This is a genomic window from Salinimicrobium marinum (assembly GCF_014651535.1).
GTDB classification, from domain to species: Bacteria; Bacteroidota; Bacteroidia; order Flavobacteriales; family Flavobacteriaceae; genus Salinimicrobium; species Salinimicrobium marinum.
On sequence record NZ_BMXB01000001.1, the window covers coordinates 230,687 to 461,372 of the forward strand.

A 230,686-nucleotide genomic window follows, 5' to 3' on the forward strand; every position below is an offset into this window, starting at 1 on the left:
ATGTTGGGATGGGTGGCTGCTACCGGAGATTTTAGTATTGAGCCGGGAACTTTATTTATGATCCAGTTCTTCTGGCAATTCCCTCATTTCTGGGCGCTGGGATGGTGGTTGTATGACGATTATAAAAAAGGTGGTTTCTTTATGCTGCCTACCGGAAAAAAGGATAAAGGTACTGCGGTGCAAATCGTATTGTATACCGTTTGGACCATTTTGGTTTCCCTTATTCCGGCTTTTGGAGTGACCGGGAAATTGTTTCTTTCGCCGGTATCTGCAGTTCTTGTATTAATCCTAGGACTGTTTATGCTAAAGTATGCATTGAAATTATACAAAAAGAGAGATTCCAAATCTGCAAAGCAACTGATGTTGGCCAGTGTTTCCTACATCACTCTGCTGCAAATAATATATGTACTAGATAAATTTATTCGTTTATGGATTTAACCCACGGAACCGAACAATATAAGATTGGACGGGCAAAAAAGATGATGCTGTGGTTTGGTATCATAAGTATGGCTATGATGTTTGCCGGTTTGACCAGTGCTTACGTGGTAAGTAAAAGCAGGCCTGACTGGATTAGTAACTTTGAGTTACCGGATGCTTTTTTCTGGAGCACCATTGTAATTGTTCTTAGTAGTGTGACCTTATGGCTGGCGAAAAAAGCAATTTCTGCCGATAATTTGAAGAAGGGAACTATTTTTCTGCTGTCCACCTTGGTGCTGGCTGCTTTGTTTGTTTTTCTTCAATTTAAAAGTTTTCAGGAGATAATTTCTGCAGGATATTATTTTACCGGAAGTGAAAGTACGGTTACTACCTCCTTTGTTTATGTGGTGGTTCTGGCTCACTTAGCGCATTTGGCGGGAGGTATTATTGTGCTTTTTGTGTTAATTTATAACCATTTTAAACAACGTTACCACTCTGGGCAAACACTTGGATTAGAACTGGGTGGCACCTACTGGCACTTTGTGGATGCGCTATGGGTTTACTTGTTTTTGTTTTTATATTTCTTTAGATAATAAAAATACCTATTTTTGCCTAATACTAAATTTTAAATCTTTCTATGGAAGCTACTGTTGCGAGAACAGGTACCGAAGGTAAAACCTGGGGTGGAGGCAATCAGCCTTTAGGAGTGAGTTATGGAAAATTGATGATGTGGTTTTTCATCCTTTCTGATGCGCTTACGTTCTCAGGATTTTTAGCGGCTTATGGATTTGCAAGATTCAAGTTTGCAGACTCATGGCCTATTGCAGATGAAGTTTTTAATCACTTTCCGTTTTTGCATGGAGTAGATGCTCCTATGTACTACGTGGCATTGATGACCTTCATTCTTATCTTTTCATCGGTAACTATGGTTTTGGCAGTAGATGCCGGCCACCAAATGAAGAAGTCCAAAGTAACTTTATACATGTTGTTGACCATTATTGGAGGAGTTATTTTCCTTGGATCTCAGGCATGGGAATGGAAAAATTTCATTAATGGTACCTATGGTGCAGTGCAGACCAAAGGAGGGAATATCCTTCAGTTTGTGGATTCAGAAGGTGAAAGGGTTGCTCTGGATGCTTTTGTGACTGCTGCTCCCCGAGACAGAGTGCAACAGGAAAGAAGCAATGGATTGTGGTTTACAGATGAACCCGATTTGCCTAGATTTACTATCGAAGATGTACAGAGAGGATTTCTTGCAAATCCCGATCTTTATGTGAGAACCCAGGAATTAACTGAAACCGGAGAAAAAGTGGTGTTAACCCGCCAGTCTTCTATAACCAAACTGAATAATGATGCAGTTGGAATTGTAGAGGGTGCCAACCTTCATGAAAATGAATACGGCAATCCTTTATTCGGAGATTTCTTTTTCTTCATAACAGGTTTCCACGGATTTCACGTTTTAACTGGTGTTTTGATCAATATTATTATCTTCTTTAATGTTCTTTTAGGTACCTACGAAAGAAGAGGTAGTTATGAAATGGTTGAAAAAGTCGGTTTATACTGGCACTTTGTAGATTTAGTTTGGGTATTTGTATTTACCTTCTTTTATCTGGTTTAATAAAGAGAAACAAGAGCAATGGCAAATAATAATTCAGCACATACACACGATCATCAATACGAATCCCATACCAAGAGGATCTGGTCGGTTTTTATTATACTTTCTATAGTTACTTTGGTGGAAGTGATCCTTGGGATCATCAAACCAGATTTCCTTATGCATACCTATTTTATAAGCCTAAAGCTTATAAACTGGATTTTCATCCTGCTTACCATATATAAGGCATACCTTATTACCTGGGCTTTCATGCACATGGAGAGTGAAAAGAAAGGCTTGAGGAGATCAGTGGTCTGGACCGCGGTATTCCTTATAATTTACCTCATTTTCATTTTGCTTACAGAAGGAGATTATGTATACGAAGTAATGAACAGAGGCCAAGTAGCGTGGGACTTTTAAAAATGAAAAAATAAGAATGGAAAAAGGCGGTTTTAAAACCGCCTTTTTTTATTTTTGTGCTCTAGTTGAAACCTTTAAGGTTATGAAGAAGTTTTTTGTTATAATCGTCCTGTTTGCACTGCCTATTGTGGCGTATTTATTCTTTGCTTCGGGGGTGAATCACTTCGCAAAATTACCTGTTTTGAACAAAAATATCAGTGATCTGGAGGATTTTGAGACCTTAGAAGGAGAGAAGATTTCCTTTCAGAATAATATTACTATTCTTGGCTTCTACGGTAAAAATCCTTCGGAATATATTGGGAATGCATATAACATTTCCGAAAAAATCTATAATACCTACTATGAATTCCGGGATTTTCAGCTTGTGATCGTGGTGCCTGAAGAAGCTCGCGAAGAAGTTGAGGCGGTGAGGGAAGAGATCGGCACAATAGCTGATCTACGGAAATGGAAATTCGCATTTGCCGAACCCGAAGAAATAGAAACTCTTTTTAGTAGTCTAAACACAAACTTGTCGCTTGATGAAGACCTTTCCATTTCTCATGTTTTTATTATTGATAAAGATGGAAAGCTCAGGGGGAGAAGTGATGATGAGGATAAGGGCATTTTATACGGATACAATTCCAGTTCGGTTGCCGAGCTGAATAATAAAATGGAGGATGACGTGAAGATCATTCTTGCAGAATATCGCCTCGCTTTAAAAAAATACAATAAAGGAAGTTAGATGAAAAACTATTCATACATAGGGATCTCACTGGTGATTCTAATTTTTGGTATTCTTTTTATTCCGAAGATCATAGACAGGGTAAGCGAAGGGGAAGTAGTTTCTTCCAATAGATCAGATTCTGCCGAAGAGAGAGCTGCAGATAAATCGGAGCTGGTGTATATTGAAGTAAATGGGAAAAAGAAACAAATTCCACCTTTCCGGTTTGTGAATCAGGAGGGCGATACCATTTCGAACAAAGATTACGAAGGGAAAGTCTATATAGCGGAATTTTTCTTTACTACCTGCCCTACCATTTGTCCCATAATGAATGAGAATCTGGTGGAGGTTCAAAACGAATTCAGGAGCAATGATAATTTCGGAATCGCTTCCTTCAGTATAGATCCCGAACATGACACTCCGCAGGTATTGGAAAAATATGCTGATGTTAATGGTATAGATCATCCTAACTGGCATCTTCTTACCGGGGGAAAAGATGAGATCTATGATTTGGCAAATTCAGGATTTAATATTTATGCAGGTGAAGATCCTAATGCGGCCGGCGGCTTTGCACACTCGGGATATTTTGCACTCATCGACCAGGAAGGATACGTGAGATCAAGAGTGGATAAATTTGGAAATCCTATTGTTTATTACAGAGGATCTGTAGAGAAGGATGCCGTGGTAGAACCGGGGGAAGAAGAGCCGCAAATTGATATCCTTATTGAAGACGCAAAAAAACTTTTATAAGATGAGAATTAGAAAAGCAGACAGGGTAATGGTTCCGGCGATCATAGCACTTTCCATCATAGTGCCTGTGGCTGTGCTGGTACTTATGTATTTACCACAGCGATATAATCTTTTTAATGCCCAACTGGGAAGTTTTCCTTTTTTTCATGCTGTTCTTAACTTTTCTACTGCTGTTTTACTTATTACAGGATATTATTTCATGAGGATTAGGGAGTACAAATGGCACCGGAATGTAATGATTGGAGCTTTTGTGCTGTCTTCGATCTTTCTGGTAAGTTATGTGATCTCAAAAATAAGCAATGATCCTGTTCCTTATGGAGGGGAAGGATTTATGCGGCCTGTTTATTTCTTTATCCTTATCACGCATATTGCTTTGTCGGCAATCATAGTTCCACTTGTCCTGTTTACGATGTATCGTGGATTAACAGGAGAGAATAAGAAGCATGCAGCCATCGCTCGGTGGACTTTTCCCGTCTGGCTTTATGTCGCTGTTACCGGAGTCCTAGTGTATGTTTTTATGGCGCCATATTATTAATTGCTGGCGTCGAAGAATTAAATAGTTTATGATGAAAAAGAGATTGTTCTATATAATTTTGATCTTGCTTTTGTTTCCCATAACGATGGAAGCTCAATGTTCCATGTGCCGTGCAGTTTTGGAAACCGAATCCACTCAGACTGCTGCAAAAGGCATCAATGACGGGATCATGTACCTTATGATATTTCCATATATCTTAATGGGTGGCGTAGCTTACTTTGTGTGGCGGGCCTTCAAAAAGAGTGATGAATCTTCTTCCTGAAAAACAGAACATCTCAGTTCTTTTTTCTTTTAATTTATTATTCCGGATCCTGCTGAAGGTTTCGGAATTATTTTTTTATTTCAGAAATTTTTAACTTTTTACTGTAACAAATGATTTATTTGTGAGTCTTATGAGTGTGCTCAGGTTGAGCTGCGAAACTTTCATTACATCAAATTATGATTGAAATTAAAGACCTTCACAAATCCTATAAAATGGGAAGCAATTCCCTTCACGTTCTCAAAGGGATCAATTTCAGTGTGGCCGAAGGAGAACTGGTATCTATAATGGGCTCTTCGGGATCTGGGAAATCCACATTGCTGAATATCCTCGGAATGCTCGATGAAGCCGATGAGGGATCTTATACCCTGGATGGAGTTCCTATCAAAAACCTGAATGAAAAGATCGCAGCCCGTTACCGAAATAAATTTCTGGGTTTTATTTTTCAGTCATTTAATCTTATTTCATACAAAACTGCTTTGGATAATGTGGCGCTGCCATTGTATTATCAGGGGGTTAAAAGAAAAGAGAGAATAGAGAAAGCCATGGCCTACCTGGAGAAGGTTGGACTTGCCAACTGGGCAGGACATTTACCCAATGAGCTTTCGGGAGGGCAGAAACAACGGGTGGCCATAGCCAGGGCACTCGCCAGTGATCCAAAAGTTTTGCTGGCAGATGAGCCTACAGGAGCACTTGATACCAAGACATCTTATGAAGTGATGGATCTCATTCAGGGCATTAATGATGAAGGGCGAACCATTCTTGTAGTGACCCATGAGCATGATATCGCCCAGATGACCAAACGCATTGTAAACCTGAAAGACGGTTTGATTATAGATGATTCTAGAGTTAACCAAGTAAGAGCGCTGGAAAATGTTTGATCTTGAACGTTGGGAAGAAATATTTGATACCATTGGTAAAAACAAGCTGCGTACTTTTTTGACCGGTCTCTCTGTGGCGTCGGGTATTTTTATCCTGGTGGTGCTTCTGGGAATTGGTGAGGGTATGAAAAATGGAATTTCTGCTGAATTTGAGGGGGATGCAGCAAATATCCTCTATGTATGGACGGGGGTTACTTCCAAAGAATATAAAGGTCTCAATCCCGGGCGCAGGATTCAGATGAAAAATGAGGATTATGCCTTTACTGCTGAAAAGCACAAGGATGAATTGGAATACAAATCTTCGGTTTACAGGATATGGAATGGGATAGTAAACTACGAAAAAGAATCTGGGTCATACCGGGTCGAAGGGGTTTTACCCGATTATCAATTCCTGGAAAACAGTAGTATGGCTGCCGGAAGGTTTATCAACTACAAGGATCATGATAACTTCGAGAAGGTAGTGGTCATTGGAAACAAAGTAAAGAATGACCTTTTTAAAAGTGAAGATCCAATTGGGGAATATATTCAGCTTTCGGGAATTAATTTCAAAGTGATAGGTGTTTTTACAGATCCGGGAGGAGAGCGGGAAGAAACCAGGGTGTATTTACCACTTTCTACTGCTCAAAGAGTTTTCAATGGATCTAATAACATAGGGAACCTTGCTTTTACTCTTCAGAAAGAAGAGAATTTTGAAGCGGCACTGGCAGCTTCAGAAAAATTTTCGGCAGAACTGGAGCAATATCTAAAAGAACGGCACAGTATCGCACCCGATGATGATAGTGCGGTAACTGTAAATAATTCCCTCGAAAATGCAAAACGCTTTTTCGATCTTATGGATATGATCAAGTATTTTTTCTGGGGTGTGGGAATCTGTACTATTATAGCCGGGATTGTGGGGGTGAGTAACATCATGCTCATCATTGTTAAAGAACGCACCCGGGAAATAGGCGTGAGGAAAGCGCTGGGGGCCCAGCCATTGTCAATTGTAACAATGGTTTTGCATGAATCAATCTTTGTAACGGCCATTGCAGGTTTTGCCGGACTCATTTTTAGCTTGGCACTTCTGGAGTTTGTAGGTCCGTTGATCGAAACAAATTATATCGCAAATCCCTCCATTGATTTCAATGTCGCGATCACGACAGTTTTTATACTGATCTTCGCCGGAGCCCTGGCAGGTTTCTTTCCTGCGTGGCGGGCTGCCCGTATTAAACCCATTGTAGCACTTAGAGACGAATAATATGTTTAGCAGGGATAAATGGAGCGAAATAATTGAGGCATTAAGCTCAAACTGGTTCAGGACGCTTCTTACAGCTTTCGGAGTGCTATGGGGGATCTTTATTCTGGTAATTCTTCTTGCGGCAGGGAAAGGTCTGGAAAACGGTGTGAAGCAGGGTTTTGGTGGAATAGCCACGAATACGATGTTTATGTGGAGCCAGACTCCTTCAAAACCGTATAAAGGCTTGCCCAAAGGGAGGCGTTATAATTTTAAAACTGAAGACGTAGCCGAAATAAAACGGAATATTCCGAATCTTCGATTTGTTTCCCCTAGAAATCAGCTGGGAGGTTTCGGCGGAAATAATAATGTGATTCGGGGTTTGAATTCAGGGGCATTCAACATTTACGGTGATTATCCGGAGATCATTCAGCAGGAACCCATGGATATTACCTCCGGGCGTTTTGTAAACTATTCCGATATCAATGAAAAACGGAAAGTCGCAGTGATTGGTGATGGTGTGCGAAGTACCATGTATGATAAAGATGAAGAAGTTATTGGATCTTATATCAAAATCAACGGAGTAAATTTTATGGTAATTGGTACCTACAAGAAAAAAGGAAATAATGGCGGAAATGCAGAAGAGGCCCAGAAAGAGATCTATGTTCCTTTCACGTCCTTTTCCCAGGCGTTCAACCAGGCAAACAATGTTGGCTGGATGGCGATCACAGCAGAAGACGGTTATTCCATTTCCGATCTAAAAGGCGGAATTCTGGAGATCATTAAATCCAGGCATTCCATCCATCCAGAAGATGACAGGGCAGTCGGGTATTTTGATCTGTTTGAGGAATTCAATAAAGTCAACGGATTATTTATTGCCTTAAAAGCAGTCGCTTATTTTGTGGGTGTTCTGGTGCTGCTTTCGGGCATTATCGGGATAAGTAATATCATGCTGATAGTCGTAAAAGAGCGTACCAACGAAATAGGAGTACGGCGGGCATTGGGAGCAAGTCCATGGTCCATTAGAGGCCAGATTTTAATGGAAGCCATCTTTCTTACCATTGTTTCGGGAATGGCGGGAATAGTAATGGCTACAGGAGTAATTTATTTGATCAATCTGGCGTTGAGCGGGGCAGACACTTCAGAAATGATGTTTGCCAATCCAAGTGTTGATCTTGGGGTGGTAATGACAGCGCTGGGAATTTTAGTGTTTTCAGGTTTAATTGCCGGTCTCATACCTGCACAAAATGCCATTAAGATTAAACCCGTGGATGCTCTTAGAACCGAATAATCAAAAAATCAGGAATACGAAATTTAATTCAATCAAAAAATGAAAAAAGTTGTAACTATTGGTGTTTTAATCTTAATCGCTGTTTCTTTCGTGGGAGCACTGTATTATCTCTATCAGAAGAATCAGGAGGATCCTACGGTCTATGAGACACAGCAGGCTTCAGTTCATACTATCGTTAAGAAAACGGTAGCTACGGGAAACATCGTTCCTAAGGAAGAAGTTCTTATTAAACCGAATATTTCAGGAATTATTGATGAAATATATATTGAAGCAGGAGACAGGATCAAAGCCGGAGATCTTATTGCAAAGATCAGGGTGATCCCAAATGTTTCTTCCCTGCAGAGTGCAAAGGATGCGGTAGTGACTGCAAAAATAAATCTTGACAACGAACAAAAATTATATGAACGACAAAAATCCCTATTTGAAAAAGGGGTGATTTCTGCCAATGATTTTGACAATGTAGAAGTGGCATATAAGAGAGCACAGCAGAATCATCGTTCTGCACAACAGAACTTCGAGATCGTACAAACCGGAACCACCAGCGGAATTGGGAGTGCGGCAAATACATTAATTCGTTCTACTGTAGAAGGAATGGTGCTGGATGTTCCTGTAAAAGCCGGAAACCAGGTGATTGAAAGTAACAATTTTAACGACGGAACCACCATTGCTACTTTGGCCGATGTGAATGAAATGATATTTGAAGGAAAAGTGGATGAAAGTGAAGTGGGGAAAATTAAAGAGGATCTTCCGCTGGAAGTGACAGTTGGTGCAATAGAAAACAAGACTTTTAATGCCGTTCTGGATTACATTGCTCCAAAAGGAGTGGACGAAAACGGAGCAATCCAGTTTGAGATAAAAGGAACTTTAGATAAAGCAGATACTACTTTTATACGGGCTGGTTTAAGTGCAAATGCCTCTATCATCCTGGCAAGGGCAGATGAGGTGATGGCCATAAGTGAAGCTTTGGTGCAATTTGATCCAAAAACAGAACAACCTTATGTGGAGGTAGAAACCGGAGATCAGGACTTTGTGCGTAAAGACCTTGAATTAGGAATAAGTGACGGAATATATGTGGAGGTTAAAAATGGCATTACCAAAGAAGACAAAATAAAAGTCTGGAACCAGATCAAGCCTGCAATGGGCATGACTGCTAATTAGTTTCCTCATAAAAACTGTAACATCTTAAATCTTTCTTAGACTTATCTTTCACAACCATTATTATGAAAAAAATTTTATTGTCCGCATTTTTCCTAAGCTTCGGATATTTGTTAAATGCACAAGATAAAGAATGGACGCTTCAGGAATGTATAGAATATGCACTTGAAAATAATATTTCCATTAAACAATCTCAACTGGAAACAGAATTGGCCGAAGTTGAAAAATATGATGCCATTGGAAATTTCATTCCCAGTATCAATGCTTCAGCATCCAATTCATGGAATACCGGTTTAACGCAAAACGTAACAACCGGAATTTTACAAACCCAGACTACAAGAAACTTTTCTGCAGGAGTAACTGCAAGTATGACTCTTTTTGATGGGTTGAGGAATTTTAAGGAGCTGCAGCGGTCAAAAATGTCACAACTGGCAGCACAGTATTCCCTTGAATTAATGAAGGATGATATTAGTCTTTTTGTGGCTAATTCTTACCTGCAGGTACTTTTTAACAAAGAGAATGTAAAGTTGATCCAGGCACAGCATGAAGTAACTCTTGAGCAGCTGGAACGAACAGAAGAACTGGTGGAGGCAGGTTCTCTTCCCAGCGGAGATCTTCTTGAGATAAGAGCAACTGCAGCTAACGAGGAACAACGTATTATTGTAGCCCAGAATACCGTAAGGATTTCTTTGATCGCTTTGGCTCAAACGCTGTTGATCAAAGATTACGAGAATTTTGATATAGTAGACCGGGATTACGATGTAATTGGCGCAGAGATCCTGGGTACTTCTGTTGAACAAATTATTGAAAATGCAGAAGAGGAAAGATATGAAGTACGGGTAGCAGAACAAAACCGGGAGATAGCAAAGAAAGATGTGGAAATCGCCAGGGGTGCTTATTTACCTACCTTAGGCGCTTTCTTCAACTATAATACACGGGAATCTGGCGCTGGCAGGTTAAGGGCAGCAGGGCTTGATCCCGACGAGCCTTACCGACAGATAGGTTTTGTTCAGGGAACCGAAGAAATAGTGGTAGCCCCAAATACGGTAACGGAAATTGGAAATCCGCTTCCGTTTTTTGAACAGTTGCAAATGAATGACGGGGTTAGCTATGGAATTCAGCTTAACATTCCTTTTCTGAATGGTTTTTCAGTAAGAAACAATGTAAAGCGAAGTGAGATCAATGTAAAAAGAGCAGAATATGAACTGGAACAGACGAGGCTTGATCTTGAAGCAGATGTTTACCAGGCGTATGTAGATGCCGAAGGTGCTCTAAAGGCTTATGAAGCAGCCCTGGTGGCGCAAAATGCACAGGAGCAGGCCTATAATTATGCAACAGAAAGGTATAGTGTGGGGCTCACCAATGCTTTTGATTTTAGCCAGGCTACCTTTAACTTAAGCAATGCCCAGAGTGAAGTCATAAGGGCTAAATATGATTATATATTTAAATTAAAAGTATTAGAACTGTATTTTGGTGTTCCCATCGCCAATCTTAAATTTTAAAAAATGAAGAAAAAGACGTTGTATATCATTATTGGTATAGCTGTAGTTATAATTATTTTACTGTTGGTTGGTAAGAAAGCCGGGTGGTTTGGAAAATCCGGAAATTTTAAAGAAGTAGAAGTTACAGAGATCACCAGGATCAATTTGGTGGAAACAGTTTCTGCTACCGGAAAAATTCAGCCCGAAGTGGAAGTAATGCTTTCTTCGGAAGTTTCTGGAGAGATCATTGAACTGCCGGTGAGGGAAGGACAGCAGGTGGAAAAAGGAGATTTGCTGGTGAAGGTAAATCCAGATATTTACGAATCTAACTTACAACGTTCTCAAGCCGGACTACAAAACGTAAGGGCGGGATTATCTCAGGCTGAAGCGAGCTTGCGGGAAGCAAGGGCTAATTTTGAACGTAACGAGCAGCTTTTTGAAAAAGGCATTATTTCCAAAGCAGAATGGGATAGGATCGTATCTGCTTTTGAAGTAGCACAGGCAAACCAGCAGTCGGCGTATTATAACGTACAAAGTGCTGCTGCAAGTGTTAATGAGGCACGTGAAAACCTTGGGAGGACAAATATTTATGCCCCTATGACCGGAACCATTTCCTCACTTTCTGCCGAACTGGGAGAAAGAGTTGTGGGAACTCAACAAATGGCAGGAACAGAGATCATGCGTGTAGCCGATCTTTCAGAAATGGAAGTGGAGGTAGATGTGAATGAAAATGATATCGTGAAGGTTTCCATTGGCGACTCTACCATTGTTGAAGTAGATGCATATCTTGGGCAGGAATTTAAAGGATTGGTAACAGAGATTTCCAATTCGGCCAATTCTGCTTTAACTGCCGACCAGGTAACTAATTTTAAAGTGAAAGTAAGGATTCTGGAAAATTCATATGGACATTTACTGGAAGGAAAGCCTGAGAATTTTTCACCCTTTCGGCCGGGAATGACTGCGACAGTAGATATCATCACTACCAGAAGGGATAATATAATTGGAGTGCCTATAAGTTCAATTGTTATTAAAAGTGACACTTCTACTGTGAGAGGTGGGGGGGCTGATCGAGAGAAAGTTTCTTCGGGGGAGAAATTTGAGACAGTCTTTGTACAGGAAGGAGATGAAGCGAAGTTAAGAGTCGTGGAAACAGGGATACAGGATGACCGGAATATAGAGATAACATCTGGTCTTGAAGAAGGAGAAAAGGTTATTACAGGACCTTATACCACTGTAACCAAATCCTTAAAGGCTGGTGATAAGATAGAAGTCACCGATACCCAGGAATTGACAGAATCTGGTGATAATTAAAATATAAACAAATTGGGATTAATTCTTTGTATTGAAACGGCTACGACAAATTGTTCTGTAGCTTTGGGAGAAGATGGTAAACTGGTGGCTTTAAAAGAAGATAACAGCAATAGCTATTCTCATGCAGAAAGGCTTCATGTTTTTATTGAAGAGATCCTGAAAGAAAACAATTTTTCAGCGGGTGATCTGGATGCTATTGCGATCAGTAAAGGTCCGGGTTCTTATACAGGTTTACGGATTGGAGTTTCTGCTGCCAAGGGATTGTGCTTTTCGCTGGAGATTCCGTTGATCTCAGTATCTACATTAAAATCCCTTGCCATGCAGGTAAAGGAAGAAGAGGATGGTGAACTTATTATTCCAATGCTGGACGCCAGACGTATGGAAGTTTATACTGCAGGATTTACTGCAACATTTCAACCGGTGTTTGATACACGTGCCCAGATTTTAGATGTCTCTTCCTTTGAAGAAGAGCTAAAGCAGGGAAAGGTAAGTTTTATCGGAAATGGCATAGAGAAATTCAAAGAGATCTGTAAGCATAAAAATGCAGTTTTTATTGAAGGAAAATCACCTTCAGCAAAACAAATGGTTTCTTTGGCAGATGAAAAATTCAGGATAAGAGATTTTGAAGATGTAGCCTACTTTGAGCCTTTTTATCTCAAAGACTTTATGGTCGGATAAAACAATAAATTCATACTAAAAACACAAAAGCCGCATTTCTGCGGCTTTTGTGTTTTTAATGAAGTGAAGTACAAACTAGTCCTTATTATTCTCAACAGAAGGAGTTGATTCTTTTTTACTGTGATCGAAAAAATGAACATCTCTTTGCGGGAACGGAATAGAAATTCCTGCAGCTTCAAGTCTGGTTTTAGCTTCCTCTATAGTGTACCAGTGACAATCCCAGAAAACTTCATTGGGAGCCCAGAAACGTACCGAAAAGTTCACAGAACTATCTGCCAGTTCTGTAACCACCACTGCCGGCGCAGGATCTTTCAGAATTCCTTCCTGTTCATGCAGGAGGTTCAGCAATACTTGCTTGGCTTTTTTAATGTCGCTTTCGTACGACACTCCTATGGTAATGGCATCTCTCCTGGTGGGATTACCTGAATAGTTTACAATATTATCATTGGAAAGTTCGCCGTTGGGAATGATGGCAAGTTGGTTTCCGAAGGTATCCAGTTTGGTATAGAAAAGAGAAATTTCTTTTACACTTCCCGAGATTCCGTTCACTTCTATCCAGTCCCCGATTCGAAACGGTTTTAAAAGAATAATAAGGACGCCGCCCGCAAAATTTGCCAGCGAGCCCTGTAAAGCCAGTCCAATAGCAAGTCCGGCTGCACCAATCATTGCGACAAATGAAGTGGTTGTAATTCCCAGTTGCCCTATAACAGTGATGATGAGAAGGATTTTTAGGCCCCACTCCAGGATGGTGAGAATGAAATTTTGGAGTGCCAGGTCATAATGCCTTTTGGTAAAAAGCCTTTTTAAAGACCCCAAAATAAATTTGATGACCCACCAGCCAACAATAAGAAACAGAATAGCTCCTACAAGTGTAGGAAGATATTCTATAAATCTTTCAATATACTCTGCTGTCCAATCCTGTATGTCTGCTATTTGATCCATTGAATAAATTTGGTGCAAAGTTGAATTTTCAAGCTGTGTTACTCTGTTAAAAACGTGTTAAAATAATCTAGTTTTTGTTGTTGCAGCCGCATTTAAACCGGGCAAAAATATTGTAAAGCAGCAGGAATAAAAAAGGTCCAAAGGGCTTTGTCGTCTGGAGATTATTAAAATCAAATTTGCATTTAATGTTTAAGAAAGTAAATGATGATAGAAAATAGCTAAGATAAAATATGAATAAAGGCTGTTCTGAAATCCACCCGATAAGCGGGCAGAAAAATCAGAACAGCCTTGAAAATATGCCGTAAAATACCCTCTAGTTTCCATTAGAGGACGTACGTATTTATTCCTTTACCTGGAAAGTGATTTTTACAATAACTCTGAAATCTGTGATCTCATCTCCTTCTACATTGGCTGTCTGTTCCTTTACATAAACAGATTTGATATTATCAACAGATTTTGCTGCGGTTTTTACCGATTTTTTGATGGCATCTTACCAGCTTTCACTCGAATTAGACATTACTTCAATAACTTTTAAAACTGCCATAATAATTTATTTTTTTGATTAGTACTTTATTTAAGTAATTCATCATCAAGTTACAAAATCATTGTTGTCTCTTTTGAAAAGTCTTGTTAAACCTCCTATTAATATTATTATAACAGTCCGCACTTATTGAATAAAAAAAATAGCTGTATTTTGTCAACAAGAAAAGCTAATAACCGAAATGGAAGATGCTTATGTAGTAATGCTTGTAGCATTATTTGCACTCGCTGTTACAGATTTGGTAGTGGGTGTTAGTAATGATGCTATTAATTTCCTGAATTCAGCAATAGGCTCCAAAGCGATTTCCATGCGCAATATCCTTATTGTCGCCAGTATTGGAGTAGGGGTGGGAGCTGTGTTTTCGAGCGGATTAATGGAAGTGGCGCGAAAAGGGATCTTTATTCCCGGCGAGTTCTATTTTGAAGAGATCATGATCATCTTTATGGCCGTCATGATCACAGATGTGCTGCTGCTCGACTTTTTTAATTCCCTTGGTCTTCCGACTTCCACAACGGTTTCTATTGTTTTTGAACTTCTTGGCGCGGCCGTGAGTATCGCAGTAATAAAAGTTTCAAAAGAGGAGGAAGGTTTAAGCCTGCTTTCGCAATACATCAATACAGAAAAAGCGACCGAAATTATCATTGGGATCTTACTGGCGGTGGTCATTGCTTTTATAGTTGGGGCTATAGTTCAATATCTCTCCAGGCTTGTTTTTTCTTTTGAATATGATAAAAAGATCAAATACATCGGAGCCTTTTTTGGAGGTATTTCCCTTACTGCTATTCTTTATTTTATAGTTATGAAAGGACTGAGCTCTGTTGCCTTTATTTCAGAAGAATTCCTCGCATATCTTTCAGAAAATACTCTACTTATTGTGCTGGTGGCTTTCTTGTTCTTTACACTACTCTCACAGCTTCTGATGAGTGTCTTTAAGGTAAACATCCTTAAGGCAATAATTGTGGTGGGTACTTTTGCCCTGGCTCTGGCCTTCGCGGGTAATGACCTGGTGAATTTTATAGGGGTACCTATTGCAGCCTGGCAATCCTTCGGGTTATGGCAGGAGGCTTTCCGGGCCTCGGGTGCATTGCCATCGGAGTTTTTAATGTCGGGTCTGGAAGGTCAGGTACCTTCCCCTACCCTGCTTCTGGTGTTAGCCGGGGCAATTATGGTGGTAACGATCTGGTTTTCCAGCAAGGCAAGGTCGGTAGTGGAAACCGGGGTAAATCTTTCCAGGCAGGGAGATGGTGCCGAAAGGTTCAAACCTAATATGCTTTCAAGGAGCATTGTAAGATATTCCATTTACTTCGGAAATATGGTCGCCGCAGTTACTCCGTCGGGAATGCAGAATTATGTGGAAACTAAATTCAAAAAACCCGATTATCTGCGGAAAAGAAGAAAAGAGGTTCCCGCATTCGATATGGTGAGGGCAGCTGTTAACCTGGTTGTGGCCAGTATTCTTATTTCCATTGGAACAAATTATAAACTTCCGCTTTCCACTACCTATGTCACATTTATGGTAGCTATGGGAACCTCCCTGGCAGACAGGGCCTGGGATAGGGAAAGTGCTGTTTACAGAGTGGCCGGCGTCGTGAACGTGATAGGAGGTTGGTTTGTTACCGCAATGGTGGCTTTCACTGCCGCTGCTTTGTTTGCAAGCATTATTTATTTTGGAGGAATTGTCGCAATTACCATCCTTATTGGACTGGCAATTTTTATGATCACCAGAAGTGCTTTTGTGCACAGAAAAAGAGCAAAGGAAAAAGCGAAAAAAGTGCCATTCGATCCCGAGGATATTGTGACAATCCAGGGAATTGTAAAGGAAACATCCGAAAATATATCCAGCATTATTGGCGGGGTGAACAAGATGTATTCCAAAACCGTCGATAACCTTGGTTACCACGACCGCGGAAAATTGAAAAAGAATAAAAAAGCCATTAAAAAGCTGGAATCTGAAATTGATCAACTCAAGGCCAACGTCTTCTATTTCATCAAGTCCATGGATGACAATCCGCTGGATGCCAGTAAATTTTATATACTGAACCTTGATTATCTTCAGGATATGGTGCAATCCATTGGGTTTATTACCAGGAACAGCTACAATCACGTTAACAACAACCACAAAAACCTGAAGTTTAATCAGGTGAAAGATCTTAAGAGGGTTGATAAAAGGATGCAGGTGCTATTTGATGATATCCAGGAGCTGTTCGATAATCAGGCTTTTGAAAATATTGATAGGATCCTGTCTGAAAAGCAGCAACTAATGGATGAGGTAACTTCCCTAATCGAGAAACAGATAGATAGGATAAAAACTTCCGAAACCAGTCCTAAAAATGCACAGCTATATTTCGGATTACTGCTCGAAACCAGAGATCTCATTTCTTCCACTATGAGTCTGCTTCAGTTGTTCCGTGAATTTAATGCACAGGTGAAAATGACCTTGTAAAAAGAATCCTTATTGCTTCAGAAGAAAACAAAAAAGCTGAAAAAAACCTGTACAAATAAGGTTCTTTTCAGCTTTAAATTTAATTGATAATACTGCTTAGCCGTTGATCGCTTCCACCCGGGAAATTTTACCCTGAAGCATTTCCTTCAGCATGTTTTCAATTCCGTTTTTAAGGGTCATGGTGCTGGAAGGGCATCCGCTGCAGGCTCCCTGCAGGATCACCTTTACCACCTTGTCATTTGGGTTATAGGATTCAAAAAGGATGTTTCCGCCATCACTTGCTACTGCAGGCTTCACGTACTCATCCAGGATAGCAATGATCTCTTCGGAAGTATCATCCAACTGGACTCTTTTTACCGGAGCATCTTCTATTGATTCCTGTTTTGCAGGGGTAGCACCCTCTGTCATGATCTCTTTTCCTTCTTCCAGGTAATTCCGGATGAATTCCCGAAGTTCCAGCGTAATATCATCCCATTCTGCAATATCATACTTATTGATGGAAATGTAATTCTCATCCATAAATACCTCTTTTACGAAAGGGAAATGGAAAAGCTCCTTTGCAATAGGAGCATTTTTGGCTTCGTCAATATTTTTAAACTCTATAGATTGTAACACTAGTTTTCTGTTAGATACAAATTTCAATACCGAAGGATTGGGAGTACTTTCAGCATACACAGTGGCCGGTACTTTTTTCTGGGCTTCTTCGTTGGAAGCTGTGATAACTTCTGCTCCGCTGTTAAGGTATTCACGAAGTTGATCTGCTATTTCTTCCTGAATGTCTTTCCAGTGTACAATGTTGTATTTTTCAATAGCTACAAAGTTTTGGGCGATATATACCGTCTTTACAAACGGAAGGTGAAAAAGCTGTTGTGCCAGCGGAGAACGCCCTGCCTCTTCAATATTCCTGAATTCAAAATTCTCATGTTTGGTGAGAAACTTGTTCGCTTCAAATTTGACTATTGTTGGTTTTGTGGTAGGCTGTATATTTATAGTGATATTTTCCATGGATAAAAATTTCTGCAAAATTACAAAAACATATGAAGAGAGGTGAGGATTCCTGGCTATCTTTTTACCTCAATATCAGGCCGAAAAGTTTTAAAAATCCAGATAGGTTACATTGTAGGACATTGTCGCTGTGTTAATAAGGTTTTTGAGGACCTCGGGATTTCCGTTGGTGAAGAATTCCGGTGGTTTTTGCGGGGTGTCACTAAGCAGGTTGTGGCTGTTCAAAACAACCCGCGTTTGTTTGGCTACCGCCTGTCCCGAATCAATAATAGTTACAGAATCCGGTAACAATCTCTTCAAATTTGGAATAAGGTATGGGTAGTGGCTGCAGCCTAACACAAGATAATCTATGCCTTCGGCAATCATGGGCTCGAGAAGTTTCTGCAGCAGCTTGTCTATCTCTTCAGAATCTTTTTTGCCGCTCTCAATGGCGGGTACGAGTCCGTTGCCTATTACCTCAATGACCTTTGAATTTTTGCTATAAAGATCAGATGTTTTGGCGAAAAGTTCACTCGAAAGGGTCCCCCTGGTGGCAAGGATGCCGATAGCTTTGGTTTGAGATTTTGTAGCGGCCGGTTTTATGGCGGGTTCAATGCCTATAAAAGGAATATTGAAGCTGGAACGTAATTTCTGGATTGCATTGGTGGTGGCAGTGTTACAGGCTACCACAATGATCTTGGCGCCCATATCCAGAAGCTTTTCTGTATTCTTAAAGCTTAACCGGACGATTTCTTCCCTTGGTTTTTCTCCATAAGGAGCATTGCTGCTATCGGCAAGATAAATGGTGTGTTCGTGGGGAAGTAATTCATGAATTTCTTTCCAGATGGAAGTTCCTCCTACCCCCGAATCGAAAATACCTATAGGCTGCGTTTTGCTCATAGATGTAAAAATAAAAACTGCGCATCAAGGATGCGCAGTTTTTAAGACTTTATTTCAGAAATGGGATTAAATTCCCAAAGATTTCTTCACATCTGGCATTAGGTCATAACCATCAGCCATGATCAATCCTGTTCCTGTAGTAGAATCAAGTACGTAATCGTATCCTTTTTCACGAGCTACTTTTTGAATGGTAGTACGTGCTTTTTCCATTACCGGTCTTAGCAATTCCATTTCCTTATTCTGAAGTTCCTGCATTGCATTTTGACGGTACTCTCCGATTGTTCTTTGAGTTTGCTGAAGTTCGTTGGCTCTTTTTGAATTCTCTTCGTCAGTTTTTGTCTGAGCTTCGGCTTCGTATCTCTTCATGGTATTTTGTGCTTCAGAAACCATATCTTTTATCTCAGTGTCATAAGTTTTCTGAAGTTTCTCCAATTGATTCATTGCAGAAGTGTATTCGGGCATTTGTTCAATCAATTCCTGGGAAGCTATATGGGCTACCTTTGATTGTGCATTAGTAAAAGCAGTTGCTCCGAAAGTTAAAGCTAGCGCTAATACAAGGGTTTTGAATTGTTTCATTTTTAAAGTATTAATTGTTGATTTATAGTTCCTGATTTATTTATGTATGCTTAATTATTTTCTTCTCGTGCTTTGGCAACAGAATCTCTTTTTTGCTGTCGTTCCTCCTGCAGTTTTCTCTTACGTTCTTCGTATTCCAATTGTCGTGCCGTTCTTACAGAATCTCTTACACGTTTTCGTTCTTCCAGCAATTCCTGCCGTTCCCGCTTACGTTCTTCCCGTGCTGTTTCCCTTTTCGTTACTTCTGCACTTTCTTCTACTGTTTTAGATTCTTCTCTCAGCAATTCCTCTTTTTCCTTCCGGCCACTTAGTTGTTCCCGGTTAGAAGCGCGGGTGATACTTCTTAATACCATATCACTAACGTCCAGTTTTTCTGAGGCGTACAATGTACTAACATCAGCCGATTTATCAAAAATAAGGTCGTATTTCCTGTTGGTCGCTATTTCCTGAACTGCAGTAAATACCTGGTCCTGGATAGGCTTTACCAGTTGCAGCTTCTGCATGATAAGGTCTCCTTTTGGTCCGAATCTTTTTTGCTGATAATTAAACAATTTCTCTTCCTCGAAAGCAATTTCTTCTTTACGTTCCTCGATCAACTCATCGGTCAATAGTGCCTTTTCGTTTTCGAGGTTCTTTTTTAAAGTTTCGATCTTATTGAGTTCGGTTTCGATCTCAGATTTCCACTTTTTTACTTTTTCATCCAGCTGGGCAGAAGCCTGTTGATATTCCGGTACATTTTCCAGAATATAATCCATATCCACATATCCCACCCTCATTGGTTGCTGCGCTTTTGCGGCAGTACCTGCCAGAAAAATTGCTACACAAATAAGTAGGATTCTTTTATTCATATTTTGGATATTGAAAATACCGTGCCAGTTTTAGAATTGCTGCCCAATGATAAAGTGAGTTTCCCATCCGTTAGGCTCTGTTGTTCCAGGTAATGCATCAAATCCATAACCAAAGTCGATCCCTAGAAGTCCGAAGGCCGGCATAAAGATTCTAAGCCCTGCACCTGCAGTTCTCTTAAGCTGGAAAGGATTAAAGTTTCTGAAATTGTCATAAGATGCACCTGCTTCCAGGAAAGACAATGCATAAATAGATGCAGATGGTTTTAATGTGATAGGATATCTTAGCTCCAGGGAATATTTGTTATAAATGGTAGCCCCGTCGTTATCACTTCTGCTTCCTACAGCAGTTCTGCTTTCGGGTACTACAGACTGATTTGGGTATCCTCTTAGGGCAATGGCTTCCCTTCCGTCAAGGCTGTAGGTTCCCATCCCGTCTCCTCCAAGGAAGAACCTTTCAAAAGGAGGGATTCCGCGGTCATTATTATAAGCTCCAAGGAAACCGTATTCAGCATGCGTTCTTAGCACAAGTTTTTCATAGAGATTAGTATACCATGATCCGCTGAATTTGATCTTGTAGAATTCCAGCCATTTAAATTTTTCCTGGTCAATTTTTGACTGGTCAGGGAAAGGATCTTCTCCCTGGCGCAATGGTCGGCCCGGGTACATATTTCCTTGCTGGTCGTATTGCGGACTTACAAGCACGCCATCTTCATTTTCCAATTGAAATTCTCGCTGATCGGCTAAATTTCCATAATCCACATCATTGAATAAAGAATAAGGAGGTGTGAATTTAGCCAGAATCTCAAACTTGGAACCTCCTGTAGGGAATATCGGGTTTACCGATGTGTTATTCCTTGTTAATCCAATGGTGTACGATAGGTTATTGGAGTATCCATCTCCGAAAGTAAATAATCCAGTGTTGTAGTTGCTCAAATTATAATGCTGGAATCCAACAGAGTGGGACAGTACAAAGAAATCATCGGGTACTGTTAACTGTTTGGCCAGTCCCAGAGTAACTCCGGTTATAGAGAATTTTCTGTCCCTGTCTGCACGTCTTGAACGCCAGTCATAGAAAAATTGTTCTGTATGCTGGAACGAAGTAGAAAGCCTTACCGGTTTCCTTCCTCCCCACCATGGTTCAGAAAAAGATAAACTATAGGTTTGGTAAAAAGTACTTGCCTGTGCTCTTAATGAAAGTGTTTGTCCATCTCCCATTGGAAGAGGTTTGTAAGCTTCTTTATCAAAAATGCCTCTTAAAGAGAAGTTGTTGAAGGAAAGCCCCAGGGTTCCTACAAAACCTCCACCACCATAACCACCTTGCAATTCGATTTGGCTGGCACCGCTTTCCACTACATTATATTCAAGATCCAGGGTTCCGGCGTTTCCATCAACATTTTTAAAATCTGGTTGAAGGTTCTCGGCATCAAAGAAACCAAGCTGCCCTAACTCCCTTATGGTTCTAATAACATCCTGCTTGCTGTATTTGTTTCCAGGCTTGGTACGCATCTCACGGTACACTACGTGGTCTTTGGTTTTGTCGTTTCCAACCACGCTTATATTGTTGAAGTAGGCCACTTTACCCTCGTGGATCCTAATTTCAAAATCAATAGTATCGTTATAAACCCTTACTTCCACCGGATTTATGTTAGAAAATAAATATCCGTTGTTCTGGTAAAGGTTGGTAAGGTCATTGGCATCGGGTTTGGTCTCATCTGCAATCTGCTTTTGTAAAAGCACCCCGTTGTAGACATCTCCTTTGTTAATCCCCAGCGTTCGTCTTAACTGGTCGTTTGTATAAATGCTATTTCCGAGGAAATTAATGTCACCAAAATAATAACGGTTACCTTCTTCAAGATTTAACTGCAATGCAATCTCATCCTGATTTACACGAATAAGCGTATCTGATATTATCCTGGCGTCACGGTACCCTTTTTCCTTATAGTTATCGATGATTCTGTTTTTATCTTCTTCATAATTTTCTTCAATGAATTTTGATCTTTTCCAGAATCTCAGGAAATTTTTCTCCTTGGTTTTCTTCATGGATCTTCTCAGCTTCGCATCCGAAAACTTTTCATTTCCATCAAATACGATCTCATCGATCTTCACCTTTTCTCCTTTGTCTATATTCACTACCATTTTTACAAGGTTACTGGTAGCAGTAGTATCTTCAACAGGAATGGTATTTATCACCACTTTTGAATTAAAAAAACCTTTTTCCTGGTACTTGTTCCGGATGTAATTTCGAGTGGTCGTGATAAGGTTTTCTGTGACTTTTACTCCCGGGGTAAGTTTACTTTCTTCAATAATCTCTTCTCTTTGCTTCTTTTTTACTCCCTGAAGTCTTACTTCACTTAACGCCGGAACTTCCTGAATTTCAAGTTCAAGGTTGGCTGTGTCTCCTTCAATACTGGTAACATAGATGTTGATGTCACTAAAAAGGTTGGAATCCCATAGCTTTTTCAACACCTTACTAATCCTGTCCCCGGGAATATATATTTTTTCCCCCGGTCTAAGTCCTGCATACGCGATCACCGTTTGGTCATTATAGGAGGTAGTACCACTAACGGTTATTTCTCCTATGGTATATTCTTTGCCATTGGCAAGTGGCAGGTCCTGGGCTTGTGATGAAGTAGTGTAAAAAAGGCAGAATGCCACTAGCGCTAAAATTCCTTTGGCAGTAAATGCACTAACTAAGTTGCTCACTTGTTTTTCCAAATCGTCGTTCTCTGTTTTGATAATTATAAATGGCCTCAAAGAGATTTTCTCTCCGGTAGTCGGGCCATAGTATTTTTGTGAAAAATAATTCGGCATAAGCAATTTGCCATAACAGGAAATTGCTGATACGTTTTTCTCCGCTGGTTCTTATTAAAAGATCCACGTCGGGTAAATTTTGGGTGTAAAGATGCTTATTAATAACCGATTCATCAATAGCATTTAAAGAAATATCCTCGTTCTTTACTTTTTCTGCGATGCTTTTTACAGCATGGATTAATTCTTCCCGTGATCCATAGCTTAATGCTAGAGTAAGGGTCATCCTGCTATTGCTGCGGGTTTTTTCTATAACTTCCGAAAGTTCTTTTTGAGCTTTTTTTGGCAGGCTGGATATTAACCCTATGGCATTCAGTTTAATATCGTTATCCTGAAGGGTTTTGATCTCTTTTTTAAGAGAGGAGACCAGCAACTTCATAAGAGTGTCTACTTCCATTTTTGGCCTGTTCCAGTTCTCGGTAGAAAAAGCGTATAAAGTAAGGTTTTCTACTCCTATTTCTGCACAGCCTTCCACCACATCTCTTACGGCTTTTGTTCCTTTTTCATGCCCAACTGCCCGAAGAAACCCCTGGTTTTTTGCCCAGCGCCCATTACCGTCCATGATGATGGCGATGTGTTTAGGCAATACTTCAAGATTTATTTTTTCTTTAAAACTCATATTAAAAATGGGTGTAACAGGGCTTTCTTCCGAAGTTAATCGTTATGTAAATCCCTGTAAAGACGTACCAGTCTGTAGTATTCGGATTTCCGAAGTCATCACTTCGAAAATTCCCATCAATCTCTGAAGGTTTACTCCCGTCAAGATTATCGGTAAATGTATATCTCGCTCCCAGCTCTATACCTCCGGCAAGGTTATTCGTAAGGGTTTGTTTATATCCAAAAACCATAGGAATGGAAAATTCCCAGTTATTACCTGCTTTTTCCAGTGCTCCGTTATTAAGCCTGAAATGATTCGCAAAGTAATAATTTAGTCCGGAATAGAGGTAAGGTGTGGATTGATAAGTGCGGGAATGTAAGTCCCAGTCCCAGAAAGTGAATTCCACTCCTAAAGAAGCTTCCGTTATATTATTAGTAAAAGAATAGCCTCTTTGCTGTCTCCTGGTGTCATTAGATCTTGCGTCATCGGCTTCAATTTCAGCAAATAACAGAGAAAACCTGTACGCGTATCTTGTGCTCTGGTTCCACTTCACCAAACCCCCGAATACGGGATTTTGCGGCCTTATATATGTTGTGTTACCTACGTCCCCAATATAATTTGCGCCTCCAATGAATGGCCCAACTTCAAATCTTTGTGAGAATGCCTGGGTGCCACATATTAGCATTAAGAACATGACAAAATTATACCTCATAGGTTTTCAAAAGTTTGCAAATATAGCAATTATGTTTGCTCCGCAATAGTGAAAGCAGAATTGTACTACCCATTAACAATTTTTGAGGTAATTTATTGTCTAATTGCGCTTATCTTCTCCCCATAATAATTTTTTGCGTAGGGTTTGCAGGAAAGAATCCCCTTTGATTTCCACCATCTTTATTTTAAAAGGAGCTTTTTTGATGGTGATGGTTGTTTCTTGTTTTAGTGTTGCGATCCTGGAATCCATGGATACCAGAAACTCATTTTCCCTTCCCGATACTTTTAAAGTGATCTTAGTATTGTCCTTTAAGATAAGGGGACGGGCATTGAGATTATGTGGGGCAATAGGAGTAATGGCAATGGCTTTTGTGGCGGGTGTTATTACCGGCCCTCCGCAGCTAAGGGAATATCCTGTAGATCCTGTGGGGGTGGAGACTATTAATCCGTCTGCCCAATAAGCGGTAAGGTACTCATCGTCCAGCCAGGTCTCAATGGTGATCATGGAAGTGGTGTTTTTTCTGCTTACCGCAATTTCATTGAGTGCGAAGTTGTTGGTGCAGATAGTTCCGTCTTCCGGATTCGTGTAAATACATAAAGCAGATCTTTCGGAAATGGTATACTCCTTATTAAGGAGCCTGGTCACGGTACTGCGTATTTCTTCCTTATTTATGGTCGCAAGGAAGCCGAGCCTTCCGGTGTTGATCCCGGCAATTGGGATGTTCAGGTTTTTTATATAATTGACAGACTTCAGGATGGTTCCGTCGCCTCCTACACTAATAAACAGGTCATAGGAAGCATCGATCTCTGTAAAAGTTTGATATTCTCCGTAGTTTTTATGAATGGATTCATTTTGATGAATAAGCTTGAGAAAATCATGTTCAATGACCACTTCTATCTCCTCATGACATAGCGCATCAAGCAATTCTTCAACATACCTGCTGGAGTTAGGATGATAAAACTGACCGTAAATCCCTATTTTCATAAATCAGACATTCAGGTATTTATCCAGGTACTTTGAGCGATCCTGCAGGTTGGAATTGAAAGTGTCTTCCTGGTGATGCGAAATGACATTGTAGCCATACCTTCTGAAAGCCTGCAGCACGGTATTCAGGCTGGCCTGCCCGATTTTTAAAGTGACTTGTGCCACGTCGTTTTCCATTTTTGAAATGAATGCGCCATATACATGAGCTCCATTTGATTCTGCTATCTGACTTATTTCGCTAAAGGAATAATCCTTATACCCTTTTTCAACAATAAGAATTCCTCCGGGGCCATTCAGAAATGGGGATTCCGTAAATATATTCATGATATCGTGGAGCTCCACGTATCCTGTGTATCTGTTGTCTTCATCGAGCACAGGCAGAAGATTTGTTTGATTTTGTGCAAAAATCTTAAGTACTTCCAGCCAGTTGTCATCCTCCCGCACATAAAAACCTTCAAGAGAATATTGATACTCTTCAATGGTTTTCTCGGGGTCAAAACATCTCACGTCATTTTCTGAAATACTCCCAAGGTAAATTCCGTCTCTTTCTACAGGAACATGGGAATAGGTGAGTTGATTAAAAAGCTCCTGGATGTCCTGGATTTTCTCCCCTACATTGCAGATTTTTATATCATTTATAACATACGGCTGAATGCTCATAGCAATTTCAATTTTCTGCAAATTAATCAAAATAAAGTAGTTTTGTGCATCTTCAACTTTGTATTTTTGTTTGAAATAAGCCTGAAAAATGACGAAATTAAGCGTAAACATAAATAAAATTGCCACTCTTAGAAATTCCAGGGGAGGTGACGTGCCAAACGTGGTGCAGGTGGCAAAAGATGTCGAAAAATTTGGTGGTGAAGGTATTACCGTTCACCCCAGGCCTGATGAGCGGCATATTCGGTATCAGGATGTTAGAGACCTTAAGCCTGTGGTGACAACCGAGTTTAATATTGAGGGTAATCCAATAAAAAAATTTATCGACCTGGTCCTGGAGGCAAAGCCTGCCCAGGTAACCTTGGTACCCGATGCCGAAGAAGCTATTACCTCAAATTCCGGTTGGGATACTTTGAAGAATAGAGATTTTCTGAAGGAAGTGATTTCCGAATTTAAACGTAATAATATCAGGACCTCCATATTTGTGGACCCTGATTTAAAGATGGTGGAGGGAGCAGTCGAAACAGGGGCAGACAGAATTGAGTTGTACACCGAAGATTATGCAACGCAATATGCCATCGGAAATAAAAATGCCGTTAAACCATATGTAGAATGTGCTGAATTAGCTAGTAAACTGGGGCTTGGTGTAAATGCGGGACATGATCTTTCTCTGAAAAATATTCAGTTCTTTAAGCAAAACGTACCCGGACTGCTGGAGGTGTCCATTGGCCATGCCCTTATTGCTGAAGCTCTTTACGACGGATTAAAACCTGTGATTGAACAATATCTTAAACTACTAAAGACCCCATGAAATTACATGCCAATGTTATAGGAGAAGGAAAGCCGTTTTTGATCCTGCACGGTTTTCTAGGAATGAGTGATAACTGGAAAACGCTGGGTAAAGAATTTGCCGATGCGGGATACCAGGTGCATTTAATCGATCAGAGAAACCATGGCAGGAGTCTGCACAGTGAAGAGTTTAATTACCTGTTGCTGGCAAAGGATGTGAAGGAATATATTGATACACACTCTCTTGAAAACTGTATTTTGCTGGGGCATTCCATGGGCGGGAAAACAGCGATGATGACTGCTTCGCTTTTCCCTCACGTGGTCGATAAATTGATAGTAGTGGATATTTCTCCCAAATATTATGCGCCACACCACCAGCAGATATTAGAAGGGCTTAAGGCTATTGATGACGCCAGCCTTACTTCGAGAGGAGACGCTGAAGATCTTCTGGCAGAGTATATTAAGGAGAAAGGGGTACGTTTATTCCTTTTGAAAAACCTTTACTGGAAAAGCAAAGAAAAACTGGGGTTAAGGCTTAATCTGGAAGTGCTAATAAAAGAGATTGAAGCAATTGGAGAGGCTTTGCCTTCAGATAAAACCTTTAATAAACCTACTTTGTTTATTAAAGGAGAAAAATCAGGTTACATCAAAAAGGAAGATGAAGCATTAATTGCTTCCCATTTTTCATCTTCAGAAATTGTTGGAATTCCCGGGGCAGGGCACTGGGTTCATGCTGAAAATAAGAAGGCCTTTTATGATGCGATAATGAGATTCTTATAATATTAGTATCCATTTATTATGTATGCATAATAAAATCACCTTTTTTCTTGCGTAATATCTATTTTATGCTAATTTTGAGGCATTGATTCAATTAGATAACCGACAATTTTACTTTAAATTATGAGAAAATTTTTATTTCTGATGGTGTTTGTTTTAGCAGGTACCATTACCTATGCCGGAGGGTATCGGGTAAGTGTGCAGGGGCAACGGGCTTTGGCGATGGGTCACACCGGGGTGGCGGTAGTGAACAGTGCAGAATTAGGGTTTTTTAATCCCGCAGGTCTTGTTTACCTGGAAGACAGGTTAACAGTTTCGGCCGGTGTAAGTGGCGTCTTTTCAGATGTGGCGTGGCAAAATGAAGAGTATGGGGAGACAGCCAGAACAGAGAATCCTGCAGGAACTCCATTTTATTTTTATGCTTCCTACAAGGTGAATGATTGGCTTTCTGCCGGGCTTAGTGTTTATACTCCATATGGGAGTACTGTGGAGTGGCCGGAAGACTGGGCCGGTTCACACCTCGTGAATAGTATTAAATTACAGGCTATCTATGTGCAACCGTTAGCTTCTATAAAAATTTCAGAAAAACTGAGTATAGGTGGAGGTCCTATTTTTGTAACAGGTTCTGTTAACTTCAACAGGAATCTTGACCGTACATTGACCGATATTGATGGAAACAGAGCTAACGTTACCATTGATGCTTCCGGTGTGAATGAGTGGGGATGGTCTGCGGGAGCTATGTACACACCCTGGGAAGATCTTCGTATTGGGGTGAATTACCGTTCAGAAATCATAATGAATGCTGAAGGAGGGGATGCTGATTTTGAGAATATTCCAAACACTCCAATGGCGCCTTTCAGTGATACTGCTTTTGATGCACAACTGCCTCTACCTGCAGAGCTTACTATTGGTGCTTCCTATCAACTGAATGAGCAGTGGCTTTTCGCTTTTGATTTCAACAGAAATTACTGGGGAGTATATGAGGCACTGGATATTCAGTTTGCAAATGGGGTGCTTTCAGAAAATCCAAGGAATTATGAAGATGCCAACATCTGGAGATTTGGAGCAGAGTACAAAGCAACAGAGAGATTTGTGCTTCGTGCAGGATATTACTATGATGAGTCTCCTGTGTTGAATAATTATTTCGCCCCGGAAACTCCGCGAAATGATTCACAGGGCTTTACTGCGGGTCTTTCCCTTAATGTTACATCAAACCTGGCGTTAGATGCTTCTTTCGCTTACATAAGGTTCAACGAGGTGGATGCTACTTACAATCCAGATAAGGATCTATTCCCGGCGTATGAGGGGACTCCTTTTGGTGGTACCTATAAATCTAGTGCTTTTATTGCCGGATTGGGTGTAACTTATAAACTATAATTCTTAAGCTTAAAAAGACATGAAAAATTATATAAAATATATTGGAATTCTTGCCCTGGGAATGGTTGCCTGTGAGCCTGAATTTGAAAATCCTGTGGATGAGCAGGGAGCATACGAAAACGGCGAAGCCGATTTCACTAACTATGTGGCTCTTGGAAATTCGCTTACTGCGGGTTATGCAGATAACGCATTGTACATAACAGGACAGGAACAATCCTATCCTAACATTTTGGCACAGCAATTTGCTAAAGTACAGCAAACAGAAGAATTCAGGATTCCTTATATGGACGATAACGCAGGAGGTCTTTTGTATGAAGGATCACCTCTTCCGGGATTTGGAAACAGGAGAGTCTTGGCTTTTAATGAAGAAGGAGCTGCTTCTCCGGGTGTTTATAATGGTACCGCAACTACAGAGGTAACAAATGTGCTGGAAGGTCCCTTCAATAACATGGGTGTGCCTGGTGCAAAAGTATATCATCTGGTAGCACCGGGATATGGTAATGCAGCAGGAGTTACGGCAGGAATGGCTAATCCTTATTTTGCACGATTCGCCTCCTCTCCGGGAGCTCAGATTATTGAAGATGCTGTTGCTCATAATCCTACTTTTTTCAGCCTATGGATTGGTAATAACGATGTATTGGGTTATGCCGTTTCAGGTGGTGTCGGTGAAGATCAAACCGGAAATCAGGATCCGGCATCTTATGGATCTAACGATATTACAGATCCACAGGCTTTTGCCTTTATATATTCGAACATTGTAACTGCTCTTACTGCCAATGGGGCAGACGGCGTACTTTTAAATATTCCGGATGTTACCAATGTACCGTTCTTTACTACAGTGCCTCATGCACCTCTTGATCCAACAAATCCTGATTTCGGGCCACAGATTCCAACATTAAACCAGACTTTTGGACAATTGAATGCAGCATTTGCTTTTCTGGGAGTACCGGAGCGTTCTATCCAGTTTTCTGAATCTGCAGCCAGTGCTGTAGTGATTAGAGATGAAGGTCTTACCGATCTTTCTGCAGAATTGACTCAGGTGCTAATTGGTGCCGGAATGGACCAGGGTACTGCTACTATTTATGGAATGCAGTATGGACAGGCAAGACAGGCGACTGAAGAAGATCTGATTCCCCTAACCAGTTCCGGAGTGATCGGCCAGTTGAATACGGAGAGAATGGGAGCATTAATGGAAATGGGAGTGCCGCAGGCTACTGCAGGACAGCTTTCTGTTAATGGTGTTTCTTATCCTTTGGAAGATCAACATGTTCTGGTTCCTTCAGAACTTGAAAACATAGCAACTGCGACTGCTGCTTATAACGCTGCAATTCAGAATATAGCAAATTCAAATGAACTTGCATTTGTAGATGCTGCAGGAATGTTAAATGAAGTTGCCGGTGGAGGTATTTCTTATGATGGTGGAACGGTTACTGCAGCTTATGTTACAGGTGGTGCTTTTTCTCTTGATGGGATTCATTTAACACCAAGAGGATATGCTTTGGTAGCCAACCGAATTATTGAATCTGTAAATGAAACTTATAATTCAACTGTACCAAGAGTAAATATTGGTAATTATGGAACTGTTACTCCAAGTAACGATGTACAGTAGATAAAGAATAAATAATATTTCATTAAAACGCCGGGATTTCCTGGCGTTTTTTTGTTCAAATTTTTCAGACGTTATAACGCATTCCCCTTGCAGAAGTAAAATTTGAAGACAAAATTGAGTGTTCAAAGGAAAATAAGAACGTGTTTTACAGAATACTCAATTTCCGGATATTTCAATTTGTTAACCGTCCCAACTTCATCACAACAACACTCCGTCACAGGATTACTATATATAACATCACTTCGTCCCGGCTTCACTTAAACACATCATCACAATTTTTTCTTACCTTCGGAAGAAAAAACTAACATTATGATTTTCCTATTTCGCATATTATTGACCGGTATTCTGGTCGTATTGTTATCCAAATTCCTTCCGGGAGTGACCGTGGCCGGGTATCTTACAGCGGTTATAGTAGCACTTGTACTTGCGTTACTAAACCTTATCATTAAGCCTATCCTGGTGTTATTTACCCTTCCTGTCACCATACTAACCCTGGGATTGTTTCTGTTTGTGATCAATGCCATCATTATTTTACTGGCCGATGCTTTTGTGGGAGGTTTTGAAGTTTCAGGCTTTTGGGTTGCATTGCTGTTTAGCATACTTCTTTCCGTTTTCCAGTCGGTGGTATTTTCACTTATTGAAAGAGATTAAGAGCCTCCTGAAATTCAGTATTTTGAAACTTTGTAATGCTCTCAAAAAAGTTGTACTTTTGCACACCAATTTTTATAAGAGTTTATAATGAATATAACGAGAGAGAACATAGACGAACTAAATGCTGTTGTAAAAGTCGACATCGCAAAGGAAGACTACAACGGTAAAGTTGAAAAAGTCCTGAAAGACTACCGTAAAAATGCTAACATCCCAGGTTTCCGAAAAGGGCACGTGCCTATGGGTATGGTAAAGAAGCAGTATGGAAAAGCGGTTTTGGTTGATGAGGTGAACAAATTGCTTCAGGAAGGCCTCAATAAATATCTTACTGAAGAAAAACTGGATGTTCTTGGAAATCCGCTGCCTAAAGAGCAGGAGAATTTCGACTGGGACAGTGAAAATTACTCATTCGAGTTCGAATTGGGTCTTTCTCCGGAATTTGAAGTAGATCTTAATACAGAAAAGCCTATCACGCATTACCAGATCGTTGCCGGTGATGAAATGATAGAAAATCAGATAAAAACAATTCAGAAGCAATACGGGAAACTGGTTTCTAAGGATGCAGTAGAAGGTGAAGAAGACCAGGTAGCCGGTACTTTTAAGAATGAAGCTGAAGAAATTGAAAGCACTACTACGTTGTCCCTTGATAAAATGAAGAACGAAGAGGATCGTAAAAAATTCATCGGGAAAAAAGTAGGGGACGTTGTAACCCTTAATACTAAAGACCTTTTTGAAGATGAGCATGATCTTATGGAAGTTCTTAAAGTAGATCACGATAAGGTTCACGGTCTTGATGTTGAGGTAGAATTCACTATTTCTGAAATCAACAAGCAGGAATTGGCAGACCTTGACCAGGAATTGTTTGATAAACTCTTCGGAAAAGGGGAAGTTACTTCAGTAACCGAACTTAAAGAAAAGATCAAAGAAGACGCCGGAAAGCAATTCGCTCAGCAGGGAGATCAGCAGTTACTAAACGATGTTACCGAAATGCTTATTGATAATACGCAGTTCGATCTTCCGAAGGAATTTCTTCAGAAGTGGATCCGTACCGCAGGTGAAAATCCAATGACCGAAGAAGAAGCAAAGGAAGAGTACGAAAAAAGTGAAAAAGGATTACGTTTTCAGTTGATCGAAGGAAAATTGATCAAGGATAACGACCTTCAGGTGCAGTATGAAGATCTTATTTCTTTTGCTAAAGATAGGATCAAGGAGCAAATGGCGCAATTTGGCCAGATGAATCCTGAAGATAAGGAACTTGAAGATATCGCAAAGCGTGTACTTTCAAATCAGGAAGAAGTGAAACGTCTTTCAGAACAATTGATGAATCAGAAGTTGCTTGACCTTTACAAGGAAAAAGTAAACCTGGAGCCTAAAGAAGTAACATACGAAGAATTTGTTAAAGAGGTTTATCAATAAATTTTTAGTAAATAAATACTTATCTTTAAGGCGTTATACCATCCTGGGTAACGCCTTTTTTAGCAAATAATAACCACTGAATTTCAGCCCGGAAGACCTTCGGGAAAGGAGATTAAATGAAAAAATTTATGGACTACGGAAAAGAATTTGAAAAATACGCTACCAAGCACCACGGGATCAACAGTAATTATTACAACAAGATAGTTAGCAGTATGATGCCACAGGGAATGACTCCCAATATTATTGAAGAACGCCAGATGAACATCGCAATTTTTGATGTTTTCTCCCGACTAATGATGGATCGTATCATCTTTTTGGGTACCGGGATAAATGATCAGGTTGCAAACATCATTCAGGCACAACTATTGTTCTTAGAAAGTACAGATGCCTCAAAAGATATCCAGATTTACATAAATTCGCCGGGAGGTAGCGTTTATGCAGGACTCGGGATCTATGATACCATGCAGTTCATTAAGCCAGATGTGGCTACGATCTGTACAGGGATGGCGGCTTCCATGGGAGCGGTATTGCTTTGTGCAGGGGAAAAAGGAAAACGTAGCGGTCTTCCCCATTCAAGAGTGATGATCCACCAGCCAATGGGTGGTGCACAGGGACAGGCTAGTGATATTGAAATCACAGCCCGTGAGATACTTACTCTTAAAAAGGAATTATATGATATTATTGCAAAGCACTCGGGGCAGACTTACGAGAAAGTGGAGGAAGACAGTGACAGGGATTACTGGATGAAGGCAGACAAAGCTTTGGAATACGGAATGATAGATGAAATTTTAACAAGAAGCTAAATTCAGCTCTTGAGAAAATGACGAAATGATCCCGGGTTGGGATCAAAACAAAATTGCTATGGCGAAAGATGAATTAGAATGTTCCTTCTGCGGAAGGAAAAAGCCCGAAACAAATCTACTTATTGCAGGTCTGGACGCACATATTTGCGACCGCTGTATTGAGCAGGCACACGGCATTGTACTGGAAGAGTCCAAACAGGATGGTACCAGTGAACTTTCTTCGGAATTAAAACTGAGGAAACCCCAGGCTATAAAATCCTTCTTGGATAGCTACGTGATAGGGCAGGAACATACCAAAAAAGTGCTTTCTGTTGCTGTTTACAATCATTATAAAAGATTGCTGCAACCGGCATCTGATGATGATATTGAGATCCAGAAGAGTAACATCATCATGGTAGGGGAAACCGGAACCGGAAAAACCTTAATGGCCAAAACCATTGCCAAGATGCTGAATGTGCCACTGGCGATCGTTGATGCTACTGTTCTTACTGAAGCAGGTTACGTGGGGGAAGATGTGGAGAGTATCCTGACGCGTCTCTTACAGGCGGCCGATTATAACCTTGAAAAAGCTCAGCACGGGATTGTTTTTATTGATGAGATAGACAAGATCGCCCGTAAAAGCGATAACCCTTCTATTACCCGGGATGTATCGGGAGAAGGAGTGCAACAGGCTTTACTGAAGCTTCTGGAAGGTACGACCGTAAATGTGCCGCCAAAAGGAGGAAGAAAACACCCCGATCAGAAATTTATTGAAGTAGATACAGAAAATATCCTCTTTGTAACCGGTGGTGCTTTCGACGGAATCGAACGAAACATCAGTAAACGATTAAATATGCAGGCAGTTGGTTTCAGCGCTTCGAAAAGTGATGATGCCATTGAGCGTGAAAACCTGTTGAAGTATATTATTCCGAAGGATTTAAAAGATTTCGGACTTATTCCTGAGATCATTGGACGTTTGCCGGTATTGACGCATATGAATCCGTTGGATAAGGCTACTTTAAGATCTATTCTTACAGAGCCTAAAAACGCGATCATAAAGCAGTATCAGAAATTGTTTGAAATGGATGATATCGAATTCACCATTACAGATGGTGCGCTTGATTTTATTGTGGAAAAAGCAATAGAATATAAGTTGGGTGCACGTGGATTAAGATCTTTGTGTGAAGCCATTCTTACCGATGCTATGTTTGAACTTCCTGAAAGCAAAGACACGAAACTGAAGGTTGATAAGGAATATGCAGAAGAGAAGATAGGAAAATCCGGGATCAAGAGATTGAAAGCGGTTTCTTAATAAAATATATAGTAGATAGTCTGAAGAGGCTGTTTAAAAGCTTTAAAATCGTCATTCTGAATTTATTTTAGAATCTTATTATTCTGATTTCCAGAATGTATTAGAGCCTGAAACAAGTTCAGGTTGACGTAAAAAGTGCTTTTAAACAGTCTCTTTTTTTGTGCTTTTTTTTTCCGTTTCAGTTTAATGACTAATGCTTCTCTACAGGGAGAACTTCGAAAATTAGGAAATATTTATATCTACTATTCAGAATAATGTTCTAATAAATAGAACCGAATAAAAAAGGGTTTCATTAAACATACCACAATGACAGAGAAAGATCAGGGACGAAATACCAGCATAACAAAGGCAGAGATTGATGCTTTTTTTGAAGAAATGATCATTAAAGATGAGAAAAATATAAACTTTCATGCTATAGAAAATCTGCTGAAAGAAAATGGAATTTCTAAAGACGATCATCGAATAAGCAGCCTGAAAGAATCTCTTTCAGAATCGATAGATGAAGAATTGGATCGGTCGAGGTTTGAGCAACTTCTTCAGGAAAAAGAAGTCATCCTGAAATGCTTCCGGAAGGAACTGGTGATACCTAACTTCCCGGAATTTAGTAAGGATGTGGAAGACATTTTCAGAAGCACCAAAAGCAACACCAATGGGGATATTGATGAAAGTCTGCCGCAACATGATGACGCGGAAAATCCACCCTATGCTATTTCAGTTTGTACGGTTGACGGGCAGTTGTTGCAATTGGGAGACCACGACCTGGCTTTTTCTGTACAATCCATCTCTAAGGTGGTGAATTATGCCATTGCCCGGGAAGAGCTGGGGCGTAAAAAGCTACATGAGCACGTAGGGGTAGAGCCGGGAGGAGAGGGGTTTGATGCCGGTATGGTGCTTAATGAAAAAGACCTGCCTCATAATCCTTTAATAAATTCCGGAGCTATGATGACAGCTTCCCTGATCAAGCAAGATCTTGAAATGGAGCAACGCTTGCAATATGTGATAGATGTGTGGGAAAAAATGACCGGAGATAAAAAGGTGGAATACAGGAAGGAGGCTTTTGAAACAGAGCGTAAGAATGCCGATAAGAATTTTGCCCTGGCCCATCTCATGAAAGATCGAGGTGCTTTTGCCGAAAATGTGGATTTAGGTACGGTCGTAGATTTTTACCTTAAATGCTGTGCTATCGAGGTGAATATTGATGATCTTGCCCATGCCGGGGCAACCCTTGCCAATTACGGGAAATGTCCGTCTACAGGAAAAAAGGTTTTTCACCACAATACTGTGCGAGATACGCTGAGCCTGATGCTTTCCAGCGGAACCTACGATCATTCCGGCGAATTTGCATTTCGGGTAGGTTTACCTGCCAAAAGTGGTATTTCGGGAGGAATCCTGGTGGTAGTGCCGGGAGTTTTTGGGATTGCTGCATATTCTCCTCCGTTGGATGAACATGGAAACTCTGTTAGGGGACTCGAATTTTGTGAGAAACTGGTGGATAGATTCAATTTCCATAATTTTGATAGCAAAAGTACCTCCATTCATGGGAAAAAGGATCCTAGGCAAACTCACCACATGAAGAAACTAGTTCACCACGGAAATTATAGACAGATTGAATATTATTATTAATAGGAGAATTTGACTTTATTCAGCATTAGTCTAATCATGAAATGAATGGAATTTCTTAAACGCACAAGACTATCGAAAAAGGAGAAAGAAGCAATCCTTACCCTATGGAATAATGAATATCCTGCGAAATTGAATTACTCTTCTCTTTCAAATTATGAAAATTATCTTCAAAATCTGTCACATCAATCGCACATTTTGTTAATAGATGAAAATAAAAATATCAAGGGTTGGTATTTTGATTTCATACGAGATAAAGAAAAATGGTTTGCAATAATTCTGGATTCTCGAGTCAAAGGATTAGGGTTGGGTACTGAAATGCTAAATTTAGCAAAGAAAAAAGAAAATATATTATGCGGTTGGGTAATTGACCACAATAATGATAAGACGAAAAATGGAAAAACATATCGATCTCCATTAAATTTTTATTTGAAAAACGGATTCAAAAAACTACCCGATCAAAGACTGTTACCTGGTAAAATTTCCGCTGTAAAAATTAAATGGACAAAGTAACCGTGTATTTTAAAGTATTCTAATTTTGTGATTTCCAGAATAAACATTCAGCATTAAATTTTTTATCTTAGATATTCATAAATGATGTTTTTCTGAAAATTGCTATGATGAAAGAACTACAAATCAAAACCGCCTTACAGATCTCCAGACATCCAAAAGATGTTTTTGAAGCTATCGTAGATCCAGAGCAGATGTCCAATTACTTTATCTCCGAGAGCAGCGGCAGGATGGAGGAGGGAAAGGCCCTGGAATGGAAATTTCCAGAATTTGAAGAATGGGCGGCTATCAAAGTGGTGGAAATCACTCCGGGGGAATATATTTCTTTTCAATGGGAGGGAGCTAAAGATACCACACTTTTGGTGGAGATGACGCTGCTGGAAATGTCTGAGAATTCTACCCTCCTTAAAATTACCGAAGGAAATATGCAAAACACCGATGCCGGAATAAAATGGCTCGCGCAAAATACCGAAGGCTGGGCAAATTTCCTGGCCAGTCTAAAAGCTTACCTGGAATACGATATCAATCTTCGAAAAGGTGCTTTTGATTTCTTAAAACAGAAATAGCTGTAAAATTAAACTTACCCTCTCCGGGTTGCTGATTAGCATTTGAATCTGGTGATCATGAAAACATCTTCTGAAGCGCTTTTAGCCGATTTGAAGGAACGCACCCGACTGAATGTCTCAGAGGCAGCAAAGTTTCGTGAGCTATCCTCTAATGAGCTTAACCAGAGGGAAACACCCGGTAGCTGGACGGTGCTAGAAAATCTGGAACATTTGAATTACTATGGTAATTTTTACCTGCCTGAAATTGAAAAGCGAATCAGTGAAAGCAAACATGATCCGGAAGATGTATTCAAAAGTGGCATTTTTGGAAACTATTTTGCAAACATGATGCTGCTCAAGGAGAAGCCAAAGAAAATCAAAACTTTTAAGAGTCAGGATCCCATTGGGAAATCATTGGATAAAGCGGTAATCGATCAGTTCCTTCAACAGCAGGAAAGGCTGCTGGAATTATTGGTAAAAGCAGGAGAAGTGAGCCTCACCCGCACCAAAACTTCTATTAGTATATCAAACTGGCTAAAGCTCCGGCTGGGCGATACCGTTAGGGTGGTGGTTTATCATAACCAGAGACATGTTCTTCAGGCCAGGAATGTTTTAAAAACTCTTAAAACCGGGAGCGAATAATCGCTTATTTCGGCATAATAGCTTTTACAATTTCATTGTTCAGAATTAAAAAAGAGGTTAAAAAAACCCCGTTTTCAAGATGGAAAACGGGGTTTTTATATGAGCAGGAGATCCTGCTTTTATTTTGCTATGGCTTTTGCCATTACATCATTCCTGGCATTCCGCCACCCATTGGAGGCATTCCGCCACCACCTGAGTTATCTTCTTTGATATCGGTTAAAGCACATTCGGTTGTAAGGATCATTCCAGCAACAGAGGCTGCATTTTCAAGAGCTACTCTGGTTACTTTTTTAGGATCAATAATTCCCGCTTTAAGCATATCAACATATGTGTCAGATTTAGCATCATATCCATAGTTACCTTCACCTTCTAGTACTTTGTTGATCACAACAGAGCCTTCGCCACCTGCGTTTTCAACAATTGTTCTCAACGGAGATTCGATTGCACGGCTCACGATCTGGATTCCGGTACCTTCGTCTGCGTTTAAAGCATCAAGGCTTGCAAGTACAGCTTTAGCACGAACTAGTGCCACACCACCACCGGCAACGATTCCTTCTTCCACGGCCGCACGGGTTGCGTGAAGTGCATCATCTACACGGTCTTTCTTTTCTTTCATTTCAACTTCTGAAGCTGCACCAACATAAAGTACGGCAACACCTCCGGCTAATTTAGCCAAACGCTCCTGAAGTTTTTCTTTATCATAGTCTGAAGTAGTAGTTTCGATCTGCGATTTGATCTGGTTCACACGAGCTTTAATAGCTTCGTTATCACCGGCACCATTAACAACAGTAGTATTGTCTTTGTCGATCGCTACTTTTTCTGCAGTACCTAATTGGTCTATAGTTGCATTTTCTAGAGTAAATCCTCTTTCTTCAGAAATTACAGTACCACCGGTAAGAATTGCGATGTCTTCCAGCATTGCTTTTCTTCTGTCTCCAAATCCTGGTGCTTTAACAGCAGCAATTTTCAAAGATCCTCTTAGTTTGTTCACCACTAAAGTTGCAAGGGCTTCCCCGTCAACGTCTTCAGCAATGATCAAAAGAGGTTTTCCAGATTGTGCTACCGGCTCCAGTACAGGAAGAAGGTCTTTCATGGAAGAGATCTTCTTGTCATAGATAAGGATATATGGATCTTCAAGATCTGCAGTCATTTTTTCGCTATTGGTAACGAAATATGGAGAAAGATATCCTCTGTCAAACTGCATTCCTTCCACAACGTCCACATAAGTTTCAGTTCCTTTGGCTTCTTCAACAGTAATTACTCCTTCTTTTCCAACTTTTCCAAAAGCCTGGGCGATCAATTCACCAATCTGGTCATCGTTGTTGGCAGAGATAGATGCAACCTGCTTGATTTTTTCTGAAGAATCTCCAACTTGCTGAGTTTGTTCCTTAAGGTTTGCAGTTAAAGCTTCTACAGCCTTATCAATACCCCGTTTAAGGTCCATAGGGTTTGCACCCGCAGCAACGTTTTTAAGTCCTTCTTTTACGATTGCCTGTGCTAAAACAGTAGCGGTAGTAGTACCGTCACCGGCAAGATCGTTGGTTTTGGAAGCAACTTCCTTTACCATTTGTGCGCCCATGTTTTCAAGAGCGTCTTCCAGTTCTATTTCTTTTGCAACAGTCACACCATCTTTGGTCACTACAGGAGCTCCAAATGATTTACTAATGATCACGTTACGACCCTTGGGCCCTAAAGTTACTTTTACTGCATTTGCCAATGCATCAACACCGCGCTTAATTCCGTCGCGTGCTTCAATGTCAAATTTTATGTCTTTAGCCATTTTGCTTAAATTTTTTGTTGTTCCCGCTATTGCGGAAACCATTCGGTTAATGATTTAATACTTTTCAAAAAATTCCCTGCGAATGCGGGGAAGGAGATGAAGTTATACTATTGCAAGGATGTCATCCTCTCTCATAATAAGGTAATCGTTACCTTCCAGTTTGAGCTCGGTACCTGCGTATTTACCATAAAGTACAGTATCACCAACCTTAACGGTCATGTCGTGGTCTTTTTTACCACCACCTACGGCTACTACTTTTCCTTTTTGTGGTTTTTCTTTTGCTGTTTCGGGAATGTAAATTCCTGAGGCAGTCTGAGTTTCTGCTGCTTCAGGCTCAACAAGTACTCTGTCTGAAAGAGGTTTAATGTTTAGTGCCATTTTACAAATGTATTTTAGTTAATTAATTCTTTGTTCTGAGTAGCCATTAAGACGAAAATTGTGCCACTTGAAAAATGCTGACATTTAGCAAAAAAAAATGCCAGCTTGTCATAAGCTGGCATTATATATAGTGAGGTTTGACGCTCCTAGTTGTTCTCTGCAGGATTTTCTACAGGTGGCTGTACAGGAGCCGGAACATTTGTTTCTACTTCTGTTTCACTGTCAATGATCTTTGACTCACCCACACCGTTACCATCCATTATGGTTACGTTAGATAATAAGATAAGCGCAAGTAATAAAGTTGCCAACGTCCAGGTACTTTTATCCAGGAAATCGGTTGTTTTTTGAACCCCGCCAAGCTGGCCGGCTCCTCCACCTCCAAATGAAGAAGATAAACCTCCGCCTTTTGGATTCTGTACCATAATTACTACCACGAGCAAAAATGCTACGATGATAATGAGTGCTAAAAAGATTGTGAACGTGCTCATTTTCTAACTATTATTGTTCTTGTAATTTTTCGATTGCCCGAATTTGGTCTGCAAAGAAACCACTTTTTTCGGGATTTTTCAAAATTAAAATTTTATAGGCCTGTATGGCTTTTTTATAATTTTTCTGTTCGAGATAAACCCGCGCCAGAGTCTCTGTCATCAAGGCTTCGGGAGCTGCAAGACTGTCATTCGCCAGGTTGACTTTTCTGGCAGATTTGGAGGGGGTGATCTTCGGATTTTTGGAAATAAACTCATCAATAAGCTCAAATTTTCTCGATTTGTTCTCATCCTCTTCTTCGTCCTGTCTTTCCACAGGTTTTGCAGTCGTTAATTTAAGCCATTCGGTAAAAGAATGGTTTTCTCCGCGGTTAAATGATAACGGACTTCCCAGGTTTAAGGAATCTTCTTCCTGCTCCTCGTCTGCAGGGGCCTTTTCCTGCTCCTTTTCTTCAGATTTTGAAAATAGTTCCGGATCAAAAACCCGTTCCGATTCGCGAACCTTCATTTTTAAAGCCTGGTCCAGGGACTGGTTTGTTTCTTCCTTTACCTCTTCGGGTTCAAACACCGGAATATTCTTCTGGTAATGTTCCTGTTGCCTGATCTGGTTGGCGATCTCATCCTGATTAAATTCTTCAGAAGTAATGAAATCGAAGAGGACGCTTCTGTCAATCGTGTAGGCAGCGGTTACCTTTAACTCCTTATTATAATGTAAGCTGTTTTCATTTTTAAGTCCCTTAAGATGTACTGCTCTTGCTGCCTGGAAAAAAGGATATTCTTCCAGCACTTCTTTTAAGGCAGCAGTTTGTGCGCCGTTTACCGAAGACGGTTGTTGAAGTAGTGCTGTGAGTTCCTTTTTCTGCATTACCAGTTTGCTAGTGAGGCATTAAAAATATCCTGAGTGATCCTGGTGTAAATTTCATCCAGTGCAGTGGCCAGCAAGGCTCCATTTAGCTGTGAGGCTGCGGGATAATCATAATAAAAGGAGAATCTTCTTTCAAAATCTTTCTCTGGTTCAAGAGTGTTGAAAAACCGAACCATGATCACGATCGTCAACCGGTTTTGAGCTGCTGTACTTTCTGCAGTGGCCGACATGGGGGCAATGTAATAATCCAGAATCTCCCCTTCGTAAATAAGATCTCCGTTGGAGTTGGTAAGATTCAGGTTCGTCTGGCTTTGAATTAGATCTTCCAGCTCCAGGGTAAACGTTCTGTCAATCCCGGGCTCCACAATATCGGCTGCATTCTGGAATTGATTTACCTGAAAAGTTTGGGCATTCCCGGTATCTGCCCCCGAAAGGGAATAAATACCACAGGACTGTACCGTCCAGACCAACATTCCTAAAAGAATAAATTTTAAATTTTTCATATAAAAACCGGTTTCCCGTCACATTAACTATAAATCGTATTGCTTTATTTTTCGGTACAGGGTGCGTTCGCTAATTCCCAGCTCATCTGCGGCGGCCTTGCGTTTTCCGTTGTGCCGCTCCAAAGATTTCTTGATGAGTTCCAGCTCTTTATCCTGTAAAGACAAAGTTTCTTCCTCCTCAATTTCTTCGGCAAAATAATATTTATCCTGTTTATCTACCGGATTATTCTGCGGAATTTGAAGTAGTTCCAGATTTTCATCGGAAACATCTTCGGGTTCGATTTCCTCTTCCTCATTCCCGTAGATTTTCTGAATCAACCCTTCATTATCTTCCTGAACTTTTTTGCTGTTCCCGTCTTCCATGAGTTTCAGGGTAAGTTTTTTCAGGTCGTTAAGGTCATTTTTCATATCAAAAAGCACCTTGTAAAGGATCTCTCTTTCATTGCTGAAATCACTTTCTTTCTTCTTGTCACTGATGACCGCCGGAAGATTATCCCCAATCCCCGGAAGGTAACTTTTCAGGTTTTCGGCATTGATGCTGCGTTCCTGCTCTAAAACCGATATTTGCTCCGCAATGTTCCTTAATTGCCGCACATTTCCATTCCAGCGGTATTTTTGAAGCAATGTAATTGCATCATCTTCCAGCCGAATGGTGGGCATTTTGTACTTCATCGCAAAATCTGAAGCGAATTTGCGGAACAGCAAATGAATGTCTTCTTTCCGGTCTCTAAGGGGCGGCAGGTGAATTTCAACTGTGCTTAACCTGTAGTAAAGATCTTCCCGGAATTTTTCTTTTTTGATCGCCTCAAACATGTTGACGTTCGTGGCAGCCACGATGCGTACATTGGTCTTCTGAACTTTTGAAGATCCTACTTTTATAAATTCTCCGTTTTCCAGAACCCTTAGCAGTCGTACCTGGGTGGTTAAAGGCAATTCTCCAACTTCATCCAAAAAAATCGTTCCGCCGTCGGCTACTTCAAAATATCCGCTACGGGTCTGGGTGGCGCCGGTAAAAGCTCCTTTTTCGTGCCCAAATAATTCTGAATCTATCGTGCCTTCGGGGATGGCACCGCAGTTTACTGCGATGTACTTCCCATGTTTTCTATGTGAAAGAGCGTGGATGATCTTGGGTATACTTTCCTTACCAACACCACTTTCCCCGGTGACCAGTACAGAAATATCTGTGGGTGCCACCTGAATGGCTTTCTCTACTGCCCGATTTAACTTCTGGTCGTTCCCGAGAATGCCGAAACGTTGTTTTATAGCTTGTACTGATTCCATAAATTTTCCAAATTCCAATAGCGAAGCACCAAATTTCAAAAAGGTGCGGAATGTTAACCTAATTTAATCATCAAATGACACACACCAGGTTCTAATTGGAGGGTTGTCAATTAAATATATTTTTTAAAAATTTGCACTTTCTAAACTGGCCACTGACCCCTGGCCACTTACTACTGATTATTGCTATACCCAACCGCTTCTCCTATTAAGGTAGCAGTGGTGCAGTCATTGATTTTTACATTTACAAAATCTCCTACTTTGTAATGTTCCTTCGGAAATACTGCTACGGTATTCTGAGTGGTTCTTCCGCTCCAGTGAGCATCAGATTTCTTGGATTCTTTTTCGATTAAAACTTCCACCGTCTTACCCAGGTACTGCTGAGTTCGATATCCACTGTGATCCCGCTGAAGGGCCACAATTTCTGTTAGCCTACGCTTTTTCACTTCTTCCGGAACGTCATCTTCCAGTTTTCTGGCGGCCATGGTTCCCGGTCTTTCAGAATAAGCGAACATGAATCCGAAATCGTATTTTACATACTCCATTAAGGAAAGCGTATCCTGGTGATCTTCTTCGGTTTCTGTTGGGAAGCCGGTGATCATATCCTGAGAAATAGCACAATCGGGAATTATTTTCTTGATGTTATCGATCAGTTCAAAATATTCCTCCCTGGTGTGAAGTCGGTTCATTTCCTTCAGGATTCGGTCGCTTCCACTTTGTACCGGCAAATGGATGTATTTGCAAATATTTTTATACGCTGCCATTACCTCGATCACATCCAGCGTCATATCCTGCGGATTTGAAGTAGAAAAACGGATTCTCATTTTTGGATGAGCTTCAGCAACAAGTCTAAGCAGTGCGGCGAAATTAGTGGCCGTGGCTTTTTCCATTTCCGAAGCATTCTTGAAATCTTTTTTGAGTCCGCCGCCATACCATAAATAGCTGTCCACGTTCTGGCCCAGGAGCGTGATTTCTTTAAATCCTCTTGCTGCCAGGTCATTGACTTCCTCTAAAATACTCTGCGGATCCCGACTTCTTTCACGGCCCCGGGTAAAAGGTACCACGCAAAAAGTACACATATTATCACAGCCACGGGTTATGGACACAAAAGCCGATACTCCGTTGCTTTGAAGGCGTACAGGAGAAATGTCTCCGTAGGTCTCATCTTTTGAAAGGATCACGTTCACGGCATTTCTTCCTTCCTCGACCTCGCTAATAAGGTTTGGCAGGTCTTTATAGGCATCGGGTCCCACTACAAGGTCCACGATTTTTTCTTCTTCAAGAAATTTACTTTTAAGGCGTTCTGCCATACAGCCAAGAACACCAACCTTCATCTTTGGGTTGATCTTTTTTACTGCGTTATATTTTTCCAGTCTTTTACGTACCGTCTGCTCGGCCTTGTCCCTTATTGAACATGTGTTAATAAGAACAAGATCTGCTTCCTCGAGATTCTGGGTGGTATTAAAACCTTCCTTCGCCAGGATAGAGGCTACTATTTCACTATCGCTAAAATTCATCTGGCAGCCATAGCTCTCAATCATTAGCTTACGTCCGTTGTTTGCCTTAGGCTCCAGGACCAGTGAATTTCCCTGTTGTTCTTCGTCTATTATCTTCTCCATAATCAAAAAAATACCATTAGGTAATTGAACGTGCAAAGATACAGTTTTAGTTATGAGAATGACAAAGTGACAGTGGAAAAATAAGTAATTTAGTTTGCCGTAAAAAGTGCATTTTCAGAAATTAAAGCGGGATATTTAAAAATTCCTATACTTTTGCACTTACAAAAAGTACAACTATGGCAAAGAATTTAGTGATTGTGGAGTCTCCTGCAAAGGCGAAGACCATTGAGAAATTTCTGGGAAAAGATTATAAGGTTGCTTCCAGCTTTGGTCATATTGCCGATCTGCCATCCAAAGAGATGGGCGTGGATACCGAAGGGGATTTTACTCCTAAATATATAGTCTCCAAAGATAAAAAGGATGTGGTTCGCAAACTTAAAAGTCTTGCGAAAGTTGCAGATATGGTGTGGCTGGCGAGTGATGAAGACCGGGAAGGAGAGGCTATTGCCTGGCATTTGGCAGAGGAGCTGCATTTAGACAAAGCCAAAACAAAACGGATTGTCTTTCACGAGATCACAAAATCTGCTATTTTACGTGCTATCGATAACCCAAGAGGAATCAATTATAACCTGGTAAATGCCCAGCAGGCGAGAAGGGTTCTGGATCGTCTTGTGGGGTATGAACTATCTCCCATCTTGTGGAGAAAAGTTAAGGGCGGACTTTCGGCCGGTAGGGTGCAGTCTGTCTCTGTGCGTTTGATCGTGGAGCGGGAGCGGGAAATTCAGAATTTTAAGGCAGAAGCCTCTTTTAGGATAGATGCAGAATTTACTACGGAAGAAGGAAAGACCTTTAAGGCAAAACTTCCGAAGAATTTTGATACCAGAACTGAAGCTGAACAGTTTCTGTCTCAGAATCTTGAAGCAAAATTTAAAATAGCCGATCTTACAACGAAGCCGGCAAAGAAATCCCCGGCGCCACCGTTTACAACTTCCACACTTCAACAGGAAGCGGCTCGTAAATTATATTTTTCGGTAAGTAAGACCATGACCATGGCGCAACGTTTATACGAAGCCGGGCATATTACTTATATGAGAACCGATAGTGTGAACCTTTCTAATGATGCACAAAAAGGAGCTAAAAATGAGATCCTGAAGGCATACGGAGATAAATACAGCAAATCTCGCCAGTTTAAAGGGAAAACTAAAGGAGCGCAGGAAGCTCACGAAGCAATACGTCCTACCAATTTTGAAAATCATACGGTGAATGCCGAGCGTGATGAGCAGCGTTTGTACGAGTTGATCTGGAAAAGAGCCATTGCTTCCCAAATGAGTGATGCGCAGCTGGAGCGTACCAATGTTAAGATAGAAGCAGACAAGCACGACAAGCAATTCACCGCGAACGGAGAGGTGCTTAAATTTGATGGTTTCCTAAAGGTGTATCTTGAAGGAAGCGATGAGGAGGATGAAGAGAGAGACGGAATGCTGCCTGCTCTAAGGGTAAATGAGAACCTTGAAAACAATTACATTACAGCTACCGAAAGGTTTACCAGGCCTCCTTACAGATATACCGAAGCTTCCCTGGTAAAAAAACTGGAGGAACTGGGAATTGGACGACCCTCTACCTATGCACCTACCATTTCTACGATTCAGAACCGTAATTATATCGAAAAAGGATCTGTAGACGGTACTGAAAGGAAATATTTGCAATTTACGTTGAGTGACAATAAAATCCAGGAAAATACCTTAAATGAAACTGTTGGAAGTGATAAGGGAAAGCTGGTTCCTACAGATGTTGGGATGGTAGTCAATGACTTTCTGGTAACCCATTTTTCAAATATTCTTGATTACAACTTTACGGCAAAGGTGGAGCAGGATTTTGATGATATCGCCGAAGGAAATGAGGAGTGGACCAAAATGATGAAAAACTTCTACAATGATTTTCATCCGCAGGTGCTGGATGTTGCTGAAAATGCCGAGAGGGAAGTAGGAGAAAGGGTTCTTGGAAAAGATCCTGAAACCGGAAAACCGGTAAGTGTACGGCTTGGAAAATTCGGACCCATGGTGCAGATAGGATCTGTAGAGGATGATGAGAAACCGAAATTTGCCAGTCTTGGACCAGACCAGACATTAGACTCGGTAACTTACGAGGAAGCGATGGATCTTTTCCAGCTTCCGAAGAATCTGGGAGAGTACAAAGGAGAGGATGTAGAGGTTAATAACGGGCGATTTGGCCCATATGTGAAATTCGGAAAGAAATATGTCTCCCTTGAAAAAGGAGAGGATCCTTTAAATGTGGATTACGACCGGGCTCTGGAATTGATCAAAGAAAAAGAGAAAGCTGATGCGCCTATTTATGAATATAAAGACCTTCCGGTGCAAAAAGGAGTCGGTAGATTTGGCCCTTACTTAAAGTGGAATAATATGTTCATTAATGTCAATAAAAAATATGATTTTGATAATCTTTCCGCAGAAGATATTGAAGCCCTTATTGAAGATAAAATCAAGAAGGAACGGGAAAAGGTAATCCATAACTGGGAAGAGGAAGGGATTAGAGTAGAGAAGGCGAGATGGGGCAGGTCTAATATCATAAAAGGAAAAACCAAGATCGAAATGCCTAAAACAGTAGATGCGGCTAAGCTTACACTGGAAGAGGTGAAGGATATTATAGAGCAGAAAGCTCCTAAAAAGAAGGCTGCTAAAAAGAAAACGACTGCCAGGAAGAAAACCGGGACTGCAAAAACCACTAAGAAAAAAACCACCGCCAAAAAGAAATAGTGAATGGATTTTGAATTTTTTACTCCGGTAAATGATGTTTTAGCAGAAGAAGTGATTGCAGTACCTCAAACGTTGGGTGCTGTATCCAGGATCCATTCTTTGGGGAATTTCCCTGACCTTGAAGGTGTGAAAATTGCCATTTTTGGAGTTCTGGAAGATAGATTGGATGTGGATCATAGCGGCGAGCCGTTTAACTTTGATGCCATCCGCCGGAATTTTTATGGATTGTATCCCGGAAACTGGGATGTTTCAATAGCCGATCTTGGAGATATTGAAAAAGGAGAAACGGTGCAGGATACTTATTTTGCAGTGCAGCAGGTGGTTTCAGAGCTTGTGAAAATGAACGTCATTCCGGTGATACTGGGAGGGAGTCAGGATTTGATCTATGCGCAGTACCGGGCTTACGATAATCTTGATCAAATGGTGAATCTTGTGAATATTGATTCCAGGTTTGATCTTGGGGATGCAGATAAACCTATTAGTAACAAGTCATACATAGGAAAGATCGTTATTGATAAACCTTATAATTTGTTCAATTACTCGAATCTTGGATATCAAACCTATTTTATTTCTCAGGATGAAATTGAACTTATGGACCGGTTATTTTTTGACGCCTACCGCCTGGGAGAAGTGACGGCAGATATAAGTATTGTGGAGCCGGTGATGAGAGATGCAAATCTTGTAGGAATCGATATGGGAGCGATAAGTACAGGTGCAATAGGTTATTACGGCCATAATTCGCCCAATGGCTTCGACGGAAAAGAAATTTGTGCCTTGTCAAGGTATGCCGGGATCAGTGATAAAGTATCTTCGTTCGGGATTTACGAAATTTCCTCCAAAATTAACTTTCCTTCCTGCAATATGCTCATAGCCCAAACGTTATGGTACTTCGTTGAAGGTGTGAATTACAGAACGAATGAAAATACTATTTCGGCGAAAAAAGAGTTTATAAGATATCAGGTTCCTATAGACGATGAGGTTTTAATATTTTATAAAAGTCCTGTGAGTGGGAGATGGTGGATTGAAATTCCATTTAGCTCAAATACCAATAATAAATTGAAAAGGCATACGTTATTACCTTGCACAAAAGAGGATTATGTAGATGCCTGTAATCAAATTTTACCTGAACGTTGGTATAAAACTAAACGTAAAAACGAAATTTAAATATATATTTGCACAAAAATTAGCAGGAGGTAATAGGGTAAAATATTGTTTATTAGGAAATAAATAAATAGGTTTACTGCTTTTTAGCTATTGTGTCCTAACTTTGAGAGAAATTATGAGGAAAATTGTTTCGCTTGTTGCTGTTGTTGCTTTTCTAGTCGGTTGTGGGAGAGGAGATCAGGGGCAGTTAGTAGGTGTAGAAGGGAAGAAATGGCATCCGGAAAAACCTTTAGGGATGACACTTGTGCCCGGAGGTTCTTTCATTATGGGTAAGTCTGATGATGACATGGCCGCCTTAAAAAATGCACCCCCAAAAACTGTAACTGTACGTTCTTTTTATATGGATGAGACAGAAATTACAAATTCTGAATACCGCCAGTTTGTGCAATGGGTGCGTGATTCTGTTGTTAGGATGAAACTCGCTATTCTTGCAGAAGAAATGGGAGAGACTCCCGGTGCCGGTGGAATTGGTGATTATGCTTTTACTGATACCGATGAAGCTAATATGTCTGTGTATGAAAAGTACATGTATGATAACTATTACAGTCTTGGTGAAGGATACGAAAACCGAAAAATAAATAAGGATATTGATATTATCTGGGATACGCGTGATTATCCAGATGAATATTATGCAGAGGTAATGGATACCATGTACCTTTCTCCTGAAGAATCCTATAACGGCCAGCGTACGCCAAAAGTGACCCACTATAAATTCAAATATTCCTGGATGGATATTAGCGGAGCTGCAAGAGCTGAAGAGGGAAGCAGAGCCGATTATATAAGGCAAGAAGAAGTGCAGGTCTATCCTGATACTACTGTTTGGATCAAGGATTTTAACTATTCTTATAACGAACCAATGCATAATGACTATTTCTGGCATGATGCATACAGTGATTACCCTGTGGTAGGTGTTTCCTGGAAACAGGCAAGAGCATTTGCCCAGTGGAGAACTCTATACCATAACTCTTACAGGAAAGAAAGAGGAAAGCATAATGTGAATTCCTATAGACTTCCAACTGAAGCTGAATGGGAATATGCTGCGCGTGGTGGTTTAGAATCTGCCAGCTATCCTTGGGGTGGTCCTTATACCAAAAATGACCGTGGTTGTTTTATGGCAAACTTTAAGCCACTACGAGGGGATTATGCTGCCGACCAGGCATTGTATACTGTAGAGGCAAAATCTTACGACCCTAACGATTATGGTTTATATAATATGGCAGGAAACGTTTCCGAATGGGTTTTCTCTTCTTACGACCCTGCTTCCTACGAATATTCTTCTTCTATGAACCCATCTGTAAATGATGAAAACAATATGAGGAAAGTAGTTCGTGGTGGATCGTGGAAAGATGTTGCTTACTTCCTTCAGGTGAGTTCACGAGATTATGAATATGCAGATTCTGCCAGAAGTTATATTGGCTTTAGAACTGTGCAGGATTATTTAGGTACCGATGTTACCCTAAATCAAACCAGGTAAATTTTCCAATTCTATTACTATTTAAATAACCTATTACTAAAAAAAATTAAAACAAAATTGTTATGGCACAATCAAGGTCAAGTAAAAAAATAATGAACATGGTGTACGGTTTGGGTGCATCTGTTGTAATTCTTGGAGCACTTTTTAAAATTATGCACTGGCCTTTCGGAAACGAGATGCTTATCATCGGGCTTATAGTAGAGGCTTTGGTGTTTGCAGTTTCTGCTTTTGAACCGGTAGATGATGATCTTGACTGGTCATTAGTTTATCCTGAATTAGCAGGAGGAGAAACTTCTGTAAGAAGAAATGAAGTTGTTGTAGAAGAAGACAAGCAGTCTGATGGGATGTTGTCTAAAAAATTAGATAATCTTTTAAGAGAAGCGAAAATTGATTCAAATTTAATGAGCAGTCTAGGAGACAGCATTCGTAATTTCGAAGGTGCCGCTAAAAGTATTTCTCCTACAGTAGATGCAATGGCTTCTCAAAAGAAATACAGCGAAGAGATTTCTCTGGCTGCCAATCAAATGGAGTCATTGAATAATATATACAAAGTTCAGGTAGAATCAGCTTCCCGCCAGGCGGAGATTAACCAGGCTGTTACTGAAAATGCAGGAAAGCTAAAAGAACAAATGGAATCATTGACTTCTAATCTTTCTTCTTTGAATGGAGTATATGGTGGTATGTTATCTGCGATGCACATAAAAGCTTAGTTGGTTTAAAATTGAATAAACCATTATTACAAATTAAACGAAACTAAAGAATGGCGTCTGGAAAACAAACCCCAAGACAAAAGATGATCAACCTGATGTACCTGGTTTTCATCGCAATGATGGCATTGAACATGTCAAAAGAAGTACTTACGGCTTTCGGAATTATTAATGAAAGCTTAGCCGAAAATAACCAAAATGTAACAGAAAGAAACGATGCTTTAATGGCCGGTTTAGCTGCCAAGGCAGATGAACAACCTGCAAAATATGCAGAATTGCACCAGAAGGCTAGAGAGATTGACGAACTATCCTCTAACCTGAATGCTTATATTGATGGTCTTAAAAACGATTTGCTTGCAGAAAGGGAAGATACCCGGGATTATGAAGCAATGGATAGGCCAGACGAACTTGATGAAATGTTCTTCCAAAGTGGAAAGGCAAGTAATAAAGGTGAAGAATTTGTAGCGCAGATAGAACAATATCGTGAAGGTGTTGCAACTCTTATTGAAGGCGAATTTCCTCAAATTGCTGCAGAAGTTAGACAGAGATTCAATACAGAATCTGTTGAAGACAGTGAAGGGGTAACCAAACCCTGGCTTGAATATCATTTTCAGGGATATCCTTTGATCGCATCTATTACAAAATTCACACAAATGCAGTCCCAGGTGAAAACTACTGAAAGTGAGATCCTGAGCAGGATGCTTTCCGGGCAACTGGAGAGTGAAGTATCCTTGACAAACTATCAGGCAATCGTTATTCCAGATAAAACAGCATTCTTCAGTGGAGAAAATTTCACCGGTAGAGTAATGCTTGGTCGTGTTGATGAAACGCTTCAGTTTGAGAATGTGATCATCAACGGAAATGAAGTAGAGAGCACTTCAGCAGGACAGGTTCAGCTTAATTTTCCTGCTGGAAATGTAGGAGAACAGGAGATTTCAGGTGAGCTTCAGTTTCAGGAAGGGGATTCTATTGTAAGAATTCCTGTTAGCAGTTCTTATGCTGTAATTCCTAAACCGAATTCGGCTGTAATTTCAGCAGACAAGATGAACGTGGTATATCGAGGGGTGGCAAACCCGCTTACGATTTCCATTCCTGGTGTAGGAAATGTTTCTGCGAATGCTCCGGGATTAAGATCTGCGGGTGGTGCCGGTAGCTATGTTATTGATGTTACCACGCTTCAGGCAAGAGAGGTGACAATTAATGTTAGTGGTCAATTGCCTGGTGGGGAATCTGTTTCTGATAGTAAAACGTTCAGGGTTAAAGATATTCCAAGACCTGTTGGAACTGTAAGAGGGGAAGACGGTACGGTAAGAATGCAGCGTAATACTTTAGAAATAGCTACCATTGGGGCTGCACTACCAGATTTTGATTTCGAGGTGGACTTAAGGGTAACAGGATTTAAATTCCGGGTTCCCGGGCAGCCAACCGTACAGGTTAGAGGACAGCAGTTAGATGCAGCTGCAAAAGCGGCTTTAAGGAGAGCCGGGCGTGGTGAAACGATCCAGATCTTTGATGTGGAAGCACAACTTGCAGGTGGTACTAATTATAAGCTTAAGCAGGTTTCTCCGGTAGTTGTGGAGTTAACAAACTAAAATAAAAAAACATGAACTGGAACCGATTATTAATTGGATTATGCGGATTGCTTGTTTCGGTATCATCCTTTGGGCAGACGAATATATTGAATGCAAAATCGCCTGAAGATATTGGTGGTCCAACCGTTGCAGAAAAGAAGTACGGAAAAGCCGAACCATTGGAGTATGGCTATGTAGATGAAAGAGATATTCTTTGGGCAAAAACCACGTGGGAAGTAGTGGATTTGGATGAGCGGGTGAATTTCCCTTTATATTATCCAATTGATACTAACCAGATAGGAGGTTCAAGAAGGTCGCTTTATGATGTACTGGTGGCTAACATTCGAAATGGGAACATCAAGAATATTTATGCCGATTCATATTTTAATGACAAGCGTACTCTTAAAGATATCCAGGCAGCACTTTCTAAAGTAGATACTACAGATCTTGGGATCGAGCAGTACAATGCCGGGGAAGAAATTGATCAGCAGTACATAAGTCGAAGAGATATCTCTTCGGCCGATCTTGTGGCGTATCACATTCGTGGATACTGGTATTTTGACAAACGCCAGGCAGAATTGAAATACAGGTTACTTGGGATTGCACCCGTTGCACCCGATGTAAACTTTATTGATAATCCCGATGCACAACCGGTTGAATTGTTCTGGGTTTGGTTTCCGGATGCAAGACCTGCGTTGAATGAGGCTTATGCCTTTAATCCCAACAACTCTTCGCAGTCGATCTCTTTTGATCACCTGCTGAATGCCCGAAGATTTAACGGTACAATTTACGCCGAAGATAACGTCCAAGGAGACCGAAGTGTTGAAGATTACATTAGTAATAATGCTTTTATGCAGTTGCTGGAATCTGAAAGGATCAAGGAGCAAATAAGAAACTTTGAACAGGACATGTGGAACTACTAAATTGTTCGGCATATTAAATATTGAACGCCTTTCTTCGGAAAGGCGTTTTTTTTATTCCTAAATTTGCGTTATGCTGGATTATATTATTGTTGGTTTAGGCCTTGGTGGTGCTAGTACTGCTTTCAGGCTGGAAGAAATGGGGCAAAGTTTCCTTGTTTTTGAAGATGGTTCTGTCAATTCTTCTAAAGTGGCAGGAGGGGTGATGAACCCTGTGATCCTTAAGCGCTTTACCCTTGCCTGGCAGGCAGATGCTCAGTTAAAAGATGCCAAGGGTTTTTATAAAAGGCTGGAAAACCATCTAAATACCACCTTTTTTAGTGCTGTGGAGATCTACAGGAAGTTTTCTTCTGTAGAAGAACAGAATGACTGGTTTGCCGCTGCCGACAGATCTCATTTAGCACCTTTTCTGGATACTAAATTAAAAGCTGCTATTACCCCTGGAATACCTTCGGAATATTCCTTCGGAAGGGTGCTGCAAACCTCAAAAGTGGACACCAGGAAGCTTCTCAATACGTACCTGGAGTATCTTTTGCGTGAAGAAAAACTGAGGAAAGAACGGTTTTTCTATGAGGATCTTAAGGTTTCTGAAGATTATGTGGAATACAGAGGTGTGAAGGCCAGAAGGATCATTTTTTGTGATGGTTTCGGTATCCGGAAGAATCCATTTTTTAGTTACCTGCCGTTAGGGGGAAACAAGGGAGAATATATTATTATAAAAGCTCGCGAACTTCAGCTAGAAGTAACTGTAAAATCTTCGATATTTATTTCTCCTTTGGGATCGGGAATGTATGCTGTAGGGGCTACTTACAATAACCAGGACAAAACCCCCGGACCTACTGCCGAAGCCAGGGAGGAGCTGGTGAAGAAACTTGAAAAGATCATTACTGTACCATACGAAGTCGTCGATCAAGTTGTGGGGATAAGGCCATCTACTGCCGACAGGCGTCCACTGGTGGGGAAGCATCCAGAAATGGATAACGTATATTGCTGCAATGGATTTGGTAGCAGGGGAGTTTTAATTGCGCCGGCTGCCTCTGCAGAGTTGCTCAATTTAATTGAACATGCACAACCTGTTTCTTCGGAATATGACCTTGCCCGATTTACCCGAAAGCATTTTAAAAGAAATTAGGTTTTTTGATATTTCCTGTCGTAGGAGAAAAAGAAGTTAACCCAGATATTTCTGCTCAGTCGGATGATAAAAGGCATAAACACAAAAAGTGTGGCTACAATTATTAGAAAAGAATTGAACAAGCTGAGATTAAATCCAAAATAGGCGATAAAAAAAGCTGGAACTGCGAAAGCAATTCCCACTGCATAACTTACATACATGGCACCAAAAAAGAAAGAGGGCTCCATTTTTACCTTGGTACCACAATGAGGACAGCGTTCATGCATTTCAAAAATCCTGGATACCTTATAAGGATTTGGTTCCCGGTACATATTCTCTTCATGGCAGACGGGGCAGGTTCCAGTAAACACGCTGTATAACTTATTGCCTTTCAGAGGGTTTAATAAATTCATGAGGGGTTTTTTTTCCGTATTAAAATTAAGCATCTTTGCAAAAAGAAAAGAAAAAGAAGAATGTTAAATATACATAATTTATCTGTATCATTTCAGGGGGAATATTTGTTCGAGGAAATCACCTTCAGGCTTGGAGCAGGAGACAGGGTAGGTCTTATTGGTAAGAACGGTGCAGGAAAATCTACACTGCTTAAGATCCTGTCTAAAGAAATGGAACCTGATACCGGTCAAATTGCAGCAGATAAAGATCTTAAAATAGGATTTTTAAAGCAGGATATAGATTTTGTTGAAGGAAGAACAGTTTTAGATGAATCTTATCAGGCTTTTGAGGAGATCAAAAAGCTCGAAAAAAAGCTGGAACAGATAAACACGGAACTGGCCGAGCGTACAGATTATGAAAGTGACGGATACCATCAATTGATGGTTGATCTCAATGATGTACAACATCAATATGAAATCCATGGCGGCTATAATTACCAGGGGGAAACTGAAAGGATCCTTCAGGGGTTAGGATTTAAAAGAGAGGATTTCGGAAAACTTACCGATACGTTTTCCGGAGGATGGAGAATGAGAATCGAACTTGCAAAATTGTTGCTTCAATCCAACGATATCCTGCTGCTGGATGAGCCTACAAACCATCTCGATATTGAATCTATTATCTGGCTGGAATCATTTCTGAATGGTTATCCTGGAGCTGTAGTGATTGTTTCTCACGACAAGATGTTTCTGGATAATGTAACTAATCGGACTATTGAAATTTCCCTCGGAAGGATTTACGATTACAACAAACCTTATTCAAAATACCTCGTATTACGTGAGGAGTTGAGAGAGCAGCAGCTTGCTTCCCAGAAAAACCAGGAAAAGCAAATTCAGCAAACCGAAAAATTAATAGAGAAATTCCGCGCAAAAGCTTCCAAAGCGAGCATGGCGCAGTCTCTTATTAAAAAACTGGATAAGATTGATCGTATTGAGGTAGATGAGGATGACAACAGCGTAATGAACCTGAAATTCCCTGTTTCTGTAGTCCCCGGAAAAGTGGTCGTGGAAGCCGAGAATATTTCAAAATCCTATGATGATAAAAATGTGTTGCAGAACATCGACCTTTTTATAGAACGGGATTCCAAAACGGCTTTTGTGGGTCAGAACGGTCAGGGAAAATCTACACTGGCAAAAATTATAGTAGGAGAACTGGACCATAAAGGCTCTCTTAAACTGGGTCACAATGTGCAGATTAGTTATTTTGCACAGAACCAGGCAGAATATCTTGATGGTACCAAAACAGTACTCGATACCATGATCGATGCCGCGAATGAAAAGAACAGGAGCAGAGTGCGGGATATTCTTGGATCCTTTTTGTTCAGGGGAGATGAAGTGGATAAATATGTGCGGGTACTTTCGGGAGGAGAACGCAACAGGCTTGCACTAGCCAAAATGCTGTTACAGCCATTTAACGTACTGGTAATGGATGAGCCTACCAACCACCTTGATATCAAGTCAAAGAACGTGCTTAAAGACGCTTTAATTAGCTTTGAAGGTACTTTGATCCTGGTGTCTCACGATAGGGATTTCCTGCAGGGCCTTACCAATAAAGTGTACGAATTCAAGGATCATAAGATCAAGGAATATCTTGGTGATATTGATTTTTATCTGGAACAACGTAACGCAGAAGATATGCGTGCCATTGAGAAGCGGGATAAAGTGCAGAAAGAGGATACGAAGAATGCGAACAGCAAACAGGCTTACAATGATCAAAAGAAGCTCAAATCACTTAATAATAAATTGAGCAATACAGAATCAAGAATTAGTAAACTTGAAAAAGAGCTGAAAGCAAAAGATGCTGAAATGGCTTCAGACTATGAAAAAGCCATTTCAAAAAGTAACTTTCTTGAAGATTATCAAAAGAAGAGAAAAGAACTTGAAAGCCTGATGAAAGCATGGGAGCAATTACAGGAAGAGCTTGAAATGAATTCTTAAAACTGATTCCTGAATTTCTCCTGATTAATTTTTCAAAATCCCTAAGCGGATTCATTAATTGATCAAACTGCATCTTCTGATCTATTTATGATGAAAATATGTTAGAACACTTTTTTCAATGTCCTCATTGCTGGGAGGAAATTTCCATGTTGCTGGATATTTCCGTAAGACGACAGCGGTATATCGAAGACTGTGAGATCTGCTGTCATCCTTTGGAAATATCTGTTGGATTCGAATCAGGTGAGCTACAGGAATTTGATGTTCGGAGTATTGAACAGTAGACAATCAGGTAATTATAAACACTTCACGTTTTTCCTCACGAGATTTTTTATTAAATTAGAGCATAAAATCTTCTTGAATAGCATGGTATCAACTTTTGAGTTAGCTGACAATGTAGTGGGAATAATAATAGATTCAGATCTGGATCAAGAGCTTATTGAACGTGTGCAGGCAAAAATTCGGGATAAAATAGATGATTATGGAGAGATTAATATATTTTTTGAAATAAAAAGAGGCACCAAATTTGGGTTTAAAGCTTTTTTAGATCAGATGACTTTTAATCTGAACCATACAAGAAGTTTCCGGAAAATTGCAGTGGTTTCAGATCTTGATTGGTTGAGAACCAGTATGTTTATTAAAGACATCATAGTGGAGACCAATATCAGAAGTTTTTCTAATAATGAGCGGTTGGAAGCTCTTGCCTGGATCGCTGAATAATTTTTTTCTTTTTTCTTTGGAAAAGTAGAAATCAGTTGTATATTTGCATTCCAATATTGCGGATAAGGAAGTATGCTTCGGCAAGCTTAACATAAATTCGCTCATCGGGATTATAACCCGAAAGTATAAAAAAATATTGGAATATTATATCGCGGGATAGAGCAGTAGGTAGCTCGTCGGGCTCATAACCCGAAGGTCACAGGTTCGAGTCCTGTTCCCGCTACTAGCAAAGACAAGGCTTCACAGAAATGTGAAGCCTTTTTTTATTTCATATAGTACAGAATAAGTACAGAATTTGGCTTTTTTAAAAACTTTATATCTTTTACTATCAACTGAATTCATTTGATGCTATATTCTATTGATTTGCTAGAGGACCAAACAATTGCCCTACATGTTTTCTTCTGAAATATAATCGTTAGGATGGTATTCCGTTCTCATTTCTCAATTCTTCTGAGTCAAATCTGACATAAATCTTACTACAAGAGGATAATTCATTTTCATAAACCACTCAGCCCATTCCCCTAAATTCCGCAGAAAAAGCTCCATTACGGGAAATACGGGATCATTCAAAAAATCTTGGACACAACTTCAAAGCTTCCGATTTCCATTTCGCTACCCCTGCCGAAAAGGCAGGAACGCTACATTCCCAATCTCCATCTTTAAAATTAAGTCCGCTTTAAACCCTGCTAAGAATAGAATTTCGGTTTTTCATAGCCCGTTCAGCACATTCCCACTTCATTCCGCAGAAAAAGCTCCATTGCGGGGAAAGAGCTTCACTATAAAAGTCTTGGACACCATCCCCAATTTCTCCTTTCCATTTCGTTAGCGCTTCCCGCTATGCTGGGAAGCGCACTTCATTCCAATTCCAAATCGGGAATGGAGTCCGCTTAATCGGATTTCCATCCTTGCTTTTGGCCCCGCTTCCAATGTTTTTGTACTTCACATAAAGACTTTAGACGCACTTCCGCGCCGTCACTGTCCCTTCCCTTTTTTTGTAAGCAAAATACCAACATTTGGAAGTTGAACAGACTGCATAACCGGTCGTGCCTCCCTTTTATAAGTCTTTATCAATTCCAAATATTGAAAATGTATAAGCAACAAAAAAAGGTAACAGCGACGGCACTACGGGAAGTAAATCTAAAATGAACATTATGAAATCGTACAAGAACATCAGAAAGGAAGCGGGGCCAAAAAAACAAAAAAAGGAAAACGCTCAGGATACAATAAGTAAATCGCTTCAAAAAAATATAAACGGAAACTGCCTGAAAGGTTCAGGTAGTCTATTAAGTAATCTTTAATTCTTTTATTATGAGTACTATCAAAAATCACGTACAGCTAATTGGAAACGTTGGTCAGGAACCAACCATTACCAACCTCGAAAACGGTAAAAAAGTAGCCCGTTTTTCACTTGCCACCAATGAGTATTACAAAAACGACAAGGGCGAAAAAGTGCAAAATACGGAATGGCATACCGTAGTCGCCTGGGGAAAAACTGCAGAAATCATTGAGAAGTATGCAGGAAAGGGTAAGGAAATTGGAGTTAGCGGAAAATTGAAATCCCGTAGTTACGAGGATAACGATGGCATTAAGCGCTATGTTACCGAAGTGGAAGCCAACGAAATCCTTTTGTTAGGCGTAAAGAACGGCAATAATTCAATTGAGTAAATTAAAAACAAAGAGGGCGGTACGGTCGAAAGTCTCGCCCTCTTTCATTATTCACCTTTTAAATCAGATCATAATGGAAACCAAAGTTAATGAAATCGCGATAAGTTATAGTGGAAGTTTAAAAGCAAATTTGCTTCCCAAGATAACCTGTTCCCAAAGTGCTGCAGATTTAGCCTACAGCCAATGGAACAAAGATACTATTGAACTGCACGAGACTTTTAAAATAATGCTGCTCAACAATGCCAATAAGGTAAAAGGAATATATGAAACCTCTAACGGAGGAATAACAGGAACTTTAGTGGATGTCCGCATCTTATTTGCCGTACTGTTAAAGAGCTTGACAACGGCAGTTATTTTGGTCCATTATGCAAAGTAGATGGTTATGTAAAGTGATTGATTTATTGTATTTATTACCAGTAGGTTATATCTGTTTTTCTTTGCATAATATTATCTTTTCTTCGTTGAACTTCAGGGGACAATCTTTTATTTAGAGGAATTATCCACATCTAAATAATTGTCTTATGAATGAACAAATCAAAGCCTTTAATAAGTTGATGACTGAGGCCGGAAATTACCTTGAATCCGCACATGCTTATTCAGGATCTACGGTTGGGGCTTATCGAAGGGGCTGGAAACAACTCAGGGAGTTTATGGTTTCCAAAGGAATCAACCTTTATGACCAAAAAGTAGAAGATCAATTCCTATGTTACGTTTTCAATGGCCGTAAGGGTCGTAAACTCTCCAAACAAGAACAATTTCTGGCGAATAGTATCAAAAAACTCACCGAATTCCAAAGTACCGGTAAGATCAAAGTCCCTGCCCGGCCACCAGTGAAAACACCCTTGCTATTTAACGGGATCTTAGGCGGATGTGATCGGAAATTAAATCTGTACAGTTTTCGGTAAATAAGAATACACAGAAAATGGCAACAAGAATACACAACTAAAAGACCTTTTAGGGCATGCCCCAAAAGGTCAAAAAGCTAATATTGCTAGTTCACCAAAACCAGCAATTTTATGAATGTGTATTTAGCCAAATTTATGACTTATTTTGAAATCCACCGAATGCACCGTGAAGGGCATTCCATTAGCAAGATCAGTGAATTCTTAGTACTCAACAGACGTACGGTATCCAAATACCTGTCGATGAGCGAAGCGGAGTATGAAGAATTCCTGATTAAACAAACCAATCGAGAGAAGAAACTACTTCCCTTTGAGGATTTTGTCAGGCAGCGTCTTGAAGAATTTAGAAATACCCCTGCAGCACAGATGCATGACTGGCTCAAGGAGAATCATCCTGATTTTCCAGTAGTATCTCAGAAGACAGTCTTTAATTTTGTATCCTGGGTCCGAAAGAAACACCAGTTACCCGCAGTTAAAACGGAGAGACAGTTCCAGCAGCTTGAAGAAACTCCTTATGGAAAACAAGCACAGGTAGACTTTGGAGAATACAATATGAGAACGACCACCGGTACCCGGGTAAAAGTCTTCTTCTTTACAATAGTGTTGTCTCGTTCCCGTTTTAAATATGTTTGGTTTACGGATCGATACTTTACCTCAGAATTGGCCATAGAGGCCCACGAGAAAGCCTTTGAATATTTAGGAGGTATCCCGGATGAGATTGTTTATGACCAGGATAAGGTTTTTGTGGTAAGTGAAAACGGAGGAGATATTATCCTAACCAATGCCTTCCGGAGGTATACCAGAGCCCAATGTTTTGATCTTTACTTTTGCCGAAAAGCAGATCCCCAAAGCAAGGGTAAGGTTGAAAATGTGGTGAAGTATGTAAAGCAAAACTTTCTTTACAACCGTACCTACCATAACATCGAAACCCTTAACGATGAAGTACTGGGATGGCTGGGACGCACTGCTAACAGTCTGCCCCACGGGACTACCCAAAAAGAGCCCTGGGCAGAGTTCAATATTGAACGCTCCTTTTTAAAGTCTTATAACGCCCATGTTGGTCCAGTAACAACAATGGCTACCTACACCGTCAGAAAAGATAATGTCATCTCTTACAAAGGTAATTTTTACTCCCTGCCCCTTGGCACCTATAAAGGAAAAGAGACCCTGGTGGCTGTACGTGTGGAAGATGATGCCTTCCTTGTCATCACCGATGCTCTGGGAGAAGAGCAAATCTGCCGCCACAAAATTCCTGTAGGCAGAGGGAATAAAGTAGCTAATACGGATCATAAAAGAGACAAGAGCGCTGCCATTGGGGAAATGATAGCAGAGGTCGCTGCTTTGTTCGAACAACCTGAAAAGGCTCGAGAGTGGCTTGAGATGATCAAAGCTGACAAACCCCGGTACATCAGGGATCAGCTGATTATGATAAGACAAGCAGCACTACAGACAGCTTCGGCCTATCTAAACAAGTCGATGGAGTATTGTTTATCCCATAAGATCTGTAGCGCGGCAGACTTCAAAAGTATTTTGGCTTCCACCGAGCAATTTCCAAAAAAGGAAACAAAGATCGTGAGGCTTAATCCCCTAAGCGGTGAAATCCCAGACAAAGCTCACATCCAGCCGCAAAAAAGCTCCATAGAAGATTTTGAGCAGATCCTTAAAAAATCATAAACCCAATCTCCCCTGGAGAAAGGGCTTCTTCAGGGGCTTTATTTTTAATAAAAACAATCATGGAAACAAAAGAACAGATCACTGAGTATTGCCGAAAATTTAGAACCGCCGGTATAGGTAACAACCTGGAAGTACTGGTAAAAGAAGCCGAGGATAAAGCCTTTGGTTTTATGGAGTTCACTTTACACCTGTTGGAAGCCGAGGCCACACACCGCTACCAAAATGAGGTGAAAAGAAGACGAAAAGTAGCCAGATTACCCCTTCACAGCAACCTGGATCACTATGATCATACCTTCAACAATGGCATCTCAGAGACCCGCTTGAATCAGCTAAGGGAGCTAAACTGGCTGGACCAGGGTTATAATATTATGCTGATGGGACCTTCGGGTGTGGGCAAAACTTTACTTGCTTCCGGTCTTTGCAGCGATGCCATTGACAAAGGATACAAGGCTTATTTTAGAACGATGGAAGACATAGTAAATATGCTGAAAATGAGAGATATGACCCGAACTGCTACAGCAGATTACAAGCGACTCTCAAAGGCAGATCTCATTGTTATTGACGATATTATGCTCTTCCCGGTGGAGAAAAGCCAGGCAGTTGCATTATTTAATTTTATCAATCAATTATATGAAAATACCTGCTTTATTATAACCACCAATAAAATGGCTGCGGACTGGGCTAAAATGCTGGATGATGAAGTTCTAGCTACGGCTTTACTGGACAGATTACTCTACCGATGCGAGGTGATGAATCTATCTGGAAAAAGCTATAGAATGGAGAATAGAAAAACTTTTTTTGAACAGAAAAAATAACCGATTATATTTACCAAACCTGTGCACTCTTGTTGCCAAAACCTGTGCACTCTTATTTACCATTTTCTGCGCATTGTTACTTACCGATTACAGCGAGGCAATAGCAAAGTTTCTGGATTATAAAAGAGTGGAGGAAAGATTATCCACAATCCGTTTGCATTGCTATAAACGCTGCCTTTTCCGTTTTCTGGAATATTGTAACGACAATAAAGTCCATGCTGTAAGGGATATTGATTTGGCTCTCCTTCTACAGTATATCAATACCCTGGACTGTGGAAAAACCGTGATAGTTCCTGTTCTTTCAACGCTCCGTGGTTTTATGAAGTACTTATTTGAACAGAAACTCTTAGCAGCCGATTATTCAAATGGGATCCCGAAGTACAGGATCATTGGTCAACCTAAATTACCTTCTACATATTCAAAAGAAGAAATAGAAAAACTGGTTGCGTCAGTAGAACGTTCCAGTCCAATAGGGAAACGGAATTATGCAATCATTCTTCTGGCAGCGCGACTGGGACTTCGGGCTTCGGATATTGCGAGGTTAAAGTTTGCGAACCTGCATTGGGAAACCAGCACCATAGAAATAGAACAAGTAAAGACAGGCAAAGAACTAATACTTCCTTTATTGCCCGATGTAGGAAATGCTATCATCGATTATTTAAAATACGGTCGGGCAAAATCAGAAGAGGCATGTATCTTTTTATCGGAGAGGCCACCATATAGTTATTTTACTTCAAGTAATGTGGTCACTCATGTTGTCCAGAGAGCTTTTAGAAAAGCAGGGATCATCATTAAGGGCAGGCGGTTCGGCCCTCATTCCCTGCGCCACAGTCTGGGGTTTAGGATGCTGCAAGAAAGTACGATGCTCCCCGTCATCTCAGAAGTCCTGGGGCATAAAAGCACGGAATCCACAAGGTATTACTTAAGGATCGATCTTAAATCCATGCAACAGTGCATGCTGGAAGTACCTTCTGTATCCCCTGATTTTTACTTGCAGAAAGGAGGTGTTTTTTATGATTAATTATGACAGCATATATGGTCCGGCAATAAAGCAATTCATTGATATGAAAACAAAGCTGGGTTTTAGGTATACATTCGGTAAGCTTATCTTATCCCAGATTGACCAGTTCGCCCTACAAAGGGAAGAAAAAACGACAGGGATCACAAAAGAGTTTGCTCAGAAATGGGGGGAAGAACGAGGCAATGAATCTGAACGATATCGCTACGATAGAATAAGGTACCTTGCACAATTTTCTTCTTACCTCTGTGATTTGGGTAACTCCTCTTATATTCCCAGACTTCCACGTCATCCGAAAAATACCTTTATTCCATACATCTATTCCCAAAAGGAGGTCCATGCCTTATTTAAAGCAGCTGATGAATTAAGATTTGTAAAACGGAATGCGAATTCCTGTTTGATTTGTATGCCGGCACTGCTCAGGTTGTTATACTGTACTGGGGTTCGTATTGGGGAAGCCCTGGCAATGACAGATGAAGACGTAAACCTGATAGAAAAGTATTTACGGGTGAAGGATTCCAAGAATGGAAAGGAACGTATCATTCCTATTTCAACTTCCCTTGCTAGCGTTTGTAAAGAATACAGGCACTATAGGGATCAACTCCCTAGCAAAGATAGATCGGATTATTTCTTTATGAATACTAATGGAAATAAATGTGGCAAAGGGGTGGCAGGCTGGTTTAAAAAGTGTTTAGTCAAAGCCGGTATCCGCTATACCGGTCGAAACCATGGACCACGTATCCACGATCTCCGTCATACTTTTGCCGTTACCTCATTGGCCAGTATGGCTGAAGCTGGCGTGGACCTTTATGCTTCCTTGCCTATTCTTTCCAACTATCTTGGACATGGTTCAATAGGAGCCACCAACCATTATGTAAGGCTTACTGCCAATATGTACCCGGATTTGATCAAGGACATAGATATGACCTGTTTAAATGTATTCCCTAAACCCAAGAATTATGAAGCCAACTGATTTTTCCAAGTATATCTCTGATTTTATATCGAGGTACCTGCCCCATGAGAAAGGGGTTAGTAATAATACGATTATAGCCTATCGGGATACCTTTGTCTTACTACTTGAATACCTCCAGAAGGAAAAACACTTAAAAGTAGAAAAACTTACCTTGGATAAGGTGACCAAAGAAGTAATCCTGGATTATCTTGACTGGCTACAAAATACCAGGAACTGCAGCAATTCTACTCGCAATGCGCGTCTGGCGGCCATCCATTCGTTTTACAGGTTTTTACAGCGGGAAAGCCTGGGACATTTGCATCAATGTCAGAGGATCTTAGCCATTAGGTTTAAAAAATCCAGCTATAAATCCATCACCTACCTGAGTACTGAAGGGATGAAATTGCTATTGCAACAACCAGATTGCACCACCCTCAAAGGTAGAAGGGACTTGGCGCTATTGTCATTAATGTACGATACGGGCGCCCGGGTACAGGAAATCATTGACCTGACCCCTTCGATGCTAAGGCTGGACACTCCGCCTGTAATCAAGATTATTGGGAAGGGAAATAGAGCCCGTGTGGTACCGATGTTGGATGCACAAACCGATCACCTTGAGGACTATATAAAAGAGAACCGGTTAGATAACGCTTCTGCTAATATGTACCCACTGTTCTTTAATAGCAGGAAGGAAAAACTCACCCGTGCCGGAATCCATTACATTGTACAGAAATATTTTAAAAAGGCACGGGAAGAAAATAAAGTGCTCTTTCCTGAAAAAATAAGCTGTCATTCCCTGAGGCACTCCAAAGCAATGCACCTACTTCAAGCGGGAGTGAACCTGGTATATATCCGGGATATACTGGGGCATGTCTCCGTTCAAACTACGGAAATCTATGCCAGGGCAGATTCCAAGCAGAAACGCAAAGCTTTAGAGAAGGCGTACGTCAACATTAATCCTAACGAAACCGCTGTATGGACAAAAAATGAAAATCTGATAATGTGGTTGAAGAAATTCTAAAAATGTTATGTAAAGTAGTATCGAGAGTTGGCCACTGGAATAAGGGGGTTCTGCCATTTACTTTACATAACATTTTACTTTGCATAATGCGCGTTATGTAAAGCTTTACATAAAGTCCACAATCACCCGAGCGGAACCTTGACACCGAGTGAACCCGATAAACGGCTGACCCAAAAAATTAAAAAGGCAGGGGAATTATTTGATATTAAGGTATTGGACCATTTGATCCTGATACCTGATGGAAATTATTTCAGTTTTGCAGATGAAGGAATCCTTTAAATGGAAAGCTTATGATTTATCTTAATTTTTCAGACCTGACCGAAGAAGCCCAAAACCGACTTTTGGAGAATTCCAAAAAGGATGTGGAACGAAAATTTGGGAATGATATCCGCACGTACGTAAGAGAAAATTATACCTGCTTTGAGACGATGGTAGAGGAAGAAGCATTGCGAAATTTATATTCCTATACTTTCATATTCAACATCTGATTATCTAAACTTTATAGTCCAGCACCTCCAAATTTTTGGAGGTGTTTTTCTGTTCAATTGTCTTCAGTTCAATAAAAATCATTATCTTTATTATGCTGAATTCCAGCATTTAATTTTACGTAGGGCTATCCATTTTTTGACTTTCGCTGATAACCGTACCCATCAAAAAAATACATAACAGGAAATTATTTCCCTGAAACTGGCAATTGGCTTTTGACCAAATTGTACGGAATTTTTGTTCGCCTGTGGCGAACGAAAAGGAGTAGCAAGAGGGTAACACGCGATGCGATGTTAAGCACTCCTTTTCATTTTCAAAATGCTGATATTCAGCAACTTGAAAAAATAAAAAATTCCCGACCTTTCACAATTTGCGACAAATGTCCTGTGAACGCCCATTTTTAGGGGAGGATTTGCGACAAATCGGCCAATTATGGACTCATTTATCGGCATCAGGTTCAAAAAGGAAACGGCAAAACGTTTTCAGGAATTTTCAAGGACACACTTCAAATCGCACACCGAGGCAATGGCAACAATGCTCGATTTTTTCTTCTACAACGAAATTTCCCCAAAGGAAAAATTGGGGCCTACGGGAAGGACAATCGAAGCTTCTTTAAAGAAACGTATAAATGCGGTGATTGCCATTATGAGGGATATGGAAAAGAGCCAGACCAAACCCACCGTCGCAATGTTGGAATCCCTTTTTCAAACCGAAGAACCTAAAAAGAAACCGTTGATTTTGGAAAAGAAAATTATTGAAGAGAAGAAGGAGGTACGTTTTCAGGAAAAGCAAAATAATAAGAATGAACTGTAAATTTTTGAGCTATGTACATTACCATCACACCTCAAAAATTAGGGAACAATTACTCGCAAAGTTCAGCGGATTTTGTGGGCTACCTGGAGAAGGAAAACCAGGATCTGGAACAGGGAGCCCTGCCTGCCGGCAAGGCAGGTATGGAACATTTTTTCAATCAATATGATGTTGAAATATCAGCGGATGAAGTTGTAAAGGAAATTGATGGGAATGGTGCCAAACTCAAAAAGACAGAACCGAAATTCTATTCGATTACGGTCAGCCCTTCCAAATACGAACTGAACCGGTTACAGAACAACAGCGAGGATCTAAAAAGATACACCCGAGAACTGATGAAGGACTACGTGGCTTCCTTCAATCGGGAAATCAACGGAAGACCGATTAGCATCGATGATATTAAATATTACGCCAAAATAGAACACCAACGAACTTTTAAGGGAACGGACTGGCAGATTAGGGAAAACCAACCCTTTGCTACCAAAATATTGCAGCTCAAAACAGAAATCAGAAACATTAAAGAGGGGCGAGCTGAAGGCAATATCAAACTATTGCAGAATAAAATTGACCGATTGGAAAAGGAAGCTCCGCACCAACAGGACGGGAAGCGAATTGTCCAGGGGATGCCAAAGGCAGGAAATCAAAGCCATATCCATATCATCGTAAGCAGAAAGGATGCATCCAATACTTTCAGTCTTTCTCCTGGGAGCAAGCATAAGGCCTCGGAAGTCCAGATGCATGGTAAGAATGTAAAACGGGGCTTTGACCGTGATCAATTTTTTGACCGGGCAGAAAAGACCTTTGACAGGACTTTTGTCTATCAAAGAAACTTTGCCGAGACCTATAAGGCCCGAAAGGATTTCATCAAAAATCCTAAAATATATTTTGCATCGCTGATGAAATTGCCCACCAATGAAAGGGCGATTGCTTTTAAAATTATGAAGGAAAGTGGTGTTCCAATGCTACCAAGTATTCCGGTTACACAGGCACAACTGGCAATGAAAGTATTCAACCGCCTGCGCCGTGGTGTGGAAGTGGCTATTAAATCAAGTTCAATAGGTATCTAAAGGAAAAACAATGATGCAACTAACCAATCCCCTACATATACTCTTAATTATCGTTTTGACAGCTTCAGTATTTTATGGACTATATCGGATTTCCAAATATGCCTTTTTCATAAATACTGTGCTGCTTTTGGGACTGATAGCCTATTTGTATTATCCGCATAATACGATAAAAGCACTACTTTATTTAGGTTGTCCTTTATTGTTGGTCAATACGGTATTTTACGTTTTTCTGCATAAACCGGATTTAAAGCAAAATACCTCTGAAAAATATCGGGTAACTTTTAAAACAGACAAGAAAAGTTTTAAAATTGAAAACATCAAACGTGGTGCATCCATTATTGGGTCTGCCGGAAGTGGAAAAACCGAAAGCGTCGTTTACGGATTTTTAAAACATTTCCAGGAACATGATTTCTGTGGGGTTATTCACGATTATAAGGATTTTGAACTTACCGAAATGGCGTACCCGTTATTTAAAAATTCGGATATTCCTTTTCGTATAATCTCCTTTGACAAAATTATTCATAGGGTAAACCCCATTGCACCCCGGTATCTCGAAAACGAAGAAAGTGTAAATGAAATTTCCCGGGTACTTATTGAAAATCTTCTGGAACAGCGGGAATCGGGAACCACGGGAACCTCGAAATTTTTTAACGATGCAGCTGAAGGTTTGATAGGCGGATTGATTTGGAAACTGAAAACATCCTATCCTAAATTCTGCACCTTACCCCATCTAATCGCCATCTATCAATATTTGGACACGGATAGTCTCATAAAGTTTTTAGAGACCAATACCACCTCCAGAGCCATGGCAGATGCTTTCATTAGCGGCAAAGATTCCGAAAGACAGACCGCAGGAGTGAAAAGTACCCTGGCCAATGCTCTGAAACGCATAAGCACACAAAATATTTTTATGGCCCTTTCTGCAGATGAAGTGCCATTAAATATTAATAATCCGGAAAATCCTGCTGTGATTTCAGTAGTGAACAATCCTAAATTTGAGACCTCTTATTCACCTGTGATTGCCACTATAATCCACACGATTATAAAGCAAATGAGTGTGCGTAACTCAAATTCTTCCTTTCTTTTAATGGAAGAAGCACCAACCATTCGGTTGTTAAATATGCACCGCATTCCGGCGACATTAAGAAGTTATGATATAGCAACTGTTTATGTAATGCAGGACAAGATTCAGAATGATATGATGTATGGTGATAAGGCCAGTAAAGCTATTTTAAGTAACCTTTCATATCAGTTCTTTGGGAAGGTCAATGACCCGGACACCGCTAAATATTATGAACGCTTTTTTGAGATCGTCAAAAAGGAAACAACCAGTATCAACCGTGGTTACAGTCTTGATTTTGATACTCGCATTACCACCGGGGAACGGGAAATCCCAAAAATACGGGCTGATGCCTTTTTCCGATTAAGGCAGGGGGAATTTATTACCTATGCGGATGGGGAGGATAAAAAGGTACAGTTTAAGTTATCAGAAATTGAAAGGGAGCTTCCACAAGAGACAAAGATGTTTGCCAAAGCTGATTTAGAAGCTAACTTTGACAGGATCTATGGTGAAGCAAGATCTATTTTTGATTAAAAAAATAACCCAAAATTATCTAGCTTAATGAGAAGACAGTGATTTGATGATTGTATTGTGGATAAGTGCGAAAAAATTATTACAAGGTTTTTATATTCGGTAATTTTACAAGATGTTTTATAGAAGAAAAATAGTTTTTGCGTTGTTGGAGAAGTTCAAAGAAGGATTGGAAAGTACACGCCTTCAGAAACTTATGTTTTTGTTGACTCAAATGCAAAAAGAACCCGACTACGAATTTGTGCCTTATAGATTTGGTTGTTATTCTTATTCTTTAAAAGCAGATCTTGTTGCAATGGTTAAGCATAACTGGTTGGTTACAGCCGAAAAAAGTTATACTCTTAATATCAAAAAGAATTACTATAAGGAGTTGAAAGCAAGCGACCAAGAACTTGTCAATGAAACTTTTGAACTTTACGGTAAAATGAATACAGAGGTGATTACAAAACATACTTACCTCAATTTTCCTTACTATGCCACTAAGAGTGTAATAGCCGAAAAAATTCTTCCTGAGAAATTTTTTGAAAAAGTTTTGTCAGCGCGTGCTATTGAGGAAAGTACAGTTTTATTTACAATTGGTTATCAGGGTATATCGCTTGAAGAATACTTGAACAGATTAATAAAGAATAATGTTCATCTTTTAGTTGATGTTAGACGTAACCCCTTAAGCCAAAAATATGGTTTTAGTAAAAAATTATTAAGCGGTTTCTGTCATAGATTAGGTATAGGCTATATTCATATTCCTGAAGTTGGAATTGATTCGAGTAAAAGGCGAGAATTAAAAAATCAATCTGATTATGATATGTTGTTCGAAGAGTATAAGGCGACGGTTCTAACTGACACGGTTGAGAATCAGGAGCAGATTTTATCACTTTTGGAAAAATATAAACGTATTGCACTTACCTGTTTTGAAGCAGATATTTGTCAATGCCATAGAAGTCACTTAGCAGAAAAAATAAAACTTTCTCCGGATTTTAAGTACGAACTAATGCATATCTAATTAATGGGGTTAACCAAAATACTTATTACTGTCAAAACTTACCCTTCCCTTTCTGCCACATATGGTGAACTTGTTTGTACCGCCGGATTTCTTGAAGATGGAACATGGATTAGATTGTACCCTGTACCCTTTAGGAAATTAAAAAAGGAAGAAAAATACAAGAAATATCAATGGGTAGAATTGGATATAGTAAAAAATGATAAAGATTTTAGACCTGAAAGTTTTCGTCCTGCAACCATTGATACACCTATTGCCCTTTTGGAAACGATTGATACAAAAGGTAATTGGTTCAAAAGAAAACAATTTGCCCTTAAAAAGGTGTACACTGATATTAAAAAGTTAATAGCTGAAGCTCACGATAGGAAGGTATGTACATCACTAGCCGTTTTTAAACCAGCAAAAGTTTCTGACTTTAAAGTTGAAAAGGTTTCCTCTGTTTGGGACAAGAAAAAAGTTGACCAGCTAAAAGCACTTAATGACCAAGGTAATCTCTTTGATATGGAAGAATTACCCTTTGAAATCGTTGAGAAACTTCCTTATAAATTTTCCTATGTAATTGAAGATGTAAACGGTGTTTCCAGTACTATGATGATAGAGGATTGGGAGATAGGCCAACTTTATAGAAATACACTTGCAGCCGCAGAAGGCAATGAAGCAATAGCTGTCGAGAAAGTAAAAGAAAAATATTTTAATTATTTTGCTCTTCAGAAGGATCTGCATCTTTATTTAGGCACTACAAAAGCTTTTCATTATCGGTCAAAAAATCCTTTTATGATAATAGGTACGTTTACCCCAGATAAGGAAATTCAGACATCTCTTTTTTAAATGTGCGCTATATCTTCTGTAGAAAAAATATCAAAATCCTCACGCCTACATCTATTAAAACCTGAATCTCTGGGGAATCAAGAATTACTTTTGCAAAAGGTGCTGTGTGTGATAACTGTACCCAATAATTTGCTTTCAAATTTGACAAACCTCTTTGGGAAATGAGTTCCGGGACTCGGTGTGTCCAGGATTATTAAATTTTCCAAAAATAATCTGCTCCATTTTCTTACCATTCAAAAGTCGTGGAGGTTATTTGACGATATTCGATATACTCATTCAATGAGATATTTAAGAAAATTTTTTAAATTAGGACTTTCGTAAACTTCTGATAAGATGAACCGGATTAAAGCCGTTTTGCAGGAAAAAAATCACAATCAAAAATGGTTGGCGGAAAAATTGGGGAAGAGCTATAATATGGTTAATTCCTATGCCCAGAACAGACGCCAACCCAGTGTGGAGGATTTATATCGGATTGCAAAAATACTCGAAGTGGAAGCAAAAGAACTTTTATTGGAACATAAAGATTTAAAAACATAAATGGCTAAAGAAAAATTAAAAAAGGAAAAATCTATTGAAGAAAGCCTGTGGGATGCTGCCAATAAATTGCGTGGCTCCATTGAACCTTCAGAATATAAACACGTGGTTCTAGGGCTTATTTTCTTAAAATTTGCCAGTGATAAATTTGAGGTGCGCCGTGAGGAGCTTATTTCCGAAGGGAAGGAAAAATACCTTGAAATGAAAGACTTCTACAATATGAAGAACGTCTTTTTTTTAGCAGAAACATCCCGGTGGAACTACCTGATCAAAAATGCAAAACAAGACGATATTGCCCTAAAGATTGATACCGCCTTAAATCAAATCGAAAAAAATAATCCCTCTCTAAAAGGTGCATTGCCAGATAATTATTTTTCACGGTTAGGTCTGGACAAAAGTAAATTGTCTTCGCTTTTAGATACCATCAATAAAATAGACACCCAAAAGGACAAATCACAGGATATTGTGGGGCGTGTATATGAATATTTTTTATCGAAATTCGCTTTGGCGGAAGGGAAAGGAAAGGGGGAGTTTTATACTCCAAAAAGTATTGTAAACCTCATTGCTGAAATGATCGAACCTTATAAAGGGATTATTTATGATCCGGCTTGTGGTTCGGGTGGAATGTTTGTGCAATCTATTAAGTTTATCGAAAGCCACCACGGGAGCAAACAGGAGATTTCCATTTACGGCCAGGAATATACTAATACCACTTATAAGCTGGCAAAAATGAATCTTGCCATTCGGGGAATATCTGCTAACCTGGGTGAAAAAGCAGCCGATACCTTTAGCAATGACCAGCATAAGGATTTAAAAGCAGATTATATTATGGCTAACCCGCCCTTTAATCAAAAAGATTGGCGGGGGCCGCAGGAATTAATTGATGATCCGCGATGGCAGGGTTATGAAGTACCTCCCAAAAGCAATGCAAATTATGGTTGGATCCTGAATATGGTTTCCAAACTATCAAACGAAGGTGTTGCCGGATTTATCTTAGCAAATGGTGCCCTTTCCGGGGGTGGCGAAGAATATAAAATCCGGAGAAAATTGGTGGAGAACAATCTTGTGGAAGCTATAGTGATTTTACCACAAAATATGTTTTATACCACTAACATAAGTGTAACCGTTTGGATCCTAAATAGGAATAAAACAGCACATTCACGTTCTATTGGTGATGAGGAACGCCATTACCGGGATAGGGAGGAGGAGGTTTTGTTTCTGGATTTACGGCAGATTGGTGAACCATTTGAGAAAAAATTCATTCAGTTTAGCCCAAAACATATTCAGGATATTGCTAAAACCTACCACGATTGGCAACAGGAAAATACAGATTATAAAGATATTCCGGAATATTGTTACAGTGCCACCAAAGTTGATATTGAAAAGAAAGACTTCTCCCTGGTGCCCAGTAAATATATTGAATTTGTAAACCGGGATGAGAATGTTGATTTTGACTCCAAAATGGCGGGTTTACAAAGCGAACTGTCCGATTTACTACAACAGGAAGAGCAATCTAAAAAGGAATTGTTAGACGTTTTTAATGAGCTGGGCTATGCGATCAAACTATAGGCCTATTGGAAATTACATACAGCTGGTTGATGAACGTAACAAGGAGTTAGAAATTTCTACGCTTCTAGGGTTAAGCATATCGAAAGAATTTATTCCTTCCGTGGCAAATACGGTTGGAACAAATATGCGCAACTATAAGATCATTCGTAAGAATCAATTTGCTTGTAGTATTATGCAGGTGAGGAGAGATGGTAAAATGCCAGTGGCATTACTTGAAGATATTGAAGAAGCTATTATTTCCCAAGCTTATCCAGTATTTGAAATTATAGATACTGAAGTTTTATTACCTCAATATTTGATGATGTGGTTTACACGCTCAGAATTTGACAGGCAAGCGACTTTTCACGCTGTTGGGGGTGTAAGAGGAAGCCTGGAATGGGAGGATTTTTTAGCTTTTGAACTTCCCGTTCCATCCATCGAACAACAGCGGGAAATTGTTAGGGAATATAATGTAATAAAAAATCGCATCGCCCTAAATCAGCAACTCAACAAAAAACTGGAAGAAACTGCGCAGGCGCTTTATAGGCATTGGTTTGTTGATTTTGAGTTTCCTAATGAAGAAGGTGAACCTTATAAATCTTCCGGTGGGAAAATGGGTTATAATGTGGAACTGGATAATGAAATTCCGGAGGGGTGGGAAGTTAAAACAATTGGTGACTTTGCATTAAAAATGAAGAGTGGAAGTACTCCTAATCGTGGTAGGGAAGAATACTGGTCATCAAATGATCATCCTTGGATTAAAACGGGGGAACTTAATAACAGTGTGTTAATTGAAGTAGAGGAATATATTTCAGATTTAGCTTTAGGGGACTGTTCCGTAACTCTTTTACCAATAAATACTGTATTGGTGGCAATGTATGGACAAGGTAATACTAAAGGTCAAGTTGGATATTTAAAAATACCTGCTACAACCAATCAAGCTTGTTGTGCCATTATCTGTGACAATGAATATAAATCCACATTTATTTATTATTATCTCAGAGTAAATAGAGATGAGATTGTAAGTGTAGCGATTGGTGGAGCGCAACCAAATTTAAGTAAAGATATTATCGAAAACCTGAAAATGGTTGTCCCAAGTGAAGAAACTATTTTAAAGCATCCGTTTATTAAAATAATGAATCGCAAAGAAAAAATAATGCGTAAATCTCAACTCCTCGCGAAACTACAATTAATATTGTTGAGTAAAATGAGTACGGTAGAAGAGATTATCAAACCTGAATCAGTAGAAATTTAAAATATGACAAATAAAGGTTCAATATGGCGTAAATGGGACTTACAAGTAGGTACTAAAGATTACACAAGGTATACGGGAGTGCAATTTTCTGGGGAAAAGTTGTCAAATCTTTGTGACTTAACAAGTTTAAACGAACAACAAATAAATGGAAATCATAAAGATTTAAGTAATGATGATTATGCAAAATTATTTGTTGAACATTTTATACACTATAATGATACAGATGTAATCTCTTTAGCCAATCATAATACAGGTGAGGGAATAGAAGAAATTTTATCTCATCTAAAATTGAGAAAAGCAGAGAACCAAGACTCAATTTATACAGATAAATTTATTTTCCCAGGAATTGAAATAGGAGGAAATGATAGATGCCATATTATTATTGTTTTCAATCCTGAAACCAATAATAATAGGAAGTTTGAGTTTCAGGAAGATGGAAGAACTATTAAACGTGAGTTGTCTTGGAAAGAATATATTGATAGGTTTCTTGATGCTATTAATATTCCGTCAACAAGATTTAATAATGGACAACCGGTAAATTCAAGTTCTTTAGGCGCTAAGGATATAATTTCTAAGTCGAAAGATTGGGATTTTATACCTGTTTTTCCCCATATTGAAAATTCAGATGGACTCTGGAAGGAACTACAGGATAGTAACAAAAAAGAAATTTACTCTAATGATAACTTTGGGATTGTAGATATTTCATTAATCTCAAAAAATCAGGACTTAAAAAGAATATGCAGTGGCAATCACTCTAGTTGGGGAGATAAATGTATAGCAGTTATTAATACATCTGACTCAGAGTCTCTTGAAAAAATCGGCAGCAAGTTTAGTTACATAAAAGGCGACCCCTCAATTAAAGGTTTAAAGCACCTTTATATTGAACCAATTGATAGAGTAAGAACTGGTAAAGAACCAGAAATATTAGATAGAGTAAAATTAAACAGAACCAAATATTTAAAAAAGGTAAAGATTAATCAAATATCCAGCTATACTGGACAATATGGTAATTGGTTTCAAGATTTGGAAATCCCCCTTAATCCAGAATTGGTCGCTATCATAGGTAATAAAGGCAGTGGAAAAAGTGCATTGGCAGATATTATTGCTCTTTGTGGGAATTATAAAAATCAAGATGATTTTTCATTCTTACATAAGAATAAATTTAGAGATGGAAAACACGCTAAAAATTTTGAAGCAACCATAACCTGGGAAAGTGAAAGTTCAAATCATAAAAATCTAGGAGATTCATCGGTTAATGGAGAATTAGAACTCGTTAAATATTTACCACAAGGTTATTTTGAGAGGTTAACCAATGAAATAAGCTCAATTGAAGAATTTCGAAAAGAAATCGAAAATGTTGTATTTACTCATCTAAGTGAAGATGACAAAGTTGGTTATACTTCTTTTGAAGAATTAATTAATAGCAAAAAGGAACTAATAAACCACGAGATAAACAATCTGAAAGATAGATTGCAACCAATTAATTCTACAATTTTCGAAAAGGAGAAAAAGCTTAACACTTCGTATAAAAATAACATAATTGCCCAAATAGCAAAGAAAAAGGAGGAATTGACTGCTTTGGTAGAACCTATTGCTGTTCCCAATCCCAATGAAGACCTAGAAATTGCTAAGAAAAATGAGGAGGTAAATAACAAAATAGCTGAAATTAAAAATAGTATTGAGAAGTTAGAACAAGATATATCTAACGAAACTCAAAAAAAGCAATTATTGTTAACTGAAATTAATGATTTAAAAAGAATTAAGCAATTAATAAAAGGAAAAGAAGAAGACTTAGACTTTTTTAAAGAAACTAATAAAGAACCTTTATCAAAGTATAATATAGAGATAGATGAAGTTGTTAAATATCGATTTAATTACTCCACTCTTGACCTAGTTATTTCTAACAAAGAATCAACTTTAAAAGAGGTAAAGATAAAATTGGGTGAAGAAGCACCGACAACACCTAATTTTATTTCATTTAATAATCTATTGAAACAAAAAAAAGAGGCCCTTAATACAATCCAAAAAGGTCTTGGTGAAGAGGAAAAGAAGTACCAGCAGTATTTGATTGATACAAAGAACTGGCAAGGGAAAAAAGATAATATAATAGGAAATGAAAATACACCAAATACTTTAAAATATTTCGAAAAGGAACTAAAGTATGTTGATGAAACTCTAAAAAGTGATATAGACGTTCTAAGAACTCAAAGATTAGAAATCTCAAAGTTGATTTTTGATAAAATGAAAGTTGTCTTGGATGTATATATCGAGGTGAAAACGAAAATTGACGATATTATTTCAGAGAATGGTGATTTATTAGATCAGTACAGGATTAATATTGAAGCCTCTTTTGGCGTAAAAGCCAACTTTGTTAGTAAGTTCTTGAATTACATTTCACTTAATAAAGTTGGAACTTTTTATGGTAAAGAGAATGCGGACATTCAAATACAAAAAATTTTAGAAAATAGAGATTTTAATGAATTTAATTCATTAAAAGAATTCCTAAAGGATATTGTTAAGGCTCTATTTGAAGATTTAAGGCAAAAGCCTACACAACAAGCTTTTATAGAGAATCAGGTTACAGAAGTAACCGAATTCTATGATTATCTATTTTCTTTAGATTTTTTAGATTACAACTATGAGTTAAGACAGGGAGAAAAAAGGTTAGAACTATTGTCTCCTGGAGAAAAAGGAGCATTACTTTTAATTTTCTACTTACTATTAGACAATAATGATATACCTCTAATTATTGACCAACCAGAGGACAATTTAGATAATAATAGTGTGGCTAATATTTTAGTTCCATTCATTAAAAAAGCTAAATGCAGGCGACAAATAATTTTAGTTACCCATAATCCAAACCTAGCAGTAGTAGCTGATGCGGAACAGGTTATTTATGTTGAATTAGACAAAGAAAATAATAACACCTTTAGTTTTAAATCAGGAGCTATAGAAAATCCTACTATCAATGAAAGCATTGTAAAAGTCTTAGAGGGTACAATGCCGGCATTTAATAAAAGAAAACTAAAATATTACGAGAATTAGATAATGCCCGAAACCAATCGCATAGAATATAAACGGGAACTTTCCGAAGGTTTGGAAAAAGAAGTTGTGGCTTTCTTGAATTACCGGGAGGGCGGCATTATCTATATAGGCATAGATAAAGAAGGTAAGACAGTTGGCGTTCAAGATGCTGATGGCGACCAGTTAAAAATCAAAGACCGATTAAAAAATAATATTCGTCCTTCTGCCCTTGGGCTTTTTGATATTGTAAGCGAAGAAAGGGACGGGAAAGAAATTTTAAAAATTATTGTGGCCAGCGGTTCTGAAAAACCTTACCATCTCAAAAAATACGGGATGAGTGAAAAAGGCTGTTTCATTCGCCTGGGTTCTGCGGCAGAACCAATGTCCCAAAAACTCATTGAAGAACTTTTTGCCTCGCGTACCCGAAATTCCATTGGAAAAATAAAATCACACCGTCAGGACTTACAGTTCGAGCAGCTTCACATTTACTACCAGGAAAAACAAAAACCCCTTAACAAACAGTTCAGGAAAAATTTAGAGCTTACTACCACGGCAGGTGATTTGAATTACGCAGCTTATTTGTTGGCTGATGATAATAATGTTTCTGTAAAGGTTGCTAAATATAAAGGCGAAACACGTGTTGACTTAATGGAAAGTAACGAATATGGCTATTGTTCGCTTGTAAAAGCTACAAAAAGTGTATTGGATAAAATGAACCTGGAAAACCGGACGATCACACAAATTACTCACAAAGAACGAAAGGAACATCGTCTTTGGAATGCCATTGCGCTTCGGGAAGCAATTATTAATGCCTTTGTACATAATGACTATACCCGCGAAATAGCCCCAAAATTTGAGATTTTCAATGATAGAATAGAGATTACATCCGCAGGTTCCTTGCCGGACGGTTTAAGTAAAAGCGAATTTTTTGAAGGTTTTTCCATCCCCAGGAACAAGGAGCTTATGCGTATTTATAAAGATTTGGACCTGGTGGAGCAATTAGGTTCAGGCATTCCAAGAATATTGGAATATTATGAAACAAATAGCTTTAATTTTTCTGAGAATTTTTTAAGGATGGTTCTGCCTTCGGCAGAAGCTGTCCAATCTGATACCCCGCAAGTCACCCCGCAAGTCACCCCGCAAGTCACCCCGCAAGTCACCCCGCAAGTCACCCCGCAAGTCACCCCGCAAGTCACCCCGCAAGTCACCCCGCAAGTNGCAAGTACAGGACCTTTTAAACGTTTTTAGGGGCGAACACAGTAGAACCGAGTTGCAAAACCACTTAAAGCTTTCGGATAGGGAGAATTTTAGAATCAATTATTTAGTGCCGGCTATAGAAAATGGTTTTGTAGAGCTAACAATAGCTGATAAGCCAAAAAGCAGTAAACAGAAGTATAGGCTAACTGAGAAAGGAAGAAAAGCAAAACAGGAATGAAATTTACCGAAGCACAATTGGAAGCCGTTTTTGCCACACAATTGGAACAAGAAGGTTATAAGCATCAATTAGGAGGTAGCATATCACGAAAGGAAGATGAAGTGCTTATTGAAAGAGACCTTCGGGAATTTCTGTTAGCAAGGTATCGGAAAAACGGTATCACTAAAAATGAAATGGAATCCGTCATTCTTAGACTCAAAACTCTTCCGGCTTCAGATCTTTATGAAAGCAATAAAGAGTTTATGCGAATGCTCTCCGATGGTTTTCCTTTAAAGCGGGAAGACCGTTCCCAAAAAGACATCTGGATTTATTTAATTGATTATTCAGAAGAAAACCAGAACACCTATAAATTTGTTAATCAACTTGAAATAAGCGGAACCCAAAAACGTATTCCTGATGGGATTCTTTATATTAATGGAATTCCTGTGGTTGTTTTCGAATTTAAAACTGCGATTCAGGAAAACACTACAATTCATGACGCCTATATTCAGTTGACCGTGCGTTATCAAAGGGACATACCGGAACTTTTTAAGTATAATGCATTTTGTGTGATCAGTGATGGCGTAAATACCAAAGCAGGTTCTTTTTTTGCGCCTTACGAATTTTTCTATGCCTGGCGCAGAATCGCAGGATTGGCAAAAGACGTTGATGGTATAGATAGTATGTTTACCCTTATTCAGGGGATGCTTCAGCAAGATCGAATTCGGGATATTGTTAAAAATTTTATTTTCTTACCTGACAGTTCCAAAAAGGATGAAAAGATCGTTTGCCGCTATCCACAATATTATGCGGCGCGGGCTTTATTTGAAAATATCCAGAGGGCTCAAAAACCAACCGGAAACGGAAAAGGAGGTACTTATTTTGGAGCAACTGGCTCAGGTAAAAGTTTCACAATGCTTTTCCTGACCCGGCTTTTAATGAAAAGTGATTATTTTGAAAGCCCCACCATTATTTTAATTACTGATCGAACCGATTTAGATGATCAGCTTGCAGGGCAATTTACCAATGCAAAAGCCTTTATTGGAGATGATGCTATTGCCAGCGTAGAGAGCCGGGCAGATTTAAGGGGACGTATTCGGGGAAGGGAAAGTGGGGGAGTATTCCTCACCACTATTCATAAGTTTACAGAAGATACTGAGTTGCTCACCAATAGGAGCAATGTTATTTGCATATCTGATGAAGCACACCGAAGTCAAACGAATCTTGACCAGAAAATAAAAATCACTGAAAAAGGGGTGCAGAAAACTTTTGGCTTTGCCAAATACCTTCACGATTCTTTGCCTAATGCTACGTTTGTAGGTTTCACCGGTACGCCAATCGATGCTACTTTAGATGTATTCGGGAAGGTAGTAGATGAGTACACAATGACAGAATCGGTAATAGATGAAATTACAGTCCGTATTGTATATGAAGGAAGGGCTGCCAAAGTGGCCCTTGAAAACAGGGAACTAAAGAAAATTGAAGAATATTATCAGGTCGCTGAGGAAGAAGGCGCAAATAAGTACCAGGTGGAAGAGAGTAAAAAGCAATCGGCCAATATGAACGCCATTCTGGGTGATCCAGATCGCTTACAGGCTATAGCAGAAGATTTTGTCAAGCATTATGAGAAAAGGCTGAAGGAAGGTGCTACCGTAAAAGGAAAAGCCATTTTTGTTTGTAGCCATCGTGAAATAGCTTATGAACTCTATAAAAACATCATTGAATTACGACCTGAATGGGCGGAGGTTAGAATGGCAGAGGAAGGTGCCGAATTAACTGAAAAAGATAAAAAGCAACTCAAGCCTATTGAGCGTATAAAGATGATAATGACAAGGGGGAAAGACGATCCTAAAGAAATGTATAACTTGTTAGGAACAAAAGAGTACCGTAAAGAATTGGATCGTCAATTTAAGAATGAGAAATCAAATTTTAAAATTGCCATTGTAGTCGATATGTGGCTCACCGGTTTTGACGTTCCATTTTTAGATAGTATTTATATTGATAAGCCTATCCAACAGCATAACCTTATCCAGACTATTTCCAGGGTAAACCGGAAATTTCAGGGTAAAAACAAAGGATTGGTGGTAGATTATATTGGCATTAAAAAACAAATGAACTTAGCACTTGCCAAATATAATAAGGGAGAGCGGCAAAACTTTGAGGATATCAAAGAGTCCCTGAAAATAGTTAGAGATCACTTGGATTTATTGGCTAAGATATTTCACAAATTTGATAGCGAAGATTATTTCCGAGGAAATCCTTTGAGCCAGTTAAATAATCTTAATCAAGCTGTTGAATACGTACAACAAACCAAGGAACTGGAGACACGTTTTATGGATTTGGTGAAACGTTTGAAAGCTGCCTATGATATTTGTGCGGGAAGTGAAAATTTAACACAGGAAGAACGGGATTACATTCATTTTTATTTAGCTGTAAAGTCTATAGTTTTTAAGCTTACCAAGGGAAATGCACCCGATACCGCCCAGATGAATGCCAAAGTAAGGGAAATGATTAAAAATGCTCTGGCAAGCGAAGGTGTAGAAGAAATCTTTAAAATGAGCGATGAAACCAACAGTCAGCAAGATATTTTTGATGAGGATTATTTGGCCAAAATTGATAAGATTAAATTGCCCAATACGAAAATTAAACTTTTACAGCAATTACTGGCCAAGGCTATTGGGGAGATTAAAAAAGTTAATAAAGTAAAAGGAGTTGATTTTTCAAGAAAGATGGAAGGCCTGGTCTCCCGATACAATGAACGAAAAGGAGATGTGCTACGGGGGGAGGTGTATGAAGAAATGGCTGAACAACTCACAGATCTTATTTGGCAGGTACAGAAAGAATTTTCGGCTGGGGAAAAGTTAGGGATTGATTTTGAGGAAAAAGCTTTCTATGATATTTTAAAAGAACTTTGTATAAAATATGATTTTCAATATCCGGAAAACAAACTCATCGATCTTTCAAAATCAATTAAAGATTTAGTAGATGAACAAGCAAAATTCCCGGACTGGAGCAAAAGAAATGACATTAAATCTGCCCTAAAAGTTGGACTTATATTATTGCTCGACGAACATGGTTATCCACCAGTAGAACGTGATGAGGTTTATGAAGAAATCTTTGAACAAGCGGAAAATTTTAAGAGGAATAGAGCGGTGTAGATTGTTTATTTAAAATGGTGGACGTTCTCCTTCACTACGCTCTGTTACCTTCCACTGCCCATCTTGTTTAACCAGTTTAAAAGTTTCTGGTTCATCAGTAAAGGTGGTGGTAAATTTTACCCAGGCAGTTTGATCATTAGATTGTTCTTCTGAAATTTCAAAATTTACTTCCTCTTCTCCAGAATATAAATCTTGAATGGTAATGAAATTAGCATAAATATCAGGAGTTGTATATTTTTCAAGGGTAGCTTTATCATCGTGATAAAAACTTTCCGCAACAATTTTAGCCGTTTCGGTGTGGGACATTTGTTTTTCATTACAAGCTACCAAAGCTATAATGATAGAATACAGGAGGACTCTTTTCATGACGTTTCTAGTTAGGGTTATTGATATATTTATGAGGTACTTTTAATTTTAGATTTCTCCCGCCGTTTTTTTCATTCAGTTCCAGTATGACTCTGCGGTCATCTCCCAAAGAAAATTTAGGTAGCACATAGACCAGTTTTTCAGTTTCACCTTCTCTGATTTTAGAAGGCATACTGTACTTAAAAAGAGGTTTTTCATAGATGGTCTGGGAGGATTTCCTTTTTCCTTTTTGCCTGGTTTCAATTCCTAAATTCAGGAAATTCAAATCATAATCCAAGGATGATTTGTTTTCTATCTGGATAACGAAATAGAGTTCTTCTTTATCAAATACAATATTTTCAACACTTAAGATAATAGACTGATTTCGTTTTTTTAATCGCCCTAATGTTTGTTTGCGTTCAACCAGAAAGGAGCAAAAATTATCGTAATAGTAGGTCTTGTCCCTTTCTTTAAGCTCTTCCTTATTTATCTCCGATTCATCAATGACCACAGGCTTTTCATTGCCTATGGTGTCAGATTTCAAAATAAAATAATTCAGCTGGTTAAGCTGATCCTTATACTTTACAATATACGAAAAAACCGAACCATTTGAACTGACTACCAGAAGATTACTTTCTTTTCCAGGCGTGGCCTGTAAGAGTCCGAAATATTGTTCCGCTTCCCGGTTATAAGTAAAAACAAAATTGTCAGAACCTGTTATTCCCTGCCGTATAGGTTTCGGAAAGAACAGGGCCACATTTTTTTGGTCATTTGCAAAAATGGTGTCGAGGATTTTTCTTTCTTGAGCCAAACAAGGACGAAATGCAAAAGAGGTAAAAAACAGGAGGAATAAGATATTAGTTTTCATAGTTCAGATTTTAGAATTAGTTTGTAATCATTAAGTACGGTTACTTTGACGTTCCGGTTATTGCGCCTAAGAACCTTGGTTATTCCACTAATTTGTGGCACACTTGGAATATTTATGTCCTGTATGATATCATCCAGAACCTCACTGGTTGCCTCTGCCCGGAAACTGTTTACCACATAAATACCTTCGCTGCCATCCTGGAGGTCGAAAGCCTTCAGGTTTACCAGATGATGATCTATATTTTTAACTTCGACCAATGTCCTGTTAGGCTTAAAGTTGATAAAGCCATAGATAATAGTATTTTTAGGAATCCATTGATCATTGATCTTAGCTGTCGATGTCAGGCGCATTCGGAGGCGGGAATTGGTCTTTACGACCTGGTTCCCATCGACCACAGCATATACAATTGAATGGGTATCCGCTGTAACAAGCCTACTGTCTGAAGTAGGGGAGGAGGCAAAGAACAGTTGATGCTCCAGTCCCATTTCCTTAGCTTCAATTTTATGTTCCTGCTGTATCTCCTCAATTTCTAATTGAGGAGTGGGAGTGGTAAGCTTTTGTTCTGGCGTGAATTCCTGGTCTATTCCTTCGGAATATTTTATACGTCCAGATTCATAGATACTGTCAACAATCCTTTCCTTTTCCTTTTCGGTTAATTCTGTGTCATAGAAACCCAGGGAATCTATCAGCTTCTCATCGTAAATACTGGGAGCATTGGTTTCTCGGACTTCCCTCAAATCATTTATAGCATCAAGTTTGGAATCGTATTCCTTCGATTCCTGTTCCAGTTCAGGAACCAAAGTTTGTTTCAAATTTTGGCTCTCATTTTCGTCATCGCCCATAATCATTAGCGAATAGGAAATTAGAAATAGGAGTATTACTGCGATTACAGCCCCAAACACTATTTTATTCTTTTCAATTTTCATTATTTAGTTTCTTTAAAGTGTTTTCAAAGTAATTAGTGATAAGCAACCCGTGAGGGTTGTTGGGAAAATTTCGATCTACAGTGATCAAGTTTCCTGTGGAAACCAGCTCATAAGTATCGATTACAGATCCGCGGTTGATTTCAAAAATGGTAGTGGTTTTAAAGCTGTACGTTCCTTCTTGTTCGGCTACCTCAGTATTTATACTAAGTACTTTTTGCACCAGGGAATATTGAATCAACCTGTTGTAAACACCATCAGCTTTCTTCTGCCGGTATAGGTTGTCGACAGAGCTGTTTCCCAGCCAAAGCGCTTTTTCCAGGTTTTTTTCATAATTGCTGGCATCGATGTTATAGAAGTAATTGTGAAACAACTCCAAATGTGCCATTGCTTCCACCCTGAAGTTTTCTTTTTGGGAAACCAGTTTTAACGGAATTAACTCTCCGTCTGTATTAACCGCAAAGGCACTGTTCAGTGCTCTTTTATGAATTGAAAATGCTATCCATCCCGAAAAGATGCTCGAAGAGAATGCACATATAACTACAGCAATAACTACAAACCTATTTAGCTTTAACACGGCATATATATTTTGATAAGGTGTTTTCATGATGTGAAAAGTCTTAGGGTGAAAGAAGTTGCCCGCCTGTAAAGTTTAAACTTGAGAAAAACTATAAACCCGATAGATCCCAGTTCAACTACCGGGGCAAAAAAACCACTACCCACGTCTGTACCGAACAGGTTTGTCCAGAAGTTGGTATTAATTTCTGTGTAAATTGCATTGATAAAAACGTTTACCAGGAAAAATGCAGGAACAAGCATATAGACTGCTGCATATAGTTTGAAAAAGTTATAGGCCAGGGAACGAAATTTTTCAAAGACTGCCAGGCTTATGACCAGTGGAAAAAAAGCCTGCATCAATCCCAATAAAAAGTAGCGTTCAGCCAGAAATAATGGGTAGATAAACAGGTCCAATAACCAGAGAAACAAGCTAATTATAAATGCAAAGAATTTGAATCCATAAAGTGGCGTTACTAATACTTCGTAAAGTAAGGCCATAGCCTTTCTTGCGGCTTCAATTGCGCTCACATCTTCTTCAATGGGGATGTCCTGCATCTGCAAGGGAAGCAATGCAGGAGCCGTATCCCGATAGCGATCTTCAATGGCTACTAGAATTCCATCAAAAAAACCTAGGATTTGTGTGGAAAAAATTACCAGTAGCACTACTGCAAAATTCTTTGCAAGTTCCCCGGGACTCAATCCCCATGTATAACCTTCCTTATCAGCAATACCTTCATTATATTTCTTAAGGATGTTCACAAGGAAAAAGAGCACAGCAAGCGTTTTCATACCCACAATGGTGTACTGTGAAAATTCACTGTTCTGGATGGTCTGGAAAACTGTATCGACATATTCCAGTCCAATTCCTAAAATGATGTTAGCACTCATCTCTAAAAATTTGTTTCACGATTGTTGATCTTATCCTGCATCTTTCTGAAAGAAATGATATTCCGATAGCGTTTGGTTTTCATATTGATCTCCATAACCATTTCCCTGGACTGCATTTCCTTTTCCTGAAGCATTTCTGTACGCTCCCCGTCACTCATTTTTAGATAATCGCTGGACAAGATTTCATCTATGAAATCCATTGTTTCCAAAGAATTATCTACAATGGCATTAAAAGATTCCGATACCCGCGTAACTTCTTCCGGTTTGATATAGGGCGAGTTTAGGATTTCTCTTAGATCGTTTTGCATTATCCCGATAAGACGTTGATTGTTTCGGCCTATTTCGCGGACTGCCTTCAGTTGCTTCACGACCGTATTCACCTTCTCAAGATTTTCTTTCTGCTGTTTCAGGAATTCAGCAGTTTTTAAAAGTTGTGAGGTTTGCTTAGCAGATTCGACCAGCGACTTTACAAGACTGATAAAGTTCGTATTATCGTACACGGGCATTCCCTGACCGGCGGAACTGGCATTCACAAATAGTATCAGACTTAAGGTTAAAAGTAAATTCTTCATGATTTTAAATTTTTATAGTCAGCCGACTTTCTGTTGTATATAGCATAATGGCCTTTTCCATATCCTGATGTTCCCGGTAGAGCCTCATTATTTCTTCATTTTCGAATCCATCGGTTAAATAAGCTGCATAAACTTCTTTGGGCACTTCAAGACGGAAGACATTGCTTTCCTTTCCAATCTTGATAAACATTTCAGTGTATTTGCGCCCTCCGGAAAGATTGTTCCTGATGGATTTTAACTGGTTAAGATCGTGACTGGAAAGATTTAACCGCCTGGCCAGCTCGCTATACCCTTTTTCATTGTGCAGGCTGTAAATGACCTGGGTGTTCTCCAGGATACTTGCCGAGGTGGAATTGTTCGGCAGCTGGTTAATAGATTGTAAGATGATGCCGATTGCCCCGTTCTGTTTACGAATCGCCTGATAATAAAATTCCACGCTTTCCAGTACATTCTCGAATTTCAACTGCTTCGCGAATTCATCAAAAAGGATGATGCCTTTCTCCGCAGGGTTTTTCCAAATGGTCCGTTGGATAGCAGATTTGATCAGCTTAAGCATTACTGAAAGGACTTCCTTATTGTCTTTTACTTCATCAAGTTCAAAAACAATCAATCGCTTGTCCTCAATTTTGTAGGTTTGATCCTCGCTAATTTCAAAAAGAAAGCTGTACAGGCCATCCCCAACATATTCGGACATCACGTGTAGGAAGTTCACTATGTTGAAGTAATCGGGATGGATCTTTAGTTTCTGCAGGAGATCTTTTTGATTTGTTTCTATGAACCGATAAAAACTATCCAAGGAATGTTTTTCTGGAACATTCGAATAGTAGTGGAGCAATATTTTTTTGATCGAAACCGACTGTGCTTTGGTGACTTTTAAATCGGAGCCGAAGAGTTCAAACAGGAACATTGACAAATCCTCGAGGCGTTCAGGCGTTATATCCTCTGAATTACTGATGTAAAACGGATTGATACCCAAATTTTTTCCGCTTTCATATCTCAGAACTGTATATTTCTCAGGATATAATTTTGCGAATTTTGTATAGGATCCACCCAGATCAATGATTACAAGGCGCACTCCGCTCTCAAAGTACTGCCGCAGAATATTATTGGCCAGAAAGGATTTTCCTTCCCCTGTAGGGGCAAAAATGGCAAAGTTTCGGGCTTTAATCCGTTTCTTTCCCTCGTCCCATACATCCTTTAGTACCGGAATGTTGTGCTCCCGATCATTGAAGATGATTCCTGTAGGATCAGATTTGTAATTCGTATTATTGATCAGCAGGCACAGCGCATGTTTTAAATCCGTAACATATACATCTGAATTGGAAAAATTAGAAGAAAAACAACAGTAGCTATTCAGCACATAATTTTTACGTTCTTCGCCGCGGGGGTAGTAGGGCGTAATATCCAGTTCCTTAAATTCAGTTTTTATTTTTGAAGCTATCTGTGTTAGTTCTCCGGCTTCCTTAGCCCAATAGATGACATTCAAGTGGCCTCGAATAATTCTTGAAGTGTCATCGGCGTTTATCTGGTCAAGGATGTGCTGAATTTTACCCAGCACCACCTTATTCTGGGATCCAAAATTTGAACTTTTATGGAGTTCTTCAATTTTGTTATCAAGGAGCTTCCGCCATTTTTGTTTGTCATCCAGGTAGAGAATCTGATTCACCATATGATTTTCATTAAGGGTCAAGCCGAGGCCGTCAATAAAACCCTGGTGGAATGTGAAATCATCAGAAGTAAACCTTTCATTGACCTTACTGCTCTGAACAGTATCGCCAAAACAAAGCTCGCTGTTGATAGCCAGGGCATCAAAATATTGGTCGCCAACCTGAACATTAGATTTATTCAGCAGCATATCGGTATCAAAACCTTCATGAAAACCATTAAAGAAGCTATTGGTCAAAGCCTGAATTTCCACTTCACCAAGGGGTAGAAAAGACATCTTTCGACTATTATTGATAAAGGAAACGGAATCGCTGACAGAGCTGATAAAACTTTTGAGATTATCATCCAGTTCCTGGCACATCCCTTTAGAGACCTTTCGATATGGATTGACATACTTCGGGTTATTTAATGCTTTGTTTTTGGTGAGGATAAAAAACAGGTAGCAGCGATGTTCCATAAATTCCCTGCCTTTGAAATGATCGTGAGTGGCCTTTTCCAAAAAGGTGGTATTCGGCAACAAATCGGCAGCATATGATTTCTTTAAATAAATGTCCTGTTTGTGTACCACACTTCCAGTGGGCAAAGATTTTAGGGCCTGGAACCAAACCCCATGGATATCTTCTAAATCCTTTTCAGATACTGAGTAGATTTCAGGTAACTTCCCCTCATAACAAAGAACTACGTTCCCGTTATTGGCAAAAATGATATTGTCCTGAATATCGATTATGGGCGTAAAATCTGATAGATTAATCTTGTTCATAATTTAAATTTGAATTTCTTCTGTTGCTGATGATTTCTGGAAATCTTACCGACACCTGAAAGAGCTGTGATGTTCTGGTTATTCTGATTAGTACTAAATAAAGGATACAATTGAAGATCAAAGCACCAATGATGATCCAGAAGCTGAAAGAGAAAATGATGACCAATAATGAAGCTATTACGCAAATCATCATTAAAGCAAAGGAGGAGATGGGAAGCCCAAAAATGACAGCCCCTTTCCTAATGTTTCTATAGACTTCAAACTGTTTCATTAGACCACGATTGAAATTAAATAGGTGAAGATTCCCACTACTGCTCCTGCAATTAGGACAAAAACGAGCACCCGGGTAATTCCTTTTTTCAGGTCTGCGTTTTCTCCAAAGAAGTGGCCTGCGTTAAACAGGAAACCAACAAGAAAAATCACTCCAAGGAGGATGGGGAAGATGGTCCGGATAGTATCGGCAATATCATTAACCGAATTTTCAATTCCCCCGATTTGTGCAAAAAGCGGGAAAGAAATCAGGGACAAAAAAAGTGTTGGATAGATTGATTTTTTCATAACGAACAGCATTAATTTTTGTGTTGTTTTTGTTATGGAAAAAATACATATATTTAGTTATAAACAACTGAAAATCAGCTAAATAAATAAAAAATAATATTTGATTTTGAATAGGTTAGTTTGATATTATTTGATGTTAAATTAGATTAAAAACAGAAGTAGTACTGGCCAGAACCTGAAAATTTTAAATGCTCATGAGGCTGAAAAACGTCATTTTTCTGATTTTGCTCCTGAAAATGTGTTTCATTTTTGGGCAGGGAAAAGAACATCAAAAAAGAATTATTGTAGATGTTGGTCATGGAGGAAAAGATTCTGGTGCAATCGGAGTAAATGGAATCCAGGAAAAAGATGTTGTCCTGGCCATAGGAAAAGAAATGATCAGGCTCAATAAATCAATATTTGGAGATGAGTACGACATTTACCTTACAAGATATGATGATAGTTTTTTCACCCTTTCAGAAAGGATCAACTTAGCAAAATCATTAAGGGGAGATATATTTATTTCCTTGCATTGCAATTCATTTTATAGCGTTGCCAGGGGAATGGAAATTTTTACATTTTATTCTGAATCCAAAAAATTTGACTATAACACCAGAACTTCAATCTCTCTTGGGGATGAAATTTTAAGAGAGTCTACTCTTAATATAAACATAGAAAACAGGGGGATGAAATTTGCCAATTTTCAGGTACTCAGGGAAATGATAAAGTTTTGTCCTGCTATTCTAATTGAAGTGGGATTTTTAAATAATCCGGTTGAGGCTGCTTATTTTTCTGAACCATCAGGAATTAGGACGATGGCTTTGGCTATTTTATCAGGCATAAGTAATTATCTAAAAAAAGAATTATGAAAGCAGCATTTTCAGAAGTTATCAAGAGTATCGGCGAAATTATAAGACAGCTTATATCTGAAGTTGTTCTGCTTACCAATATCTTTAGGCGCTAATTATTTTCTTTTATCTATAGCACCTTCTTCAAAAGCAACGAGGTTGAACAATTCCCGCATTCGGCTACGAACCCGGGTTCCGTAGCGATCCTCGAGCTCTTCAGCGTTCAGGTTTGTTGTGGCATGGGTTTTAACCTTTTGATTTGTCTGAAGAAAAAGTTCATGACGCGATAACAGCACTTCACCCATAACATTACAATCTTTTCCGTAGAACCTGCCTGGAGGTTCTACCCCTAAATCATCAAAGCAATAGAATTTAGTATTTCCGTAATCTTCAATCGTTTTATAGCCAAGATGATTAAAGCTGAAGGTGACATTACGGCATGGAATCATCTCGTAAGGCTTTTGCAAAGGAACCAGGTGGCGGAGAAGTTTCATTAGGGTGGTTTTTCCACATCCTACGGGACCTGACAGTAAAATGCCTTTCTCAACATCAATTCCAGACTTCTGGCAGCTCTTTTTGTCTTTGATAAAATAAGAACTCAACTTTAGTATAATATCCCGGTCTTCCGCGTAAATCTTGAATTTTTCTCCAAAAAGTAATTTTCCTTTGGCGTTAAGGTAAATAAGGATTTTAGGGAAATCATAAAAAACAATTTTCCCATCAAACTTGCCCAGCGAATATTCTACACCGCCTTCGATTATTTTAGAGGGGTTGACCATAGTCTTTGATTTTAGTGGTTTTTAGGTTGTCCTGAATTTGGGACGCTCCTTTTTTAGTTTGGCTATTTTTTGAGCCGTACAATTCAGCACGATCCATCCAGTTTATGGCTAAAGCCCGCCAATCCCTCACCTCATTTTCATCGCTGGTTTTCCAATCTCTTTCCTGGTAGTGTTCAAAGAATTTTTTTCCTTCATCGGCAGAATGACCTTTTTCTTTAAAAAAAAATAAAACAGCCTGCCTGTCCTTTGGCTGTTTATTAATGTTTACTTGTTTAGTATTGTTTATATTAGATACCAATGCTTGTCCACTCATGGGACGGTGTGGGTACACAGCTTGTCCATTGGTGGGATGGTGTGGGTTCACTGCTTGTCCACCATTAGGACAGTGCCGGTACACTACTGGTTCATTTATGGGATGGTACTGTTCCGCAAGCTGTTCCAATATGGGATCGTCATCTCCCGTGAACGATTCATCAGATGTCTTGATAATGAACATCTTGATTTTACTGCCTTTGTACGGATTGCTGGACGGAAAATATGAGAGATAATCCCACTTATCCAGTTCAACAATACACCGATGGTAGGTGGATTTTGAACCGATCTTGGCCACGCGCATCAGTTCCCTGCGGTTAACGAAAAACTCAGTTGCAAACCGGCTGCTGTTCCATTCCTGAAATAAAGCCATATACAAGCTAATATGGGTCGGGTTCAAACGGTCATCAAAAAAGAACTTTTCAAAAGCCGCATTCAGTTGCTTGATATAGTTCATAATGGTTATTCAAATTTGTGATTTACCCGATTGGTGGTCATCAGGTTTTGGATTTCCTCGGCATCATAGTAAATAATTCCTCCAACTTTGGTGTAGGGGAGTGTGCCGTTAATTCTTAGATTTTGAAGAGTTCCCGGACTTACCTGGAGCAAATCCATTACATCAGAAGATTTTAAATATTTCTTTAAAGTTCCTGATGATTGTTTGGTGATTAAACTTTTAATTTCCTCTAGTAGTTCTAGTTTGAACTCCCGAAGATCGTCGGTGGTAATAATACTTGTTGGCATAATAGAACTGTTTTTAAAGAAAGGGACTATCAAGCTGTTATATCTTTTTAGTTAATAGCCCCTATCAAGGTTTGACTTTCGTTCTACAAAATTGAGAGGGATTACTGGATTTTGTTCCCCAGTACGGCCGTAGTACGGTCAAAATTTAACATCTTGAAATGTGTTGGACTTTGGCTGTTTTTATTTTTCAGATTTTAAACTTAAATCTTCAAATACCATTAAATTAAATGAAGGTTTGAATAAAAAAATAATTTCGGTAGGTCAACCGTAGTACGGTATTTTTTAACAATTTTGAAAGATCGAAAAATGGAAATTTTTATTCTTCGCTCTTATCCATTTCGGAAAGTAGTGAGGTCGCTAATTGATCAAGGAATAACGTCCTGCTATTTTTTCTGCCCTTGATGTCCTGGTTGGTTTTGTAGATGTGCCTTGGTGTATAATCAAAAATTTCCTGAAGCTTTTGTGAAACCTTCATAATGCTGAGGCCATTCTGGTTCCGAAGTCCATTATACCATAGGGCATAAACCAATTCCACCCAATCTGAATTAGTAAATGGCCAATGTATTTTTTCGGTAGCACGCTGCTTTACCTCTTTCCCATTGCGATTATTTTCAAGATTGGAAATTCGTTCATCCAGATAAATAACCAGATTATTGTAGGCTTTGAATTTCCCTAAGAGCATATCCCTGGGCGTAGAAAAATCCGGATCCTGAAAATAAAATTTTGAAGTTGTTATATGAAAGCTATCCAGATAATCCCGGGTGTAATATTCTTTGTCGAAATGGGTTGCCCCGGAATTGACATACTGCCCGAAATCCATATTGTACAGAAAGAAACGGTTTAGCTTACCAATTTTCTTTTTTATGAATTTAAGCTGGGAGTTTTTATCCGCTTTTGGAAACTGAATTTCAAAGGAATGGACTTCGGAGAAATAAATTAGATGAACAAGGGGAATCTGTTTTGTAGTTTTAAAGAATTCAGTTTCGGCTTCAATTGAGTCAAAACCTTTAGCTATGACTTCTCTTTTGAGTGTAATGAGTAGGTTACGACAGAATTCAATAGAGCGATAGGATTGCTCAAGGATATTCCTGCTTTGAAGTTTGATTTCCTCCAGTTCTTCCAATAGCTTGTATGAGAGCACCTCTGAATCCATCTGTAACAATTTTACTGTAAAGCATCATGCACTTCTTTATATAAATGGTTAGATAGCCAATGCGAGTCTGTCGACTGCGAATGATCAAAAAGGAAATTGGGAGGTACTCTAATGACAGCTAAAGAACCTCCTTGAAGATAATCACAAATACCTTTACGGTCAATAATTGATGCCGTATTTTATTACGGAAAAGTCCGTATTTTCCTACGGAATAAGAGCTAAAAGCCCAAAATAGTACCAAAGCTATTCATTCTTTGGCTTAAAGCGGGATATAAATTGACCTCTATTCTTGACCGCAGTTTTTTTAAAAATATTTGAGGCATGTTTAGAAACAGTGCTTTCTGCTATGAAAAAATCTCTGGCAATTTCTTTATAGGATAATCCTCGTAAAATGGATAATGCAATTTCAACTTCCCTTCTTGTCAGATCTCCATAAATTATTTTGTTTTTCAGGGCTTCATTTCCTTCTACTTTTTGAAAAGCAAAGACTTCGAAGGCTTCAGGCTTAATCTTCAGAAAACGAAGGTATCTATTTACTTCAATAACTGATATTGCATAGAAAGCCAGGTTCATTACAGTGAAGGTTAACCATTGATAATCACCTATAACTGTTAGAATGGGCAAAAGGGCTATGCAAGAGATACTTATGATGGCTAATCTATTCTTTTTAGAAACAAATGAATTTGGACTATCGATGTTTTAAATCCTTCTGTAAAATAAGCCGAGAAAAATAAACGCTATAATTGAAACCGGGATCGTGAAATAAATCCTTGCTGCATTTAAAGAGTTTGTAAGAAAATACGGGATTAAAAATAGAAGAATGAAACAACCACCAACGAGTATAGCAATATTGCGGATGGTATAACCATACTTTAAAAATTGAATATCATAATCTTTATATAAATAATAAATCATATAAAGGCACAGAGCTATTGCTACGCCATAAGTAATGATATATTGAACAATTACTGGATCAGGAAAACTTTCTGTTGGCAGGAATCCACCGGTTAAGTTGTAAGCAATATACAGCAACCCGAGAGTTATATACCTTCTTAGGCTCAGGCGTTTTAGCTTTGCATTTTGAATGACAGCAATAAGTACAATAATCGTGTCAATCAATAGGTAAAAAAAGGTCGTCCAATGGATTGAAGTGCCAAACATCATTGTTTCTCATCTTTGCGTTCGAACTTATTTGTCTTCAAATTAGTCGCGTTGCTCCAATGAAAAATCCTGTTGTTCATAGCCACATAAACGTCTGGCTTTAAAAATTGTAAGGCATCTATTACATAGCCTAAATTGAATGGAGCATCTGTATTTCGAGAGGATCCCAGAATAAAGGAACCGGTGAGAACTATCATTTTATTTATTTTACGGTCTGCTTTATGTTCTGCAGTTTCTTTCATAGTGAAAGTACCGTGGAATATAAAAATTTTTGAAGCTTTTGAGGTTTGGATTTTTTCTACCAAATACTTCGGTCTTCAAATGTGATAGATCTGCTGTCTTTATTTTAAAAGTGTCTTCGATGATATAGGTAAAAAGACGCATTTACTGATTCTAGGGCACTCTTTAATAAAAGCTGTTGCTTCTTTTTTTTAATTCGTTATCCAGGCCTTCTATCTTTTCCACCTGATTATCTAATCTTGAAATTAAGCATTATCAAGTCAGTTACCTTCTATTATTATGGAAAATATCTTAACTATTATTTAGTAGTAGTTATTCGGAGTAATGAATTGACAAGATAAGCCTTGGATTTTCACTAAAAGCTAAACCTTTACTATAGCAGACTGAAAGCAATATATCTGGATTTCAGCTTTGGATTTTGAATGACAGCAAGTAATTCAATAATGGTGTCAATCAATAAATAAAAAATGGTCGTCCCCAATGGATTGAAGTGCCAAACATCATTGTGTTTCATCTTTAGACTCAAACTTATTTGTCTTTAAATTTTTAGCAACATTGCTCCAATGAAAAATTCTGCCGTTCATAGCCACATAGACATCTGGTTTTAAAAACTGTAAGGCACATATTGCATAGCCTAAATTGAATGGAGCATCTGTATTTCGAGAGGACCCCAGGATAAAGGAACCGGTGAGAACTATCGTTTTATTTATTTTTCGATCTGCTATATGTTTTGCAGTTTCTTCCATAGTGAAAGTGCCGTGAGATATCAAAATTTTTGAAGATTCTGAGGTTTGGACTTTTTCTGCCAAATACTCCCGGTCATCAAATGTAATAAATCTGCTATCTTTCTGGAAAACTTCTTCTATGGAAAAAGAAAAAGAAACATTCGCCGCTTCCAGAAAATTACTTAGTGAAGTTTTCCCGGCGCTTTGTTTTTGGTCACAATCCAGCCCTTCGATGGTGCCACCTGTTGTAAGTATATGTATCAAAATTGTAAGATTTGAGATTATACGTACTAAAGATAAGATACTTGCTCTTTAGTAAATACTGAATATGGAATTTTTTGACTAGGAGAACGATAATTGCCTGTAGCAAACAACTAAAAGCTAAGATAGATTGTTGCTACTGTTCCTTATTCTCAGTAACACTTGAGATGGAAGGGCCAATATGGGCAGTTGCAATATCCGCTCTATAACCAGTGCCAGAGAAATCAAAGAATCCTCAGAAAAGGCGGTCAAGGCAATGCAAGCGAGCATATCTCTAGTAAACAAGAAGTCAATAGGAACAATTGATTCAAAGGTTTTAATACTAACAGCAAGTAATATTAAGACCCATAACCGACAACTCATAACTTCATTTTAAAAAATATCAAGCCTCTAAATAAACTAATAACAACCTATTCATGTGTCCGAACTAATATTTCTTCCATTTTTAAACGCCCCCCAACCTTCTTTTAAGGCATATGGTACAATAAGAAGAGCCGCCACAGGGTCAGCCCACCACCAACCTAAATATCGAACAGCTAATAAACCACCTAATACTGCCACTGTTTGGTAAAGGCATATGAAGGTGTCTTTTGAATCGGCAAGCAATTCTTTGCTGTCCAATTTTTTACCGTACTTTCGTTTGTAGTATATTAAAATAGGATTAACCACTAAAGAGACCAACAAAATAATTATTCCAAGGGTGCTCCAGTTGGGGGTATTTTCATTTATCAACTTGGTGATTGAATCGTAAGTAATATAACCACTTACAAGGAGAAAAGATCCTGCGATTACAAACAAAGTGATTTTTTCCCTTTTCCTGACTTTATTGTCCTCAATTCCCTCTATTTCACCATTTAGACGCCACCATAAAGTACTGGCAGAAACAACTTCAATTACACTATCCAGACCCCAACCAATAAGGGCTGCACTTCCAGAGGTAAATCCTGCAATTAAAGAAACTACGACTTCTATAATATCATAAATAATATTATAAACCTGAATTTTCCTGGCTATTTTTAAATCCTTTTTCCGGTGCTGATTTTTCATTTCGCTGGTTTTAGAATTTTATCCTTTGTAGTCTCACAGCATTCAAAATGGCTAAGAATGCCACTCCCACGTCAGCAAAAACTGCTTCCCATAAAGATGCTACCCCAAATGCGCCAAAAATTAGCACCAGTGCCTTTACTCCAAAGGCAAGGCCAATATTCTGCCATACAATCTGTCGCGTTTTTTTGCCGATCTTAATGGCCGTGCCGATTTTGCCCGGCTGATCTGTTTGTATCACCACATCTGCGGTCTCTATTGCTGCGTCAGAGCCTAAGGCTCCCATGGCCATTCCTACATCGGCTAAGGTGATCACCGGGGCATCATTTATACCGTCTCCTACGAATGCCACCTTTTTCCCCTGTTTCTTTAGTTCCTCGACCTTAGCCACCTTGTCCTGAGGCAGTAGTCCACCGTATGCTTTGTCGATCTTTAACTGTCGCGCTACTTTTTGAACAATAGAATCTTTATCGCCAGAGAGCATTACAATATTATCAATACCATACTCCCGAAGTTGCTTTATGGCTAACGCCGCATCTTCTTTAATTTGATCGGCAATAGTTATGTAACCTTCATATTTACCATCCATTGCTACCACAACAATCGTTTCCACTATTTCCTCTATCTCCGGGGCATAGGAGATGTTGAACTTTCGCAACAATTTCGCGTTCCCGACCAAAAGTTCTTTCCCGTCTACCGTTCCTTTTAATCCGTGTCCGGCAATTTCTTCTACGTTCTGCACTTTCAGCTGTTTGAAAGCGTTCCCGGAGTGTTCTACAACTGCCGAAGCAATAGGATGGGTGGACTTGCTCTCCAATGCCGCTGTCAGAGCCAAAAACCGGTCCTTTTCCAGACTTTGGACTTTTACCTCCTGTACTTTAAACACTCCTTCAGTGAGTGTTCCGGTTTTGTCCATTACCACGGTATCTACCTTTGTAATGAGGTCGAGAAAATTGGAGCCTTTAAAAAGAAGACCGTTGCGGGAAGCGGCGCCTATACCTCCAAAATATCCCAGGGGAATGGAGATTACCAGGGCACAGGGACAGGAGATCACCAAAAATACCAGGGCCCGGTATAGCCAATCCTCAAAAATATAAGCGTCGACAAAGAAATAGGGCAGCAACGCCAGACCTATGGCGAAGAAAACCACGATCGGAGTATAAATTTTTGCAAAGCGGGTGATGAATTTTTGGGTTTTTGCTTTCCTCCCACCTGCTTCTTCAACGAGTTTGAGAATTTTTGATAAAGCACTGTCTTCATAACCGGAAGTTACTTTTAGCTCAACCAGCTTATCTAGGTTTATCATCCCTGCAAGCACTGTCTCTCCTTTTTTCTTGGTATCAGGTTTTGATTCTCCTGTAAGGGCGGCAGTATTAAAGGAGGAGCTTTCACTAAGCATTTCTCCGTCAAGCGCTACTTTCTCCCCGGGTTTGATCTGGATGATTTCCCCAATGTTCACATTCTTCGGATTAACAATTGAAACTTGTCCATTCTTGATCAATGTAACCTCCTCGGGACGATTATCAATAAGAGCTTTTATTGAGCGACGGGATCGTGCAACCGCTGCTTCCTGAAAATGTTCTCCAATCACGTAAAACAACATTACGGCAACTCCTTCTGCATATTCTCCAATATAAAATGCCCCGAGAGTGGCAATGGTCATAAGAAAAAATTCATTGAAGATATTTCCTTTTGCGATGTTGGTCACAGCATGTTGTACAACTTTCCCGCCAACGAGAACATAAGCAACACCAAAAACAATTAAGCGCAGATATCCTTGAAACCATTCCACATCAAAAAAGTCCAGCCCAATACCAAACAGTAAAAGTATCAAGCTTACTATAGTCGGAATAAAGGAAGATCTTTCTTCCTCATTTTTACCTGCTCCATTATGCTGAGGTGGACAACAGCTATCTTCACCTTTTTCAGGTTTTGGTCCGGGTTCTTCAGCCGTTCTGGGAGAAGTAATTGTTGGATCTTGTAATTCTGCGTCTTTATAGTCCTTGTCTTTCGCCATAACTTCTTATTAAAGGTCTTTCAATAGAAAAAGCCAATCCATTAAAACTGGCATTTTCCTATCTAATAATTAATTACAGGAACGAAATTAATCTATATAGTCCTGCAACGGAAGTGCATTTTTTCCTGATGGATGTGCTTTAGAATCGCAAAGTTTAAAAATGCTTATTCCTTATTGCATTTGTCACAGGTTCCTTTGACTACCAAACTGGCGTCAGTTGCTGTAAAACCCGGCGGAAGGTTAATATGCGGAATCTTAGTTTCAGTTAAACATTGGGTTTCTTTACAAATTTCACAGTGAAAGTGAAGATGAAGATCGCTGTCGAGCTCACAATTACAGCCCGCCTCACAAAGTGCATACTTAGATACTCCACTTCCATCTTCTATGACGTGAACAATTCCGCTATTTTCAAAAGTTTTAATGGTACGGTAAATAGTTGTTCTTTCACTTTTTTCAAAAGCTATCTCTATATCAGCTAATGTTACAGCCACTTGTTTCTGTGCCAAAAACTTGAATATAAGCATTCGCATAGCAGTGGGTCTCACATGCTTCTCTTCTAAAAATTTTTCTATAGCTTTCATAGTTTAATCGTCATGACCTGTTTCCCCTTTCTTCATTTCTGCAATAAGGTAATAACCATTGTTCCACGCCACCTTTGCATCTTCAGGTAAAGGCTGCAGTAACTTAATTTCTACCCAGCCTTCATTTTCTTCTCCTGTGATCACTTCCACCGGTTTAAACGACCATTCGGTTTCCCCGTTCTCCTCGTGCTTTTCAGCGGTGAAGATGTAGAATTTTCCTTCTTCCTCAATAATGGCCTCCTCCGGCAAAGCCGTCACCTCCGTACCGGTGCCTGTAATAATCCTGCCGTTGATATACATACCGGGAACAAGGTTTTCTGTTTCCTCCTGTATCTCTGCATGGACGTGAATAGCTTTGGGATTTTGCTCGAACTTTTTACCGACGGAATATATCTCAGCAGTATAAGATCTTCCTGGTATGGATTCCATTTGAAGTAAAACTTTTTGCCCTTCTTTAATCTTGTATACATCTTTTGCAAATACCATTAAATCGGCATGTACATGTTCGGTATTAATCACTTCGAATAGCTCGGTTTGAGGATCAACATATTGTCCTATCTTCACACTAACATCTTCAATGTTCCCCTGGATTGGACTTACCACAGGTATATTCTCATTAATATTTCCTTCTCGTATCGACGTAACATTTAGGTTTAACCGTCTTAGCTGTGACTCCAACCCCTTGACCTCTGCCTGTACCACCTGATAATCGGCCTGTGCCTGTTGAAATAATTTACCCGAACCAACTTCCTGTTCGTACAGCCTTTGCTGGCGATTAAATTCTTGTTCCAGGTTCTGCATACGACTGTAAGTTGTCATATAATCAGTCTGTAAACTTGTGAGGTTAGGGTGGGAAAGATACGCCAGGGTTTGGCCTTTTCTAACTTCATCGCCCTCAATAACTTCAATAGAAGTAACGTTGGCACCTAAAATTGCAGTTACTGTCGCCTCATATTGTGGCGGTACTTCCAGTTGCCCGGTCGCTTCCACTATCTCGGAAAGCGGACGGGTGGGCAGAGTGTCCACTTTTATGCCCAGACTATTAAACTTGAGTTCGGAGAGATGCACTTCTCCCATACCGCCTTCTTCTAGAGCCTGCTCTTCCTGAGCTGCAGTTTCCCCTTCTTCGCCTCCTCCATTATTACAAGCAACAAAAAAGCTTGTTGCAATAAATAGGGTGAACAATTTTATAAAATGTTTTTTCATTTTTTTATTCTTTAGCTATTAGTACCGATTTATTCTGAAGTGTTCATAAAATACTCAAGTTGGGAGCGGCTGTTGAGATAATTTGCTAATGCCTCCCAGGCATCAATCTCTATTCGTACAGCATCCCTTATATTTTGTAGAAAAGTGACATAATCAATTGCTCCTTCCCTATAGGCAATGATTGCTCCTTCCCGCTGTTCGACGGCTAATGGAAGCGCCTCCTCCTGATAATATCTCCAGGAGTTAAGCCATTTAAGGTATTCCTCGCGCGCTCTGGTGTAAGTTGTTTTAAGCTCCAGTTGGGTTTGTTGTAAATTTGCATCAGCTATCTCACGATTTAATCTGGCAGATTGTGTTCTCCCTAGCTCAGGTCCAAAGAACAAGGGAATACTGATGCCCACCTGATATTGATAAAAGCCCGTTTGGCCGTCAATTTTCTGCCTACCGTACTGCGCCTGAAATTTTGGAAGAAACTGCGCCCGCCTTTCCTTAAAAGTTGCATCAGCCACTTCTACTCGTTGCTCAAATACATCCAGGAGGGGATGATTGCCGAGAGGTTGTAATAATTCGGAAATGGGCTCATCAATCTCTTCGGTAGGAACGTTAGGTACCGTATAAAGAGTGTCACTGGCAAACCACAGGTTGAATCGCTGTAAGGCTTTAAGATAATCCCTGTATGCCTGCTCTTTTTGAATTTCAACCTCATTGCCCTGGTTTACGGTGGCCAAATATTCCAACCTTGAGATTGTTTCTGTTTCCAGCCTTATTTGTGCAGCCCTTTCGATATCGGTAAATGAGGAATCCAGGCTCCGCAGTGTTTCATATGCATTTTTAGCAGCATATACCGAAGCCCAGGCCCGACTTACCTCCAGTTCTACTTCAAGAATGGAAAGATCAAGGGCTTCTTCTGCCAGGGCCACTCTTTCTTTCTGCAACTTCAGGCGCGGGGCAATTCCGAAGATGTCAATATTCTGTTGCTGAACTCCAATTTGTGTATAAACCCCGAGGTCAGCATTATCCGAACCACTACTAATTTCTTCCGCACCGGTAAATAACTGGGTATTACCAAAGTCCCATGCCGTTTTCTTTAAGGCCTGCTGACTTTCTATCTCCAGGGCAGCGGCTCTTATTCTCGGAAAAACTTCAATTGCCCGCTTCTGGGCCTCTTCTAAGGTTAAGGTTTGTAGTGAATCCTGCTGCTGAACTGTCTCAGACTGCACCGGAATATTTTTCTGTAAAAAATTATTTTCCTGTGCCCCTGCACGGGTGCTAAAACCTAAAAGGCTTCCGACAGAAAGCAATGCCACCAATATTGCCGGAGCTGGTGCAAAGCCATTACTATTATTACTACTTCTTCTTCTGTTTTTCATATTTTCTATTAAAGTATAAAGCACAGGTAACACCACCAGGGTAAGGAGGGTAGCTGTGAGCATACCACCTATAACCACCGTTGCTAATGGCTGCTGCACCTCTGCTCCTGCTGATGTGGAAAATGCCATAGGCATGAACCCTAAAATATCGGTTGTAGCCGTGAGCATGATCGGCCTGATTCGTTCTTTGGTACCTATTAATATCCGGTCTTTGATACTGGTCACGCCTTCTTCTTTAAGAGAGTTGAAGCGGTTGACCAGTACCAGCCCGTTAAGTACTGCCACTCCAAAGAGCACGATAAAGCCTACACCTGCAGAGATGCTAAAGGGCATGTCCCGGAGCCAGAGCGCGAAAATACCCCCAATGGCAGCTAATGGAATGGCCATATAGATCATGATAGATTGCGAAAAAGATTTAAGTGCAAAATAAAGTAGTACAAAGATTAGGAATAGTGCGATTGGAACCACGATAATCAAGCGGTCTTTGGCACTTTGAAGGTTCTCAAACTCCCCACCATAAGTGATATAGTATCCCGGTGGCAAATCCAGCTCAGCATCCAGTCTTGCCTGGATATCATTCACTACCGACTCCACATCGCGCCCCCGGGTGTTCACCCCAACATAAGTTCTTCGATAGGTGTCGTCACGGGATATCTGCATCGGTCCGGGCACATAACCTATATCGGCTATTTCACTGATAGGAATCTGCGTACCATCAGCAAGGTCGATGTACAAGGTTCTTAAATCTTCAATACTTTGTCGGTGTGCTTCATCAAAGCGAACCACCAGGTCGAAACGCCTTTCTCCTTCAAAAACAACCCCGGCTACTCCGCCTGCAAATGCAGTGCTTATGTACTCATTGATTTTTTGAATATCCAGATCGTATTGAGCGAGTTTATCCCGGTTATAACGCACCGTCATTTGTGGGAGACCAGACGTTCTTTCCGCATTCACATCTCCGGCTCCGGGAACAGTTTGAATGATCTCTGCCATTTCCTGGACCTTTGTAGAAAGTACATCTAAATCCTCCCCATAGAGCTTTACGGCAATATCTTCTCTTACCCCTTCCAGAAGCTCATTAAATCTTAGTTCTACCGGCTGGGTGAAAACAAAGTTGACCCCTGTGAGATTTTTATTTAGCAGTTCCTGGATTTGTTCAATAAGTCCTTCTTTGGTTTCAGCAGATACCCATTTGTCCCTGTCTTTTTCGAGAATTAGGTACATGTCTGCTATATCCATCGGCATGGGATCTGTAGGAATATCGGCCACCCCAATACGGGCTGTTACAGTTTTTATTTCAGGGAAGTTCTCCAACAACAAAATCTCTATTTTTTTCGAAACTTCTATAGATTCAGTCAGCGAACTACCGGGCCTAATCAGAGCTTGCATGGCAATGTCCCCTTCATCTAACTGAGGAATAAATTCTCCCCCCATCGTGGAAAAAACATAACCTGCAGCCCCTAATAAAACAATAGATCCTATGATTACCGCTGCTCTAAGGCGAAGGGAAACTTTTAAAATCGGAAGGTAGGCACGATGGATACCACCAATGATTTTATCACTAACTTTTTCCAGCCAGCGCTCCAACTTGCCATACCAGTTTTTCTTGTTTTGAATCGGCTTCATAAATAATGCAGTCATCATAGGAACGTAGGTAAGGCACAAGATGATGGCACCTATCATTGCAAAACCAAAAGTGTAAGCCATTGGTTTGAACATTTTGCCTTCCACCCCGGTAAGGAATAAAATAGGTGCAAACACAATCAGGATAATAATTTGACCAAAAAATGCCGACCTCATCATAGTGCTTCCGGAATCGTAAGCTACCTCATCCATAACAGCCTGATTAAATTTGACTTTGCCGGCTTTAATCCTTTTATGGATTTCATAAACGGCACCTTCTATGATAATAACCGCACCATCAATGATTATCCCGAAGTCGATGGCACCCAGGCTCATCAGGTTTGCCCAAACGCCAAACTGCTTCATAAGAATAAAAGCAAAAAGCAGAGAAAGAGGAATGGTGGTAGCAGTAATTAAACCTCCGCGCAAGCTACCAAGAAGAAAAACCAAAGCAAAAATTACAATTAAGGCTCCTTCCAACAGGTTTTTAGTCACAGTATCGGTTGTTCTGCCAATTAGCATACTTCTGTCAATGATGGGCCTGATTTCAAGTCCTTCCGGCAAGGATTCTTCCACCTCTGCCATCCTGTCTTTTACATTCTGTATCACTGCATTAGGATTGGAACCTTTCAGCATCATAATAATACCCCCCACAGCTTCCTCTCCATCCTGGGTAAAAGCACCATAACGCACCTGACTTCCAAAATTCACTTCTTCGGCTATATCTCCAATCGTAACAGGAGTATTATTTTCATGGGTAACCACTATTTTCCTGATGTCATCTAAGGACTGGATCAGGCCTTCTCCCCGAATGAAGTTGGACATTCTGTTCCTCTCAATGTAGGCTCCACCGGTATTTACATTATTCCGGGCCAGGGCCTCATACACCTGAGAGATACTTACATCCAGCGCGTTTAATTTTTCAGGGTTGATGGCTACTTCGTACTGCTTGATTGATCCACCAAACGAATTGACTTCCACAACCCCTTCCAGCAGGGTTAACTGCCTTTTTACAATCCAGTCCTGAATACTGCGAAGCTCAACAGGAGTATATTGCGTCTCAAAACCGGGTTGCGGCTGAATGGTATATTCATAAATCTGTCCTAGCCCGGTAGAAATTGGACCCATCGATGGGCTACCAAAGTTTTCCGGAATGGTTTCCTGCAGTTCGGTCAATTTTTCCTGAACCAGCTGTCGGGGTAAATAAGTGCCCATGTCATCTTCAAAAACGATAGTTACCACCGAGAGTCCGAAGCGGGAAATAGACCGTAATTCAGTCACCCCAGGAAGATTACCCATTGCCAGTTCGACCGGATAAGTGACAAACTGTTCAATATCTTCAGTACCTAAGCTGGGAGATTGGGTAATAACCTGCACCTGATTATTTGTAATATCAGGAACCGAACCCAGGTTTACGGTCATCATAGACCATACTCCGGCTCCAATAAGTGCCAATGTTAGCAAACCTATTATAAACTTATTGTTTATAGAGAATGCTATAATTTTGTTAATCATTAATAATAGAATTTAATTCAACATAAATAGATGAGATGGCCATTAATGAAGTCAATGGCGTAAGGATATAATTATCCTATCACAAAAGTTGAATTAAACGCGGGGTGGTTGAAAGTGAGAAAAGGCAATTTCTTTGCCGACACGCTCTCCAAACAAAGGTGTCAAAAAAGGTATTTTTGGTTCAAAAATTTCGAAGGCACTGGGAGTGCTTCTCACCAAATGGATATGACAGCAGTGACACTGGCAAAAAGGAGGACAGTCATCAGAAGTCCCCTGCTGGTCTCCCGGCTGATCCTGGTATATTTCCATACTAACGGAGACAGTATCCTGATTTTCAGACACGGCTGTATCATCACAGGGTATAAAGTTTAGCCCCAGGAAATAAACGGATAATATGACTGCGAAAAATTTCACATTGCAAAGGTATTAAAATATGAATGCACAGGAAGTGCAATTAATAGATAGATGAGCTAATGAAAGGTTACTTAACCTAAGTTTAGAAACGGTGGCAGGCTTGTACATATTAATGTTGTGTTTAAAATGGCAATTACGGGAGGGAGAAGCCTAATTTTGAAATTCCTTCAGTAATAAAGATTGCCCCATCTAAGTTTTCCATCTAACCACTTTAGCGATGGTTTTACGGAAATTTCATTATTGAGTACTTTCTTTTACATCACAGTAACGGCATTGAGAATGGAAAACAAAGGGATTTATATACCAGCCATCCAGAAAGATATTTTCTATCTCAATGGGAATTTATTCTACATCCTATCCTACTTTTTTATTTTAATTATCAGCGACAAAAATGATTCAGCGATTTTCTTTATTTTTTCCTCCAGATAACTGATTAGTTGAATTAAAATGATGCCATTTGTAAAATAAAAAATAGTCCTACACCCTCGGATGTCAAAAATAATTAGCCGAACAAAATATTTCATGTATTTAAGTACTTGCTTAAATAATTTTTTACCTTTGTTTTATGGAAGAAAATAGTTGCATACGGAAAGAGGCCGATTTGAACCAAATCAAACGGTGTAAAGAACAAATATCAGAAGTTGAAGAGGCAGTAGGTGCCTTAACCAATAAGCTCTCTTTAGTAAGTAATAGCGTAAGATTAAAGATTCTTTATGTCCTTCAGGCAGAGGAAAGGTTATGTGTTTGTGATTTAAGTGATATTCTGAACATGACCATACCAGCAGTTTCGCAACACTTGCGAAAGTTGAAGGACAGGGATTTTGTAAAATCGGAAAAGGAAGGTCAAACAATCTTTTACTCGCTACGGGATGACCATCGGGAACTTCTTGCTCCTTTTTTTAATTTGTTGAATCGGCAACCTGAAGCCATATGAATGCTAAAAACAGTTTACTTGGAGTGGGAATTTTAACTGGTATCTCCAGTTCCCTTTGTTGCATAACTCCCTTACTTACTATAGTAGCAGGAACGGGAACCATGGCAGGTGCATTTGAATGGTTGGAGCCTTTTAGATGGCCTCTTGTCGTGATTTCCCTTTTTGCTTTGGCTGTTGCCTGGTATCTTAAGATTAAACCTGTCAAGGTTGAGGATTGCGGTTGCGACACAGAATCTCGAACATCATTCTTCCAATCCAGAACATTTTTGGGTGGAGTGACTGTTTTTGTTGCCTTGAGTTTAGCATTTCCTTACTACGCAGAAGCTTTTTATCCTTCCAATGAAAGAGAAGTTGTGTTCGTGCAGGAGAAAAACATTCAAACCATGGAATTCTTAGTGAGCGGTATGACCTGCGCAGGATGTGAGGGTCATGTAAAATCCGAAGTTAACAAGCTGAATGGTATTGTTTCCTGCAAAGTATCTTACGAAGATGGTAACACGGTTGTCGAATTCGATAATACACGTACTAATGTTCAAGAGGTAAAAACGGCTATTGCACGAACAGGATATAAAGTAACAGAAATTAGAAAACAATGAAACAATATGATGTTATAGTAATAGGTTCAGGTATGTCGGGTATGACCGTTGCGAACAAGTGTGCTTCCAAAGGATTAAAAGTAGCTGTGACAGATGAGCTACCCTATGGTGGAACTTGTGCTCTTCGTGGTTGTGACCCAAAAAAGATAATTATTGGTGCTACCGAAGTGAGAGACTTCGCTCAACGTCTGGTAGGAAAGGGTATTAATACGGTTCCTCAAGTAGAATGGAAGGACATTATGGCCTTTAAACAGGAATTTGTAGATGCAATGCCTGAAAAAATTGAAAAAGGATATAAACACAATGATATCGACACCTATCATGGTGCCGCTCGCTTCATCGGCAGTGATGCAGTCGAAATTGCATCGGAAGTTTTAAAGGGAAGCAAGATTGTTATTGCAACTGGAGCACGTCCACGCCAGTTGAAATTTGACGGTGGTCACCTTGCATTGACAAGTACAGATTTTTTAAATCTTCAGGAACTTCCTAACTCATTAATCTTTATAGGTGGTGGATACATTGCCTTTGAGTTTGCACATATAGCTAAGCGATGTGGAGCAGAAGTTACCATCATACATCGGGGACCTCAGCCTTTGGAGAATTTTGATAAGGATATAGTTCACCATTTGTCGGAGGCCACCAGAAAACTTGGAGTAAGATTGATGCTCGAAACAAACGTCACGGGAATCAAGCAAGATGCAAAAGGTTATACGGTAATTGGTGAAACAAATGGTTCCGAAACAGAGTTTACAGCTGAAGCTGTTTTCAACAGTGCGGGAAGAGTACCCCATATTGATGACTTGAACTTGAAGAAGGCTTCTGTAAATTATAACAAGAAAGGAATTGAGGTCAATAAGTACTTACAAAGTACCTCCAATCCATCCATATATGCTGCTGGTGACGCTGCCGATACTGATGGGCTTCCATTAACCCCGGTAGCTGTTTATGAAGGTAATATCATTGCTTCCAACATATTAAAGGGTAAAAATAAGAAACCGGAATATCCACCTATGCCGTCAGTTGTCTTTACCCTACCACCTATGGCTTCGGTAGGTCTGACTGAAGTGGAAGCGGAGAAAGCTGGGTTAAATATCAAAGTGAACAGTAAGGCAGTTCCAGGGTGGTTCAATGCTAAACGTCTTAACGTTCAGGAATATGCTTATAAAACCATAATAGACACTGATAAAAGTACTTTGGTGGGAGCTCATCTCATTGGTCCGGGGGTAGAAGAAACGATTAACTTTTTCTCACTTGCGATGTACAAAGAGGTGCCAGTACGAGACTTAAAGAAAATGATTTATGCCTATCCGACAATGGGCTCGGATATCACATCAATGTTATAAACATACCTATGGAAACTATTTTAAAATCTGTTTTGACGTGTTCTAATTGCGGCCACTCCAAGCAAGAAGAAATGCCAACAGATGCCTGCCAGTTTTTTTATCAATGTGAGCAATGTAAAGAGGTTTTAAGGCCCAAAGAGGGTGATTGTTGTGTGTTCTGTTCATTTGGAAGTATTCCCTGTCCTCCTATTCAGGAGAATAAAAGTTGCTGTTAAATTCCCTTTTATAATTTGATTTCCACCCGGGGATATGTTTTTAAAATTAATAGTCTCCGGTAAAAAATCAAGATCGTTCCGCCAAAGGCAAAACGGCAAGAGAGAGGAAGTAAGACTAGGTTTTAATTATCTGATAAACAGATGGTTATAGCGTAAATATTTTTTACAACAGGCTAATTATCAGCAGAATTTATAATGCTTTAAAAGCAAGCTGTATAATTGAAAATACTCTTCAATGCCTCATTCATCAGGGATTTTAGCTGTTACCCAAAAAAACCCGGCTACAGAGCATTAATATAGTTCTTAAGAGGGAGAAGAATTGTCGTAGTCTTGACGGTATATTGAGGTTCGCCGAGATGCCGCTCAAAAGAGTTTTATATAATGAAATTAAGAAAGCTTATTTCGCTTAGCCAATTAGTACAACATTTTTCCATAATAGTATAACACTAGCTGCTATTTTATATTTAATTTCGCTTTTTAAGCGAAAAAATTAGGAGATCATTCTATTATGGGAATGTTTTCTCCATTGACGATGAAAAGTACATTGCGTAATATTGTCTCTATTTTGATGGCACTTGTGGTGTTGTTGTCTACTTTATCTTTTACTGTAGAAAAACATTTCTGTGGAGGTCTTTTAATGGATCTGGCTGTCTTTTCTGAAGCTAAAAGTTGCGTAATGGGAATTCATGATCATTACAATATGGCCACTTCCATGAAGAAGGATCATTGTTGTAGTAATGAAAAAATTTTAGTTGAAGGTCAGGACGAGTTGAAAAATTCGTTTTTATCGCTGGATTTTAAACAACAGGTGTTTTTAGGTGCTTTTGCGAATTCCTATGTGTCTCTATTTAATTATATACCTCGGCAGGTGCCGGCTTACACATTTTATTCTCCTCCTTTGCTGATCCATAGTATTTATCTTCGGGATCAGGTGTTTCTTATTTGATTTAATATTTTTGTCAATACCAGTTACTTACTACTGGTAAGGTATATCTGTTTTAGGAGTGAATTAAAATATTCATTGAGATTATACTTTATTTGAAATAGCCACTACAAATGACTTCATGTTCAAATATTAATTAAATTAATAGGAAATGGAAAAACATCTTTTTGCAGTATTATTAATAGTTGTATCAATAAATCTTACTAATGCCCAACAAACCCCCTCATTAGAGGGGAATGTGGATAATTTACCTGTACGGGAGTACCATTTAACCATAGACGAAGAAATGGTCCATATTGCAGGAGAGGAAAGCATGGGCATGACGATTAACGGCAGCATTCCCGGTCCAACTTTAAACTTTAAAGAGGGGGAATATGCCGTTATATACGTTAAGAATGAAATGGAAGAGGAAACTTCAATTCATTGGCACGGCCTCCTGCTACCCAATTTTTACGACGGAGTGCCTTACCTCACTACACCACCCATAGAGCCCGGTAAGATACAGAAGTATGAATTTCCCCTCATTCAGGCTGGGACTTACTGGTATCACTCTCACACCATGCTGCAGGAACAAAGTGGCGTATACGGTTCAATTGTCATAGAACCACAAATACCATCGGCCGCTTATAATTATGATCACGACGAAGTACTGGTTCTATCGGATTGGACTTTTGAGAAACCGCGGAATGTCCTGCGGAACCTAAAGCGCGGCAACGAATGGTACAGCATTAAAAAAGGAACTGCGACTCCCTTGAACCGTGTAATTGCCAGGGGCGCTTTGGGTGCCCAGTTGGATTTCTGGCGTCAGCGCATGGAAGGTGCAGATATCGCGGACATATATTATCCTGCTTTTTTGACTAACGGGGATACAGTACAACATTACACCAAATATGAAGCCGGGGATAAGGTAAGGCTACGCATTATAAATGCAGCCGCATCAACGCAATTTTGGCTTACCTTCGGAGGCACTCCGCCTCTTTTAGTTTCGGCCGATGGCCTGGATGTGGTCCCGGTGAACAAAGAAAAACTTTTTATTTCCATCGCAGAAACCTATGACCTAATCATTACCATTCCTGAAAACGGACAGATTGAAATGCGGGCCGTAGCCCAGGATGGTTCAGGGGCTACACATGCCTATTTCGGAAGTGGAGACATACTACCGGCAGAGGTGCTGCCAAGGCCGGATAAAATAGGTATGATGATGCAGATGGCAGAAATGGACATGCGTATGGGAGCTCCCGCCATGAAATTCAATCCGGGCAAAGTCGAGCCCTACGAGTTTATGAAAGAATGGGGAATGGACATGGAACATGGTGAAAAAATGGAGGGGGATATGGGTATGGACCACGATAAAAAAATGGGGAATATGGACAGGCAGAGAATGCCCGAGATGGATCATGACGCACATGAACCGATGACTGACAGCCTTCGGGCAGAGCGTTCCTCTTCAGAGAAGACCCAAACTTCAGAAAAAGGACAGCAGAGGGGGGGATCCAATATGTCAAAAATGGGAATGTTTGCAGATTATAATTATGATTTTCTACAGGCTCCTGTCCCTACTACTATTGATGAGACGAAATCCGAAAGAGAGATTTTGCTGAACCTTACCGGCAATATGTGGCGCTACATCTGGAGTATGAATGGAGTACCCCTGGCCGAAGCCGATATGATTAAAATTGAAAAAGGTGAAAAGGTGCGAATAATATTCAACAACCTCACCATGATGCACCATCCCATGCATTTTCACGGCCATTTCTTCCGTGTTCTTAATAAGCATGGAGCCTATTCTCCGCTCAAGCACACAGTAAATGTAGCACCTATGCAAAAGACCATCATTGAATTTGAGGCCAATGAGGACAGTGATTGGTTTTTACACTGCCATGTGCTGTATCACATGGTTGGTGGCATGGCCCGGGCAGTAACCTACCAGACCGAGCGCAATCCACTAATGAAAGAACATCCCAGAGAAATTCTCTTTCAGGAAGGGAATCACTTTTTTACCTGGGGCTTAGCAGATGTAGCCTCTCACATGACCGAAGTGAATGTGGTTTCCAGCAATATCAGGAACCAGTTCAATTTAATTGCAGAATATGGCTGGAACGAAAATTTAGAAGCTGAGGTTTCTTATGAATATTACCTGAACGATTGGTTTCGGGTATTTGGTGGGGTGAACGTGGAAAATGAAATGAAAGGTAACCTGGATGAACTGAGCACTACTGCCGTTGCCGGAGTACGCTATTTTACGCCATATATGTTCAACCTGGATGTACGGTTGGACCATAAGCTAAGACCGCAAATAAGTTTAAGCCGGGAAATTATGTTATTTCCAAGGTTCGTCATATTCGGGGAATATGAATTCCAGGCCGATTTTGGCTGGGTAAATGAATTGCCCCAAGGCACTGACTTTGAAAAAGAACAAGTGTACAATGTGGGTGCCGAATACTTCCTTTCCAGGAATTTTTCTGTAATGGGAAGTTATGACAACCGGTTTGGTGCGGGGGGTGGACTTAGCATAAGATTTTAGTGAAGTATCAATATCAATTAATATCAGTTTAAACAATTCAAAAATGAAAAATCTAAAAGTTAACTTAGGAATTGCAATGCTAGTAATTGCGAGCTTAACAGCAGTATCCTGTAAAAACAACAATGAAGAAGGAAACGTTGACCGTTCAGGAATGGACCATGAAAATATGAGCGAAGGTTCAGAAATGATGGAAGGTGGGGAACAAACTTCCGAAAATATGTCTGGCAGTGAAAACCAGGATTCACAGACGGGAATTATCGTTAATGATTATATGGAACTAAAAAATGCCCTGGTAGCCGATAATTCCGAAGGGGCTGCGCAAGCCGGTGAAAGCCTCGTAGCAGCTTTTGAAAACTTTAATATGAGCGGTTATGAAGCTGCCGAACGGCAGGAACTGACCGAAATTATTGAAAGTGCCAAGGAACACGCCGATCATATTTCCTATAGCGATATGGCACACCAAAGGGAACATTTTGAACTAATGAGCATTGATATGGTTGATATGCTGGCTATTACCGGTTCCCCCGAAAGGCTTTATCAGCAGTTTTGCCCTATGTACAACAACAAGAAAGGCGCGATTTGGCTAAGCACCAGTGAGGAAATAAGGAACCCTTACTTTGGACAAAATATGCTTAGCTGTGGAGAAGTCCAGAAGGAAATTTAAGGAATGAAGTTCCTAAAGATCATCGGTCTGATTTTATTGGTTGCCTTTGTGGGGATACAGTTTATCCCCACAAACCGCAATCATAGTGATTATATTCCTAAATCAGATTTTACGGAGATTTACGAGGTGCCCGAAAACATCAATACCATCCTGCAAACCTCTTGTTATGACTGCCATAGCAATAATACCAATTATCCATGGTATAATAAGATCCAGCCGTTTACCTGGTATTTGAACGACCATATTGAAAAAGGCAAGGCAGATTTGAATTTTAGTGAATTTGGGGAATATTCCTCCCGGCGGCAAAGAAGTAAGTTGCGCTCTATAAGCAGCCAGGTGAAAGATGGGGAAATGCCTTTGCAATCATATACCCTGGTGCATTGGGATGCGAAACTTTCTGACAAGGAGAAGGAAGAATTCACAGTTTGGATGGATTCTTTGGCCATGGAAGTAAGGTAAAAGAAAATAATCCCCCGGCCCTGTGCCTGGAAATTGTCTGTTTAATTAGTTAACACTTCAGGTGCAGGGTCTTTATAAAAAGTTTTCAGCAACAAATAAAAATTATAATTATTGGTCAAAAGAAAAACAGGGGTAAAATTGAGGAAAGCCCATCGTTATCTGGGACTTTTCATAGGGATCGAATTTAAGTACTTTAAAATGGGAGAAATCAAAATGAACACCTTTCACAAAAATACAGTTCTAACTGCTATACTGGTTTCAGTATTATCGCTGTCTTGTGGCACTTCCGAAAAAAAATCAGAAGGTGAGAAAATTATAGAGAAAAGTATTGAGGCCTCCGGTGGAGAAAACTATGTAAATGCTGAAATCGATTTCACTTTTAGGAACAGGAGATATAAGAGTAAACGCAATGGGGACATCTTCCGGTTGGAGCGTATTGTAAAGGATTCCGCCGGTAACACCACACATGATGTTCTAAGCAATGAGGGTCTGAAACGTTTTGTAAACAGCAAAGCTGCTACTGTTCCAGATTCGATGGTCACCCGGATAAGTGATGGGGTAAATTCTGTTCATTATTTTGTCCAGGTGCCTTTTGTGCTCAATTCGCCTGCGGCCAACAAAGAACTGTTGGGGGAAGATGAGGTGGAAGGGGAGACCTATTACGAAGTTAAAGTTACCTTTCGTGAGGAAGGTGGAGGGACAGATTTTGAGGATGAGTTCTTATACTGGATCCACAAGGAAAATTTCACGGTAGATTATTTAGCTTATAGGTTTTTTACCAATGACGGGGGAATAAGGTTCAGGAAAGCGTTGAATCCCAGGGTGGTAGAAGGAATCAGGTTCGTAGATTACCAAAACTATAAAGCCAAAGAGTTTTCCACACCGTTACGTGATTTGGACTCCCTATATGAAGCAGGAAAACTGGAATTTTTCTCTGATATCCAAACTGAAAATATTAGCGTAAGCATTAATAAAAACAATTAATTAAACACAACATTTTCCATGAAAACCACAAAATATATTATTTACGTGCTGCTTGTATTATTTTCCACAAGTGGGATGCAGGCGCAACATGAAAACCACCAGGCCGAAAAGGTGACAACACAAAACAAAGAGGTGTTAAGTCCGCATACCAGTACCATGGCCATAATTGATGGGGCTCATATTCATATAGATTATTCTTCACCACGCGTGCGTGACAGGATAATTTTTGGCGGACTGGTAGGCTACAACACAGTTTGGCAGGCCGGAGCTCATAAAGCGACCTGGATAGAAACCAATAAGGATTTGGTAATTGGTGATGAAATATTGCCTGCCGGGAAGTATGCTTTTTTTACAGTTCCCGGTAAAGAAAATTGGAAAGTCATGTTCAATTCCCGTTGGGATCAGCATGGAAAGGATGAATATGATGAAAAAGAAAATGTAGTTGTTTTGGAAGTTCATTCTGAGACGCTGGAGAATGTCCAGGAGGCACTGACTTATGAAGTTCAAAAAATAGAAAATGATGAAGGAGTAATTTCTCTCACTTGGGAAAGAAAGAAAATTAGTATTCCTTTTCAAGTCAGTGCAGATGAACAAAGGATGAATGACTAAGTATAAAACCTAAAGAACTAACCAACCATCAACCATGAAAAAGGAAATTTTAATTGACAGGAATTCTATGAATATTGAAAATCATAGAGTTATTCAGATTAAAAATGTAGTTTGCCAGCGATGCAAAAGGAGCGTAAGAGAAATACTGACTACATTAAAAATTCCTTTCAAAAGAGTGTCTTTGGGAGAGGCAGAGTTGGAAAGGAGTCTCTCAGATTTTGAGTTCACATTGTTTCAGGAAGAGTTACGTAAAGTGGGATTTGAGCTCATTTTCGAAAAAAATGAACGCCTGGTGAACCAGATAAAATCAATAATCATTGCGCGGGTTTACAAGGAGGAAGATTTTGGGAAACAGAAGATTTCAGATCTGTTGACCAGCCGTCTACACTACGACTATAGCCATCTTACCCATATTTTTACAAAACTTGAAGGGAAAAATATTCAGAAGTTTTATAGTGAAATAAAGATAGAAAGAATAAAGGAGTTATTGGAGTATAACGAGCTAACTGTTTTAGAGATTGCTCATGAAATGGGGTATAGCAGTGCTACCTACCTATCAACCCACTTTAAAAAAGCTACTGGTGTAACTCCTTCGGATTATAAAAATAAAGAAGAAAAACGTAAAACAGATCTCAATAGGTTCTGAGATAGTAAGGAATTGATCTTTTGTGAAAAGAAACATTACAATAAGTTTTTTGTTGAAAGCCATGGGAAAATAGAAGGTTTGGCCGCCTATATTGTCTCAATTTTTAGATACTGGTAATTTAGGTAAAGTAAATATTCTCTTTTCTAAACGTCATATGATTCTTCTATATTTTATAATCTTTTCATGACCATTTTTCGTAGTCTTTACTGTTAAATAATTACAAACCCTTAATAGTGAATGTTTTTTCTGTTATATTAAAAGTGCTTTTGAACCTTTTGAGCTATCTTTATTCTGGATAAGGAAAATGCGTCCTATGTTTAGAATTCTGAGAGAAAAGGGAAAATATGACTTTGATCATATTTGAAAAAAGAGCAATTAATTATTTTTGTTATTGAATTATTAAAATGCTCCAAATATAATTTCAACCTTATTTCAGTGGTAATTAGCTAATGAATAGAGGAAATTAGAAGAGTGTTATGAAAGCCTTCCTATTAAAAATATCATCTTTGGTCCTGGCATTTTTAATGTTCCTATCGACAATGTCCTTTACTGTGAATAAACACTTTTGCGGTGATTTTCTTGTGGACCAATCAGTCTTTTTTGAAGCTGATACCTGCGGAATGGAACATGATTCCGGAGTAGCTGATGAGAAAGGTTGTTCTGACGATTCTATAGCTATTGATGGTCAGAAAGATTTGAAGATATCCTTTTATGATCTCAACTTTGATCAGCAAGTATTTCTTGTAAGTTTTGCTTATTCATTTAACGGGCTTTTTGAAGAACTGCCTGCGAAAGATATTCCTTTTGTCAAGTATATACCTCCCTTAATCGTTCAGGAAATCCACATATTGAACGAGACCTTCTTAATTTGATTCTGAATTAATATTTAGGCTCTGGTGCTTTACCGCCGGAGCAGAGTTTTTTTGATGTTGCAAACGTGCAGCTTCAAAAGAGTATTAATTCAGAATTAAAACCAAATGCTTAATAAAACTATAAAGTTCTTTTTAGAGAACAAATTGGTGACCGCTTTACTTACGGTTGCCTTAATGGCCTGGGGAGTAGCTACAGCACCGTTTAACTGGGACTTAGACTGGATGCCAAGGGATCCCGTGCCAGTGGATGCCATACCAGACATTGGTGAAAACCAACAAATCGTCTATACCGAATGGATGGGGAAATCTCCTCAGGACATCGAGGACCAAATAACCTATCCCCTTACTACTTCACTCTTGGGAGTGCCAGGCGTAAAAACTATTCGAAGTAGTTCCCTTTTTGGTCTTTCAAGCATCTATATAATTTTTGAAGAGGATGTGGAATTTTACTGGAGCCGCTCGAGAATTCTTGAGAAGTTAAATTCTCTGCCCGCCGGAACACTCCCAGCAGACGTCCAGCCCGCCCTGGGTCCTGATGCTACAGCATTGGGACAGGTGTTTTGGTACACTCTGGAGGGAAGAGACCCAAAAACCGGTGAGCCAACCGGGGGGTGGGATCCTCAGGAGCTTCGTACTATTCAGGATTTTTATGTCAAGTACTCTTTATCTGCTGCCGAAGGTGTATCTGAAGTAGCTTCAATAGGAGGATTTGTCAAGGAGTATCAGGTGGAAATTGATCCTACCGCGATGAAAAGCTACGGCGTAAATGTCAAACAAATAATGGAGGCTGTGCGTGAAAGTAACCTGGATGTAGGAGCACGCACCATTGAGTTTAACCGGGCAGAATATCTGGTTCGTGGATTGGGCTATATAGAAAGCCTGGAGGATCTCGAAGAAGCTGTTGTTGCTGTCAATGAGAATACTCCTATTCGCCTCAAAGATGTGGCCAGGATACAGATGGGGCCAGCTACCAGGCGCGGCGGGCTGGACAAAGGGGGCGCGGAGGCAACAGGAGCGGTGGTTGTCGCAAGATATGGCTCGAACCCTCTCGCAGTTATTGATAATGTAAAAAAGGAAATAGAGAATATTGCTCCCGGATTGCCAAGTAAGACGCTGGCAGACGGAACTGTCTCCAAAGTTACAATCGTGCCTTTTTACGATCGCTCCGGATTAATTTATGAGACTTTAGGAACTCTGGAGGAAGCACTTATCCTGGAGATCTTGATTAGCATTATAGTGGTCATAGTACTCGTTCTAAATTTAAGGGCAGCTATTATGATTTCAGGTCTACTTCCTATTGGGGTACTCATGACATTTATAGTCATGCAGTATGCAGGAGTAGATGCCAATATCGTGGCCCTTTCCGGGATTGCCATTGCTATTGGAGTCATGCTTGACGTTGGAGTGATCTTCACAGAGAACATACTGCGACATCTTGAATTACCTGATAATAAAGGTCGTCCTATATTGCCCGTCATCTACGAAGGAACGGTTGAAATTGCCTCAGCCGTGTTAACTGCACTGGCAACAACGGTCATTAGTTTTATTCCCGTTTTTGCTATGACAGGACAGGAAGGAAAGTTATTTGGACCACTTGCCTTCACAAAAACCTTTGCCCTTATTGCTGCGATGTTTGTGGGACTCGTTGTGATCCCCGCCTTGGCGCATGGACTCTTTTCCATGAACTTTGGGAAAAAGAGAACCCGGAGAATTTGGAATTTTGCCCTTATTGCTTTAGGAGTTTTACTGTTGTTTAAGGTAGCCTGGGTAGGAATCATGTTTATAGCTCTGGGACTGAACAATCTTCTCGAGCCGCGATGGCCCGAGAAAAAGCGAAAATACCCAACCTATATCAACATTGGAATTGTACTAGTTGGGGTCCTGTATTTCTTAAACAGAGAGTGGTTGCCACTTGGTGCAGATCAATCTGAATTTACAAATTTAATTTTTGTAGGAGGGATTATATTGATAGTGCTGGGATTATTAATGGCGATGGTAAAATATTACCAACCCATCCTAAGATGGGCTTTGGAAAATAAATGGAAATTTCTATCGCTGCCAATTATGATAATTCTCTTTGGGCTTTTTTCCTGGCAGGGTTTTGATAAGATATTCAGTCCTGTTGCTACAGGTTTCGATAAACTTGGATATAACGTAAGGCAAACTGAGGTTTGGCTGGGAATAAGTGAGACCTTCCCGGGTGCGGGGGAAGAATTTATGCCCCCTTTAGAAGAAGGATCTTTCTTATTGATGCCCACAACTATGCCTCATTCAGGGGTGGAGGAAAATGTTGAAACCATTCGGATTCTTGACAGGAGAGTAACTGCCATTCCGGAGGTCGATATGACGGTGGGAAAATGGGGTCGGGCTTCGACAGCATTGGATCCTGCGCCAATTTCAATGTTCGAGAATGTTATAAATTATAAATCTGAATATGTACTGGATCAGAATGGGCGTCGTAAACGATTTGAAGTGAACGACGAGGATCAATACGTTTTAAAAAACGGGGAAGTTTTTGATCCTGAAACCATGGAAAGAGAGGATTTGGATGTTTCTCAATTGATAGGTGATCCCGGGGGTGAATACTTCCGACAATGGCGTGACCATATTAAATCACCTGACGATATTTGGGATGAGATAGTAGGAACCACCAGCTTGCCGGGAGTGACTTCTGCACCTAAACTGCAACCAATTGCAACTAGGTTAATCATGCTATCTACCGGAATGAGGGCCCCCATGGGGATGAAAATTTTTGGACCAGATCTCGAGACTATTGAAGAAGTTGGGTTACAAATGGAGAATATTCTTCGGGAGGTACCTGGAGTAAAAGCCCCATCTGTTTTTGCCGACAGAGTTGTGGGAAAACCATACATGGAGCTGGAAATTGACAGGCGCGCCATTGCGCGATACGGACTTTCAATAGGTGATGTTCAGCGAATCATAAGTGCTGCTGTTGGTGGGATGTCAATGACTACCACAGTGGAAGGTCGTGAAAGGTATGGCGTTAGACTTAGGTATGCAAGGGAATTCAGGGATAACCCAGAAGACGTTAGAGAAATACTCGTGCCTACTCCCACGGGAGTACAAATCCCCTTAGGAGATTTAGTAGAAGTACAATATGTACAGGGCCCTCAGGTCATAAAGAGTGAAGATACCTTCCTGCTCTCTTATGTGATTTTTGATAAAGAGGCTGATGTTGCAGAGGTAGATGTAGTAGAAAATGCACAAGCTCTGATCAATGAGAAAATTGAATCAGGAGAATTTGTAGTACCTCCCGGAGTGAGCTACAAGTTTGCAGGGAACTACGAAAATCAATTAAGGGCTGCAAAAACTTTGTCTATTGTTATTCCTATCAGCTTGTTAGCTATTTTTCTGCTGCTTTACTTCCAGTTTGGCAATTTTCAGACCACATTAATGGCCTTTTCAGGTGTCTTCGTGGCATTGTCGGGAGGGTTTATCCTGCTCTGGTTGTATAACCAGACGTGGTTCCTGGATTTCAATCTTCTTGGAGAAAATATGCGGGAGGTCTTTCAAATAGGGCCTATAAACTTAAGTGTTGCTGTCTGGGTAGGTTTTATTGCCCTTTTTGGGGTGGCAACAGACGACGGCGTACTTATGGGAACCTATCTCAAGCAGGTTTTTGCTGAAGAAAAAACGACGGACAAAAATTCCATTCGAAGAGCTGTTGTAATGGCAGGGAGCAAAAGGGTAAGACCCGCTGTAATGACCACTGCAACTACTCTCATCGCTTTAATGCCAATTTTAACATCCACAGGGAAGGGGTCTGATATTATGATCCCTATGGCCATACCGACATTTGGAGGAATGTTGTTCCAGACAATAACTATGTTCGTAGTTCCCGTCCTATACAGTATGTGGCAAGAGAAGAAATGGTCAAATCCTAAATTACAGGAGCAACAAATAAATGAATTAGACAAGTAATGAAAAAAAATATCATAAATATAGGCGCTTTAATCATGTTTTTTCTCGCTTTGTGGACGAATAACTCCCATGCCCAGGAAGAAGAAATAGGAATCGGGTATTTAGATGAATATCTGGTACTGGCTGCTGAAAACAATCCGCAGATAAGATCCCTCTACAAGGAATATCTCGCTGCGCTGGAAAAAGTAGTCCAGGAAGGAACATTACCAGATCCACAGATAAGTTTTGGCTATTTCATCCAACCAGTAGAAACCCGTGTTGGAGCTCAACAGGCTACAGCTTCCTTTAGCCAAATGTTCCCCTGGTTTGGGACCCTTGATGCCCAGGAGCGGGTCGCGGCTGAAAGAGCGCAGGCACGGCTACAGCTTTTTGAAGATGCTAAACTCGAACTTTTTAGGGATGTGAAAATTACCTATACAGAGTTGTATTACCTTGAAATGGCGATACAAGTAACAGAAGAGAACCTGGCGCTGCTTAGTTCCTTTAAGAGCATCGCTGAGGTGCAGTTCGAAAGCGGAAAAACAAATTTTTCTTCTGTTCTACAAGTTGAACTGGAAGAGGAAGAGTTGGAAAGCAGACTAGCATATTTAAAGGACAGCAGGATTCCCCTGCTTACAGAGTTCGAGGAGTTACTAAATGAAGAACTACAAGAGCCTCTTGGGTTCCCTGACAGTCTTTGGGAGGAACAGCTTCTAAATGAAAAGAGTATACTTCTGGAAATGATCTTAGCTGAGAACCCACGCCTGGAACAACTCGAACATCAGGCAAGGAGTTTCGAAGAGCAGCTAACTGTAGCCAAAAAAATGGGTTTACCATCTTTTACTCTTGGGGGGACCTATACCAATATTGCTTCAAGAACAGATTTAGACCCGGATATGGCACTGCCAGACAATGGTCAGGACGCATTTATTTTTCCACAAGTAGGAATACGGGTGCCGCTTTACAGAAATAAGTATAAAGCCATGCGCCAGGAAGCTATTCTGCAACAAGAGGCAGTGCAGTTGAAAAAGGAAAACCTGGAGAATGAATTGGAGACAAAGCTTGAGCAGTTGTATCGGGATTACGTGGACGCAGTACGAAACGTTGAACTCTACAGTCGGTTGACAACAATTGCCAAACAATCACTGGAGCTTTACCAGACAGAACTATCTACAGGTAGAAACAATGTTTTGGAAATAATTCGAATGGAACGCCAACTTTTAAACTACGGTTTGGAACTGGCAAGGGCCAAAACAGAACGAAATAACAATGTGTATAGAATAAACTACTTAATAGGAGAAGGTTATGAATAAAATAAATAAAAAAATGATATACGTTGGGCTGGGCTTTTTAGCAGCAGGCCTACTCTTGGGGTGGCTTTTTTTTGGTGGAACATCAGAAAGTTCAGCCACCACCGAAAATCAGCTGGAGGAAGCACATGCTCATGAGGAAGGAGAATCAGAAATCTGGACTTGTTCAATGCATCCACAGATTAGACAGGAGGAACCGGGAAATTGTCCTATATGCGGTATGGAATTAATACCCGTGAAAGCGTCTGCAGCTGTCAATGACTCTGAGATACAAATGAGTGAAGCCGCAGCCAGAATTGCCGATATTCAAACCGTGACTGTAAAGGCAGGGTCACCTACTAAAGAGATATATCTTACGGGGAGGGTGACCGCAGATGAGCGCAATGTTTCGGCTGTGACTGCACGTTTTCCGGGACGTATTGAGAAGTTATTTGTGAACTTCACGGGACAAGAAGTAAGAAGAGGAGAAAGGTTAGCCTCTATCTATTCCCCGGAGTTAGTACAGGCACAAAAGGAACTCCTGGAGGCTGTACGGTTTAAAGAGACTAATCCTTCTTTTTTAGAAGCTGCGGTAAGGAAATTAAAACAGTGGGATTTAACCGATACGCAAATCCAGAATATTCAGGAGAATGGAAAGGTGCAATATAATTTTGACATTTATTCTACACAGTCTGGAACCGTTACCAGTAGAAATATAAGTGAAGGAGATTATGTGGGCGAAGGTCAGCCGCTTTTTGATATCGCTAATTTAAATAAAGTATGGGTCCTTTATGATGCCTATGAAAGCGATCTTGCATGGATTAAAGAAGGAGATAAAGTTACTTTTTCTGTACCCTCGATGCCTGGACAATCCTTTTTCAGTACTGTTACTTTTATTGATCCTGTTATTAACCCCCAAACGAGGGTAGCTTTGGTGCGAACTGAAGTAGATAATCCTAAAGGAAAACTCAAACCGGATATGTTTGCTCAGGGAGTAATTAACACTGAGTTGGATAATTTAGAAAACGCTCTCGTTATACCAAAATCTTCCATCCTGTGGACCGGTAAAAGAGCCATTGTCTACTTAAGGAGGCCCGAGTTTGAAGAGCCCACCTTCGAGTTTAGGGAAGTAGTTCTAGGACCCGAGGCAGGGGATTTGTATGTGGTCACTAAAGGCTTGGAAGCAGGTGATGAAGTTGTGGCCAATGGCGTATTTAAGGTAGATGCTGCCGCGCAACTGCAAGGGAAACGAAGCATGATGAGCCCGGAAGGTGGTCCTGCCATGACAGGACACAATCATGGTGGAATGGAAATGGAAGAGGGTAACGACATGCCGGAGCAAACAAAAACTTCAAAATTTGTTCAGGAAGATGTGATGGATATGAGCAAAGATGTCCCCAAAGCTTTCAAAAACCAACTTAATGAAGTAATCGAAGCCTATCTGGAACTTAAAGAAGGGCTGGTAAGGGCTAATATAGATGAGACACAGGAATCGAGTACTGAGCTATTGGCTGCTCTTGATAAACTTGATGGCAATTCCCTCTCTGGTCATGCTAAGAATTTTTGGGATGAAAAAAAGGCCTTCTTGTTCAAACACACAAAATTGTGTAAGGAGGCGAATACAATAGAAGGGAAACGCGAAAACTTTATTTTCCTTTCACAGCCTTTAATAAAAATCGTAGAGGCTTTTGGAGCTAACCAGAAGTTGTATGTGAACTTTTGCCCCATGGCCAATAATAACAAAGGTGCCTACTGGCTAAGTAACAGCAAAGAAATCAGGAACCCGTTTTTTGGAGAAGCCATGCTTACCTGCGGTGAAGTGAGATCGACAATAAACTAAAAACTGAAAGATAAATTAAATACTAATATCTAAAATCAAAACTATGAAGATTTTAAAAGTAAAAATTGCAGCAGTATTATTTATGACGGTAAGCCTGGGTTACAGCCAGGAGAAAAAAATGATGCACCAGGACCATCATAAAATGGAGAAAGGTGAGATGAAAATGATGGACAGTAAAATCCCAAAATTTAATAACGAAAAAATAACTACAGCTTATGAAGACTATTTAACCCTTAAAGCCGCAATACTCAAGTCTGATCAAGAACTGGCGAAGGAGGAAGCAGAGCAACTTCTAGGCGCTCTCGGAGAGTTTGAAGGGACTGGTCAATTAAAGAAAATTGTAACAAAGGTGACTACCAGTCCCAATCTGGAAGCACAAAAAGGAGCATTTTCTGAGTTCAGCAATGCATTTGCAAGTTTTCTTGAGGGAAAAATTGCTGACAACCAATTATATCTTGCCCGCTGTCCAATGGCTAATAATAACTCAGGAGGTTTTTGGCTAAGCCACGAAGAGGCAATTCAAAATCCATTTTTCGGAGGAAAAATGCTGAAGTGTGGTAGTATACAAGAAACTATAAAATAAAAAAGACCTGCGTAAGTGGACCGGTGGTTTCCCCTACTATCCCCTCAAGACTTATCCGGTCCATAAAGCAGGCGCAAGAAATATGAAAGCTAAAATAAAAATTTTCGCATTAGCGATAATAGGTACAATGTTTTTGTCCGGTTGTAATTCGCAAGAGAAAGAAAAAGTGCAAACAACGCAAACGGAGGTTAATCAAGTAGCAGAAAGTACTGTGAAAGCAGAGCACAATTATAAAATTGGAGATCAGATCCCAAATAATTTAGTATGTATGGTCAACGATGCATATATGGCCAAAATTCAGATTCCAATAGGTGTAAATGGTAAGATCTACTATGGCTGTTGTAACATGTGCGTTGACACCCTTAACGAAAAAGAAACGGCCCGCGTGGCTGTTGATCCTGTAACCGGCGAGGCCGTGGACAAATCTGAAGCTTTTATTGTCCTGCTAAACAAAAAGGGCGAAGTAGCCTACTACAAATCGGAAGCTACATACAAAAAAGCTTTGAAAACAGGAAAAATTGGAAGTTAGATAATATTAAGTCCTGCATAAATGGGCCGGAGGTTTTTCCCATTCCCCCACATCGGTTACCGGCCCATTGGCAGGCACAATGTATGAACAACAGCACTTTTTGAATAAAGTTTTCGAAAAAGGATCAGGAAGATTTTGAACTAATTAGAGATAATAAGTACCATAAAATTCTATCATGAGATCTTACAGGGAACAAAGGAGAAAATCAAGAAAGAAAAAGAAAAAGAAAGAGCGGTATCGTTCCAAGGCCAAAAAGAGTGATAAATTTCTGGCAATATGTGCTTTTGTAATACTCTTTCTTCTAGCTCTATCCATGGCATTTTTGAGAGACTGGTACTTATAGTGGTGGAATAAAAAAATAGTAAAAATAAAAAGATGAAATCGATTTTTGCGAGCACCCTCAGAAAAAGAAATTTTCTAATCATACTCTTGATTTGGATTACCGCCCTGCTCACCTTCACCTCTTGTAGCAGCAGCCGTATAGATTTAGCTCAAGGTCAACACGTGGATCCTGTATGTGGGGTAGTCGTTAGCGAGAAAAGTGCTATAAACTTTAAATACATGGAAAACACGCACTATTTTGATTCTGAACAATGTCTGACAGTTTTTAGAAAGAATCCAGAAAAGTTCCAGAACACTCAACAGAAAAGAAGGTCTACAAACGGTATGCACATGGGCTGGGCACCCATAAGCGGGATTGTAATGGTGCTGGGAATGACTGCAGCTATGATTGTCGGAATAAGTCATTAACATACAAAGGTTACACAGTAAATATTTTAAAGACATAATTGGAATTTCAACTTTAGAAAGAATATAAACATGACCTAAAATGGTAGTAGTAACCAGATGGTCATTTTGTAAAATAGAAGTTGACAGCTAAGAAAAAATAAAAAGATGTGTCCTACATTTTCATGAAGATCATCAAAAAAATAGTAGCCATGCAAAACTCGAAACTGGAATATCACGGTTTAAGAAAAGAAGAAGAGGGACTCCGGGAAGCCCTTTGTACCCTTGGCAATGGCTATTTCGCCACCAGGGGAGCAGCAGAAGAATCAGAAGCTGATGGCACTCATTACCCGGGCACCTACCTGGCAGGTGGTTACAACAGGCTTAAATCACAAATAGCAGGAAAGACCATTGAAAATGAAGATCTGGTTAATTGGCCTAACTGGCTGCACCTTAGCTTCAGGCTGGAAGGAGATAAGAATTGGTTTCAGTTAGAAAAATTACAGGTCTTGAATTATGTTCAGGAACTTGATATCTCTGCAGGTATCCTGAGAAGGGAGATGCACTTCATCGATGAACAACAGCGGGAAACAAGGATTATCAGTACAAGACTGGTAAGTATGGATAATCCTCACCTTGCCGCCATAAAATGGGATTTTGTGCCGGTAAACTGGTCCGGAATGGTAGAAGTACGCTCTACCCTTGACGGATCAACAAAAAATGAGGGCGTAAAACGATATAAACCTTTAAAGAATCAGCATCTAAAAATAATTAAAAAAGGAGAAGCAGAAAATGCCATTTACATTCTGGTTCAAACGAATCAATCCCTCCTCTATATGGCTCAGGCAGCTAAATGCGTTATTTTTTCTAAAACTCAAAAGCTGGATGTAATACGAAAGTTTTTTCGGGGAAAAGAGGTAATTGGTGAAATATTCACTTTTCACGTGACTCTGGGAGAACAAGTTTCTATAGAAAAAACGGTGTCCCTTTTTACCTCCAAAGACGATGCAATAAGTGAACCGCTCAACGATGCTTTGAAGCAAGTAAATGGTCAGGCAGATTTTTCTGTTGTAAAAAGAAGACATTCTGAAGCCTGGAAAAGATTGTGGAACAAGTTTGATATTTTCGTCAATGCATCGGGAAACTCTCAGCTCCTCCTCAGATTACATATTTTTCATTTGCTTCAAACGGCTTCTAAACTTACCATTGGTCGGGATGTTGGATTACCGGCGCGAGGTTGGCATGGAGAGGCTTATCGTGGCCATATTTTCTGGGATGAGTTATTCATATTCCCAATTCTTAATTACCGCCTACCTGACCTTACCCGTTCCCTGCTCCTCTATCGATATAAACGCTTAGAAGAAGCTAAAAAACTCGCTAAAAGGGAAGGTTATGATGGAGCTATGTTCCCCTGGCAAAGCGGAAGCAATGGACGGGAAGAAAGCCAGGTGGTTCATTTAAACCCGAAATCTGGACAATGGGTTCCAGACAATACATACCTCCAGCGTCATGTTAATCTCTCTATAGCTTATAATATCTGGCAATATTATGAAGTGACGGCAGATAAAAACTTCATGAAATTTTACGGTGCTGAGATGTTAATTGAAATCGCTCGTCTCTTTGCTGAACTGGCCAGCTGGTGCGATTTAAAAAAGCGCTACGAAATAAAAGGAGTAGTAGGCCCCGACGAATTTCATACCGCCTATCCTGGAAATGATAGCCCAGGAATAAATAACAATGCCTACACCAATGTCATGGCTTCCTGGCTTTTTTCCCATACCCTTAAAGCATTTGATTTAATTGGAATTACCCGTCGGGAAGTCTTAAAACAAGAGCTGCAGTTGGATGACAGGGAGTTGGAAAAGTGGAAAGAAATGGGAAGCAAATTATTTATTCCATTTATTGAAAAAGGGATCATCGCCCAGTTTGAAGGCTATGAACGGTTGGAGGATTTCGACTGGGAAGTCTATCGAAAAAGGTACAGCGATATTCACCGGCTTGACCGAATATTAGATGCCGAGGGTGACTCTGTTAATCGCTACAAGGCTTCAAAGCAGGCAGATGTGCTTATGCTCTTTTATCTTTTTTCTTCTGAACAATTAGTACAGCTATTTAAAGGTTTAGGGTATGATTTCAATACATCCAACATTCCTGATAATATTAACTATTATGCTACCCGAACCTCAGATGGTTCTACTCTTAGCCGAATAGTTCGCTCCTGGGTTGTGGCCAGATCCGATCGTAAATGTGCTTGGCATTGTTTCAGAGAGGCACTTGTTAGTGATTTTGAAGATGTGCAGGGCGGCACCACACCCGAGGGTATACATCTGGGCGCTATGGCAGGTACCATAGATATTGTACAAAGGTGTTTTACAGGTTTGGAGATCCGAAATGATGTGCTTTGGCTAAATCCCCAATTACCCAAAGAGATAAATTCCCTCAGTATGAAGATCAATTATAGAGGTGTATGGTTACAGTTAAACTTTTCGGCCAATAGTTGTCGAATAGAGCCTCTGGATGAAGTTGAATCCGACATAAAAATTCAATTTAAGAAACAATCTTTTACAATTTCCAATAAATCAACTAAAGTGATTCAATATCAACAAAACTAAAGATAAATAGATGAGAAAATAACCTATACAGTCAACAAAGAGTATTGAATGTTGGGCAGAATTGAGCAATATCATGTTTTTAAAACATCTTTTTTGTTAACTTATAATATACTCTATGAAGTAATTGTTTAATCATTAAAATAAATTAAAATGAAAAATCACTGGTTATGGATGATCATCGGATGTGTTTTACCTCTTTTGCTCATCTTTTTGGCCCCATCAATTGGATTGGGTGGTGATGTCTGGCTTTTCACATTTATCATCATAATGTTTGCCATACATCTAATGATGCCTATGCGGCATGGAGATCATACTCACGGGTTAACCGATGAGAATTTAAAGAAAAAAAGCAAAGATCAAGTAACAAACCAACATCAAAAAAAATAAAGACATGCACAATTATGATGGATTTTTTGGAATGCACCTCATCTGGTGGTTCATCTGGATAGTTTTTCTTATCTGGGTTTTCATGATACCAACACAATGGGGAAAAAAAACAAGAAGAGAAGAACCACTGGACATCCTAAGAAAGCGATTTGCACGTGGCGAAATTTCGAAGGAACAGTTCGAAGAACAAAAGAAGCTATTAGAATCGGATAAATAATTTTAAAATCTGAAAATATGTATCGATTAAACATAAAAAAATTTGGTTTGGCACTCGGTCTTACCGGAGCTCTCCTTTATGTGGGGTGTGTACTGGTGATGGCCACAGTGGGGCGGGAAGGAACAGTAAAGTTCTTTAACAGTCTTTTACACGGACTGGACACAAGTAGTATAATAAGAATGGATGTGCCTGTACTGGAGGTGTTCTTTGGAATTATCCAGGTTTTCATCTTAAGCTGGCTAATCGGTGCTTGTGTAGCGGCATTTTATAATGCTCAAGTAAAAGGTTAAAGGATACTGCTGCATTTAATGCTTTTGTAATTAAGGATCTACTTGAAATACACTTTTAATCGAGATAAGCCACTCGCCTGGTACATCCAAAGCATAATCAGGTTACTTTAAACACGAAAGTAATGTGAAACAAAGGAACAAGATCAAATTAAAAAATTGGAAGTCATGAAAAAAATAGCAGTAGTAGGTTATGGAGTCATCGGCAAAAGAGTTGCCGATGCCATTGACAAACAACATGATATGGAGTTAACCGGCATTTGTGATATCATAAGTGACTGGCGCATAGAAAATGCGGTAAGAAAAAACTACAATATTTACAGCGCGACACAAGAAGCAGAAAAGGAAATGAAAAACGCCGGATTCTCCGTTAAAGGCGGAATGACAGAGCTTTTAGATCAGGTGGACCTGGTTGTGGATTGCACCCCTAAAAAAGTTGCCGCAAAAAACGTAGAACGATACAAAAGTCAAGGTAAAAAATTTATTGTACAAGGAGGTGAAAAGCATGAAACTGCGGGCCATTCCTTCAGTGCCGAAAACAATTACCAAACCGCTCTAAACATAGATGCTACGCGGGTGGTTTCGTGCAACACCACCTCCATTTTAAGAACTCTTACGGCTCTAAAAAGGGCAAATCTGTTACAAAGTGCCCGCGGTACTCTTTTACGAAGAGCAACAGATCCCTGGGAAAGCCATATGGGGGGAATCATGAATACAATGGTTCCTGAAAAAGATATTCCCAGTCATCAGGGTCCCGATGCTCAAAGTGTAGATCCCGAACTGGATGTTATTACTGCTGCAGTAAAAGTACCTGAAACCCTGAGCCATATGCACTACTGGAATGTGCGACTGACAAAAAAGGCCTCAAAAGATGAAGTTTTAAATGCTTTTAAAACGTCGACAAGAATTAAGATGATTCGGTACGAGCAGGGTTTGGTTTCAAACAATACTATAAAAGAAATGTTCCTGGATATGGGAAGACCCTGGGGGGACATGTACGAAGTTGCACTTTGGGAGGATATGTTGAAAGTACAGGGAGACGAACTCTTCTATGCCTATGTGGTAGACAACCAGGCTATTGTAATCCCCGAAACTATTGATGCGATAAGAGCACTCACAGGTATCATAGAAGATGGGCACGTATCCATACTTAAAACCAACCGCACGTTAGGAATATGATTTATCAATAACAATAAATAAGAGGTTATGAAAGAAATAAAAGCATTCATACGGCCAAATAAAATTAAGGAGGTGATTTCTTCCTTGAGGAGAGAGGGCCATTGCTGTTTAACAGTCTTTGAGGGAGAAGGAACCGGCGATTACACAGATCCTGGAGAAGATTGGCCTTCCCTCAAACTACCATTCCTCCACAGCAAGATCTATAAACTGGAAATCGTCTGTGAGGACAGTAAAGTGGCGGCTATTTGTGACATCGTTCGTCAAAATGGCAAAACAGGAAAAAGTGGTGATGGTCTCATATATGTTTCTGATGTCCAGGATATATTTAAGATAAAAAATACCAAAAACGATAATGTGAAATAACTAATAATTTTAAATTATGAACAATATACTTGTACCTACCAATTTTTCTGAAAATTGTCAAAAAGCAGAGGAGCTGGGGCTCAAAATGGCTAAATTTTACAATTCGGAAATCCATTTCTTCCATTACGTAAAAACCCCGGTTGACTGGGTTCGACTGGACAAACAGAAGGAAGATCTATACCCCGAAACAAAATTAAAGATTGGCAGCGCGAAGGCAGATTTGAGAGAATTAGAAAAAAAAGCAGAGGGCCTTGGACTTAAATGCAGAACCTTTTTGGAATATAATGGTGAAATAAGCAACATCCTAAGCCACTGCGGTCATTTTGAACATGATTTTATAGTTACCGGTAGTAGTGGCACAAAAGGAGGAATTCGTGAATTACTGGGAAGCAATGTAGAAGAAATAGTGAGAAAAGCCGAGGTGCCTGTCATCGTAGTTAAAGATAAGGATGTTTCTTTTCCTTTTAAAGACATTTTGTTTGTCTCAGATTTTAAAGAAGATGTGACAGAAGAATTTCAACACGTAAAATCACTTGCTGAAAAATGTGATGCACGTATCCATTTATTAAAGGTGAATACTACAACAGATTATAATAGTATTGAAAAGAGTCTGCAACCTATAAAAGATTTCCTTGAAAATTTCCCAGGGCTCACAACTTACTCAATGAATGTCTATAACGAATCGGGTGTAGAGGAAGGAATAAATGATTTTTTGATCTACAAAAATGTGGATCTTATTGCCATGTGTACGCACGGGCGCACGGGATTTTTAAGTCTCTTCTCCAGTAGCACCGTTGAAAAGGTAACCAACCATTCTGAATTGCCCGTTATGACAATTAAAATGTGACTATGAAAAGATCAGTCCTGGTTAAAAAGTCTTCGGGTGAGTATGAGGATTTCCAAATTGAAAAACTCATCAATTCCCTTAGGCGGGCGGGAGCAAATGAGGTTATTGTTAAGGATATAGCTCATAAGGTGTATGAACAGCTTGAAGAAGGGATGACCACTAAAAGGATCTATGAGGCAGCGTTTAAAATGCTTAAGGCAAAATCGAGAGTAAGTGCCTTTAAATACAAGCTTAAAAAGGCATTGATGGAATTAGGCCCTTCTGGCTTCCCATTTGAAAAGTTGGTAGGCAAATTATTGGCACACGAAGGATTTGAAACAAAGGTTGGTGTGATTGTACAAGGCAATTGCGTTCAGCATGAAGTGGATGTGATAGCGCAAAAAGGTGAAAAACATTATATGATTGAATGTAAATACCATAGTGATCAAGGCAGGTTTTGCAATGTAAAAATTCCTTTGTACATCCATTCCCGTTTTTTAGATGTGGAAAAACAGTGGAGACGTAAAAAGGGTCACCAGAACAAAATCCACAAAGGAGGTTTATATACCAATACACGTTTTACATCTGATGCCATAAACTATGGCAATTGTGTTGGCCTGCTAATGACCAGTTGGGATTATCCAAAGGAGAGTGGACTCAAAGATAGAATTGACCAGGCGGGATTGCACCCCTTAACAGCCTTAACAAGTTTAACGAAAGCTGAGAAAACAAAATTATTGGATGAAGGCATTGTTCTCTGTAAAGAACTCCACGAAAGTCCGAACTTGTTGGATAAAGTAGGGATTCCCAACTCCCGACACAAAAGAATTCTGGAAGATTCACTTGAACTATGCAAAATCTAATCCTAGAACAACCGATGAAAACTAATCAAATAAACATTCACTTTTTGGGGGCAGCAGGTACAGTAACCGGCTCAAAATATTTAGTGGATACAGGAGATAAAAAGATACTCATAGACTGCGGACTTTTTCAAGGGCTAAAGGAATTACGCCTTAAAAACTGGGAGTACCCACCTGTTAATGTTGCAAATATTGATGCTGTTTTGCTCACCCACGGCCATATGGACCATACAGGTTATCTGCCGAGGTTGGTGAAACAAGGCTTCAATGGTTCCATCTATGGTACGAATCCTACTTTGGACATTGCAAAAATCATATTGAACGATAGTGCAAAAATTCAGGAACAGGAAGCAGAACGTGCCAATAAAGAAGGCTATTCCAAACACAGTCTCGCAGAACCGCTTTACGATTTAAAGGATGTAGAAAAAACCATTCCGCATTTTAAGGGCATTCCACAAGCACAATGGATTCCGTTATTTGATGGTATCAGGGCTCGGTTCCAGTACAGCGGGCATATTCTGGGTGCAACTTATATTGAGTTGGATATTTATGGAAAACGCTTTGTCTTCTCTGGAGACATTGGTAGAACCAATGATTTATTGCTCTATCCACCCCTTAAACCAAAAAAAGCGGATATACTTTTCGTTGAATCCACTTACGGAGGAAGGTTTCATCCTGATGAAGTAGAAGCGCTTCCAAAAATCGAAAAATTAATCAACGATACCATCAATAGAGGTGGCAGCTTATTTATTCCCAGTTTTTCGGTAGAGCGTGCCCAACTAATGATGCTTATCTTTTGGAAATTACTCAAGGAGAACAAAATCCCTAAAGTTCAAATGATTATGGATAGCCCAATGGGTGCCAACGTATTGGAACTGTTTCATAGAACTCGGGATTGGCACAGATTGGAAGACAACGAATGTGACGAAATGTGTTCACATTTTACACTTGTTAGCAGTTATCGCGAAACAATGGAATTAAGAACTGATAACAGACCAAAAATTGTAATTGCAGGGAGTGGAATGCTCACAGGCGGAAGAATGCTCAACTATCTTGAAACACAGGCACAAAATCCAAATAACACCTTGCTTTTTGTAGGCTATCAAGCTGAAGGCACACGTGGTAGAAAGCTGTTGGAAGGTGAGAAAGAACTAAAAGTCTATGGAATATGGGTGCCTTTCAATATGCAGGTCGCTGAAATTGAAGGTCTCTCGGCACACGCAGACCACGCAGAACTTATAGAATGGATGGGCGACATTAAAAATAAGCCCGAACGTATATTCATTGTCCACGGTGAAAAAGAAAGTGCAGAAGCATTACAAAAAGGTATCAAGGAAACCTATGGATGGAATACAGAAATTCCGCAATTATACACCATCGAAGAAATAGAATAAATCCCAGCAATCAATAAAATAATGGACCCACACTCAAACATACTAAAATATAAACATCTCGGGATTTACACCCAAAACGAATATGTAGTGTATATGCGTGAGGATTGCCACGTCTGTAGTTCTGAAGGGTTTGTAGCACTAACAAGGATCAGGATATCAAATGCAACCACCTCAATCGTCGCAAGCTTGAACGTTTTGAGTTCCGGCCTTCTTTTACCAAATGAAATAGGCCTTTCGGATGCTGCAGCAAAAAAACTGAATGTTTCCCAAAATGAAATGCTGTATGTTTCCCATTTGGAGCCTATTGAATCGTTAAGCCACGTAAGAGCTAAAATCTATAATCAAAAACTGGATTTTAAAGCCTATAACAACATCATCAACGATATCGTAGAAGGCAATTATTCTAACATTCACCTATCGGCATTTATTACAGCCTGTGCGGGCGACCGAATGGATATTGATGAGATATGCGACCTTACTAAAGCAATGATAGCTTCAGGAAGACAGTTGGACTGGAGTAAAGATATTGTGGTCGATAAACATTGTATTGGTGGTTTACCAGGCAATAGAACAACCCCATTGGTAGTAGCTATTGTTGCCGCTTATGGACTTACAATGCCTAAAACTTCGTCACGTGCCATCACTTCACCAGCTGGTACAGCAGATACGATGGAAGTATTGACCAATGTAACGCTCTCTTCCGAAGAAATAAAAGCTGTAGTCGAAAAAGAAGGAGGATGTTTTGTCTGGGGAGGTACAGCGCAATTAAGTCCTGCCGACGATGTGCTCATTAAAGTTGAAAAAGCTTTGGATATCGATAGTGAAGGTCAGCTCATCGCTTCTGTACTTTCTAAAAAAGCGGCGGCAGGTTCTACTCACGTTGTCATTGATATTCCAATTGGTGAAACCGCCAAGGTTCGCAGTACTGAAATGGCTCTAAAATTAAAAAATCATATGGAAACAGTTGGCACTGCTGTTGGGTTGAAGGCAAAAGCTGTGGTTACTGATGGAACGCAGCCTGTTGGAAGGGGTATCGGTCCCACTTTAGAAGCTATTGATATATTAAAAGTTTTGAAAAATGAAGCTGATGCACCTAAAGACCTAACAGAAAGAGCATTGCTTTTAGCCGCTGAACTATTTGAGCTTTCTGGAAAAGAAGAAAAAGGAAAGGGACTGGAAACAGCACGTCAAATTCTCAAATCTGGAAAAGCTTATGAAAAATTTGTGGCCATTTGCAAAGCACAAGGACGCTTTTCAAAACCTGTTTTAGCACCTCATAAGATGGAAATTACAGCCGAAAGATCCGGAATTTTAAAAAGAATTGATAACCGAAAAATAGCGAAGCTCGCAAAGCTTTCAGGAGCACCTCAATCTATTTCGGCAGGAATTCTATTAAATATCCATTTGGGAGAACAAATAGAAAAGAATCAATTGCTATATACTTTATATGCTGAATCCAAAGGCGAACTTAACTATGCATTGGAATATAAAAATAACCATAACGACATCATAACCATAATTTAAACGTGCTATGAAAACAATATTATTTAGCCTTCCCGGAAATGAAAAACTTACAGAGCTTTTAGCAAAAAAAATGGATGCTGAAATAGGGAAAGCCAACGTGCGTAAATTCCCTGACGGGGAGTCATACACGCGTATATTATCTGATGTTAAAGATAAATGTGTGGTACTAGTATGCACCTTGCACGAACCGGACGAGAAACTGCTGCCTCTATATTTTTTAAGCCACACAGCCAAATCCTTGGGAGCAATGTGCACCTGCTTGGTAGCACCCTATTTGGCGTATATGCGTCAGGACAAAGTATTTAATGAAGGTGAAGGAGTGAATTCCGGTTTTTTTGGAAAATTGATTTCAGGTTTTGCCGATAGCATTATCACAGTTGACCCTCATTTGCATAGAATTAGTTCTTTGGGAGAAGTGTATCAAATTCCAAATAAAGTAATTCACGCTGCTGATGCCATTTCAGAATGGATCAAGAAATACATCAAAAACCCGGTACTTATCGGGCCCGATTTGGAAAGTGAACAATGGGTTTCCGAAGTCGCTAAAAATGCTGGCGCACCTTTTACGGTATTACAGAAAGTACGTCACGGCGACCGTGACGTGGAAGTCTCTGTTCCTGATATGGATAAGTACAAGAATGCCACACCCATTTTGGTAGATGATATTATTTCCACCGCGCGAACAATGATTGAAACCGTACAACATCTGAAAAAAGCAGGAATGAAACCCCCTATCTGCGTAGGCATTCACGCCGTTTTTTCAGGAAATGCCTATCAAGATTTATTGGATTCCGGAGTAGAAAAGATAGTTACCTGCAATACCATTCCGCATCCATCCAATGGCATAGATTTAAGCAATATTATTGCAAAAGAGGTAAAGAAATTAATGCACCATATATGAGAAAACAAGGATTTATAGTACTATTTATCTTATTCAGCATCACAATGACTGGACAAACGGAAATGCTTATAGGGCAGATTTCAGGCAGAGTGGTCATTCGTGAGAATTTTGATGAAAAAGGTGCTTTTCTCAATAAACAAATATTTGAAGCGGGTGAAACAATAAAGAAAAATGGATATTATGAAATTGAGGTAGTTACAGAATTGTTGGATAAAGACAAAAAATTGACCGATAAATACACCACGACCTATCTCTGTAAGCCTGATGAAGCCAGTATTATAATAATGGCTTTGCCGTTTTCCAACCCAAAATCAAGGCAGACCAAGGTTAATACCACCTCTGAAAAATTTAAAAGGCTTTACGATTTGGACAACCTTGAAAATATAGAATTGGAAATGACTTTTGATTCGGGACTGCTCGATTTTTTTGGTTCCAAAAGTATTATAAAGATATATGACCGAAAGTTCAATGACAACAAAAAAACTATTAATTCAAAGATCAATATTAAGACCTATGCGTGGGGGATTCGCATTAAGCAACTAAATTATACTGTTAACGAGAAATTAAATGGACAAGGTCTATTGAACTTTCAAGAATTTATCGAAGAAGACAACAGTTATTTTACAATGACTTATAAATAAAAGAAAATGAATAATTATGACACCCTTTCAGAAGCTGTGAATGGCCTCCAGGCCAGAGGTTACAAATATGATTTTAATTTAAAGCCTCACTGTCTTGAGTGCCCCTCTTTAAAGCTGGAGATACACCCACAGGATTTTTTGGTCAATGAAGTATATAGATTTGAAGGAATGAGCAGTACAGATGACAACAGTATATTATTTGCTATCTCTTCCCGTTATGGGGTCAGGGGGATTTTGGTAGATGCATACGGTATCTATTCAGAAAATATTTCGGAAACAATGCGAACCAAACTAAGACAAATTAACCAGTAAATTCAGGAATTATGGAACATCACGACGAACACAAGGAGGAGTCAAAGAATTCAGCGAAGCGGGAAGCAAGAAAAGAAGAAGCTAACTTAAAGGATGACCTTGCTGAAAAAACAAAACATGGGCACAATAAGGCGATGGACCGGGACATGATGGATCATGACAGGGGGAAACATGACGATGATGAACCCGCTCATGGCCATGCAGGTCATGATCACCATAAAATGATGATTGAAGATTTTAAGAAGCGTTTTTGGGTAACTCTTGTTTTAACTATCCCAATCCTCTTTCTGTCGCCAATGATCCAGGATTTCTTTGGGTACAAATATCTTCTACCAGGAAATAAGTACATCCTTTTTGCCCTCTCGACTGTTGTTTACTTCTATGGAGGCTGGCCATTTTTGAAAGGCTTTTGGTCTGAAGTGAAAAAAGCTGCCCCAGGGATGATGACCCTCATTTCTATGGCAATTACAGTGGCTTATCTCTACAGTTCTGCCACGGTCTTTGGTCTCGAGGGTGTTGACTTTTTCTGGGAACTCGCTACGCTTATTGCTATTATGCTGGTAGGGCATTGGATTGAAATGAAATCTGTTTTGGGTGCTTCCAAAGCTTTACAGCTTTTGGTGAGTATGATGCCTGCGGAAGCGCATCGGGTAAACGGAGATCAGATTGAAGATGTAAAGCTGGATACGCTAAAAAAAGGAGATATAATTCTTGTTAAACCTGGTGAAAAAGTGCCTGCAGATGCTATAATCGTGGAGGGTGAAAGCTACCTGAATGAGTCGATGCTTACCGGGGAATCAAAACCGGTAAAGAAAAGTACAGATCAAAAAATAATTGGTGGATCTATTAACGGCAATGGATCCTTAAAGGCTAAAGTCGAACATACCGGGAAGGATAGCTATCTCAATAAGGTGATCACTATGGTGGAGGAAGCGCAAAAATCCAAATCCAAAATGCAAAACCTTTCCGACAGGGCCGCAAAATGGTTGACCTACATAGCATTGGGTATTGGTTTTGGCACTCTTGCGGTTTGGTTGATCTTAGGCTTTCCTTTTGTGTACGCACTTGAGAGAATGGTGACGGTTATGGTCATTGCCTGCCCCCATGCGCTAGGACTGGCAATTCCACTTGTAGTCGCAATTTCTACAGCAGTATCTGCCCAAAATGGATTGTTAATTCGTAACCGAACGGCTTTTGAAGAATCCCGAAAAATTACCGCCTTACTTTTTGATAAAACCGGAACCCTTACTAAAGGGGACTTCGGCGTCACCCGTATCGAATCTGTGAATGATAAATTCTCCAAGGAAGAGATTCTAAGGCTTTCCAGCGCGTTAGAACAGAGTTCTGAACACCCTATTGCTGTTGGGATCATCAAAAAAGTAAAAGATGATAAAGTCCCTATTCCAAAACCAGAAAACTTTAATGCCATTACCGGCAAAGGAGTCGAGGCCACTGTAGAGGGAAAAGAGGTGAAAGTAGTAAGTCCTGGATACTTGCGGGATGAAAATATCAACATCCCCGAAGATGCCTATAGCGATGCAGCCGAAACTGTGGTTTTTGTATTGATCAACGGTGAATTAGCCGGGTATATCGCGCTTGCCGATGAGATTAGACCCGAGTCTGCAGACGCCATCAGGATATTTAAAGAGAACAATATTAAAGTTTTTATGGCAACAGGGGATAATGAGAGGACCGCTAAAGCAGTTAGTGACAAACTCGGTCTGGATGGATATTATGCAGAAGTCTTACCCCATCAAAAAGTGGAAATAGTTAAAGAATTGGAAAGTAAGGGAGAATTTGTGGCCATGACCGGTGACGGGGTTAATGATGCGCCGGCTTTGGCTCAGGCGAACGTTGGTATTGCAGTAGGTTCGGGAACAGATGTGGCTGCAGAAACTGCCGATATCATCCTGGTCAACAGTAATCCTCAGGATATTGCCAATCTAATCCTTTTTGGAAAAGCTACTTATGATAAGATGATTCAGAACCTGGTATGGGCAACGGGTTATAACGTTGTAGCCATTCCATTAGCTGCCGGAGTACTTTATTCCACAGGTTTTGTGTTAGGACCTGCCGTTGGGGCCGTGTTTATGAGTTTGAGTACAGTTATTGTTGCAATTAATGCGCAGTTACTGAAGAAAAAGATTGGAAAATAGGAGAAAAAGTTCTTGGAAAATTTCATTTAATTTTCATGAAAAATTGTGCAATGGAGACACTTGCAAAGGCTAAAATATTTCTTTCTCACTGATTAGAATTATAAAGGGAAATCAAGGGTCCAATTTTTACTTTGAAAAATAATATGTTTAGTTTTTAATGATATGTTTTGAAATAATTAAACCCGATTAAAATTAGGATATGACGAGACACAGAATAATGATACAGAAGTGGAAATATGATGAGGTTGGTCAGGATATAAAAAGAAGTACCTCAAGAGATCCTAATGAGATTTCTGCACCACTTGAACATTTGGAAGAGCTTAAGAACAGCGACTACAAAATTGATGATCATTTTTCCAGGATTTATGGAAGGCAGATAGTTGATGCTACTGGAACAAGAGTGGGAAAGCTGAAGGATTTTTTGTTCGACAAAACCCAGAAAAGAATAAGATACCTCGTTGTGGGATTAGAGATAAATGTAAAAGAGGATAAGGATGTTTTAATTCCCATAGGAAGAGCAGAACTAAATCAAGAGAAACAAAAAATTGTTGTTCAGGAACAAGTAAGTGCTGAGAAACTAAAAACATTGCCCACCTATAAAAACTTAAAAAGTCTCGCTATTGAAGATGAAAAGAAGACTCTGCTAATTTTTTCCGCAAAACAAAAGGAGGAAATCAGTTATACGCAAGGGAATTTTTACAACCAGGAGGATTTCAATGAAAGGACTTTTTTCGGTTCTGATGAAGAATGAGGAAATGCAGGTCTACTTATAGTCAAAGGAATTCAGCTTATTAAATGAAAGCCCGGAATTTCCTTTTTTTGAAGTTATATTGAAGGTTGATTGATTTTTTTTAAAGAATTATATGTCTGAATATAAAAAGAACAGCCTTTCCCTTACCGGTGCGGTGGCAATGGGAACAGGTGTAATGATTGGTGCAGGGATTTTTGCGCTCCTTGGGCAGGTGGCCGAACTCTCCGGGGAATACTTTGCATATGCTTTTATCCTGGGAGGAATTATTTCCGGTTTTAGTGCCTACTCTTATATTAAAATGTCCAATGCTTATCCTTCAGCAGGAGGGATAGCTATGTACCTGCAAAAAGCGTATGGCAAAGGAACTATTACAGCTGCCGCATCTTTGCTCATGGCCTTTTCTATGATTATTAATGAAAGCCTGGTCGCCAGGACATTTGGGAGTTACACCTTGCAGCTATTTGATGCTGGGGAAAGAAGCTTCTGGGTTCCAGCCTTAGGGGTAGGATTGCTTATAACAGCCTTTGTTGTAAATATTCTTGGAAATAAAGCAATTGGAAAAATCTCCCTTTATATGGCAGCTTTAAAAATTGGAGGTTTAATTATTTTTGCAGCTGGAGCCCTTTGGGCTTCCGGGGTGGATCTGGATGCGGCTGTTCCTTCTGAAGAACGCAAAAACAGCATTGTTGATTATGTTGCTGCACTTGCCTTATCTATTTTGGCATATAAAGGTTTTACTACTATAACCAATAGCGGGAGTGAAATTGAAAAGCCTCACAAAAATGTTAGTAGGGCCATAGTAATTTCTTTATCAACTTGTGTGGTAATCTATTTTTTAGTAGCTCTGGCTGTAGGATCGAATCTTTCTATTACTCAAATAATAGAAGCAAAAGATTACTCGCTTGCGGAAGCTGCTCGGCCCCTGTTCGGGGATTTTGGATTAATCTTTACCGTTGGAATTGCTATTATAGCAACGGTTTCCGGGGTGATCGCCAGTATTTTTGCAGTTTCCCGGATGACAGGAATGCTCACAGATATGCATTTAATCCCCCATAGCCATCTTGGAATGTCTGGAACTATCCAAAGGCATATGCTGATATATATAGTAGTAATTGCAATTATCTTGACCATATTCTTTGACCTAAGCCGAATTGCTTCTTTGGGTGCTATTTTCTACCTGGTCATGGATATAATCGTTCATGTGGGGGTTTTGAGATATCTGAGAAAGGAAGTAAAAGCAAAATCAGCTATTTTGATTACAGCAATTATTCTTGATGTTGTTGTTCTTCTTGCCTTCTTGATTGTAAAATCTCAAACTGACATATTTATAATTTATGTCGCGGTTCCTTCTATTATTCTAATTTTTATTGCTGAATTTTTCTTTCTGAAAAACAGGTTTGACGAAGGGGAAGCTGATATGCATTCCCATGAGTAAATACAAATTCTACTTTTACAGAATAGTAGCGTAAATTATTTTAACTAAAAACGTAATTAAATGACCCATAAATATAAAATATCAGGAATGACCTGCAACGGCTGCCGAAGTACGGTGGAGAAAGCTTTGCAGGGAGTTGAAGGAGTATCTAATGTTGAAGTAAACCTTCAGAATGAACAGGCAGTTATTGAGATGAAGCAGCATGTGCCCGTGGCAAAGCTACAGCAGGCACTGGAAGAAACGAAAGGAAGCTATTCTATTGCTCTACCACTTGAGGATGAAGGTAGTTCTCAAACAATATGACGCATACCTATGCTGTTCACGGGATGACCTGCAACGGCTGCCGTAGCCGTGTCGAAAAAACCTTAAATGAAGTAGAAGGAGTCACAAAGGCTTCGGTAGACCTAGAAAAGGAAGAGGCGATGATAGAGATGGATAAACATATTCCACTTAAAACCTTTCAGAAAAAGCTGGAGGAAGATGGAGGAACTTATTCTATCACTGTGCCGGGAGAGAAACCCAAAAAACCGTCTAAAGAAAATACATAAAAAGCGACGGGAGGATCTGGAACCTTTTATTATCCAATGTACTGCGAGGAGGAAAAAACCTACAACAAACCCGGGGATTGCACGGTGTGTAGGGTGAATCTTGTGGAAGTACCGTTTTCGCAAAAGATGCCTCAGTGATTTACCTCCCTCAGGCATCCTAAAACAGTAGAGGATGAAATGGGTTCCTGCCCAATTTGCGGGATGGATCTTGTGCCTATGGAAGGAGGTGTGGATGGAGATGATAAGACTTAAGAAACTGCTGAAGAAGTTCTTGACTGCTACTGTCTTCACCGTTCCTAATTTAATAGCAGCGATGTCTGAGGAAATGTTTTCAGATAATCCACTGTTAGAGCTAATGGATTGAAAGTACCGGAAATGGGTTCATTTAGGGCTATCTGTTCCTGTTGTTTTTTATGCCACCTGGATGTTTTTTGAACGAGCTTATTGAAAACAAGACCCTGGGTATTCCAGTTGCAGCAGGATTGCCGTAGTCATTTTTAGTAATACTTCTTTCACCTATAATTGCTGCCTTGGCTATTGCAGCCCTGTTGCGGTAATAGCAAATGCTTGGCGTCTTAGAGCTGCAAAGGTTTAGCATATAATGAAAATCTATGGTTCCTTGACAAAGACATTACAATCTAAATTACCATTATCCTGGGATAGTGAATGTATTTTCTAAAATAATAGAACAGGGCGAAATCCATAATAACTAATTTGTTCAAAATTGATACAAATTACGTTATGGATTTCAAAAGAGAGAGAGATGCGAATAAGCGGCTATGGTGTCTGATTTTCGCTTCAATAGTAATTGTAGAGTTGGGATGGTGGATAGCAGAAGAAGTTTTCTGTGAGCCTGTAATAGAGGTTGATTCTAAAGGAGAGAAAGAAATTTCACCTAATGATTCTTTTTTTTGTAGGATTTCAGGATGAATTTCAGGGTCTATTTATATTGGCTTCTCAAAAATTATAACATAGATAAAAACAAATAAATAATAAAATGTCAGAAACATTGCTAATCCTTGGATTCATTATACTATTAATAGCTATACATGATTTCTTTTACACTACTCTTTCCGCCAGTGGGGCGGGTTTTATTTCTGAAAATGTGGCAATTTTATCAGATAGGATACTACAGTTCTGTGTGGGGATTTTTGGGAGAAAGCTTTATAACTATCACGGGCTATTCATAAATCTCATGATCCTCGCAGTATGGCTTTCTATGATTTGGTTTGGACTTTTCCTGGTTTATTCTTCCAACCCCGAGGATATTACTAACAGTAGCGGCAGAGTAGCAAATTTCTGGGAACGGCTCTATTTTACTGGATATATACTTTCTACTCTGGGGATGGGAAATTTTAAACCTATATCGCCTTTTTTTGAACTGGTTACGAGCTGCTTTTCCTTCTTTGGATTCATTTTTTTCACCAGCTCGATGACTTATTTTCTTTCAGTTTCATCTGCTGTGGTAAAGAAAAGAACCCTGGCGAAAAGCATCCATAATTTGGGTAATAGCCCCCAGGCCATAGCAAATAAGTTACTTAGACTAGATTCCCCCTATAGTTACCTACAGATCCTTGACCTTCAGGAGAAGGTAGACGAACATTCCGTAAGTCATCAGGCTTATCCTGTTGTTCATTACTACAGTCGGTCCCAAGTGAAAGACTCGTTCAGTATTAATATCACAAGATTAGATGAGGCTTTATCAATTCTTCTTAAATCTAACAAGGGAGAAAATTTTCGGGAGGAATTGAAAATTTTGCGTTCTTCTCTGTCAGATTTTCTTCGAAATCTAGATAAAAATTTCTCCCGCAGCTTGCCTAAAGCTGAAGTTTCCCCAGGCAATGAAGATTTACCGCGCAGTTTGACTCAAAGAAACTCACAAGAGTTGGTTGAGCGTAGGCGTATTTTGGGGAGCTTGCTTAGAAGCGAGGGCCTTAGCTGGCACCAGGTCGTGGAACAGGATCAAGAAAGCTAAAAAATATGTCATAATTAACAATTATATCCTCTATTCTGAATAAAAAACTTAAAAATAAAATGTCTCTCCTAGCGGAATCGATTTTTACTATAGATAGCCATGGATAAAATTACATTCAAATATTCTTCTTTTTTTTAAAATAAAATGATAGAAATACTATTGAAGAACTAATACTTTACTCTCTTTAAAGTTAATAAGAGGATAAGTTTAAATCATAGTTAAATAGAGCGGTTAAATGTCGATTTAGTATTTATAGACTTAACAGTCATATGTCAGTCTTTAACAGCCTGTTAACCACTGCTGTATATGGTTTTGTGTACCTTGCTAACAGATTGATAACAAGGAATTCCACTAAAAATAGACCATTATGAAAATCAAATCCTTTTTCTCTTTAATCTGCTTATTAACTATATCCTTCGCAACTTTTTCGCAGGAATCGGTAGGACTGGAGGTTGTAGCAGATAATCTAGTTTCCCCTGTGGCATTTGTTGAATCTCCTGATGAATCTGGAAGGTATTTCATCGTTGACCAGGTAGGGGTGATCCGAATTCATACTCCCCAAAAAGGACTTTTGGAAGAACCATTCTTAAATCTGAAAAATAAGATAGTTGAACTAAAAGATGCCCATGAAGAACGAGGTTTGTTAGGACTTGCTTTTCACCCCAATTATAGTGAAAACGGCAGGTTCTTCGTCTATTATAGTGCACCCCTGAGTGGGGATGGTCCCGAGAACTGGGATCATACCAGCCACATTTCAGAATTCAGGGTCTCTCCGGATAACCCCGATATGGCTGACAAAGCTTCAGAAAAGATCATTCTGAAGGTCGATCAGCCACAGGATAATCACAATGCTGGGACTTTGGCCTTTGGGCCAGACAATTACCTCTACATTGCCCTTGGCGATGGTGGTGGGGCAAATGATATCGACATGGGACATGTACCTGATTGGTATGGGGAAAATGCCGGTGGTAATGGGCAGGATGTAGAGCAAAACCTGCTGGGCAGTATCCTGAGAATTGACGTAAATGGAGATGCTCCTTATAATATTCCTGATGACAATCCTTTTGTAGATAAGGAGGGAATGGACGAGATCTACGCCTACGGGCTCAGAAATCCGTACAGGTTCTCGTTTGACATGAAAGGAACCAATGATCTCATTGCGGGAGATGCAGGACAGGTACTTTGGGAAGAAGTAAGTGTGATCACAAAAGGTGGCAATTATGGATGGAACGTGATGGAAGGAACACACTGCTTCAATGCCTATAATAACGATAAAGAGAAGGAGAAATGTCCCGAAAAAGATAAGATGGGCAACCCTTTAATAAGTCCTGTGATTGAATTTAAACAAGGCGGGACCGACCATGGAGGCAAAGGCCTGGTCGTCATAGGAGGTTATGTTTACAGGGGTGAAGACCTTAGAAATATGGACGGAAAGTACATTTTTGGCACCTGGACGCAGCATCATGGAAAACCTGCGGGAGCCGTGTTCGTTTCAACTCCAAAAGAGACCGGCATGTGGGATTTTCAAGAGCTGAAAATTGCTCAGACCAACTCTACTTCAATCGGCCATTATTTATTGTCTTTCGGTCAGAACAAGGAAGGAGAAATGTTTATTCTTACAACCGATGAGGAGGGCCCTGTGGGCAATACCGGAAAGGTGTTTAAAATGACTTCTGGGAATTAAAAAAAAGATATTTAAACATACGAGAGGTCGTCAAGAAAGCCCCGATTTCATAAACCTGAAATTGTTTCAGGTTCTAATAATGGCGATCTTCAGATTAAAAGATTCTGAAATAAATTCAGAATGACGTTCTATTAGTTTTTTAGACGGCCCCTTATTTATTAAAGATCATATCTTAAATGATAAAGTTACACCGTAAGTAGCCGGGTTTCCGAGGTGAACTGCACCAAAATTATACCCATAACTGATGTACCGGGTGTCAAAAATATTACGTCCCCATATCATTAGATCAACATCTTTATATGAGAGTCCCAAGTTTCCATTGTATAAATTATATGGCTCCTGCCTTAAATTATTGGCAAGATCAAAATATTGTTCTCCAAGGTATTTCCACTCTGCACGGACCCTGAAATTCCAGTTGTTCCCAAATCCGAGATTTGAATTATACTGGAGGGCGAACATAGAAGTTACCTCGGGTGTATAGATTTGTTTGTTTTCCTGCAGGTTTACCTCATTTCCATCCTGTGCTATAAGAAGCGATTCATAACTCGCATCAGTAAAACCAAGGTTATAACTAAATTCAAGGCCACGGGAGAGCAAGGCACGAAGTTCTACTTCAAGGCCTTTGCTGCTGAGGCTTCCCGTGTTGCGGGTAACAATTACTCCTTCGGGCAGTATTAAGGTGGGCACCTGGACGTCTGTCACTTCCGTATAAAATAGAGTTGCATTCACAATTAGCATATTCTTCAAAAATGAATTTTTAGTACCTAATTCATAATTGTTACTAAACTCTGGTTGAAATTCAAACAAAGCTGGCTGGGAAGGGTCAGTACTCAGAGGAGTAAGACCACCGGCCCGGAACCCACGGCTGTAGGTAAGGAAGATCAGGTTTTCTTCTGAAAGATCATAAGTTAAGCCAATTTTGGGTGAGAAAGCATTGAAATTTGCAGTGGCAGTAGAGTCAGGTTGATACTCAAATTGTGGTTCGGTATCAGAATCCAGCTGGTATTCTCCCAGAACCGATTGCTTCTTGTATTCATGATCATATCTTGCGCCTGCTATAATTCCCAGATCATCTGTGACCCGATAGTTTATCTGCCCAAAAAAGGCAATTCCTTTACCTGTTGATTCTGTGGTATTGATAAGCGAATAATTTGTTTGTTCAGATCCTATGAGTGCAGCATCTTCTCCAAAATGTGTCGCTTGTTTTACCGGGCTTTCCTGGTAGAACAAATAAGTTCCTGCTGTCCATTCGAGGTTTTTGTCTGATCTACCGGGAGAGGAGAGTCGGAATTCCTGTGTAGCCACTTTTACTGTATTCCAGTCTTTTCCATAGTCATTAATGATTGACAGAGCATCCAGAGGAGAGAAGTCCGCATCAATTGGGCTTTCATAATACCTGTAGTTCTGTTGATAAGCAGTTTGAGAACTAAAATTGAGGTTTTTTCCTTTATGATCAATCACCAAAGAAGTATTAAAAGTATTGTCCTTCATAGTGGAGATCTCATTTTGATTTAATGTATAGGGATCTTCAAAAGCAGCCTCAATTCCCATGTTCAGAGGAAATGCACCATCATTCTCTGCTGAAAAATGCTTGAAATTTAGAGTAGCATTCCAGGTGGGGCTAAAGATGTACTGCAGGTACACGTTTCCGGAGAAATTTTGTTGATCATCGTAGCTGGAACCGGTAAATTCATTTGTGTAGAATCCTTCTCTTTCTTCATATAATCCTGCTACTCCAAAGTAGAATTTTTCACCCAAAGAAGTTCTTACCCCCGCCATGTAGCGCTGTCGATCATAATTTCCTAATGTTGCCTCGGCAAAGATTGAAGTTCCCTGCTCAGGTTTTTTGGTAACAATATTAATGACCCCACCCATCGCATTTCTGCCGTAAAGAGTTCCCTGTGGTCCTCTCAGTACTTCTATTCTTTCAATGTCAAAAAGCTGTGTGATATAGGTGTCCAGGTTGAATTGGCTTACTCCATCAATATATGTGGCAACAGCCGGATCATAAGAAGTGCTTACGATTCCTCTAATTGAAGTAACCGTTCGCCGGTCACCGGGGTCACTTGCGTATAAGTTGGGTGCAATTGCCGTTAAGTCATTTGCATTTTGGATTTGCCTCGCTTTTACAGCTTCATAGGACAAGCTGGTGATGCTGAGGGGGATTTCCTGTACCACTTCCTCTCTTTTTTGCGCGGTTACAAGGACATCATTCAGGCGGTTCGTTTTTACCTGCAGTTCGATCTCTATAGTTCCGGTGCTGCCATCAACTATAATATTTTGTGAGGTAGTGGCAAATCCTTGTTTCTGAATGGCAAGGATATAACTTCCGTAGGGGACTTGTGAAAAGGTAAATTCTCCTGAAGTATTTGTTTCGGTGGTAAAAGAGGTGTTCAATAAATGCACCCGTACATTCTCCATAGGTTCCGCATTTTCATTTATGACCACCCCTTCCAGGGATGAGACGGATTGGCCGAATATAGGAGCGATAAATATCATGCACATAAAAAGAGGATAAACAAAGATTTTTTTCATCTTGTGGTATGATTATTTAAGAACGTTTATTTTTTTGAAACAATAGGTTTAAAATAGCCGCAGAACTCAGAATGAGCAAACCGAAGAACTCCCGTGTCTCTTCGATCCAGGGTTTTTGAGCCGTCATGGACTGTGCAATATTTTCAGCATTATGATCCCTGTACCAGCTTAAAACGCCATTGGGGCTTATGAATAAGTAGGTAGCGTACGTAAGATAGAATGCCAATGCCAACCAAAAAAAGGCAAGTTGACCTTTTCCAATAAGAGGCAAGAGGCAAAGCAAGCTTCCAGACAAATAGATACCAGTCCATACAAACGAATCAGAGTCGTTTAATTGTAGAATAGCAGACAATAAAAATAGAATAACAAAAAAAATATTGACGAATTTCAAAATTTCAAAATTTTAATCTTTGCTGTTGTCCTTACGCAAATAGAGCAGGTATTCTGCTATATTTTCTACCTGGCCATCTGAAAGCTGTTCTTCATTAAAAGCCGGCATAAGTCCGATGCCATTTCTGATCTGAAATTTGATTAGACCTTTAGGCAAGGGTTTATTTATTATAGCCAGTCCCACACCAGATAATCCTTCTGGATGGCATGTGGCACAATGATTATTAAAAAGAATCCGTCCGTTTTTAAGATTTTCATTTGGCATTTCTACAACTCGAGCATAGGGTACGGTCTTTGGAGTCGAACAGCTGCTCACTTTTGTACCTGTTAGAAATAAAATGCTTATGATAAACCAGATAGTTTCTTTTTTCATTACTGCTTTGTTACTTTCCATATCACACCGGTTTTTAAAACAGGGTTAGAACCTTTTTTACTTGTTGAGAGAATACCAAAATCAACAATGTACAGAGCAGTACCGTCAGGACTAAACTGGACCGAAACCGGCCTCTCCAATCCTCCGGCTTCCAACCAGGAGGCGGGGCCATTCTTTTTTGCTTTATTGGTCGCAAAATCCTCAACTATTCCTGAACCGACATCTGCCCGCACGACCCGATAGCCTACAGGAGAAAGTACTTTCCCAACTCCCGGAGCCATATCGCCGAACTGCGCTATAAAGGCCTGTCCATCAAAGCCGAAGTCTGCGCTGGTGGAAAAACTTAACCCATTCGACGAAGAATGAACACCAAGCTTAGCGACAGGTTCTGGAGGGGTGCCGGGGTCATTTACCAGTATTTTTTCTGGGACTTTCTCCCCCGGGACTTCCAGTTCTGTTACGGGCATTTTTCCATTATAGTCTGGCCATCCATACCACGCTCCCTGCTCGAGCCTGAACAATAAATCCCCTGTCCCCCAAACAGGGCGGCTACCCCGGACATCATAGGAGTTCTGGGTGACGTAGATCTTCCCGTCCGGAGCTATGGCCATTCCATAAGGATTTCTAAGCCCCCAGGCAACCAGTTCAATATTCCCGCCGCTAGTTGGTACCCGCATAACAGCACCTGTACAGGGAATTGCCCCCTGTATCACCTGGTTCTGTTCTACTCTCTGGTTGTAGGGGGAGTAGGGACCTGTTACTGCTTCATCATCGGGATCTTCGGTCAGGACATTTTTTGTCTTACTGTTTATTCGGTTTACAGTAATATCCTTACATGGAATGTCGTGAAAATCCTCGTATCGGTATAGCCAGCCAAAAGAGGCATTATCGTTACCTACTACTGCCGAATTTGTTGCGGTACCTTGTCCAAAATATACGTGTCCATCCTTCACTACGGGGCCATTGGTATGATGATCTCCCAGGCTGGGCAGGCCATCAACTAAGACCTGAACAGTACCTTCTTTGCTAACTTTGAGTATCTTTCCCCCTTCCAGTTGTCCTCCTTCAGCTATATAAAAGTAGCCGTCGTTGTAAGTGACTCCATTCCAGGGCCCATTTTTTTGGCCAGTATAAATCATAGTTGTGGTACCATCAGGAAGTATTTTAAGCAGTTTTGGTTCTAAAAAAACCTCCCCGTAAGAATAACCTGCTTCTATGGCGTACAAGTTTCCCGCCTCATCGAAAGTAATAGCAGTGGGAAAGGTAAGATTTCTTACAACTACCTCAATTTTGTAGCCTTTTGGGAGAAGTACATCTGAGGTATCAATGACCCTGCCTACAGGGACATCAGAAAGTTGACCGCCGCCTTTCGAGGGCAACATACGATAGCAACTTTGGAAAGCCAGTAGGTTGGCAAAGAGTATCAGAAAGAAGTATTTGTTCTTCATTTGATTCTGTCTTTTACAATATTAAGAGTAGTAGACTACTGGTGTTGCGGAGGGTTCTGGTAAGTAATTTAAAAGACTGCCGACAATTTTGTCTTGTCATACCAGATTAAAAGCAGCAAAATTGTACGGCAGCCCGTATTTAATAAATTTAGTATTGCAGCTTAGGCGGATTCTGCCCACCACCACCATATTAAAGCAATGACTATTATTGTTCCTATAATCCAATACCACATTCTGGCATTCTTTCTTTTTCTTTCTCCTTCTGTTTCCATAATTTAAATATTTAGTTGTTAGTATTGATTAATCGTTTTATTTAGAGCTTTAAGGGGCTGCTTTTGGCTCATTGGATTCCAACCTTTAATTTTTACCTTTTAACTTCTTTCTGTTTTCCCGAAGAACCCTGTATATACCCATGATGCTTCCAAACAGTCCTCCAATTCCACTCCCAATTACGAAGCCGAGAAAGGCTGCCGGTCCACGGTTCCCTGCTGACATCTGCCCAAGCCCTACTACAGCCCAGGCACCATCGGCCACCATCCAGGCTATAAACCCCACTATTATACCGCCAATTATAGCACCAACCACAGCAAGTGAAAGCATTGAAGGGTGATAAATTAGGTTTCCATGAGGATCCCTGTTTGTTCTCTCCAAAACAGAATCGGCACTTGGTTTTTTCATTTTTTTGTCTTTCTTTTCTTCTTCCATTTTAATCCTTTTTTTCCTGTAATATCGGTGCCTCGGATAGATAAGTAGTGGTATCTTTTGGAATATTAAACGGTGATAGTAAACGGTCCACTTGCTGTTGAGTCGCAACGCTTACCGAAGCGGTATCGCCAATAATCCAGGCGAAATTGAGAATTGTTTCCTGTGGTCCTGTTTTAAAGGGTTTGACCATTTTTAAGTAGTCAGCTGTGGCCTTGGGCACACTATCAGGCTTTACCAGTAAAATAGGTCCGTGTTTTCCCATATGGCCCAGAACTGCTGCCGGGATCATCGATAACATATCATCCGGATTCCCAATGATATAGTTGTGACCTGCCTGTGCAATTCCCCAGCCAAAAGATCGGGGTTCCCAGTCCCACCACCATCCCCAGTTTCTGCCAAAATCTTTATACCCGGCGTTAACTGTGTTAGTAGCGAAAATGTTTGGTCCAGAAATTCTTCGGACCAGCCCATACTGTCCTAGTTCCTGTGCAACTTTATTTGAGATTACATCTGGCCCACCGGTGAGGTACATAAATGAGCCATGATCTCCATATCTCCTTTTGAGAATATCCCGGGTCGCCTGGGGAATGGAATCCTGATAAACCCAGGCGAATCCTTTGCCCATATGGGCATTCCACCCCATAGGACCTATACCGTGTTTTATGCCATCGGGATGATCTACTGCCGAGATGATAACTTCATCGGGATGATCTGCTTTCATAGCCGCTTGCCACATATCCAGCACTGAGGCTAACTTTACCGGATCTTCTTCGTAAAATGTTCGAACTTTGTATCCCAGAACCTCCCGCACTTTTTGTACCTGATCCTTCGGAACATTCACTGCGTACACATCGGTACGCTTATCCTGCAGTACCCCATCAGGTCTGAGACGTTTCATTTCCCGAAGGGTTTGTTCAGAAATGGTGTTATCTTCTGATAAATAAAGCAAAGGAGCATTTACCGGCATGTGCGTAATACGGTTCATGGCAGTAAAGGCAATCTTCTCGTCCTGGGGCACCAGGATAATTGCTCCAACAGCATTGTCTTCTCTGGTGGCAGGGTAAACAGTTTGGGTCAAAAGAACAGCCTGCTCCTCAGGATTACTTCCCGGTAACCTAACGGTATATGCCGTTGCCAAGGCTTCCTGTTGTAGAGGGTGGCTTCCTCCCCCGGGGGCACCTTCTGTCTTCCCGCACCCGGTGAGAATTAATCCTAACGCTATGGTACAAATATATCTAATCATACATTTCCAGGTTTTAATTGTTTGCGAATAAAAATCCAGTTTAAGGGCCAGGCAACCAGGAAACCTATAAATGAAGCAAGCCACATGCTGGCAAACCATAATACATCGTCTTCCTTGGGCATCATTGGTATCTTGTTCATAAGCATATACCAGGAGACCGACATCATTCCAAGGCTAACTGCCAGCATACTTAAAGCTGTTGTGATAAACGCCATTTTAGAAACTTTTTTACTAGACATAGAAGGCATCATTGATTTTTTCATAGGATACTGAACTAGGGCCCAGGCAATAAGTACTGCAATAACGTACATGGCAATCATCATAATAGGCATTCCCGCTCCCAACCAAAAGAAAGAACCTTCCATTCCTTCACCAAAGAAAATTGGAAATCCGAACCAGACCAATATGAAACCAACCACAATCATTAGAGGAGCTCCATACCCGAAGCCCATTATGGTAGCCGCAGCACTTTGCTGATTATGCGAACGTATCCATCTCCAGTCGCCTTCTTCGACCTCTTTTGCCGGTCGCCTATAGGAATTGATGTACAGCACAGGTCCTAGAATGGGCAGTAAAAGAGAGGCCAGCGTCCAGCCTATTTTTATAGGCATCTTTACCATGGGGAGTAGGTAAAGACCGTGGATCCAAACGAAAAGTGCGGAAGCAATGCCCCAGATAAAAATGATGGACAATAAAGCTTCGGTATCTCCTAAAGCTACAGGGCCCATGCTAGCATATTCTGCTTTTTCCAGCGAAAAATCCAGGCGCCCCTGTGCTGCGTAACTGATCCTGTTGCTAACGAACCAGAAATGGCGAAACGGACCTTCTGAAGGAGTGACAAACCAATCTGCCCTCTGTGCAAAAGCATAGCGGTCCAGCCCACCTGAAATTCCGCCGTCCTCTTCAGCATAGAGCAAGGAGGCATTGTTGCTCACCGCATACGGAATCGCTGCCAATCCTTCTAAGGCGTCATCGGGCGTGGTCAGAACATAGTGGAAATAGCCGTTATCGCGATCCACTTCACGTCCCCACCCAAATTCGGCTTCTTCATCCCGGTATTCTGCCAATTTTAAAGCCAGTTCCTGAGGGGAGGAAGCAGAGATTCTCTCAATCTCTTCAAAATCACTCACAGCTTCCTGCGGGATTTGCTCTACGGAACCTATAACAAAAGTTTTTAAATTTCTATCTACCATTTGGTCCATAGAAACCTCTCCATTACTATAAAAAAGAACGGGCGAACCGTAGAAATAGGCGTAATAGAGGGCCGGTAAAGCCCATTTCAGGGCTTCCTCGCTGCCACCAGGAACAATCACCACATTCTTTGCCTCTGGATTAACTTTCAAAGAACGGGAAAAAAAATCTTGCCAGTTGTCTTTTGAAGGCGGCATGTCTATGGTTTGCGCTTCTTCATAAGGAATTGCAGTTTTTAAATAAGCATGTAAATCTGCAGGGCCTGCATTTACGAGCCTCGTAACATTTTTGGTATGAGCTAAGATCCTTCCTTCTTCAGCGGTCGATCCAGCCCATGGTGCTACTTCAAGATCTTCTTTTATAATATTGACCAGTCCAAAGCCAAGAACAAAGAATATAACAAAAGCTACTATAGGATATGTCCACTTCATATTTTTTATTTAAGGTAATACGTAAGTTAATAACCAGAAAAAGCCAAAAAGTCCAATGAACCCATACACCAAAGCCAGCGCTTTTTTAACGGCCATGCTTTTTTGGACGAACATCATAAGGGCGGGAATGAGAGCTAACCCAAAAATCACCATCAGATTGTAGTGTTTTTCCTGACTTTCAGTAACAAAAGCATAAATAATCAAGGCTGTTAAACCCAATGCCACGGCAACAAGGTGAATCATCCAGGTCATTTTAGGTACTTTCATATTCATACTGAGGTGGGTAAAAGCCATAAAGCCAAAAACCACACCTAGGAACAGCAAAATTGTAGCAGTTAATTCCATATCTATTCTTTGCTTATTTTCCAGATAACACCTGTAAAAGGATGGGCGTTCATACCTGTGTCATCAAATTCAACTACGCCAAAGTCAACTATATAAAGATTGCCCTGGCTGTCCCATTCCAGCTGTATCGGTCGTTCCAACCCACCACCTTTATTTGCTGATGCAGGAAGGCCAGATCTATTATAAATGAAATTGGTTGCCTCTCCTGTAGATAAATTCACCTGCTGTACCTTGAACCCTGGCCAATTATATTTTACACCTTCGGGAGCCTCAGATTCCGGTGGCACTCCGGGCGGGCGGTGGGGATGATATTTCTCTCCTTTAAAAACCGGTACAATTGTTCCAAATTCAGCGACCAAAATTTCATTTTCAGGCACATTCATTGTTCCACGGCCGAAAACCATTCCCTGTGTTGCTGCGTGAGACGACAGCTTTGCAAGAGGTTGTATGGGTTTGTCTTTACCTTTTAAAAGTTTACGGTGAGTTTCAGGAGTGAGGACAAAATTCCGTTCTTCTTTTTTGACCCCAAAACGTTCGTCTGTAATTGGAAGCCCACTGTAGAAGTCAGGCCAACCATACCATTCTCCTTCTATTACTTCATAAACAGGCTCCCAGTCGAACATTAGTCCGCGCGGCGGCATTGGATTTGCACTGTTCATTGTTGTGATCAATCTTCCGTCGGGACTAAAGCGATAACCAAAGCTACTTCGTAATCCCCAGGCGATCCTTTTAATGTTGGACCCGTCAAGATCGCTCACAAAAAAGGCTCCATTGGCTATTTTTTCCCCTGCAATAACCTGTCCTGTTGTGGTTGTGTCTCCCAAAGCTGCATAGGCCCCGGTTCTGACAGAATCGGCCTCTGTCAACATGAGATCACTTGTAGGAACCCAAAAATTTTGACCTGTAAGGGTAATATCTTCCCCTGGAATTTCCCGGGCTTCGGGCTTATTAAATTCATCAATTACCATGGCCCAGTGTTTCTCAATAACTCCACTGTTCCCTTGAGTGGAAAGGAACCAGTACATTTTGTCGTCCTTAAAAATCGGTTTAGCGTTTAAGAATTCCCCCCAGGAAGGAAGACCGTTGATGATGGTTTCAAACTCTTTCGATTCCAGATTGTAAACAGAATACCGGCTGCGGTGGGAGATATATAGGTTGCCTTTATAATATGTAACCCCGGTCACGGGTGGAATAAGTCCCTCTTCCATGTTGGCGGAAGTTTCTTCTTCCTTTATTTCTGTCATCGGCACCACCCTGTCAAAAAGAACTTCTACCGTTCCATCCGGAGTAACTTTCAGAATCCGGGCTTCCGGTGCACGGGGTGGTTTGGTGCCATAGGTATGACCTCCGGCTTCGGCGATATAGTAGTTGTCTTCTTCATCAAAGGTGACATCTACAGGATAGGTGAGGCCTGTATTGACGGCTTCTATATTATATCCTTCGGGTACAATAATGTCTGCAATATCAATGACCCTCTGAGATGGCTGATTTACATTTTCTTCAGGGGTAGCTTCATCTTCATCTCCCCGAGTTTTTTCAGCATCTTTACACGAGATAACCGTAAAAAAAATAAAGAAATAGTAGAAGTATAAATTTTTCATTTCAAAGGAAATTTCTGGTTGATATTTGATTCCACTGAAGCTCATGCTTCTTAATGCGTAGGTTTTGTTTAGGAATCATTTTTATTTAATCATTTTTTACTGTTTATAATTTGATGCCATTTGCTCAGAAAACTGAGACAAACTAAATCTACTTCTAAATTAAAATTACAATATTTTGCAGTTAGGAAGGCTTTAATTTTATGGATAATTCATTAGGTTTTATCTTTTTATTAATTTTTTAGTAAAAAATATATCATTTGTTAATTTCATTATGTCGATGAATAGGATGGAAAAATATTCAAGAGGTGGGTCACACGGAATCGGAGTTTCGGAAATAGTTGTCGGAAGGAAGGAAGGAAACATTGCGCTACATAAAAAAAGCGGTGAAAGCTAATTTTTGAATCCTAAGACTAGGACTGAGCATTCTAGAATCGAATTGCTGCTGCTTATTAGGATCAAACAAAGAATTCAAATTACCGGGGTCATCGGGGGCGCGAAAAAGTTTCTGTATCAGAAATAACGGGTAGAAAAGGAAGGCTGCTTTTTTAGCAGCCTTTAAATAGTTTGAGTTTACAAGGATTAAGCTGCAAAATTCCTGAGATTCTTAGCACATTCCCTACAGGCTTCTGCGCAATCTTTACAGTGCTTGGAATCAAATTTCTCACACTCTTCCGCACATTTTTCACACATTTCAATACAGTAATCCACCAATTTTTGAACATCCTTGTATTCTGTAACAAGAATATCGTTTAATGCCCTGCATACCGCAGCACAAGCTTTATCAAGTCTTATGCATTCTACCATATCCTTAACGTTCTCTTCGTTTAAACATGCATCTGCACACCAGTTACAATGGTTGACACAATTTGACATTCCTTTTACTAATTCTTCGTTTCTCATAATTATTTTTTTTAAGTTTATTTTCGAAATTACAATTTAACTATATAAAGGACCTTTTGATTTTAAAGATAAAACCTTAATTATTGTGGTTTTATCATATAGTTAGCATATTTTAACTTCCTGTTTAATATATGGCTGCACATTCTGGTATAAATGTTCAGGTGAAGAGCGCTTTTGGTTATTGAGAGTAGCTTTAAAGAATTTTATGATTTATTGAACGGATTACCTTTAATTGATGTACTTCTCACATCTTCAGTGTTTATAGAATTCTTAGTCGCCCAATTTCTGAACTACTTATCTATACAAAAGGCGGCAAGCCACATTGATTCGCTGAATTATTATAAATAATTCAAAACCTACAATTTTTCAAAAATTGGTTAGATCTTATATTTGTGTGCGTTTTTTCCGGAAAAATAAAATTTACCTACAATAAAGATCAAAAAGGACAATTCAAATGCCAACCCAGAAAATATTAAATTTCTGTACTTGATAAAAGCAAAAAGGCTTCGATTCCTCGAAAGCCTTGATTTTACTGGGAGCGAGAAGGAGATTTGAACTCCTGACCTCCGGGTTACGAAACCTATCTTCATTAATAAAATTAATCGTTGTAACCGAAGATGTAGATATTTCCAACCATAGCCGTTGAAAAACCGTGGCAGCAACAGATGAAATCCAAAAATTTTTCTATTTCCGTACTTCAAAACGACCAAAATATCCCTATTGCAGAAACGGTGCTCGCTTTGTATTTACCCGTTGACGGAGAAATTAATAACTTTGTCTAAAGCATCATCGGCATCTTTATGAATAAAATTTGCCTGATAGTTCAAAGTTGTTTTTAAGTCACTATGTCGATATAATTTCTGAAGCATTAAAGGATGTATTTTATCCCCAGCTATATTCCCGAAACTATGACGTGCAATATGATTTGATAAATTCTTATCAATTTCACATTGGCTGGCAATTCGTTTCAAATATTTATTAAACAGTTTTGTTGCATTTCTAGTTTTTATAAAAATATCCTCTGCGTTGTCACTCTTTGAATCCTTTAGAAAGGGAAATATATACCCATTATTTTCTTTTTGATTTTTTCTGTAAAAATTCAATATGACATTAGCTTTATCAGGAATTTTAAGACTTAAGGGTTTTTCGTTTTTATTCATAACATAATAAAGTCGGTTATCCTTAAAATCAGCCCATTTTAATTTGACCACATCTGAAATACGTATGCCAGCAAAGTAAAAGGCAATCAACCATACGTTGTGTGTATGCCAGATTGATGATTGAGGCTCAAATTGTAGGGATTCTATTTTTTCAACTTCCTTAGTTGTAAGGCCAATTTTGTTACCCGAACCGATTCGTATCTTTTCCTTTTCTCCCGCAAATGGATAAAATTTCGAAGCTACAATTCCATCTTTAATAGCAATATTAAAAAGCGTTCTAATGAAAATTAGTTGATTTGATATAGTACGTGTTTTCTGATTCAAGTAGGCAGAACAGAAAGTTTTATATCTCTCTATAAATGCTTGATCGATATCCCGGAACTTCAAAGTCTTATTTTTCTTAAAATGATCTATGCCATCCATAAAAGAGTATTGAGATTTCCGTGCTTTACTCACCCTATCCTTTCTTCTTTGTTTTATAGCTTTAATTACATCATTTTTGGATGACGAGGATTTAAGAGTAAGAAACTCTTCAATATTATATAAAATGGAAAGCTCTGATTTAGCAACCGAAAAAGTTCCACGATCATATTTACTCATAATTCGTTCTGCTGCAACTGCAAAGAATGACTTAGAGCCACCTGGTCCTTTCAATTTTTGTTTAGCCTGTTTTGGTGTAATGCTTTCATCTTTAGAATCAAAATAAAGATCATTTGCCTCTGTCAACTTCTTCATCAAAAAGTTGTTCAGCTTTTTATGATTAGGATAGGTTCTCTTGGCTTTTCCTGCAACTTTATCCCAGTCCTTTTCGGAAATATATTGACCCAGCCACTTGTAATTTGTCTTATAATTTTCGCTAATTCTAAGAGCCAAAGGAATAGTGCCGTCCTTTTTCATCATATTTTTGCGCAATACAATTTTAATACTTGCCATAATCATCTTATTAGAAGAGTATAAAGATAATAAAAACTAGTACAGAATAAGTACAGAATAATTTTATTTTAGATGATATTATTTGATTTCTAAAAATATTGACTACCTTGAAAACAGTTGATTATACAGGCTTTTGGTCAAGTTTGATGATGTTAAGTGTCAAGCTCATAACCCGAAGGTCACTGGTTCGAGTCCAGTTCCCGCTACTATAGATGACAAGCCACCTTTTTGGGTGGCTTTTTTACTTTTAGAATCTTTCTCATCCCTGGCTATACTTTCGATTACAGAGATTAGACCATTCATTTTTTTGGTTCGATATTCACGATTTTCAGGATTTATTATTAAACCCTCAGGAAAGAGGGTTTGTTGTATGATTAACTTAGAGCTTAGGTCTCCTGAATTCCAGTGTTTACTGAGGTTCTGCGAAAAATCAATAGCTTTTTCTATGTAATTATCCTGGTTCGATAAATCTCCAGAAACATTTTGAATCTTTGATTTAATTATTTCAATTTCCGATTCCAGCTTACCCTTAATTTTGACATAAGCTTCCTCATTTTGATTCTCACTTAAGAAATATCGTTCATCCACTTTATCGATTTTTTCCTGAACCTTTTTTAATTGTAGTTTTAGGTTTTTAACCTGGTCTTTGTTGTTATCGGCATGTCTACCTAGCATAGTTGAAAGAATACTCTTTAAAGCTTCTGCTTTGTGGTCTTCCAATTCGAATTGTTTTAAAAAATCAATAAAAGCATCATTTACTCCCACTTTTAAACTTCTAGGAGTGGTAAATGCGTTCATGTTACCACCCTTTCCATGTTGGCATTTATAATAGTGGACGTTCTTCTTTTTAGCTATATAACTGGTGATAGGCGCACCACATTGAGCACAATGAATGAACCCAGTTAATGGTCGAAACTCATTTATTTTAGACTTTTCATATCCTGATTGACGTTTAGCATCTTGGAGTAAAGCCTGGACCTTATCCCAAATTTTTTCTGGAACAAGGGCTGGCCACTTTCCTATTATAGGAGAATCCAGCATTCGATGTTTACTCACCCCGACATAAAAAGGATTTCTCCACATGTTACTCATGCTTTGTTTTGTCATTTTAAAGTGGTATTGGTCCAATAATCGCTGTCGAATCAAAAAATCTGGCATCCCTTCAGATTTCCATTGCCAGGCTTTCTTTAAAATTTTGCCTTCTTCATTGATTTTTAATTCTTGACCCTTAATTCTATTCTTGTAGTTTGTCACTTTTTCTCCATACATAGTGTAGCCTCTGGGTGGACGACCTAACCAATTACCTTCTTCTACAAAATCCTTCAAGGCGGGTAAGGTCATTTCCATACGCATCATATTTTCTTTTTTACTATGAAGGAGTTTTGAGTAGATATCCATTTGTCCTTTTTCTGTTTCAGTTGTCAGACCTGAACTTGTCTCTATTAGGTGAACCTTCAGGGTCTCAACAAGTTCTTCAACTAAGCCTATTGCGCTTCCCCCAGACCTTGAGAATCTACTAATGAACTTGATAGCTATCGCATGGGGTTTTTTCTTGGCTGACCGTACATTGTCGATGAGTAACTTAAACTCCCTTCGTGTAAAGTCTCTTTTGGCACTTTCATAGGTGCCTCCGTGCCTTTGGGTGATAACTAAATCATTATCTAGTGCGTATTCTTCTATATGTTTAATTTGACCCTCGATGCTATATTTTTTCTTGGTCTGCTCCTTACTTGATACCCTAGTATAAGACCATATTTCTTTTTGAGTATTGCTATCGGTAATCTTAACAGTGCTCTCTTTTTTAAATTTTTTAAATTTATCTAAATTCATTTCGTCGTGATTTAAAGTATTACTTGAATGAGCATTCTTGCAAATGCTATGGCATCATCTATAAATGCTTCACCTTCGTCATCGCTTATATTTTCGAATCCTTTTATTTCTTTAAGCTCTGACAATTTTAACCTGGTTTCATTCAGGTCATTGTTATCATTTTTTTTCAAATGATTCACTCCGCTTTGGTCTCTCCGTTTACTTTTTACGAGGCGGAGGGAGAAATCCCTCATAAGAGGGTTATTCCTTTTTTGTCTACTTTATTTAAGTCAAGACATATCGACCTGGGTCGATGTCGAAAATCATAGATGGCCATCAAGATTAACTGAAGCAAATTTACCACACATTGGGGAAGGAGACAAGGAGAAAATTAAAATATAATCAAATAAAACTCCCATTAAATGAATTAAACTGAATAACAAGCATAATATGATAAATTATAGTCATTTATTTGTGACTATTATATGTTTTAAATAAAAAAGCCTTAACAGGAGTTAAGGCTTTAGATAAGTTGAAGAATTAATATAGTTATTCTAAATAATCCCAGGCAATACCATCATATCCATCTTTAGATATGTAGAATATACCTGCTTCATCTAAATTATAAGTTTGTAGGTCCACTCTATCACGTGGGAACATTTCTGTAATTAAATTACGAACCTGGTCAAGGTTTGAAGCACTACAGTTTAGGACGAAGTGGTTGTGATTACCACTACGAACCTGAAAAGATTCAGTAGTAAAAAATAACCTTAATTCAGTATCGACCAAATTTAGCTTTAGGTGGTTAAACATTTTTACCATTTTATTATAACACGTATCTCTGGTGCAGTCTGAGCTGTATGAGACGGTACCAAAAAATTTCCAATCCATATACCAAAAATTGGTAGCTAGAGAATTCTCATCTTTAATCACCCTTAGCATATTCTGGAGATTTTTTATTTTCTTATCTTTTTCTTGGTCCGACTTAATCATTAAACCCAGGTCAAAGTATCTTAAATGAGATTCAGGGATATCTTTTCTTTTTCCAACCTCTTTTCTTTCATTTCCAATCTCAGGATACTTACGGTAAAATCTATCAATGGTGCTACAGCTCACTTTTGATTTCTCTATAAACTCTTCTTTTGTATAGTATTTCATTTTTATTTATTTCTTCTATTAGTTATATATAAAGAAGATATAAAGGGGTTTGCCCCTTAATCTCTTCCTATAAATATGTCTGAAATGCTATTTGTAAAGGCTACTGCGAAATTTTTTTAAATTATTTTTACTCTGTCAGTTTTGGACATAGGTTTAGTTAAATAGCACCAAATTTCTACTGGAAATTCAATGACCACACCACTGGTCTTGTACGGGGGGTAGGTCACCACTAGGGGGGAGGGGGGATACGCAAACTCATTCCCAGGGGGGGGAGGTATTTTTTAGAGTGAAGTTTTGTATGTCTTATCGCTTTTTAATGAATTCATCACCTTTAACATTTACTCAAAAGCTCTGGAAACTCTGGACTAATGGCAGCTCAGGAATTCAATTGTCGGTTATGACATATCTCTGGATACTGTCTTATAGGGTACAAGAAGTGCATATAAAATGGTTATAATTACCCTTAAATAGTCATTAAATGTTCCTGGGTTTGTACGGGAAACCATAATTGCGAAGAGCTATACTTTTCCTATATTTAACAAAATTTAAAGAATATAATTTTTAATGACCAACGTTAAAGAATCAGCAAATTTCATATGGTCTATAGCAGACCTTCTAAGAGGAGATTACAAACAAAGTGACTATGGTAAGGTTATACTTCCGTTCACCGTATTACGCAGATTAGATTGTGTTTTGGAACATACTAAAGCTAATGTTCTAAAGAAGTATGACCAGGTTAAAAATATGAATATTCAAAACCTGGACCCGATACTAAATAAAGAAGCTGGGTATAACTTTCATAATCGAAGCAACTTCAATTTCGATAAACTTATAGCCGACCCCAATAACTTAGCATCTAATCTTAGGAATTATATCAACGGCTTTTCACAGGAAGCCAGGGAAATTATTGAAGAATTTAACTTCGATGTTCAAATCACCATACTCGATGATAATAATCTTCTTTTTATGGTGCTTAAGCGGTTCCAGGAGGTAGACCTTCATCCAGAAAAAGTAAGTAGTTTGGAGATGGGTTATATGTTTGAAGAACTTATAAGGAAGTTCGCTGAGATATCGAACGATACAGCGGGGGAACATTTTACACCTCGTGAAGTGATTAAACTGATGGTTAACCTTTTGTTTATGAACGACCGTGATATCCTGACTAAAAAAGGTGTGGTAAAAACCATCTTTGATTGTTGTGCAGGAACGGGAGGAATGTTATCGGTTGCTGAAGAATATCTAAACGAATTAAACCCTGATGCAAGGTTACAGGTTTTTGGCCAGGAGCTCAATTCAGAGTCGTATGCTATCTGTAAGAGTGATATGCTAATAAAGGGGCAGAAAGCTTCTAATATAGAAAAAGGTAATAGCTTAAAACCTAAAAATTCAGCAAAGCAAAAAGGGGACCAGTTCCGAAACCAAAAATTTGATTACCTCATCACCAACCCACCATTTGGAGTGAAGTGGGGTAAGGTAGCCAAGGAAGTTCAGGAAGAACATGATGATTTGGGACATGGTGGTCGTTTTGGACCAGGCTTACCATCAAAGAGCGATGGGTCCTTTCTATTCCTTATGAACCTGCTATCTAAAATGAAACCTGAAGGTTCCAGGTTGGCTATTGTATTAAACGGCTCACCCTTATTTAGTGGTTCACCAAGCTCTAAGAAAAATGAAAGTTCAATTCGCCAATGGATAATAGAGAACGACCTTTTAGAAGCCGTTATAGCGCTTCCAGACCAACTTTTTTATAATACTGGGATAAGCACTTACATTTGGCTTTTAAGTAACCATAAAGAGCCTGAAAGGCGTGGGAAGGTACAGCTTATCAATGCGGTAGGGTTCTATGAGAAGATGAGTAAAAGTTTAGGAAATAAGCGTAAAGAAATATCTGATTCTCAAATAGAGCAACTCACACAAGTATATGGTAATTTTGATGAAAGTGAATTTTGTAAAGTATTTGATAATAAAGATTTTGGTTATCATAAAGTAACTGTAGAAAGACCACTTAAAAAGAGCGGCAAAATCGTGCAGGATAAAAACGGTAAGCCTAAACCCGATAGTAGCCTACGTGATACTGAAAACATACCCTTAAAAGAAGATATCCAGGAATATATGAAACGGGAAGTTTTACCTCATGTTCCTGATGCGTGGATTGATGAGAGCAAAACTAAAACAGGTTACGAAATAAATTTCACCAAGTATTTCTACGAATATAAGCCGCTACGTTCCTTAGAGGAAATTAGGTCTGATATACTGGCCTTAGAAGATGAAACCGATAATATGGTAAAGCAGGTAATTTCATAAAACAATTTATAAAAAGCATTAGAAGATATTATATAAATGACAACTAACCTAGGTACATTAAAAAAGATAGATTTAAGAAGCTATTGGGCACATGAAGCCCTGGATTTTACACGGTGGCTTGCCAGGGAAGAAAATATTTCCTTGCTAAGTGATGAAATCGGAATATCACTTACAGAAGTACAGGCTGAAGAGGCAATTGGAAGATATAATGTTGATTTGGTAGCCGTGGATGAAGATTCGAAAAAGAGGGTGATAATTGAGAATCAATTGGAATATACTGACCATAAGCATCTTGGTCAGTTAATTACTTATGCTTCTGGTTATGATGCCGATGTTATAATCTGGATAGTTAAGGATGTTAGAGAAGAACATCAAAAGGCGGTAGAATGGTTAAATAATAACACCAACGCCCAATTTAGTTTTTTTCTAATTCGGATGGAATTATGGCAAATAGGGGAATCCCCTTTTGCCCCGAAGTTTCATATACTTGTTCAGCCCAACGAATGGGCAAAAACGCTAAAGGAAGGCGAAGGTCAATCAAAAGAACTTACCGATACTAAATTATCACAATTAGAATTCTGGCAAGAGTTTAAAAACTTTACAGAAGAGCATAATACTTCCTTACGTGTCGGAAGAAAACCTCGGGCTCAGCATTGGTATGATATCAGTATCGGGACTTCAGATGCTAACTTAAGCCTAACAATAAGCTCAAGAGAAAATTTGATATCTAGCGGTATTTATATTCCTGACTGTCCAGAGCTATATGAAAAACTTAAATTTAATAAGGAATCCATTTCGAATAATCTGGATTTTGATTTGGTATGGATGGAATTGGAAAACCGTAAAGCTTCTAGAATAAAAACTGAAAGAACTGCTGATATATCTATAGAGGATAATTGGCCTGAATATTTCTTGTGGCTAATGACCGTTGCGGAAAAAATGGCTAAAGAATTTGGAAAATACTTTTAATGAATAAATATGAATCGTATAAAGATTCTGGTGTGAGATGGATAGGTCTGATTCCTGAACATTGGGAATGTATAAGATTAAAATATCTTATAAAGGAGCCGTTAAAATATGGGGCAAATGAAGCCGCAGATGATGATAATCCAGACAATCCAAGATATATTAGAATCACAGATTTCGGCGCTGATGGGGATTTGAAGAATGACACTTTTAAATCTTTACCAGAAGATAAAGCTAATGATTATTTGTTGGAAGAAGGTGATTTGCTTTTCGCAAGGAGTGGAGCCACAGTTGGAAAAACTTTTCTTTTTAAAAATTATGATGGAAGAGCCTGTTTTGCGGGTTATTTAATTAAAGCTTCATTCAAGAAAGAAAAGATAAATAGTAGCTATATAGATTATGTAACTCGTTCTAATTATTATGATAATTGGAAGCAAAGTATTTTTCAACAAGCCACTATCCAGAATATTGGTGCTGATAAATATAACCTTCTGAAGATACCTATACCCAAGGACTTAAAAGAACAAAACGCTATCGCCGCTTACCTCGACCAAAAAACTACCGAAATCGACCAGCTAATTTCCAAAAAAGAAAGACTTATTAAACTTTTGGAAGAAGAAAAAATGGCTGTTATTAACCAGGCGGTAACTCAAGGTTTAAACCGAGATGTACCTATGAAAGATTCTGGTGTAGATTGGCTGGGGGAAATTCCAGAGCATTGGGATAGAATTAGAATTAAAAATTTAGTTACGACTCCAGTATGTGATGGTCCTCATGAAACACCGAACTGGGTAGATGAAGGTGTTCCTTTTATTTCGGCAGAAGCAATTAAAGGAAATGAGATAGATTTTAATTATAAAAGAGGATATATTTCTAGAGAACAACATCTAGAATATGAGAAAAAATCAAAGGTTGAATTTGGCGATATACTATTTTGTAAATCTGGTTCTACTACTGGGAAATCTGCCATGGTTAAAACTACAAATGAATTTGGTATATGGTCTCCACTAGCCATCTTAAGAGCTGATGAAAATCGGATTGTAAAAGATTATTTGTTTTATGTTTTACAATCGAAGTTTTTTAGGACTCAAGTTGTAAATAACTGGACCTTTGGAACACAACCTAATATAGGAATGAAAGCATTGGAGAATTTATGGGTAACAATCCCTCCTTTATCAGAACAGCAAGAATTGGTAAATTATATGAAATATCAGATTTTTTCCACTCAGGAACTAATCGACAAAATTAAAAAGGAAATAAATTACTTGAAAGAATATAAAACAGCATTAATCAGTAACGTGGTAACAGGGAAGGTAGATGTTCGGGATGAAGTAATGGTCAATTAAAAAATATGTCTGTAAAAGTTAACCTTAGTGAATACCTTTATCCAGAGATGGACTTACTTTTTGTGGCCTTAAACGCACCCGTTAACTCAAATAATAATGGTCACTGGTTCACCAACAATCTATCGTTTTGGAACCTGTTGTATCGGGTTGGGATAATTACAACGCCCATATCCAATAAACTGGAAGGAGATGAAATGGTATTCGGTGGCACATCCATTAATCATAAGAATTGGAAAATTGGTGTTACTGATTTGATAAGAACTATTGTGGAAACTGATAGTACTAAAGTTGAGCCTCAGCCTGAAGATGTAAGACGTATTTTGAGTATTTTAAAAAATAATAAAGTATGTAGTCTTTGCCTTCTGCATAGTAAGGTTGGTGAAGCGTTTAGAAAGTATTCAGGTATTACCTTTAATCAAAACCGTTATGGGAAAATAGGAACCTACGGCAATACGGCTATTTATGAAGTTCCTTTTCATAATGCCGCTGTACCTAATAAAGATTCCTACTATTCTGAATTGATTGGGATAAAGGCCGAGAAAACCCAGGAAATATGCGATAAATCATTAAAACGTATTCCTGAGAAAAATAAAGCACCAAGCACCAAGAGTGAAAAATCCTTTGTTATACCAAAACCTGGCAATAGTATCACCAAAAAGGATATTGATAAAGGGCAGTTGAGAATTACAGTAGATTTTAAGGATTACTTCCCCAATCAATGTAGTATAATAAACATTAAGTATTTGGGTAAGAATTACTCAGTAAATTACATCCATAAAGATGGTAGGTCCTCGATTTTAAGGGTAGGGAAGAACTTCTTTGATAAGATGAGAGTAAGGCCCGAAACCCAATTAAAAGTTAGTATGCAGGACGGTAAATATACTTTTCAACCTTGTTTATAATGTACTTTGTCTGGACCCCATCAAATTTGTAATGCAAAAAGATAAACTAACTGCCTATGAGCAATAATATACATACGGAAACAACATTCGAAATAAGTATAGAACATTCTTTAATTGAAGACGGTGGGTATAAGCGTGGTTATTCTAAAGACTTTGATACGCATCAAGGAGTTTTTCCTGAGTATATCACAGATTTTTTAAAAAATTCCCAGCCAAAATCCTGGCAAAAGCTTGAAAGTATTCATGTTGATAATGTAGAAGCTAAAGTAGTTCGAAGGTTACTTCAGGAAATGGACCTTAGAGGTACGCTGGATATTTTAAGAAATGGATTTACTGATTATGGGGTGAAATTTCAGATGGCATATTTTAAACCTGAAACCAATTTAAACCCTGATGCCGAAGTTTTATACAACAAGAATAGTTTAACCGTTACCAGGCAGTTGTATTATGAGCGTAAGGGGAAGAACTCTTTAGATTTGGTATTATCCCTAAACGGTTTGCCAATTACCACTGTAGAGCTTAAAAATCAGTTTTCTGGTCAGAATGTAGGTAATGCAAAAACCCAGTATATTTTTGACCGTGAACCTACCGAACCTATATTTAAATTTAAAAAACGTTCCCTGGTTCATTTTGCAGTAGATACTGATGAGTGTTATATGACCACCAAATTAGCTGGAAAAAACACCAGATATTTACCTTTTAATACTGGTTATAACAATGGTGCGGGTAACCCACCAATCAAAGATAATTATAGAACTTCATACTTATGGGAAAAAGTATGGGCTAAAGATTCCTTTCTAGACCTAATCGGAAAATTTCTCCATTTAAATGTAGAAGAGTTTGAGATGAATGGGGTGGTGAAAACCAAGGAAACAATGATATTTCCCCGTTACCATCAAATGGATGTAGTTAGAAAGTTGACTAAAGATGCCAGAAAAAAAGGGGCGGGTGAAAATTACTTAATTCAACACTCGGCTGGTTCAGGAAAATCAAATTCTATAGCCTGGCTTAGTTATAGGTTATCCAGTCTTCATAATAATCAAGATGAACGGGTTTTTGATTCCGTTATCGTAATTACAGATAGGCGGGTTCTCGATTCCCAATTACAAAATACCATTTACCAGTTTGAACATAAACAGGGTGTGGTTCAAAAAATAGATAAAGATTCTCAACAACTTGCCGATGCTTTAGGGGCTGGTAGTAATATTATAATTACAACCCTTCAAAAATTTCCCTTCGTACTGGATAAAATTGAAGAGCTACCGTCCAGAAATTATGCCGTTATAATAGATGAGGCCCATTCATCTCAGGGTGGTGAAGCAACAAAAAAAATGAAAGAAGTATTAGCGGCTAAATCCTTGGAAGAAGCAGAGCAAGAGGACCTGGATTCAGGTCTTGATGAAGATGCTGAAGATAGTGTAAGAAAGTCTATGGAGTCCAGGGGTAAGCAGAGCAATCTTAGTTTTTTCGGGTTTACCGCTACGCCAAAACCTAAGACAGTAGAAGTATTTGGAACTCCTGATAAAAATGGTGAACCCAAACCCTTTCATTTATATTCCATGAGGCAGGCTATTGAAGAAGGCTTCATTCTGGATGTGCTTAAAAATTATACTACTTATAAAACATATTTTAGATTATCCAAGGAGATTGAAGATGACCCAAAGGTCAATAAAAAACAAGCAGCCAGGGCCATAGGTAGATTCATGTCTTTACATCCTCATAATCTTGCTCAAAAAGCAGAAGTGATGGTAGAACACTTTAGACAAGTGGTAGCTAAAAAAATTGGGGGTAAAGCGAAGGCTATGGTAGTTAGTAGCTCTAGGCTTCATGCAGTTAGATATAAAGAAGAGTTTGATAAATATATTAAGTCTAAGGGTTATAAAGATATTAAGACCCTGGTAGCGTTTTCAGGTAAGGTAATGTACGATACTTATCCAGAAGGAATCACAGAACCTGAAATAAACGGCTTTAAGGAAAAAGAACTTCCTAAGAAATTTTCTTCTAATGAATACCAAATATTACTGGTTGCCGATAAATATCAAACAGGTTTTGACCAGCCATTATTACATACAATGTATGTAGATAAAAAGTTATCAGGTGTTAAGTGTGTTCAGACTTTATCCAGGTTAAATAGAACCCATCCAGGTAAAGAGGATACCTTTATTCTGGATTTTGCTAATGATACTGAAGATATATTAAAATCATTTCAGGACTATTATGAGTTAACGACCATTCAGGAAAATTCAGACCCGAACCATCTGTATGATTTAAAATCTGTGATAGAAAGTGCTCAGATAATTTGGGACACTGAAGTAAATAACTTTTGTAATATTTTTTATAAATCCTCAGCTACTTTATCCAAGGGTGAGCAGAAGAAACTTAATGGATTTATAGACCCTGCGGTAGAAAGATACAAACGCTTGCCTGATGGTAGTGGAGAATTACTTAATAATTTGACCAACCAAATATCTCAGGATGATTTTAAAAATGCACTACAGTCTTTTACCCGCTTATACTCATTTTTAACCCAAATCATGCCGTTTTCCGATGTTGAATTGGAAAAGCTGTACACATACGGAAGGTTCTTATTAAAGAAGTTACCCCGTAATAATCAAGCCGATAAATTTGAATTGGGAGATGAAGTATCCCTGGAGTATTATAGGTTACAGAAAATTGCAGATGCAGATATAAACCTGGTAAGTGAAGGAGAAGCAGAGCTTCAAGTTGGTGGTGATGCGGGTTTAAGAAAACCTAAAGATGAAGAAGGTCAGTTATCCGAAATAATTGAGGTTCTAAACCACCGTTTTGGAACTGAGTTTAACGATGCAGATAAACTATTCTTTGACCAGATGGAAACAGAATTAGCTAAAGATGAGAAGCTATCTGAGCAGGCTAAGAGCAATACTATGGAGAACTTTAAGTTTGGCTTTGAAGATGCCTTTATGGACAAGCTAATAGGCCGTATGGAGCAGAATCAGGATATCTTTACAAAAATTATGGATGATAAGGAATTTGGGGTATTGGTGAAAAATTACTTGCTTAAAAGAGTTTATAAACAGTTAAATGGATAAATATATTGAAATACTGGAATCTAAAATTGAAAAAATTGATTCCCCAACCTTTGAAAAAGCCTGTCATATTTTTATGCTAATCCAGTTTAAAAATAGAGGTGAGTATAGAGCCTTACAAGAAACATTATATATTGATATAAAAAAATTCATTGATGTCTATATAAAATCGGTAGAGTATCGAAAAAATGGCTACGATATTCTACAAGTAGATAAAATTATTAAAGCAATTGAATATTCTAATTCTGTAGAAAAGCAATATTTATTATTTCAATTCGCTTTTAGAAAACTGAAGATTGAGTATTTTGACGAGGAAGCGAATATAATTCAAAAACATCTAAATAAGTCAAAATACAAATACTTAAATATCAAAGGCTTAAAGGTTGATGCTTTTTTATTTAAATGGTCTTATGATATTAAGCCATTATTGGGAATGATAGGTTTTTTAATTATAATTACTAATATTTTATTTTTGCCTGCTCCCATTGAAGGTTTAGAAGTATTTAATATCAGTTATGTGAACTTCCATTCTGATTTCGTTTTAAATCATATTAGCAATACACTAGCATTCATAGCTGGTCAGGACAGAGCATTAGGAGTGGAACCTTTCTCCCTCTATGGAGTAATTCTTTTAATAATTATTAGATTAAGTTTTATTCTGTTTATTGGAAATTTTCTAATTGAAAAAATTAAAACTGTAGGAAATATATAATGTCAGCAATTTTAGAGTTAGATAAACTAGAAAGAAAATTAATATCGGTACTGTATAGATTAACATTAGTAGCTTATTCCATATTTCTTCTTTCATTTTTTGAACCAAAAATTAATGTGTATTACAATGTTGCATTATTTGTAGGGTATCTGTTCATATTTAATCTATTGAGAGGTAATAGCTTTATTAAATCTACTCTTAGATTGCTTATGGATTTTATAGTAATTTTTTTCGTGATATGGCAGGTTGGAAATTTAGACATTTTCACTTTTTCGCTTTTATTTATACCTGTTTTAAATTCCCAGAATCATACAGGACCTAGAAAAACGATATTACTCTATATAATTCCTCTGATGGGCATTTTTATTTTAGATAAAATAAATGGAAGCAAATTTACATATTGGTACTCAATTCCCTTTCTGGCCTTTTTAATAGTAAATAGTTTTACATCAATTAGAACAAAATACTATAATTTTCATCAAAATCTAAATGATATTGTAGACAGATTTTTTGAGGATAGTAGGAATTATGAGAAATCCCATATTATATATAGAAAAATAATAAAGATAATAAATAACAAGCGTATATTTCTATACCCCATTTCAGATATAGTTTGCTTTAGGGTACAGGAACATAAACTATCACTAGTAAACGGTTCCTCCTTTATTTGGAACACCAGTATTAAAAATGAAAAAGACTTTATAAAAAAGGCTAAGAGCACCAAATCCTTTAGAAATCATGAGTTGGAATTGGATGAGAAAGTAATTAAAAGCAATTTGGTTATAAATTGTCATCTCGATAATCATACGTACAGCTATATTTTTGTTCCGCAAAATGAAGGACAGTTTATAGATAATTTAAAAACCACCATAATTATAAATCTTTTTACCCCGTTTTTATATAGATATTCGAGAGTATTGAGGTCAATGTTTGAACAAAAAAAGAATGAATTAAGTCATCTTAATCAGCTTCAAGAAAAGATAAATTATGTAACCAACTCTGTTAATTCAATGCATTTTATCCGAAATAAATTGGGGCCTTTGAAAAACTATTTAGCAATGGTTGAGGATTACGAAAAGGCGGACAGGGATAAGAGAAAACGGATAGAGCCATATCTAAAAAAAGAAAGAACAAAAATAAGTTCTTCAATTACATCTATATTACAGAGAGCGGAATATATCCTTAAGAAAAGTAATAATCCATTTAATGTTTACAAAGTAGAGAAACAAGAAATCACTAATTTATTTACTTTACTGCGAAGTGTATGGAGTTACATGTTCGATACTCAAACTCTTGAGGTGAACTGGGATAAAAATAATTTGGGTAAATTTCTAGTTCAATATAATGATGCTGGTTTAGAATTAGTACTGTCTAACTGGATTTCTAACATGTTGAAAAATCATAGTGGGAAATATGGCGTTGTTCTCGGAGAAGAAAAGAATTTCTATAGCCTGGACTTTTATAATTCAACTAAGCAGAATATATCCTCGAAGTTTATAGAAGATTTCAATAATTCAAATAGGGAGATGATTAGTAGAAGGGAGACCCATGGCCTTATTGAGATAAAAGATTTTATTAGCCAGATGGACCTGGACTCTATAATGTATAAAGATGGAGACAATGTTCATTTTGTAATAATGTTTAAAAAATATGAAAGAGATTAAAATTTTAATTGTCGAAAATGAGGTAGGGTATATCGAAACTGCTTTTGAATACATGAACGATTTATATTATGATAATAGACTGGATTTCAAAATAATTGCAAAATCACAGGATTTGCCTTCGAACCAGAATCTAGAAAATTATGATATTATATTTTTAGATATAAGTCTAGCTAAAAGTAGTGAATTAGATGGGATTGGTATTCTTAGGAAAATAAATAGTGATAATATTCTAATAAAAAAGCTAGTTATTCTTACTGGCAACCATAATATTCAGGAAAAGCTTAAAGAGAATGGTTTAGGTGTATACCCAATTGTAACTAAACCAATTGATTTTAACGATTTATTAAAAGTAATTGGGTGAAGAGATTAATTATTTTGACTTTTTACTTCCTGGAATTGCAACCTATCATTAAAAAGGATTTGTTCAAAATAAGACTATACCCAAAACCCGATACTGTTTCTGGAATTAAAATTACGGTTTCACTAGTTGCTTTGATGTTCAAAAACAACTATCCTATATTTGTACATCACGGATAGATGACCTATATTTGTTGGAAATACCTTCAACATGAAAAAGGCACGCTACAACCGCATCTCATCACCCAATCAAAAACTTGAACGGCAATTAGTAAGAAACCACCCTGATGAGTTAATATATAATGATGTTGTTAGTGGTGCAGTTCCTTTTAAAGAAAGAGAAAAGGGCCAGGACTTAATGAAGGCAGTTGAAGCAGGAACTATTGATTTTGTATCAGTAACTTCTGTCGACCGCTTGGGACGAAATCTCTACGATGTGTTAACCACTTTGGAGTATTTTACCGATAATGGTGTCGTTCTACGGGTGGATAATCTTGGTATTGAGTCCATGGTAGATGGCAAACCTAACCAGGTCTTTAAATTAATTGTGTCGGTTCTCGGTAATGTAGCCGAAATGGAACGGGCTAATCTACGTGAACGTCAGCTTGAAGGTATTGCAGTTGCTAAATCTAAAGGGGTATATAAAGGACGTGAACGAGGTACTTGTATGAACGAGGCTGAGTTCCTGGAGAAATATCGACATGTGGTTAAAGAAACCAAGAACCACCCAGACCTTTCAATCCGCAAACTGGCTAAAATAACCAGTGTTAGTGTCGGTACAGTTCAAAGGGTGAAAAAAATAATGGCAGTGGAGGTATAACCTCTGCTGCCACTAAACACTTAAAAAACATAATTCTTACTCCTCTTTATTATTTACAATATCAAGTGCAATAAGAGTAGTTTTCTCATCCAATTGATGAAGATTTTCTGATGTTCGGGGTATTGAAAAGAGTCCCCTATATATAACCAATGCTTGCATTAGATTAATTATGTCGTTTTGAGAGACCCAATCTTTTTTAGCAATGTGTATCGGTAAATCCCATACCGTATCATTTCTAACTTCCCGTTTCGCCAGAATTGACGCTGTACCTGCATGCCCTTTAAACCTATTAGGCATTTTACATGAAATTCCATCGGAATGAATAGTCCATATCCCGACTGTCAAATCTTCTAAAATCATATCTTCATCCATTAGGCACATTTTTTATATTCAAAATACATCTTTTCAATTTCTGCACGGCTCAAAACAAATTCCATTGGAAGGTCAACATACGCCAATCTCTCTTCTTCGTCCAAAACAATGTCGCAGTCTAACAGATAATCAGAGTAATCAAGGTCTTTGAAGAAATCACAATAAAAACCGCAGACGTAATTATGCCCTAATGAGTCCAGGAGACCACTACTAATCACCTCTGGTGTAGCTGCATTTTTCAGTTCTGAAGCAGTACTAGATTTCGCATAGCTTTCGCTAAGGTCAATAGCTACTGAAATTACAGTCTCGATTCTAATTTCCTCATCGTTAATTTCAAATACTTCTATTTGTTCATGGTAATCGTTGCCTCGACCCTCAAAATGGTCCATCAAGTAATTTTCTATTTCTTTTTTCATAATGTTAAAATTTTAGTCGACCAATATCAGCCTGACTTTCTGAAGCAAATCTACCATTAAAGGAATATAAGTCCCAAGGAAAATAGTGTTAAAATTTTATGTAAAAACCTGAAAAACAATTAGTTATCACTTATACGTGACCTATAATTGTACCTGGAGCCAGCCAAACATTTCATCCCCAATTAGATAGGTTTTTGGTATAAGTTTATTATTTTTGTAATGGCAAAATGGGTACAAACCATTTCGGGACCGTTTAAATGTACGGAGATAGTTTGTTCAACTTTAAAACCAACGTTATGGGTAAGAATAGACCTCCTGTAGGTGAAAATCAGCATATATATGAAAATAAGACTGATTTTTACATTAAAGAGAATTACACGGCCACTACTGGTGGCCCAGCAAGTGGTAGATTAGGTAAAACTCGTTACCACGAAAAGAAAAAGTAAAAAAACCAGTATTGAGGGCCCAGAATGAAAGTTCTGGGTTTTTTTATACTAAGGCTCAAGGTGTCAATTTCAAATTCTAACTAATCGGGCAATAGCTACTAAATCCTCAATAAATTTGTTCGATATTTCAAAATCTCCCGCTACTGTAGAAGACAAGGCTTCACTGAAATGTGAGGCCTTTTTTAGTTTGCCGTGCATGGTAGAGAACTAGACGGTGCAAGTCCGTTATGAGGGTTTATAGCTACCTATCATTAGCTGAAGGCAAGGGTGTCCATCGCGAGATGGAATCTGAAGGAAGCCGTAGGCAAAGTTCCGGCCCGAGGAACACGAACATCATACAAGGCATATCCGATCTGGATGAGTTTGCTAAACAAAACGAAGTCCAAAAGCTATACGGAAATCGGAGTGTAAATGATGCGGGTATATGGAATGAAAGTGCTTTATCTTAACGCGGGAGATCTCACAGACATAGCAGAAACAGAGTATGATGCTGTGGTTGAAACAAGATTTGCTGTGAGAAGTCAGCCGAGGCCATAGTAGAACCAGGAACGAGCGTTGTAAACAACGAGGGCTCACACAGTTCGAAGGGCTGAACCTTAAGAAGTAAGTAGTTAATGAATGTTACCTTGTGAAGGGAAGAATGCAGAAAATATCGAAAGATACCTGGCTGCAAAAGGATAGGGCGGAACCCGAAAGCTATGCAGGAGGGCAGACCTACATGAGGATAATTGAAAACAACCTTACTGATGTTACTACTTTAGAAGATGGACTACTGGAGCAGATTTTGTCTCCGACTAACCTAAATCGAGCTTTTAAAAGAGTTTGGAGTAATAAAGGAAAAGGAGGAGTGGACAAGATGGAAGTCGATGCCTTAAAGGCCTATCTTGTGGAAAACAGCACTGAACTATTACAATCCATCAGGGACGGAAAACATCGTCCCAATCCAGTACGACGGGTAGAAATACCCAAAGAGAATGGAAAGAAGCGATTGCTAGGAATACCCACAGTGGTAGACCGGGTGGTCCAACAAGCCATTACTCAGGTACTCTCTCCAATTTATGAACAGCAGTTCTCACCACACAGCTACGGGTTCAGACCCGGTAGAAATGCACATCAGGCACTGAAAAAAAGCAGGGGTTACATTACAGGCGGATATATCTATGCCGTTGATATGGACCTGCAACAGTTCTTCGATACCGTCAGCCACAGTAAACTTGTGGAGGTGTTATCAAGAACGATAAAGGATGGTCGGGTTATCTCGCTTATCCACAAATTTTTTCGTGCCGGAGTGGTCACCGGAAATAAGTTTGAAGAAACAAAGCTGGGGGTGCCTCAGGGAGGGCCATTAAGTCCGCTTTTGGGGAATATAATGCTACACGAGTTGGATAAGGAACTTCAAAGAAGGGGGCACAGGTTCATCCGCTATGCGGATGATCTGCTGATCCTTTGCAAAAGCAAACGGAGCGCAGAGAGAACGCTTCGGAATATTATTCCCTTTATCGAGGATAAGTTATTTCTGAAAGTGAATAAGGAGAAAACCAATGTGTCTTATATCTCCAAGATTAAATTCCTCGGCTACACCTTCTACCGATATAAAGGTAAAGGTAGACTCCGGGCCCACTCCAGTAGCATCCAAAAGATGAAACAGCGATTAAAAGAGCTGACATCGAGGAGCAATGGATGGGGAAATGCCAGAAGAAAAGAGGCACTCAACCAGTATGTTAGAGGTTGGATGAATTATTTCAAGATGGCAGATATGAAAGGTCTGTTGAGAAACTTAGATTATTGGTATCGTCGACGTCTCCGAATGTGCATCTGGAAACAATGGAAACGTATTCGGACGAAATGCAAGATGTTGATAAAGCTTGGCCTGAACAAATCTAAGGCGTGGCAATATGCCAATACGAGGAAAAGCTACTGGCACACAGCTAATAGCTTTATCCTTACCAAAACTATTACCACCCAAAGATTTAGAAAGGCAGGATATCCATTCCTGCTGGATTATTATCTAAAAGTAAGAATGTAAATTAAGGAACCGCCGTATACCGAACGGTATGTACGGTGGTGTGAGAGGACAGCAAAGCTAAGCTAAGAAATAATCAATTAATCTTACCTTTGCTTCCTACTCGATTTTAATGGGTACAGAGTAGCTTTTATTAAAAATTTCTTTATAGCCTGAAAGAAAACCCGTCCGCTATTTTCTTCTTATATTTTGCTTCGTCGAACATATACAGGAAAGATCCTTTTCTGGAGGAATTCATATCTTTTTCATCCAGTTTCAGAAGTATGTCCAAAGAATTGATCTTATTAATAAAATTACGTTTATCAAGTTTGTCATTCAAAATGGCTTCATATAATTTCTGAAGCTGTCGCATAGTAAATTTCTCCGGCAGAAGTTCGAATCCTATAGGCTTTGTAGAAGTTCTGTATCGAAGGCGGTGTATGGCGTGTTGCACCATCCGGTCATGGTCAAAAATAAGTTGTGGTGCTTCTGAAAAACTAAACCATTTAGCCGAATAATTTTCGGTGAGCTCCTGTTTATGTTCAGCAATATTGATCAAGGCGTAATAAGCAACCGATATAGTACGTTCAACAGGATCCCTGTCCACCTTACTGAAATTATAGAGTTGCTCCATGTAAACATTGTTGATACCTGTAAGATGGTGAAGAATTCTGTTTGCAGCCTGGTCCAGATCTTCATTTCTCTTTAAAAATCCGCCCATCAAAGACCATTTTCCTCTTTCAGGTTCAAAGTCTCTCTTTACTAAAAGGATTTTGAGATCCTCTTCGTCAAAACCAAAAATAATACAATCGACTGCAAGCAGTACTTTGTCTTCTGAATTGTAATTATGGATCATATGTAAGATTTAAAGCGGCAATTTAAGAAACTTTACAAACTCTCAGCATCTTGTAAGAAACAGCATAATCCGATTCTCAGAATCATCTACGATTCGAATATGATGTTATAATAACCTCAAAGTTAATAATATGTGAAAATAAATTTGCTTTTTTTAAAAAACTTTAATTAATTTACTAATAATGTAAAATTTACACTTAAAAAAATTACGATATTAGAAATGTATTATGAAGTCTCTATAATGATCTAGAAATGAAAAACATTCTTTTACTTATCTGCCTGATGGGCATTTTTCCATTTGTTGTAGCACAGGAAGCCACCCTTCAGAGTCCCGATGATGCCTTGAGATTAGAAGTATTCCTGGAATCGGGAAAACCCAGCTATTCCGTGTACTATAATAACGAAGTGGTGCTGGAAAAATCACGGTTAGGATTAAAAACTAATATTACCGATTATTTCGAAGCTTTGACTTTTGAAGGCAGTGAAACAAGTTCTGTAGATAAAACTTACGAATCTAAAAAACTTAAGAAATCTGAAATCAATTATAATGCACAGGAACTAACCACCACTTTTACCAATCAAAAAGGGCAAAAAATAGATGTAATTTTCCGGGTAAGTAATAATGATATCGCTTTAAGATACCATCTTCATAAATACAGCGACACCATAGCTCACGTGATTAAACAGGAATTTACGGGATTTAATTTCCCGAATTCGGCTAAAGGATATTTAACTCCACAGTCTGAATCAATGGTAGGATTTCAGCGAACCAAACCAAGTTATGAAGAAGGCTATTATTTAGATCAGGATATTACCAAAACTTCAGCCAACCATTTAGGCTATACGTTTCCGGGACTTTTTAAAACCGAAAATCATTGGGTTCTAATTTCTGAAACGGGCGTTGACGGGACTTATGTAGGCGCTCATTTAAGTGATCCCAATGATGAAGGGGAATATACAATCGCTTTTCCCGATAGTACCGAAAATAACGCTTTTGGAAGTACAGGTGCGGCCATTTCTCTTCCTTTTAGTACTCCCTGGAGAACCATTACCGTTGGAGAAAGTTTAAATCCCATCGTAGAAACCACCATTCCTTTTGATGTGGTAGAGCCGCTATACGAAGCTTCTCAGGACTATAATTTCGGGCGTGGCGTATGGAGCTGGATCATGTGGCAGGATGCAAGTATGAATTACGATGACCAGGTGACGTACATAGATTTCGCTGCAGAAATGGGTTATGAGTACATCCTTATAGATGCGCTTTGGGACCAGAACATCGGATACGACAGAATGGAGGAGCTTATTGATTACGCTAGGAGTAAAAATGTAGATGTATTCTTATGGTATAACTCCAATGGAGTAGCTAATGACGCGCCTATGACGCCCAGGCATAAAATGCACAGGGCTATTACCCGCAAACAGGAAATGAAGTGGTTGCAGGAGAATGGGGTAAAAGGCTTAAAAGTTGACTTTATGGGCGGTGATAAACAGGAGACCATTCAGCTTTACGAGGATATTATGTCCGATGCCAATGACCACGGATTAATGATGATTTTTCACGGAGCTACTTTACCCAGAGGCTGGGAAATTATGTATCCAAATTTTATAAGTACTGAAGCGGTACTTGCTTCAGAAAACCTAATGTTCAGTCAGTATGCAAACGACCAGGAAGCCCGAAGGGCTGCAATTCATCCTTTTATAAGAAATACCGTGGGAAGTATGGATTTTGGAGGTACTGTTCCCAACGAAAGGTATAACCGAAGTAATGATGGCGGAAATGTTAGAAAGACCTCTGATGCCTTTCAATTGGCAACCGCAGTCCTATTCCAGACACCGGTTCAGTTTTTTGCACTAACACCAAATAACCTTGAAGACGCCCCTGAATTTGCCGTTGATTTTATGAAAAACGTGCCCACGACCTGGGATGAAACAATTTTTATTGATGGATATCCGGGAGAGTACAGCGTAATAGCAAGAAGACATAAGGAACATTGGTATATCGCAGGAATCAATGCCTCGGAAAAGCCGCGTAAGTTAAGTTTTTCCCTGCCACAGATGGAAGGCACTGATTTCAGAATAATCAATGATACCGGAAAAGGAAAATTTGATAAAAAAGGAATTAATCGAAAAAACGGAAAGTTTGAAGTGACAATTCAGCCTCAGGGAGGGTTTGTGATCACAAATTGAACTTACTAGTTTGTTCTCCCAGAGTTAATTAAATGGAAATGAAAATAGTACACGTACTTCTTATAATTATCACTCTATCTTTAGGCAACTATGGGTTAGCACAAAATCAGGCTCAAAACCCTATTATTCATGCTGACGTTCCAGATATGTCTATGATCAGGGTAGGTGATAACTACTATATGAGCAGTACCACGATGCATATGAGTCCCGGGGTTCCTATTATGAAATCTACCGATCTGGTGAATTGGGAAATAGTGAATTACGCTTACAATACCTTGGGGGATACAGATGCCCTGAATATGAAAAATGGGGAAAATACCTACGGAAGAGGATCCTGGGCAAGCAGCTTGCGATTTCATAACGGAACCTATTACGTTTCCACTTTTTCGAGTACCACAGGAAAAACTTATTTTTTCAAAACAAAAGATATAGAAAATGGCTCCTTTGAAGAGATTTCTTTTGCACCCTCTCTGCACGACAATACTTTATTTTTTGATGACGATGGTAAAACTTACCTCATTTGGGGTGGGGGAAAACTGAATATAGTTGAGCTTAAAGACGGTCTATCGGGAGTAAAAGAAGGTACAGAGCGGGTTCTAATTGAAAATGCTACAGAACCAATCGGGTCCAACTACATCTTACCTGCGGAAGGATCTCAGCTATTTAAAGTAAAAGACAAGTATTATCTTTTCAATATTGCCTGGCCCCGGGATGGGATGAGAACCGTTATTATTCACCGGGCCGATAAAATTACCGGACCTTATGAAGGAAAGCTTGCTTTCCAGGATAAAGGAGTCGCCCAGGGAGGTTTAATTGACACACCTGCTGGAGATTGGTTTGCATATTTATTTCGGGATTATGGCGCAGTAGGCCGTATTCCATATCTGGTGCCTGTAAAATGGGAAAATGGCTGGCCAATTTTGGGCGAAAATGGCAAGGTTCCTAAAACTTTGGATCTGCCGCCAAGTAAAGGTTTGATTCCCGGAATAGTGGCTTCTGATGATTTTAATAGAAATTCCGGTGACAAAGATCTTCCGTTGGTATGGCAGTGGAATCACAATTCGCAGCCGGATTATTGGTCTGTGAAAGATCGCGAAGGCTATCTAAGACTGACTACAGACAGAGTGGATACTTCATTCTTAGATACCCGGAATACGCTTACTCAAAGAACCATTGGCCCGGAGAGTTCGGGAATTACCAAAATTGATCTTTCAGGAATGAAGGAAGGGGATTATGCGGGACTTGGATTGCTTCAGAAGAATCTCGGATTTGTAGGAGCTAAAATGATAAATAATAATAAGTACATTATAATGGTCAATGGAGCTTCCGAAGCACCCGTGGAGGTGGAAAGCATCCCTTTAGATCAGGAGGAGCTTTACCTTAAGGCAGTAGGAGATTTTAAGAACCGAAAAGATACGGCAAGATTTTACTACAGCCTTGATGGTGAAAACTGGAAAGCTATAGGCAACGAGCTTAAAATGTCTTACACGCTTCCGCACTTTATGGGATACAGGTTTGCGCTGTTCAATTATGCTACAAAAAAAGCGGGTGGTTATGTAGATTTCGATTACTTCAAAATTGACGATCAAAAAGATAAATAAATGAAAAACAAGAATTCATATTACAAAATGTCGAAAACGATACCTGTAAACCTGTTCCTCCTTTTTCTCACGGTAAATGCCTTTGCGCAAAACCCGCTGATTATGGATCAGTTCACGGCAGATCCCACGGCAAGGGTGTTTAATGGAAAGCTATATGTCTTCCCATCCCATGATATTGTTCCACCAAAAGGGGAAGGCCGTGCCGAATGGTTCAATATGGCCGATTACCATGTTTTTTCTTCGGAAAATCTTACCGATTGGACAGACCACGGAAAAATTCTGGATCAGAAAGACGTGCCCTGGGCAGACCCTAAAGCATATAGTATGTGGGCGCCTGATGCGGTATCCAAAAATGGCAAATATTACTTCTATTTTCCCACCAGACTGAAAGAAGGCGGAGACGGGGAAAAAGGTTTTTCGATAGGAGTGGCAGTTGCCGATAAACCAGAAGGGCCTTATAAGCCACAGCCAAACCATATTGAAGGGGTGGAAGGTATAGATCCAAATGTTTTTATTGATAAAGACGGGCAGGCTTATTTATACTGGTCCCGTGGTGAGATTTATGGAGCAAAACTGAAAGATAATATGCTAGAACTGGATTCCGAGATAAAAACTTTCGATGAGATCCCTAAAAAAGGGCATATTGAAGGGCCTTTTGTTTTTGAGCGAAACGGGACTTACTATATGACCTATCCACACGTGGCCAATAATACCGAAAGGCTCGAATATGGAACTTCCGATAATCCAATAGGGCCTTTTGAACACCAGGGAGTGATTATGGACGAATCGGCTTCTGGTACGTGGACCAATCATCATTCAATCGTGAATTATAAAGATCAATGGTACTTGTTCTATCACGATAATGACCTTTCGCCTGATTTTGATAAAAACCGATCCATTCGTACCGATAGCTTATTCTTTGAAGAGAATGGGAACATTAAAAAAGTGATTCCAACCAAACGGGGAGTTGGAATTACTTCAAGCACTTCTGAAATTCAAGTAGACCGCTATAGCTCGAAAAGCAACTATGGAGCTGCTTCAGTGTTTTTGGACAGGCTTGATCCCTTCCGGGGTTGGAAAGTGGTTTTAAATAAGCCGGAAGCCTGGGTAAGATATAACCAGGTAGATTTTCGGTCTGAAGGTCCCAAAAATGTCAAAATAAGAGCAAGATCTTTAACAGGCGGTACTGTAGCGCTTAAACTGGCAGGTGAGAACGATGAGGAGGTTGCTGAAGTCACCATCAAAAAAGGCGGAGAATGGGATGTTTTCTCGGCTCCTGTAAAATCTGAAGTAATAGCTGTTCAGGATCTGATCGTGCAACTTAAAAATGGTGCCGGAGTTGAGGTAGACTGGGTACAGTTTGAAAAATAGAATGGGATGAGAATTGGCGAGATCAACATAACGATAAAAAAAAATTCCGGTTTGCGGTTTTCCGTATTCCTGGGAATGCTGTTTTTGATCTCACCTTTTAAATCCTGGGGTCAGGAAGATTCAAAATTAAAACTCTGGTACAATAAACCTGCTGAAAAATGGGTGGAGGCACTTCCGGTCGGAAACGGGCGGTTAGGCGCAATGGTTTATGGAGATCCCCGGGAAGAGGTTATTCAGTTGAATGAAAATACCGTCTGGGCAGGAGGGCCTAACCAAAATGATAATCCTGAAGCCAAAGAATATTTACCCGAAGTTCAGAAACTTCTGTTTGAAGGAAAAAGCGTAGAAGCCCAGGAGCTCGTTAATCAACATTTTATAAGCAAAACATCCCACGGAATGCCTTATCAAACCGTAGGAAACCTGAAATTATCTTTTCTGAATCACCAAAATTACACCGGGTATTACCGGGAACTGGATCTGGAGACTGCCGTTACTACTACTCGCTATAAAGTTGAAGAGGTAGCCTATGAAACCAAAGTTTTTGCTTCCCATCCCGACGAGGTTATTGTAGTAGAAATTAAAGCTGATAAACCCGGAGCTTTAAATTTCACTGCCACAATGGATCGCCCCGGAGGCGCCGATGTTTCAGCTGAAAATGGAGTATTAAAATTAAAGGAAAAAACCAGCGATTTTGAAGGAGTGGAAGGGAAGATTAAATTTCAGGCCATCACTAAAATTCAGACTGAAGGCGGAGAAATAATTTCAGAAAATAATACTCTCAAAATTCAGAATGCGAATAGCGCTACGATGTATATTTCAATAGCTTCTAATTTCAAAAATTATAAGGATCTAAGTATTGATGAAGAGGCAAAAGCAGAGGAATATCTTTCGGCAATAGAAAAAAAGGAACCGGAAGAGATCTACAAAACCCACCTGGAAGATTATCAGACTTATTTTAATCGGGTGTCCCTGGATCTAGGTGAGACTGAAGCTGCTAAATTACCCACAAATGAGAGGATTGTAAATTTTAAATCCGGAGATGATCCTGCCCTGGTATCCCTGTATTTTCAGTTTGGCCGGTATCTTTTAATTACCTCTTCCAGGCCCGGAACTCAACCCGCTAACCTTCAGGGAATTTGGAATGATCAATTAACTCCTGCCTGGGATAGTAAATACACTGTGAATATCAATGCCGAAATGAATTACTGGCCGGCGGAGATCACAAATCTTACAGAATTTCATGAGCCATTGATACAGATGGTGAAAAAACTTTCAGAAGCGGGAAGAAAAACCGCCCGCGATATGTACGGCGCAGAAGGCTGGGTGATGCACCATAATACTGATATATGGCGTGTGACAGGAGCCATAGACGGCTCTTACTGGGGAATGTGGCCTATGGGTGGGGTTTGGCTCTCGCAACATTTATTCGATAAATACGATTTTTCAGGCGATACGGAATTCTTAGAATCTGTTTATCCTATAGTAAAAGAAGCCTCAAAATTCTACCTGGATTTTATGATCAGGGAACCTGAAAATAACTGGCTTGTAGTATCACCTTCTATTTCCCCGGAACACGCTCCTACGGCACATCCTGAATCCTCATTGACCTATGGAGCCACAATGGATAATCAACTGATTTTCGACTTGTTTTCAAGAACAGCAAAAGCAGCGGAAATTCTTGAAGAAGACGAAGTATTTATAGCCGATTTGAATGAAAAGCTTCAGCAATTGCCTCCTATGCAAATTGGAAGTTGGGGACAATTACAGGAATGGATCAAAGACTGGGACGATCCTAACAGCGATCACAGGCACGTTTCCCACCTTTACGGACTTTATCCTTCCAACCAGATTTCTCCTTACCGTAATCCGGAATTATTTGAAGCTGCAAAGAGATCTTTGGTGGCCCGGGGCGATGAATCTACCGGGTGGTCTATGGGCTGGAAGGTGAACCTTTGGGCGAGATTACTGGATGGCGATCATGCCCTCAAGTTAATAAAAGATCAATTAAGCCCTTCAATGCAGGAAGGCCATGGCGAACAAGGTGGTACTTACCCTAACCTTTTTGATGCGCATCCTCCTTTTCAAATAGATGGAAATTTTGGATGTACCGCCGGAATTGCCGAAATGCTGATGCAAAGTCATGATGGCGCCATTCATCTGTTACCGGCATTGCCTGAAGCCTGGGAAAAAGGAAAAATTTCAGGTTTAAGAGCTCGTGGAGGCTTTGAAGTGGATCTTGAATGGGAGAATAACAGACCAAAAAATGTTCTCATAAAATCTGAAATGGGTGGTGTTGCAAGGATTCGATCATATACCCAATTGGAAGGAGAAGGATTAGAAGAACCAACAGGTGATAATCCTAATAAATTCTATCACTTCTCAGAAATAAAAAAACCGCTTATTTCAGAAGAAGCTGATTTAAAACAAGTAGAAGTTCAGAAGATTTATGAATACGATTTAAAAACTTCTGAAGGAGAAAAGTATGTACTAAAGATTAAAAAATGACTATAACCGATAAACTATAAAGTTATGAAACTAAGAATTAAATTGCTGGCAATACTAGGATTTGGGGCAATGCTCGCACCTAAGCTGTCAAAAGCCCAAAATCCCATTATTACCGATGTTTTCACGGCAGATCCGGCACCGCTGGTGCATAATGATACTTTGTATCTGTACACAAGTCACGATACAGCATCGGTTGCCTCTACCAACTATGAAATGAAAGACTGGCTGGTTTTTTCTACTACAGATATGAAAAACTGGACCAATCATGGACCAAAGTTGTCTCCCAAAGATTTCTCTTGGGCAACGGGAGATGCGTATGCAGCCGAAGTTGAAGAAAGGGACGGGAAGTTTTACTTCTATGTATCTACCTTCCATAAAGATGATGACAGGAGCGATGGAGGTGCAGCGATAGGAGTAGCAGTTGCCGATTCACCATTAGGCCCATTTGAGGATGCCATAGGAGAGGCCTTAATATATAATGAAATGACTACCGATAATCCACATGGCTGGGATGATATAGATCCTTCCGTTTTTGTAGATGATGATGGACAGGCTTATATGTTCTGGGGTAATGGCAGTATGAAAATGGTCAAATTAAAAGATAATATGGTGGAATTAGATGGGCCTATTCAATATTATAATCCCGAGAATTTTATAGAAGGTCCCTGGGTTTATAAAAGAAAGGACCTGTATTATTTAGTCTATGCAGGCAAGGGGGAAGAACGTGAGAGAATTGATTATGCCACTTCTAACAGCCCCGAAGGTCCATGGGAGTATCAGGGAATTCTGGCAGACAGCGCTCCAAACAGTTTTTCCATTCATCCCGGAATCATAGAATACAAGGGAAAAGACTATTTCTTTTACCATAATGGGGTATTACCAACGGGAGGAAGTTATCGGCGGTCAATTACCGTAGACTATCTGCATTATAATGAAGATGGTACAATCCAGAAAGTGGAACAGACGGAGGAAGGAGTAGAAGCTGTAGAGTAAAACTAATTTGATCAAAATAATTATGAAAGCAATATATTTTCTAATAGCCCTTATACTAGCCGGGCCGGTAAGTCTTGCTCAGGACCCCAATTTTCACGTGTATCTAAGTTTTCGTCAGTCAAATATGGAGGGTCACGCTAAGTTTGAACCTCAGGACACCGTTGGGAATGAAAGATTCCAGGTGCTGCAAAGTGTGGATTGTTCGGAGCTGGGAAGGGAAGCAGGGAATTGGTACACTGCTGTTCCGCCGTTGTCCAGGTGCGATACCGGTTTAACTCCTACCGATTATTTTGGAAGAACTATGGTTCAGAATCTACCGGAAAATGTAAAAGTTGGGTGATTAATGTGGCCGTTGGAGGATGTAAAATTGAATTATTCGATAAAGAAAATCATAAAGAATACGTGGCCAATGCTCCCAATTGGATTCTGCCGGCCATTAATAAATACAATGGGAATCCTTATGGCCATTTAGTAGATCTCGGAAAAAAAGCTCAGGAAAAGGGGGTGATTAAAGGAATCCTTTTACAACTGGGAGAATCTAATACCGGAGATGAGCAGTGGCCCGAAAAAGTGAAGGTTGTTTATGAGAATTTATTGCAAGATCTAAATTTAAATGCTGAAGAAGTCCCGCTTATTGCGGGAGAAATGGTTTCTGGAGAGCAGGGCGGTAAATGCGCCAGTATGAATAAGATTCTAGCAAAACTTCCGCAGAAAATTCCCAACGCTCACATCGTTTCTTTAGAAGGCTGTGAAGCAGTGAATGACGGATTACATTTTTCAGCAGCGGGATATAGGGAATTGGGGGAGCGTTATGCCGAAAAAATCCTTCCGCTTTTGAAGTAATTGATAATAATTTAAACTATTTGTACTATGAAAAAATTCTGTACGCTATTAATTTTTCTCCTAATGTTGGGATTTTCTACATCGGCTCAGGAGATTTCCAAAGAAATGCCCCATGGTTTTGATGAGGAACGCACAGGCATTGCCACCGGGAAAATTGATACAATCAGTTATGCTTCCAAAACGGTTGGGAATACCCGAAAAGCTTTAATTTATACACCTCCGGGTTTTTCAAAAGAAAAAGAATATCCTGTATTATACTTGCTTCACGGCATTGGAGGTGATGAAAAAGAATGGCTTAAAGGAGCTAATCCGCAGGTAAATCTTGATAATCTTTATGCTGAAAACAGGCTTGAACCTATGCTGGTGGTAATGCCTAACGGAAGGGCGATGAAAAACGATCGTGCCGAAGGAAATATCTTTGCACCGGATAAGATTGAAGCCTTTAGCCGCTTTGAAGATGATTTATTAAATGACCTGATTCCTTTTATTGAAAAGAATTATCCGGTGCTGACAGATCGTGAGAATCGAGCTATTGCGGGGCTTTCAATGGGCGGTGGACAGTCCCTGAATTTTGGTCTGGGAAATCTTGATGAATTTGCCTGGGTAGGAGCATTTTCTGCCGCACCCAATACTAAAGAACCTGAAGCACTGCTACCAAACCCTCAGGAAGCCAAAGAAAAGCTCGAATTGCTTTTTATTTCTTGTGGAGATAAGGACGATCTTCTCCACGTTAGTCAGCGTACTCATAATTATCTCTTTCAGGAAGGAGTGCCGCACATTTACTACCTGGAACCCGGTGGGCACGATTTTAAAGTCTGGAAGAACGGGCTCTTTATGTTCAGCCAGTTTTTATTTAAACCGGTAGATGAATCATCCTTTTCGGAATACACAGTTTTAGGAACTCCGGCTTCAACAAATATTCGTTCCGCAGATTATCCGCAGATACTTCCTGACAATCGCGTAAAATTCCGCATAGATGCGCCGAAAGCAGAGAAGGTTCAAATTGATCTTGGGCAAAAATATGATATGGAAAAAGATTCCAGCGGGACCTGGACGGTTACTACAGATTCTATTGGCCAGGGCTTTCATTATTATTCTTTGGTTATTGACGATGTAGCAGTAGCCGATCCAGCCAGCGAAACCTTTTACGGAATAGGTAGAATGGCAAGCGGAATTGAAATTCCATCCCGAGAGGGAGAATTTTATGCTCTAAAAGATGTGCCGCACGGCGATGTAAGGATTAAACGCTATTTTTCAGAAGTAACCAATAGCTGGCGTAGGATGTATGTTTACGCTCCTCCGGGTTATGACGCTTCAAATGAAGATTACCCTGTGCTATATTTATTGCACGGTGGAGGAGAGGATGAACGTGGCTGGTCTACCCAGGGACGTGCCGATTTGATTCTGGATAACCTTATTGCTGAAAACAATGCTGAACCTATGCTGGTGGTAATGATGGATGGAAATTTAGGCTCCCGTGATTCTTTTCAGCAATCTCTTCAAACATTTGAGCAGGAACTGAAGCAGGCGGTGATCCCGTTTGTGGAAAATAATTATCGGATAGCACCGGGAGCTGAGAACCGGGCTTTAGCCGGACTTTCTATGGGTGGCCTTCAAACTTTATACGCCGGTATTCGAAATACCGAACTGTTTTCTCATTTAGGAGTTTTTAGCTCCGGCTGGTTTACCGATAATCCAGAACTTACCAAGCCGGAATATGCTTATATGGAAGAAAATGCGGCTAAAATTAATAACAACCTGAAATCTTTCTGGATATCTATGGGTGGAGAGGAAGATATAGCATACTACAATAATAAAGCGATGATGGCCAAATTTGATGAGATGGGAATAGAGTATGATTATAGTGAATATCCCGGTGGCCATACCTGGCCTGTTTGGCGGCACAACCTGTATTCCTTTGCTCCGCTGTTGTTTAAGTAGAAGGTGGATAAAGAGGTGTCGGAAAAAAGATAGCAGTCTGCCAATTTGCAGAAGACGGCTTCTAAGTTGTCTCGTTTCTTAATGTTGTCAACATTTGGATCAGAAAGAGTAGTCGGAAGCTTAATTTTCGGATGTCTTTTGTCATCGCAAGAGAGGATTCTGGAGAAAATATAGATTTAAATTTATAACCTTAAAACCAATTATTATGTCTTATTCACCAATTAAATTTCTCAAGATTGCCATGTGGACTTTTGTCTTTGTCTTTACAGCACCGGGATGGGCCCAAGATGGCACAATTTATCCAATGGAAACTCCCAAAGAACCTAATGCCATTCCGCTGGGAACCGGGGGTGTGGAAGATCAGCCTGCCCGCGAAACATGGTTTCGCCAGTGGGGTGATCCTATGGCGCTTAATATTACTACTGCAACTCTTACGCCTTTCCTGCCAGATCCTGATAAAGCGACAGGTACCACCGTTATTGTGGCTCCCGGGGGCGGCTTTAGATGGCTTTCTATGGGCAATGAAGGTTGGGAAGTTGCAGAAGCCCTTGCCGAAAAAGGAATCGCTGCCTTCGTATTAAAATACCGGCTTCACCCAACTCCCGAATCTCTCGACGACTTTACTGCCTGGATGAATCGCCCTATGACGCCTCCCGCTGAATCTTCCGGTGACGGGGAACCCGCACGACCTGAGCGTCCGCGATGGAACCTGGACAATCAACTCGAAGATGCCGAAGCGGCCTATGCCATGATCGTTGAACGTGCTGAAGAATGGGGGGTGGATACCACCAATATAGGAATGATAGGTTTCTCGGCCGGGGCGGGTCTTACAATGCATTCTACCTTAAATTCAAAAACCATGGATCTTGCTTTTATTGGGCCTGTTTATGGTGGTTTGAATGAAGTAGAGGTGCCGTCAGACGCTCCTCCGATGTTCAATGTGATCGCAGCAGATGATTTTCTATTTCATGGGGAATTTGGCTTGATCGAGTCCTGGCACAAAGCCGGAATTCCTGTTGAATTTCATCTCTACCAGAACGGAGGGCATGGTTTCGGCCTGGGAAACCCTGACCGTACCAGTAATCGCTGGTTCGATGCATTTATACATTGGCTTGAAGTCAATAAATTTCTCAAAGCAGGAGCTGAGGATTAAAGAGAGGCAAATTGGAAATCAATATCTTTTTAAAGATGTTGCTAACTAAAATGAAAAGCGCAAGCAGTAAGTTACATTTAAAACTTACTGCTTGCGCTTACTAATTATAAGATGTTTTTCAGTTTATGATTAGACTTATATATCTAATCTTTTTTTTATCACCAGATTTTTAAAAGCTGACCCAAAGATTAAATAACTGGTGTTGCCGCCAATCGTACCCTCGTTTTGTCCCCACAGGAATGGCCAGTCGTCATAGTTTTCAAAATGGTCAGGTTTTCTGAACAAAATACCCGGAGCAACATTGCCGGGAATGAATGAAAAGTCTGCTCTGTTATTACCATAGAATACTTCCTTGGGACGTGCTGCACCCACTGTTGCTACTAAGGAATAATTGTGATAGGGATGGTTACCAAATAACCAATCAGTAGCCTTATAAGCGTGGTTGGCATCGATAATATCCGGGAAATGTTCATTGGCAAAGCTAATGGTAGTACCAAAGTTCACTATGAATCCGCTCCCTGCCCAGTTACCGAGGCCAATAGGCACTCCGTATGGATTATCCTCTTCAAGTCCGGCAATATATTCATTGTATTTCACCACATAAGGTCGTAGCCTTTCCTTATAAGATGCTTCCATGTGAGGTATCCCGTGTAATGCAGTCAATATTACAAAACTAACGTTCCGGTCAAGGGCAGGCCACAAAAGCTCCTGAAATTTATCTTTATATTGTTGCTCTTCTGTAGAGATATATAGCTGAAGATTAGTGGAAATATCTGCTACAGATGCCCACTCCCTGCCCGTGCTATCCTGCGGCTGACTCGCAAGTAATTCTGTGGCCTCCTTCAGAAGCCTTTTAGACTGGGTTAATGCTCTTTCTGAAAGGTCATCATTATATCCTTTCAACGCCCGGCTTGCTGCGGCAAACACAGTTGCGGCCCGAAGATCGAGGCTTGGATTGCGGCTGGTAAAAGCCCACATATCATCTTTAACTCCGCTGGATTCACCGTCAGCAGCTATTTCGTAAGGACCAAGCTCGGCATTATATGGAAGTCCGTCTGTTAATGATGCGGCGTCACCAAGGTGATGGTAATTATAAAGTACCGAATTGGAAAGGGTCTGCGCCATGTGTCCAATAATTTCCGCCTGTGCCACAAGGTTCAGGGTGCCATGCTCGATAAATTGTAGGATATCTGGTGTTCCATCGGGGCGATGAAGAACAACATGTCGTGCTTCCTGATCAACAAAAGTCTGGTCGCGTAAGGGTTTGAAAGATTCCCAGGTCTGGACAAAATTCTGCACCACGCTAATATTGGAGTGTGTCTCAATATCAAAATCTCCTGCGTCAAAAAAACCACCTACGTTCAGTCCCGGGATCAATTCAAGGGCTTCATATTCGGTATCTGTTGTTGGCCCCTGCTCATGAAGGTCAAAATGATCGGTATTTGGAGGAGCCTGAAGGTAACCATCTTTAAAAGGTTCCCCGTGCCAAACCCTGTATCCTTCCTTCACGAACATATGGTTCATGTGTATCGGAATCCAAATATCGCTAGTGGCGTCAGTAATTTTATCATAAACGCTTTTGTTTATTATAAAGTTATTTGTTTTAGTATCTCCGTACATGATATAATATATACCCGGAGTGTTAACGGAAGAAAAATTGAATTTCACATAGTGATATTTATAGTAGTCACCCCATGGTTCTATTTTGCCATTAAATACTTCGGTAGTTTTGCCGTCTTCACCTATTTTATGAATAGAAGCTTTCTCAAGCGGTTTAGCTTTTTTGTCTAGTTCAATGACTGAAACTTTTTCCTGGGAAGGAAGGTAGCCCACCTGGGAGAAACCAATATTTGGCTCTCTTACCCAGTTGTTAATGGCGTTTGGTTCTACTGTCCATGTTAAAACTTTACCAGTTTTTCCTGCGGGAAGCAAACTCCGAACTACAAACCAGCCGTTTTGAGCAAGTACACGGCCGTCAAAAAGCATTAGATCGGCATATCGGGAAGTGATCTTTACCATCCTTTCTGGTTCATCGGGAGCAAGAAGCAAAGTGCGTCCTGTTTCAAGAGGCAGCACATCAATGAATTCTCCGGTACCCCTGTCGTCGTAAGTTTCATAACCTTTATACTGCTTGAGCTTTTCAGTGTTAGGTCTTGTAACAGTATTACCAACAACATATCGGGGGAAACGGTTAATACGCTCATCCATTAAATAGGTTTTAGCCCAGTATTGGGAAGGAAGAAATTCCAGATTGAATCCGGCACTTCCTTCAAGTTCTGTAGGAACCGGTTGGTCCAGGTACACCGAAATCTCAACTCCTCTACCTTTAGCAGTAACCACCACTCTCGATTCAAAATCAAAATCATCATACCTGAGAACAGATTCAATGCTATTGGAAGCATTGTTTACCTTCCGCGTAGGTATACTGGGAACAAGATCCCACTGTTCAGGAGTGTTGGAGAGTCTCACAGCTCCGCCTTGAGCTGTTCTTACGCCATGGTGAATGAGTTCAATTCCGGCAGTTTTTTCATCATTAAACCCTCCTGTAAAAAGGTTGTTGTAAACAAGAACATTAAACCCTTGCGTTTCAAAATATTCCTGGTCATTCAGTTTTAGGTCCTGGCTTGAAGCAATGTGACATACCGCTAAAAGCAGCATCAATACTGATAGAAATGTTCGTCTTTTCATGTAATTAAATTAAGAGATTCTTTACTGTGCGGCTTTATAGTACAGCAATCATACTATTGAGTCTTAAATACTTGCAAAATATTAAAATTTAATTAGTATTTATAATGTTTTGTGTTTAAATCACACTTAATATAAAGGGAATTGTCTTTTGGATCTTCATTTCCTCTACGCTTCCAAAAGATTTTAATTCTGAAGACCTTCATGGCGTAGTAAGTAACCCAATATTCAGACTAAAGAGCAAACTCCCGACTTTGTTTTTTCTGCATCAATATCTACTGGAAGATAAAAGAGCATAGAACAGGCCAGAACTGTTTTATGCTCTTTCTAATCAAACTTAATATTGGTTTTCTGCTTCACCAATATGTATTTTGTAAAATTTCCAGGCTTCCCGGGCCACATTCCGGCCTAATTCCAATCCTGCTATGTTATCAGCCTGAATATGATACCCACCCATAACTCTTGAAATTCCTGCCATTTCAGCTGTTTCAGTAAAAGTTGGGAATTTCAAAGTGACTGTCTCCCCTAAATTTTCGGGTTCTGTCATAGCGCCTGCAACTAATTCTACTTCAGAACCAAAGTGATCACTTCCTGTCCATAACTTAAGAGCTTCAGCACAGCCTCCGCTAATAGTGCTGTGTCCTGAAACATAGGAAGGAAAAGGTGGACATAAAAAAGTGTCGGGAGAGTAGGGCCTCCATTCCGGGCCATTTAATTCAATAAATCCCTTATCTGGTCCGCCCCAGGCTTTTATCTTTTTATTTTTGTAATAATGGTGTACTAAAGCATTTGGTCTGGCCGAATCATAAAACATTTTTGAATCCCAGCAAGCTATAAACGCGTCCATTGCCACAACCTGTACATAAAAATACATTTTTACATCCTCATCAAGATTATGATTATCCCGAAGGGAAACCTCCTGAGCAAACTTGAGCCAATGCCCCGCCTGCTGAACAGATTGGGGTCCATCCCGCATAAATTCTACTAATGCTTTATCATGATCTGTTAAGTTTGCCTGCAATTCGATTACCTCTTTGACCTCTTTTTCTAATTGATCTGAACCAATGAGTGGAGGTGGACCGGGACGGAATTGATCGGCGGATTGTAAGGCAATGGGTTTAACTTTATCCCAAAAAGGGGTTAAACAACCTGGAGCAAATTTTCCGTCTGTACCATCTGAAAAATATTTGGGTTGCCACCTGTTTAGATCTATATTTTCATCGGGGGAATTTATCGGCTCATAATTCACATAATTGAAGTAAGCCTCTCCGTTTGACCCGTCTTCTTCTCCATATTGATTTGACCCGTCTCCCTTCCTGGCTTCAATGACTGCCTTTGCCGCCAGGTTTCCAATGCCCTCTGGTGTAGTGGGGTCTAAAGAATTGTTAGTTGGGTCCAGGCCTAATTCCAGCATGAAATTGGTGAAAAGCTCTTCATCTGAATAATAATATTCGCTCAAGGTCCTATATGCGGCGTAACTTATAGCGATTTCCTTATTCTTAAGACTATGCTCAAGGTTCGGTCTCCGTAAAGTTTCAGTTAGATATACAGGAATGGCTTTATCGTGATATCTGGACCAGGCATCAAAAATCGAGGTGAATATCAATCCTAAAAACCGGGAGGTTACCGTTGGTCTTGGATTGAATTTTTCTGTATCATTTGCGGTTGCAATTAAAACCATTTCACTCCACTTGTAAGCCAGATTTTCAGCACCTTTTGGCACCTCCTTTTCAATTGTATTACATACTTTCCCCTGCGTTTGATTCGGTCTGCCACTAAAACATGCCAACAGGGTCAAAAAACATAAAGCTGCCTTTCTCATTGTTCCAAATGATTAATTTTGAGCTATTTTAATTATTTTATTTGTTAAAACCTAAAAAGAGTATTGCTTTTCATCTCGAGGTTAAACTCTTAAAAAAAGATTATCCTTCCTTTTCTTAACGACTTATTGGTGTTACAAAAGATATAGGCTGAAGATCCAACATCTCTGCTTCAGGTTTATTTTCTGTTATTCTGTAGAAGGTGTTCATTTGAAGATCGGTAAAAACTTGGGTTGTGCCACTGCCTGCCCATTTAATTTTAACCTCTTTTACTTCCGAAGCTTTTCCTAGTCCAATTTGTGCCCTCAATGTAGAAGCTCCAAAACTCCCTCCGGAACTTATAGTATGAAAAATTGTGAAGGCCTTACCATCTTCAATCACGGTCACTTCTATTTTACTGCCAATGGCTGCCCTGTTGGCCTTTATCCCTTCCAGCTTTAATGTGATCCAGTGGTTCTCATCCTGATAAGGATTTAAATAAACAGAATTGAAAAAGTTATCCCCTTCATAAGCTCCACCCATGACCACCTGAATATCCTGGTCCCCGTCATTATCAATATCTGAAAAGGAGACTGCATGTCCTTTTTGCACATGACCCAGTCCTCCTGCAGTAGTGACATCCTGAAATTTTTCTCCGGAATCATTCCGGAAAACCCTGTTCGGGATGATTGATTCAAAACTTACTTCTCCTGTACTCAAATAGATGTCAGGGAAACCATCGTTGTCCAGATCCCCATAATTGGCGCCCATAGCATAGCCTATTTTGTTTAGCCCGACTTCAGAAGAGACATCGGTAAAGGAACCTTTATTGTTTTGATAAAGCCGCATGGTTTCTGCTCTGTTGGGTTCTTTGAGGTAGTCGCTAACAATATCGGGTACAATATTGTAAAAGGTACTTCTTCTATACCCGGCTACAAAAATGTCAACCCAGCCATCATTATTGTAATCAAAAGACCAGGTAGGAAAACTAGAAATTTTTTCCTCCAGTCCCCTTTGAGCTCCTTCTTCCCTGAATTGAATTTTCCCCTTACTGGTTTTTCCCTGGTTGATGAATAAAAGATTCCTTGAAGAATGAAGGGTGGAAACGTAAATATCCATCCATCCGTCATTGTTGTAATCCCCGCTGGTTACTCCCTTTACAAAATATGATTCTTCTTCATTACTTACGCTCAATCCTGAGCTGGAAGTTTGATCTGAAAAAGTGCCGTCCCCGTTATTCCTGTAAAATTCTGAAGGGTGAACATTATCCGTACCTGACTCATTTCCAATAAACAGATCGATCCACCCATCATTGTCAAAATCTGCCCAGGTGGCGGTTTGGGTAGGATGAAAAGAAAGAAGTCCTGCTTCTATGGTTACATCGGAAAATGTATTATCTCCGTTGTTCCTAAGGAGGGAATTAGGATGTTTTCCCAATTTTTCCATCCAGGCGCCACGTAAAATTAATACATCTATAAATCCATCATTGTTATAGTCGGTTTGCAACATGTTCAATCCGCCCTGGACTTCTTTTAAACCTGCAGCTGAAGTTTTTTCAATAAAACCTCCTTTACCATCATTGATGAAAAAATTAATTTTTCCCGACGGGAACCAGCTGGAAACAAGTACATCCAGCAGGTTATCATTATTAAAGTCATCTACAATACTTCCTCCCGATAGATCATTTACATTTAATCCAAGTTTTGGTGCGATGTCCTCAAATTTCATCAAGGGATATTCAGATTCGAAAACACTTTCGGGGATCAGCCATTTTTCGGGTACCCCATCAGGATATTCTCCCAGGGTCATATAGGCAATATTTAGAAGCCAGCGACTGTTGTAATCCCGGGAATTCTGACTTAGAAAGTGCTCATAGAGTTCAATGGCCTTTTTAGATCCTTCGGGAGCCTGATGATAACCTTCGGGATCGATTGGCACGATACAGGATGCGGAAGCATTATGATGATGAATGCAATTTTGTTGTTCTCCCAGCCGCATGTAAGCAACGGCCAGTAAAGGACCAATTTTCTCTTCTTCATTTGCATCTAACTGATATCGGAGTGCACTTTTTTTACTTGCGGCCCATAATCTCTCCAGAATTTCAATGGCCTCTTTGGTTCTTCCGGCATAAAGCAAGGCATCTGCTTTTTGAAGATTATATCTTTCTTTCTGATTTTCCGGAGCTATTTTGGATAGACTGTCAAAATACACTATTCGTATGGCAGACGCGTAAATGTTCTCGGGGATATAAAATTGCTCTTGGGAGGTCTCCTCAATAATTTCTGGCATTGTCTGCTTTTCGTCACAGGAGAGAAGAAACAAAAATGAAAAGTAAAAAAGACCTTTTACGAACTTCATGATTTTATGCATATGATTATCTTGATGATTTTTCCTGTAAAACAGTATAAAACAAAACCTTAAACGTGACTGGTTTTGACAAATATATAATAGAAATCGGGACCGCAGGAATAATTTCAACAACGTGAAGGAGTTGTTAAAGGGTTCTTCCTTTCAATTTAAAAATTTTTATTTTTTTAGGTAAGTGTAATAAAAACACTGAAGATGCCCAGAATCTAAGATAAACCAGGGGTTATCAAATATAAAACTGCTCTTTTTCAGGTTTTTCTGCCAGTACTAAGGGCCAAAATACTTTCGAATGAATGCAAATGGAATCTTTAATTTTCTATATTTATCACCTTAAGAACAGGATGTCCATGCCTTGTGTCTTAATTTAATTTTAATAAAATTTTATTAAAAAATAGCTGGAATGAAGAATTTTTCGAGAATAATACTGATTGCATATTTAATGCTACTGGTTGGTTGTAAAAAAGAGAAGGATATGGTGACAGCTGATTCTTCTGAAACTAAAATTTTTCAGAAAATTTTTTCAGAAAGTTCCGCAATCGATTTCAGTAATAATTTGACTGAAACAGATTCATTGAATTATTTTAACTATTCCTACATCTATATGGGTGGCGGTGTTGCAGCCGGAGATATTAATAATGACGGTTTACAGGATATTTATTTTACAGGGAACCAGGTGCCAAATAAATTGTATTTAAATAAAGGCAACCTTGAATTTGAAGATATAACTGAAACTGCAGGGGTGGCGGGAGACCAAAGTTGGTATACCGGAGTTACCATGGCAGATGTGAATGGGGATGGATATCTGGATATTTATCTTTCTGTAGGTGGGAAATATGAACCTAAAAACAATCAGCTTTTTATCAACAACGGGGACGGAACTTTTGATGAAAAGGCGGAGGAATATGGATTGGATGATCCCGGAAATAGTGTACAGACTACCTTTTTTGATTATGATAAGGATGGCGACCTTGATGCTTATATTGCAAATTATCCTCCTACCCGTTTTGATTCTCCTAATTTTATATATGAATATAAAATGAAGAATGTAAGCGACCTGGAATCAGATCACTTGTTGCGAAATGATGACGGCAAATTTACAGATGTTAGCGAAGAAGCGGGAGTTCGAAGCTACGGGCTTACATTGTCTGCGACAGTGGCCGATTTAAACAATGACAGCTGGCCCGATATATATGTATCCAACGATTTTAGTTCTCCCGATTTCTTGTACATGAACAACGGAGATGGTTCTTTTAGAGAAGTTGTTAAGGAAGCCACGTCGCATACCTCTTTCTTTGGAATGGGTGTAGATATTGCCGATTATAACAATGATGGATACCTGGATATATATCAGGTAGATATGTCTGCCAAAGATAACCGAAGGAAAAAAGCAAATATGGCAAGCATGAATCCAGATTTATTCTGGAGTACTGTTGAATCCGGTTTTCATTACCAGTATATGCAAAATGTCCTTCAGACGAACACCGGTGTTTTTGAAGATGAAAATCCGTTTTTTGCCGATTTATCTCGAATCACAGGATCTGCTTCTACAGACTGGAGTTGGGGTCCATTATTTGCTGACTTTAATAATGACGGCCACAAAGATCTGTTCGTGAGTAATGGAACAAGACGAGAGATCAATAACAACGATTACTTCAATAAACTGAAGGATACAAGGGTCGTGGAAGATCAATTGGAAAAAAGCCTGAACATTCCTTCTGAAAAAATAGATAATTTCATGTTTCAGAACAATGGGGATCTTTCATTTGAAATAGCAAATAAAAAATGGGGAATTGAATATGAAGGATGGTCCAACGGAGTGGTGTATGCAGATTTAGATAATGACGGGGATTTGGAAATTATCATTAATAATATAGATGATAAGGCTTCTTTTTTCAAGAATACAAGTTCAGACCATAATAATTTTGTTCAGATTGCATTTGAAGGTAATGAGAAGAACGCGTTTGGCTTGGGAACACGGGCTTATGTAAAAGCCAATGGAATGGAACAAATGCAGGAGCTTACCCTCACGAGAGGCTTCCAGTCTTCTGTGGCACCTCAATTGCACTTTGGTCTTGCAAAAGCCGATGTCATTGAAGAAATTAAAATAGTATGGCCAGATGGAAAGGTTGAGATCGTGAAAGACGTTGAAGCCAACCAACAACTTACTTTCCGCCATACAAATGCATCAGTAACAGAAGATCCGGAAGAGGAAATTACAAAGCCAGATCTTCTTTTTGCTACTATAAAAGATACTGCTTCTTTTCCGCAGTACCGGCATGTAGAAAACAAGTTCAATGATTTTAAGGAGGAAATTCTTTTACCTCATCGTACTTCTACTTTTGGACCGGGTGCTGCAGTTGGTGACTTAAATGGTGATGGTAAAGAAGATTTCTTCATAGGAGCGGCTTCTACTTATGAAGCAGGTTTGTATTTTCAGACTGAAACTGGTTTTGAGAAACAAAGCAGTCCGGCCTTTCAGCAGGATAAAAAGTATGAAGATTTGGGTGCTTTGATTTTTGATGCCAATGAAGATGGACACAATGACATTTATGTAGTTAGTGGTGGAAATGAGTTTGAGCCAGATTCAGAATTTCTGCAGGACCGGCTGTACATCAATGATGGTAAGGGTAACTTTCAAAGGGATGAATCTGCCTTACCTGATATGCGCACCAGTGGATCACGGGTTTACCAGGCCGATTTTGATAAAGATGGCAAACAAGATCTTTTAGTGCTTGGACGCCTGGTTCCGGGGTATTATCCTTTGCCTGCAAAATCTTACATCCTGAAGAACGTGGGTGAGAAAGGAAAAGCTAAATATCGTGATATTACTAAAAACATAGCTCCGGAATTTCAATCCCTTGGGATGGCAACGAGTGCCGAAATTGTGGATATTGATGAAGATGGATGGAAAGATATAGTTGTAGTAGGGGAATGGATGCCGATCCGGGTCTTTAAAAATTCCGAAATGGGCTTCACCGAAATTTCAGAAGAACTTGGACTGGCAGATACTGCGGGCTGGTGGTGGAGTATAAAAGCAGGTGACTTCGATAATGATGGAGATATGGACTTCCTGGTAGGGAATCTTGGCCGAAATTATAAATATACGGCCAATGAAGACGAAACTTTTGATATTTACTTTAATGACTTCGATGAGAATCAAAAACAGGATATCGTATTAAGTTATTATAATGATGGAGAAAAGTTTCCTCTACGGGGACGGGAGTGTTCTTCGCAGCAAATGCCCGGTATAAAAAATAAATTTCCCGATTACCAGTCTTTTTCAACTGCTACCCTGGAAGATGTTTACACTGAAAAAGAACTGGAAAATTCTCTTCATTACCAGGTGAAGTCCTTTGCCAGTGTGTATCTTGAAAATAAAGGCGGAAAATTTGTGCGACATGAGCTTCCCTCAGGTGCTCAAATTTCTTCGATTAATCAAATCCTTGTAGATGATTATGACAAAGATGGGAAACTCGATGCATTGATCGCAGGGAATCTATTCTGGTCAGAAGTGGAGACTACCAGGAATGATGCAGGTTACGGAATGTTTTTAAAAGGAGATGGCAAAGGTAATTTTCAGGAAACCAGCCCTGTAAATACAGGTTTCTTTGTTCCGGGTGATGTCAAAGATATGTTATCCTTAAAATTCCGCAACAAAGAAATATTTGTTGCGGTAAAAAATGATGATTTATTGCAATTTGTTGAGGTGAAACCTGAGGTTTTACCGGATGTTCAATAACGGGTGGCTTCATGGAGGAATATGGAAATAAAAAGCTTATAATGTTATGGCTTTGTTAAATTTTTATCGAAACCGATTGCGTATTGGAAATGTTTTTCATACATTTATCGCTAACTAACTTACAACCAATCAATATGAGAAAAAATCATTTAAAAAGTAGTCTGTTTTTTATATGCTTTTTGTGCTTTGGATTTATGTCTGCACAGGAAACCATAACCGGAACAGTTACTGATGCAACTGGACCGCTGCCCGGAGTGAATGTAGTACTGGAGGGAACAAGTACAGGTACTGTAACAGATTTCGATGGAAATTATGTTCTGGAATTAGGGGAAGAACCGGGACCCGATGCCACCCTTGTGTTTAGCTATATTGGTTTTGAGACACAGGAGATACAGGTCAATGGCCGATCTGTTATTGATGTTAACATGGTTTCTGATGCAGAGGCTTTAGACGATGTAATTATTGTAGGTTATGGTACTCAGTCAAGAGCTGAGGTTACCGGGGCTATCTCGAGTATAGATAGTGAAGAGATCAATAGTCTTCCGGTAGCCACGGCAGAGCAGGCTTTACAAGGGAGAGCTTCAGGTGTAACTGTAATTAATTCAGGTGCTCCGGGAAATTCACCCGCAGTGAGGATTAGAGGACTGGCTTCACCTAACAACAATGATCCTTTATACGTTATTGATGGGGTAATAGCCGGTGGTTTAGGGAGTCTTAATCCAAATGATATTGAAAATATCCAGGTATTAAAAGATGCTTCTACCACTGCAGTTTATGGTTCAAGAGGGGCGAATGGGGTTGTGCTTGTTACCACTAAATCAGGAAAAGCTACCCAGGGCGCACAATTAAGCCTGGACGCCTATTCCGGAGTAAATTTCAACAGCAACCGTTATGATGTATTAAATAGGGAACAATATATACAATATGCAAGAGAAATTGCAGATCCTATCCCACCTCGAATTACAGATCCTCAATATGCCGATTTCATAGCTAATGAAACCGACTGGCAGGATGAAATTTTCAGGACAGGATTTTTAAGAAGTATAAACCTCGGGCTTTCCGGAGGTAATGAAACCAGTAATTACAGATTTTCTGGTGGTTATTTGAATCAGGAGGGCGCCATGATTGATACTGAATTCGAAAGGTTTAACTTTAGATCAAACAGTAATTTTAACTTTGGAAAACTTCGTTTAGGACAGACATTAAATGTGTCTTTTACTACACAAAATCCTGAAAGGGAATCTGGTGGTAGATCAATATTGGAACACGCTATAAAATCAGCTCCTTATTTGCCGGTATATAACTCTGAAAACCGTGGAGGTTTCCAAGGTCCCAACTCTACCCTTGATGGTCAGGATGCGGAAAATCCTGTACGGGTGCAAACATTGGGTAACTCTGTAAATAAAGGTCTCACTATTTTAGGAAGTATTTTTGCCGAATATGAAATAATTGATGGTCTTGTTTATAGAAGTCAGGCAGGTTTGGATTATTATAAGTTTAATAATGATCTTTTTATTCCTTCTTACAATGATGACAGCAATGGAGCTACTCATCAATTTAATTTTGCTCAGATCACTAAAAACAGTGGTACCAATCAATCTCTTACGCTTACGAATAGCTTAACCTATAAATTTGATGTCGCAGATTTGCACAATTTTGAAATTCTTGCTTTAGCGGAAGATCAAAGGGTGGATAATGAAAGCCTTAATGCAAGTAGCCAGAATCCTATTACTGATGATGTGGAAGAATTATCTTTAAATCAGGCTGGGTTGACTTCAGCGTCTTCAGAATATAGAAGAGTTGGATTTTTAGGAAGATTGAATTATAATTTTGATCAAAAATATCTTCTTGCCGGATCTTTCCGTAGAGATGCTTCTTCCCGTTTTGGATCCAATTACCGTTGGGGTAATTTCTGGTCTGTGGCAGCAGGATGGAATGTTGCCAAGGAAAGCTTTATGGAAGATACAGAAATAAATAACCTGAAAATTAGAGGAAGTTGGGGTACTACCGGTAATGATATGATTGGTAATTATCGTTATTCTTCAACATTGGTGACCAGTTTCATCTATCCTATTGGAGGTTCAGCAGTTGAGGGTACTACCGCGGAAGGCCTTGGTAATCCAAACCTAAAATGGGAAGAAGTAACTATGAAGAATATAGGGGTGGATCTTGGAGTATGGAACAATACATTCACATTATCTCTTGAATATTATAGTAACCGTAGTGACGATCTTCTTTATGAATTACCATTACCACTTAGTTTAGGTTATAATGTTCCTACAATAGCTTCTAATGTTGGATCTGTAAAAACAAATGGTTTTGAAGCTGATCTTGGATATAATGATTATGAAGGTGAATTTACGTGGTCTGCTAATTTGAACATTGGAACCAGTAAAAATGAAGTTCTTTCAATTGGAAGCCTCTCTCAGGTGCCAGGAGGATTTTTTGAGAACGAGTATCTTACGAGAATTGCACCGGGAGAGCCGTTATTTCACTTTTACGGTTTAAAGACTGATGGTATTTTTCAAAATCAGGCAGAAGTGGATGCCGTATACACAGCGAATCCAGATCAAGAGGTTGTACAGCCAGGAGATATCCGTTTTGTGGACCTGAACGGGGATGGTACCATAAATGCTGCAGATAAGACAGTAATAGGTAATCCATATCCAACAGTAACTATGGGACTTAACTTAAGCGCCCAGTATAAGAATTTTGATGCTTCAATATTTATTCAGGGTGCATACGGACATGATATTTACAACACCAATATTTATGACCTTGAAGGTATGGGAAGGTTGTTTAACAGTGGTGTAGCTGTAATGGACCGATGGACGGGAGAAGGAACTTCAAACTCCATCCCAAGAGCTTTGGGAGCTCCTCAAAACCTTAATGCGTCAGACAGATTTGTAGAAGATGGTTCTTATACAAGATTAAAGAACTTGAATATTGGCTATACCTTCGATGAAAATGTTTTTGGGAATTCACTAGCCAATCTAAGAATTTACTTAAGCGGGCAAAATTTAATCACCGTGACAGATTATTCTGGTCTTGATCCTGAAATAGGGGTTGATAACGTGTTGCAACAGGGAGTTGGAGCTGTTGGTATAGATAGAGGATTATATCCTCAGCCAACTTCAATTACATTCGGTGTACAATTAGGATTTTAAAAAAAGATAATTATGAAAAAAATAAAAATACTATTAATGATCTTCGTCACATTATTCGCTGTAAACGGATGTGATGAAGAAGATTTTGAACTTACCAATCCCAGTGGTCTTTCTCCTGAAACCTACTTTAGGACAGAAGCCCAGGTGCAGTCAGCTGTAAATGCTGTATACGCTAATTTGCAGACCATAGGGTTGTATACCAGAACTTATTTCTTTGCGATGGATCTTATGTCCCGTGAAGCTCTGGGAAATCCTCAATTGGAAGCAGATAAAAGAGTTTATCTTGAATGGTCATTTGATGCAAGCCATCCTCCAATTAGCTGGTATTGGGATGCCTGTTACAGAGGGGTCAACAAAGCCAATTTTGTAATTAACAATGAAGAAAGGATCAGGGAAATTCCTTCATCACTTTTAACAGATGAAAAGAAGGATAAGTTCATTGGAGAGGCAAAATACTTAAGGGCTCTTTATTATTTTATGCTGGTTACGCGTTTTGGTGACGTGCCGCTTATTACAACAATTCCTGAGAGTGGCGAAGGCTTTCCTCGTACTTCTGAGGCAGAGGTTTATAACCAGATTATAGCAGATCTTAATGATGCTTCCCAGTTTTTGCTGGATAAAGAAGCTACCGAAAATGGTAGAGCAACCAAAGGTGCTGCTTATGCCCTTTTAGGAAAGACTCATTTATACAGAGAACAATATCAGGAAGCTTTAAATGCTTTTGAAAGTATCTATGGTCAATATTCTCTGGAAGAAGATTATTTTGCCAATTTCAGGGAAGAGGACGAATTTGGACCGGAATCTATCTTTGAAGTTCAGTTTGATGATGACATGGGTAATTCTGCTGTTTGGAATTCCAATGCAGCCGGTGAAGATGCTAATGAAGTTACCTTCCGTGGGCAGGAGTATGGTTTTAACGACTGGTTCAACGCCTATCCTTCAGATGATCTTCTGGATGAATATGAAGAAGGGGATATAAGATACGACGAAACCTTCTATTTCCCGGGAGACACATTCGCAGGTGGTGTTATAGAGGAACTTCCTCTTGAAAGGACAGCAGCATGGAGAAAATATCAGAATTATTACAAAGATGCTAATGAAGATCAGGCTTCTGGTATCAACTTCAAAGTCATCCGTTATGCAGATGTGCTTTTAATGATGGCTGAAGCGGAAAACGCATTAGGCAATCAGTCAGAAGCTATAGGATACATTAATGAGGTGAGAGAAAGAGCTGGATTAGATCCTCTATCAACAAATCTTAGCCAGGATGAGGTTTTTGATGCTATTGTTCATGAAAGAATGGTGGAATTAGCCGGAGAACAAGTACGTTTCCCCGACCTCGTAAGATGGGGACTTGCTGCAGATTATCTTGGTGAATACGGCTTTCAGGCAGGAAAGAATGAAATATGGCCTATTCCTAATGATGAAATTGTGGCAAATGATGGAATCAGTCAGGAAGATCAGAATCCGGGATACTAATAAAACATCTTGATAAATAAAATAAAAGCCCTTTCAGCAAATCGAAAGGGCTTTTATTTTATCAATTTATCTGCCTTAGTCAATCCGTAATGGTGTATTTGACAATATTTAGGATAGTGAATATGGAATAATTAAAATGTACCATAATTCATATTCAAACCGCATAACTAATTCATTGAAAAACCTTTTATATTTATTCCATCTAATTTGTTTTAATAATCATGGATTTCAGAAGAGATTTAAAAAATCAATTTACAATCAGCTTTTTCATCCTTCTTTCGTGCTTTTTCATCGGATGTAAAGAAGAATCTGAGGAGGAGGTGGTTAAAGAAAATCGTCTTGCTGAAGCCAGTAGTCCATATTTAAGAGGACACGCAGATAATCCTGTTGACTGGTACGAATGGGGACCGGAAGCTATGGAGAAAGCCAAAACAGAAGACAAACCGATTATTATAAGTGTTGGCTATGCATCCTGCCACTGGTGTCATGTGATGGAGAGAGAAAGTTTTATGGATTCCAGCGTGGCTGCAGTCATGAACCGTGAATTTGTATCAATTAAGATTGATCGTGAGGAACGTCCCGATATTGATAAGATTTATATGAATGCTGCCCAGCTTTTAACCGGGAGTGGCGGCTGGCCATTAAATGCTGTAGCACTTCCTAATGGAAAACCATTCTTCGCAGGCACTTATTTTCCTCCTGAAGAATGGAAGAATATTTTAAACCAAATTGCTAAAGCATATAAAGAAGATAGGGAGTCTTTAATTGAAACTGCAAACGCTTTAACCGAAGGAATTAAAAGCACCAACAGTTTAGGTGATCTTAGTACGCAAAAAGAAGAATTTTCTAAGGCTGAATATATTACAGTTATGGATGCGTGGGAGCCGAAGTTTGACAGGGAAAAAGGAGGATACCTGGGAGAACAGAAATTTCCGTTACCTGTGAGTTGGGAGGCTCTTTTGCAGCATTATTATCTTACCGAAGATGTTGAGGTACTGGAAATGGTGAAAACTACTCTCAACAATATGGCGCGGGGAGGAATTTATGATCAGCTAGGCGGGGGATTTTCCCGATACACCACAGATCCCGAATGGCTGGTTCCGCACTTTGAAAAAATGCTTTATGACAACGCGCAGTTAATCAGTTTATATTCCAAAGCTTATAAAGTCGTACCGTCACAAGAATATAAAGCAGTTATAGAGGAAAGTCTGAAATTTGTAGAAGGGGAATTGTCCAATAATGAAGGCGGCTTTTATTCGTCGTTAAATGCAGACACAGAAGAGGAAGAGGGAAAATACTATGTCTGGACTCTTGAAGAGCTACGTACTATTCTAAATGCATCAGAACTGGAGCTGGTGACCAGGTATTATAACATTGAACCCTACGGCAACTGGGAAAAAGGAAAAAACATTTTTTTCCGGAAGTCTTCTCCTGAAGAATTTTCGAATGCTGAAGGTATGTCTAATACCGAGTTGAAAGTTTCCCTGGAAGATATTCGGGAAAAGCTTCTGAAAGTAAGACAAAAGAGAATAAAACCTACTGTTGATGATAAATCCCTTACCTCCTGGAATGCCTTAATGATCGATGCTTATCTTGATGCTTATTTAGCTCTCGGAAACCCTGAATTTCTTGAAAGTGCCGTAAAAGGCGCTGACTTTTTAAATGAGAAGATGATAAATCCTGATAATAGCGTATGGAGAACCTATAAAGATGGGGAGAGCAGGATCAATGGATTTCTGGATGATTACGCTTTGCTAAGCCGGGCATACCTTAATCTTTACCAGGTAACTTTTGACATAAACTGGCTGCGAAAAGCAGAAAGTATCACAAGATATGCTATTGAAAATTTCTGGGATGAGGAAAGTGGAATGTTTTACTATACTTCTGGAGACCACAATCACCTTGTGGCTAGAAAAATGGAGTTGGATGATAATGTGATTCCATCCTCCAATTCGGTCATGGCAAAAAACCTTTTTACCCTGGGCACTTTGTTGGAAAAAGAAGAATATTTAGCAATGAGTGAGGATATGCTTGGGCAGATGTACGGGAAAGCAACGCAGGAACCATCTTTTTATGCAAATTGGATAAAATTGATAGGCACAAAAGCCTTTGGAGCTTATGAAATAGCTATTGTAGGAAATGACGCCCTACAGAAAAATTTTCATGTTCAGAAAGAATATTTGCCAACGTCGATTTTTATGGGAGGAGAGAAAGAAAACTTACCGCTCCTCAAAAGCAAACTTGTAGTTGGAGAGACGCTAATCTACGTATGTCAGAATAAAACTTGTAAATATCCGGTTTCTTTACCAGAAGAAGCTATTAATATAATTGAAAACTACCGCACTGGCAGAGAGGAAACTTTCAACATCTGGAACTAATCCTCCTTTGTAATTTCAGAATAAAAAATAGTGAGGTTACGAGGTGGGGTACAGATTAATTATGGGAATGCAAAAACTTTAATTACATTTGGAAATGTGCAAATTACACCTATACCATTTTTTAGGTTTCGGTATCTATAATGTTGTGTGGTTTACTTAAATAAATTGATTCATTATGAAAACAAAATTTCTTCCTTTACTTGTTCTGGCGCTATCATTTAATTCATGGATTGGCCATACACAAACTGAAATTAAACTGCAGCCTTCAGACGATGCTCCAAAAATCAGTAAACATATATATGGTCATTTTGCTGAACATCTTGGGAGATCCATTTACGACGGATTTTATGTGGGAGATACCAGTGCCATTCCCAATAAAGATGGAGTGAGAACAGATATTATTGAGGCTTTAAAAGAAATTCAAATCCCAAATTTGCGATGGCCCGGAGGTTGTTTTGCAGATACTTACCAGTGGAAGAATGGAATAGGCCCACAAGAAGAAAGACCGACAATGGTAAATGCCTGGTGGGGAGGAGTAACCGAAGATAACAGCTTTGGAACTCACAATTTTTTAAACCTCTGTGAAGAACTGGGAGCTGAGCCTTTTATCTCTGCAAATGTTGGTAGTGGAACAGTTCAGGATTTTATGGACTGGATCCAATATACTAATCACCCAAAGGGAAGTCCCATGGCTAAACTTAGGAAAGAAAACGGAAGAGAAGAGCCATGGAATGTGAAATACTGGGGAATTGGAAATGAAATGTGGGGCTGTGGAGGTAATATGACAGTCGAGTATTATACCAACATTTACAAGCAATATGCAACTTTTATGGGTAGTGGTGGAAACGAAGATGATCTTTATAGGATTGCTGCCGGAGCTACTGGAGATGACTATCATTGGACCGAAGTTCTTATGCGTGATGTTCCAAAATCTCTTATTGAAGCTGTAGGACTTCATCATTACGCTGTAATAGACTGGGAAGAGAAAGGACCTTCCACAGATTATACTGAAGAGATCTATTTTAAGAGTATGAAAGAAGCTCTTAAAATGGATGAGTTCGTCAAAAAGCACATTGAGGTCATGGAAAAACATGATCCTGAGAATGAAATTGACCTTGTTGTAGACGAGTGGGGTGGATGGTATGAAGTAGAAGAAGGTACCAATCCGGGATTCCTTTATCAGCAGAACACCATGAGAGATGCTATGATCGCGGGGGCAACCTTAAATATTTTCAATAATCATAGTGATAGGGTGAAGATGGCAAATATTGCACAAACCGTGAATGTTTTGCAGGCAGTTGTACTTACTGAAGGCGAAAAAATGATCCTTACCCCAACCTATCACGTGTTCAAGATGTACACCGGACACCACGACGCTCAGTTACTACCGGTTGATTTTGATTCTCCTGAATATTCCTATGAAGGAGAATCTTTACCTGCAATTTCTGTTTCGGCTTCTAAAAATGAGGCTGGAAATACTCACATTTCCATGGTAAATTTAGATGCAAACAACGAACATAAAGTTGAAATCAATCTCGAAGGACTTGATATAAAGAATATGGTGGGACAAATCCTGAGATCAGAAAAGATTCAGGACCACAATACCTTTGATGAGCCGGAGAAAATTAACATAGCTGAATATAAAGATTTTAAGCTGAGAAAAGACAAGCTGGAAGTTAACCTGCCACCGTTCTCGGTTATAGTGCTATCGTCCAAATAATCAGGTATGAAACTATTCTATGTTAATATTAGGGTACGATTTCTAAGTTTAGTGGCTTTTCTTGCTGCTTCAGTTATGTTAGGCCAGCAGTCAAAACTGGAAATCTTTAAACTTGAAGATGTTAGCCTGGAAAAAGGTCCTTTCCGCAATGCGATGTTGGTGGATCTGGAATATATCCTGGAATTAAATCCCGATAAACTTCTGGCGCCGTTTTTACGGGAAGCGGGATTGGATCCTAAAGAAGAAAGCTATCCCAATTGGGAAAATTCCGGACTTGATGGGCATATAGGAGGACACTACATAACAGCGCTTTCCCTTATGTATGCTTCAACAGGAAACCGGGAAGTTCTCCAAAGACTGGAATACATGCTTTCAGAACTTAAACGTGCCCAGGATGCCTATGGCACAGGTTATATTGGAGGTGTTCCCAATAGCAAGGAATTGTGGCTGGAAATAGAATCCGGGCAGCTTGACCCTGGCAGCTTTAACTTGAATGACAGGTGGGTGCCTCTTTACAATATCCATAAGACCTATGCCGGACTTCTGGATGCATACCAACATACGGGCAGCGAACTTGCCAGGGAAATGTTAATTGAGTACACCGACTGGATGATCGGGATTACAGCAAATCTTACCGATGAACAGATCCAGTCCCTTCTCATTTCTGAACATGGCGGGTTAAACGAAGTATTTGCTGAGGTAGCTGCAATTACAGGCGAGGATAAATATCTTGATCTTGCTTATAGTTTTTCACACCAGATTGTGTTGGATTCTCTAAAACAGGAAAAAGATAATTTAAACGGAATGCATGCCAATACCCAAATTCCGAAGGTAATCGGTTTTGAAACCATTGCCGGAATTTCGGGAGATGAAGAGTATCACAATGCTGCGAGGTTTTTTTGGGAGACGGTGGTGAATAACCGAACCGTTGCCATTGGCGGGAATAGTGTGCGGGAACATTTTCATCCCACGACAGATTTTTCTTCCATGATCAACAGTGTCCAGGGGCCTGAGACCTGTAATACCTATAATATGCTGAAATTGAGCAAACAGCTTTTCCAGGCTGAAGGGCTGGAAAGGTATATTGATTATTATGAGCAGGGATTATACAATCACATTCTCTCTTCTCAACATCCCGAAAAAGGCGGATTCGTATACTTCACTCCCATGCGTCCCGGCCATTATCGGGTATATTCCCAGCCTGAAACCAGTTTTTGGTGCTGTGTGGGCTCAGGGCTGGAAAATCATGGTAAATACAACGAATTGATCTATGCCCATTCTGAAGATGATTTATATGTAAATCTTTTTATCCCATCCACGCTAAATTGGGAGGAAACAGGTCTTTCCCTTACTCAGAAAACTAGTTTTCCTGAAGAAGAAGCCACTTCCTTTCTTATCAAGGCTGAAAATCCTACGGAATTAAATTTAAAAATCAGATATCCGCGCTGGATTGCGGCCGGTGAGCTTAAAATTGAAGTCAACGGTAAGCCGGTAAAGGTTGACCAGGCGCCGGGAAGTTATGTCGCTATAAACAGGAAATGGAGTGATGGTGACAGGGTAGATGTAGAACTACCTATGCATATTACTTCTGAAAAATTACCGGATGGTTCAGATTATAAGGCTCTAAAATATGGGCCTATTGTACTGGCGGCCAAAACCGGAGATCAGGATATGGACGGACTTTTTGCAGATGACAGCAGGGGCGGGCACATTGCAGCCGGGGAGATCATTCCGCTTTCAGAAATGCCTTATTTCCTTTCAGACAAAACCGAAGATATAGAAAGGCTGGTGAAAAAAGTTCCAGGCAAAACATTGACCTTCTCGGCATCAGAAGTTTTATATCCTTCCGAATTTAAAGAACTTGAATTCATACCTTTTTATACCCTGCACGACTCCAGGTATGTAATTTATCTTCCTTTAGAGACTACTAAAGGAATTGAGAAAATCCATAGGGAGCTTGAGCAAAAGGAGGATGAGGAAAAAAGGTTGGCGGCGATGACATTAGATAGGGTGAATCCCGGGGAACAACAACCGGAGGCCGATCATTTTATTGAAAGTGAGAATTCCAATATTGGTGTTAACCGCGATCGACATTGGCGGGATGCTGAAGGCTGGTTTAGCTATCGTATGGTTGATAATGAAAAGCAGGCACAAAAACTTCGAATAACTTATTTTGGAGGTGACAACGAACGTAACTTCAAAATCTTGGTTAATAATGAGGTAATTGCCGAAGAAAGTTTCCATGGCCTGGAAGGAAACAAATTTTTTGAAAAAAATTATACGCTTCCTGCCAACCTCGTGAAAAACAGCAATGGAGTTTTTGAAATTAAATTTGAGGCCCATTCCGGCTCCAGGACAGCAGGAATCTATGATGTAAGATTATTAAAGGATTAAAACAGATATTAAAGAAGAATGAAGAACTACGTTATAGGCCTTGATTACGGAACCGATTCGGTAAGAGCCGTGTTGGTGGATTCAGAAAACGGTAAGGAAATGGCCTCAGATACTTATTACTACCCTCGTTGGAAGGAACAAAAATATTGTAATGCAGCTATAAATCAGTTTAGGCAACATCCTTTAGATCATATGGAAGGTCTTGAAAAGACGATCAAAGGGGTTGTAGAAAAAAGTGGAATTGACGGAAAAACTGTAAGAGGGATCTGTATTGACACCACCGGCTCCTCCCCAATTGCAGTTACAAAAGAAGGAACTCCGCTGGCTTTAGTGGAAGGTTTTGAAGAAAACCCCAATGCAATGATGGTGTTATGGAAAGATCACACTGCCATCAATGAAGCCAATGAGATCAATGAACTGGCTGAAAACTGGGGAGGAGAAAATTATACAAAATATGAAGGCGGAATTTATTCTTCCGAATGGTTTTGGGCGAAGATCACACACGTCATCAGGGAAGATGAAAAGGTGAAAAATGCAGCTTATTCCTGGATGGAACACTGCGATCTAATGACTTTTATGCTCCTTGAAGATCAGGATTTGCAGTCCTTTAAGCGCAGTCGCTGTGCAGCAGGTCACAAGGCTATGTGGCACCAAAGCTGGGGCGGACTTCCTTCTGAAGATTTTCTCAACAGGCTGGATCCTTATTTGGGGCAGCTTCGCGGGAGGTTATATGAGAAAACCTATACCTCAGATGAGGTTGCCGGGAACTTAAGCGCGGAATGGGCTCAAAAATTAGGATTGAGTACAGACTGTGTTATAGCAGTTGGAGTTTTTGATGCACATTCGGGCGCGGTAGGAGCTAAGATCGATAAGCACACGCTGGTTCGCGTAATGGGAACTTCTACCTGCGATATTATTATATCCTCCAAAGAAAACGTTGGAGATAAAACGGTAAAAGGGATCTGTGGTCAGGTAGACGGCTCGGTCATTCCGGATATGATCGGTCTGGAAGCGGGCCAATCTGCTTTTGGAGATGTACTTGCCTGGTTCAAGGATGTACTGTCCTGGCCTCTTGATAATCTTGTTTTTAATTCTGATATACTTTCTGAAGAACAAAAACAGCAGTTAAAAGCAGAGGCCGAAAAGAATTTCATCAGGAAACTTTCTGAAGAGGCAGAGAAAATTGACATTTTTGAGAGTCTACCTATAGCTCTGGATTGGATCAACGGCCGTAGAACTCCCGATGCTAATCAGGAGTTGAAAAGTGCCATTTCAAACCTTTCATTAGGATCAAAAGCCCCTCATATTTTTAAAGCTTTGATCAACGCAATTTGCTTTGGTTCCAAAGAGATCGTGAACCGTTTTGAAGAAGAAGGCGTGAAGATCAACAGTGTAATAGGAATTGGAGGAGTGGCACGAAAATCCCCTTTTATCATGCAGACCCTGGCAAATGTACTGGATATGCCAATTAAAGTAGCTGCTTCAGATGAAGCACCGGCTCTTGGAGCGGCCATTTATGCTGCTGTTGCTGCCGGACTTTATCCCAATGTGATTGAAGCCAGTAAAACCCTGGGAAGTGGTTTTGAAGCAGAATATCTTCCAAAGAAAGAAGAAGTGAAAGTCTATGCAGAATTAATGCAGGCTTATAAAGAATTGGGTGCTTTCGCCGAAAAAAGTACATCCCATAAAATCAGCAAGAAATGAGTTCTATTTATCAGGAATTGAAACATGAATGTTACGAGGCCAATATGCAGCTGAATGCATTGAACCTTGTGATCTATACCTTTGGAAATGTTAGTGCCGTAGATCGCGAAAAAGAGGTTTTTGCCATTAAACCCAGCGGAGTGCCCTATGAAGATTTAAAACCTGAAGATATTGTGATCATCGATTTTGAGAACAATATTATTGAAGGCGAAATGAGACCTTCTTCAGACACAAAAACCCATGCTTATTTGTACAAGAACTGGAAAGAAATAGGCGGAGTGGCGCATACTCATGCAACCTATTCCGTAGCCTGGGCCCAGGCCCAACGGGACATCCCAATTTTTGGAACCACCCATGCCGACCATTTAACAGCAGATATTCCATGTGCTCCGCCAATGCGTGACGACTTGATCGAGGGAAATTATGAACACAACACCGGGATACAGATCCAGGACTGCTTCAGGGACAAAGGCCTCTCATATGAAGAAGTTCAAATGGTGCTCATTGGAAACCACGGACCTTTCACCTGGGGCAAAGATGCAGCCAAAGCTGTGTACAACAGTAAAGTCCTGGAGGAAGTGGCAAGAATGGCATTTTTGACCCTGCAAATAAATCCGGAGGCACTGCGGTTAAAGGACTCACTAATTAAAAAACACTACGAACGTAAACATGGTAAAAATGCCTATTACGGACAAAAATAATCCCCAATAATATAGACCTCACAGGCTTCAAAAACCGGCGAGGTTTATATACCTACTTTGTTAATAATTTAACCAACATAAATCAAACTAACATGTTCAATATAGACGAAAAAGAAATCTGGTTTGTCACCGGAAGTCAGCATTTATATGGCGACGAAACCTTAAAACAAGTTGCCGATAATTCAAAGCAGATCGTAGACGGATTACAGAAATCCTCACATATACCCCTAAAGGTAATCTACAAAGGGACATTGAAAACTTCAGATGAGATCACAAATCTTTGCCAGGATGCCAATACCAACAAAAATTGTATTGGGATCGTAGCTTGGATGCATACTTTTTCTCCGGCGAAAATGTGGATAAGGGGTCTTACGCTCTTGAAAAAACCACTTTGTCATCTGCATACACAGTTTAATTCTGAAATTCCCTGGGATAAGATCGATATGGATTTTATGAACCTGAACCAATCTGCACATGGAGACCGGGAATTCGGATTTATGATGACCAGGATGCGTAAAAAGCGAAAGGTAATAGTAGGTCACTGGCAGTCGGATCGTGTTCAGAAAAAGTTAGGGATTTGGTCCCGCGTTGTACTTGGCTGGGATGAACTTCAGCATTTGAAAGTAGCCAGGATTGGCGACAACATGAGGGAAGTGGCAGTGACCGAAGGAGACAAGGTACAGGCCCAGATGCGGTTCGGGATGTCTGTGAACGGCTATGATTCTTCAGACGTTGTAAAACATATCAAGGCGGTAAAGGAGGATGAAGTAAACAAACTTGTTGAAGAATATGAATCATCTTATAATCTTTCAGAAAAACTTCAGAAGAATGGTGAAAAAAGAGACTCATTAAAAGAAGCTGCGAAAATCGAATTAGGATTAAGAGCCTTTTTGGATGAGGGTGGTTTTAAAGCCTTTACCGATACTTTTGAGAACCTGGGAGAGCTGAAACAATTGCCGGGAATTGCTGTACAGCGTTTAATGGCCGATGGTTATGGATTTGGTGCCGAAGGTGACTGGAAGACTGCTGCATTGTTAAGAGCAATGAAGGTGATGACAGTTGGGCTTGAAGGGGGAACCTCCTTTATGGAAGATTACACCTATCACTTCACTCCGCAGAGATCTTACGTTCTTGGATCTCACATGCTGGAAATTTGTCCTTCTATTGCCGACGGGAAACCTTCCTGTGAAGTGCATCCGCTTGGAATTGGTGGGAAAGAAGATCCTGCAAGACTTGTGTTTAACTCTCCCGAAGGTCCTGCCCTTAATGCTTCTTTGATCGATATGGGGAACAGGTTTAGGTTGATAGTAAATGAGGTGGAGGCAGTGAAACCTGAAGCAGATCTACCTAATTTACCTGTTGCACGGGTGCTTTGGGATCCAAAACCCGATCTTGATATAGCTGCAACTTCCTGGATCCTTGCCGGGGGGGCTCACCATACTGTTTACACCCAGGCGATCACTACAGAATTTCTTGAAGATTTTGCCGATATTGCCGGGATTGAACTTTTGGTGATCGATGAAAAGACGAGTGTCCGTGAATTCAAAGATAAAATGAACGCCAACGAAGCTTATTACCACCTGTTTCAACACGGGATGTAAAACTAAACCAATCCAATTATGAATACTGTAAAAAGAAGTTTATTAAGTTGCGGCTTTATGATTTTAGCCCTTGCATTTGTTCAATGCAAAAATGAAAATAAAAACTCTCAAACTTCAGAAGAGGAAACTAAATCTGTTAATCGCGAAAACGTAATGAAAGAAAATTATGGCACAACTCCCGATGGGGAGGAGGTAGAGCAATATACGCTTAGAAATGAGAACGGAATGGAAATCAAGATCATTACCTACGGTGGACGTATCACTTCACTAACTGCCCCAGATGCAGAGGGAAATTTTGAAGATGTTGTTCTTGGATTTGATTCCCTTGAACAATATACCGGAGAGAATCCGTTTTTCGGAGCATTGATAGGGCGCTACGGAAACAGGATCGCGAACGGAAAGTTTTCGCTGGATGGGGAAGAGTATACCCTGGCGCAAAATGATGGTGAAAACCATTTACATGGTGGTGAAAAAGGTTTCGACAGAGTGGTGTGGAAAGTTGAAGAAGCAGATAATAATACCCTTAAGTTATCTTACATAAGTGAAGATATGGAAGAAGGCTATCCCGGGAGGCTCGAAACTCTTGTCACCTATACTCTTAATGATGACAATTCTCTTGATGTAGACTATGAGGCTACAACTGATAAAAAGACGGTATTGAATTTAACCCAGCATGCTTATTTTAATCTCTCGGGAGATTTTTCTAATACTATTCTCGATCACGAAATTAAAATCAATGCTGACCAGTATCTTCCGGTTACCGAAAATCTAATTCCAACCGGAGAGATGCGGGAAGTGGCAAATACGCCATTCGATTTCAGGGAACCCAAAGAAGCCGGAGAAAATATTGAAGCAGATAATGATCAGCTTGAAAGAGCCGGTGGATACGACCATAACTGGGTGCTGAATGAGCAGGACAGCGGAATGCGTTTTGCTGCTTCTGCATATCACAAGGAAAGCGGCCGATTGCTGGAAGTACACACTACCGAACCCGGAATCCAGTTTTACTCCGGTAATTTCCTTGATGGTACTTTACCGCTTCAATATGGGGATGGTAATTATGAAAAAAGGACAGGGTTTTGCCTGGAAACTCAGCATTACCCAGATTCTCCGAATCAGGAGCATTTCCCATCTGTAGTACTGGAGCCGGGAGATACCTATTCCTCTAAAACGACCTTTATATTCTCCATAAAGCAATAGTATGGTACCATTAGATTCATTAGATTGGATTGCGATCGCAGCATATTTCCTCATCCTGGCCGGGATTGTAGTTTGGGTAATTTCTAAGAAACAAAGCAATACAGAAGATTATTTTCTTGCCGGTAGAAATGTTGGCTGGTTTGTAGTGGGTGCATCTATCTTTGCTTCCAATATAGGATCAGAACACGTAGTAGGGCTTGCAGGAGCGGGTGCGGGAGATAAACTTCCTATGCTTATATATGAAATTCAGGCGTGGGTGGTGCTTATACTTGGATGGGTATTCCTGCCGTTCTATAAGCGTAGTGGAGTATTTACGATGCCGGAATTTCTTGAAAAGCGGTTTGATGCAAGATCCCGCTGGGTCCTTTCCATTTTCTCGATTATTGCTTATGTACTCACAAAGATTTCGGTAACTATTTATGCGGGTGGAGTGGTAGTTTCTGCTTTACTCGGAATAGATTTCTGGACAGGTGCAATTGCTACTGTGGTACTTACAGGTTTATATACAGTACTTGGAGGAATGAAGGCTGTGGTTTATACAGAAACTCTTCAGGCAATCATCCTTGTCCTGGGTGCCGGTGCACTTACTTTTATTGGATTAGATGCAGTAGGAGGTTGGGAAAGTATGAAAGAAACAGTTTCTCCGCAGTATCTTAATATGTGGCGTCCTGCTACAGATCCTGATTTCCCTTGGCCATCGTTGCTCATTACCAGTACAATTGTGGGTGTCTGGTACTGGTGTACAGACCAGTATATCGTGCAACGTGCATTAACCGCGAGAAACATCAAAGAGGGGAGAAGAGGCACCATATTCGGAGCGTTATTAAAACTGCTTCCGGTATTCTTGTTCCTTATTCCAGGGATCATAGCCCTTACGTTAAAAATGAGGGGTGAATTGCATTGGGAAAACCCCGATGAAGCTTTTCCGGTGTTGATGAGTAATTTACTGCCATCAGGATTAAGAGGTCTTGTTGCCGCGGGATTACTGGCAGCTTTAATGAGCTCCCTGGCCTCTGTTTTCAACTCATGTTCTACGCTGTTTACCGTTGATATTTATAAAAAACTGAGACCGAATACGCCGGAAAAACAACTGGTAAGAACAGGACAAATCGCTACTGTGGTGATTGTGATCATTGGGATTATCTGGATTCCTATTATGGCAAATATTTCAGGTGTTCTCTATGAATACCTGCAAAAGGTGCAGTCATATATTGCCCCTCCTATTACTGCGGTCTTCCTGCTGGGAATCTTCTACAAGAGGATCAACGCTCTCGGGGCTTTTGTGACTCTTGTGGTAGGTCTTATAGCTGCAGCTGCCAGAATTGTACTTGAGTTGATCAAAGATGATCTGAATCCTAACGGATTCCTCTTTGCAGTAGGAGATGTGAATTTCCTTACGTTTGGTGCCTGGTTCTTTCTTTTCTGTGTGCTATTGGTCACTATTGTGAGTTTGTTAAGCTCAATCCCGTCTATGGAAAAAGTGAAAAGCCTTACGTTCCAGACAATTACTGCCGAAGATAAAGCAGATAATAAAGCCAGTTATAACTGGAAAGATATTCTTGTATCTGTACTGGTTTTGGGTGCAGTTGCATGGGTAATGATCATATTCAACGGAAGATAATTCCGGGAGAATTAGTCTTAGAGATCTGGATAATTCGGGTATCAAAAAATGCGCTAAGAAAATTTCATCTCTCTTAGCGCATTTTTATTTCAAGGAATCCTTCTTCAAAAATCAGTACTTCTGAAATTTTTCTGAAAGATAAATTTTACCACTGCTATAGGATTATCTCTCCTTCATTATTTCAGAAAATATTCTAAAGGATTTAATCCTGTCATTATGGTCATAAATATGGGAAACGACCATTAATTCATTGGCACCGGTCTTTCCAAGAAAATCTTCTGTTTTTTCTCTTACAGTTTTCTTACTTCCCACAAAAGAATATTTCAACATTTGCTGAAGCGAAGGATGGTTGGCTATTTCCCGAAGGTCGGGGGTCATAGCTGTTGGTTTTTGCATGTAATCTATTTTTCCGGTCATTACGCCCAGCATCATCCTTATCATGGAAGTAGATAGTTTTTCAGCCTCTTCATCGGTATCTGCAGCAATGATGTTTACTCCGGCGATGGTATAGGGTTCCTGCAAATATTCCGAAGGTTGGAAGTTATTATAATAAATATTCAAAGCCTGGAATAACTGTGCAGGCGCAAAGTGACTGGCAAAAACATAGGGTAAGCCTTTTTTAGCAGCAAGATGGGCACTATCTGTACTCGAACCTAACACGTAAATAGGCACGTTCACTCCTTCGGCCACAGTGGCACGAACTTTTGCCTCACCGTTATCGTTGGAAAAATATTGCTGAATCTTTTCAATCTCCTCCGGAAACTGATACACCGCCTGCATCCTGTCTGACCGGATTGCGTGTGCCGTGGCCTGGTCTGTTCCGGGAGCTCTTCCCAATCCCATATCAATCCGGTTGGGATAGAGAGAACCGAGGGTTCCAAACTGCTCTGCAACGATCAATGGGGAATGGTTAGGTAGCATGATACCTCCTGAGCCGACTCTTATTTTGCTGGTTCCGGCTGCAATGTGAGCCATTAATACCACCGTAGCCGAACTTGCAATACTTATCATGTTATGGTGTTCTGCCAGCCAAAAACGTTTGTAGCCTAATTCTTCTGCCTTTTGTGCCAGGTCGAGACTATTTTGAAAAGTTTCTCCTGTAGTAATGTCCTGTCCTACACTGGCTAATTCTAATATGGAAATGGGGATATTTTTAGTACTCATAAGATTATTTAATTCTGAAATTTAACTCGTTTGTTTAAACCGGAATAGTGTTGGTCGAAGCAAAGCAAGATTTATTTCATTCTGGGACTGCTAATTTAAAGGAGTTTTTACTTTTTAAAGGTAAAGACCTGAAAAGGGCTCATTTATGAATAGATTTATGGCTTTATAGCTACGTACTTTTCCTTCATGTGCTAATAATTTCATATTTTAGAAGAGGAACTCACAATATTATGGATAAAATTAAAAAAGCGCCACAGGATAATGTATTTATGCTTGTACCGGTGCGAATAGGTTATAATGTTATAGAATCGTTTCTTCAGAAGAAACTAATAGGTAAGAATATAAAAGCAGAAGATAATAATGGAGAAGAAAAAAAATATGCAGAAATTCTGGGATTATCTGTAGAAAAAAGTTTAGAAGAAGATTTTGATATTTCTCTAAACCTGGACTTTAAAACCCTTACTTCTTTTTTCAGCAATAAAAAAGGCAGTGTGAAATTGCATGCTGCCATTGGTTTTGATGAAAAAAATCAGGAGGTGAAAATTCTGGATTATAAGCTGCAGGGGACCGGAAAAAACTGGTTTTTGAATAAATCCCTGCAGGCCGTTGCAAACAGGTTCATGTATGATAAACTAAAAAGTAAACTGAATTTTGAGCTAGGACCTCCTGTTAAGGAACAGCTCGAAAAGATCAATCTTAAACTGGAAAATCGAGTGGAAGCATCTAAAGGCATTTTTGCATCGGGAAAACTAAGCACTTTCAGAGTTGCAGAGATCATTGCCGGCGAACGTCAGTTCTTAATTCATGTGAATATTGAAGGTAATGCTCTTGTGGATATTAAGGAAATTAATTTCTAAAAATAGCTCGTTTCAGGATGATTTTAACTAGATAAACAATTCTTCCAGAGCTTTTCCTTTACCTACCAAAAAATCATTCAAAAGGTCGGCAATAAGTTCCCCAATCTCATCCTGTCTTTTTTCAGGCACCCGAAGAAACTGGATTTTCCCCCATCCTCTTATATCGCATATCATCATGTTGTTTGCATCCCAGATGGTTTGTCCCTTTTTGTCATAACGCACAGGAAACTGCAGTGTTTCTTTTGCTAGATAATAATTTTCTTTTAATTCCATAGTGATTTGTTTTTTTTAAGTTTACCTACTATTACGGATACTTTTTACCGGGATAAGTTTTTGATCACAGCACAAAAAAAGACGCCGTTAATATTAGCCATAGCAGGAAGGCTAAAAGCATTTTTTTGACTGCGTTTAAAACCATCTGTTTCATATCCCTAAAATTTACACCTCAAAAATACGAGTTGATAACGGGATTCTGGTTACAGGAATATTAAAAAAAGAAAGAGAAGATTAAGTTTCGGTTAATTTTTGGGGCATCATTATTTTACAGCTTTTTTCTGAATCTTGAGCTCTTTCTGAATTAAATTTCTAAATACCCGATCGTGGTATAGTGTTTGCCAAATTTTGGGCTAACAATAAAAAATCAGTTATTATGTTTAAATTGAAAAAAGTAGCAAGTTTTCTTTTCTTCTTTACCATAATGGGAACATTCGCAAGTTTCGCTCAAACTCCACAACTTCCGCAGCCACAGCAACAGCAGCAAAAAGTTGAGGTTAGTGATGGTGAACTGCAAAAATTTGCGAACGCTTTTCAGGGTATTAGAATGGTAAATCAACAGGCGCAACAGGAGATGATGTCTGTGGTAGAAGAAGGTGGAATGGATGTTCAAAAATTCAACGAGATTCACCAGGCTTCTATGGACCCGGCAGTTGAAGTAGAAGCTTCTAAAGAAGATTTACAAAAACATCAGGCCATCGCTTCTGAACTGGAAGAGATGCAAGGAACTTTCCAGGCAAAAATGGAAAAAGTAATTACAGACGCCGATTTGACTCTTCAAAGATATGAGCAAATTGCTATGGGTCTTCAAAGTGATCCTGAGCTACAGGAAAGGCTAAAAGCAGTCTTTGAAGGATAGTTCTCGATCGTAACGAATACAGAAAGGTGGCATGATGTCACCTTTCTTGTTTTTAAGCGGTTTTTTCTTCTGAAGCATTTTCTTTACCTCTTCTTTTTCTGAAGTAAAACAGTCCCGAATAAACTGGGAAAGATATCGTGAGGCAGGATTTCCGATAATTGTGTTGGCCGTTACTTTAAATTCCATTTTAATTAATTTATCCAGATTTCAGAAATCTGTTTTTTGTCTTTATGAGATATAAAGCCAGGTGGAACCCTAAAATTCTGAAATTAAGAGGATTTAAAATGGAAAATGGAAGAGGGATTTGAAGAAATTAGTTTCCGATTATTTTTTTGCGACTTTTTCAGAAATAATCTCTTAAAAAGTGATATTTTCCGGGTTAATTTAAAATTAGCGTTCTCAAAATTATTAAACCCATGAACTATTTTTCAAAAGCAATTTTTGCACTTGCACTGGCAGGAATCGGTTTTCCGCAGTTACAGGCGCAGGAAGTAACAGAAACGAATCAGCAGGATTTCAACGAATTCACCAATCGGGCGGGAAATATGTACCGTGCTGCCTCGGGTAAACCCGGTCCCGAGTACTGGCAAAACGAAGCCGATTATGACATTGATGTCACACTCGATGATGAAAACCATACCATCACCGGAAGTATTACAGTAGAATATACCAATAATTCGCCGCAGGAGCTTGATTTCATCTGGATGTACCTGGAACAAAATCGCTTTACCGAAACTTCTCGTGGAACTTTAACCACGCCTATCCAGGGAAACAGGTATAACGGAGATATTGATGGTGGATATGAAATATCAAATTTAGAAGCCAGGATGAAACGCAGTACCTCTTCAGAATATATGATTAATGACACCCGTATGCAGGTTTTCTTTGATGAACCAATTCCCGCAAAAGGTGGTAAAGCAACAGTTTCTATGGATTTTACCTATAAAATTCCTGTTGAAGGTATGGACAGGATGGGACGACTTGAGGTGGAAGATGGTACCATCTATGCCATGGCACAATGGTTTCCACAGGTGGCCGTTTTTGATGATATAGAAGGTTGGAACGTGGAGCCTTACCTTGGCGCCGGAGAGTTCTACTACGATTACGGAACATTTGATTATAAAGTAACAGCTCCATGGGATCATATTGTAGTTGGATCTGGAGAACTACAGAATCCACGACAGGTTCTTTCCAGAGAAGTGAGGGAGAGAATGGAAGCAGCTTCAAAAAGCGATACTACCGTTTACCTTGTAAGACCAGAGGAGGTAAATGATCCTTCCATACGGGCAAAACAGGAAGGCACCCTTACATGGCATTTCAAAATAGAAAATTCCAGAGATGTTGCTTTTGGTTCTTCGAAAGCTTTTATCTGGGATGCAGCTAAAATAGATCTTCCAAGCGGAAAAAAAGCCATGGCACAATCTGCTTACCCTAAAGAAAGTGCAGGAGAAGAAGCATGGAGCAGGTCTACCGAATACTCCAAAGCTTCTGTAGAACATTATTCTGAAAAATGGTTCGAATATCCCTGGCCTGTTGCTGTGAATGTGGCTGCAGAAATAGGAGGGATGGAATACCCCGGACTTAATTTTTGTGGATGGAAGAGTGAAGGGGCTTCTCTTTGGGGAGTAACAGATCATGAATTCGGACACAACTGGTTTCCTATGATCGTGGGGACAAACGAAAGAAGATATGCCTGGATGGATGAAGGTTTCAATACGTTCATTAACCACTACAGCACACTGGAATTTAATGATGGAGAATATCCGTCCAGACTTAATCAAACACGTAGAATGACAGGCTGGTTCTCCAATCCTAACAGGGAAGGTATTGATACTTACCCGGATGTGGCAAACCTGCAAAATTTGGGAATGATTGCTTATTATAAACCTGCTATAGGACTGTTGTTGCTAAGGGAATATGTTTTGGGAGAAGAAAGGTTTGACAGGGCTTTCAAATCTTATATTCACACCTGGGCTTATAAACACCCGCAACCTACCGACTTTTTCAATCACATGGAAAATGTTGCAGGAGAAAATCTATCCTGGTTCTGGAAAGGTTGGTTCTACGGCACCGGAAATATCGATCTTGCCATTGATAATGTTCAATCCTACCAGGGCAATTATGTGATAACACTTTCCAACAGAGGGGAAATTCCAATGCCTGCAGTGTTACAGGTTACCTATGAAGATGGTACTGAAGAAACAGTGCGTCTCCCTGTAGAAATATGGCAACGAGGGGATAGCTGGAACCATTTGCTGCGTACCGATAAACAGGTGCAAAGTGTGGTATTGGATCCGGAAAAAATCCTTCCCGATGTTAATTTCTCAAATGATGCCTGGCCAACTTCTTTTTACCAGGAATAACAATAAAATATACCAATCAAAAAGCTCCCGGAAATTTCATTTTCGGGAGCTTTTTAGTTATAATTCATTCTGAAAAAGTCAGAAATATTTCCTTTTTCAGAATATACTACATCCAATACTTTAACTTCGGAACAGGTTCTTTTCTTTTATCATTGCGGTAGTGGTTTCTGGGAGCATATCTTCCCATCCCGACCTTCCTTCGACGATCATTTGGTGTATTTCCCGTGAATAAATATCCAGGATTTCAGGATCAAAATCGGTGATATCCACTACACGTCCGTTGTCTTTGAAATATTGATACAATTCTCTCATTCTTGGATGCACCTGCAGGTTTTCGCTGGTGGTAATTTCTCCCGTATCCGGATCTTTTAAGGGATACAAATAGATCTTGAGGCTTTTAAAGAATAATTTTCCGAAGGCTTCCAGGATTCCCCCACTTAGATGACGATAATATTTTTCATCAAAGATGTCAATGAAGGTGTTTACACCCATGGTAAGACCCATTCTCTCTTTGGTGTGCTGTGAGAAATACTCCACTACTTTATAGTATTCCTGGAAATTGGAGATCATTACTGTTTGCCCCAAAGAACCCAGCAAATCTGCGCGATCAAGAAAATCTTTCTCATTTATTTCACCTTCAGCTTTCAGGTTGGAAAGCGTGATTTCAAAAATTACCACCGCTTTTTCCCTGTCCACTTTCCTTTCATTCAGGAAAAGTTCTAAAGACTTCTCGTACATGCTCATATTTACCCTCGTCACAGGCCTGAAACTCCCCCTAAGGGTAAGGATATTCTTTTTGTAAAGCACGCTGGCAGGTAATACATTGTTCCCGTCTGGCGCGAACATTACTGCTTCGGTCATGCCGTTTTTTACAAGCTGGAGACTCATTAACCGGTTGTCCACTTTTTCAAAAAGAGGTCCGGTGAAATTGATGGTGTCAATTTCAATGTCATCGTCATTGATGTGATCGTACAGGTTTTTTAAAAGTTGTTTTGGGTTATCATGGTTGTAAAAAGCTTCGTAGATAAGGTTAACTCCGAGTTTTCCCAGAGTGATCTGCTGGTGTACAGCCGAATTCTGATGGAACTGGATATGCAGTAAAATTTCACTGTACTCCTGTTTTGGATGTGCCTGAAATTTTATGCCAAGCCAGCCATGGCCTTTGTACTTTTTAGCAAAATCTATAGTTGCTACGGTATTGGCATAGCTAAAAAACAACTTGTCGGGGTGTTTGTCCCTTTTCAGGCGCTCTTCGATAAGTCGTGTTTCGGTGGAAAGCATACTTTTTAACCGGGCTTCGGTCACGTATCTTCCCTGGGGTTCGAGCCCATAGATAGCATCACTGAATTCTTTATCATAGGCACTTAGAGTTTTGGCAATAGTTCCTGAAGCGCCCCCTGCCCTGAAAAAATTTCTTACTGTTTCCTGGCCTGCACCTATTTCTGCAAAGGTGCCGTAAATACTCTCGTTTAGGTTTACTCTTAAGGCTTTGTTCTTTATGGTTGGGGTGGTGTTAAAATCCTGATCTCCAATCAGATTTGTTGGCATGGTGTTATGTTTTCAATTAAAGTTTAAAGTTAAGAAGATAAATATTTCCCCGCGAGTACTTTAAGAAAAGGATTTCGTAAAAATGAGAATTCTCACATTTTCTTAAGAATTGGGAACATAAAAGCTGCCTCAAAGTGTATTTTGTGAAACACTTTGCTGGCATCCTCCTTTGTAATCCTGTATCTAAAGATCGTCTACAGCAACTTTGTAGTTGGGATCTTCTAAGATATTCACTTCAATAATGGCATCTGCCTTATTCAGCAATCTTCGGCAGTCTTCACTCAAATGTCGCAGATGTAACTTTTTTCCTTGTTTTGCATATCTTTCAGTAAGCTTATTGACCGCTTCGATTCCAGACATGTCGACGATACGGCTTTCAGAAAAATCTATGATCACTTCATCGGGATCGTTCAGGACATCAAATTTTTCATTGAACGCCTGTACAGATCCGAAGAAAAGAGGCCCATATAATTCGTAATGCTTAATACCATCTTCATCGGTTCTCTTTCTTGCACGTATTCTTTTAGCGTTGTCCCAGGCGAAAACCAGCGCAGAAATAATAACTCCCACCAGTACGGCAAGGGCAAGGTTATGAAGGAGAATGGTTACTAAAGTTACCAGAACCATTACCAGAACATCAGATTTTGGCATTCTTCTGAAGGTTTTTAAACTGGCCCACTCAAAAGTTCCCACGGCTACCATGATCATAAGTCCCGTTAAGGCAGCCATTGGTAACAGCTCAATAATATCGGCTGCAAACATGATGAAAATCAGCAAACTTACCGCCGCTACAATTCCCGACAGTCTTGCTCGTGCTCCCGAAGAGACGTTGATCAAACTCTGACCTAACATGGCACATCCACCCATTCCCGAGAAGAATCCTGAAAGGACATTAGCAGTTCCCTGTGCCACACATTCTTTGTTTCCGCGGCCACGGGTTTCGGTGATTTCATCTACAATATTCAGCGTAAGCAAACTTTCAATCAAGCCAACCCCGGCCATAATGGCGGCATAAGGAAAAATAAGTGCCAAAGTTCCCCAGCTTAGAGGAACCATTGGAATATGAAATGGAGGAAAACCTCCACTAATAGATGCAATATCTCCTACTGTTTTGGTTTCGATCCCCAGGAAAGCTACCAGTCCAAATACTACTAAAATGGCCACCAAATTGGCAGGAACTGCTTTGGTCAGTTTTGGTAACCCTACAATAATGGCAATAGTAATAGCGACAAGGCCAAGTAGGGTATAAAGCGGTGCTCCGGTCATCCAGACCAGTTCCCCTGCTTCATTTGCGGTTTTAAACTGGTCAAGCTGAGACATAAAGATAATGATCGCCAAACCGTTTACGAATCCAAAGATCACAGAATGCGGAACCAGCCTAATAAGTTTACCAAGACGCAGTACCCCGGCAAGAACCTGGATGAGTCCGGCTAATATAACCGTTGCAAAAACATACTCCGGCCCGTGGGAAATTGCCAGAGCTACAATGACTACAGCGACTGCACCTGTTGCTCCAGAGATCATCCCCGGGCGGCCACCTATAATAGAGGTGACAAGTCCCATTACAAAAGCAGCATACAGACCGGTAAGAGGGGAGAGGCCGGCGATCATGGCAAATGCTACTGCTTCAGGGATAAGAGCAAGGGCGACTGTAAGCCCTGCCATTACTTCTATTTTATAATCTACTTTTTGCGAAAAATCGAAAAGGTTGAAAATCTTTTTCATCTTTAAAAACAATTAAATGATATGTAAATACGGAATAGTTCCGAAGGAAATATAGTTGAAAATCAGGTAGAAAGTGGGGCAGCCTTAGGGCGGGGTAATCAAAGAGGATAATATCGTTCTGCCGTGCTTCATAAGAGCGGGCAAAAGTAAAAAAAAAATATTTAAAGAAAAAAGGAAGGAAACAGATTATTGAACGGGATTTATGGATTTCTTATTTTTTAGGGTGTTTATGCTAGAATTCAGCAGCGGAAATTTTGCATTATCGCTGATTTAAGAGTTGGTTTTTCTTTCTTGTGAAGAAAATATAATCAGTCTCTTGTTTATTTCAACTCCCGAAAATCCCAATTTCTGCACAATATAATCCAGGGTTTCTTTTTGATATATGAAAACATGGGTGGGATCATTCTTATAGTACCAGCCGGGGAAATCAATTTCGCGAGCGTAAAGATGCGTCATACAATAAAGTTTTCCCCCGGGAAGGAGCAAATCTTTTAATCTTTTAAACTCTTTTTCCGGATGGTGAAAATGTTCCATTACCTCACAGCAGACAATGAAATTATATTTTCTCTCCAGCAACTCTTTATCATCCGAAAAAAATGGATCGTAAGGAAAGATTTCAAAATTGCAGTCTCGTAACTTTTTGGTGATCACAGGCCCCGTTCCTGCACCGTAATCCAGCCCTGTATGCGCTTCAGTAGAAAAATCTTTTAAAACTGAAGTTACGATTGGAGAAATAAAATTCTGATAATGGATATCATTTACATCATTGTTGTGGGTTTGATAACGATCAATTTCTGTTTTTGCATCCGGTAAAAAAGAAGGGGAGGCATATATGCCAAAGCAGTTGTCACATTTATTAAACTCCATACCGGGGGATTCAAAGAACAGATTTCCGGTTTCCCCGCATAAAGGACAGGCTGGTGTCATATTCCTGGATTTATTGCCTAAATTAATAAATTAGGCAATGGAAAAGGAGAATCTCCAGGATTTACCGCTTCCTTATTAATTATTAATTTTATGAAAAGACTTAGGAAGGCCTTTTTAAAACAAATATCTTTGTAAAAAATGTAATTATGTCGCATAAAGCCGGTTTCGTGAATATCATAGGGAATCCTAATGTTGGGAAATCTACCCTAATGAATGCCTTTGTAGGGGAGAAGCTTTCCATTATCACTTCCAAAGCACAAACTACCCGCCACAGAATATTAGGGATTGTGAACGGAGAAGATTTTCAAATGATCCTGAGTGATACCCCGGGAATTATAAAGCCTGCGTACCAGCTTCAGGAATCTATGATGGATTTCGTGAAGTCGGCTTTTGAAGATGCCGATGTGCTGGTGTATATGGTAGAAATTGGCGAAAAAGAACTAAAAGACGAAGCATTTTTTAATAAGATCATTAATTCTGAAATTCCTGTTCTGTTACTGCTGAATAAGATCGATAAATCAAATCAGGAGCAGCTGGAAGATCAGGTGCAGCTCTGGAAGGAAAAGGTTCCTAATGCTGAAATCTATCCGGTGTCTGCTTTGCAGGGATTCAATGTTTCTGAAGTATTCAACCGTATCGTTGAACTCCTTCCTGAATCTCCCGCTTTTTATCCGAAGGACACCCTTACAGATAAACCCGAAAGATTCTTTGTAAACGAGATCATCCGCGAAAAGATCCTGATGCATTACAAAAAGGAAATTCCTTATAGCGTCGAAATCGACACCGAAGAATTTTTTGAAGAAGAGGAGATTATCAGGATGAGAAGTGTGATTATGGTAGAGCGTGAAACCCAAAAAGGGATCATTATAGGCCACAAAGGAGCAGCATTGAAAAGAGTAGGAGTGGAGGCCCGAAAAGACCTTGAGAAATTCTTCGGAAAGCAGGTGCACCTGGAACTTTACGTAAAAGTGAACAAAAACTGGCGGAGTGATGCCCGGCAGTTACGAAGGTTTGGGTACAACGAAAGGTAGAATAAGAAATTTGAGATACGAGGTTAGAAGGATGAAAATCTGGAGGATTTCTTGAATTGAGAGCCAGGAGTTCTATAATAAGAATCCTTAGCGCGAATTTTCGAAAACCAGATTATCTACTCGAGGTACTACCGAGAATAATTCCTGAACTAATAAATAATTATGCTGTATTCGTGGATTGTGAAGGTTATCGCATGAATATATTCCTGCAAATAAGATATTTACCGATCTGGCATCTGGAATTTTTCTCAGTAAAATATTTTTCTTCACACTCTCTGTGTCTTGAGCTTGAAAAAAGGATGCTGCCAGAAAATACATTAACTAATAAAATAACTAATCGTGTATTCATCTATACAGGAGAATGGAGCACGATAAGTTAGAAGAAGCAGGAGTGATTTTTCATTAGCCTGATCGCGCTGAAATGAAGGATTTTCCCAATGGAATTTCTTAGTTATATCTTAAAATAAAAAAGCCTAATTTTGCACCAGAATTTTAGAAAAAGAATATGAGTAGTATTGTAGCCATTGTGGGCAGGCCAAATGTAGGGAAATCAACATTTTTTAACAGGTTAATTCAGCGAAGGGAAGCCATTGTGGATTCTGTAAGCGGGGTAACCAGAGACCGTCATTACGGTAAGAGTGACTGGAACGGTCGTAATTTTTCAGTGATCGATACCGGTGGATATGTTGTAGGAAGTGATGATGTTTTTGAAGCTGAAATAGATAAGCAGGTAAAGCTGGCCATTGATGAAGCTGATGCTGTTATCTTCATGGTCGACGTCGAATCTGGCGTTACTTCCATGGATGAGGCCGTGGCCGATTTGCTACGCCGCTCCAATAAACCGGTTCTTTTAGCGGTCAATAAAGTAGATAATTCCAAAAGACTGGAGAATGCAGTGGAATTTTATTCTCTTGGATTAGGGGAGTTCTATCCAATTGCCAGTACCAGCGGAAGCGGTACGGGAGAACTTCTGGATGCTTTAGTAGAGGCTCTTCCTGAAAAACCTGATGTAGAGGAATCTGAATTGCCGCGGTTTGCTGTGGTAGGCCGTCCCAATGCAGGTAAATCTTCTTTTATCAACGCACTTATAGGAGAAGAAAGATACATAGTAACCGATATCGCGGGAACTACCCGGGATTCCATTGATACAAAATACAACCGCTTCGGATTTGAATTTAACCTGGTGGATACCGCCGGAATCAGAAGAAAGTCCAAAGTAAAGGAAGACCTGGAATTTTATTCGGTGATGAGGTCTGTACGGGCTATTGAACATTGTGATGTATGTTTGATCGTGATGGATGCCACCCGCGGCTTTGACGGGCAGGTGCAGAATATTTTCTGGCTTGCACAGCGAAACCGTAAA

The 230,686-nt window shown here is 39.6% G+C and carries 200 protein-coding genes, 1 tRNA gene and 3 pseudogenes (2 of these 204 cut by a window edge); 138 read left to right on the forward strand and 66 right to left on the reverse strand.

Translation table 11 applies throughout. The annotated features are described in order from the left end of the window. The 15 genes from cyoE to tsaB all read left to right on the forward strand — a co-directional run. Nucleotides 1-438: the 3' end of a heme o synthase gene (gene cyoE, locus IE056_RS01025; RefSeq protein ID WP_189602763.1), read on the forward strand. The gene continues 465 nt to the left of window position 1, outside the view; 438 of the gene's 903 nt are visible here — the last part of the coding sequence; the start codon falls outside the window, past its left edge; its stop codon occupies nt 436-438. Then, nucleotides 429-1,010, forward strand: a complete 582-nt coding sequence (locus IE056_RS01030; RefSeq protein WP_189602764.1) for a cytochrome c oxidase subunit 3 — start codon at nt 429-431, stop codon at nt 1,008-1,010. Before cyoE ends, IE056_RS01030 begins: the two co-directional genes overlap by 10 nt. A 44-nt stretch (nt 1,011-1,054) precedes the next feature. Continuing rightward, the gene (locus tag IE056_RS01035; protein WP_189602765.1) at nt 1,055-2,035 is read left to right on the forward strand and encodes a cytochrome c oxidase subunit 3; all 981 of its coding nucleotides are present in this window, start codon (nt 1,055-1,057) and stop codon (nt 2,033-2,035) included. Between the two features lie 18 nt (nt 2,036-2,053). Next, a complete protein-coding gene (locus IE056_RS01040; RefSeq protein ID WP_189602766.1) occupies nt 2,054-2,431 on the forward strand; it encodes a cytochrome C oxidase subunit IV family protein in 378 nt (125 codons plus the stop codon). 82 nt (nt 2,432-2,513) lie between these two features. After that, the gene (locus IE056_RS01045) at nt 2,514-3,152 is read left to right on the forward strand and encodes a hypothetical protein (protein ID WP_189602767.1); all 639 of its coding nucleotides are present in this window, start codon (nt 2,514-2,516) and stop codon (nt 3,150-3,152) included. Further along, nucleotides 3,153-3,881, forward strand: a complete 729-nt coding sequence (locus IE056_RS01050) for an SCO family protein (RefSeq protein ID WP_189602768.1) — start codon at nt 3,153-3,155, stop codon at nt 3,879-3,881. 1 nt (nt 3,882) lies between these two features. Beyond that, a complete protein-coding gene (locus tag IE056_RS01055) occupies nt 3,883-4,416 on the forward strand; it encodes a DUF420 domain-containing protein (protein WP_189602769.1) in 534 nt (177 codons plus the stop codon). A gap of 31 nt (nt 4,417-4,447) precedes the next feature. Further along, nucleotides 4,448-4,678, forward strand: a complete 231-nt coding sequence (locus IE056_RS01060) for a CAMCR motif-containing small membrane protein (protein ID WP_189602770.1) — start codon at nt 4,448-4,450, stop codon at nt 4,676-4,678. 176 nt (nt 4,679-4,854) lie between these two features. Beyond that, nucleotides 4,855-5,556 (forward strand): ABC transporter ATP-binding protein, encoded by a 702-nt coding sequence (locus tag IE056_RS01065; RefSeq protein WP_189602771.1) that lies wholly within the window; start codon nt 4,855-4,857, stop codon nt 5,554-5,556. Beyond that, the gene (locus IE056_RS01070) at nt 5,549-6,793 is read left to right on the forward strand and encodes an ABC transporter permease (protein WP_189602772.1); all 1,245 of its coding nucleotides are present in this window, start codon (nt 5,549-5,551) and stop codon (nt 6,791-6,793) included. The genes IE056_RS01065 and IE056_RS01070 overlap by 8 nt, the downstream gene beginning before the upstream one ends. Before the next feature lies 1 nt (nt 6,794). Next, entirely contained in the window at nt 6,795-8,060 is a 1,266-nt protein-coding gene (locus IE056_RS01075) for an ABC transporter permease (RefSeq protein ID WP_189602773.1), read from the forward strand. Nucleotides 8,061-8,099: 39 nt separating this feature from the next. Then, nucleotides 8,100-9,218, forward strand: a complete 1,119-nt coding sequence (locus tag IE056_RS01080) for an efflux RND transporter periplasmic adaptor subunit (RefSeq protein WP_189602774.1) — start codon at nt 8,100-8,102, stop codon at nt 9,216-9,218. A 62-nt stretch (nt 9,219-9,280) separates the two neighbouring features. Then, on the forward strand, nt 9,281-10,717 hold the full coding sequence (locus tag IE056_RS01085; RefSeq protein WP_189602775.1) for a TolC family protein: 1,437 nt from the start codon (nt 9,281-9,283) through the stop codon (nt 10,715-10,717). Between the two features lie 3 nt (nt 10,718-10,720). Further along, on the forward strand, nt 10,721-12,007 hold the full coding sequence (locus IE056_RS01090; RefSeq protein WP_189602776.1) for an efflux RND transporter periplasmic adaptor subunit: 1,287 nt from the start codon (nt 10,721-10,723) through the stop codon (nt 12,005-12,007). 12 nt (nt 12,008-12,019) lie between these two features. Next, nucleotides 12,020-12,685 (forward strand): tRNA (adenosine(37)-N6)-threonylcarbamoyltransferase complex dimerization subunit type 1 TsaB, encoded by a 666-nt coding sequence (gene tsaB, locus IE056_RS01095; protein ID WP_189602777.1) that lies wholly within the window; start codon nt 12,020-12,022, stop codon nt 12,683-12,685. 75 nt (nt 12,686-12,760) lie between these two features. On the opposite strand, the gene IE056_RS01100 is transcribed toward tsaB, so the two are convergent. Then, nucleotides 12,761-13,627: a mechanosensitive ion channel family protein gene (locus IE056_RS01100; RefSeq protein ID WP_189602778.1), complete on the reverse strand. Its 867-nt coding sequence runs from the start codon at nt 13,625-13,627 to the stop codon at nt 12,761-12,763. 340 nt (nt 13,628-13,967) lie between these two features. Then, the gene (locus IE056_RS01105) at nt 13,968-14,111 is read right to left on the reverse strand and encodes a dodecin family protein (protein ID WP_308427595.1); all 144 of its coding nucleotides are present in this window, start codon (nt 14,109-14,111) and stop codon (nt 13,968-13,970) included. 238 nt (nt 14,112-14,349) lie between these two features. On the opposite strand from IE056_RS01105, the gene IE056_RS01110 reads away from it, so the two are divergent. Continuing rightward, a complete protein-coding gene (locus IE056_RS01110; protein WP_189602779.1) occupies nt 14,350-16,611 on the forward strand; it encodes an inorganic phosphate transporter in 2,262 nt (753 codons plus the stop codon). A gap of 96 nt (nt 16,612-16,707) precedes the next feature. Here the strand turns inward: IE056_RS01110 and IE056_RS01115 are convergent, their stop codons facing one another. From IE056_RS01115 to IE056_RS01155, 9 genes are all read right to left on the reverse strand, one after another. Continuing rightward, a complete protein-coding gene (locus tag IE056_RS01115; protein WP_189602780.1) occupies nt 16,708-17,616 on the reverse strand; it encodes a NifU family protein in 909 nt (302 codons plus the stop codon). Nucleotides 17,617-17,706: 90 nt separating this feature from the next. After that, the gene (gene murI / locus IE056_RS01120; RefSeq protein WP_189602781.1) at nt 17,707-18,495 is read right to left on the reverse strand and encodes a glutamate racemase; all 789 of its coding nucleotides are present in this window, start codon (nt 18,493-18,495) and stop codon (nt 17,707-17,709) included. 66 nt (nt 18,496-18,561) lie between these two features. After that, nucleotides 18,562-19,071 carry an OmpH/Skp family outer membrane protein gene (locus IE056_RS01125; RefSeq protein WP_189602782.1) on the reverse strand — a complete coding sequence of 170 codons (510 nt, stop codon included), beginning with the start codon at nt 19,069-19,071 and terminating at the stop codon, nt 18,562-18,564. Nucleotides 19,072-19,121: 50 nt separating this feature from the next. Beyond that, the gene (locus IE056_RS01130; RefSeq protein ID WP_189602783.1) at nt 19,122-19,919 is read right to left on the reverse strand and encodes an OmpH/Skp family outer membrane protein; all 798 of its coding nucleotides are present in this window, start codon (nt 19,917-19,919) and stop codon (nt 19,122-19,124) included. Between the two features lie 30 nt (nt 19,920-19,949). After that, a complete protein-coding gene (locus IE056_RS01135; protein WP_229793606.1) occupies nt 19,950-22,622 on the reverse strand; it encodes a BamA/OMP85 family outer membrane protein in 2,673 nt (890 codons plus the stop codon). After that, on the reverse strand, nt 22,606-23,346 hold the full coding sequence (gene uppS / locus IE056_RS01140) for an undecaprenyl pyrophosphate synthase (protein ID WP_189602785.1): 741 nt from the start codon (nt 23,344-23,346) through the stop codon (nt 22,606-22,608). The genes IE056_RS01135 and uppS overlap by 17 nt, the downstream gene beginning before the upstream one ends. A gap of 1 nt (nt 23,347) precedes the next feature. Continuing rightward, nucleotides 23,348-24,037 carry a type IX secretion system protein PorG gene (porG, locus tag IE056_RS01145; protein WP_189602786.1) on the reverse strand — a complete coding sequence of 230 codons (690 nt, stop codon included), beginning with the start codon at nt 24,035-24,037 and terminating at the stop codon, nt 23,348-23,350. A 99-nt stretch (nt 24,038-24,136) separates the two neighbouring features. Beyond that, nucleotides 24,137-25,021: an NAD kinase gene (locus IE056_RS01150; RefSeq protein WP_189602787.1), complete on the reverse strand. Its 885-nt coding sequence runs from the start codon at nt 25,019-25,021 to the stop codon at nt 24,137-24,139. A 3-nt stretch (nt 25,022-25,024) separates the two neighbouring features. Next, nucleotides 25,025-25,711 carry a CBS domain-containing protein gene (locus IE056_RS01155; RefSeq protein WP_308427580.1) on the reverse strand — a complete coding sequence of 229 codons (687 nt, stop codon included), beginning with the start codon at nt 25,709-25,711 and terminating at the stop codon, nt 25,025-25,027. 58 nt (nt 25,712-25,769) lie between these two features. Here IE056_RS01155 and IE056_RS01160 point away from each other — a divergent pair, with 58 nt between their 5' ends. The 12 genes from IE056_RS01160 to IE056_RS01215 all read left to right on the forward strand — a co-directional run bounded on the left by IE056_RS01160 (nt 25,770) and on the right by IE056_RS01215 (nt 37,705). Continuing rightward, a complete protein-coding gene (locus IE056_RS01160; RefSeq protein WP_189602788.1) occupies nt 25,770-26,489 on the forward strand; it encodes a pyridoxine 5'-phosphate synthase in 720 nt (239 codons plus the stop codon). Continuing rightward, on the forward strand, nt 26,486-27,247 hold the full coding sequence (locus IE056_RS01165; protein ID WP_189602789.1) for an alpha/beta fold hydrolase: 762 nt from the start codon (nt 26,486-26,488) through the stop codon (nt 27,245-27,247). The genes IE056_RS01160 and IE056_RS01165 overlap by 4 nt, the downstream gene beginning before the upstream one ends. Before the next feature lie 120 nt (nt 27,248-27,367). Continuing rightward, nucleotides 27,368-28,621 carry an OmpP1/FadL family transporter gene (locus IE056_RS01170; protein WP_189602790.1) on the forward strand — a complete coding sequence of 418 codons (1,254 nt, stop codon included), beginning with the start codon at nt 27,368-27,370 and terminating at the stop codon, nt 28,619-28,621. 19 nt (nt 28,622-28,640) lie between these two features. Continuing rightward, on the forward strand, nt 28,641-30,230 hold the full coding sequence (locus tag IE056_RS01175) for a G-D-S-L family lipolytic protein (protein ID WP_189602791.1): 1,590 nt from the start codon (nt 28,641-28,643) through the stop codon (nt 30,228-30,230). A 309-nt stretch (nt 30,231-30,539) separates the two neighbouring features. Next, nucleotides 30,540-30,881, forward strand: a complete 342-nt coding sequence (locus tag IE056_RS01180; protein WP_189602792.1) for a phage holin family protein — start codon at nt 30,540-30,542, stop codon at nt 30,879-30,881. Between the two features lie 87 nt (nt 30,882-30,968). Continuing rightward, a complete protein-coding gene (tig, locus tag IE056_RS01185; protein WP_189602793.1) occupies nt 30,969-32,294 on the forward strand; it encodes a trigger factor in 1,326 nt (441 codons plus the stop codon). 128 nt (nt 32,295-32,422) lie between these two features. Then, nucleotides 32,423-33,097, forward strand: coding sequence for an ATP-dependent Clp endopeptidase proteolytic subunit ClpP (gene clpP / locus IE056_RS01190; protein WP_189603393.1), 675 nt, complete (start codon nt 32,423-32,425; stop codon nt 33,095-33,097). Nucleotides 33,098-33,155: 58 nt separating this feature from the next. Further along, the gene (gene clpX, locus IE056_RS01195) at nt 33,156-34,388 is read left to right on the forward strand and encodes an ATP-dependent Clp protease ATP-binding subunit ClpX (RefSeq protein WP_189602794.1); all 1,233 of its coding nucleotides are present in this window, start codon (nt 33,156-33,158) and stop codon (nt 34,386-34,388) included. A 306-nt stretch (nt 34,389-34,694) separates the two neighbouring features. Beyond that, nucleotides 34,695-36,011, forward strand: coding sequence for a glutaminase A (gene glsA, locus IE056_RS01200; protein ID WP_189602795.1), 1,317 nt, complete (start codon nt 34,695-34,697; stop codon nt 36,009-36,011). Between the two features lie 45 nt (nt 36,012-36,056). Further along, a complete protein-coding gene (locus tag IE056_RS01205; protein WP_189602796.1) occupies nt 36,057-36,521 on the forward strand; it encodes a GNAT family N-acetyltransferase in 465 nt (154 codons plus the stop codon). A gap of 107 nt (nt 36,522-36,628) precedes the next feature. Continuing rightward, nucleotides 36,629-37,084 (forward strand): SRPBCC domain-containing protein, encoded by a 456-nt coding sequence (locus IE056_RS01210; protein WP_189602797.1) that lies wholly within the window; start codon nt 36,629-36,631, stop codon nt 37,082-37,084. A gap of 57 nt (nt 37,085-37,141) precedes the next feature. After that, entirely contained in the window at nt 37,142-37,705 is a 564-nt protein-coding gene (locus IE056_RS01215) for a DinB family protein (RefSeq protein WP_189602798.1), read from the forward strand. A gap of 142 nt (nt 37,706-37,847) precedes the next feature. Here IE056_RS01215 and groL read toward each other — a convergent pair whose 3' ends face one another. The 7 genes from groL to miaB all read right to left on the reverse strand — a co-directional run bounded on the left by groL (nt 37,848) and on the right by miaB (nt 44,613). Continuing rightward, the gene (gene groL / locus IE056_RS01220; RefSeq protein ID WP_189602799.1) at nt 37,848-39,485 is read right to left on the reverse strand and encodes a chaperonin GroEL; all 1,638 of its coding nucleotides are present in this window, start codon (nt 39,483-39,485) and stop codon (nt 37,848-37,850) included. A gap of 102 nt (nt 39,486-39,587) precedes the next feature. Next, complete coding sequence (locus tag IE056_RS01225) at nt 39,588-39,863, reverse strand: co-chaperone GroES (protein WP_189602800.1); 276 nt, start codon at nt 39,861-39,863, stop codon at nt 39,588-39,590. A 146-nt stretch (nt 39,864-40,009) separates the two neighbouring features. Next, complete coding sequence (secG, locus tag IE056_RS01230) at nt 40,010-40,351, reverse strand: preprotein translocase subunit SecG (protein WP_189602801.1); 342 nt, start codon at nt 40,349-40,351, stop codon at nt 40,010-40,012. A gap of 10 nt (nt 40,352-40,361) precedes the next feature. Further along, the gene (locus IE056_RS01235; RefSeq protein WP_189602802.1) at nt 40,362-41,213 is read right to left on the reverse strand and encodes a DUF8458 domain-containing protein; all 852 of its coding nucleotides are present in this window, start codon (nt 41,211-41,213) and stop codon (nt 40,362-40,364) included. Then, nucleotides 41,213-41,716, reverse strand: a complete 504-nt coding sequence (gene lptE, locus IE056_RS01240) for an LPS assembly lipoprotein LptE (protein ID WP_189602803.1) — start codon at nt 41,714-41,716, stop codon at nt 41,213-41,215. The genes IE056_RS01235 and lptE overlap by 1 nt, the downstream gene beginning before the upstream one ends. 27 nt (nt 41,717-41,743) lie before the next feature. Next, nucleotides 41,744-42,997 carry a sigma-54 interaction domain-containing protein gene (locus IE056_RS01245; protein ID WP_189602804.1) on the reverse strand — a complete coding sequence of 418 codons (1,254 nt, stop codon included), beginning with the start codon at nt 42,995-42,997 and terminating at the stop codon, nt 41,744-41,746. 170 nt (nt 42,998-43,167) lie between these two features. Further along, on the reverse strand, nt 43,168-44,613 hold the full coding sequence (miaB, locus tag IE056_RS01250; RefSeq protein ID WP_189602805.1) for a tRNA (N6-isopentenyl adenosine(37)-C2)-methylthiotransferase MiaB: 1,446 nt from the start codon (nt 44,611-44,613) through the stop codon (nt 43,168-43,170). A gap of 176 nt (nt 44,614-44,789) precedes the next feature. Here miaB and topA point away from each other — a divergent pair, with 176 nt between their 5' ends. The 7 genes from topA (at nt 44,790) to IE056_RS01285 (ending at nt 54,295) form a co-directional block, all read left to right on the forward strand. Next, nucleotides 44,790-47,327 (forward strand): type I DNA topoisomerase, encoded by a 2,538-nt coding sequence (gene topA, locus IE056_RS01255; protein ID WP_189602806.1) that lies wholly within the window; start codon nt 44,790-44,792, stop codon nt 47,325-47,327. Between the two features lie 3 nt (nt 47,328-47,330). Further along, a complete protein-coding gene (locus IE056_RS01260; protein ID WP_189602807.1) occupies nt 47,331-48,491 on the forward strand; it encodes a formimidoylglutamase in 1,161 nt (386 codons plus the stop codon). A 115-nt stretch (nt 48,492-48,606) separates the two neighbouring features. Continuing rightward, nucleotides 48,607-49,965 (forward strand): T9SS ring complex lipoprotein PorK/GldK, encoded by a 1,359-nt coding sequence (gene porK / locus IE056_RS01265; protein ID WP_189602808.1) that lies wholly within the window; start codon nt 48,607-48,609, stop codon nt 49,963-49,965. A 62-nt stretch (nt 49,966-50,027) separates the two neighbouring features. Continuing rightward, nucleotides 50,028-50,675 (forward strand): type IX secretion system motor protein PorL/GldL, encoded by a 648-nt coding sequence (gene porL / locus IE056_RS01270; protein ID WP_189602809.1) that lies wholly within the window; start codon nt 50,028-50,030, stop codon nt 50,673-50,675. Nucleotides 50,676-50,725: 50 nt separating this feature from the next. Continuing rightward, a complete protein-coding gene (gene porM, locus IE056_RS01275; protein ID WP_189602810.1) occupies nt 50,726-52,264 on the forward strand; it encodes a type IX secretion system motor protein PorM/GldM in 1,539 nt (512 codons plus the stop codon). An 11-nt stretch (nt 52,265-52,275) separates the two neighbouring features. Then, a complete protein-coding gene (porN, locus tag IE056_RS01280; protein ID WP_189602811.1) occupies nt 52,276-53,166 on the forward strand; it encodes a type IX secretion system ring subunit PorN/GldN in 891 nt (296 codons plus the stop codon). A gap of 70 nt (nt 53,167-53,236) precedes the next feature. Then, on the forward strand, nt 53,237-54,295 hold the full coding sequence (locus tag IE056_RS01285) for an NAD(P)/FAD-dependent oxidoreductase (protein ID WP_189602812.1): 1,059 nt from the start codon (nt 53,237-53,239) through the stop codon (nt 54,293-54,295). Here the strand turns inward: IE056_RS01285 and IE056_RS01290 are convergent. Then, nucleotides 54,292-54,687, reverse strand: coding sequence for a DUF983 domain-containing protein (locus tag IE056_RS01290; RefSeq protein WP_189602813.1), 396 nt, complete (start codon nt 54,685-54,687; stop codon nt 54,292-54,294). The two genes, IE056_RS01285 and IE056_RS01290, sit on opposite strands and share 4 nt — an antisense overlap. A 60-nt stretch (nt 54,688-54,747) precedes the next feature. On the opposite strand from IE056_RS01290, the gene IE056_RS01295 reads away from it, so the two are divergent. The 25 genes and pseudogenes from IE056_RS01295 (at nt 54,748) to IE056_RS01415 (ending at nt 82,137) form a co-directional block, all read left to right on the forward strand. Continuing rightward, nucleotides 54,748-56,661: an ABC-F family ATP-binding cassette domain-containing protein gene (locus tag IE056_RS01295; RefSeq protein ID WP_189602814.1), complete on the forward strand. Its 1,914-nt coding sequence runs from the start codon at nt 54,748-54,750 to the stop codon at nt 56,659-56,661. A 98-nt stretch (nt 56,662-56,759) separates the two neighbouring features. Next, nucleotides 56,760-56,942 carry a CPXCG motif-containing cysteine-rich protein gene (locus tag IE056_RS01300; RefSeq protein ID WP_189602815.1) on the forward strand — a complete coding sequence of 61 codons (183 nt, stop codon included), beginning with the start codon at nt 56,760-56,762 and terminating at the stop codon, nt 56,940-56,942. 82 nt (nt 56,943-57,024) lie between these two features. Next, complete coding sequence (locus IE056_RS01305) at nt 57,025-57,378, forward strand: SpoIIAA family protein (protein ID WP_189602816.1); 354 nt, start codon at nt 57,025-57,027, stop codon at nt 57,376-57,378. A 150-nt stretch (nt 57,379-57,528) separates the two neighbouring features. Beyond that, nucleotides 57,529-57,601 (forward strand) — tRNA-Met (locus IE056_RS01310). A gap of 1,085 nt (nt 57,602-58,686) precedes the next feature. Beyond that, nucleotides 58,687-59,043 carry a single-stranded DNA-binding protein gene (locus IE056_RS01315; protein WP_189602817.1) on the forward strand — a complete coding sequence of 119 codons (357 nt, stop codon included), beginning with the start codon at nt 58,687-58,689 and terminating at the stop codon, nt 59,041-59,043. Between the two features lie 73 nt (nt 59,044-59,116). Next, nucleotides 59,117-59,419, forward strand: coding sequence for a JAB domain-containing protein (locus IE056_RS01320; RefSeq protein ID WP_189602818.1), 303 nt, complete (start codon nt 59,117-59,119; stop codon nt 59,417-59,419). Nucleotides 59,420-59,564: 145 nt separating this feature from the next. Continuing rightward, nucleotides 59,565-59,948, forward strand: a complete 384-nt coding sequence (locus IE056_RS01325) for a hypothetical protein (protein WP_189602819.1) — start codon at nt 59,565-59,567, stop codon at nt 59,946-59,948. 111 nt (nt 59,949-60,059) lie between these two features. Beyond that, nucleotides 60,060-61,619, forward strand: coding sequence for an IS21 family transposase (gene istA / locus IE056_RS01330; protein WP_189602820.1), 1,560 nt, complete (start codon nt 60,060-60,062; stop codon nt 61,617-61,619). Between the two features lie 59 nt (nt 61,620-61,678). Beyond that, nucleotides 61,679-62,434: an IS21-like element helper ATPase IstB gene (gene istB / locus IE056_RS01335; protein ID WP_189602821.1), complete on the forward strand. Its 756-nt coding sequence runs from the start codon at nt 61,679-61,681 to the stop codon at nt 62,432-62,434. Then, nucleotides 62,418-63,455 carry a site-specific integrase gene (locus tag IE056_RS01340; RefSeq protein WP_229793607.1) on the forward strand — a complete coding sequence of 346 codons (1,038 nt, stop codon included), beginning with the start codon at nt 62,418-62,420 and terminating at the stop codon, nt 63,453-63,455. The genes istB and IE056_RS01340 overlap by 17 nt, the downstream gene beginning before the upstream one ends. A 43-nt stretch (nt 63,456-63,498) precedes the next feature. Continuing rightward, the gene (locus tag IE056_RS01345) at nt 63,499-64,425 is read left to right on the forward strand and encodes a tyrosine-type recombinase/integrase (protein WP_229793608.1); all 927 of its coding nucleotides are present in this window, start codon (nt 63,499-63,501) and stop codon (nt 64,423-64,425) included. Beyond that, nucleotides 64,412-65,425 (forward strand): site-specific integrase, encoded by a 1,014-nt coding sequence (locus IE056_RS01350; protein ID WP_189602823.1) that lies wholly within the window; start codon nt 64,412-64,414, stop codon nt 65,423-65,425. Before IE056_RS01345 ends, IE056_RS01350 begins: the two co-directional genes overlap by 14 nt. Before the next feature lie 111 nt (nt 65,426-65,536). Further along, a pseudogene (locus IE056_RS01355) lies at nt 65,537-65,704 on the forward strand (JAB domain-containing protein); the annotation flags it as partial. 11 nt (nt 65,705-65,715) lie between these two features. Continuing rightward, nucleotides 65,716-65,913, forward strand: coding sequence for a hypothetical protein (locus IE056_RS01360; protein WP_189602825.1), 198 nt, complete (start codon nt 65,716-65,718; stop codon nt 65,911-65,913). Nucleotides 65,914-66,343: 430 nt separating this feature from the next. Continuing rightward, nucleotides 66,344-66,724, forward strand: a complete 381-nt coding sequence (locus tag IE056_RS01365) for a BfmA/BtgA family mobilization protein (RefSeq protein ID WP_189602826.1) — start codon at nt 66,344-66,346, stop codon at nt 66,722-66,724. 11 nt (nt 66,725-66,735) lie between these two features. Continuing rightward, nucleotides 66,736-67,788: a MobB family relaxase gene (gene mobB, locus IE056_RS01370; protein WP_189602827.1), complete on the forward strand. Its 1,053-nt coding sequence runs from the start codon at nt 66,736-66,738 to the stop codon at nt 67,786-67,788. 13 nt (nt 67,789-67,801) lie between these two features. Beyond that, on the forward strand, nt 67,802-69,382 hold the full coding sequence (locus tag IE056_RS01375; protein WP_189603395.1) for a type IV secretory system conjugative DNA transfer family protein: 1,581 nt from the start codon (nt 67,802-67,804) through the stop codon (nt 69,380-69,382). Nucleotides 69,383-69,494: 112 nt separating this feature from the next. Next, nucleotides 69,495-70,379 carry a DUF488 domain-containing protein gene (locus IE056_RS01380; protein ID WP_189602828.1) on the forward strand — a complete coding sequence of 295 codons (885 nt, stop codon included), beginning with the start codon at nt 69,495-69,497 and terminating at the stop codon, nt 70,377-70,379. 3 nt (nt 70,380-70,382) lie between these two features. Further along, complete coding sequence (locus IE056_RS01385) at nt 70,383-71,204, forward strand: DUF8758 domain-containing protein (RefSeq protein WP_189602829.1); 822 nt, start codon at nt 70,383-70,385, stop codon at nt 71,202-71,204. 333 nt (nt 71,205-71,537) lie between these two features. Beyond that, on the forward strand, nt 71,538-71,741 hold the full coding sequence (locus IE056_RS01390; protein WP_189602830.1) for a helix-turn-helix domain-containing protein: 204 nt from the start codon (nt 71,538-71,540) through the stop codon (nt 71,739-71,741). Next, the gene (locus IE056_RS01395) at nt 71,742-73,307 is read left to right on the forward strand and encodes a type I restriction-modification system subunit M (protein ID WP_189602831.1); all 1,566 of its coding nucleotides are present in this window, start codon (nt 71,742-71,744) and stop codon (nt 73,305-73,307) included. Next, nucleotides 73,291-74,541, forward strand: coding sequence for a restriction endonuclease subunit S (locus IE056_RS01400; RefSeq protein WP_189602832.1), 1,251 nt, complete (start codon nt 73,291-73,293; stop codon nt 74,539-74,541). The genes IE056_RS01395 and IE056_RS01400 overlap by 17 nt, the downstream gene beginning before the upstream one ends. A 3-nt stretch (nt 74,542-74,544) precedes the next feature. After that, nucleotides 74,545-77,586, forward strand: a complete 3,042-nt coding sequence (locus tag IE056_RS01405; RefSeq protein WP_189602833.1) for a TrlF family AAA-like ATPase — start codon at nt 74,545-74,547, stop codon at nt 77,584-77,586. A gap of 3 nt (nt 77,587-77,589) precedes the next feature. After that, nucleotides 77,590-79,000: pseudogene (locus IE056_RS01410) on the forward strand (RNA/DNA-binding domain-containing protein). Further along, nucleotides 78,997-82,137 (forward strand): type I restriction endonuclease subunit R, encoded by a 3,141-nt coding sequence (locus IE056_RS01415; RefSeq protein WP_189602834.1) that lies wholly within the window; start codon nt 78,997-78,999, stop codon nt 82,135-82,137. The pseudogene IE056_RS01410 and the gene IE056_RS01415 overlap by 4 nt, the downstream one beginning before the upstream one ends. Nucleotides 82,138-82,146: 9 nt before the next feature. Here the strand turns inward: IE056_RS01415 and IE056_RS01420 are convergent, their stop codons facing one another. Genes IE056_RS01420 through IE056_RS01450 form a run of 7 tightly spaced genes read right to left on the reverse strand, consistent with a single transcriptional unit; the run spans nt 82,147 to nt 88,716 of the window. Beyond that, nucleotides 82,147-82,503 (reverse strand): nuclear transport factor 2 family protein, encoded by a 357-nt coding sequence (locus IE056_RS01420; RefSeq protein WP_189602835.1) that lies wholly within the window; start codon nt 82,501-82,503, stop codon nt 82,147-82,149. A gap of 7 nt (nt 82,504-82,510) precedes the next feature. After that, nucleotides 82,511-83,350, reverse strand: coding sequence for a DUF4138 domain-containing protein (locus IE056_RS01425; protein ID WP_189602836.1), 840 nt, complete (start codon nt 83,348-83,350; stop codon nt 82,511-82,513). Then, nucleotides 83,347-84,276 (reverse strand): conjugative transposon protein TraM, encoded by a 930-nt coding sequence (traM, locus tag IE056_RS01430; protein WP_189602837.1) that lies wholly within the window; start codon nt 84,274-84,276, stop codon nt 83,347-83,349. Before traM ends, IE056_RS01425 begins: the two co-directional genes overlap by 4 nt. Further along, nucleotides 84,266-84,880, reverse strand: a complete 615-nt coding sequence (locus tag IE056_RS01435; protein WP_189602838.1) for a conjugal transfer protein TraK — start codon at nt 84,878-84,880, stop codon at nt 84,266-84,268. The genes traM and IE056_RS01435 overlap by 11 nt, the downstream gene beginning before the upstream one ends. Next, a complete protein-coding gene (locus IE056_RS01440; protein ID WP_189602839.1) occupies nt 84,877-85,719 on the reverse strand; it encodes a hypothetical protein in 843 nt (280 codons plus the stop codon). The genes IE056_RS01435 and IE056_RS01440 overlap by 4 nt, the downstream gene beginning before the upstream one ends. A 2-nt stretch (nt 85,720-85,721) precedes the next feature. Further along, nucleotides 85,722-86,291 carry a conjugal transfer protein gene (locus tag IE056_RS01445; RefSeq protein WP_189602840.1) on the reverse strand — a complete coding sequence of 190 codons (570 nt, stop codon included), beginning with the start codon at nt 86,289-86,291 and terminating at the stop codon, nt 85,722-85,724. Nucleotides 86,292-86,295: 4 nt separating this feature from the next. Further along, nucleotides 86,296-88,716: a TraG family conjugative transposon ATPase gene (locus tag IE056_RS01450; protein WP_189602841.1), complete on the reverse strand. Its 2,421-nt coding sequence runs from the start codon at nt 88,714-88,716 to the stop codon at nt 86,296-86,298. Between the two features lie 110 nt (nt 88,717-88,826). Between IE056_RS01450 and IE056_RS18655 the strand changes: the two genes are divergently transcribed. After that, nucleotides 88,827-88,970: a hypothetical protein gene (locus tag IE056_RS18655; RefSeq protein ID WP_189602842.1), complete on the forward strand. Its 144-nt coding sequence runs from the start codon at nt 88,827-88,829 to the stop codon at nt 88,968-88,970. Nucleotides 88,971-88,986: 16 nt separating this feature from the next. On the opposite strand, the gene IE056_RS01460 is transcribed toward IE056_RS18655, so the two are convergent. After that, the gene (locus IE056_RS01460) at nt 88,987-89,274 is read right to left on the reverse strand and encodes a hypothetical protein (RefSeq protein WP_168137820.1); all 288 of its coding nucleotides are present in this window, start codon (nt 89,272-89,274) and stop codon (nt 88,987-88,989) included. 224 nt (nt 89,275-89,498) lie between these two features. On the opposite strand from IE056_RS01460, the gene IE056_RS01465 reads away from it, so the two are divergent. Then, a complete protein-coding gene (locus tag IE056_RS01465; protein WP_229793610.1) occupies nt 89,499-90,122 on the forward strand; it encodes an N-acetylmuramoyl-L-alanine amidase family protein in 624 nt (207 codons plus the stop codon). 95 nt (nt 90,123-90,217) lie between these two features. On the opposite strand, the gene IE056_RS01470 is transcribed toward IE056_RS01465, so the two are convergent. From IE056_RS01470 to IE056_RS18725, 13 genes are all read right to left on the reverse strand, one after another. After that, nucleotides 90,218-90,880 carry an ATPase gene (locus tag IE056_RS01470; RefSeq protein WP_189602844.1) on the reverse strand — a complete coding sequence of 221 codons (663 nt, stop codon included), beginning with the start codon at nt 90,878-90,880 and terminating at the stop codon, nt 90,218-90,220. After that, nucleotides 90,864-91,649 (reverse strand): hypothetical protein, encoded by a 786-nt coding sequence (locus IE056_RS01475; RefSeq protein ID WP_189602845.1) that lies wholly within the window; start codon nt 91,647-91,649, stop codon nt 90,864-90,866. The genes IE056_RS01470 and IE056_RS01475 overlap by 17 nt, the downstream gene beginning before the upstream one ends. Before the next feature lie 5 nt (nt 91,650-91,654). Next, nucleotides 91,655-91,936, reverse strand: coding sequence for a helix-turn-helix domain-containing protein (locus IE056_RS01480; RefSeq protein ID WP_189602846.1), 282 nt, complete (start codon nt 91,934-91,936; stop codon nt 91,655-91,657). A 316-nt stretch (nt 91,937-92,252) separates the two neighbouring features. Then, nucleotides 92,253-93,089: an RteC domain-containing protein gene (locus IE056_RS01485; protein WP_189602847.1), complete on the reverse strand. Its 837-nt coding sequence runs from the start codon at nt 93,087-93,089 to the stop codon at nt 92,253-92,255. Between the two features lie 243 nt (nt 93,090-93,332). Next, nucleotides 93,333-93,713 (reverse strand): response regulator transcription factor, encoded by a 381-nt coding sequence (locus tag IE056_RS18355; RefSeq protein WP_229793611.1) that lies wholly within the window; start codon nt 93,711-93,713, stop codon nt 93,333-93,335. 536 nt (nt 93,714-94,249) lie between these two features. After that, nucleotides 94,250-94,492, reverse strand: coding sequence for an asparaginase domain-containing protein (locus tag IE056_RS18360; RefSeq protein WP_229793612.1), 243 nt, complete (start codon nt 94,490-94,492; stop codon nt 94,250-94,252). 498 nt (nt 94,493-94,990) lie between these two features. Continuing rightward, nucleotides 94,991-95,479 (reverse strand): asparaginase domain-containing protein, encoded by a 489-nt coding sequence (locus tag IE056_RS01500; protein ID WP_189602848.1) that lies wholly within the window; start codon nt 95,477-95,479, stop codon nt 94,991-94,993. A gap of 411 nt (nt 95,480-95,890) precedes the next feature. Continuing rightward, entirely contained in the window at nt 95,891-96,523 is a 633-nt protein-coding gene (locus IE056_RS01505) for a cation diffusion facilitator family transporter (RefSeq protein WP_189602849.1), read from the reverse strand. A gap of 10 nt (nt 96,524-96,533) precedes the next feature. After that, nucleotides 96,534-98,537 (reverse strand): heavy metal translocating P-type ATPase, encoded by a 2,004-nt coding sequence (locus IE056_RS01510; RefSeq protein ID WP_189602850.1) that lies wholly within the window; start codon nt 98,535-98,537, stop codon nt 96,534-96,536. A 164-nt stretch (nt 98,538-98,701) separates the two neighbouring features. Beyond that, on the reverse strand, nt 98,702-99,118 hold the full coding sequence (locus IE056_RS01515) for a Fur family transcriptional regulator (RefSeq protein WP_189602851.1): 417 nt from the start codon (nt 99,116-99,118) through the stop codon (nt 98,702-98,704). Nucleotides 99,119-99,121: 3 nt separating this feature from the next. After that, nucleotides 99,122-100,324, reverse strand: coding sequence for an efflux RND transporter periplasmic adaptor subunit (locus tag IE056_RS01520; protein WP_189602852.1), 1,203 nt, complete (start codon nt 100,322-100,324; stop codon nt 99,122-99,124). A gap of 29 nt (nt 100,325-100,353) precedes the next feature. Continuing rightward, a complete protein-coding gene (locus tag IE056_RS01525; protein WP_189602853.1) occupies nt 100,354-104,832 on the reverse strand; it encodes a CusA/CzcA family heavy metal efflux RND transporter in 4,479 nt (1,492 codons plus the stop codon). 93 nt (nt 104,833-104,925) lie between these two features. Beyond that, nucleotides 104,926-105,246, reverse strand: a complete 321-nt coding sequence (locus IE056_RS18725) for a DUF6660 family protein (protein ID WP_311686710.1) — start codon at nt 105,244-105,246, stop codon at nt 104,926-104,928. Nucleotides 105,247-105,811: 565 nt separating this feature from the next. Here IE056_RS18725 and IE056_RS01535 point away from each other — a divergent pair. The 39 genes and pseudogenes from IE056_RS01535 (at nt 105,812) to IE056_RS01715 (ending at nt 144,975) form a co-directional block, all read left to right on the forward strand. Continuing rightward, nucleotides 105,812-106,180 (forward strand): ArsR/SmtB family transcription factor, encoded by a 369-nt coding sequence (locus tag IE056_RS01535; protein ID WP_189602855.1) that lies wholly within the window; start codon nt 105,812-105,814, stop codon nt 106,178-106,180. Then, nucleotides 106,177-106,776, forward strand: a complete 600-nt coding sequence (gene merTP / locus IE056_RS01540) for a mercuric transport protein MerTP (protein WP_189602856.1) — start codon at nt 106,177-106,179, stop codon at nt 106,774-106,776. Before IE056_RS01535 ends, merTP begins: the two co-directional genes overlap by 4 nt. Beyond that, entirely contained in the window at nt 106,773-108,119 is a 1,347-nt protein-coding gene (locus IE056_RS01545) for a dihydrolipoyl dehydrogenase family protein (protein WP_189602857.1), read from the forward strand. Before merTP ends, IE056_RS01545 begins: the two co-directional genes overlap by 4 nt. Before the next feature lie 8 nt (nt 108,120-108,127). Continuing rightward, nucleotides 108,128-108,334, forward strand: a complete 207-nt coding sequence (locus tag IE056_RS18365) for a GDCCVxC domain-containing (seleno)protein (RefSeq protein ID WP_229793613.1) — start codon at nt 108,128-108,130, stop codon at nt 108,332-108,334. A 532-nt stretch (nt 108,335-108,866) separates the two neighbouring features. Next, a complete protein-coding gene (locus IE056_RS01550) occupies nt 108,867-109,280 on the forward strand; it encodes an HYC_CC_PP family protein (RefSeq protein ID WP_189602858.1) in 414 nt (137 codons plus the stop codon). Nucleotides 109,281-109,428: 148 nt separating this feature from the next. Then, the gene (locus IE056_RS01555; protein ID WP_189602859.1) at nt 109,429-111,801 is read left to right on the forward strand and encodes a multicopper oxidase domain-containing protein; all 2,373 of its coding nucleotides are present in this window, start codon (nt 109,429-109,431) and stop codon (nt 111,799-111,801) included. Between the two features lie 43 nt (nt 111,802-111,844). Then, nucleotides 111,845-112,465 (forward strand): DUF3347 domain-containing protein, encoded by a 621-nt coding sequence (locus IE056_RS01560; protein ID WP_189602860.1) that lies wholly within the window; start codon nt 111,845-111,847, stop codon nt 112,463-112,465. 3 nt (nt 112,466-112,468) lie between these two features. Then, a complete protein-coding gene (locus tag IE056_RS01565) occupies nt 112,469-112,924 on the forward strand; it encodes a heme-binding domain-containing protein (RefSeq protein ID WP_189602861.1) in 456 nt (151 codons plus the stop codon). A gap of 111 nt (nt 112,925-113,035) precedes the next feature. Next, nucleotides 113,036-113,908 (forward strand): DUF6503 family protein, encoded by an 873-nt coding sequence (locus tag IE056_RS01570; RefSeq protein WP_229793614.1) that lies wholly within the window; start codon nt 113,036-113,038, stop codon nt 113,906-113,908. A gap of 18 nt (nt 113,909-113,926) precedes the next feature. Continuing rightward, nucleotides 113,927-114,517: a DUF2911 domain-containing protein gene (locus tag IE056_RS01575; RefSeq protein ID WP_189602862.1), complete on the forward strand. Its 591-nt coding sequence runs from the start codon at nt 113,927-113,929 to the stop codon at nt 114,515-114,517. A 34-nt stretch (nt 114,518-114,551) separates the two neighbouring features. Continuing rightward, a complete protein-coding gene (locus IE056_RS01580; RefSeq protein ID WP_229793615.1) occupies nt 114,552-115,163 on the forward strand; it encodes a helix-turn-helix domain-containing protein in 612 nt (203 codons plus the stop codon). Nucleotides 115,164-115,639: 476 nt separating this feature from the next. After that, a complete protein-coding gene (locus IE056_RS01585) occupies nt 115,640-116,035 on the forward strand; it encodes an HYC_CC_PP family protein (RefSeq protein ID WP_189602863.1) in 396 nt (131 codons plus the stop codon). Nucleotides 116,036-116,140: 105 nt separating this feature from the next. Then, nucleotides 116,141-119,977, forward strand: a complete 3,837-nt coding sequence (locus tag IE056_RS01590) for an efflux RND transporter permease subunit (RefSeq protein ID WP_189602864.1) — start codon at nt 116,141-116,143, stop codon at nt 119,975-119,977. Further along, a complete protein-coding gene (locus IE056_RS01595) occupies nt 119,977-121,269 on the forward strand; it encodes a TolC family protein (RefSeq protein WP_189602865.1) in 1,293 nt (430 codons plus the stop codon). Before IE056_RS01590 ends, IE056_RS01595 begins: the two co-directional genes overlap by 1 nt. Before the next feature lie 13 nt (nt 121,270-121,282). Next, nucleotides 121,283-123,085, forward strand: a complete 1,803-nt coding sequence (locus tag IE056_RS01600; protein ID WP_189602866.1) for an efflux RND transporter periplasmic adaptor subunit — start codon at nt 121,283-121,285, stop codon at nt 123,083-123,085. A gap of 43 nt (nt 123,086-123,128) precedes the next feature. Next, entirely contained in the window at nt 123,129-123,668 is a 540-nt protein-coding gene (locus IE056_RS01605) for a DUF3347 domain-containing protein (RefSeq protein WP_189602867.1), read from the forward strand. 166 nt (nt 123,669-123,834) lie between these two features. Then, nucleotides 123,835-124,197, forward strand: a complete 363-nt coding sequence (locus IE056_RS01610; protein ID WP_189602868.1) for a hypothetical protein — start codon at nt 123,835-123,837, stop codon at nt 124,195-124,197. Between the two features lie 375 nt (nt 124,198-124,572). Next, nucleotides 124,573-124,947: a YHS domain-containing protein gene (locus IE056_RS01615; protein ID WP_189602869.1), complete on the forward strand. Its 375-nt coding sequence runs from the start codon at nt 124,573-124,575 to the stop codon at nt 124,945-124,947. Between the two features lie 146 nt (nt 124,948-125,093). Next, nucleotides 125,094-127,535, forward strand: coding sequence for a glycoside hydrolase family 65 protein (locus tag IE056_RS01620; RefSeq protein ID WP_189602870.1), 2,442 nt, complete (start codon nt 125,094-125,096; stop codon nt 127,533-127,535). Between the two features lie 150 nt (nt 127,536-127,685). Further along, complete coding sequence (locus IE056_RS01625; protein WP_189602871.1) at nt 127,686-127,922, forward strand: hypothetical protein; 237 nt, start codon at nt 127,686-127,688, stop codon at nt 127,920-127,922. 4 nt (nt 127,923-127,926) lie between these two features. Next, nucleotides 127,927-128,139, forward strand: a complete 213-nt coding sequence (locus IE056_RS01630) for an SHOCT domain-containing protein (protein ID WP_189602872.1) — start codon at nt 127,927-127,929, stop codon at nt 128,137-128,139. A 17-nt stretch (nt 128,140-128,156) separates the two neighbouring features. After that, nucleotides 128,157-128,429 carry a DUF5676 family membrane protein gene (locus IE056_RS01635; protein ID WP_189602873.1) on the forward strand — a complete coding sequence of 91 codons (273 nt, stop codon included), beginning with the start codon at nt 128,157-128,159 and terminating at the stop codon, nt 128,427-128,429. A 165-nt stretch (nt 128,430-128,594) separates the two neighbouring features. Continuing rightward, nucleotides 128,595-129,605, forward strand: a complete 1,011-nt coding sequence (locus IE056_RS01640) for a type II glyceraldehyde-3-phosphate dehydrogenase (RefSeq protein WP_189602874.1) — start codon at nt 128,595-128,597, stop codon at nt 129,603-129,605. Between the two features lie 27 nt (nt 129,606-129,632). Next, nucleotides 129,633-129,968: a P-II family nitrogen regulator gene (locus IE056_RS01645; protein WP_189602875.1), complete on the forward strand. Its 336-nt coding sequence runs from the start codon at nt 129,633-129,635 to the stop codon at nt 129,966-129,968. Between the two features lie 16 nt (nt 129,969-129,984). After that, the gene (locus IE056_RS01650) at nt 129,985-130,815 is read left to right on the forward strand and encodes a universal stress protein (RefSeq protein ID WP_189602876.1); all 831 of its coding nucleotides are present in this window, start codon (nt 129,985-129,987) and stop codon (nt 130,813-130,815) included. Between the two features lie 2 nt (nt 130,816-130,817). After that, nucleotides 130,818-131,657, forward strand: a complete 840-nt coding sequence (locus IE056_RS01655; protein WP_189602877.1) for an ATP cone domain-containing protein — start codon at nt 130,818-130,820, stop codon at nt 131,655-131,657. A gap of 14 nt (nt 131,658-131,671) precedes the next feature. Further along, complete coding sequence (locus IE056_RS01660) at nt 131,672-133,048, forward strand: MBL fold metallo-hydrolase RNA specificity domain-containing protein (protein WP_189602878.1); 1,377 nt, start codon at nt 131,672-131,674, stop codon at nt 133,046-133,048. Between the two features lie 21 nt (nt 133,049-133,069). Continuing rightward, entirely contained in the window at nt 133,070-134,572 is a 1,503-nt protein-coding gene (locus tag IE056_RS01665) for a thymidine phosphorylase family protein (RefSeq protein ID WP_189602879.1), read from the forward strand. Between the two features lie 7 nt (nt 134,573-134,579). Then, nucleotides 134,580-135,473: a ribose-phosphate pyrophosphokinase gene (locus IE056_RS01670; RefSeq protein WP_189602880.1), complete on the forward strand. Its 894-nt coding sequence runs from the start codon at nt 134,580-134,582 to the stop codon at nt 135,471-135,473. Next, nucleotides 135,470-136,114, forward strand: coding sequence for a hypothetical protein (locus IE056_RS01675; protein ID WP_189602881.1), 645 nt, complete (start codon nt 135,470-135,472; stop codon nt 136,112-136,114). The genes IE056_RS01670 and IE056_RS01675 overlap by 4 nt, the downstream gene beginning before the upstream one ends. A 6-nt stretch (nt 136,115-136,120) precedes the next feature. Next, entirely contained in the window at nt 136,121-136,426 is a 306-nt protein-coding gene (locus IE056_RS01680) for a phosphoribosylpyrophosphate synthetase (protein ID WP_189602882.1), read from the forward strand. An 11-nt stretch (nt 136,427-136,437) separates the two neighbouring features. Continuing rightward, nucleotides 136,438-138,582, forward strand: a complete 2,145-nt coding sequence (locus IE056_RS01685; protein ID WP_189602883.1) for a copper-translocating P-type ATPase — start codon at nt 136,438-136,440, stop codon at nt 138,580-138,582. A gap of 199 nt (nt 138,583-138,781) precedes the next feature. Next, nucleotides 138,782-139,333, forward strand: coding sequence for a PRC-barrel domain-containing protein (locus IE056_RS01690; RefSeq protein ID WP_189602884.1), 552 nt, complete (start codon nt 138,782-138,784; stop codon nt 139,331-139,333). 112 nt (nt 139,334-139,445) lie between these two features. Further along, nucleotides 139,446-140,768 carry an APC family permease gene (locus IE056_RS01695; protein WP_189602885.1) on the forward strand — a complete coding sequence of 441 codons (1,323 nt, stop codon included), beginning with the start codon at nt 139,446-139,448 and terminating at the stop codon, nt 140,766-140,768. A gap of 60 nt (nt 140,769-140,828) precedes the next feature. Continuing rightward, on the forward strand, nt 140,829-141,071 hold the full coding sequence (locus tag IE056_RS01700; RefSeq protein ID WP_189602886.1) for a heavy-metal-associated domain-containing protein: 243 nt from the start codon (nt 140,829-140,831) through the stop codon (nt 141,069-141,071). Further along, a complete protein-coding gene (locus IE056_RS01705; protein ID WP_189602887.1) occupies nt 141,068-141,316 on the forward strand; it encodes a heavy-metal-associated domain-containing protein in 249 nt (82 codons plus the stop codon). The genes IE056_RS01700 and IE056_RS01705 overlap by 4 nt, the downstream gene beginning before the upstream one ends. Before the next feature lie 156 nt (nt 141,317-141,472). Continuing rightward, a pseudogene (locus IE056_RS18730) lies at nt 141,473-141,568 on the forward strand (heavy metal-binding domain-containing protein); the annotation flags it as partial. A gap of 745 nt (nt 141,569-142,313) precedes the next feature. Beyond that, complete coding sequence (locus IE056_RS01710) at nt 142,314-143,291, forward strand: ion channel (RefSeq protein ID WP_189602888.1); 978 nt, start codon at nt 142,314-142,316, stop codon at nt 143,289-143,291. A 367-nt stretch (nt 143,292-143,658) separates the two neighbouring features. After that, nucleotides 143,659-144,975, forward strand: a complete 1,317-nt coding sequence (locus IE056_RS01715; protein WP_189602889.1) for a PQQ-dependent sugar dehydrogenase — start codon at nt 143,659-143,661, stop codon at nt 144,973-144,975. A 165-nt stretch (nt 144,976-145,140) separates the two neighbouring features. Here the strand turns inward: IE056_RS01715 and IE056_RS01720 are convergent, their stop codons facing one another. The 14 genes from IE056_RS01720 to IE056_RS01785 form a co-directional block, all read right to left on the reverse strand. Next, nucleotides 145,141-147,510: a TonB-dependent receptor gene (locus IE056_RS01720; RefSeq protein ID WP_189602890.1), complete on the reverse strand. Its 2,370-nt coding sequence runs from the start codon at nt 147,508-147,510 to the stop codon at nt 145,141-145,143. Nucleotides 147,511-147,526: 16 nt separating this feature from the next. Then, entirely contained in the window at nt 147,527-147,901 is a 375-nt protein-coding gene (locus IE056_RS01725; protein WP_189602891.1) for a transmembrane 220 family protein, read from the reverse strand. Nucleotides 147,902-147,913: 12 nt separating this feature from the next. Further along, nucleotides 147,914-148,294 carry a c-type cytochrome gene (locus tag IE056_RS01730; protein WP_189602892.1) on the reverse strand — a complete coding sequence of 127 codons (381 nt, stop codon included), beginning with the start codon at nt 148,292-148,294 and terminating at the stop codon, nt 147,914-147,916. After that, the gene (locus IE056_RS01735; RefSeq protein ID WP_189602893.1) at nt 148,273-149,721 is read right to left on the reverse strand and encodes a PQQ-dependent sugar dehydrogenase; all 1,449 of its coding nucleotides are present in this window, start codon (nt 149,719-149,721) and stop codon (nt 148,273-148,275) included. The genes IE056_RS01730 and IE056_RS01735 overlap by 22 nt, the downstream gene beginning before the upstream one ends. A gap of 357 nt (nt 149,722-150,078) precedes the next feature. Further along, a complete protein-coding gene (locus IE056_RS01740; RefSeq protein WP_189602894.1) occupies nt 150,079-150,426 on the reverse strand; it encodes a hypothetical protein in 348 nt (115 codons plus the stop codon). A 1-nt stretch (nt 150,427) separates the two neighbouring features. Then, entirely contained in the window at nt 150,428-151,669 is a 1,242-nt protein-coding gene (locus tag IE056_RS01745; RefSeq protein ID WP_189602895.1) for a cell wall-binding repeat 2 family protein, read from the reverse strand. Continuing rightward, complete coding sequence (locus IE056_RS01750) at nt 151,666-153,291, reverse strand: DUF4396 domain-containing protein (RefSeq protein WP_189602896.1); 1,626 nt, start codon at nt 153,289-153,291, stop codon at nt 151,666-151,668. Before IE056_RS01750 ends, IE056_RS01745 begins: the two co-directional genes overlap by 4 nt. A 9-nt stretch (nt 153,292-153,300) precedes the next feature. Next, the gene (locus tag IE056_RS01755) at nt 153,301-153,636 is read right to left on the reverse strand and encodes a hypothetical protein (RefSeq protein WP_189602897.1); all 336 of its coding nucleotides are present in this window, start codon (nt 153,634-153,636) and stop codon (nt 153,301-153,303) included. Nucleotides 153,637-153,638: 2 nt separating this feature from the next. Next, nucleotides 153,639-155,237, reverse strand: coding sequence for a PQQ-dependent sugar dehydrogenase family protein (locus IE056_RS01760; protein WP_189602898.1), 1,599 nt, complete (start codon nt 155,235-155,237; stop codon nt 153,639-153,641). Between the two features lie 579 nt (nt 155,238-155,816). Next, nucleotides 155,817-156,137, reverse strand: a complete 321-nt coding sequence (locus tag IE056_RS01765) for a four-helix bundle copper-binding protein (RefSeq protein WP_189602899.1) — start codon at nt 156,135-156,137, stop codon at nt 155,817-155,819. A gap of 746 nt (nt 156,138-156,883) precedes the next feature. Continuing rightward, nucleotides 156,884-158,230, reverse strand: a complete 1,347-nt coding sequence (locus IE056_RS01770; protein ID WP_189602900.1) for a phage integrase SAM-like domain-containing protein — start codon at nt 158,228-158,230, stop codon at nt 156,884-156,886. A 165-nt stretch (nt 158,231-158,395) separates the two neighbouring features. Beyond that, complete coding sequence (locus tag IE056_RS01775) at nt 158,396-160,060, reverse strand: recombinase family protein (RefSeq protein WP_189602901.1); 1,665 nt, start codon at nt 160,058-160,060, stop codon at nt 158,396-158,398. A gap of 11 nt (nt 160,061-160,071) precedes the next feature. Continuing rightward, nucleotides 160,072-160,293, reverse strand: a complete 222-nt coding sequence (locus tag IE056_RS01780) for a hypothetical protein (protein WP_189602902.1) — start codon at nt 160,291-160,293, stop codon at nt 160,072-160,074. Between the two features lie 295 nt (nt 160,294-160,588). Further along, nucleotides 160,589-161,197, reverse strand: a complete 609-nt coding sequence (locus tag IE056_RS01785) for a hypothetical protein (protein ID WP_189602903.1) — start codon at nt 161,195-161,197, stop codon at nt 160,589-160,591. A 564-nt stretch (nt 161,198-161,761) separates the two neighbouring features. Here IE056_RS01785 and IE056_RS01790 point away from each other — a divergent pair. The 9 genes from IE056_RS01790 to IE056_RS01830 all read left to right on the forward strand — a co-directional run bounded on the left by IE056_RS01790 (nt 161,762) and on the right by IE056_RS01830 (nt 173,336). Continuing rightward, on the forward strand, nt 161,762-163,501 hold the full coding sequence (locus IE056_RS01790; protein WP_189602904.1) for a type I restriction-modification system subunit M: 1,740 nt from the start codon (nt 161,762-161,764) through the stop codon (nt 163,499-163,501). A 36-nt stretch (nt 163,502-163,537) separates the two neighbouring features. After that, nucleotides 163,538-164,470, forward strand: a complete 933-nt coding sequence (locus IE056_RS01795; RefSeq protein WP_189602905.1) for a DUF4268 domain-containing protein — start codon at nt 163,538-163,540, stop codon at nt 164,468-164,470. Beyond that, on the forward strand, nt 164,470-165,813 hold the full coding sequence (locus tag IE056_RS01800) for a restriction endonuclease subunit S (protein ID WP_189602906.1): 1,344 nt from the start codon (nt 164,470-164,472) through the stop codon (nt 165,811-165,813). The genes IE056_RS01795 and IE056_RS01800 overlap by 1 nt, the downstream gene beginning before the upstream one ends. 5 nt (nt 165,814-165,818) lie before the next feature. Next, nucleotides 165,819-166,715 carry a uracil-DNA glycosylase family protein gene (locus IE056_RS01805; RefSeq protein WP_189602907.1) on the forward strand — a complete coding sequence of 299 codons (897 nt, stop codon included), beginning with the start codon at nt 165,819-165,821 and terminating at the stop codon, nt 166,713-166,715. 56 nt (nt 166,716-166,771) lie between these two features. Next, on the forward strand, nt 166,772-169,786 hold the full coding sequence (locus IE056_RS01810) for a type I restriction endonuclease subunit R (RefSeq protein WP_189602908.1): 3,015 nt from the start codon (nt 166,772-166,774) through the stop codon (nt 169,784-169,786). Beyond that, a complete protein-coding gene (locus IE056_RS01815; protein ID WP_189602909.1) occupies nt 169,779-170,495 on the forward strand; it encodes a hypothetical protein in 717 nt (238 codons plus the stop codon). Before IE056_RS01810 ends, IE056_RS01815 begins: the two co-directional genes overlap by 8 nt. Further along, nucleotides 170,495-172,159 carry a hypothetical protein gene (locus IE056_RS01820; protein ID WP_189602910.1) on the forward strand — a complete coding sequence of 555 codons (1,665 nt, stop codon included), beginning with the start codon at nt 170,495-170,497 and terminating at the stop codon, nt 172,157-172,159. The genes IE056_RS01815 and IE056_RS01820 overlap by 1 nt, the downstream gene beginning before the upstream one ends. Beyond that, nucleotides 172,146-172,520: a response regulator gene (locus IE056_RS01825; RefSeq protein WP_189602911.1), complete on the forward strand. Its 375-nt coding sequence runs from the start codon at nt 172,146-172,148 to the stop codon at nt 172,518-172,520. Before IE056_RS01820 ends, IE056_RS01825 begins: the two co-directional genes overlap by 14 nt. A gap of 207 nt (nt 172,521-172,727) precedes the next feature. After that, nucleotides 172,728-173,336, forward strand: coding sequence for a recombinase family protein (locus tag IE056_RS01830; protein WP_189602912.1), 609 nt, complete (start codon nt 172,728-172,730; stop codon nt 173,334-173,336). A gap of 36 nt (nt 173,337-173,372) precedes the next feature. Here the strand turns inward: IE056_RS01830 and IE056_RS01835 are convergent, their stop codons facing one another. Together IE056_RS01835 and IE056_RS01840 are read right to left on the reverse strand one after the other, a co-directional pair. Next, a complete protein-coding gene (locus tag IE056_RS01835) occupies nt 173,373-173,708 on the reverse strand; it encodes a hypothetical protein (protein ID WP_189602913.1) in 336 nt (111 codons plus the stop codon). Beyond that, nucleotides 173,708-174,124, reverse strand: coding sequence for a hypothetical protein (locus IE056_RS01840; RefSeq protein WP_189602914.1), 417 nt, complete (start codon nt 174,122-174,124; stop codon nt 173,708-173,710). The genes IE056_RS01835 and IE056_RS01840 overlap by 1 nt, the downstream gene beginning before the upstream one ends. Before the next feature lie 296 nt (nt 174,125-174,420). Here IE056_RS01840 and IE056_RS01845 point away from each other — a divergent pair, with 296 nt between their 5' ends. The 3 genes from IE056_RS01845 (at nt 174,421) to ltrA (ending at nt 176,596) form a co-directional block, all read left to right on the forward strand. Next, on the forward strand, nt 174,421-174,570 hold the full coding sequence (locus IE056_RS01845; protein WP_189602915.1) for a hypothetical protein: 150 nt from the start codon (nt 174,421-174,423) through the stop codon (nt 174,568-174,570). A 411-nt stretch (nt 174,571-174,981) separates the two neighbouring features. Continuing rightward, nucleotides 174,982-175,107, forward strand: a complete 126-nt coding sequence (locus tag IE056_RS18570; RefSeq protein ID WP_262891433.1) for a hypothetical protein — start codon at nt 174,982-174,984, stop codon at nt 175,105-175,107. A gap of 103 nt (nt 175,108-175,210) precedes the next feature. Continuing rightward, nucleotides 175,211-176,596 (forward strand): group II intron reverse transcriptase/maturase, encoded by a 1,386-nt coding sequence (ltrA, locus tag IE056_RS01850; RefSeq protein ID WP_189602916.1) that lies wholly within the window; start codon nt 175,211-175,213, stop codon nt 176,594-176,596. Between the two features lie 142 nt (nt 176,597-176,738). Here the strand turns inward: ltrA and IE056_RS01855 are convergent, their stop codons facing one another. Beyond that, entirely contained in the window at nt 176,739-177,428 is a 690-nt protein-coding gene (locus IE056_RS01855; RefSeq protein ID WP_189602917.1) for an NUDIX hydrolase, read from the reverse strand. 251 nt (nt 177,429-177,679) lie between these two features. Here IE056_RS01855 and IE056_RS01860 point away from each other — a divergent pair, with 251 nt between their 5' ends. From IE056_RS01860 to IE056_RS01895, 9 genes are all read left to right on the forward strand, one after another. Further along, complete coding sequence (locus IE056_RS01860; protein ID WP_229793618.1) at nt 177,680-179,614, forward strand: glycoside hydrolase family 97 protein; 1,935 nt, start codon at nt 177,680-177,682, stop codon at nt 179,612-179,614. A 38-nt stretch (nt 179,615-179,652) separates the two neighbouring features. Then, on the forward strand, nt 179,653-181,215 hold the full coding sequence (locus IE056_RS01865; protein WP_189602918.1) for a glycoside hydrolase family 43 protein: 1,563 nt from the start codon (nt 179,653-179,655) through the stop codon (nt 181,213-181,215). Next, a complete protein-coding gene (locus IE056_RS01870; RefSeq protein WP_229793619.1) occupies nt 181,216-182,586 on the forward strand; it encodes a family 43 glycosylhydrolase in 1,371 nt (456 codons plus the stop codon). 51 nt (nt 182,587-182,637) lie between these two features. After that, nucleotides 182,638-185,091 (forward strand): glycoside hydrolase family 95 protein, encoded by a 2,454-nt coding sequence (locus IE056_RS01875; protein ID WP_229793620.1) that lies wholly within the window; start codon nt 182,638-182,640, stop codon nt 185,089-185,091. Nucleotides 185,092-185,115: 24 nt separating this feature from the next. Further along, entirely contained in the window at nt 185,116-186,084 is a 969-nt protein-coding gene (locus tag IE056_RS01880) for a glycoside hydrolase family 43 protein (protein WP_189602920.1), read from the forward strand. Nucleotides 186,085-186,106: 22 nt separating this feature from the next. Further along, entirely contained in the window at nt 186,107-186,424 is a 318-nt protein-coding gene (locus IE056_RS18370) for a sialate O-acetylesterase family protein (RefSeq protein ID WP_229793621.1), read from the forward strand. Continuing rightward, nucleotides 186,421-186,927 carry a sialate O-acetylesterase gene (locus IE056_RS18375; RefSeq protein ID WP_229793622.1) on the forward strand — a complete coding sequence of 169 codons (507 nt, stop codon included), beginning with the start codon at nt 186,421-186,423 and terminating at the stop codon, nt 186,925-186,927. The genes IE056_RS18370 and IE056_RS18375 overlap by 4 nt, the downstream gene beginning before the upstream one ends. A 27-nt stretch (nt 186,928-186,954) precedes the next feature. Further along, nucleotides 186,955-188,868: an alpha/beta hydrolase-fold protein gene (locus tag IE056_RS01890; protein WP_189602921.1), complete on the forward strand. Its 1,914-nt coding sequence runs from the start codon at nt 186,955-186,957 to the stop codon at nt 188,866-188,868. Nucleotides 188,869-189,073: 205 nt separating this feature from the next. Continuing rightward, complete coding sequence (locus IE056_RS01895) at nt 189,074-190,021, forward strand: alpha/beta hydrolase (RefSeq protein ID WP_189602922.1); 948 nt, start codon at nt 189,074-189,076, stop codon at nt 190,019-190,021. A 135-nt stretch (nt 190,022-190,156) separates the two neighbouring features. On the opposite strand, the gene IE056_RS01900 is transcribed toward IE056_RS01895, so the two are convergent. The 3 genes from IE056_RS01900 to IE056_RS01910 all read right to left on the reverse strand — a co-directional run bounded on the left by IE056_RS01900 (nt 190,157) and on the right by IE056_RS01910 (nt 196,794). After that, nucleotides 190,157-192,709: a glycoside hydrolase family 9 protein gene (locus tag IE056_RS01900; RefSeq protein ID WP_189602923.1), complete on the reverse strand. Its 2,553-nt coding sequence runs from the start codon at nt 192,707-192,709 to the stop codon at nt 190,157-190,159. A 334-nt stretch (nt 192,710-193,043) separates the two neighbouring features. Beyond that, nucleotides 193,044-194,528, reverse strand: a complete 1,485-nt coding sequence (locus IE056_RS01905) for a vanadium-dependent haloperoxidase (RefSeq protein WP_189602924.1) — start codon at nt 194,526-194,528, stop codon at nt 193,044-193,046. 115 nt (nt 194,529-194,643) lie between these two features. Continuing rightward, complete coding sequence (locus tag IE056_RS01910; RefSeq protein ID WP_189602925.1) at nt 194,644-196,794, reverse strand: FG-GAP-like repeat-containing protein; 2,151 nt, start codon at nt 196,792-196,794, stop codon at nt 194,644-194,646. A gap of 478 nt (nt 196,795-197,272) precedes the next feature. On the opposite strand from IE056_RS01910, the gene IE056_RS01915 reads away from it, so the two are divergent. The 11 genes from IE056_RS01915 (at nt 197,273) to IE056_RS01965 (ending at nt 218,576) form a co-directional block, all read left to right on the forward strand. Beyond that, complete coding sequence (locus tag IE056_RS01915; RefSeq protein ID WP_229793623.1) at nt 197,273-200,611, forward strand: CRTAC1 family protein; 3,339 nt, start codon at nt 197,273-197,275, stop codon at nt 200,609-200,611. 134 nt (nt 200,612-200,745) lie between these two features. Next, on the forward strand, nt 200,746-203,778 hold the full coding sequence (locus IE056_RS01920) for a SusC/RagA family TonB-linked outer membrane protein (protein ID WP_189602926.1): 3,033 nt from the start codon (nt 200,746-200,748) through the stop codon (nt 203,776-203,778). A gap of 12 nt (nt 203,779-203,790) precedes the next feature. Then, nucleotides 203,791-205,257, forward strand: a complete 1,467-nt coding sequence (locus IE056_RS01925) for a RagB/SusD family nutrient uptake outer membrane protein (RefSeq protein WP_189602927.1) — start codon at nt 203,791-203,793, stop codon at nt 205,255-205,257. Between the two features lie 221 nt (nt 205,258-205,478). Then, nucleotides 205,479-207,635 (forward strand): thioredoxin domain-containing protein, encoded by a 2,157-nt coding sequence (locus IE056_RS01930; protein WP_189602928.1) that lies wholly within the window; start codon nt 205,479-205,481, stop codon nt 207,633-207,635. 175 nt (nt 207,636-207,810) lie between these two features. After that, complete coding sequence (locus IE056_RS01935) at nt 207,811-209,355, forward strand: alpha-N-arabinofuranosidase (RefSeq protein WP_189602929.1); 1,545 nt, start codon at nt 207,811-207,813, stop codon at nt 209,353-209,355. A gap of 6 nt (nt 209,356-209,361) precedes the next feature. Then, nucleotides 209,362-211,749 (forward strand): glycoside hydrolase family 127 protein, encoded by a 2,388-nt coding sequence (locus IE056_RS01940; protein WP_189602930.1) that lies wholly within the window; start codon nt 209,362-209,364, stop codon nt 211,747-211,749. Nucleotides 211,750-211,767: 18 nt separating this feature from the next. Next, a complete protein-coding gene (locus tag IE056_RS01945; protein ID WP_189602931.1) occupies nt 211,768-213,453 on the forward strand; it encodes a ribulokinase in 1,686 nt (561 codons plus the stop codon). Next, nucleotides 213,450-214,154 (forward strand): L-ribulose-5-phosphate 4-epimerase, encoded by a 705-nt coding sequence (locus tag IE056_RS01950; protein WP_189602932.1) that lies wholly within the window; start codon nt 213,450-213,452, stop codon nt 214,152-214,154. Before IE056_RS01945 ends, IE056_RS01950 begins: the two co-directional genes overlap by 4 nt. 92 nt (nt 214,155-214,246) lie before the next feature. Continuing rightward, nucleotides 214,247-215,755, forward strand: a complete 1,509-nt coding sequence (gene araA / locus IE056_RS01955) for an L-arabinose isomerase (RefSeq protein WP_189602933.1) — start codon at nt 214,247-214,249, stop codon at nt 215,753-215,755. 18 nt (nt 215,756-215,773) lie between these two features. Further along, on the forward strand, nt 215,774-216,955 hold the full coding sequence (locus tag IE056_RS01960; protein ID WP_189602934.1) for an aldose epimerase family protein: 1,182 nt from the start codon (nt 215,774-215,776) through the stop codon (nt 216,953-216,955). A gap of 1 nt (nt 216,956) precedes the next feature. Further along, entirely contained in the window at nt 216,957-218,576 is a 1,620-nt protein-coding gene (locus tag IE056_RS01965) for a sodium:solute symporter (protein WP_189602935.1), read from the forward strand. 162 nt (nt 218,577-218,738) lie between these two features. Here the strand turns inward: IE056_RS01965 and IE056_RS01970 are convergent, their stop codons facing one another. Beyond that, nucleotides 218,739-219,740 carry an LLM class flavin-dependent oxidoreductase gene (locus IE056_RS01970; RefSeq protein WP_189602936.1) on the reverse strand — a complete coding sequence of 334 codons (1,002 nt, stop codon included), beginning with the start codon at nt 219,738-219,740 and terminating at the stop codon, nt 218,739-218,741. Between the two features lie 230 nt (nt 219,741-219,970). On the opposite strand from IE056_RS01970, the gene IE056_RS01975 reads away from it, so the two are divergent. Then, complete coding sequence (locus tag IE056_RS01975; protein WP_189602937.1) at nt 219,971-220,597, forward strand: DUF4403 family protein; 627 nt, start codon at nt 219,971-219,973, stop codon at nt 220,595-220,597. A gap of 27 nt (nt 220,598-220,624) precedes the next feature. Here IE056_RS01975 and IE056_RS01980 read toward each other — a convergent pair whose 3' ends face one another. Next, on the reverse strand, nt 220,625-220,870 hold the full coding sequence (locus tag IE056_RS01980; RefSeq protein ID WP_189602938.1) for a hypothetical protein: 246 nt from the start codon (nt 220,868-220,870) through the stop codon (nt 220,625-220,627). 376 nt (nt 220,871-221,246) lie between these two features. On the opposite strand from IE056_RS01980, the gene IE056_RS01985 reads away from it, so the two are divergent. Continuing rightward, a complete protein-coding gene (locus IE056_RS01985; protein ID WP_189602939.1) occupies nt 221,247-221,729 on the forward strand; it encodes a DUF4168 domain-containing protein in 483 nt (160 codons plus the stop codon). On the opposite strand, the gene IE056_RS01990 is transcribed toward IE056_RS01985, so the two are convergent. Further along, nucleotides 221,706-221,915 carry a hypothetical protein gene (locus IE056_RS01990; protein ID WP_189602940.1) on the reverse strand — a complete coding sequence of 70 codons (210 nt, stop codon included), beginning with the start codon at nt 221,913-221,915 and terminating at the stop codon, nt 221,706-221,708. The two genes, IE056_RS01985 and IE056_RS01990, sit on opposite strands and share 24 nt — an antisense overlap. Before the next feature lie 230 nt (nt 221,916-222,145). Between IE056_RS01990 and IE056_RS01995 the strand changes: the two genes are divergently transcribed. Further along, the gene (locus IE056_RS01995) at nt 222,146-224,092 is read left to right on the forward strand and encodes a M1 family metallopeptidase (RefSeq protein WP_189602941.1); all 1,947 of its coding nucleotides are present in this window, start codon (nt 222,146-222,148) and stop codon (nt 224,090-224,092) included. A 120-nt stretch (nt 224,093-224,212) separates the two neighbouring features. Here the strand turns inward: IE056_RS01995 and IE056_RS02000 are convergent, their stop codons facing one another. The 3 genes from IE056_RS02000 to IE056_RS02010 all read right to left on the reverse strand — a co-directional run bounded on the left by IE056_RS02000 (nt 224,213) and on the right by IE056_RS02010 (nt 228,292). Then, a complete protein-coding gene (locus IE056_RS02000; protein ID WP_189602942.1) occupies nt 224,213-225,640 on the reverse strand; it encodes a TonB-dependent receptor in 1,428 nt (475 codons plus the stop codon). A 183-nt stretch (nt 225,641-225,823) separates the two neighbouring features. Beyond that, nucleotides 225,824-227,365 (reverse strand): SulP family inorganic anion transporter, encoded by a 1,542-nt coding sequence (locus IE056_RS02005; protein ID WP_189602943.1) that lies wholly within the window; start codon nt 227,363-227,365, stop codon nt 225,824-225,826. A 270-nt stretch (nt 227,366-227,635) separates the two neighbouring features. After that, nucleotides 227,636-228,292 (reverse strand): class I SAM-dependent methyltransferase, encoded by a 657-nt coding sequence (locus IE056_RS02010; protein WP_189602944.1) that lies wholly within the window; start codon nt 228,290-228,292, stop codon nt 227,636-227,638. A gap of 146 nt (nt 228,293-228,438) precedes the next feature. Between IE056_RS02010 and era the strand changes: the two genes are divergently transcribed. Next, the gene (gene era / locus IE056_RS02015) at nt 228,439-229,323 is read left to right on the forward strand and encodes a GTPase Era (protein ID WP_189602945.1); all 885 of its coding nucleotides are present in this window, start codon (nt 228,439-228,441) and stop codon (nt 229,321-229,323) included. Nucleotides 229,324-229,828: 505 nt separating this feature from the next. Beyond that, nucleotides 229,829-230,686 carry the 5' portion of a ribosome biogenesis GTPase Der gene (gene der / locus IE056_RS02020; RefSeq protein WP_189602946.1) on the forward strand. 450 nt of this gene lie beyond the right edge of the window, so only the first 858 of its 1,308 coding nucleotides appear in the window; the start codon lies at nt 229,829-229,831; its stop codon lies beyond the right edge, outside the window.

Bases quoted from the DNA above. Each gene is read 5' to 3' on its own strand.
- IE056_RS01605 (WP_189602867.1), top strand. From the start codon at position 123,129: ATGAAGATTTTAAAAGTAAAAATTGCAGCAGTATTATTTATGACGGTA.
- IE056_RS01210 (WP_189602797.1), top strand. From the start codon at position 36,629: ATGAAAGAACTACAAATCAAAACCGCCTTACAGATCTCCAGACATCCA.
- IE056_RS01860 (WP_229793618.1), top strand. From the start codon at position 177,680: ATGAAAAACATTCTTTTACTTATCTGCCTGATGGGCATTTTTCCATTT.
- IE056_RS01445 (WP_189602840.1), bottom strand. From the start codon at position 86,291: ATGAAGAATTTACTTTTAACCTTAAGTCTGATACTATTTGTGAATGCC.
- ltrA (WP_189602916.1), top strand. From the start codon at position 175,211: ATGCAGAAAATATCGAAAGATACCTGGCTGCAAAAGGATAGGGCGGAA.
- IE056_RS01740 (WP_189602894.1), bottom strand. From the start codon at position 150,426: ATGGAAGAAGAAAAGAAAGACAAAAAAATGAAAAAACCAAGTGCCGAT.
- IE056_RS01060 (WP_189602770.1), top strand. From the start codon at position 4,448: ATGAAAAAGAGATTGTTCTATATAATTTTGATCTTGCTTTTGTTTCCC.
- IE056_RS01160 (WP_189602788.1), top strand. From the start codon at position 25,770: ATGACGAAATTAAGCGTAAACATAAATAAAATTGCCACTCTTAGAAAT.
- istA (WP_189602820.1), top strand. From the start codon at position 60,060: ATGAATGTGTATTTAGCCAAATTTATGACTTATTTTGAAATCCACCGA.
- IE056_RS01775 (WP_189602901.1), bottom strand. From the start codon at position 160,060: ATGAATTTAGATAAATTTAAAAAATTTAAAAAAGAGAGCACTGTTAAG.
- IE056_RS01830 (WP_189602912.1), top strand. From the start codon at position 172,728: ATGAAAAAGGCACGCTACAACCGCATCTCATCACCCAATCAAAAACTT.
- IE056_RS01680 (WP_189602882.1), top strand. From the start codon at position 136,121: ATGAATAATTATGACACCCTTTCAGAAGCTGTGAATGGCCTCCAGGCC.
- IE056_RS01550 (WP_189602858.1), top strand. From the start codon at position 108,867: ATGAAAAGTACATTGCGTAATATTGTCTCTATTTTGATGGCACTTGTG.
- IE056_RS01635 (WP_189602873.1), top strand. From the start codon at position 128,157: ATGTATCGATTAAACATAAAAAAATTTGGTTTGGCACTCGGTCTTACC.
- IE056_RS01640 (WP_189602874.1), top strand. From the start codon at position 128,595: ATGAAAAAAATAGCAGTAGTAGGTTATGGAGTCATCGGCAAAAGAGTT.
- traM (WP_189602837.1), bottom strand. From the start codon at position 84,276: ATGAAAATTGAAAAGAATAAAATAGTGTTTGGGGCTGTAATCGCAGTA.
- IE056_RS01035 (WP_189602765.1), top strand. From the start codon at position 1,055: ATGGAAGCTACTGTTGCGAGAACAGGTACCGAAGGTAAAACCTGGGGT.
- IE056_RS01950 (WP_189602932.1), top strand. From the start codon at position 213,450: ATGAGTTCTATTTATCAGGAATTGAAACATGAATGTTACGAGGCCAAT.
- IE056_RS01170 (WP_189602790.1), top strand. From the start codon at position 27,368: ATGAGAAAATTTTTATTTCTGATGGTGTTTGTTTTAGCAGGTACCATT.
- IE056_RS01130 (WP_189602783.1), bottom strand. From the start codon at position 19,919: ATGAATAAAAGAATCCTACTTATTTGTGTAGCAATTTTTCTGGCAGGT.
- IE056_RS01665 (WP_189602879.1), top strand. From the start codon at position 133,070: ATGGACCCACACTCAAACATACTAAAATATAAACATCTCGGGATTTAC.
- IE056_RS01685 (WP_189602883.1), top strand. From the start codon at position 136,438: ATGGAACATCACGACGAACACAAGGAGGAGTCAAAGAATTCAGCGAAG.
- IE056_RS01880 (WP_189602920.1), top strand. From the start codon at position 185,116: ATGAAACTAAGAATTAAATTGCTGGCAATACTAGGATTTGGGGCAATG.
- IE056_RS01380 (WP_189602828.1), top strand. From the start codon at position 69,495: ATGTTTTATAGAAGAAAAATAGTTTTTGCGTTGTTGGAGAAGTTCAAA.
- IE056_RS01075 (WP_189602773.1), top strand. From the start codon at position 6,795: ATGTTTAGCAGGGATAAATGGAGCGAAATAATTGAGGCATTAAGCTCA.
- IE056_RS01840 (WP_189602914.1), bottom strand. From the start codon at position 174,124: ATGAAAAAAGAAATAGAAAATTACTTGATGGACCATTTTGAGGGTCGA.
- porG (WP_189602786.1), bottom strand. From the start codon at position 24,037: ATGAGGTATAATTTTGTCATGTTCTTAATGCTAATATGTGGCACCCAG.
- IE056_RS01855 (WP_189602917.1), bottom strand. From the start codon at position 177,428: ATGATCCATAATTACAATTCAGAAGACAAAGTACTGCTTGCAGTCGAT.
- IE056_RS01215 (WP_189602798.1), top strand. From the start codon at position 37,142: ATGAAAACATCTTCTGAAGCGCTTTTAGCCGATTTGAAGGAACGCACC.
- IE056_RS01845 (WP_189602915.1), top strand. From the start codon at position 174,421: ATGGGTAAGAATAGACCTCCTGTAGGTGAAAATCAGCATATATATGAA.
- IE056_RS01175 (WP_189602791.1), top strand. From the start codon at position 28,641: ATGAAAAATTATATAAAATATATTGGAATTCTTGCCCTGGGAATGGTT.
- IE056_RS01460 (WP_168137820.1), bottom strand. From the start codon at position 89,274: ATGAAAAAATCAATCTATCCAACACTTTTTTTGTCCCTGATTTCTTTC.
- IE056_RS01590 (WP_189602864.1), top strand. From the start codon at position 116,141: ATGCTTAATAAAACTATAAAGTTCTTTTTAGAGAACAAATTGGTGACC.
- IE056_RS01660 (WP_189602878.1), top strand. From the start codon at position 131,672: ATGAAAACTAATCAAATAAACATTCACTTTTTGGGGGCAGCAGGTACA.
- IE056_RS01180 (WP_189602792.1), top strand. From the start codon at position 30,540: ATGATTTTCCTATTTCGCATATTATTGACCGGTATTCTGGTCGTATTG.
- IE056_RS01985 (WP_189602939.1), top strand. From the start codon at position 221,247: ATGTTTAAATTGAAAAAAGTAGCAAGTTTTCTTTTCTTCTTTACCATA.
- IE056_RS01150 (WP_189602787.1), bottom strand. From the start codon at position 25,021: ATGAAAATAGGGATTTACGGTCAGTTTTATCATCCTAACTCCAGCAGG.
- IE056_RS01515 (WP_189602851.1), bottom strand. From the start codon at position 99,118: ATGAAAGCTATAGAAAAATTTTTAGAAGAGAAGCATGTGAGACCCACT.
- IE056_RS01970 (WP_189602936.1), bottom strand. From the start codon at position 219,740: ATGAGTACTAAAAATATCCCCATTTCCATATTAGAATTAGCCAGTGTA.
- IE056_RS01630 (WP_189602872.1), top strand. From the start codon at position 127,927: ATGCACAATTATGATGGATTTTTTGGAATGCACCTCATCTGGTGGTTC.
- IE056_RS01655 (WP_189602877.1), top strand. From the start codon at position 130,818: ATGAAAAGATCAGTCCTGGTTAAAAAGTCTTCGGGTGAGTATGAGGAT.
- IE056_RS01870 (WP_229793619.1), top strand. From the start codon at position 181,216: ATGAAAAACAAGAATTCATATTACAAAATGTCGAAAACGATACCTGTA.
- IE056_RS18370 (WP_229793621.1), top strand. From the start codon at position 186,107: ATGAAAGCAATATATTTTCTAATAGCCCTTATACTAGCCGGGCCGGTA.
- IE056_RS01475 (WP_189602845.1), bottom strand. From the start codon at position 91,649: ATGAACTATATCAAGCAACTGAATGCGGCTTTTGAAAAGTTCTTTTTT.
- mobB (WP_189602827.1), top strand. From the start codon at position 66,736: ATGTACATTACCATCACACCTCAAAAATTAGGGAACAATTACTCGCAA.
- IE056_RS01795 (WP_189602905.1), top strand. From the start codon at position 163,538: ATGACAACTAACCTAGGTACATTAAAAAAGATAGATTTAAGAAGCTAT.
- IE056_RS02010 (WP_189602944.1), bottom strand. From the start codon at position 228,292: ATGACACCAGCCTGTCCTTTATGCGGGGAAACCGGAAATCTGTTCTTT.
- IE056_RS01080 (WP_189602774.1), top strand. From the start codon at position 8,100: ATGAAAAAAGTTGTAACTATTGGTGTTTTAATCTTAATCGCTGTTTCT.
- IE056_RS01695 (WP_189602885.1), top strand. From the start codon at position 139,446: ATGTCTGAATATAAAAAGAACAGCCTTTCCCTTACCGGTGCGGTGGCA.
- IE056_RS01975 (WP_189602937.1), top strand. From the start codon at position 219,971: ATGGATAAAATTAAAAAAGCGCCACAGGATAATGTATTTATGCTTGTA.
- IE056_RS01415 (WP_189602834.1), top strand. From the start codon at position 78,997: ATGAAATTTACCGAAGCACAATTGGAAGCCGTTTTTGCCACACAATTG.
- IE056_RS01350 (WP_189602823.1), top strand. From the start codon at position 64,412: ATGAAGCCAACTGATTTTTCCAAGTATATCTCTGATTTTATATCGAGG.
- IE056_RS01090 (WP_189602776.1), top strand. From the start codon at position 10,721: ATGAAGAAAAAGACGTTGTATATCATTATTGGTATAGCTGTAGTTATA.
- IE056_RS01805 (WP_189602907.1), top strand. From the start codon at position 165,819: ATGTCTGTAAAAGTTAACCTTAGTGAATACCTTTATCCAGAGATGGAC.
- IE056_RS01910 (WP_189602925.1), bottom strand. From the start codon at position 196,794: ATGCCAGAAATTATTGAGGAGACCTCCCAAGAGCAATTTTATATCCCC.
- IE056_RS01895 (WP_189602922.1), top strand. From the start codon at position 189,074: ATGTCTTATTCACCAATTAAATTTCTCAAGATTGCCATGTGGACTTTT.
- clpP (WP_189603393.1), top strand. From the start codon at position 32,423: ATGGACTACGGAAAAGAATTTGAAAAATACGCTACCAAGCACCACGGG.
- IE056_RS01295 (WP_189602814.1), top strand. From the start codon at position 54,748: ATGTTAAATATACATAATTTATCTGTATCATTTCAGGGGGAATATTTG.
- IE056_RS01395 (WP_189602831.1), top strand. From the start codon at position 71,742: ATGGCTAAAGAAAAATTAAAAAAGGAAAAATCTATTGAAGAAAGCCTG.
- IE056_RS01965 (WP_189602935.1), top strand. From the start codon at position 216,957: ATGGTACCATTAGATTCATTAGATTGGATTGCGATCGCAGCATATTTC.
- IE056_RS01920 (WP_189602926.1), top strand. From the start codon at position 200,746: ATGAGAAAAAATCATTTAAAAAGTAGTCTGTTTTTTATATGCTTTTTG.
- IE056_RS01700 (WP_189602886.1), top strand. From the start codon at position 140,829: ATGACCCATAAATATAAAATATCAGGAATGACCTGCAACGGCTGCCGA.
- IE056_RS01720 (WP_189602890.1), bottom strand. From the start codon at position 147,510: ATGAAAAAAATCTTTGTTTATCCTCTTTTTATGTGCATGATATTTATC.
- IE056_RS01285 (WP_189602812.1), top strand. From the start codon at position 53,237: ATGCTGGATTATATTATTGTTGGTTTAGGCCTTGGTGGTGCTAGTACT.
- IE056_RS01810 (WP_189602908.1), top strand. From the start codon at position 166,772: ATGAGCAATAATATACATACGGAAACAACATTCGAAATAAGTATAGAA.
- IE056_RS01585 (WP_189602863.1), top strand. From the start codon at position 115,640: ATGAAAGCCTTCCTATTAAAAATATCATCTTTGGTCCTGGCATTTTTA.
- IE056_RS01645 (WP_189602875.1), top strand. From the start codon at position 129,633: ATGAAAGAAATAAAAGCATTCATACGGCCAAATAAAATTAAGGAGGTG.
- IE056_RS01425 (WP_189602836.1), bottom strand. From the start codon at position 83,350: ATGAAAACTAATATCTTATTCCTCCTGTTTTTTACCTCTTTTGCATTT.
- IE056_RS01930 (WP_189602928.1), top strand. From the start codon at position 205,479: ATGGATTTCAGAAGAGATTTAAAAAATCAATTTACAATCAGCTTTTTC.
- IE056_RS01595 (WP_189602865.1), top strand. From the start codon at position 119,977: ATGAAAAAAAATATCATAAATATAGGCGCTTTAATCATGTTTTTTCTC.
- porK (WP_189602808.1), top strand. From the start codon at position 48,607: ATGAGGAAAATTGTTTCGCTTGTTGCTGTTGTTGCTTTTCTAGTCGGT.
- IE056_RS01825 (WP_189602911.1), top strand. From the start codon at position 172,146: ATGAAAGAGATTAAAATTTTAATTGTCGAAAATGAGGTAGGGTATATC.
- IE056_RS01900 (WP_189602923.1), bottom strand. From the start codon at position 192,709: ATGAAAAGACGAACATTTCTATCAGTATTGATGCTGCTTTTAGCGGTA.
- IE056_RS01405 (WP_189602833.1), top strand. From the start codon at position 74,545: ATGACAAATAAAGGTTCAATATGGCGTAAATGGGACTTACAAGTAGGT.
- IE056_RS01325 (WP_189602819.1), top strand. From the start codon at position 59,565: ATGAATGAACAAATCAAAGCCTTTAATAAGTTGATGACTGAGGCCGGA.
- IE056_RS18570 (WP_262891433.1), top strand. From the start codon at position 174,982: ATGATGCGGGTATATGGAATGAAAGTGCTTTATCTTAACGCGGGAGAT.
- IE056_RS01600 (WP_189602866.1), top strand. From the start codon at position 121,283: ATGATATACGTTGGGCTGGGCTTTTTAGCAGCAGGCCTACTCTTGGGG.
- IE056_RS01100 (WP_189602778.1), bottom strand. From the start codon at position 13,627: ATGGATCAAATAGCAGACATACAGGATTGGACAGCAGAGTATATTGAA.
- IE056_RS01085 (WP_189602775.1), top strand. From the start codon at position 9,281: ATGAAAAAAATTTTATTGTCCGCATTTTTCCTAAGCTTCGGATATTTG.
- groL (WP_189602799.1), bottom strand. From the start codon at position 39,485: ATGGCTAAAGACATAAAATTTGACATTGAAGCACGCGACGGAATTAAG.
- IE056_RS01245 (WP_189602804.1), bottom strand. From the start codon at position 42,997: ATGGAATCAGTACAAGCTATAAAACAACGTTTCGGCATTCTCGGGAAC.
- porM (WP_189602810.1), top strand. From the start codon at position 50,726: ATGGCGTCTGGAAAACAAACCCCAAGACAAAAGATGATCAACCTGATG.
- IE056_RS01915 (WP_229793623.1), top strand. From the start codon at position 197,273: ATGAAGAATTTTTCGAGAATAATACTGATTGCATATTTAATGCTACTG.
- IE056_RS01205 (WP_189602796.1), top strand. From the start codon at position 36,057: ATGGAATTTCTTAAACGCACAAGACTATCGAAAAAGGAGAAAGAAGCA.
- IE056_RS01375 (WP_189603395.1), top strand. From the start codon at position 67,802: ATGCAACTAACCAATCCCCTACATATACTCTTAATTATCGTTTTGACA.
- IE056_RS01675 (WP_189602881.1), top strand. From the start codon at position 135,470: ATGAGAAAACAAGGATTTATAGTACTATTTATCTTATTCAGCATCACA.
- IE056_RS01045 (WP_189602767.1), top strand. From the start codon at position 2,514: ATGAAGAAGTTTTTTGTTATAATCGTCCTGTTTGCACTGCCTATTGTG.
- IE056_RS01485 (WP_189602847.1), bottom strand. From the start codon at position 93,089: ATGGATTCAGAGGTGCTCTCATACAAGCTATTGGAAGAACTGGAGGAA.
- IE056_RS18360 (WP_229793612.1), bottom strand. From the start codon at position 94,492: ATGAAAGAAACTGCAGAACATAAAGCAGACCGTAAAATAAATAAAATG.
- porL (WP_189602809.1), top strand. From the start codon at position 50,028: ATGGCACAATCAAGGTCAAGTAAAAAAATAATGAACATGGTGTACGGT.
- IE056_RS01065 (WP_189602771.1), top strand. From the start codon at position 4,855: ATGATTGAAATTAAAGACCTTCACAAATCCTATAAAATGGGAAGCAAT.
- IE056_RS01510 (WP_189602850.1), bottom strand. From the start codon at position 98,537: ATGGCGAAAGACAAGGACTATAAAGACGCAGAATTACAAGATCCAACA.
- IE056_RS01440 (WP_189602839.1), bottom strand. From the start codon at position 85,719: ATGAGTGCTAACATCATTTTAGGAATTGGACTGGAATATGTCGATACA.
- miaB (WP_189602805.1), bottom strand. From the start codon at position 44,613: ATGGAGAAGATAATAGACGAAGAACAACAGGGAAATTCACTGGTCCTG.
- IE056_RS01050 (WP_189602768.1), top strand. From the start codon at position 3,153: ATGAAAAACTATTCATACATAGGGATCTCACTGGTGATTCTAATTTTT.
- secG (WP_189602801.1), bottom strand. From the start codon at position 40,351: ATGAGCACGTTCACAATCTTTTTAGCACTCATTATCATCGTAGCATTT.
- IE056_RS01400 (WP_189602832.1), top strand. From the start codon at position 73,291: ATGCGATCAAACTATAGGCCTATTGGAAATTACATACAGCTGGTTGAT.
- topA (WP_189602806.1), top strand. From the start codon at position 44,790: ATGGCAAAGAATTTAGTGATTGTGGAGTCTCCTGCAAAGGCGAAGACC.
- IE056_RS01555 (WP_189602859.1), top strand. From the start codon at position 109,429: ATGGAAAAACATCTTTTTGCAGTATTATTAATAGTTGTATCAATAAAT.
- merTP (WP_189602856.1), top strand. From the start codon at position 106,177: ATGAATGCTAAAAACAGTTTACTTGGAGTGGGAATTTTAACTGGTATC.
- IE056_RS01745 (WP_189602895.1), bottom strand. From the start codon at position 151,669: ATGATTAGATATATTTGTACCATAGCGTTAGGATTAATTCTCACCGGG.
- IE056_RS01755 (WP_189602897.1), bottom strand. From the start codon at position 153,636: ATGGAATTAACTGCTACAATTTTGCTGTTCCTAGGTGTGGTTTTTGGC.
- IE056_RS01305 (WP_189602816.1), top strand. From the start codon at position 57,025: ATGGTATCAACTTTTGAGTTAGCTGACAATGTAGTGGGAATAATAATA.
- IE056_RS01790 (WP_189602904.1), top strand. From the start codon at position 161,762: ATGACCAACGTTAAAGAATCAGCAAATTTCATATGGTCTATAGCAGAC.
- IE056_RS01690 (WP_189602884.1), top strand. From the start codon at position 138,782: ATGACGAGACACAGAATAATGATACAGAAGTGGAAATATGATGAGGTT.
- lptE (WP_189602803.1), bottom strand. From the start codon at position 41,716: ATGAAAAATTTAAAATTTATTCTTTTAGGAATGTTGGTCTGGACGGTA.
- IE056_RS01650 (WP_189602876.1), top strand. From the start codon at position 129,985: ATGAACAATATACTTGTACCTACCAATTTTTCTGAAAATTGTCAAAAA.
- IE056_RS01470 (WP_189602844.1), bottom strand. From the start codon at position 90,880: ATGGTCAACCCCTCTAAAATAATCGAAGGCGGTGTAGAATATTCGCTG.
- IE056_RS01940 (WP_189602930.1), top strand. From the start codon at position 209,362: ATGAAACTATTCTATGTTAATATTAGGGTACGATTTCTAAGTTTAGTG.
- IE056_RS01115 (WP_189602780.1), bottom strand. From the start codon at position 17,616: ATGGAAAATATCACTATAAATATACAGCCTACCACAAAACCAACAATA.
- IE056_RS01905 (WP_189602924.1), bottom strand. From the start codon at position 194,528: ATGAGAAAGGCAGCTTTATGTTTTTTGACCCTGTTGGCATGTTTTAGT.
- IE056_RS01480 (WP_189602846.1), bottom strand. From the start codon at position 91,936: ATGCCAACAAGTATTATTACCACCGACGATCTTCGGGAGTTCAAACTA.
- IE056_RS01450 (WP_189602841.1), bottom strand. From the start codon at position 88,716: ATGAACAAGATTAATCTATCAGATTTTACGCCCATAATCGATATTCAG.
- IE056_RS01960 (WP_189602934.1), top strand. From the start codon at position 215,774: ATGAATACTGTAAAAAGAAGTTTATTAAGTTGCGGCTTTATGATTTTA.
- IE056_RS01225 (WP_189602800.1), bottom strand. From the start codon at position 39,863: ATGGCACTAAACATTAAACCTCTTTCAGACAGAGTACTTGTTGAGCCT.
- IE056_RS01935 (WP_189602929.1), top strand. From the start codon at position 207,811: ATGAAAACAAAATTTCTTCCTTTACTTGTTCTGGCGCTATCATTTAAT.
- IE056_RS01345 (WP_229793608.1), top strand. From the start codon at position 63,499: ATGAAAACAAAGCTGGGTTTTAGGTATACATTCGGTAAGCTTATCTTA.
- era (WP_189602945.1), top strand. From the start codon at position 228,439: ATGTCGCATAAAGCCGGTTTCGTGAATATCATAGGGAATCCTAATGTT.
- araA (WP_189602933.1), top strand. From the start codon at position 214,247: ATGTTCAATATAGACGAAAAAGAAATCTGGTTTGTCACCGGAAGTCAG.
- IE056_RS01535 (WP_189602855.1), top strand. From the start codon at position 105,812: ATGGAAGAAAATAGTTGCATACGGAAAGAGGCCGATTTGAACCAAATC.
- IE056_RS01235 (WP_189602802.1), bottom strand. From the start codon at position 41,213: ATGCAGAAAAAGGAACTCACAGCACTACTTCAACAACCGTCTTCGGTA.
- IE056_RS01030 (WP_189602764.1), top strand. From the start codon at position 429: ATGGATTTAACCCACGGAACCGAACAATATAAGATTGGACGGGCAAAA.
- IE056_RS01290 (WP_189602813.1), bottom strand. From the start codon at position 54,687: ATGAATTTATTAAACCCTCTGAAAGGCAATAAGTTATACAGCGTGTTT.
- IE056_RS01420 (WP_189602835.1), bottom strand. From the start codon at position 82,503: ATGAAAAGAGTCCTCCTGTATTCTATCATTATAGCTTTGGTAGCTTGT.
- IE056_RS01705 (WP_189602887.1), top strand. From the start codon at position 141,068: ATGACGCATACCTATGCTGTTCACGGGATGACCTGCAACGGCTGCCGT.
- IE056_RS01125 (WP_189602782.1), bottom strand. From the start codon at position 19,071: ATGAAACAATTCAAAACCCTTGTATTAGCGCTAGCTTTAACTTTCGGA.
- porN (WP_189602811.1), top strand. From the start codon at position 52,276: ATGAACTGGAACCGATTATTAATTGGATTATGCGGATTGCTTGTTTCG.
- IE056_RS01360 (WP_189602825.1), top strand. From the start codon at position 65,716: ATGATTTATCTTAATTTTTCAGACCTGACCGAAGAAGCCCAAAACCGA.
- IE056_RS01995 (WP_189602941.1), top strand. From the start codon at position 222,146: ATGAACTATTTTTCAAAAGCAATTTTTGCACTTGCACTGGCAGGAATC.
- IE056_RS01750 (WP_189602896.1), bottom strand. From the start codon at position 153,291: ATGAAGTGGACATATCCTATAGTAGCTTTTGTTATATTCTTTGTTCTT.
- IE056_RS01990 (WP_189602940.1), bottom strand. From the start codon at position 221,915: ATGGAATTTAAAGTAACGGCCAACACAATTATCGGAAATCCTGCCTCA.
- IE056_RS01730 (WP_189602892.1), bottom strand. From the start codon at position 148,294: ATGGAAAGTAACAAAGCAGTAATGAAAAAAGAAACTATCTGGTTTATC.
- IE056_RS01735 (WP_189602893.1), bottom strand. From the start codon at position 149,721: ATGAAGAACAAATACTTCTTTCTGATACTCTTTGCCAACCTACTGGCT.
- IE056_RS01165 (WP_189602789.1), top strand. From the start codon at position 26,486: ATGAAATTACATGCCAATGTTATAGGAGAAGGAAAGCCGTTTTTGATC.
- tig (WP_189602793.1), top strand. From the start codon at position 30,969: ATGAATATAACGAGAGAGAACATAGACGAACTAAATGCTGTTGTAAAA.
- IE056_RS01780 (WP_189602902.1), bottom strand. From the start codon at position 160,293: ATGAGGGATTTCTCCCTCCGCCTCGTAAAAAGTAAACGGAGAGACCAA.
- IE056_RS02005 (WP_189602943.1), bottom strand. From the start codon at position 227,365: ATGAAAAAGATTTTCAACCTTTTCGATTTTTCGCAAAAAGTAGATTAT.
- IE056_RS01785 (WP_189602903.1), bottom strand. From the start codon at position 161,197: ATGAAATACTATACAAAAGAAGAGTTTATAGAGAAATCAAAAGTGAGC.
- IE056_RS01625 (WP_189602871.1), top strand. From the start codon at position 127,686: ATGAAAAATCACTGGTTATGGATGATCATCGGATGTGTTTTACCTCTT.
- IE056_RS01385 (WP_189602829.1), top strand. From the start codon at position 70,383: ATGGGGTTAACCAAAATACTTATTACTGTCAAAACTTACCCTTCCCTT.
- murI (WP_189602781.1), bottom strand. From the start codon at position 18,495: ATGAGCAAAACGCAGCCTATAGGTATTTTCGATTCGGGGGTAGGAGGA.
- IE056_RS01565 (WP_189602861.1), top strand. From the start codon at position 112,469: ATGAAGTTCCTAAAGATCATCGGTCTGATTTTATTGGTTGCCTTTGTG.
- IE056_RS18365 (WP_229793613.1), top strand. From the start codon at position 108,128: ATGGAAACTATTTTAAAATCTGTTTTGACGTGTTCTAATTGCGGCCAC.
- IE056_RS01390 (WP_189602830.1), top strand. From the start codon at position 71,538: ATGAACCGGATTAAAGCCGTTTTGCAGGAAAAAAATCACAATCAAAAA.
- IE056_RS01520 (WP_189602852.1), bottom strand. From the start codon at position 100,324: ATGAAAAAACATTTTATAAAATTGTTCACCCTATTTATTGCAACAAGC.
- IE056_RS01820 (WP_189602910.1), top strand. From the start codon at position 170,495: ATGTCAGCAATTTTAGAGTTAGATAAACTAGAAAGAAAATTAATATCG.
- IE056_RS01435 (WP_189602838.1), bottom strand. From the start codon at position 84,880: ATGAAAACACCTTATCAAAATATATATGCCGTGTTAAAGCTAAATAGG.
- glsA (WP_189602795.1), top strand. From the start codon at position 34,695: ATGACAGAGAAAGATCAGGGACGAAATACCAGCATAACAAAGGCAGAG.
- IE056_RS01815 (WP_189602909.1), top strand. From the start codon at position 169,779: ATGGATAAATATATTGAAATACTGGAATCTAAAATTGAAAAAATTGAT.
- IE056_RS01560 (WP_189602860.1), top strand. From the start codon at position 111,845: ATGAAAAATCTAAAAGTTAACTTAGGAATTGCAATGCTAGTAATTGCG.
- IE056_RS01865 (WP_189602918.1), top strand. From the start codon at position 179,653: ATGAAAATAGTACACGTACTTCTTATAATTATCACTCTATCTTTAGGC.
- IE056_RS01070 (WP_189602772.1), top strand. From the start codon at position 5,549: ATGTTTGATCTTGAACGTTGGGAAGAAATATTTGATACCATTGGTAAA.
- IE056_RS01835 (WP_189602913.1), bottom strand. From the start codon at position 173,708: ATGGATGAAGATATGATTTTAGAAGATTTGACAGTCGGGATATGGACT.
- IE056_RS01300 (WP_189602815.1), top strand. From the start codon at position 56,760: ATGTTAGAACACTTTTTTCAATGTCCTCATTGCTGGGAGGAAATTTCC.
- IE056_RS01505 (WP_189602849.1), bottom strand. From the start codon at position 96,523: ATGAAAAATCAGCACCGGAAAAAGGATTTAAAAATAGCCAGGAAAATT.
- IE056_RS01545 (WP_189602857.1), top strand. From the start codon at position 106,773: ATGAAACAATATGATGTTATAGTAATAGGTTCAGGTATGTCGGGTATG.
- IE056_RS01525 (WP_189602853.1), bottom strand. From the start codon at position 104,832: ATGATTAACAAAATTATAGCATTCTCTATAAACAATAAGTTTATAATA.
- IE056_RS01615 (WP_189602869.1), top strand. From the start codon at position 124,573: ATGAAATCGATTTTTGCGAGCACCCTCAGAAAAAGAAATTTTCTAATC.
- IE056_RS01580 (WP_229793615.1), top strand. From the start codon at position 114,552: ATGAAAAAGGAAATTTTAATTGACAGGAATTCTATGAATATTGAAAAT.
- IE056_RS01760 (WP_189602898.1), bottom strand. From the start codon at position 155,237: ATGAAAAATTTATACTTCTACTATTTCTTTATTTTTTTTACGGTTATC.
- IE056_RS01945 (WP_189602931.1), top strand. From the start codon at position 211,768: ATGAAGAACTACGTTATAGGCCTTGATTACGGAACCGATTCGGTAAGA.
- IE056_RS01320 (WP_189602818.1), top strand. From the start codon at position 59,117: ATGGAAACCAAAGTTAATGAAATCGCGATAAGTTATAGTGGAAGTTTA.
- clpX (WP_189602794.1), top strand. From the start codon at position 33,156: ATGGCGAAAGATGAATTAGAATGTTCCTTCTGCGGAAGGAAAAAGCCC.
- IE056_RS01365 (WP_189602826.1), top strand. From the start codon at position 66,344: ATGGACTCATTTATCGGCATCAGGTTCAAAAAGGAAACGGCAAAACGT.
- istB (WP_189602821.1), top strand. From the start codon at position 61,679: ATGGAAACAAAAGAACAGATCACTGAGTATTGCCGAAAATTTAGAACC.
- IE056_RS01575 (WP_189602862.1), top strand. From the start codon at position 113,927: ATGAAAACCACAAAATATATTATTTACGTGCTGCTTGTATTATTTTCC.
- IE056_RS01040 (WP_189602766.1), top strand. From the start codon at position 2,054: ATGGCAAATAATAATTCAGCACATACACACGATCATCAATACGAATCC.
- IE056_RS01715 (WP_189602889.1), top strand. From the start codon at position 143,659: ATGAAAATCAAATCCTTTTTCTCTTTAATCTGCTTATTAACTATATCC.
- IE056_RS01765 (WP_189602899.1), bottom strand. From the start codon at position 156,137: ATGAGAAACGAAGAATTAGTAAAAGGAATGTCAAATTGTGTCAACCAT.
- IE056_RS01710 (WP_189602888.1), top strand. From the start codon at position 142,314: ATGTCAGAAACATTGCTAATCCTTGGATTCATTATACTATTAATAGCT.
- IE056_RS01890 (WP_189602921.1), top strand. From the start codon at position 186,955: ATGAAAAAATTCTGTACGCTATTAATTTTTCTCCTAATGTTGGGATTT.
- IE056_RS01980 (WP_189602938.1), bottom strand. From the start codon at position 220,870: ATGGAATTAAAAGAAAATTATTATCTAGCAAAAGAAACACTGCAGTTT.
- IE056_RS01925 (WP_189602927.1), top strand. From the start codon at position 203,791: ATGAAAAAAATAAAAATACTATTAATGATCTTCGTCACATTATTCGCT.
- IE056_RS01770 (WP_189602900.1), bottom strand. From the start codon at position 158,230: ATGGCAAGTATTAAAATTGTATTGCGCAAAAATATGATGAAAAAGGAC.
- IE056_RS01800 (WP_189602906.1), top strand. From the start codon at position 164,470: ATGAATAAATATGAATCGTATAAAGATTCTGGTGTGAGATGGATAGGT.
- IE056_RS01055 (WP_189602769.1), top strand. From the start codon at position 3,883: ATGAGAATTAGAAAAGCAGACAGGGTAATGGTTCCGGCGATCATAGCA.
- IE056_RS02000 (WP_189602942.1), bottom strand. From the start codon at position 225,640: ATGCCAACAAATCTGATTGGAGATCAGGATTTTAACACCACCCCAACC.
- uppS (WP_189602785.1), bottom strand. From the start codon at position 23,346: ATGAGTTTTAAAGAAAAAATAAATCTTGAAGTATTGCCTAAACACATC.
- IE056_RS01110 (WP_189602779.1), top strand. From the start codon at position 14,350: ATGGAAGATGCTTATGTAGTAATGCTTGTAGCATTATTTGCACTCGCT.
- IE056_RS01260 (WP_189602807.1), top strand. From the start codon at position 47,331: ATGGATTTTGAATTTTTTACTCCGGTAAATGATGTTTTAGCAGAAGAA.
- IE056_RS01315 (WP_189602817.1), top strand. From the start codon at position 58,687: ATGAGTACTATCAAAAATCACGTACAGCTAATTGGAAACGTTGGTCAG.
- IE056_RS01670 (WP_189602880.1), top strand. From the start codon at position 134,580: ATGAAAACAATATTATTTAGCCTTCCCGGAAATGAAAAACTTACAGAG.